Origin of the sequence: Brevibacillus sp. Leaf182 (genome assembly GCF_001423865.2) — a bacterium.
Lineage (GTDB): Bacteria > Bacillota > Bacilli > Brevibacillales > Brevibacillaceae > Brevibacillus > Brevibacillus brevis_C.
Genome location: NZ_LMPN02000033.1, coordinates 1 through 230,686 on the forward strand (window position 1 = coordinate 1; position 230,686 = coordinate 230,686).

Annotated in this window: 214 protein-coding genes, 3 tRNA genes and 3 pseudogenes; 42 read left to right on the forward strand and 178 right to left on the reverse strand. The window is 47.5% G+C overall.

Features of this window, described 5'->3' with window-relative positions:
• Nucleotides 1-93: 93 nt before the first annotated feature.
• Nucleotides 94-606 carry a GNAT family N-acetyltransferase gene (locus tag ASG16_RS23865; protein ID WP_056493329.1) on the reverse strand — a complete coding sequence of 171 codons (513 nt, stop codon included), beginning with the start codon at nt 604-606 and terminating at the stop codon, nt 94-96.
• Nucleotides 607-884: 278 nt separating this feature from the next.
• Between ASG16_RS23865 and ASG16_RS23870 the strand changes: the two genes are divergently transcribed.
• Nucleotides 885-2,630 carry a cysteine desulfurase-like protein gene (locus ASG16_RS23870; RefSeq protein ID WP_082517276.1) on the forward strand — a complete coding sequence of 582 codons (1,746 nt, stop codon included), beginning with the start codon at nt 885-887 and terminating at the stop codon, nt 2,628-2,630.
• A gap of 40 nt (nt 2,631-2,670) precedes the next feature.
• Here the strand turns inward: ASG16_RS23870 and ASG16_RS23875 are convergent, their stop codons facing one another.
• The 5 genes from ASG16_RS23875 to cyoE all read right to left on the reverse strand — a co-directional run bounded on the left by ASG16_RS23875 (nt 2,671) and on the right by cyoE (nt 9,715).
• Nucleotides 2,671-4,278, reverse strand: a complete 1,608-nt coding sequence (locus tag ASG16_RS23875) for a SagB family peptide dehydrogenase (RefSeq protein WP_056493325.1) — start codon at nt 4,276-4,278, stop codon at nt 2,671-2,673.
• Nucleotides 4,279-4,310: 32 nt separating this feature from the next.
• Entirely contained in the window at nt 4,311-6,251 is a 1,941-nt protein-coding gene (locus ASG16_RS23880; RefSeq protein WP_056493322.1) for a TOMM precursor leader peptide-binding protein, read from the reverse strand.
• On the reverse strand, nt 6,248-8,191 hold the full coding sequence (locus ASG16_RS23885; protein ID WP_056493319.1) for a putative thiazole-containing bacteriocin maturation protein: 1,944 nt from the start codon (nt 8,189-8,191) through the stop codon (nt 6,248-6,250). The genes ASG16_RS23880 and ASG16_RS23885 overlap by 4 nt, the downstream gene beginning before the upstream one ends.
• A gap of 150 nt (nt 8,192-8,341) precedes the next feature.
• Nucleotides 8,342-8,617 carry a heterocycloanthracin/sonorensin family bacteriocin gene (locus ASG16_RS31680; protein WP_082517275.1) on the reverse strand — a complete coding sequence of 92 codons (276 nt, stop codon included), beginning with the start codon at nt 8,615-8,617 and terminating at the stop codon, nt 8,342-8,344.
• Nucleotides 8,618-8,797: 180 nt separating this feature from the next.
• Entirely contained in the window at nt 8,798-9,715 is a 918-nt protein-coding gene (cyoE, locus tag ASG16_RS23895) for a heme o synthase (RefSeq protein WP_056493313.1), read from the reverse strand.
• A gap of 180 nt (nt 9,716-9,895) precedes the next feature.
• Between cyoE and ASG16_RS23900 the strand changes: the two genes are divergently transcribed.
• Nucleotides 9,896-10,495 carry a TetR/AcrR family transcriptional regulator gene (locus tag ASG16_RS23900; protein ID WP_056493310.1) on the forward strand — a complete coding sequence of 200 codons (600 nt, stop codon included), beginning with the start codon at nt 9,896-9,898 and terminating at the stop codon, nt 10,493-10,495.
• A 13-nt stretch (nt 10,496-10,508) separates the two neighbouring features.
• Here ASG16_RS23900 and ASG16_RS23905 read toward each other — a convergent pair whose 3' ends face one another.
• The 26 genes from ASG16_RS23905 to ASG16_RS24040 form a co-directional block, all read right to left on the reverse strand.
• The gene (locus tag ASG16_RS23905) at nt 10,509-11,705 is read right to left on the reverse strand and encodes an MFS transporter (protein WP_082517274.1); all 1,197 of its coding nucleotides are present in this window, start codon (nt 11,703-11,705) and stop codon (nt 10,509-10,511) included.
• A gap of 23 nt (nt 11,706-11,728) precedes the next feature.
• Nucleotides 11,729-12,103 carry a hypothetical protein gene (locus ASG16_RS23910; protein ID WP_048032828.1) on the reverse strand — a complete coding sequence of 125 codons (375 nt, stop codon included), beginning with the start codon at nt 12,101-12,103 and terminating at the stop codon, nt 11,729-11,731.
• Nucleotides 12,104-12,115: 12 nt separating this feature from the next.
• The gene (locus ASG16_RS23915; RefSeq protein WP_241970825.1) at nt 12,116-12,766 is read right to left on the reverse strand and encodes a DUF4274 domain-containing protein; all 651 of its coding nucleotides are present in this window, start codon (nt 12,764-12,766) and stop codon (nt 12,116-12,118) included.
• Nucleotides 12,767-12,868: 102 nt separating this feature from the next.
• Nucleotides 12,869-13,204, reverse strand: coding sequence for a hypothetical protein (locus ASG16_RS23920; protein ID WP_056493307.1), 336 nt, complete (start codon nt 13,202-13,204; stop codon nt 12,869-12,871).
• A 275-nt stretch (nt 13,205-13,479) separates the two neighbouring features.
• Nucleotides 13,480-13,968 (reverse strand): MFS transporter, encoded by a 489-nt coding sequence (locus tag ASG16_RS23930; protein ID WP_056493304.1) that lies wholly within the window; start codon nt 13,966-13,968, stop codon nt 13,480-13,482.
• An 83-nt stretch (nt 13,969-14,051) separates the two neighbouring features.
• On the reverse strand, nt 14,052-14,831 hold the full coding sequence (locus ASG16_RS23935; RefSeq protein WP_056493301.1) for a TrmB family transcriptional regulator: 780 nt from the start codon (nt 14,829-14,831) through the stop codon (nt 14,052-14,054).
• Between the two features lie 245 nt (nt 14,832-15,076).
• A complete protein-coding gene (locus ASG16_RS23945) occupies nt 15,077-15,523 on the reverse strand; it encodes a helix-turn-helix domain-containing protein (RefSeq protein WP_082517273.1) in 447 nt (148 codons plus the stop codon).
• A 129-nt stretch (nt 15,524-15,652) separates the two neighbouring features.
• Nucleotides 15,653-16,999 carry an acetyl-CoA carboxylase biotin carboxylase subunit gene (gene accC / locus ASG16_RS23950; RefSeq protein WP_056493295.1) on the reverse strand — a complete coding sequence of 449 codons (1,347 nt, stop codon included), beginning with the start codon at nt 16,997-16,999 and terminating at the stop codon, nt 15,653-15,655.
• 14 nt (nt 17,000-17,013) lie between these two features.
• Nucleotides 17,014-17,463, reverse strand: coding sequence for an acetyl-CoA carboxylase biotin carboxyl carrier protein (locus tag ASG16_RS23955; protein ID WP_056493292.1), 450 nt, complete (start codon nt 17,461-17,463; stop codon nt 17,014-17,016).
• Between the two features lie 20 nt (nt 17,464-17,483).
• On the reverse strand, nt 17,484-19,049 hold the full coding sequence (locus ASG16_RS23960; protein WP_056493289.1) for an acyl-CoA carboxylase subunit beta: 1,566 nt from the start codon (nt 19,047-19,049) through the stop codon (nt 17,484-17,486).
• A gap of 4 nt (nt 19,050-19,053) precedes the next feature.
• Nucleotides 19,054-20,106 carry a methylmalonyl Co-A mutase-associated GTPase MeaB gene (gene meaB / locus ASG16_RS23965; protein ID WP_056493286.1) on the reverse strand — a complete coding sequence of 351 codons (1,053 nt, stop codon included), beginning with the start codon at nt 20,104-20,106 and terminating at the stop codon, nt 19,054-19,056.
• On the reverse strand, nt 20,103-22,274 hold the full coding sequence (scpA, locus tag ASG16_RS23970) for a methylmalonyl-CoA mutase (protein ID WP_056493283.1): 2,172 nt from the start codon (nt 22,272-22,274) through the stop codon (nt 20,103-20,105). The genes meaB and scpA overlap by 4 nt, the downstream gene beginning before the upstream one ends.
• Nucleotides 22,274-24,397: a methylmalonyl-CoA mutase family protein gene (locus tag ASG16_RS23975; protein WP_056493280.1), complete on the reverse strand. Its 2,124-nt coding sequence runs from the start codon at nt 24,395-24,397 to the stop codon at nt 22,274-22,276. Before ASG16_RS23975 ends, scpA begins: the two co-directional genes overlap by 1 nt.
• A gap of 31 nt (nt 24,398-24,428) precedes the next feature.
• Entirely contained in the window at nt 24,429-24,944 is a 516-nt protein-coding gene (accB, locus tag ASG16_RS23980; protein WP_056493277.1) for an acetyl-CoA carboxylase biotin carboxyl carrier protein, read from the reverse strand.
• Nucleotides 24,945-25,184: 240 nt separating this feature from the next.
• Nucleotides 25,185-25,832 carry a TetR/AcrR family transcriptional regulator gene (locus ASG16_RS23985; protein ID WP_007726477.1) on the reverse strand — a complete coding sequence of 216 codons (648 nt, stop codon included), beginning with the start codon at nt 25,830-25,832 and terminating at the stop codon, nt 25,185-25,187.
• Nucleotides 25,833-25,912: 80 nt separating this feature from the next.
• Nucleotides 25,913-26,815 (reverse strand): M15 family metallopeptidase, encoded by a 903-nt coding sequence (locus ASG16_RS23990; protein ID WP_056493274.1) that lies wholly within the window; start codon nt 26,813-26,815, stop codon nt 25,913-25,915.
• 95 nt (nt 26,816-26,910) lie between these two features.
• Nucleotides 26,911-28,485: a glutathione ABC transporter substrate-binding protein gene (locus ASG16_RS23995; RefSeq protein WP_056493271.1), complete on the reverse strand. Its 1,575-nt coding sequence runs from the start codon at nt 28,483-28,485 to the stop codon at nt 26,911-26,913.
• 96 nt (nt 28,486-28,581) lie between these two features.
• A complete protein-coding gene (msrA, locus tag ASG16_RS24000) occupies nt 28,582-29,553 on the reverse strand; it encodes a peptide-methionine (S)-S-oxide reductase MsrA (RefSeq protein WP_056493268.1) in 972 nt (323 codons plus the stop codon).
• 173 nt (nt 29,554-29,726) lie between these two features.
• Nucleotides 29,727-31,106: a M20/M25/M40 family metallo-hydrolase gene (locus ASG16_RS24005; protein WP_056493266.1), complete on the reverse strand. Its 1,380-nt coding sequence runs from the start codon at nt 31,104-31,106 to the stop codon at nt 29,727-29,729.
• Nucleotides 31,107-31,136: 30 nt separating this feature from the next.
• Nucleotides 31,137-33,146, reverse strand: a complete 2,010-nt coding sequence (locus tag ASG16_RS24010; protein WP_056493263.1) for a S9 family peptidase — start codon at nt 33,144-33,146, stop codon at nt 31,137-31,139.
• A gap of 5 nt (nt 33,147-33,151) precedes the next feature.
• Nucleotides 33,152-34,954 (reverse strand): S9 family peptidase, encoded by a 1,803-nt coding sequence (locus tag ASG16_RS24015; RefSeq protein WP_056493260.1) that lies wholly within the window; start codon nt 34,952-34,954, stop codon nt 33,152-33,154.
• A gap of 80 nt (nt 34,955-35,034) precedes the next feature.
• Nucleotides 35,035-36,663 (reverse strand): peptide ABC transporter substrate-binding protein, encoded by a 1,629-nt coding sequence (locus ASG16_RS24020; RefSeq protein WP_056493257.1) that lies wholly within the window; start codon nt 36,661-36,663, stop codon nt 35,035-35,037.
• 36 nt (nt 36,664-36,699) lie between these two features.
• Nucleotides 36,700-37,647, reverse strand: a complete 948-nt coding sequence (locus ASG16_RS24025; RefSeq protein ID WP_056493254.1) for an ABC transporter ATP-binding protein — start codon at nt 37,645-37,647, stop codon at nt 36,700-36,702.
• A complete protein-coding gene (locus tag ASG16_RS24030) occupies nt 37,648-38,667 on the reverse strand; it encodes an ABC transporter ATP-binding protein (RefSeq protein WP_048032807.1) in 1,020 nt (339 codons plus the stop codon).
• Between the two features lie 28 nt (nt 38,668-38,695).
• On the reverse strand, nt 38,696-39,640 hold the full coding sequence (locus ASG16_RS24035; protein ID WP_056493251.1) for an ABC transporter permease: 945 nt from the start codon (nt 39,638-39,640) through the stop codon (nt 38,696-38,698).
• Nucleotides 39,641-39,643: 3 nt separating this feature from the next.
• The gene (locus ASG16_RS24040; RefSeq protein WP_056493248.1) at nt 39,644-40,576 is read right to left on the reverse strand and encodes an ABC transporter permease; all 933 of its coding nucleotides are present in this window, start codon (nt 40,574-40,576) and stop codon (nt 39,644-39,646) included.
• Between the two features lie 385 nt (nt 40,577-40,961).
• On the opposite strand from ASG16_RS24040, the gene ASG16_RS24045 reads away from it, so the two are divergent.
• Entirely contained in the window at nt 40,962-42,272 is a 1,311-nt protein-coding gene (locus tag ASG16_RS24045; RefSeq protein WP_056493244.1) for a helix-turn-helix domain-containing protein, read from the forward strand.
• A 162-nt stretch (nt 42,273-42,434) separates the two neighbouring features.
• Here ASG16_RS24045 and ASG16_RS24050 read toward each other — a convergent pair whose 3' ends face one another.
• The 6 genes from ASG16_RS24050 to ASG16_RS24075 all read right to left on the reverse strand — a co-directional run bounded on the left by ASG16_RS24050 (nt 42,435) and on the right by ASG16_RS24075 (nt 50,143).
• Nucleotides 42,435-43,322, reverse strand: a complete 888-nt coding sequence (locus ASG16_RS24050; RefSeq protein ID WP_048032802.1) for a DMT family transporter — start codon at nt 43,320-43,322, stop codon at nt 42,435-42,437.
• A 101-nt stretch (nt 43,323-43,423) separates the two neighbouring features.
• Nucleotides 43,424-43,888, reverse strand: a complete 465-nt coding sequence (locus ASG16_RS30605) for a hypothetical protein (protein ID WP_133257455.1) — start codon at nt 43,886-43,888, stop codon at nt 43,424-43,426.
• Nucleotides 43,889-44,105: 217 nt separating this feature from the next.
• The gene (locus ASG16_RS24060; protein ID WP_056493238.1) at nt 44,106-45,386 is read right to left on the reverse strand and encodes a tetratricopeptide repeat protein; all 1,281 of its coding nucleotides are present in this window, start codon (nt 45,384-45,386) and stop codon (nt 44,106-44,108) included.
• Between the two features lie 30 nt (nt 45,387-45,416).
• Nucleotides 45,417-46,688, reverse strand: a complete 1,272-nt coding sequence (locus ASG16_RS24065) for an ATP-binding protein (protein ID WP_056493235.1) — start codon at nt 46,686-46,688, stop codon at nt 45,417-45,419.
• Between the two features lie 199 nt (nt 46,689-46,887).
• The gene (locus ASG16_RS24070) at nt 46,888-48,969 is read right to left on the reverse strand and encodes an acyltransferase family protein (RefSeq protein ID WP_056493232.1); all 2,082 of its coding nucleotides are present in this window, start codon (nt 48,967-48,969) and stop codon (nt 46,888-46,890) included.
• 973 nt (nt 48,970-49,942) lie between these two features.
• The gene (locus tag ASG16_RS24075; RefSeq protein WP_017248292.1) at nt 49,943-50,143 is read right to left on the reverse strand and encodes a hypothetical protein; all 201 of its coding nucleotides are present in this window, start codon (nt 50,141-50,143) and stop codon (nt 49,943-49,945) included.
• 188 nt (nt 50,144-50,331) lie between these two features.
• Between ASG16_RS24075 and ASG16_RS24080 the strand changes: the two genes are divergently transcribed.
• Complete coding sequence (locus tag ASG16_RS24080) at nt 50,332-51,948, forward strand: multicopper oxidase family protein (RefSeq protein WP_056493229.1); 1,617 nt, start codon at nt 50,332-50,334, stop codon at nt 51,946-51,948.
• 43 nt (nt 51,949-51,991) lie between these two features.
• Here the strand turns inward: ASG16_RS24080 and ASG16_RS24085 are convergent, their stop codons facing one another.
• Complete coding sequence (locus ASG16_RS24085; RefSeq protein ID WP_056493225.1) at nt 51,992-53,956, reverse strand: ATP-dependent DNA helicase; 1,965 nt, start codon at nt 53,954-53,956, stop codon at nt 51,992-51,994.
• 167 nt (nt 53,957-54,123) lie between these two features.
• Here ASG16_RS24085 and ASG16_RS24090 point away from each other — a divergent pair, with 167 nt between their 5' ends.
• Nucleotides 54,124-54,483 carry a Lin0512 family protein gene (locus tag ASG16_RS24090; RefSeq protein WP_056493222.1) on the forward strand — a complete coding sequence of 120 codons (360 nt, stop codon included), beginning with the start codon at nt 54,124-54,126 and terminating at the stop codon, nt 54,481-54,483.
• On the opposite strand, the gene ASG16_RS24095 is transcribed toward ASG16_RS24090, so the two are convergent.
• Together ASG16_RS24095 and pepF (ASG16_RS24100) are read right to left on the reverse strand one after the other, a co-directional pair.
• Nucleotides 54,480-54,809, reverse strand: a complete 330-nt coding sequence (locus ASG16_RS24095) for an MGMT family protein (RefSeq protein WP_056493362.1) — start codon at nt 54,807-54,809, stop codon at nt 54,480-54,482. The two genes, ASG16_RS24090 and ASG16_RS24095, sit on opposite strands and share 4 nt — an antisense overlap.
• 80 nt (nt 54,810-54,889) lie before the next feature.
• Nucleotides 54,890-56,689, reverse strand: coding sequence for an oligoendopeptidase F (gene pepF, locus ASG16_RS24100; protein ID WP_056493220.1), 1,800 nt, complete (start codon nt 56,687-56,689; stop codon nt 54,890-54,892).
• A 247-nt stretch (nt 56,690-56,936) separates the two neighbouring features.
• Here pepF (ASG16_RS24100) and ASG16_RS24105 point away from each other — a divergent pair, with 247 nt between their 5' ends.
• Nucleotides 56,937-58,163: an aminopeptidase gene (locus tag ASG16_RS24105; RefSeq protein WP_056493217.1), complete on the forward strand. Its 1,227-nt coding sequence runs from the start codon at nt 56,937-56,939 to the stop codon at nt 58,161-58,163.
• A 70-nt stretch (nt 58,164-58,233) separates the two neighbouring features.
• On the opposite strand, the gene cdaS is transcribed toward ASG16_RS24105, so the two are convergent.
• Nucleotides 58,234-58,848 (reverse strand): sporulation-specific diadenylate cyclase CdaS, encoded by a 615-nt coding sequence (gene cdaS / locus ASG16_RS24110; RefSeq protein WP_048032792.1) that lies wholly within the window; start codon nt 58,846-58,848, stop codon nt 58,234-58,236.
• Between the two features lie 154 nt (nt 58,849-59,002).
• Here cdaS and ASG16_RS24115 point away from each other — a divergent pair, with 154 nt between their 5' ends.
• From ASG16_RS24115 to ASG16_RS24125, 3 genes are read left to right on the forward strand one after another with little or no spacing between them, the layout of a single operon-like run.
• Entirely contained in the window at nt 59,003-60,478 is a 1,476-nt protein-coding gene (locus tag ASG16_RS24115) for a spore germination protein (protein WP_056493214.1), read from the forward strand.
• Between the two features lie 23 nt (nt 60,479-60,501).
• A complete protein-coding gene (locus ASG16_RS24120; RefSeq protein WP_056493211.1) occupies nt 60,502-61,572 on the forward strand; it encodes a Ger(x)C family spore germination protein in 1,071 nt (356 codons plus the stop codon).
• Nucleotides 61,573-61,593: 21 nt separating this feature from the next.
• Complete coding sequence (locus ASG16_RS24125) at nt 61,594-62,727, forward strand: GerAB/ArcD/ProY family transporter (protein WP_056493209.1); 1,134 nt, start codon at nt 61,594-61,596, stop codon at nt 62,725-62,727.
• Nucleotides 62,728-62,731: 4 nt separating this feature from the next.
• Here ASG16_RS24125 and ASG16_RS24130 read toward each other — a convergent pair whose 3' ends face one another.
• From ASG16_RS24130 to ASG16_RS24190, 13 genes are all read right to left on the reverse strand, one after another.
• Nucleotides 62,732-63,496 (reverse strand): LamB/YcsF family protein, encoded by a 765-nt coding sequence (locus ASG16_RS24130; protein ID WP_056493206.1) that lies wholly within the window; start codon nt 63,494-63,496, stop codon nt 62,732-62,734.
• Between the two features lie 4 nt (nt 63,497-63,500).
• Entirely contained in the window at nt 63,501-64,508 is a 1,008-nt protein-coding gene (locus ASG16_RS24135; protein WP_056493203.1) for a 5-oxoprolinase subunit C family protein, read from the reverse strand.
• Complete coding sequence (pxpB, locus tag ASG16_RS24140) at nt 64,509-65,258, reverse strand: 5-oxoprolinase subunit PxpB (protein ID WP_056493200.1); 750 nt, start codon at nt 65,256-65,258, stop codon at nt 64,509-64,511.
• Nucleotides 65,259-65,289: 31 nt separating this feature from the next.
• The gene (pcp, locus tag ASG16_RS24145) at nt 65,290-65,943 is read right to left on the reverse strand and encodes a pyroglutamyl-peptidase I (protein WP_056493197.1); all 654 of its coding nucleotides are present in this window, start codon (nt 65,941-65,943) and stop codon (nt 65,290-65,292) included.
• On the reverse strand, nt 65,915-69,112 hold the full coding sequence (locus ASG16_RS24150; protein WP_056493194.1) for a M14 family metallopeptidase: 3,198 nt from the start codon (nt 69,110-69,112) through the stop codon (nt 65,915-65,917). Before ASG16_RS24150 ends, pcp begins: the two co-directional genes overlap by 29 nt.
• A 12-nt stretch (nt 69,113-69,124) precedes the next feature.
• Entirely contained in the window at nt 69,125-70,036 is a 912-nt protein-coding gene (locus ASG16_RS24155; protein WP_048032783.1) for an ABC transporter permease, read from the reverse strand.
• Entirely contained in the window at nt 70,033-70,968 is a 936-nt protein-coding gene (nikB, locus tag ASG16_RS24160) for a nickel ABC transporter permease (RefSeq protein ID WP_048032782.1), read from the reverse strand. The genes ASG16_RS24155 and nikB overlap by 4 nt, the downstream gene beginning before the upstream one ends.
• Nucleotides 70,969-71,038: 70 nt before the next feature.
• Nucleotides 71,039-72,619: an ABC transporter substrate-binding protein gene (locus ASG16_RS24165; RefSeq protein ID WP_056493191.1), complete on the reverse strand. Its 1,581-nt coding sequence runs from the start codon at nt 72,617-72,619 to the stop codon at nt 71,039-71,041.
• A gap of 67 nt (nt 72,620-72,686) precedes the next feature.
• Nucleotides 72,687-73,673 carry an ABC transporter ATP-binding protein gene (locus tag ASG16_RS24170; RefSeq protein ID WP_056493188.1) on the reverse strand — a complete coding sequence of 329 codons (987 nt, stop codon included), beginning with the start codon at nt 73,671-73,673 and terminating at the stop codon, nt 72,687-72,689.
• A gap of 20 nt (nt 73,674-73,693) precedes the next feature.
• Nucleotides 73,694-74,647, reverse strand: coding sequence for an ABC transporter ATP-binding protein (locus tag ASG16_RS24175; RefSeq protein WP_056493185.1), 954 nt, complete (start codon nt 74,645-74,647; stop codon nt 73,694-73,696).
• A complete protein-coding gene (locus ASG16_RS24180) occupies nt 74,647-75,438 on the reverse strand; it encodes an IclR family transcriptional regulator (protein ID WP_241970826.1) in 792 nt (263 codons plus the stop codon). The genes ASG16_RS24175 and ASG16_RS24180 overlap by 1 nt, the downstream gene beginning before the upstream one ends.
• A 159-nt stretch (nt 75,439-75,597) precedes the next feature.
• Nucleotides 75,598-76,482, reverse strand: coding sequence for a YitT family protein (locus ASG16_RS24185; RefSeq protein WP_056493180.1), 885 nt, complete (start codon nt 76,480-76,482; stop codon nt 75,598-75,600).
• Nucleotides 76,483-76,583: 101 nt separating this feature from the next.
• Entirely contained in the window at nt 76,584-77,438 is an 855-nt protein-coding gene (locus ASG16_RS24190; RefSeq protein WP_056493177.1) for a DMT family transporter, read from the reverse strand.
• A gap of 236 nt (nt 77,439-77,674) precedes the next feature.
• On the opposite strand from ASG16_RS24190, the gene ASG16_RS24195 reads away from it, so the two are divergent.
• Genes ASG16_RS24195 through ASG16_RS31045 form a run of 3 tightly spaced genes read left to right on the forward strand, consistent with a single transcriptional unit; the run spans nt 77,675 to nt 82,279 of the window.
• Nucleotides 77,675-79,279 (forward strand): SWIM zinc finger family protein, encoded by a 1,605-nt coding sequence (locus tag ASG16_RS24195; RefSeq protein ID WP_056493174.1) that lies wholly within the window; start codon nt 77,675-77,677, stop codon nt 79,277-79,279.
• Nucleotides 79,276-82,134: a DEAD/DEAH box helicase gene (locus ASG16_RS24200; protein WP_056493171.1), complete on the forward strand. Its 2,859-nt coding sequence runs from the start codon at nt 79,276-79,278 to the stop codon at nt 82,132-82,134. Before ASG16_RS24195 ends, ASG16_RS24200 begins: the two co-directional genes overlap by 4 nt.
• 7 nt (nt 82,135-82,141) lie before the next feature.
• Entirely contained in the window at nt 82,142-82,279 is a 138-nt protein-coding gene (locus ASG16_RS31045) for a hypothetical protein (RefSeq protein ID WP_198674266.1), read from the forward strand.
• Nucleotides 82,280-82,306: 27 nt separating this feature from the next.
• Here ASG16_RS31045 and ASG16_RS24205 read toward each other — a convergent pair whose 3' ends face one another.
• From ASG16_RS24205 to ASG16_RS24230, 5 genes are all read right to left on the reverse strand, one after another.
• Nucleotides 82,307-84,265 (reverse strand): EAL domain-containing protein, encoded by a 1,959-nt coding sequence (locus ASG16_RS24205; protein WP_241970827.1) that lies wholly within the window; start codon nt 84,263-84,265, stop codon nt 82,307-82,309.
• A gap of 123 nt (nt 84,266-84,388) precedes the next feature.
• Nucleotides 84,389-85,171: a Fe-S oxidoreductase gene (locus ASG16_RS24210; protein WP_056493165.1), complete on the reverse strand. Its 783-nt coding sequence runs from the start codon at nt 85,169-85,171 to the stop codon at nt 84,389-84,391.
• Between the two features lie 24 nt (nt 85,172-85,195).
• Complete coding sequence (locus tag ASG16_RS24215; protein WP_056493162.1) at nt 85,196-86,941, reverse strand: ABC transporter ATP-binding protein; 1,746 nt, start codon at nt 86,939-86,941, stop codon at nt 85,196-85,198.
• 268 nt (nt 86,942-87,209) lie between these two features.
• On the reverse strand, nt 87,210-87,587 hold the full coding sequence (locus ASG16_RS31760; protein ID WP_483296482.1) for a YfjL-like protein: 378 nt from the start codon (nt 87,585-87,587) through the stop codon (nt 87,210-87,212).
• A gap of 333 nt (nt 87,588-87,920) precedes the next feature.
• Nucleotides 87,921-88,487, reverse strand: coding sequence for a YobA family protein (locus ASG16_RS24230; protein ID WP_056493154.1), 567 nt, complete (start codon nt 88,485-88,487; stop codon nt 87,921-87,923).
• Between the two features lie 582 nt (nt 88,488-89,069).
• On the opposite strand from ASG16_RS24230, the gene ASG16_RS24235 reads away from it, so the two are divergent.
• The 3 genes and pseudogenes from ASG16_RS24235 to ASG16_RS24240 all read left to right on the forward strand — a co-directional run.
• Nucleotides 89,070-90,299, forward strand: coding sequence for an MFS transporter (locus ASG16_RS24235; RefSeq protein WP_056493151.1), 1,230 nt, complete (start codon nt 89,070-89,072; stop codon nt 90,297-90,299).
• A 252-nt stretch (nt 90,300-90,551) separates the two neighbouring features.
• Entirely contained in the window at nt 90,552-90,707 is a 156-nt protein-coding gene (locus ASG16_RS31050; RefSeq protein WP_198674267.1) for a hypothetical protein, read from the forward strand.
• Nucleotides 90,708-90,720: 13 nt separating this feature from the next.
• Nucleotides 90,721-91,169 (forward strand): annotated as a pseudogene (locus tag ASG16_RS24240) (TetR-like C-terminal domain-containing protein); the annotation flags it as partial.
• Nucleotides 91,170-91,417: 248 nt separating this feature from the next.
• Here ASG16_RS24240 and ASG16_RS31395 read toward each other — a convergent pair.
• The 7 genes from ASG16_RS31395 to ASG16_RS24280 form a co-directional block, all read right to left on the reverse strand.
• The gene (locus ASG16_RS31395; protein ID WP_370444416.1) at nt 91,418-91,591 is read right to left on the reverse strand and encodes a hypothetical protein; all 174 of its coding nucleotides are present in this window, start codon (nt 91,589-91,591) and stop codon (nt 91,418-91,420) included.
• Nucleotides 91,592-92,236: 645 nt separating this feature from the next.
• Nucleotides 92,237-92,776 (reverse strand): GNAT family N-acetyltransferase, encoded by a 540-nt coding sequence (locus ASG16_RS24255; RefSeq protein ID WP_056493145.1) that lies wholly within the window; start codon nt 92,774-92,776, stop codon nt 92,237-92,239.
• 881 nt (nt 92,777-93,657) lie between these two features.
• Nucleotides 93,658-94,611 carry an NADP-dependent oxidoreductase gene (locus tag ASG16_RS24260; protein WP_056493142.1) on the reverse strand — a complete coding sequence of 318 codons (954 nt, stop codon included), beginning with the start codon at nt 94,609-94,611 and terminating at the stop codon, nt 93,658-93,660.
• A 14-nt stretch (nt 94,612-94,625) separates the two neighbouring features.
• Nucleotides 94,626-94,955, reverse strand: coding sequence for a winged helix-turn-helix transcriptional regulator (locus ASG16_RS24265; protein ID WP_056493139.1), 330 nt, complete (start codon nt 94,953-94,955; stop codon nt 94,626-94,628).
• A gap of 34 nt (nt 94,956-94,989) precedes the next feature.
• The gene (locus tag ASG16_RS24270) at nt 94,990-95,958 is read right to left on the reverse strand and encodes an LLM class oxidoreductase (protein ID WP_056493136.1); all 969 of its coding nucleotides are present in this window, start codon (nt 95,956-95,958) and stop codon (nt 94,990-94,992) included.
• Nucleotides 95,959-96,036: 78 nt separating this feature from the next.
• Nucleotides 96,037-97,248 carry an MFS transporter gene (locus ASG16_RS24275; RefSeq protein ID WP_056493133.1) on the reverse strand — a complete coding sequence of 404 codons (1,212 nt, stop codon included), beginning with the start codon at nt 97,246-97,248 and terminating at the stop codon, nt 96,037-96,039.
• 214 nt (nt 97,249-97,462) lie between these two features.
• On the reverse strand, nt 97,463-98,089 hold the full coding sequence (locus ASG16_RS24280; protein WP_111914513.1) for a LysE family translocator: 627 nt from the start codon (nt 98,087-98,089) through the stop codon (nt 97,463-97,465).
• A 559-nt stretch (nt 98,090-98,648) separates the two neighbouring features.
• Between ASG16_RS24280 and ASG16_RS24290 the strand changes: the two genes are divergently transcribed.
• The 3 genes and pseudogenes from ASG16_RS24290 to ASG16_RS31400 form a co-directional block, all read left to right on the forward strand.
• The gene (locus ASG16_RS24290; protein WP_056493124.1) at nt 98,649-100,286 is read left to right on the forward strand and encodes an ABC transporter substrate-binding protein; all 1,638 of its coding nucleotides are present in this window, start codon (nt 98,649-98,651) and stop codon (nt 100,284-100,286) included.
• A gap of 129 nt (nt 100,287-100,415) precedes the next feature.
• On the forward strand, nt 100,416-101,798 hold the full coding sequence (locus ASG16_RS24295; protein WP_056493122.1) for a M14 family zinc carboxypeptidase: 1,383 nt from the start codon (nt 100,416-100,418) through the stop codon (nt 101,796-101,798).
• A 115-nt stretch (nt 101,799-101,913) separates the two neighbouring features.
• Nucleotides 101,914-102,120: pseudogene (locus tag ASG16_RS31400) on the forward strand (cupin domain-containing protein); the annotation flags it as partial.
• A gap of 9 nt (nt 102,121-102,129) precedes the next feature.
• Here ASG16_RS31400 and ASG16_RS24305 read toward each other — a convergent pair.
• The 10 genes and pseudogenes from ASG16_RS24305 to ASG16_RS24355 all read right to left on the reverse strand — a co-directional run.
• Nucleotides 102,130-102,288 (reverse strand): annotated as a pseudogene (locus ASG16_RS24305) (LysE family translocator); the annotation flags it as partial.
• Between the two features lie 80 nt (nt 102,289-102,368).
• Nucleotides 102,369-103,715: a HAMP domain-containing sensor histidine kinase gene (locus ASG16_RS24310; RefSeq protein WP_056493119.1), complete on the reverse strand. Its 1,347-nt coding sequence runs from the start codon at nt 103,713-103,715 to the stop codon at nt 102,369-102,371.
• Between the two features lie 7 nt (nt 103,716-103,722).
• A complete protein-coding gene (locus ASG16_RS24315; RefSeq protein WP_048032763.1) occupies nt 103,723-104,412 on the reverse strand; it encodes a response regulator transcription factor in 690 nt (229 codons plus the stop codon).
• Between the two features lie 11 nt (nt 104,413-104,423).
• Complete coding sequence (locus tag ASG16_RS24320) at nt 104,424-105,008, reverse strand: TVP38/TMEM64 family protein (protein WP_056493116.1); 585 nt, start codon at nt 105,006-105,008, stop codon at nt 104,424-104,426.
• Nucleotides 105,009-105,134: 126 nt separating this feature from the next.
• Entirely contained in the window at nt 105,135-105,629 is a 495-nt protein-coding gene (locus ASG16_RS24325) for a GyrI-like domain-containing protein (protein ID WP_056493113.1), read from the reverse strand.
• Between the two features lie 82 nt (nt 105,630-105,711).
• Nucleotides 105,712-106,641 (reverse strand): helix-turn-helix transcriptional regulator, encoded by a 930-nt coding sequence (locus ASG16_RS24330; RefSeq protein WP_056493110.1) that lies wholly within the window; start codon nt 106,639-106,641, stop codon nt 105,712-105,714.
• Between the two features lie 378 nt (nt 106,642-107,019).
• The gene (locus ASG16_RS24340; RefSeq protein ID WP_056493107.1) at nt 107,020-107,229 is read right to left on the reverse strand and encodes a hypothetical protein; all 210 of its coding nucleotides are present in this window, start codon (nt 107,227-107,229) and stop codon (nt 107,020-107,022) included.
• Between the two features lie 76 nt (nt 107,230-107,305).
• Complete coding sequence (gene eutC, locus ASG16_RS24345) at nt 107,306-108,139, reverse strand: ethanolamine ammonia-lyase subunit EutC (RefSeq protein ID WP_048032758.1); 834 nt, start codon at nt 108,137-108,139, stop codon at nt 107,306-107,308.
• Nucleotides 108,140-108,159: 20 nt separating this feature from the next.
• The gene (locus tag ASG16_RS24350) at nt 108,160-109,521 is read right to left on the reverse strand and encodes an ethanolamine ammonia-lyase subunit EutB (RefSeq protein WP_056493104.1); all 1,362 of its coding nucleotides are present in this window, start codon (nt 109,519-109,521) and stop codon (nt 108,160-108,162) included.
• A 138-nt stretch (nt 109,522-109,659) separates the two neighbouring features.
• On the reverse strand, nt 109,660-110,034 hold the full coding sequence (locus tag ASG16_RS24355; protein WP_007727358.1) for a response regulator: 375 nt from the start codon (nt 110,032-110,034) through the stop codon (nt 109,660-109,662).
• Between the two features lie 299 nt (nt 110,035-110,333).
• On the opposite strand from ASG16_RS24355, the gene ASG16_RS24360 reads away from it, so the two are divergent.
• Nucleotides 110,334-111,389, forward strand: a complete 1,056-nt coding sequence (locus tag ASG16_RS24360; RefSeq protein WP_056493100.1) for a bifunctional transcriptional activator/DNA repair enzyme AdaA — start codon at nt 110,334-110,336, stop codon at nt 111,387-111,389.
• 126 nt (nt 111,390-111,515) lie between these two features.
• Here the strand turns inward: ASG16_RS24360 and ASG16_RS24365 are convergent, their stop codons facing one another.
• Nucleotides 111,516-111,956 (reverse strand): Rrf2 family transcriptional regulator, encoded by a 441-nt coding sequence (locus tag ASG16_RS24365; RefSeq protein ID WP_056493098.1) that lies wholly within the window; start codon nt 111,954-111,956, stop codon nt 111,516-111,518.
• Between the two features lie 153 nt (nt 111,957-112,109).
• On the opposite strand from ASG16_RS24365, the gene ASG16_RS24370 reads away from it, so the two are divergent.
• Together ASG16_RS24370 and ASG16_RS24375 are read left to right on the forward strand one after the other, a co-directional pair.
• On the forward strand, nt 112,110-113,399 hold the full coding sequence (locus ASG16_RS24370) for an acyl-CoA thioesterase/bile acid-CoA:amino acid N-acyltransferase family protein (RefSeq protein WP_056493096.1): 1,290 nt from the start codon (nt 112,110-112,112) through the stop codon (nt 113,397-113,399).
• A gap of 70 nt (nt 113,400-113,469) precedes the next feature.
• A complete protein-coding gene (locus tag ASG16_RS24375) occupies nt 113,470-113,808 on the forward strand; it encodes a histidine triad nucleotide-binding protein (RefSeq protein WP_007727375.1) in 339 nt (112 codons plus the stop codon).
• A 13-nt stretch (nt 113,809-113,821) separates the two neighbouring features.
• On the opposite strand, the gene ASG16_RS24380 is transcribed toward ASG16_RS24375, so the two are convergent.
• Nucleotides 113,822-114,796 (reverse strand): YpdA family putative bacillithiol disulfide reductase, encoded by a 975-nt coding sequence (locus ASG16_RS24380; protein WP_056493094.1) that lies wholly within the window; start codon nt 114,794-114,796, stop codon nt 113,822-113,824.
• Nucleotides 114,797-114,942: 146 nt separating this feature from the next.
• On the opposite strand from ASG16_RS24380, the gene ASG16_RS24385 reads away from it, so the two are divergent.
• Nucleotides 114,943-116,547 carry a glycosyl hydrolase family 18 protein gene (locus tag ASG16_RS24385; protein WP_241970828.1) on the forward strand — a complete coding sequence of 535 codons (1,605 nt, stop codon included), beginning with the start codon at nt 114,943-114,945 and terminating at the stop codon, nt 116,545-116,547.
• A 76-nt stretch (nt 116,548-116,623) separates the two neighbouring features.
• Here the strand turns inward: ASG16_RS24385 and ASG16_RS31055 are convergent, their stop codons facing one another.
• On the reverse strand, nt 116,624-116,788 hold the full coding sequence (locus tag ASG16_RS31055) for a hypothetical protein (RefSeq protein WP_173628646.1): 165 nt from the start codon (nt 116,786-116,788) through the stop codon (nt 116,624-116,626).
• Nucleotides 116,789-116,917: 129 nt separating this feature from the next.
• Here ASG16_RS31055 and ASG16_RS24390 point away from each other — a divergent pair, with 129 nt between their 5' ends.
• Both ASG16_RS24390 and ASG16_RS24395 read left to right on the forward strand, forming a co-directional pair.
• Entirely contained in the window at nt 116,918-117,286 is a 369-nt protein-coding gene (locus tag ASG16_RS24390) for a hypothetical protein (protein WP_082517272.1), read from the forward strand.
• A 260-nt stretch (nt 117,287-117,546) separates the two neighbouring features.
• Nucleotides 117,547-118,101, forward strand: coding sequence for a spore coat protein (locus ASG16_RS24395; protein WP_056493088.1), 555 nt, complete (start codon nt 117,547-117,549; stop codon nt 118,099-118,101).
• 59 nt (nt 118,102-118,160) lie between these two features.
• Here ASG16_RS24395 and ASG16_RS31060 read toward each other — a convergent pair whose 3' ends face one another.
• The 5 genes from ASG16_RS31060 to ASG16_RS24415 form a co-directional block, all read right to left on the reverse strand.
• Nucleotides 118,161-118,319, reverse strand: a complete 159-nt coding sequence (locus ASG16_RS31060) for a hypothetical protein (protein ID WP_198674268.1) — start codon at nt 118,317-118,319, stop codon at nt 118,161-118,163.
• 37 nt (nt 118,320-118,356) lie between these two features.
• Nucleotides 118,357-118,692, reverse strand: a complete 336-nt coding sequence (locus tag ASG16_RS24400) for a hypothetical protein (RefSeq protein ID WP_056493085.1) — start codon at nt 118,690-118,692, stop codon at nt 118,357-118,359.
• A gap of 167 nt (nt 118,693-118,859) precedes the next feature.
• Nucleotides 118,860-119,822 carry an L-threonine 3-dehydrogenase gene (locus ASG16_RS24405; protein ID WP_056493081.1) on the reverse strand — a complete coding sequence of 321 codons (963 nt, stop codon included), beginning with the start codon at nt 119,820-119,822 and terminating at the stop codon, nt 118,860-118,862.
• A complete protein-coding gene (locus ASG16_RS24410; protein WP_017248237.1) occupies nt 119,819-121,012 on the reverse strand; it encodes a glycine C-acetyltransferase in 1,194 nt (397 codons plus the stop codon). The genes ASG16_RS24405 and ASG16_RS24410 overlap by 4 nt, the downstream gene beginning before the upstream one ends.
• Nucleotides 121,013-121,305: 293 nt before the next feature.
• On the reverse strand, nt 121,306-121,683 hold the full coding sequence (locus ASG16_RS24415; protein ID WP_056493358.1) for a (2Fe-2S) ferredoxin domain-containing protein: 378 nt from the start codon (nt 121,681-121,683) through the stop codon (nt 121,306-121,308).
• 146 nt (nt 121,684-121,829) lie between these two features.
• On the opposite strand from ASG16_RS24415, the gene xerS reads away from it, so the two are divergent.
• A complete protein-coding gene (xerS, locus tag ASG16_RS24420) occupies nt 121,830-122,942 on the forward strand; it encodes a tyrosine recombinase XerS (RefSeq protein ID WP_056493079.1) in 1,113 nt (370 codons plus the stop codon).
• A gap of 172 nt (nt 122,943-123,114) precedes the next feature.
• Here the strand turns inward: xerS and ASG16_RS24425 are convergent, their stop codons facing one another.
• From ASG16_RS24425 to ASG16_RS24515, 19 genes are all read right to left on the reverse strand, one after another.
• Entirely contained in the window at nt 123,115-123,930 is an 816-nt protein-coding gene (locus tag ASG16_RS24425) for a transglycosylase domain-containing protein (RefSeq protein WP_056493076.1), read from the reverse strand.
• Between the two features lie 105 nt (nt 123,931-124,035).
• Nucleotides 124,036-125,619 carry an acetate--CoA ligase gene (locus ASG16_RS24430; RefSeq protein ID WP_056493074.1) on the reverse strand — a complete coding sequence of 528 codons (1,584 nt, stop codon included), beginning with the start codon at nt 125,617-125,619 and terminating at the stop codon, nt 124,036-124,038.
• 137 nt (nt 125,620-125,756) lie between these two features.
• The gene (locus ASG16_RS24435) at nt 125,757-126,755 is read right to left on the reverse strand and encodes a branched-chain amino acid ABC transporter permease (RefSeq protein ID WP_056493072.1); all 999 of its coding nucleotides are present in this window, start codon (nt 126,753-126,755) and stop codon (nt 125,757-125,759) included.
• A gap of 7 nt (nt 126,756-126,762) precedes the next feature.
• Entirely contained in the window at nt 126,763-127,623 is an 861-nt protein-coding gene (locus ASG16_RS24440; RefSeq protein WP_056493067.1) for a branched-chain amino acid ABC transporter permease, read from the reverse strand.
• A gap of 27 nt (nt 127,624-127,650) precedes the next feature.
• The gene (locus ASG16_RS24445) at nt 127,651-128,352 is read right to left on the reverse strand and encodes an ABC transporter ATP-binding protein (RefSeq protein WP_048032743.1); all 702 of its coding nucleotides are present in this window, start codon (nt 128,350-128,352) and stop codon (nt 127,651-127,653) included.
• Nucleotides 128,336-129,106 carry an ABC transporter ATP-binding protein gene (locus ASG16_RS24450; RefSeq protein WP_056493063.1) on the reverse strand — a complete coding sequence of 257 codons (771 nt, stop codon included), beginning with the start codon at nt 129,104-129,106 and terminating at the stop codon, nt 128,336-128,338. Before ASG16_RS24450 ends, ASG16_RS24445 begins: the two co-directional genes overlap by 17 nt.
• Nucleotides 129,107-129,118: 12 nt before the next feature.
• Entirely contained in the window at nt 129,119-130,285 is a 1,167-nt protein-coding gene (locus ASG16_RS24455) for a substrate-binding domain-containing protein (protein WP_370444417.1), read from the reverse strand.
• 67 nt (nt 130,286-130,352) lie between these two features.
• Nucleotides 130,353-131,399 carry a 3-oxoacyl-ACP synthase gene (locus ASG16_RS24460; RefSeq protein WP_056493060.1) on the reverse strand — a complete coding sequence of 349 codons (1,047 nt, stop codon included), beginning with the start codon at nt 131,397-131,399 and terminating at the stop codon, nt 130,353-130,355.
• Nucleotides 131,396-131,812, reverse strand: coding sequence for a MaoC family dehydratase (locus tag ASG16_RS24465; protein WP_056493056.1), 417 nt, complete (start codon nt 131,810-131,812; stop codon nt 131,396-131,398). The genes ASG16_RS24460 and ASG16_RS24465 overlap by 4 nt, the downstream gene beginning before the upstream one ends.
• 10 nt (nt 131,813-131,822) lie before the next feature.
• A complete protein-coding gene (locus ASG16_RS24470; RefSeq protein ID WP_056493053.1) occupies nt 131,823-133,349 on the reverse strand; it encodes an o-succinylbenzoate--CoA ligase in 1,527 nt (508 codons plus the stop codon).
• A 32-nt stretch (nt 133,350-133,381) separates the two neighbouring features.
• Nucleotides 133,382-133,987 (reverse strand): TetR/AcrR family transcriptional regulator, encoded by a 606-nt coding sequence (locus ASG16_RS24475; RefSeq protein ID WP_056493050.1) that lies wholly within the window; start codon nt 133,985-133,987, stop codon nt 133,382-133,384.
• A 204-nt stretch (nt 133,988-134,191) separates the two neighbouring features.
• Nucleotides 134,192-135,094 (reverse strand): C40 family peptidase, encoded by a 903-nt coding sequence (locus ASG16_RS24480; RefSeq protein ID WP_056493047.1) that lies wholly within the window; start codon nt 135,092-135,094, stop codon nt 134,192-134,194.
• Between the two features lie 301 nt (nt 135,095-135,395).
• Nucleotides 135,396-136,022: a fumarylacetoacetate hydrolase family protein gene (locus ASG16_RS24485; protein WP_056493044.1), complete on the reverse strand. Its 627-nt coding sequence runs from the start codon at nt 136,020-136,022 to the stop codon at nt 135,396-135,398.
• Nucleotides 136,023-136,080: 58 nt separating this feature from the next.
• Nucleotides 136,081-136,629 carry a hypothetical protein gene (locus tag ASG16_RS24490; RefSeq protein ID WP_056493351.1) on the reverse strand — a complete coding sequence of 183 codons (549 nt, stop codon included), beginning with the start codon at nt 136,627-136,629 and terminating at the stop codon, nt 136,081-136,083.
• 134 nt (nt 136,630-136,763) lie between these two features.
• Nucleotides 136,764-137,393, reverse strand: a complete 630-nt coding sequence (locus ASG16_RS24495; protein ID WP_056493041.1) for a VanW family protein — start codon at nt 137,391-137,393, stop codon at nt 136,764-136,766.
• Between the two features lie 138 nt (nt 137,394-137,531).
• Entirely contained in the window at nt 137,532-138,578 is a 1,047-nt protein-coding gene (locus ASG16_RS24500; RefSeq protein ID WP_056493038.1) for an NAD(P)/FAD-dependent oxidoreductase, read from the reverse strand.
• 182 nt (nt 138,579-138,760) lie between these two features.
• Nucleotides 138,761-138,847, reverse strand: a tRNA-Leu gene (locus ASG16_RS24505).
• Nucleotides 138,848-138,854: 7 nt separating this feature from the next.
• Nucleotides 138,855-138,930: transfer RNA gene (locus ASG16_RS24510), tRNA-Thr, on the reverse strand.
• Between the two features lie 43 nt (nt 138,931-138,973).
• Nucleotides 138,974-139,050 (reverse strand) — tRNA-Asp (locus ASG16_RS24515).
• 176 nt (nt 139,051-139,226) lie between these two features.
• Here ASG16_RS24515 and ASG16_RS24520 point away from each other — a divergent pair.
• Nucleotides 139,227-140,135, forward strand: coding sequence for a C40 family peptidase (locus tag ASG16_RS24520; protein ID WP_056493035.1), 909 nt, complete (start codon nt 139,227-139,229; stop codon nt 140,133-140,135).
• Between the two features lie 79 nt (nt 140,136-140,214).
• Here ASG16_RS24520 and ASG16_RS24525 read toward each other — a convergent pair whose 3' ends face one another.
• From ASG16_RS24525 to ASG16_RS24610, 18 genes are all read right to left on the reverse strand, one after another.
• Complete coding sequence (locus tag ASG16_RS24525) at nt 140,215-140,457, reverse strand: hypothetical protein (RefSeq protein WP_007722993.1); 243 nt, start codon at nt 140,455-140,457, stop codon at nt 140,215-140,217.
• 121 nt (nt 140,458-140,578) lie between these two features.
• Nucleotides 140,579-142,366 (reverse strand): M3 family oligoendopeptidase, encoded by a 1,788-nt coding sequence (locus ASG16_RS24530; RefSeq protein ID WP_056493032.1) that lies wholly within the window; start codon nt 142,364-142,366, stop codon nt 140,579-140,581.
• A 143-nt stretch (nt 142,367-142,509) separates the two neighbouring features.
• Nucleotides 142,510-143,727: a M20 family metallopeptidase gene (locus ASG16_RS24535; protein WP_056493028.1), complete on the reverse strand. Its 1,218-nt coding sequence runs from the start codon at nt 143,725-143,727 to the stop codon at nt 142,510-142,512.
• A gap of 37 nt (nt 143,728-143,764) precedes the next feature.
• On the reverse strand, nt 143,765-144,727 hold the full coding sequence (locus ASG16_RS24540; RefSeq protein ID WP_056493026.1) for a P1 family peptidase: 963 nt from the start codon (nt 144,725-144,727) through the stop codon (nt 143,765-143,767).
• Nucleotides 144,727-145,284, reverse strand: coding sequence for an ECF transporter S component (locus ASG16_RS24545; RefSeq protein WP_056493023.1), 558 nt, complete (start codon nt 145,282-145,284; stop codon nt 144,727-144,729). Before ASG16_RS24545 ends, ASG16_RS24540 begins: the two co-directional genes overlap by 1 nt.
• 66 nt (nt 145,285-145,350) lie before the next feature.
• Nucleotides 145,351-146,187, reverse strand: a complete 837-nt coding sequence (locus ASG16_RS24550) for an energy-coupling factor transporter transmembrane component T family protein (protein WP_048032728.1) — start codon at nt 146,185-146,187, stop codon at nt 145,351-145,353.
• A 13-nt stretch (nt 146,188-146,200) separates the two neighbouring features.
• On the reverse strand, nt 146,201-147,061 hold the full coding sequence (locus ASG16_RS24555) for an energy-coupling factor transporter ATPase (protein ID WP_056493020.1): 861 nt from the start codon (nt 147,059-147,061) through the stop codon (nt 146,201-146,203).
• Nucleotides 147,058-147,927 carry an energy-coupling factor transporter ATPase gene (locus tag ASG16_RS24560; RefSeq protein WP_056493017.1) on the reverse strand — a complete coding sequence of 290 codons (870 nt, stop codon included), beginning with the start codon at nt 147,925-147,927 and terminating at the stop codon, nt 147,058-147,060. Before ASG16_RS24560 ends, ASG16_RS24555 begins: the two co-directional genes overlap by 4 nt.
• 166 nt (nt 147,928-148,093) lie before the next feature.
• Nucleotides 148,094-149,389 (reverse strand): sigma-54 interaction domain-containing protein, encoded by a 1,296-nt coding sequence (locus ASG16_RS24565; protein ID WP_056493014.1) that lies wholly within the window; start codon nt 149,387-149,389, stop codon nt 148,094-148,096.
• Nucleotides 149,386-149,628: a hypothetical protein gene (locus ASG16_RS24570; RefSeq protein ID WP_056493011.1), complete on the reverse strand. Its 243-nt coding sequence runs from the start codon at nt 149,626-149,628 to the stop codon at nt 149,386-149,388. Before ASG16_RS24570 ends, ASG16_RS24565 begins: the two co-directional genes overlap by 4 nt.
• Before the next feature lie 24 nt (nt 149,629-149,652).
• Nucleotides 149,653-149,988 (reverse strand): DUF4406 domain-containing protein, encoded by a 336-nt coding sequence (locus ASG16_RS24575; RefSeq protein ID WP_056493009.1) that lies wholly within the window; start codon nt 149,986-149,988, stop codon nt 149,653-149,655.
• Between the two features lie 120 nt (nt 149,989-150,108).
• Nucleotides 150,109-150,780 (reverse strand): GNAT family N-acetyltransferase, encoded by a 672-nt coding sequence (locus ASG16_RS24580; RefSeq protein ID WP_048032722.1) that lies wholly within the window; start codon nt 150,778-150,780, stop codon nt 150,109-150,111.
• A gap of 39 nt (nt 150,781-150,819) precedes the next feature.
• The gene (locus ASG16_RS24585) at nt 150,820-151,491 is read right to left on the reverse strand and encodes a GNAT family N-acetyltransferase (RefSeq protein WP_056493005.1); all 672 of its coding nucleotides are present in this window, start codon (nt 151,489-151,491) and stop codon (nt 150,820-150,822) included.
• 36 nt (nt 151,492-151,527) lie between these two features.
• Nucleotides 151,528-152,385 carry a carbon-nitrogen hydrolase family protein gene (locus ASG16_RS24590; RefSeq protein WP_056493002.1) on the reverse strand — a complete coding sequence of 286 codons (858 nt, stop codon included), beginning with the start codon at nt 152,383-152,385 and terminating at the stop codon, nt 151,528-151,530.
• Between the two features lie 129 nt (nt 152,386-152,514).
• Nucleotides 152,515-153,774: a M20 family metallo-hydrolase gene (locus ASG16_RS24595; protein ID WP_056493000.1), complete on the reverse strand. Its 1,260-nt coding sequence runs from the start codon at nt 153,772-153,774 to the stop codon at nt 152,515-152,517.
• On the reverse strand, nt 153,771-155,393 hold the full coding sequence (locus ASG16_RS24600) for an amidohydrolase (RefSeq protein ID WP_056492997.1): 1,623 nt from the start codon (nt 155,391-155,393) through the stop codon (nt 153,771-153,773). Before ASG16_RS24600 ends, ASG16_RS24595 begins: the two co-directional genes overlap by 4 nt.
• 27 nt (nt 155,394-155,420) lie before the next feature.
• Complete coding sequence (locus ASG16_RS24605; RefSeq protein WP_056492994.1) at nt 155,421-156,911, reverse strand: sodium:solute symporter family protein; 1,491 nt, start codon at nt 156,909-156,911, stop codon at nt 155,421-155,423.
• Complete coding sequence (locus tag ASG16_RS24610; RefSeq protein WP_048035794.1) at nt 156,908-157,105, reverse strand: DUF3311 domain-containing protein; 198 nt, start codon at nt 157,103-157,105, stop codon at nt 156,908-156,910. The genes ASG16_RS24605 and ASG16_RS24610 overlap by 4 nt, the downstream gene beginning before the upstream one ends.
• 153 nt (nt 157,106-157,258) lie before the next feature.
• Between ASG16_RS24610 and ASG16_RS24615 the strand changes: the two genes are divergently transcribed.
• Nucleotides 157,259-158,905, forward strand: a complete 1,647-nt coding sequence (locus tag ASG16_RS24615; RefSeq protein ID WP_111914517.1) for a PucR family transcriptional regulator — start codon at nt 157,259-157,261, stop codon at nt 158,903-158,905.
• Nucleotides 158,906-158,948: 43 nt separating this feature from the next.
• Nucleotides 158,949-159,134, forward strand: a complete 186-nt coding sequence (locus ASG16_RS24620; RefSeq protein ID WP_048032716.1) for a hypothetical protein — start codon at nt 158,949-158,951, stop codon at nt 159,132-159,134.
• Nucleotides 159,135-159,193: 59 nt separating this feature from the next.
• On the opposite strand, the gene ASG16_RS24625 is transcribed toward ASG16_RS24620, so the two are convergent.
• The 6 genes from ASG16_RS24625 to ASG16_RS24645 form a co-directional block, all read right to left on the reverse strand.
• On the reverse strand, nt 159,194-160,807 hold the full coding sequence (locus tag ASG16_RS24625) for an ABC-F family ATP-binding cassette domain-containing protein (protein ID WP_047069488.1): 1,614 nt from the start codon (nt 160,805-160,807) through the stop codon (nt 159,194-159,196).
• Nucleotides 160,808-161,158: 351 nt separating this feature from the next.
• Complete coding sequence (locus ASG16_RS24630; RefSeq protein ID WP_056492991.1) at nt 161,159-162,280, reverse strand: sulfate/molybdate ABC transporter ATP-binding protein; 1,122 nt, start codon at nt 162,278-162,280, stop codon at nt 161,159-161,161.
• Nucleotides 162,277-163,143 carry a sulfate ABC transporter permease subunit CysW gene (gene cysW / locus ASG16_RS31065; protein ID WP_056492987.1) on the reverse strand — a complete coding sequence of 289 codons (867 nt, stop codon included), beginning with the start codon at nt 163,141-163,143 and terminating at the stop codon, nt 162,277-162,279. The genes ASG16_RS24630 and cysW overlap by 4 nt, the downstream gene beginning before the upstream one ends.
• A 12-nt stretch (nt 163,144-163,155) precedes the next feature.
• Entirely contained in the window at nt 163,156-163,992 is an 837-nt protein-coding gene (cysT, locus tag ASG16_RS31070) for a sulfate ABC transporter permease subunit CysT (RefSeq protein ID WP_056492984.1), read from the reverse strand.
• Between the two features lie 30 nt (nt 163,993-164,022).
• Nucleotides 164,023-165,084: a sulfate ABC transporter substrate-binding protein gene (locus ASG16_RS24640; protein WP_056492981.1), complete on the reverse strand. Its 1,062-nt coding sequence runs from the start codon at nt 165,082-165,084 to the stop codon at nt 164,023-164,025.
• A 227-nt stretch (nt 165,085-165,311) separates the two neighbouring features.
• Entirely contained in the window at nt 165,312-166,538 is a 1,227-nt protein-coding gene (locus ASG16_RS24645) for an NAD(P)/FAD-dependent oxidoreductase (RefSeq protein WP_056492978.1), read from the reverse strand.
• 158 nt (nt 166,539-166,696) lie between these two features.
• Here ASG16_RS24645 and ASG16_RS24650 point away from each other — a divergent pair, with 158 nt between their 5' ends.
• Nucleotides 166,697-166,999 (forward strand): DUF3846 domain-containing protein, encoded by a 303-nt coding sequence (locus tag ASG16_RS24650; protein WP_056492975.1) that lies wholly within the window; start codon nt 166,697-166,699, stop codon nt 166,997-166,999.
• Between the two features lie 99 nt (nt 167,000-167,098).
• Here ASG16_RS24650 and dut read toward each other — a convergent pair whose 3' ends face one another.
• The gene (gene dut, locus ASG16_RS24655; RefSeq protein WP_056492972.1) at nt 167,099-167,635 is read right to left on the reverse strand and encodes a dUTP diphosphatase; all 537 of its coding nucleotides are present in this window, start codon (nt 167,633-167,635) and stop codon (nt 167,099-167,101) included.
• 196 nt (nt 167,636-167,831) lie between these two features.
• Between dut and trhO the strand changes: the two genes are divergently transcribed.
• The 3 genes from trhO to ASG16_RS24670 all read left to right on the forward strand — a co-directional run bounded on the left by trhO (nt 167,832) and on the right by ASG16_RS24670 (nt 170,902).
• Nucleotides 167,832-168,776 (forward strand): oxygen-dependent tRNA uridine(34) hydroxylase TrhO, encoded by a 945-nt coding sequence (trhO, locus tag ASG16_RS24660; RefSeq protein WP_056492969.1) that lies wholly within the window; start codon nt 167,832-167,834, stop codon nt 168,774-168,776.
• Between the two features lie 140 nt (nt 168,777-168,916).
• Complete coding sequence (locus tag ASG16_RS24665) at nt 168,917-170,368, forward strand: amidase family protein (protein ID WP_056492966.1); 1,452 nt, start codon at nt 168,917-168,919, stop codon at nt 170,366-170,368.
• A 12-nt stretch (nt 170,369-170,380) separates the two neighbouring features.
• Nucleotides 170,381-170,902, forward strand: coding sequence for a hypothetical protein (locus ASG16_RS24670; RefSeq protein ID WP_056492964.1), 522 nt, complete (start codon nt 170,381-170,383; stop codon nt 170,900-170,902).
• A 31-nt stretch (nt 170,903-170,933) separates the two neighbouring features.
• On the opposite strand, the gene ASG16_RS24675 is transcribed toward ASG16_RS24670, so the two are convergent.
• Nucleotides 170,934-171,383, reverse strand: coding sequence for a hypothetical protein (locus tag ASG16_RS24675; protein ID WP_048032705.1), 450 nt, complete (start codon nt 171,381-171,383; stop codon nt 170,934-170,936).
• A 238-nt stretch (nt 171,384-171,621) separates the two neighbouring features.
• Here ASG16_RS24675 and ASG16_RS24680 point away from each other — a divergent pair, with 238 nt between their 5' ends.
• Nucleotides 171,622-172,368: a class I SAM-dependent methyltransferase gene (locus ASG16_RS24680; RefSeq protein WP_056492961.1), complete on the forward strand. Its 747-nt coding sequence runs from the start codon at nt 171,622-171,624 to the stop codon at nt 172,366-172,368.
• A 50-nt stretch (nt 172,369-172,418) separates the two neighbouring features.
• Here ASG16_RS24680 and dsdA read toward each other — a convergent pair whose 3' ends face one another.
• The gene (gene dsdA, locus ASG16_RS24685) at nt 172,419-173,792 is read right to left on the reverse strand and encodes a D-serine ammonia-lyase (RefSeq protein WP_056492958.1); all 1,374 of its coding nucleotides are present in this window, start codon (nt 173,790-173,792) and stop codon (nt 172,419-172,421) included.
• Nucleotides 173,793-173,954: 162 nt separating this feature from the next.
• Between dsdA and ASG16_RS24690 the strand changes: the two genes are divergently transcribed.
• From ASG16_RS24690 to ASG16_RS24700, 3 genes are all read left to right on the forward strand, one after another.
• Nucleotides 173,955-174,446 carry an NUDIX hydrolase gene (locus ASG16_RS24690; protein ID WP_056492955.1) on the forward strand — a complete coding sequence of 164 codons (492 nt, stop codon included), beginning with the start codon at nt 173,955-173,957 and terminating at the stop codon, nt 174,444-174,446.
• An 18-nt stretch (nt 174,447-174,464) separates the two neighbouring features.
• A complete protein-coding gene (locus tag ASG16_RS24695; protein ID WP_056492952.1) occupies nt 174,465-174,917 on the forward strand; it encodes a GNAT family N-acetyltransferase in 453 nt (150 codons plus the stop codon).
• A gap of 84 nt (nt 174,918-175,001) precedes the next feature.
• Entirely contained in the window at nt 175,002-175,802 is an 801-nt protein-coding gene (locus ASG16_RS24700; protein WP_056492949.1) for a VOC family protein, read from the forward strand.
• A 44-nt stretch (nt 175,803-175,846) separates the two neighbouring features.
• Here ASG16_RS24700 and ASG16_RS24705 read toward each other — a convergent pair whose 3' ends face one another.
• From ASG16_RS24705 to ASG16_RS24715, 3 genes are read right to left on the reverse strand one after another with little or no spacing between them, the layout of a single operon-like run.
• Nucleotides 175,847-176,965 carry a YheC/YheD family endospore coat-associated protein gene (locus ASG16_RS24705; protein ID WP_056492947.1) on the reverse strand — a complete coding sequence of 373 codons (1,119 nt, stop codon included), beginning with the start codon at nt 176,963-176,965 and terminating at the stop codon, nt 175,847-175,849.
• Nucleotides 176,966-177,024: 59 nt separating this feature from the next.
• Nucleotides 177,025-177,933, reverse strand: coding sequence for an RluA family pseudouridine synthase (locus tag ASG16_RS24710; RefSeq protein ID WP_056492944.1), 909 nt, complete (start codon nt 177,931-177,933; stop codon nt 177,025-177,027).
• A 33-nt stretch (nt 177,934-177,966) separates the two neighbouring features.
• Entirely contained in the window at nt 177,967-178,314 is a 348-nt protein-coding gene (locus ASG16_RS24715; protein WP_017248178.1) for a thioredoxin family protein, read from the reverse strand.
• A 169-nt stretch (nt 178,315-178,483) separates the two neighbouring features.
• Here ASG16_RS24715 and ASG16_RS24720 point away from each other — a divergent pair, with 169 nt between their 5' ends.
• Together ASG16_RS24720 and ASG16_RS24725 are read left to right on the forward strand one after the other, a co-directional pair.
• Nucleotides 178,484-178,678: a hypothetical protein gene (locus tag ASG16_RS24720; RefSeq protein WP_056493346.1), complete on the forward strand. Its 195-nt coding sequence runs from the start codon at nt 178,484-178,486 to the stop codon at nt 178,676-178,678.
• A gap of 31 nt (nt 178,679-178,709) precedes the next feature.
• Nucleotides 178,710-179,399 carry a class F sortase gene (locus tag ASG16_RS24725; protein ID WP_056492940.1) on the forward strand — a complete coding sequence of 230 codons (690 nt, stop codon included), beginning with the start codon at nt 178,710-178,712 and terminating at the stop codon, nt 179,397-179,399.
• A gap of 28 nt (nt 179,400-179,427) precedes the next feature.
• Here ASG16_RS24725 and ASG16_RS24730 read toward each other — a convergent pair whose 3' ends face one another.
• Entirely contained in the window at nt 179,428-180,315 is an 888-nt protein-coding gene (locus ASG16_RS24730; RefSeq protein ID WP_056492938.1) for a LysR family transcriptional regulator, read from the reverse strand.
• Between the two features lie 113 nt (nt 180,316-180,428).
• On the opposite strand from ASG16_RS24730, the gene leuC reads away from it, so the two are divergent.
• Together leuC and leuD are read left to right on the forward strand one after the other, a co-directional pair.
• Nucleotides 180,429-181,859 carry a 3-isopropylmalate dehydratase large subunit gene (gene leuC, locus ASG16_RS24735; protein ID WP_056492935.1) on the forward strand — a complete coding sequence of 477 codons (1,431 nt, stop codon included), beginning with the start codon at nt 180,429-180,431 and terminating at the stop codon, nt 181,857-181,859.
• Nucleotides 181,856-182,440 carry a 3-isopropylmalate dehydratase small subunit gene (leuD, locus tag ASG16_RS24740; RefSeq protein ID WP_056492930.1) on the forward strand — a complete coding sequence of 195 codons (585 nt, stop codon included), beginning with the start codon at nt 181,856-181,858 and terminating at the stop codon, nt 182,438-182,440. Before leuC ends, leuD begins: the two co-directional genes overlap by 4 nt.
• A gap of 75 nt (nt 182,441-182,515) precedes the next feature.
• Here leuD and ASG16_RS24745 read toward each other — a convergent pair whose 3' ends face one another.
• The 23 genes from ASG16_RS24745 to ASG16_RS24855 all read right to left on the reverse strand — a co-directional run bounded on the left by ASG16_RS24745 (nt 182,516) and on the right by ASG16_RS24855 (nt 209,963).
• The gene (locus tag ASG16_RS24745; RefSeq protein ID WP_056492927.1) at nt 182,516-183,022 is read right to left on the reverse strand and encodes a GNAT family N-acetyltransferase; all 507 of its coding nucleotides are present in this window, start codon (nt 183,020-183,022) and stop codon (nt 182,516-182,518) included.
• Nucleotides 183,023-183,138: 116 nt separating this feature from the next.
• Complete coding sequence (locus ASG16_RS24750; RefSeq protein WP_056492924.1) at nt 183,139-184,797, reverse strand: AMP-binding protein; 1,659 nt, start codon at nt 184,795-184,797, stop codon at nt 183,139-183,141.
• 78 nt (nt 184,798-184,875) lie between these two features.
• A complete protein-coding gene (locus tag ASG16_RS24755) occupies nt 184,876-185,673 on the reverse strand; it encodes a phosphotransferase (protein ID WP_056492921.1) in 798 nt (265 codons plus the stop codon).
• A 63-nt stretch (nt 185,674-185,736) separates the two neighbouring features.
• Complete coding sequence (locus tag ASG16_RS24760; RefSeq protein ID WP_056492918.1) at nt 185,737-186,213, reverse strand: hypothetical protein; 477 nt, start codon at nt 186,211-186,213, stop codon at nt 185,737-185,739.
• Between the two features lie 92 nt (nt 186,214-186,305).
• Nucleotides 186,306-186,797 carry a YajQ family cyclic di-GMP-binding protein gene (locus ASG16_RS24765; protein WP_056492915.1) on the reverse strand — a complete coding sequence of 164 codons (492 nt, stop codon included), beginning with the start codon at nt 186,795-186,797 and terminating at the stop codon, nt 186,306-186,308.
• A gap of 20 nt (nt 186,798-186,817) precedes the next feature.
• A complete protein-coding gene (locus ASG16_RS24770; protein ID WP_048032688.1) occupies nt 186,818-187,606 on the reverse strand; it encodes an SDR family oxidoreductase in 789 nt (262 codons plus the stop codon).
• Between the two features lie 120 nt (nt 187,607-187,726).
• Entirely contained in the window at nt 187,727-190,822 is a 3,096-nt protein-coding gene (locus tag ASG16_RS24775; protein ID WP_056492912.1) for an efflux RND transporter permease subunit, read from the reverse strand.
• Between the two features lie 4 nt (nt 190,823-190,826).
• On the reverse strand, nt 190,827-192,050 hold the full coding sequence (locus ASG16_RS24780; protein ID WP_056492909.1) for an efflux RND transporter periplasmic adaptor subunit: 1,224 nt from the start codon (nt 192,048-192,050) through the stop codon (nt 190,827-190,829).
• Nucleotides 192,051-192,297: 247 nt separating this feature from the next.
• Nucleotides 192,298-194,157 (reverse strand): oligoendopeptidase F, encoded by a 1,860-nt coding sequence (pepF, locus tag ASG16_RS24785; protein WP_056492906.1) that lies wholly within the window; start codon nt 194,155-194,157, stop codon nt 192,298-192,300.
• Between the two features lie 97 nt (nt 194,158-194,254).
• Nucleotides 194,255-195,541, reverse strand: coding sequence for a UDP-glucose dehydrogenase family protein (locus ASG16_RS24790; RefSeq protein WP_056492903.1), 1,287 nt, complete (start codon nt 195,539-195,541; stop codon nt 194,255-194,257).
• Between the two features lie 12 nt (nt 195,542-195,553).
• The gene (locus ASG16_RS24795; protein ID WP_056492900.1) at nt 195,554-196,627 is read right to left on the reverse strand and encodes a glycosyltransferase; all 1,074 of its coding nucleotides are present in this window, start codon (nt 196,625-196,627) and stop codon (nt 195,554-195,556) included.
• Nucleotides 196,628-196,653: 26 nt separating this feature from the next.
• Nucleotides 196,654-197,604, reverse strand: coding sequence for an NAD-dependent epimerase/dehydratase family protein (locus ASG16_RS24800; RefSeq protein WP_056492897.1), 951 nt, complete (start codon nt 197,602-197,604; stop codon nt 196,654-196,656).
• Nucleotides 197,601-198,404, reverse strand: a complete 804-nt coding sequence (locus tag ASG16_RS24805) for a glycosyltransferase family 2 protein (protein ID WP_056492894.1) — start codon at nt 198,402-198,404, stop codon at nt 197,601-197,603. The genes ASG16_RS24800 and ASG16_RS24805 overlap by 4 nt, the downstream gene beginning before the upstream one ends.
• Nucleotides 198,401-199,447 carry a glucose-1-phosphate thymidylyltransferase gene (locus ASG16_RS24810; RefSeq protein WP_056492891.1) on the reverse strand — a complete coding sequence of 349 codons (1,047 nt, stop codon included), beginning with the start codon at nt 199,445-199,447 and terminating at the stop codon, nt 198,401-198,403. Before ASG16_RS24810 ends, ASG16_RS24805 begins: the two co-directional genes overlap by 4 nt.
• Nucleotides 199,448-199,569: 122 nt before the next feature.
• Nucleotides 199,570-200,742: a glycosyltransferase family 4 protein gene (locus ASG16_RS24815; protein WP_056492888.1), complete on the reverse strand. Its 1,173-nt coding sequence runs from the start codon at nt 200,740-200,742 to the stop codon at nt 199,570-199,572.
• Complete coding sequence (locus ASG16_RS24820; RefSeq protein WP_048032678.1) at nt 200,723-201,145, reverse strand: hypothetical protein; 423 nt, start codon at nt 201,143-201,145, stop codon at nt 200,723-200,725. Before ASG16_RS24820 ends, ASG16_RS24815 begins: the two co-directional genes overlap by 20 nt.
• Before the next feature lie 104 nt (nt 201,146-201,249).
• On the reverse strand, nt 201,250-201,933 hold the full coding sequence (locus ASG16_RS24825; RefSeq protein ID WP_007723121.1) for a DnaD domain-containing protein: 684 nt from the start codon (nt 201,931-201,933) through the stop codon (nt 201,250-201,252).
• A gap of 122 nt (nt 201,934-202,055) precedes the next feature.
• Nucleotides 202,056-203,345 (reverse strand): asparagine--tRNA ligase, encoded by a 1,290-nt coding sequence (gene asnS / locus ASG16_RS24830; RefSeq protein ID WP_007723123.1) that lies wholly within the window; start codon nt 203,343-203,345, stop codon nt 202,056-202,058.
• Between the two features lie 216 nt (nt 203,346-203,561).
• A complete protein-coding gene (locus ASG16_RS24835; RefSeq protein WP_056492884.1) occupies nt 203,562-206,387 on the reverse strand; it encodes a WIAG-tail domain in 2,826 nt (941 codons plus the stop codon).
• 178 nt (nt 206,388-206,565) lie between these two features.
• Nucleotides 206,566-208,077 (reverse strand): AAA family ATPase, encoded by a 1,512-nt coding sequence (locus ASG16_RS24840; RefSeq protein WP_056492881.1) that lies wholly within the window; start codon nt 208,075-208,077, stop codon nt 206,566-206,568.
• On the reverse strand, nt 208,070-208,597 hold the full coding sequence (locus tag ASG16_RS24845) for a hypothetical protein (RefSeq protein WP_056492877.1): 528 nt from the start codon (nt 208,595-208,597) through the stop codon (nt 208,070-208,072). The genes ASG16_RS24840 and ASG16_RS24845 overlap by 8 nt, the downstream gene beginning before the upstream one ends.
• Before the next feature lie 152 nt (nt 208,598-208,749).
• A complete protein-coding gene (locus ASG16_RS24850; RefSeq protein WP_056492874.1) occupies nt 208,750-209,229 on the reverse strand; it encodes a cell wall elongation regulator TseB-like domain-containing protein in 480 nt (159 codons plus the stop codon).
• Nucleotides 209,230-209,258: 29 nt separating this feature from the next.
• Nucleotides 209,259-209,963, reverse strand: coding sequence for a hypothetical protein (locus ASG16_RS24855; RefSeq protein WP_056492872.1), 705 nt, complete (start codon nt 209,961-209,963; stop codon nt 209,259-209,261).
• Between the two features lie 133 nt (nt 209,964-210,096).
• On the opposite strand from ASG16_RS24855, the gene ASG16_RS30610 reads away from it, so the two are divergent.
• Complete coding sequence (locus tag ASG16_RS30610; protein WP_133257456.1) at nt 210,097-210,276, forward strand: hypothetical protein; 180 nt, start codon at nt 210,097-210,099, stop codon at nt 210,274-210,276.
• 63 nt (nt 210,277-210,339) lie between these two features.
• Here ASG16_RS30610 and ASG16_RS24860 read toward each other — a convergent pair whose 3' ends face one another.
• The 15 genes from ASG16_RS24860 to ASG16_RS24930 form a co-directional block, all read right to left on the reverse strand.
• Entirely contained in the window at nt 210,340-211,644 is a 1,305-nt protein-coding gene (locus tag ASG16_RS24860) for an amidohydrolase (protein WP_056492869.1), read from the reverse strand.
• Between the two features lie 16 nt (nt 211,645-211,660).
• Entirely contained in the window at nt 211,661-212,284 is a 624-nt protein-coding gene (locus tag ASG16_RS24865; RefSeq protein ID WP_048032672.1) for a redox-sensing transcriptional repressor Rex, read from the reverse strand.
• 15 nt (nt 212,285-212,299) lie between these two features.
• A complete protein-coding gene (locus tag ASG16_RS24870; protein ID WP_056492866.1) occupies nt 212,300-213,205 on the reverse strand; it encodes a ComEC/Rec2 family competence protein in 906 nt (301 codons plus the stop codon).
• Between the two features lie 41 nt (nt 213,206-213,246).
• Nucleotides 213,247-216,150, reverse strand: coding sequence for an ATP-dependent DNA helicase DinG, 3'-5' exoribonuclease type (gene dinG, locus ASG16_RS24875; protein ID WP_056492864.1), 2,904 nt, complete (start codon nt 216,148-216,150; stop codon nt 213,247-213,249).
• 91 nt (nt 216,151-216,241) lie between these two features.
• Complete coding sequence (locus tag ASG16_RS24880) at nt 216,242-217,648, reverse strand: tetratricopeptide repeat protein (protein ID WP_056492861.1); 1,407 nt, start codon at nt 217,646-217,648, stop codon at nt 216,242-216,244.
• Between the two features lie 82 nt (nt 217,649-217,730).
• On the reverse strand, nt 217,731-218,114 hold the full coding sequence (gene panD, locus ASG16_RS24885; RefSeq protein ID WP_007723146.1) for an aspartate 1-decarboxylase: 384 nt from the start codon (nt 218,112-218,114) through the stop codon (nt 217,731-217,733).
• A gap of 20 nt (nt 218,115-218,134) precedes the next feature.
• On the reverse strand, nt 218,135-219,001 hold the full coding sequence (gene panC, locus ASG16_RS24890; protein WP_056492858.1) for a pantoate--beta-alanine ligase: 867 nt from the start codon (nt 218,999-219,001) through the stop codon (nt 218,135-218,137).
• Complete coding sequence (gene panB, locus ASG16_RS24895) at nt 218,998-219,861, reverse strand: 3-methyl-2-oxobutanoate hydroxymethyltransferase (protein ID WP_056492856.1); 864 nt, start codon at nt 219,859-219,861, stop codon at nt 218,998-219,000. Before panB ends, panC begins: the two co-directional genes overlap by 4 nt.
• Before the next feature lie 260 nt (nt 219,862-220,121).
• The gene (locus tag ASG16_RS24900) at nt 220,122-221,105 is read right to left on the reverse strand and encodes a biotin--[acetyl-CoA-carboxylase] ligase (RefSeq protein ID WP_056492853.1); all 984 of its coding nucleotides are present in this window, start codon (nt 221,103-221,105) and stop codon (nt 220,122-220,124) included.
• The gene (locus tag ASG16_RS24905; RefSeq protein ID WP_056492851.1) at nt 221,095-222,318 is read right to left on the reverse strand and encodes a CCA tRNA nucleotidyltransferase; all 1,224 of its coding nucleotides are present in this window, start codon (nt 222,316-222,318) and stop codon (nt 221,095-221,097) included. Before ASG16_RS24905 ends, ASG16_RS24900 begins: the two co-directional genes overlap by 11 nt.
• 128 nt (nt 222,319-222,446) lie before the next feature.
• Nucleotides 222,447-223,589 carry an N-acetyl-alpha-D-glucosaminyl L-malate synthase BshA gene (bshA, locus tag ASG16_RS24910; RefSeq protein WP_056492848.1) on the reverse strand — a complete coding sequence of 381 codons (1,143 nt, stop codon included), beginning with the start codon at nt 223,587-223,589 and terminating at the stop codon, nt 222,447-222,449.
• Nucleotides 223,590-223,605: 16 nt separating this feature from the next.
• The gene (gene bshB1, locus ASG16_RS24915) at nt 223,606-224,301 is read right to left on the reverse strand and encodes a bacillithiol biosynthesis deacetylase BshB1 (protein ID WP_056492845.1); all 696 of its coding nucleotides are present in this window, start codon (nt 224,299-224,301) and stop codon (nt 223,606-223,608) included.
• The gene (locus ASG16_RS24920) at nt 224,298-224,708 is read right to left on the reverse strand and encodes a methylglyoxal synthase (protein ID WP_056492842.1); all 411 of its coding nucleotides are present in this window, start codon (nt 224,706-224,708) and stop codon (nt 224,298-224,300) included. Before ASG16_RS24920 ends, bshB1 begins: the two co-directional genes overlap by 4 nt.
• Nucleotides 224,709-224,756: 48 nt before the next feature.
• Nucleotides 224,757-225,509 (reverse strand): 4-hydroxy-tetrahydrodipicolinate reductase, encoded by a 753-nt coding sequence (gene dapB / locus ASG16_RS24925; RefSeq protein WP_056492839.1) that lies wholly within the window; start codon nt 225,507-225,509, stop codon nt 224,757-224,759.
• On the reverse strand, nt 225,506-225,850 hold the full coding sequence (locus tag ASG16_RS24930; RefSeq protein ID WP_048032660.1) for a nucleotide pyrophosphohydrolase: 345 nt from the start codon (nt 225,848-225,850) through the stop codon (nt 225,506-225,508). Before ASG16_RS24930 ends, dapB begins: the two co-directional genes overlap by 4 nt.
• Nucleotides 225,851-226,067: 217 nt before the next feature.
• Here ASG16_RS24930 and ASG16_RS24935 point away from each other — a divergent pair, with 217 nt between their 5' ends.
• Complete coding sequence (locus ASG16_RS24935; RefSeq protein WP_048032659.1) at nt 226,068-226,925, forward strand: YitT family protein; 858 nt, start codon at nt 226,068-226,070, stop codon at nt 226,923-226,925.
• Nucleotides 226,926-226,986: 61 nt separating this feature from the next.
• On the opposite strand, the gene ASG16_RS24940 is transcribed toward ASG16_RS24935, so the two are convergent.
• The 5 genes from ASG16_RS24940 to ASG16_RS24960 all read right to left on the reverse strand — a co-directional run bounded on the left by ASG16_RS24940 (nt 226,987) and on the right by ASG16_RS24960 (nt 230,538).
• Entirely contained in the window at nt 226,987-227,802 is an 816-nt protein-coding gene (locus ASG16_RS24940) for a sporulation protein YpjB (protein ID WP_056492836.1), read from the reverse strand.
• Nucleotides 227,803-227,850: 48 nt separating this feature from the next.
• Nucleotides 227,851-228,450 (reverse strand): DUF1405 domain-containing protein, encoded by a 600-nt coding sequence (locus ASG16_RS24945; protein ID WP_048032657.1) that lies wholly within the window; start codon nt 228,448-228,450, stop codon nt 227,851-227,853.
• A gap of 76 nt (nt 228,451-228,526) precedes the next feature.
• Nucleotides 228,527-229,318: a menaquinol-cytochrome c reductase cytochrome b/c subunit gene (locus tag ASG16_RS24950; RefSeq protein ID WP_056492834.1), complete on the reverse strand. Its 792-nt coding sequence runs from the start codon at nt 229,316-229,318 to the stop codon at nt 228,527-228,529.
• A gap of 28 nt (nt 229,319-229,346) precedes the next feature.
• Nucleotides 229,347-230,018, reverse strand: coding sequence for a menaquinol-cytochrome c reductase cytochrome b subunit (qcrB, locus tag ASG16_RS24955; protein WP_012686173.1), 672 nt, complete (start codon nt 230,016-230,018; stop codon nt 229,347-229,349).
• A gap of 1 nt (nt 230,019) precedes the next feature.
• Entirely contained in the window at nt 230,020-230,538 is a 519-nt protein-coding gene (locus ASG16_RS24960) for a Rieske (2Fe-2S) protein (protein WP_007716590.1), read from the reverse strand.
• Nucleotides 230,539-230,686 lie beyond the last annotated feature (148 nt).

The following is a 230,686-nucleotide window of genomic DNA, read 5'->3' on the forward strand; positions in this document are numbered from 1 at the left end:
TCAGTCTTTTTACATATTATAGGAGTCGTTTTGCACGGCTCTCTATGTGGTCGTCCTTTTTTTCGTGTTTCACTCTGATTCTGTTCTGGCGTGCTATTCCTTCTGCCGAGACCAGTAAATCAATGTGTCGTCCCTCTTTATTTCTGTAAAGCCCATTTTGACTAATATTTTTGCGGAATCTATGTTATCTAGCAAGCACTTCGCCGTAATCTTTTTCACATCTGGCTGCAACAACGCCCAATTCGCTAGGCCTTCTGCCGCCTCATACGCGTAGCCTTTTTTTCGCTCGGCTTCAATAATTCCATAGCCGATGTCCACTTCTCCCTCCGCATTCGGGACTCCCTTGAACCCTACATCGCCGATAATCTTCATGCCATCCTTTATAATGATCATCCACGATTCAAATCCTGTCGGTTCCCCTGTGAGTGCGAGTGCTTTGATGATTTTGGGTATCGTTTCCATCGCATCCTCATCAGGCCAGCCTTTGCCTAATGTAAGCCCCATATCCAATAACTCTTCGTAATTTTCTTGCAAAATATTCGTTGCTATTCTATGTGTAAATGGAATCAATTTGAGCCGTTGTGTATGAATGCTTTTTTCATTCATGGACAGGTACCCCTTCCTCTTTCCTTTCTTGTCGGTGACGATTTTTAAGTTAGATTTACTCTCCATATGTTTTTTCAGAAAGGGTCTATTCCTACACCTCAGCTACTCTTTCAATACTCCGATAGGAAGAATCACTCGGGCACTCCCATTATAGCATGATTTTCCACCCCTTTTTTTCAGAACGAATTGAATATTGATTAATCCGTATCTTTTCCGAATAATGAGAGATAACAAATGATGATGGACACCACAAAATCCAGTTGGTAAGGAGTGAAAACATGTCCACAAAGCTAAACAGTGAGCTTGTCCGCATTCAGCCCTGGGCGGATCACGATCTTCCCTTGCTGCGTCTTTTGAATGCACCTGCCATGATGGACCATCTTGGAGGCCCGGAGACGGAGGAGCAGCTCCTTGCTCGGCACGAACGGTACGTCAATAAGGACGGACAGCTAACGAGCAAGATGTTCAGCATCGTACTGCTGCCAGATCACACCCCTGTCGGAAGCATCGGCTATTGGGACCGTATCTGGAAAGGAGAAAACGTATACGAAGTAGGCTGGAGCGTCCTGCCCCCCTTTCAAGGGAAAGGAATCGCCTCCGTGGCTTTAGCCTCACTCATCACACGCATCAACCAAGAACGAAGACACCAGTTTATTCATGCCTATCCCTCCGTGGACAACCCTGCCTCCAATGCTATTTGCCGTAAGCTCGGTTTCACTCTGCAATCAGAATGCGTCTTTGAATACCCTCCAGGAAGTTTTATGCGCTCCAATGATTGGCGATTAGAAGTTGCATCGGGACATTTCCCCATTGAAAAAGTCCGGGAGCAATTCCCCGCGCTGCAACGAACTTACAAAGGCAAACCAGTTGTTTATCTGGATGGCCCAGGCGGTTCGCAAGTCGTAAAATCCTCCATGGACGCGATCTATCGCTATATGGCGAACGGTGGAGCGAATTTACACGGCTCCTTTCCGACGAGCAAGGAGACAGAAGCCATCCTTGCAGATGCCAAACAAGCCGTAGCAGACCTATTCCATGTGGGGCCGCAGGAGGTAGCCTTCGGTGCGAATATGACCACGCTGACCTTTGCGATTGCCCGAGCATTAGGTCGTCATTGGAAAGAAGGAGATGAGATTATCGTCTCCGAGATGGATCACCGCGCCAATGTAGACCCGTGGCTGACTGTTGCCGCAGATCGCGGAATGACCGTTCGGTGGTTGAAGATGAATAAAGAGACACTTACGTTACAACTAGATGAGCTCGATACCTTACTGACTTCCAGAACCAGACTTGTGGCAATCGGACTTGCTTCCAATGCTGTCGGAACGATCCATGACCTTCCTGCCATTTCCCAAAAAGCACGCGCAAAAGGAGTCATTGTCGCTGTCGACGCCGTGCATGCGGTCCCTCACTTCTCTATCCATCGTGACGAGATCGGAGCCGATATCCTGCTCTGTTCCGCCTACAAGTTTTTTGGCCCTCATGTAGGAATCGCTGTCATCCGCAAAGAAATTTTTGAAGCACTCGATGTTTATAAATTGGTTCCTGCCCCCTCTTCTTTTCCAGATAAACTGGAGACCGGAACCCAAAATCATGAAGGGATCGCAGGAATCAGACCGGCTATCGAATTTGTTGCGTCGCTTGGCTTCGGTGATAGCTTCGCTGAAAAAATCCGCTCTGGTTACGAGGTGATCGAAGCCTATGAAAATCGGCTGGCAGAAAAGCTGCGAAAAGAACTAGGCGCAATGAAGGGTGTCACACTCTATCAAGCGGGTGAAGATGTACCGAAGACACCGACGATCGCTTTTCGGATCGAAGGGTTTTCTCCCCAAGAAATATGTGAGCGATTGTGCGAGGAGCATAGCATATTCGTTGCAGACGGAGACTTCTATGCGACAACACTCGCCAATTGTTTGGGAATCAATGAAAGCGGCGGCTGGATACGGGCGGGGCTGGCACCGTACAATACCCGCGAGGAAATAGACCGTTTCATTCAAGGTATTCAAGCCATGATAAGGGCATAAAACAAGACCCGGGTCAGCGCGACTCGGGTCTTCCACGTTTTTATCCATGCAGCACGCCCTGAAATCTGGCGCGAGGGCGATAGTGCCCGACCGGAATTTGGATCAAGCAGGTTTTCTCTTCGGTCTTTAGGTTGTATAGATCATCGCAATTTTCCACGTCAAATCCGAGTAGCGGATGGCCGCCCATTCCACACGTGAACGCGGCCAAAAGCAATTGATGCACGACGATTCCTGCCTCCAAATGTTGGATGCGATACCCTCTAAACCCTAGCTGATTGATCAAATGATCGCGATTACCCACCACATGAAAGCAGAGCGGCACTTGATACAAATTCACGTTGTCCAGAGTCATTCCGTCCTGAAGGCGTGCTCGTAAATCTCCATAGACAATTGGATAAAGAGCGTGCTCCAGTGGATCGTAAGCGTATGCCCCATCTTGTATTCCTTCTACCTGATGAATGCTTACAAAGAGAGAAAGCCTTCTCGGCACTGCTTCCAGATTTTTTCCCAAATCATTGCCGTACAACAGAGCACTCATCGTCATTTCCATGATACGCGCTACCTGATCCTGGTCTGTTTTCCTCCTGATAAAGTCCATTTCTGGTGAAAAACGCTCCCGGCAATATTGCACCAGATCATAGCTTGGTTTCTGCAAACGCGGGAGAAGGATTCGCTCATCGGAACGGCGAGACCATTTGCTTTCTAACTCATCCGAATCATGTGCAAACGAATGGGTAGATTCCTGCATGGCAGCTTGATTTATTTGCAGGAGCGAAGGATATTTCCTCATTCTTTTTGAGCGCATCACTTGCACGTACTTTTGCTCAGGCAGTTCCCTGATTAGCTCGCTAGCCGTCACCTCTCCTCTCTCTGTCCATTGTGACGATGAGTGCGAATGCCTCTCCCCTCCTGTTTGAAGCGATAAGGGAACTACCGCGTAGACACTCTCTTGATCGTCAGACAATCCTAGCAGTGTATTTATCGCTCTATCCAGGAACTGATAATGCACCGCAGTCGTTACACCGAACTGGTTTCCCATTTCCTGTAATTGCCCAAGCAGTACACCAGCATCAAGGCCCTGCAATCGATAGGAAAATTCATCATACTTAAAAAAGTTCTTCCAAAAATAGATGGATACGAATGCAACTCCAAAGCAAGCCTGCACCGGACAACTGCCGCCAAGCGCTCGGCTTAGAAAGTGATCAAAATTCCCTTCGCGCAACTGTACGAGTCTGTGATGGGCCACATCGTAGTGGTATAGTCCCGGAGGAATACTCGACAGCTTCAAATACACGTACAGCTCACTCGGATAGAGTGCCCCTCCAGACGGAACCGGTCTTCGATTCGTTACAAGTGGCAAAAACGACTCAGATCCTGCATCTGCCGAAGTCGTGGTTAACAATGATTGGCTGATTTGGGTGAGGCCATAGCTATACCATAACCAAGCGCCCAATTGAGGAAGAGACATCTCTTGTGAAACGGTTTGATCTACGAGCGATAGAGGCACTTCTTCTGGCAGTGGAATGACAGGTAGCCCCCTGTACAGCTTGTATGTCAGTGGCGCATCTCCCCAATCCACCTCGAGATCACTTGGTCTGGCGTTTTCTGTATCAAAATGAAGGCGGTACAAGAAATTTTCGAGACTCATCCGGCTCACTCCCAGATGCATGTTATGGAAACTTATGGAAACGGATGCGGAAAAGGATTCAACTCGTCTACACGCAGCGATTGTTTCGCATACCCCAGCTTCACAGGGACCTCCAATACTCTTTTCAATCCCGTTATTCGCGTGAGATGATGGCCAAAAGTCATCGGGAGCATGCCAGGAATCAATACACGCACGCAAGATAAGCCGTGGCGCCCTACCTCTGGTGTCGTTTGATCCACCACAATGACATCGAGATCTAACTTTTGGAACACACTGAGCAACTCCCGCAAATCGTCTGTTAGATCATGATTTTGGTTTCTTCTAGGAAAGCGTTCAGCGAAAGAGACCATCGGACGTGAATCATCCATGAGAAAGGATAAGCGCTCCGCTGCTTCTGGCAAGCTGTAAAGCATCGCATGATCGTCCATCTTTTTCACCAGGGACGAATCATGGAGCATGCGCAAGTATTTGTCTCGGTTCGCTTCGTACTTGTCTGCCAACGTCATGAGCATCGCAGCCGTTTCGTAAATGGAGCTTTTTACAGCACGGATGGGGTCTGGATGCGCTCCTGCTGCACAAACGAGGTGCAAGCCTTTTTCTCCGCGGTTTTTTGCAATCGTCCAAACAGCGGGAATACCATTTTCCATGGTCGCATCGAACAAGTACAAATCGTAATTGGTAACGGTCTGCATCCGATCGATCAACAGTAGCAATTCCCGATCATTGACTGTAGCGGGATCGAGGCGTGGTAATGGCAATTTGGCATACCAGGTCAACAAGAAAGCATCTCGCTCTACCACTTCGAGGATGCCGTAAAAAATCGCCTCCTCTAAACTGCCGCCCAACGCACAGCCATTGGAGGTCTCAAATACTACTCCCTCCCCGAATCCCATACTGTAGTAGGCCATGAGCTCAGGTACAAGAATGGGTCGCTCTTCTTTAAAGGAATAGCCCCATACCCAGTTCATTTCTCGCTTGGGATCAAACGGCTGAAACGGAAAATCAGGCAGGGCATACTGCTCTTCTGAATGGGTTCCCGCCGTTGTCGGATCAAGGGCTTTCGGCAAAAGGTTTGCGTAGCAGTCACGCACCATCGTCCTCTTGCCACGCGGCATCAGCCCGCAATATCTTTCCATTCCTTCCAAAATCGCTGTTATCTCACTATCCGCGTATGAAACAGATCTGCCAGCCGTGCCCTCGTCATGAGAAAATAACGGCAGATTGACACTTACATCTGCGAACACAGAGACAAGATCACGTACTTTCCCATTCAAAAACCCGGTTCGGGAATCCAAATATTCGTTGGTGAGAGCTTGTTTTAAATCGGCTATGGATTTTGTCCGGTAACTGTCCGGACTTTGCTTAACGATAGGCTTCAAGCGTATTCTTGCCTGCTCTTCAGAATCCTCAGGCAGTTGACTACATACCGGACATAACGGATTGGGCAAAAAGAAGTGGCGCGTACTGGTCAATGTTTGCAAATCAATAAACTGGATATGCTCGGATAACTGGGCTTGCCTGCCCTCTACTATGCGTTCAGCCTCCGCAATGACATGGTATGCCACTTGTAACAACCCAGAGCGGGATGACCATGGATCACGGGGTATGCCGCCTTTCTCCCTCAGCATCTGTTGTACCTTCCACATCTCTTTGCGATCGCGTCCCGCCATCAAGCGCCGCATATCTGCACACTGGGAGCACCCTGTTTGATCTGGACGAACCAACGGACCTACGATGGCCTCCCCAAATGAAACAAAGCCGCGAAGCCATGGAATATTTGCTTGGCGAAAATGTTTTTCTGCCTGCACATGCAAAGCAGGATCATACGTATCGTGCAACAGGAGCGCCAAATTTGCGCCACTTGTCTCCGACTCCATGTTTTCACTCTGCCACACGCGATAGCCCTTGCTTACATGTTCTGAAACCAGCTCCGCCAGAACTCCGTCTCCAACTACAAGAATGTCAACGTTCATTGAAGCACCTCCCGCGAGAGCAGCAAGGCGAATACACCGCCAAGGTCTTCTTCCAGAAAAGGTTCTATCGCGGCATTCATGACTCGAGGAGAAAGGTTTTGAACCGCCAGTATCTCAACCGCTTGTTTCCAGACCTCTTTTTCCGATTCTTCCTGAACGCTACTGCGTGCAAGTTCAATGGCTTCACCCGTCAAGCCGACTGATTGCGCTGTCAGTACATACTTGGACACGTGATTGGTTGGCGTTTGAATCTGATGCAAGGCATACATGAGCGCTTTTCGCAATGCTTCTCGCTCCTGCAAGCCAATACTCCCGTACCATCCCCTGCGCGTTTCCACCCAATACACCGGAAATCCGCACACCTCATGGCCTTTTGCAATCGTCAGCTTCTCACCTAATGTAGCGAAAGATCGTAAATAAAACTGGGACTGTTCATCCACAATGGAATCAACATGCACAGGTCTAGCCGTTGGCTGTCGTCCTTTCATTTCTGACACATACGTGAGTGTCAGACAATGCTGTAACGCCCGACATAAGCCTTCTGCTGCCGTTTCCCCTGCTCCAATTCCGATATTGATCTCTAGATCGCCTTGATAAGCGGAATTTTGAGCGCTTAGGTGGTTCACCATTCTTCCCGCATACATCTCTGCCCCAAGCAATCCTGCTTCTCTACGCGCCTCGTCATGGGTATATCCTGCGCATACAACTGTTGGCAATAGCTCTGCGGGACCATCTGCTACAGGATCGACTGCTGTCACCCTACACTGTGTTAGTGGTAGCTGCGTAAGCTCTCCCTCATCCCAATTGTGAAAAATACCGTTCTCAGGGGAGGTCCATGACGGAAACAGAGACAATAGACTATCTTTTTGTTCTGCCTCTTTGGATATCCGTAATTCAAGCTCTCTCTCATCCAATACCTCCATGCTCCTATCTTCTTTTTGCATTGGGTGAGGCATGTAGGACTGCCAGCTTCCTTCCAACGTCTCCAGATTTAACAAATAAATTTTGTTTGGGTCCTCTGCTTCGTTGACACCTGATACGTATTTGAACCATTCAAAAACAGCGATGTTGGCCAGCATGGCTGCTGCGGTCATTGAATATGGATGTTGTTCGGGGTCCGCACACAAAGCCTGCCGATGTAAACGACGCCAAGCCGATTCAAAGCAAGCCTCTGACTGTGGATGAATCAGCGGCCCTACCATTCCTTTTTGCTGGACAAATAACGCCGGAACAAACACCTTCTCCCGCTCTCTGCACGCGCACTGGATCAAACTTACTTCGCCCTTGTTTACGTTTGCTGACGTGTACAAAATACCGGTGAATGGCTCGATGATCACTGACCAGTCGGCACCCTCCCATGACGTCGGCTTGAGTTCATCCAGCTTCACTTCTGGGTCTTTCCTACGCGAATGTTCTATAATCGCCTCTAGCCGCTCACGATTGGTCGCAGTCTCATTCGTGATGGCGTAATGGAATTGCACGCATCCCGATTCCAGCAATGCATGGATGGCAGAAAGGAGAAAGGAGCCTGCCCCGATCACCAATACTTTTTCCGTTCGATATTTTTGAAAACGATACCCTCCTGAACCACCTAACTGATCCAAAAATTCAATCTGCGCTGCATACCTCGACATGACCTCTGGTGATAATTCATGTGGTTTCTCCAGGCTCACATCTTGAAGGAATCCATTTTCTAAAAGTGTACCGGCCACTTGGAAAATTTGTTGCTGATATTCTTCCGGCAAATCGTCGGTCAATTGCTCTAACGTATGCACACCATTAAACATGGGAAATAACTGATCTACCCACCGATCGATCATGTCGCCCTTCATGCGGAAAGTCCCGATGTTATTGCGAAAATACACGCTTCCATCTGAATCGGGTATATACACTGTATCCCGCTTCACTTTTATGCGCATCGAAGGATTCAGCTTATCCATTCTCCTCCCCCTAACGTTGTGAAATAAACCAATTTGCGACAAGACATGTCACAACTATTTTATGTATCACTCTTTGTCTCACATTCCAGTTGGAAAAACAAAGCCCCTGCCAAGACACAATTTGGGGCAGGGGCTTCATTTACGTATGGATTATAAATCGTCAAACACGATAAAGCATGGGAAGAAGCAAGAGCAACTGCAAGAGCAAGAGCAACTGCAGAAGCAGGAGCAGGAGCAGGAACAGCTACAGGAGCAAGAGCAGCGACTGCAACGACCACAACTACATCTGTGGCATCTACCACATCCGCCACATCTACTTCGAACTAGCGTCGCTTCATTCATTTTTTCTTTGTCCCAACGCTGCATTCGATCCCCTTTTATTTCAGAAGCCTTCAATTTTTTTAGCTCTTTTTTGAACTCATCCATTCGTTTTCACCTCCGCCACTTCATGGAACTACTCTAGATTTATGAAGGGACGTTGGGTATTCGTGCACAGTTCATGTGCCCATTTTTGGTGGAACATGAGAAAAACCCGCTATGCGGCAAGGTTCCCTGACAAAAAAAGAAGCCGCCCTCAAAGTGAAGGCAGCTTGGATGATCATTGCTTTACAGTTTGAAGATAATTCCCATCAGCGAGTAAATAATTACCGTCGAGAACAGCACCGTCATATGAATCAGTGAATATATAAACATCGTTTTCGACCATTTCTGTGAATCCATTTTCCGGTATCCAAAAACACTCAGAACCAACCATAAAATATTCAGGAGCAGGGCCATAAACGTAAGACCAGCGCTTAATGACCAAAATAGAAAACTGCTCGCAATCAAAATAACCAAATAAACATTTGTTTGAATGTAGGTACGTCTTGCACCTTTGACGACGGGCAACATAGGAACCCCAGCCGCCTTGTACTCATCATGCTTGCGAATCGCGATCGCATAGAAGTGAGGCATTTGCCAAATGACCATGATGATAAAGAGACCAAGGATAGCAGGATGCGTGATATCTGGGTGAATGGCGGCCCAACCGATGAGCGGCGGCATTGCACCAGATATACTTCCTACCTCCGTGTTGTAAACCGTTCTTCTTTTTGTCCACATCGTATAAGGCACGACATAAAAAAACAGTCCGAGAAAACCCATGATAGCAGCCAATGGTGATGCCAAGACGAGAGCCGCCAAGCCAAAAATCGTCATCAGAGAGGCGAGCCATAAAACGGTCTTCGTTGATATATCCCCTGTTACCGTAGGTCTGTTCTTCGTCCGCTCCATGATCGAATCGATATCGCGATCATACACGTTATTAAAGGCACCCGCTGCACCCATGATTAAAATAGAGCCGATTGTAGCAAATAAGATTTCTGGCAGCTTATCTATTAGACTGAAGTGATACGTATATAAAGCCAATGTTAATCCGGCAAACATCGGAATCAGATTCGATTTGATAATCCCCGTCTTAACCGTTTGCGCCAAAATATTGGACATAGGCCGATTCCGCGTTGCAACGCTTTCTTCCCTCTGCATTCGTACACTGTCCCCTCTTACTAGATGATCTATGTCTATCGTACTCCAAAATAGCATGACATAGTAGACGGTTAAATCCTACAAAACTGCCATTTGTATCTTACATACCACTAAGGATTTAAATACTATATGGAATGTTAATTCTATATGGTATGATTGTCAAGAGAAGGAGGCGGACGAATGAACAGACGCAGATTAACCCAGGCAGAGCGTAAACAGGAAACACGGCAATTGCTCATCGACGCAGCCATTGAGACCTTTGCTCAGTTAGGCTTCCACGGAGCTTCCGTTGATAAAATTGCAGACCATGCTGGTTTTACCAAAGGAGCTGTTTATGCTCATTTTCAGTCCAAAGAAGATCTCTTTCTCGCTATTTTGGAAGGTCAGATGCAATTACATGTGTCCAATATCCATCACGTAATTGATCACCAGCCATCATTATCGCATTTTATCGAAGCCATGGACGCCTATTTTATGTCCGTTCAGCAACAAAATCGCACGTGGACCATGCTGAATCTGGAATTTTTGCTTTATGCCATGCGTGAAGAGTCTGTTCGAAAGCGATGGTCGAACATGATCATCGAGTCGGTACAGCATCTTTCCAAGGCCATACAAACATTGATGCCAAAAGAAAGTGACTCTACTCTATCCGCAGTTGAAATGGCATGGACGATTCTTGCTCTTGAGAATGGCATGAGCATCTTCTATTACATTAGCGGCGACCAGGCCCCCTTGTCTTTGTACGGAAAAGCTTTGCAAAACATGCTATCGTCAAAATAGCGATTCCCTCATGCTAGATCATTTCTGACTGGGCAGTCCGTTGCTTCATGATTCGATTGACTCTCTCAGAACCATATAGCATGAACACAATGTAGAAGGCTGTAAAAAAAGGTAAAATCGAAACGGTCGTCTGTGCAGCAAGCCACCCTAGCAACGGAGGCAGTAGTGTGGCACCCGTGTACGCAACCGCCATCTGATAGCCCATCAGCTTTTGCGTTTGTTCTTTCCCAAAGCGTTCAGGAGTATCGTGCAGCATACAGGGATAAATCGGAGCGAAGCCTAACCCGAGTAATAGAAAACCGATCAACGAACAGAAAGTCGGTAATGGCAACATCAACAGCGCTGCCCCAGCTAACGATACGAGAAGTCCACTGCGAATCAGGACGCGGTTGCTCACTTTGAAGGTAACAAAGCCCGTGATAAATCGCCCAACCGTAATGCCGCCGTAATACATAGCTACCCACACCGCTGCCACAGCCGCAGGTAGCTCTTTCGCATTTACCAAAAAGCTACTCCCCCATAATCCCACCGAGGCTTCAGCCCCACAATAGAAGAGAAAGGTCAGTAATGTCAGCTTGACGCCCTTTGTCCGTAACGGTTGCTCTATCTGCCCACGAGACGGCTGAACCTGTGATTCTTTGACTGCGTGTCTCTGTATGTTCTCCATCCGTTTCCACAATGGAAGTGTAATCGCTAGAAGTACGACTAACGCAAATTGAATGAGCGAAATGGTCAAGTATCCATTCCGCCATAAATCATGATCTCGCATAAAGCCAGACATAATAATGGGGCCAAGCGTAGCACCCACCCCCCAGAAGCAATGCAGCCAGCTCATATGATGGGCTTGATAATGCGTAGCAACATAATGATTCAGTGCTGCATCCACAGAGCCAGCTCCTAGTCCCAGAGGTAATGCCAATACCATCAACCATATAATCGATGGGGCAAAAGAAAATCCGAGCAAGGCTGCCGCCGTCATCAAACAGCTAATCAGCGTGATCTGTCCTGTACCCAAACGTTTTAATAATGCGCCGCTCATCAAGCTAGATACGATTGTTCCAGACGCAATCACAATGCTGATCACACCTGCCATACCAAATGCAGCGCCATATTCTTCTTGCATGACAGGCCAAGCTGCCCCCAGTAACGAATCAGGAAGGCCCAAGCTGATAAACGACAAGTAAATCATGATCAAAAAGAATGTTGCCACGATCCCCCGCCCCCTGCTCATTGTTACATTCTTACAGTGAGTCTATTCAGCAATTTCTCTCCCTCTGTTTTGAACCGCTTGTTCTTTTCGAGAAATTCGTGCACTTCATTTAATTGGGCTGGTCGGTAGCCTGGACCACCACAACCACAGGAATGATAGGTAAACCCATGCTGATAGAGGATTTCAACCTTTTTCCACTGCTTCACATCCGTTTGCTTTGGAGCCTTGAAATCATGCCCCATATCCTTCATTCCAATCCCACATTGCGGACAGCTATGCTTGATCTTGTTCCATTCTTCCTCCGTCAACTCATACTTGGAGGTTTGCTTGAACACTTTTCTGCAAGGGAAACAGGCGTATATTTGTTTATACGGACCATACATCCCATATCGACACATGATGATCAACCCCTATCCCATTTCATCTGCCCGTTTCTCTTTTAATTGGATGGCGAGCATTCTCCAGCGTTTTCGTTCCTCTGATTCCGCGATTTCCTCCTCATCCATTTCCAGCCAATAGTCGGCATCCATCCGTTCATACATATCCAAAAGAGTGATCGTTGCACAGGCAGGATTCTCAAAAGCCGCAATCATCGCCTCCGGTCCGTCATCCCAGTTGTAGCCATTCACTACAGCATGAAGGAGGACAGATGAATCAAGCAGTTTTATTTTTTGGCACCGCTTCTTCTCAGATTCCTCATATAAAATATCGTCCACCGTTTCCTCTTCCTCAGAAGACAGTGTTAGACGTACTGCGCCTTTCGTTTCGATCAGCAGGTCTGCAATCGCTTTGTCGTTCCTGGCCGCATTCCAGGCAGTGGCCAAAATGCCATGCTGAGAGTCAAGCTCGGCTCCCTGTTGCACCAGTCGTTTTACGGCTTCGACTTGCTTGAATTTGACGGCTTTTTTCAACGCTGTATCGCCCAGCTTGTCTTCCGCCTCCAGCTCTGCGCCTTTATCCAAAAGCATCTGAATCGCTTCTGGCGGCATTCGATTTGTTATAAAAAGCATCAGCGGCGTTCTCCCGCGTTGATCTCGTTCGTTGATATCTAATTGATCCACTGCTGCTCACACGATCTCTAGATCCTTTGTCTTACTGACGTTTACCCATTCCATCCGACTTCTTCTCCTCAGCTTATCTAGACAATTTCCGTTCCGGTATTCCTATGTATCCCCTTTTTTGACGAGCGTACTACCTATGAAGTCAAAGCTCAAAGGCGCCCCCTTTTTGTCAGGCTGCCACCCCAGCTTGATCGCCTCTTCAATGATGACCGCGACGTCAGCTGGCTTTATCACTCTTATATCCAAATGCTGCACATGTGGAAACTCCGCCCAAAAGTCATTCACATCTGATTTTACATACACGCGAATCAATTGACCTATCCCTTCATTGTGCTGGATCGTCAATGCGAGCAGACCCTTCGCTGCTGGACTAATGACCCACCGATATCGCTGCTCTCCTACCGTTATCCCCCGCGTTCCTTTTTTGGGTAATGCCATAGCTACCTCCTCATTGCAAGTAAATGTGTATCAGTTCTGCCAAATACGGTTTTAGGCCGTCCATTATTTCCTGTGAATGCTGCACAGTCACTTCTTTCCCCAACCCAAGCAAGAACTTTGCAAAAACAAGATGTCACTTCTCGCTACATTTCCTTCCAACCAACTACTTCCATCCTGCCGCACATGCAGCATAGATGCAAGCCAAAGTTCAGCCTCACAAGCCTGCACACCTTCAGTGGTCAGCTCCTGATCCTCCATAACAAACAGCCAACCCTCTAGGATTGGCTGTCATTTACATGATAGCTTTTTGTGTTCAATTCTTTTTTTTGTTTTTTTATCAATAATGTTGCGCCCCATTTCAACACGGATGGGGTTTCTTTTAATACCTGAGGTATCAATATCGCTGCCCCAATTCCCTGGATTACGCGTGAAAAAATGAGGAAGCCCCCACTCATTGGAATCCCACACAACGCCGAAGCCACAATAAATATCCCCATGCCTACAAGGAACATCCTTTTTCTTCCTTGCCAATCCCCTAAGCGAGCTCCGGCAATCAATAATACGGCATAAGACAGTACATAGGATGCCACAATGAATTGTATTTGTGTTGTACTCGCATGAAGCTGCTCCTGGATCGTTGGATTGGCAACAGTCACAATAAAAGAATCCAAGATAACCATAAACGTTCCGAGTAGTAAAACAAACAGTGCCCACCATCGTTTTCTGTCCAGCGTCCTTGTCGTTTCTGAATGGGGGTAGTTCATACGGAAGTCACTTCCCTGCCAATGATTATTAGGGGTATTTATGAATACTACTATAATTTTGTTGAAAAAAGAGGAAATACCCGTTATAAGTATTCCCTGTAAGGGGTGATAATGCGTGCATAGTCACTCCCATATTTCTCTTCCAGCACGGGGCTGAAATCCTTCTCAATCTGACCCATGATGATGTCATGGTAGAATGCATTTTGCAGCAATTCAATGAGTGACGGGTGGTCCGTCTCCAGAATAGTGGGCTTGATCCCACGCCCAAAGCTGCCCAGCAATGCCGAATGTGCATCGCAAAGAATAGAGAACTTCCTGGAGTGCACTTGATTCCATTCCGCACTCCTTTTATGTACGACAACATTTTTTAGCTTTGCATGGCATTCGCCAATGGATATTAGCGTGACAGCAACCCCTTGTTTTTCTGCTTCTACCAGTGGTTCCTCTACCCAATGAACATCTTCAGACCAAATATCGACAACAATGCTTTTGTTTGCATTTGAGATGATACGTTTGATGGCTGTTTCAATCGCTTTGTCACCTTGCCAATTATAAAAGGAAGGAGACGTTCGGGGAGTGGATTTCAACTGTTCTTGAAGGACACGGGTTGTTTGATCAAATTCCGATTGTAACAAACGAATCAACTGCTCGATCGGTACTGCATCATAAAGAACAGGCTCCGATTCGATCATGCGGCACATGCCCTTTTCTGTTAATGCTCGAAGTGCAGCATATACGTTTGTCCGAGAAACGGAAACTTTCTTGGCCACTTCATATCCAGATATTTTGGGTTCCTCGTGAAGCACCAAATAACATCTGGCTTCCAGGTCTGACAATCCAATTTTCCGAAGCTCATCAATCAAGCTGTTACCTCTTTTCTGCATAGTAGTATATCTGAATACTACTATCATTCTGATATAAAGTCAACACTCCTATGAATCCAGTACCCTCTACAACTCAAGCGGATTGAAATATTCCCTCCACGAGACTATCTCCCCATTGAAAACTCGTAACTTGCTCACATAGGATTGGGAGTATTCCAATCCACTCTTTTTTACGGTTGCCTTCCCGTCCATCTCAACGAAATACAGCTCGTGACTGCTTTCATTTACTTCATAGATACGAATGTTGGAGATTTCCCAAAATGAGTACAGACCATTTTCCTTTCCAATAAATTTCCACTTTGGGACACATATTTTAGCGGCGACATGCACGTCATTCTTTTAAACAGCTTCGTAAAGTGAGCCTGATTGGAGAATCCTGCTTGCACGGCAATTTCCTTACCGCTTAAATTTCCGCAGCGAATCAACCGCTTAGCATGTTCAATCCGCAGATGAATCAGATATTGATGCGGCGTCACTCCTGTATGCTTTTTAAACAGGCGAACCAATTGGGACAAGCTGATATTGCTCACCCTCGAAAGGTCGGCGAGGGATATACCCACCTCCAAATTTGTCTGCATGTAGTCAATCATGGTTGTGACATGTTTGTTTGTGGCGAAGGTACCCGCACGGCTTTGCCCGTATCCGGTAAGGAGGCTTACTCTGTTTTCCATTCCATCTTTGCTGGGTTCAGCTTGAATGTGGAGGACACTTTTTGGAGTGGGAGGAACCAGCGCTGGTCGCGGTAAATGAAAAAAGAACTGTAACAGAGAGCGGTTTCTGTTACAGTTCTTTCATGCTCGTTACAAATCCAGCGTATTTTTCTCCAGAAAATTCGTAGCGAAATTCCCTGCGACAAAGTCAGGGTGCTCCAGCAGCTTCTCATGGAAGGGAACCGTCGTATGCACGCCTTCGATAACAAACTCACCTAGCGCCCGCTTCATGCGAGCCAATGCTTCGTTGCGATCTGTTCCCCAAACGATCAGCTTGGCGACCATCGAGTCATAAAAGGGAGAGATTTCGTAGCCGGGATAAACGGCACTGTCCACGCGCACACCGTAACCGCCAGGCGGCAAGTAATTGATAACCTTGCCTGGTGATGGCATAAAGTTTTTCGCCGGATTCTCTGCGTTGATTCGGCACTCGATTGCCCATCCGTTGATTTTCACGTCTTCTTGTGAGAAAGATAACGGATTGCCCGCTGCGACAGATATTTGTTCTTTGATCAAGTCAATCCCTGTAATCATTTCTGTCACGGGATGCTCTACCTGAATCCGTGTATTCATTTCCATGAAGTAAAATTGGCCATGCTTGTCTAACAAAAATTCAACTGTACCTGCTCCGTGGTACGAAACCGCTTTGGCTGCCGCTACCGCGGCTTGCCCCATTTGCTCGCGCAGACTTTGGTCTAGCGCAGGAGATGGCGCTTCCTCTACCAGCTTTTGATGACGACGCTGAATAGAGCAATCCCGCTCTCCCAAGTACACAGCGTTGCCGTGCTTGTCGCCCATGATTTGAATCTCCACATGCCGCGGCTCTTCCACGTATTTTTCCAAGTAGACACCGGCGTTACCGAATGCCGTCTCCGCTTCTTTCTGGGCTTGCCGAATCGCCTTGGACAACTCATCGGCATCAAAAGCGACACGCATCCCTCTGCCGCCGCCTCCAGCCGTTGCTTTTACGATGACAGGATAGCCGATTTTCTCCGCCACCTGCAAGGCTTCATCTATGTCTTCAATCAAGCCGTCTGTGCCCGGAACTAATGGAACATTCGCTTGACTCATCGTTGCTTTTGCTACGGCTTTGTCACCCATTTTGGTGATCGCTTCGGGATCGGGACCGATAAAGGTAATCGAGCAATCTTGGCAAAGCTGGGCAAACGAAGCGTTTTCCGCCAAGAAGCCATAACCCGGGTGGATAGCGTCTGCCTTGGTGTGAAGAGCAACCGTCATAATCCGTGCCATGTTCAAATAGCTGTCCTTGGACGCCGTAGGTCCGATGCAATACGCTTCATCCGCCAATTCTACGTGCAATGCTTCCCGATCCGCCTCAGAAAAGACAGCGATTGTACGTATCCCTAGTTCCTGACAAGCGCGAATAATGCGGACAGCGATTTCGCCGCGATTGGCAATCAATACTTTCTTAAACATAGGCGCACTCCTTCCTACTGAGTTTTGACAACGAGCAATGCTTTTCCGTAATCGACAAATTGACCATCCACGACGAGAATTTCCGTGATGATGCCGCTAACGGGAGTCGTAATGTCGACAGATAGCTGCAGAGCATCAGCCGTGCAGCGTCCAACCTTTTCGCCAGCTTTAACAGTCTGCCCTATTGTCACTTCCGCATAGAATAGTCCTACTCCTAATGACATGACCTGTTGTGTTACTTCCTTAGGTACCTCAGCAACGACATCGACGGACTCAGCAGTAGCGGCTGCCTCCTGATAGCCATGCTCCACTTCTCCCACCTGTACAGGAGCATTCCCAGCCACGACTTCGACTGGTGCGCTTTTCTTGATTACGATGCGGGTCTTGCCCTTCTCCCATTCCAGCTCCTCAATGGAAGACTGATTCACCAGCTTGATGAATTCACGCAGTTCATGCAGCTTCATAGCACGATCAGAGCTCCTTTCTAAAGTGGGATGTTCCCGTGCTTTTTGTACGGACGATCTTCCTGCTTGTTTCTAAGCATTTCCAAGGCTTGCGCCACCTTTTGGCGGGTTTCGCGTGGATCGATGACATCATCTACCATTCCGAGACTTGCCGCGACATATGGATTGGCGAACTTTTCGCGGTAGAGGGCGATTTTCTCTGCGCGAGTCGCAGCCGGGTCCTCACTTTGTTCGATTTCTTTTGCAAAAATGACGTTGGCTGCCCCCTCGGGACCCATGACGGCAATCTCTGCATTCGGCCAAGCATACACGACATCTGCTCCAATGGACTTGGAGTTGAGCGCCACATAAGCGCCTCCGTAAGCTTTGCGCAGGATCACGGTGATTTTGGGAACCGTTGCTTCGGAGTAGGCATACAAGATTTTCGCACCGTGACGGATAATCCCGCCGTGCTCCTGATTGATTCCTGGGAAAAAGCCAGAGACATCTTCAAAGGTCAACAGCGGAATGTTGAAGCAGTCGCAAAAACGGATGAACCGTGCCAGCTTATCCGATGAATGAATGTCCAGTCCGCCTGCCATGACCTTCGGCTGGTTGGCGATAATGCCGACACTGTGTCCATCGATACGCGCCAGACCGATAACGATATTGCGGGCAAAATTCGGCTGTACTTCCATGAAATCACCGTGATCCACGATTTTTTCGATGACCTTGCGCACATCGTATACTTTGGTGCTTTCAGCAGGTACCAGCTCCAGGAGCTCCTCTTGCCAACCATTATTCTCCTCTGCTTTTATCACAGGTGCGCGATCGCGATTGTTTTGCGGCAGGAAGCTGAGTAGCCTGCGCACTCCTTCCAATACTTCCTGTTCGGTTTCTCCCGTAAAATGGGCATTGCCGCTCACCGTCGAATGGACTTTGGCTCCGCCTAGATCCTCTGCGGAAATTTTTTCACCTGTAACGGTTTCGATCACTTTTGGCCCTGTGATGAACATTTGACTCGTCTTCTCTACCATGAACACGAAATCCGTAATCGCTGGAGAGTATACCGCTCCTCCTGCACACGGACCGAGGATGACAGAGATTTGCGGAATCACACCGGAGTATATGGCATTGCGGTAAAAAATCGTGCCATAGCCATCCAGCGAGCTTACCCCTTCTTGGATGCGTGCGCCACCAGAGTCGTTTAGACCGATAAAGGGAGCGCCGTTCTTCGCTGCCAAATCCATCACCTTGGCAATTTTCATCGCGTGCATCTCACCCAGAGCTCCGCCAAATACCGTGAAATCCTGCGCGAACAAATAGACAGGACGACCGTTGATTTTTCCGTAGCCTGTCACGACGCCTTCGCCCGGTGCCTCCATCTGGTCGAGACCAAAATGTGTAGCACGATGCTCAACAAACGGGTTCAGCTCCATAAAGGTATCTGGGTCAAGCAAAAGCTCGATCCGCTCGCGTGCAGTCAACTTGCCGCGGTTATGCTGGGCATCGATACGAGCATCTCCGCCACCAAGCTGGATTTTATATTTACGTTCCATCAATTCATCAATTTTTTCGTACATGTTGTTGCTCATAAGGACCACCATCTCTCTATTCCTTTTTCATGATAGCATTCTCATAGATCGCCACTAATTGCTGTACGGCGCTCGTCGGTGAAATCTCGCCACTCGCAATGGCTCCTTCAATGGAGGGAAGTAGCTCGGCTACTTGCTGGTTGCCGAAAAAGGTCGCACGCAAGTAGTCCTGAGCCATACTGTACATCCAATCGAGTAGCTGCGCTTTACGTCTTGCCTCGAAGCCGCCTGATCGGATGGTGGTTTCACGAAATTGACCAATGACCTCCCAAATATCTTCAATGCCTTCCCCTGTCAGAGAAGAACACATGTACGCCTTCGTCTCCCATCCAGTGGTTGCCGGCTGCAAGTAATGCAGAACACGATTATATTCACCTTTGGCGATCAAGGCACGCGTGCGGTTTTCCCCATCGGCTTTGTTGATCAGAAGCGCATCCGCAATTTCCATGATGCCTTTTTTGATTCCTTGCAGTTCATCGCCCGCCCCTGTCAGCATCAGCAGTAAAAAGAAATCCACCATAGACCTGACTGTCGTCTCACTCTGTCCGACCCCGACCGTTTCGACCAAAATCACATCATAGCCTGCAGCCTCGCAGATCAGCATCGTTTCCCGCGTCTTCCGGTTGACTCCGCCCAGCGTGCCGCCTGTGGCAGACGGTCGGATGAATGCCTGTGGATTGCGTGACAAGAGCTCCATCCGCGTCTTGTCGCCGAGAATGCTCCCGCGCGTAACCGTACTGCTCGGATCAACGGCCAAAACAGCGACACGATGACCTTTTTCGCAAAGCATACTGCCAAATGCTTCAATGAACGTGCTCTTACCCGCTCCGGGCACACCAGATATCCCTATGCGTATGGATTGACCTGTATGAGGAAGCAGTTGTTTGATCACCTCTTGAGCCATATCCATATGAGCGGGAGCGTTGCTCTCGACCAGCGTGATTGCCTGCGCCAAAACCGTTCGGTTGTTTTCTCGTACGCCTTTGACGTATTGATCCACTGATAAGCGCGGTAGACGTGCCTTGGAGGAAACGTTCAAAAAGTTCTTGTCAGCCTTGCCCCCGGTCATTGTCCAGCAGCCTCCAGGCGGTACACGATCTCTTGCAGAACGTGCTGGGCTGCTACCGGAATGACTGTTCCTGGCCCAAAGATAGCTGCCGCACCATGCTCTCGCAAAAAGCCGTAATCCTGCGCCGGTATTACACCGCCTATGACGACGACAATATCCTCGCGTCCCAGCTTCTTGAGCTCTTCCACCAGTTGTGGCAGTAATGTTTTATGTCCTGCTGCAAGCGAACTGAAGCCGATGACGTGCACGTCATTTTCTATCGCCTGCTTCGCTGTTTCCTCAGGTGTTTGGAACAACGGACCGATATCGACGTCAAAGCCTAAATCGGCAAAAGCGGTAGCAATCACTTTCGCACCCCTGTCATGCCCGTCTTGACCCATTTTCGCGATCATAATACGGGGACGTCTGCCTTCCCACTGCTCGAATTCATCTGCCATCTTGCGCACAGCCGCTACCTCATCGGCATCAGCGTATTCGGAGCTGTAGACGCCGCTAATGGAGCGAATGACCGCCTTGTGTCTACCCACGACCTTTTCATACGCATCCGATATTTCTCCCAAAGAAGCTCTTGCTCGCGCCGCTTCAATGGCCAGCTCCAACAGATTGCCTTCGCCCGTTTTCGCGCATTCCGTAATGGCCTGTAGAGTTGCTTGCACTCTCGCCTCATCCCGGATATTGCGCAGCTCCTGCAAACGTCTGATTTGCGCTTCCCGGACGGCTGTGTTGTCGACTTCAAGAATTTCCAGCGGATCTTCCTTGTCCAGACGGTATTTGTTCACGCCAATAATGGCTTCCTTTGCTGAATCGATATGTGCCTGACGGCGTGCCGCCGCTTCCTCGATCTTCATTTTCGGCAATCCCGTCTCAATTGCTTTTGCCATACCGCCAAGTGCTTCGATTTCTTCGATGTGCGCCCACGCTTTTTCCACGAGCTGGGCTGTCAAGGACTCAACGTAGTAGGAGCCTGCCCACGGATCAACGACCTTGGTTATCTCTGTTTCGTCCTGCAAAAACAACTGCGTATTTCGCGCGATCCGGGCTGAAAAATCGGTCGGCAACGCAATCGCTTCATCCAGAGCGTTCGTATGCAGAGATTGGGTATGCCCCAGAGCCGCGGCCATGGCTTCGATGCACGTCCGCACCACGTTGTTATACGGGTCTTGCTCCGTCAAACTCCATCCGGACGTTTGCGAGTGTGTCCGCAGTGCCATCGACTTTTCGTTTTTCGGATGGAACTGCTTGATCAGATTGGCCCAAATCAAGCGGCCTGCTCGCATTTTCGCCACTTCCATGAAGTAGTTCATGCCAATCGCCCAGAAAAAGGACAGTCGCGGCGCAAACGCATCGATGTCGATGCCTGCTGCAAGGCCAGTACGAACATATTCCAAGCCATCTGCCAATGTGTAGGCCAATTCAATATCCGCGGTGGCACCCGCTTCCTGCAGATGGTAGCCTGAAATACTGATACTGTTGAATTTGGGCATGTGCTTGGAGGTGTAGGCAAAAATATCGGAAATGATCTTCATCGACGCTTCTGGCGGATAAATGTAAGTATTCCGGACCATGTATTCCTTCAAAATGTCATTTTGGATCGTTCCGGTGAGCTCCGCCTGCGATACCCCTTGCTCTTCTGCTGCCACGATATAGAACGCCATAATAGGCAAAACGGCCCCGTTCATCGTCATGGAGACGGACATTTTATCGAGGGGGATGCCGTCGAACAAAATTTTCATATCGAGAATGGAATCTACTGCCACGCCTGCTTTCCCGACATCACCAACTACTCGTGGATGATCGGAGTCATAGCCGCGATGTGTCGCGAGGTCGAAGGCAATCGACAACCCTTTTTGTCCCGCAGCCAAATTCCGTCGGTAAAAAGCGTTACTCTCTTCCGCCGTAGAAAATCCGGCATATTGCCGAACTGTCCATGGCTGTGTCACGTACATCGTCGGATACGGTCCGCGTGTATACGGGGGCAAGCCAGGCATGTAGCCGAGATGATCCATTCCCTGCACATCTTCCATTGTGTAAAGAGGTTTTACAGGGATCTGCTCCAGCGTCTGCCACATTTGCTCCATCCCTTGTGGGTTTGTACCCAGTTGGGGAAACAAATCAGACACATCTCTTTTAGACTGATAAGCCATTTGTGAAAAATCAGGTCGCTTCATTATTTGCCCACTCCTATCCGCTCCTGAAGTTCTCGCAGTATCTCGTAGCAATTGGAACGCATGTGGATGCAATCATCTACACCGGCCGCCTTATAAGTAGCCAACTTCTCCGCGTCAGGCAAGCCAGCCAACAGAACCGTCATCTGAGGTACATGTTGCTTGATCGCTTGAGCCAGAGGTGGAACCTGCTCCGGATAACTCGCATCGTCCGAACAAATGACCGTAATCATCGCACCCGATGCCACCGCCGCTTCTGCCGCCTCTACAGGGGTAGAGAATGCTTGCATGCGCCATACGTCAAAGCCACCAACCGCAAAAAACTCTGATGCGAAATCTGCCCGTGCCTTATGCTTTGCCACTGGACCCATCGTCGCAAGAAACACGGTTGGTCTTTTGCCTGTTGTTTTCAAGAAATCATCTGCCTGCATCCGCAAGGCTTCAAAGCGCTCGGATGCCCGGTGAATACGGAGTGGCTGGATGATTGTCTGTACCGAATCTTCACGTCTCACGGCTTTGGCGATATCGCCCACAGTCGCTCCATGAAGTACCGCTTTTACTGCACGTTCCACGAGCTCATCGGTATGTTTGGACAACTCATCAAGCGCTGTGGAGAGTAGAGTCATGTTCTGTTTCATCCGAATGGAACGTGCTTCCGCTGCTCGCTCTTCGTGAATGCTCGGAAGACTCTCGGCCTTCAGTGGCTGCTCAGCCGTATTCGCATACATGTTGGTTCCAACCAAACGCTTTTTACGCGTATCGATGCTCTCTGCTTTTTGATCCGCGATCTGGGCAATCAAGCCTTGTGGGAAACCTGCTTCTAATGCACTCAGCATGCCACCGTGCGCTTCTACCTGTTGGAACAGCTCCCATGCTTTTTTCGCTAATGCATCTGTGAGCCATTCTACGTACCAAGAACCTCCCGCAGGGTCGATCACTTTTGCCAAATGCGCTTCTTCTTGCAAAATAATTTGCGTATTTCTGGCGATTCTTCTTGAAAACTCAGTGGCAGGACGGATCGCTTCGTCAAATGCAGAAACATGCAGACTGTCTGCTCCGCCAATGACGGCTGAGAACGCTTCTGTCGTGGAACGCAGCATATTGACATACGGATCGTAAATCGTCTTCGTCCAGGCCGAAGTTCTGGCGTGAATCGTCATCTTTTGGGCCTCCGTTGATCCGCCGTAGGCCGCCACGATGTTTGACCAGAGCATTCTTGCTGCACGCAACTTCGCGATTTCCATGAAGACGTCTGAACCGATCGAATACGTGAATTGCATCCGTGTTGCGATATCCTCTATAGAAAGCCCCCGCTCAAGCATCGCTTGCAAATAGTCGACCCCTGTAGCCAGAGAAAAAGCAAGTTCGGTTACTGCATTTCCGCCGCCGTCCTGATACGGATTGCTTTGAACCAGGATCGTTTTCAGCGCAGGCGCATGATCTTTTGCCCATTTCGTCATGCTTGCCATGGTGTGATAAGCTGTCTGCAAGGAACAAGGGAGCTTGCCCTCTGTGAGCAGAACCGCTACAGGGTCTTGCCCGATGCATCCGCGAAGTTCGGAGACTTGTTGGCCTGTCACTTCAACATGTGCCAAAATGAGTGAAAGTACGGGCAAGCCAAGTGCTCCCGTGTTCACGAAAAGAGGGACCTCAGAAAGCTTCACCCCTTGAAATGCCTGCTCTACATCCTCTCGGCAAAAAACAGATACCCCTTTGTGACCAATCGTATCTAGCAATGCTTCGTCAGGATCAAATCCAGCCAATGTCGCTTTGTCCACCATCAAATGCAGCATCGTTTGCCCGCGCCCTAAGTCCTCTACGGCTGCCTGATTGAAAGCCTTGGCACTCGTTGCGATAATTTCCTGACAGACCTGCCATTTGTGTTCCTTCTGCTCGTTAGGCTGTTGATTCCCTCTATGAAAAGGCGCTTCTCCTGGTAGCGCTTCCAGATGCGGCAATGTTTTGACATCTTCGTACCGATAGATTGGCTGGCGGACAATCCCCTCGTACGAATTCGTCAGTAGCTTGGCATCAAAGGATGCGCCCTTTAGCGATTTTTCTGCCGCTTCCCGCCATTGCTCGTACGTAGGAACGGAGAATTCCTTGAACCATGTATGTTTGCTCACTCTTCCAGTCCTCCCCTTAAAAGCTGCTCCATTACGCCTGCTTCACCAGGAATAACGGCTGTCCATGCTCGACCAACTGACCGTTTTCCACCAAGACTTGGACAATCTCTCCTTTTACTTCTGCTTCAATCTCGTTAAACAGCTTCATGGCTTCGACAATACAGACAATGGTAGTTGGCTCTACCCGATCATTGACGGATACATATGGTGCTGCGTCAACTGCGGGTGCTGCATAGAAGGTTCCTACCATGGGTGAAGTGATTTTGTACAAGTTTTCCGTCACTTCCGCCGATTTCTGAGGCGCTTCTACAGGGACTTTTTCGACCGGACGCTCAATCGTTTCTTTTTTAGGCAAAGAGACAATGGGTGCCACCGTCGCAATTGGTGCGCTTTTGGTTGGTACGGGGGTCTGATGTACGGTTGTGATTTGATTCCCATTTCTTCGTTTGATACGCAAAGAAGAATCTTCATCAATTACCTCAAAAGATTCTATGTCCGTCTGCTCCAATAGCTTCACAAGTTCTCGTAATTCGTAAATGGTAAGCACGACTATTCCTCCCCTATTTCTGATACTGACTGTCACAACCTCACGAACCGACTAGTTGGTCTGTAACGATTGTGCAAGACCGACCAGTTGGTCTTTTTGATATTATAACAAATGTCAGAATACTAGTACAGACCAACTAGTTGGTCTGATCAAGGTGTTTTATAAGGGACCATCAAGCGACTATGCCCCTGTCTCCTATCGAAAAGCTTGAGTGTAGCCGCATGATCCTTGTTAGCACCCCTACAATGGCTTGAAGGGATTTTCTTGTGATTGCAGGAAAAAACGTTGAAATGCCGGGTTTTCCATCGATTCTGATTTCAAAACAGAATGAAGAACCATATCTGCGTAAATATCCGCGATTTGCTCGATCGAGTACGTCCCTGACTTTTGATACCATTTGTAAATCCAGTTCACCATGCCAAAGATAGCCATAGACACAATCGGCACAGGCAGCTCCGGGCGGAACTCACCCGATTCGATCCCGTCCGAAATGACGGTGAACATGATTTTTTTATAGCGATCCCGTTTCGTTTCAATATCCGTGTAGTACTCGGGAGCTAAAAACAAGCTTTCCTGATAAAAGATCGTAACCTGCGAGCGGTACAGATCAATCATCATGACGAAGGATTTTACGATGGCTTGGAGTCGCTCCGTCGGGGTATCCCACTTCTCGTAAGCTTCCTCTGCTTTCTCCAACACATACGTAATAAATTGATCATGAATGATGTAGAGGAGTTCATCCTTGGATTTGAAGTTGTGATAAAATCCTCCCTTTGACGTTCCGCTTTCTTTCACAATTTGATCCACAGTCACTTTGTGGTAGCCATTTGCTTCAAACAAGCGCATGGATGTTTCTATAATACGTTCTCTGATTGATTTTTCGACCATTATCTTCACCCGTGAACATTATAGCATAACTGCATAGCAAAAACGCCGATTCTCTTCGGTGAGAGATCGGCGTTTCTTCCTTAATTCGTTGGTGTGGAAACAGGCACGGCACCTGAATATTCTTCGAGCGTAATCCCTTTTTCCCCGATTTCTTGCGCGATCTCGACACCTACATAACGCAAATGCCACGGCTCATAAATATAGCCCGTAATCGCGTCTTTTCCCTCTGGGTAGCGAATGATAAATCCAAATTTCTCGACGTTTTCATCCAGCCACTTCGCTTCTTTGGTTCCGGCAAAGCAGCTCGTTGCTGCACATTTTCCATCCTTACCGGAGACGTCTATTGCGAGTCCCGTCTCATGCTCACTCGTTCCAGGAACGGCACTGTAAGTCCGTGCCTTCTCCACGCCGTCTTTTTTTACATAGCGATTAAACAGCGCTTTCTGGTAGGCGTGGGAGCGATAGGCAGATACACCTGCCAACTGGACTCCGTCAGCCTGGGCTGCCGCAAATAACTGCTCAAGCGCACCCGCAGCTTCTTTGCGCATTTTGCGTTTCTCGCTCTTTTCCGGGAGCAAGTAAGGTACGTTTGGAAACACTAAATCATTTGGCTGATAGTTCTCTGGAAGCTTGCGTTGTTTGTTCACCAGTACAGCAACACTCTCAGGCTCACCCACGACCTCGATGTCCGGGAACGACAGCTCAGGTGGCTGACCCGCGGTTGGCTTTTCTGCCGGCTTCGTTTCCGTTGGTTTCGCTTTCTGGGGTTGCTCCGGTTGTTCTTTCTTTGGTGTTTCAGCCGGTGGAGGCGTGGTCTCCTCCTTTGGCTTCTCTTCTTCCTTTTTTGGAGGAGTTGGCGTCTCCACGGATGATGGTGTCTGTGGTTCTTGTGGAGCCGCTGTACTGTTACATCCAGACAACACGAATGTCATTGCCGTTACGAGTACGAGCGGATGCAAAAGTCGGTGTCGAAAGCTTCTCATTGTAACGTTCCTTTCATTTTGGAGCTGATCCAATTATGTAGGTAATAAAAGTACGTACCTATTATGACATAATTGACCGGCGTTTCGTTACATGTTTATTGAGAAATCACGACCTGATCGATATTTAAGTAACCCGCTGGACTGATGGAGAAGCCCTGAATATGGTTGCTAATCACAGCCAAATTCTCCAGATTGCGAATCGGAACGACTAAAGCATCTTGCAGTTCCACATCCTGTGCTTTCGCGTAAATGGCGAGTCTTTTGGCAGGATCTGTTTCCATACGACCAGCCTCGATCAGACGATCCAGTTCGGGATTGCTGTATTGAAAACTGTTGCCAGCGCCGCCTCCCGATGTATGAAATAAATTGTACTGATTGTAGTCGGCATCCCCGGTTGCATTTGCCCAGCCACTGACAAAAATCTCATGATCCTTCGTTTTCTCAATGGTTCGGACAAACTCATCGTAGCTGACGACTTTTAGCTCCGCGTTGATGCCGATCCCTTTTAATTGCGACCGTATCACTTGGGCAACCAAGATTCGATCCCGTCTGTTGTAGGTAATCATGTGAATAGGAAAACCATCTGGATAGCCCGCCTCTGCGAGCAACTGACGCGCTTGGTTGATGTCGTACGGGTAGCTTTTCACAGTCGGACTGTAGCCGAACACATGCGGTCCCATCGGTGAGTTCGCCTTTGTTCCCACATTGTTATACACCCCTTTAATGATCGCTCCCGTCTCGATCGCCATACTGATGGCTTTCCTCACACTAATATCATTCAGTGGTGGACGTGATACATTAAACCCGATAAACTCTGTCCCGAGCGCATCGCTGCGGTACACACGCATCTGGTTGGACGCTTGAATCCGATCCAGCTCCATGACAGGGATGGACTCTGCAATATGGGCTTCTCCATTTTCGACCATCGCAATGCGAGCTGCATCATCGGGAACAACTTTGAAGACGACTTGATCAAGCGTAGCAGCCTCGCCCCAATAAGACTGGTTTTTGCTCAACGTAATTTGACTGCCAGGCTCCCATGATTGGAACTGATAAGGGCCAGTACCAACCGGGTGATGCGATAATTCCCGTCCATATTGATCGATCGCAGTAGGACTGATGATGCTCCCCTCGTGACTCGCCAAAATAGAAAGCAAAGGAGCAAAAGGCTTGTGAAGGATGAATTGCACTCTGTACGGATCGATGACCCTTACCTGTTTTATTTTATCGAACATAGCTGCCCGAGGAGAAGCCACGGCTGGATCTAATACGCGATCAAATGTTTTCTTGACCGCCTGTGCATGAAAGGGAGTTCCATCATGAAAAACAACACCTTGTCGAAGCGTAAACTCCCAAGTGAGATCATTGATTTGTTTCCATGCCGTTGCCAGTTGTGGCTGAATGTTCATGTTCCGATCACGTTTGACGAGCCCTTCATACACTTTTCCTTGTACGACACTCGCCTCATTAATCGTCAAAATAAAATGGGGATCGAGATTCGCGGCATCCGACATACGTGCAATGATTAACGTTCCACCCTCGGCAACATTTTGGGGTGTCGGTACGACTTGATTATTGTGAGGCGGCTCCTGACCGGAACAGCCTGCTATGGCGATGATTGCTGCGAGTAACAGTCCAATTCGTCTGTGTAAGGATTTCTGCGTGTACATTGGACCCTCCCTGCATGCTCTTATGTTTACCTAGTTGTATGTTTAGCAAAAAGACCGCCCTTCTCCCAGTTTCCCAAAAGAGTAGCGGTCCACACTCTATTTTTTTTCAAATAATTGCTTATACTCCCCGAAGCCTTCTTCCTCCAAACGATCCTTCGGAATGAAGCGCAATGCGGCTGAATTAATGCAGTAACGCAATCCATTTTCTCCAGGACCGTCCTCGAAAACGTGACCAAGATGAGAATCCGCCTCTTTGCTGCGAACCTCTGTACGAATCATATTATGTGTCAAATCCACATGCTCGGTTACGTTTTCCTCTTGCAATGGCTTGGTAAAGGATGGCCATCCGCAGCCGGAATCGAACTTGTCCAAGGAACTGAACAAAGGCTCGTTGGAGACAATGTCTACGTAGATGCCCTCTTCCTTGTGATCCCAGAATTCGTTCGTAAATGGGCGTTCTGTCCCGTTATTTTGCGTCACCTCATACTGGAGCGGGGTCAAGATTTTTTTCAATTCTTCCAGCTTCGTACGGTCGCGCCATGCTTCCTTAGTGAATTTCGCTCTGCCTGATGCCGCGCGGTAGTATTGGTAGCGGACCGGATTTTTCTTATAGTAGTCCTGATGGTATTCCTCCGCCGGATAGAACGGCTTGGCTGGCAAAATCAGCGTTGCAATGGGCTTTTGGAAACGACCGCTCGCATCCAGCTCTTGTTTGGATTTTAGCGCAAGCCTTTCTTGCTCTTCATTATGATAGAAGATCGCAGGCGCATACGATTGACCTCGATCACCGAATTGACCACCAGCGTCCGTCGGGTCGATCTGTCTCCAAAACATTTGCAGCAATTCCTCGTAGGAGATGAGCGACGGATCAAATGTGATTTGGATGGCTTCATAGTGTCCCGTCGTATCAGAGCATACCTGTTCATAGGTAGGGTTTTCGACATGACCGCCTGTATAGCCGGAGACGACTTGTTGAATGCCTGGCATCTTGTCAAACGGACTGACCATGCACCAGAAGCATCCGCCTGCAAAGGTTGCGATTTCGAATGGATGTGTATCGCTATTCACGCATTTCGCCTCCTGTAAATGTATGTACACTATCATTTACGATTGTACATGGTTTGCAAAAGCAAAGCCACTCTGGAAGTGCTGCAAGAGGGCTCCAAATAGGAAAGGAGACCTTTTTACACGAAAGGCCCCCTTTTCACTATCGGATTGCATGATCCTTCACTCGTCTGTTGCTACTCTGACAGCGCTTTGGCAAATCCAGAGAGCATGACAACCATATGGGCAATTCCTTCCTCGAAGTCTTTCAAACGGATGGATTCGTTCGGCGCATGGACTTTGCAGCCTACCCAGCCTACCCCTGTACTGACAACCGGAAGCTTGAGCTGTTCCCCGAAAATATACATCGGACCCGTGCCTGCCGCGTTTGGAGAAAGCACTGGCTCCTGATCGTAAATGACGCGAGCCGTATCCAGCACGTGAGCAACAAATGGATGATGGAAATCGGAGCGATACGCTTTTTGTCCGTTGATCATGGTGACAGTAATATCCGTAAAACCATGCTTCTCCAAATGATGCTCGATGCAATTCATGATGTGCTGTGGATCTTGTCCTGGGACAAGACGGCAATCCAGCTTGGCCTTCGCACTTTTCGGCAGCACCGTCTTCGCGCCTTCTCCCGTATAGCCGCTATCCAGACCGCAAATGGTCATGGTCGGGTGAAAAACCATGGCTTCTCGTGGGTCCACATGGTTTGCCGCGGTAATCAATGGGCGTTTCAAACCGTATAGCGCTGCTGTCGCCTCTTCACTGAACGGCAATTCGGAAACAACTTTCTTTTCATCCGCTGTCGGTTCCTCGATCCCATCGAAGAAGCCTTCGACCAAAATCTCGTTTTGCTGATTTTTCATCGTCGCCAATGCCTGTACGAGGCGCCACGCTGCATTGTCTACATACGCTCCGACAGAGGAGTGCATGTCGATATCTGCCCCAACGCAGGTCAGCTCTAGATACGCCATTCCTTTGATCCCGGCAACCATACTGATTCGCTCATTTTCGTCCTTTCCACCGAATTCCCAAATGCAGGCATCCGCCTGGAAAAGCTCCTTGTACGCTCGAAGATATGGCTCCAGATTCGGGCTGCCGATCTCTTCTTCTCCTTCGATCAGGAACTTGATGTTGCAAGGCAAACCGCCCGCTTGCTGCTGCAAAATCTGAATCGCCGTCAGTCGCGCAACGAGATCACCTTTATTGTCGGCAGCACCACGGGCATACAGCTTTCCATCAATGATCGTAGGGTCAAACGGCTCCGTGTTCCACTCATGAAACGGCTCAGGTGGTTGAACATCGTAGTGATCGTAAAACAGGATCGTTTTGCTGGCGTCTCCCGCACTGCCTGCTGCAAAAAACGCATACACGACTGGATTGCCGCCGAGATTGTCGAGTACCTTTGTCTCTCCACCAACGTCATGAATCATCTTGACCACGTACTCAACCGTCTCTGGGATGGCCTTATGCTGTGCGGATACGGTTGGAAAACGCAAATATTGCATCAGCTTCTCGATTGCATGCGGCAAATTTTCTTGCACGATACCTATCACTTGTTCTTTGTTCACGATCGGGCACCTCCTATTGGCACTTACTGCTTATTCGACTGTCTCTTTTTGGTCTAAATAGCTGTCAAACCAATCTGTCGTATATTGCAGCCTCAACACGCGTTGCTCAGGATCACCACTGCGGGAAAGCTCATGACTGGCACCGGGGAAACGGACAAAGGACACTGGGGCCTTGCCTTGATGCTTCAATGTTACATAAAGCTGCTCCGCCTGTTCGATTGGGCAACGGTAGTCATGTTCTCCATGCATGATCAGCAGAGGCGTCTCGATGTTCTCTACCAAGCGAATCGGTGAATGCTGCCACATTTTTTCCGGATTCGTGAATGGATTTGCCTGAATCTCTTCGGCAGTGAAGAAGTAACCGATATCACTGACACCGTAAAAGCTTACCCAGTTGCAAATACTCCGATCAGTTACACCCGCTTTGAATCGATTGGTTTTACCGACGATCCAGTTCGTCATGAAGCCACCGTAGCTGCCGCCTGCTACACCCAAGCGATCCTCATCGACAAAATCGAAATGATCGCATGCAAATTGTACAGCCGTCATCAAATCGCGGTAATCGTTCCCTCCATAGTCACCGCAGCACGCCTGAACAAAACGCTCTCCGTAGCCAAAGCTCCCTCTCGGATTCGTATAGAGTACGGCGTAGCCTTTTGCAGCGAGCAGCTGGAACTCGTGGAAAAACGTATTTCCGTACATCGAGTGAGGTCCGCCATGAATTTGCAGAACCATCGGATATTTTTTTCCTTCTTCAAAACCGACAGGCTTGAGCATCCAACCGTGCAGCTTCCAGCCATCCTTCGCGACAAACTCCATTTCTTCTGGAGCAGGGAGCTCAATACCCGCAAATAGCTCTTCGTTCAGCGCTGTTAGACGTTTTTCTTCTCCGTCCTTCAGACTTACTTGATACAAGTCTCCCGGCGTAAACGGATCACTGATGGCAGCAACCACCAATTGTTCGTTTTCATGCAGCGAAAAGCCGTATATATTCCGGTTGCCTGCTACAACATTCGTGACCTGTCCGTCCAGCGTTACGTGATAAATGCCGGAATTTCCTCGCTCACTTGCGATGAAATACATACCTCTTCCGTCTGCTGTCCATACAGCGCCTGGATTCGGGTGACCTGGCGAGCGCATGTCCCCGATGGTAGAATCGCCAACCTGTACGTCCCAATCTGCTGTGATGCAAGTATAGTCGCCCTTTTCAAAATCATATACCCAGATGCGCTTCTGCGCTGCGTACAAATGCGTGTCCAATTCACTTCCGATATACGCTAGCTTCTTACCGTCGTGTGACCAGGTTGGATAGGCAAAAATCCCCTTGCTGTTAGTCAGCTTTTTCCATTCTCCCCCTTCCGAAGGGATGAGAAAAACGTCAACACTATGCTGAAAATCAGGGTCTTCTGCTCGGTTCGCCGTAATGGCGAGCCACTTTCCGTCCGGCGACCAGGAGCCAATCGTATGATTGTACGGGCCGTCGCTGAGAGGAGTAACCTCGCCTGTTTCTACATGAACAACGGCCAACTGCTTGTTTTTCTCGTAAATGAACCCGAGATCATCGGATTTGTACTTCATTCTTCCGACATGAATGGCTTTGGCATTTTCTTTCTCCTCAGTTCCCTCGAGGTCTGCGAAGGTTTCACCCTCATCCAGGATCGACGAGAAGACAATGTATGTGCCGTCAGGTGACCAAATCGGATTGCTGACACCGTTTTTGCAACGCGTGAGTTGCCTTGCTTCTCCTCCGTTTGCATCGATCAGCCAAATCTGTGGTTTTCCAGATCGATTCGAAACAAAGCTAATCTTTGAACCATCTGGCGACCAGCGCGGAAAGGTGTCGCGGGAGCCAGACGTCAATGGCCGTGGATCATCTGCATCCAATTTGCGTAAATACAAGTGATTTTGGTAAGCATGCGACTCATCGATTTGATTTTCCACATAAGCAAGCGTTTTTCCGTCTGGTGATAGCTGCGGATCGCTCGCGTACCGCATTTGATACAAATCTTCAGCCGTTATGCCTCTTTTTGCTTGCGTCATGCTACTCACTCCTCGATTTTATTGGTGGATGCAAGTTGCTCCAAAAAGAACTGGGAAATCTTTTGATTCAACGTGATGTGATTGTCCAGCTTTTCGGTAAAGTGGCCTTCATCCTCAAAAATGTGCAAATCGACTTCTTGTCCCCTGCCTCGCATGTCAGCTACGAGCTGTTCTGCTTCGCTGACAGGAACACGCGTATCATTGCGACCGTGGAATACGCGAAGCGGAGCCGTGATCTTATGGGAGTGATTCAAAGGAGCAATTTCTTCAAAAAAGTCATCGTCTTCGCCGAGGAACCCGTACTCCACCTCACGTAATCTCCGTCTCCATGCCCCGGTGTTCTCCAGAAAGGTTTTGAAGTGGGAAATCCCTACAATATCAACACCCGCGGCCCACAGGTCAGGGTAATGCGTAAGCGCTGCCAGTGTCATGAAGCCTCCGTAACTGCGGCCCATGATGCCGATCGCATTCGGGTCAACGCTTGGACGGTTGCTCAAATCTTTGACCAGCCAAGCCAAATCTGCTACAGAATCCATCCGCTTGCGGCGATCATCGAGCTGGACATATTCCCGACCGTAGCCCATACTGCCGCGAACATTCGGTGCTACCACCGTAAAGCCTTCGTTCGCCAAAAATTGAAAAACAGGATGATACTCCGGTCGAATTTGGCTCTCTGGCCCACCATGGACGTAGACGACGACTGGTTTTTTTTCTGCATGCTCGGATGTATCTTTGGCATAGAGGAAATACGGCACTTCCAAGCCATCAAAAGAGTGAAACGTGCACAATTCCGGCTCGATGAGTTTATCCTCCAGAGCATCGGATTGACCAATGTTCGTCACACGTCTGCTGGTTTTCTCCGAAATGGTATATGTCCAGATATCGCCTGGAAGCGTTGGACTTTTCAGCGAAAAAGCGAGCTGATCATCACTCACCCACGCCAAGGAAGAGATCACTCCCCGTGGTGCTTCCTCCACCCGCTCCCAGCGTTGCTCTGTCAAGGAATAGAGAGCAAGAACGGAGTAGCCTCCTTCATTGATCGTGAAGGCAAGTAGCTTCTCGTCGGGGGATAATTTTGCCTCCTCGATGTCCCATTTCGGGTCGTGCACCAGTTTGTCCAGTTGTCCTGTACTCCGTGAAAATCGGCACAACGCCTTCGTATTTTCATCGCGGTCGGTTACGAGATATCCCGTTTGTCCGTCATTAGACAGGACCAAGGAATGGTAGCGAGCGTGTTTATTACAAATGGCGAGCTTTTGTGCTTCCTTCGTTTGCAGATTCAGCAAATACAGGCAATTGTCAATATTAGTCTCCTGCACGCTGAAAATGAGTCCTGTCCCGTCTGGTAGCCAGCCGATTGGATCTGTGCGCCCATCATAGCAGAAGACTTCCTCATACGCACCGCTCTCGACATCCTGTACAAAAATATCAAAGCTGCGCGGATTGCGACGATTGCTGGACCACGCGATCTTTTGCCCACATGGAGACCAGCCCCCCAAATAGTGAAAATAATCAGGAGCGTCTGTCAGGGGCTTCACGACTGCACCATTTTCTGTTAGCAAAAAGAACTGCTGTCGCTCGTCACCCTTGTTGTCCATACCGACAATCGTTTTCGTTCCGCATGGGGAATGGTCAACTTCTACCACACGATCAGGCAAAAAGGTCACTTGCTCCGAGCGGTTGTACTCTTCATTCCAGCGCCATAACTGCGCAATACCTGTCAGCTTCGTTAAAAAGGTAATCTCTCTACGCTGCGGTACCACCTTCAATTGATACGCGGATTTCACTTGCAGATAGTCCAAAATCACGAGAAATCATCCTTTCCACTTTTGCTAGTTGTTCCTCGGAGTATGTAAAGAGAAAAAAGAGGAGAAGCTCCTCTTTTTTTCTATTTTTTCGTTGCCCAGCGAGCGCTTGGGAACGCGTTGACTGGGAAAGTGAGACCTTCTAGATTCGGTTTCACCAAATAGTTTTGCTGGTAGTGGTAGACTGGAATGAATGGCATTTCATCCATCAAAATGGCTTCTGCCTGGTGAAGCAGTTCCATACGCTTGTTCGGGTCTTGCTCAACTTTTGCCGCCATATTCAATTGATCATACTCTTTGTTCACCCAACCAGTACGGTTGTTCGGGCTTTCACCCAAATAGTAGTCCAGGTTAAATGCAGGGTCGTTGATTTGACCTACCCAGCCCATACGGCCCATTTGATAGTTCTTTTGTTTCGTTGTATCCAGATACACTTTCCACTCTTGGTTTGTCATTTTCACTTCTACACCCAAGTTTTTCTTGAGCATTTCTTGGATCGCCTGTGCTATTTTCTTATGGCTTTCATCGGTGTTGTACATGAGTGTAACTTCTGGCAGTGTGGACCAGCCTTCTTCTTGCATACCTTCAGCCAGCAACTTCTTCGCTGCTTCGTAATCTTCCTTGAAGTAGTCTCCGCCCTCTTCGCGGAAGTCTTTTCCGTTTGGTTGCATCGCTCCACGCGGAACCATGGAGTAAGCTGGTGTCTCTCCACCTTGGCTTACCATTTCGGACAGTGCTTTACGGTCGAGCGACATGGCGAAAGCTTTGCGAACCTTTTTATTCGTAAATGGTTCTTTCGTTACGTTAAACATGTACATGTACGTACCATAGTAAGGAACGGATTTGAAATCTGGGCTCGATTTTTCTTGCGCGAGGATGTCAGACGGCATCTCTTTGTTGAAGTCGAGCTCGCCACTCTTGTACATCTGATAAGCAGTCGTGGCGTCATTCACCATTTTCCAGGTGATCTTCTCCATTTTTACGTCAGCTTTGTTCCAATAATGCTCGTTCTTTTCAATCACGAGCTCAGAGTCATGCTTCCAGGAAACGAGCTTGTAAGCGCCGTTGGAGATGTAGCTGTCCGCATCCGCTGCCCATTTTGGATTCGCTTCTGCCTGCTTCTTGTTGATTGGGTGCCAGTAACGGGTAGCCAGCATTTTGTCAAAATACGAGGTAGGTGCGACCAGCTCGATTTCGAGCGTTTTTGCATCGACTGCCTTGATGCCTACATCTTCTGCTTTCCCTGTACCTTTATTGTACGCTTCTCCACCTTTGATGTAGTAGAGCAGATAAGCAGTAGTCGAAGCTGTTGCCGGATCAAGATGCTTCATATACGTGTAAGCAAAATCCTCTGCTGTAACTGGCTCACCATTGGTCCACTTCGCATCATCGCGCAAAATGAACGTGTACTTGAGCTTGTCATCCGACAGCTTCACTTCCTTTGCTGTTCCCAAGATTGGATTGCCATCCTTGTCCTTGGTGTACAGACCTTCCCCCAAGTGATCCATGATCCAGAAGGACGTGGTATCCGTTGAGGTGAGCGGGTTCAAGTCTGGTGGCTCAGATTTGGCATTGAACACAACTTCTTGTTTGGCAGCAGCGCCTGGAGTAGTGGTACCTCCAGTCGATGCTGACTCGCCACTACCGCCGCAACCAGCTAGAGCCGGAATGACGAGCGAGAGCGACAGGGCAAAGGCAGCTAATTTCTTCACGTTGTTTCCCCCTATATATTAAGATAGAAAATCGAACTACTGATAGAGATGACAAGCGACCCAATGGTTCGGTGCGGCTTCCTGCCATTCAGGAATTTGTGCCGCGCATTGCTCCATGGCCTTTGGGCATCTTGTTCGGAAAACACAACCGCTTGGAGCGTTGGCAGGACTCGGCAAATCGCCCTGCAAAATGATGCGCTCCCGCTTGATCGTCGGATCAGGAATCGGAATCGAGGACAACAATGCTTGTGTATATGGATGAAGTGGCTTTGCGTACAACTCGAAGCTGTTTGCCATTTCTACCATTTTGCCGAGGTACATCACTCCGATTCGCGTGGAAATGTGCTTCACCATGGACAGATCGTGGGCGATAAACAAGTAAGTCAGCCCTCTGTCCTGCTGCAAATCTTCCAATAGATTCACGACCTGCGCTTGAATCGACACATCAAGCGCCGAAATCGGTTCATCCGCGATGATAAATTCCGGTTCAACCGCCAGTGCTCGGGCAATCCCGATGCGTTGCCTTTGGCCTCCGCTGAATTCATGAGGGAATCGGTTCGCATGTTCCTTGGACAACCCAACCAGCTCCAGCAATTCCTTGACCCGATCCGCTCTTGCACCACGGGACAAGCCGTGAATATCCAGGCCCTCCGCAATAATGTCCATGACAGTCATGCGCGGATTCAGACTTGCTTGCGGGTCTTGAAAAATCATTTGGACGTCGCGGTGGAACTGCTCTGCCTCTTTCCCTTTTATGCGGTGTGCATTTTTCCCTTTGAACAAAACTTCTCCGTCTGTATTTTCATAGAGGCGAATCATCGTTCTGCCCAACGTCGACTTACCGCATCCGCTCTCTCCGACAAGCCCGAGCGTCTCGCCGCGATTAATGGTGAAGGTCACGCCGTCGACTGCCTTTAGCGAAATTCCATTGCCGATCTCAAAATGCTTTTTTAGATTTTTGACTTCAACCAACGCTTGGCTCATCTACGTTTGCCTCCCTGCTGCCACCAATTCTTCCAGCTTCGGTGCCCGTGGATCATGTAGCCAGCATGCAGCTTGGTGACCCTCGGTGAATGTGGAAGCGTCTGGCATTTGCTGCTCGCATATTTCCATCGCAAACTGACAACGCGGAGCGAACGGACAACCTTTTGGCGGGTGGAATAAATCTGGCGGCGTTCCCTCAATCGGTACCAGTCGTTCCTTTTCCACGCCATCGATCCGCGGCAGAGAGCGCATCAAACCCCATGTGTACGGATGCTTCGGATTCGCGAAAATATCCTCTACCTTGCCTGTCTCCACCACAATTCCTGCATACATAACCACGGCCCGGTGCGCGATTTCGGCTACGACACCCAAGTCATGTGTAATCATCACGATGGAGAGCTGCTGTTTTTCCTGCAATTCTCGGAGCAAGTCCAAGATTTGCGCTTGAATCGTTACATCCAATGCGGTCGTCGGTTCATCTGCAATGACTAGCTTTGGATTATTGGCGAGTGCAATCGCGATGACGACACGTTGCCGCATTCCCCCGGAAAACTCATGCGGGTATTGATCGACCCGTTTCTCCGGATCGGGGATACCGACCAGTCGAAGCATCTCCATCGCTTTTTTACGCGCCTCTTCCTTGCTGACCTGATGGGTACGAACAAATCCCTCTACAATCTGGGCACCGACCCTCATCGTCGGGTTCAGTGCCGTCATCGGGTCCTGAAAGACCATCCCGATCTCAGCGCCACGAACCGAAAGCAATTCCTTCTTGCTCATCCCCGTGATGACTTTTCCGTCAAAACGAATCTGACCATCCACAATTCTTCCCGGCGGGTTCGGGATCAAGCCCATGATCGCTTGGGCGGTTACACTCTTCCCACAGCCGCTCTCTCCTACTACCGCAAGCGTCTCACCACGATCAACATGAAAGGTAACTCCCCGTACAGCCTGTACCTCTCCACCGTACGTTTTGAAATGTACGCGGAGGTTTTCTACTTGTAGCAAATGATCCGCCATGTCTGATCCTCCTATCTTCGTGGCGAGGTTACTCGCGAATTCTTGGGTCCAATGCGTCCTGCAAGCCATCACCGAAGACGTTGAAGGCAAACATCGTCAAGGAAATCATCAAGGCCGGGAAGAAAAGTCTCCACCAATCCCCTGTTAAAATAACGCCGAGTGCATCGTTCGTCATCGTGCCCCAGCTAGCGATTGGCGCTTGCACACCCAAACCCAAAAAGCTGAGGAAAGATTCTGCAAATATCGCCGACGGAATGGTAAACGTCAAATTTACGATGATAACTCCGATGGTGTTCGGAATCAGGTGGCGTAGCAGAATGCGAGGGAATTTGGCACCCAGCACTTGCGCAGCCATGATGAACTCCTGGTTTTTCAATTGCAGGATTTGTCCTCGAACGAGACGAGCCATCCCTACCCAACCGGTTGCGGACAACGCGATGATGATGGTAACAATTCCAGGCTCCATGACAACCATCAGCATGATCACCACGAGCAGGTACGGCAGTCCGTACAAGACCTCGATCAATCGCATAATGATAGTATCGATTCGGTCTCCCTTTTTGCCTCGACCGGCCATGTATCCGGCAATACCACCGACTGTCACACCGATGATCAAGTCAATTAACGCTGCCGATATTCCGATAATCAGTGAAATCCGCGCTCCGTACCATGTCCGTGAAAACATGTCGCGCCCCAGCTCATCTGTTCCGAACCAATGCTCGCTTGAAATTTCCTGATTCGCATTCAAGAGGCTCTGATCCGAATAGCTGTACGGAACGAGATGGGGTCCAATTATCGCCATGGCGATCAGCAAAACAATCAGGGTCAAACCCACCATTGCCAGCTTGTTTTTGACGAGCTTTCTCGTTACTTGTTGAAAATGAGTCAGGCTCGGTCGCATCTGGGCGATCTGTCCATCTGCTTTTTGAGCTCTAGGTCGAAACAACTCATTTACTGATTGATCTACCGCCATTGGCTACCTCCCCCTGCTCGATAGTTTGATTCGTGGATCGATGAACATATAGGCCAAATCAATCAAGAAGATAATGAGCACCAAGATGGCACTGTAGAATACTGTCGTTCCCAAAATAACGGGATAATCTCGATTGAAAATACCATCGACGAAGTACTTGCCGATCCCTGGTACCGCAAAAATCTTTTCGACGACGAACGTTCCGGTTAACAACCCCGCGATGAGCGGCCCCATAAACGTGACGATCGGCAAAATCGCGTTGCGGATTCCATGTTTGACGACTATCAGAAAAGTCGGAATTCCTTTCGCCTCAGCGGTCCGTATGTAATTCTGGTTCATCACGTCGATCATGCTCGTGCGCATATAGCGTGTAATGATGGCTAATGGTCCAAAAGCAAGTGCGAGTGAAGGCAGAACCGAGTGTTTCCAACTGGTAAGCGTCGCTACTGGGAATAACGGCCATTTGATTGCCAAGTAATTAATGAGCAGTGGCGCCATGATGAAGCTGGGTACAGCAATTCCTAATACGGCCATGACCATTGCCGCATAATCGATCCAGGTATTTCGGTTTAATGCCGCAATTGTTCCGAATAAAAGTCCGAAAAAAAGGGCAACCGCTATCGCTTGCAAACCGATCAGTGCAGATGCTCCAAAGCCATCTTTGATCATATCATTGACACCGCGTGTCTCCGACTTAATAGAAGGTCCTAAATCGAGCATGACCAAACTTTTTAGATAAAGTAAATACTGCATCGGCAGCGGTTCATCCAAATTGTATTTGGCACGCAGATTCAACAAAATTTGCTCGGGCAACTGATCTGACTCTGACGCGAATGGATCACCAGGGATCATGTGCATCAGACTAAAGGTCAACGTTACAATAATCCACAAGGTGAGTACCATCATCAGAATTCTTTTAAGTAAATAACGCGACATCTATACGAGCCCCCTAGTCCAGACTTGCAAAAAGATTACAAAAATTCACCTCGTCCCCCTTTAACGGAAATTGACCTAAAACATTCCTTAATTCAACAATATAGTACCGTAATTATTTAATGTCAATTCAGATTTTTTTATTTTTTACATCGATTCATAAAGGAATTTGCTGAAAGTTGTCAAATATAAAACAATTAATACGGAAAATTTCCCTAAAACATCCCTATATAAAGCTTCGAAGTCTCTACAGCTCGCTTGCCCAGCCAATGGGTTATATTCTTTCTATATAAGAAAGACTGGCATACTAGAATGCCGAAAAAAAGGATGGGTCTCCTTCCTGACGAATTGTTTATCCCGTAGTTTACCTTTTTTGGAGGACATTTTGATGATAAAAGTTGGCATAGTCGGTCCAAAAGATTCAGTAGATGCAATGATAGCTGTAGGACGTGAGTTTTCCGATCACATCCTGCTCACCTCCTTTATTTATCAAGGAGTGGAACAAGTACCTGCCTATGTAGCCGAAAATGATATGGAAACAGACATCTGGTTCTTCTCTGGAGTCGCCCCCTACTCGATGGCAAAAGCGCATATTGGCAAGAAAAAAGCCTTTTATCCGCAAGTCAATTCAAGTGTCCTGACCAAAGTATTGCTCGAATTGGTATACCGAGATGGCTTGTCTTTGGATCGCGTGAGCTTCGATACCATTTCGGAAGCGCACTTTCGTGAGACTTTAGAGGAATTGGGCCTGCACTGTGAGCATCCATACCTAAAGCCGTATAAAGAATTCAGAAAGAGGTCTGAATTGGTAGCTTATCACACCCACCTTGTCCAGGAAGGCAAGGTAGACGCTTGTGTCACGGGAACGCTTTTCGTCTCCGAAGAATTGAAGCGACAAGGAATCAGAGTATACCGAATGGGCTTCACACGCTTTATATTTCGAGAGATTTTCAAACAAATTCTCCAAGAGGGCGAAACGCTCCACTTCAAGCGCTCCCAAATTGCTGTCCAATTAATTGAGGTATCCGACATGGAAAAGCTCGTAAATGAACCTGCAAACGCGTACGAGCTGCGCCGTCTCGATCTGAAGCTGCAAGAGCTCGTGCTCGATTACACAGAGTCGATATCCGGTAGCTTCGTCGCGGTCGGCAATTCCAAGTTCATTATTTTTTCCACCCGCGGATCGTATGAAGACAATCCAGATTTTCACCCCACGATCCTTTTGGAAAAAATCAAGCTCCTCACCAATTCACATGCCAATATGGGAATCGGCTTTGGTGTCACAGCATTGTCTGCTGAGCGCAATGCACAGCTTGCTCTCGGCCATGCCAAAAACCATAGAGATGCCGCCATTCTCGTCGACTATGATGGTTCGATTGAAGGCCCACTGCTTCAAACGAACAGCATCAGCTACGAGTATTGGACACAGGACAAGGAAATCAGCGATAATCTTAAAAAAGCTGGTGTCAGTATTACGACGTTTAACAAAATCATTTCCGTCCAAAAAGCGCTGGGGCAAAAATATATCAGCGCTTCGATGATCGCGGAATGGATGGGCATGACTCCTCGCAATGCGCGAAGAATACTAAGTGATTTAGCAGAGCACAACATCATTGAACTCATTGGGGAAGAAACGCCGACGAACCGAGGGCGCCCACGGAAGATTTATCGTATACTCCCCTCTCCACAAAACACTTAATTGTTTCTCCATGAGAAAGGCGTATGCATGTAATTTCCAGAAAACTTCTTTTTTGGAACCTAGCTTGCCCTGATGTACAAATTCGTATAGCGTCCATTCGTATTCCTTCCATGCAAAAAAGGACCTTCGCATCAGGTCCTTTTTCTTATGAGCAAGTAAGCTCTATACCGATTTAGATGGCTGAACAGCTTGTTTCTTTTGAACACTGGCAACAATCACACCCACGACGATCAACAAGGAGCCCCCCACTTGAATCGACGTCACCTGAGAACCAAGCAGTAAAAACCCGACCAGCATCGCTACAAAGGGCTGCAAGTTTAGAAAAATAGCTGCTTTGCCCGTCCCTACCACTTTTAATTGTTGATTCCAGACGATTCCACATATTCCTTGCATAAGGATCGCGGTCAAAATGAGCATCGCCCATGCCCACACTTCGTGGCTGATCTGCGCCCCTGGCTCGATCGTCAACAGCGCCGCAGGAGTCAAGAACAGGGTACCGACCGTTGTCGAGTACACCGTTGCAATAAACGGTTGCACGGTTTGCGTCAGTTTGCGGATGATGATCATGGACGACGAGAATGTGACCATAGCAATCACAATGAGAAAGACTCCCTTAGAAATGGAGAGTCCTGCCCCAATACCGACAACAAAGAATGTTCCCAGGAGTGCTAAGCCAGATCCAATCTTCATCCGCAAAGTAAACTGTTCCTTCAAAAACAAAGAGGCCAGCACTGCGGTGACGATCGGCGACAAGGAAAGAATTAACGATGCCGTTGTCGCGTCTGTCGTCAACAGCCCGTTGAAATACGCCGTTTGATTCGCCAGCGTCCCGATCAATCCGAGCAATACAAGGAGTCCTAGCTCACGAGCAGTGATTTTTACGAATTTTTTGGTCAGCCATGCGTAAATGATCAGAAACATAGACGTGAAAAGCAAGCGTACATCTGCCAAAAACAGCGGAGGAAACTCTTTGACCAGCATGCTTCCAAACACAAAATTACTGCCCCACAGCGTTACACAAAAAAGCAACAGCAAGTACGACCGAATCATGATTGTTCCTTCTTTCACCCGATGCATTATTCTTCCGTTAGTTATCGTACAGGAGAGTGCGAAAAAAGTCCATGAGCTGATCTGCTATTGTTTGATGGAAATTATCCTTTATTCATCAATTCAGCAACTTCCTCGACATAAGCCCATTCTGACATCCCTGGTTTCCAAACTTGTAACTTCGCCGTGTCAACCTGCCCCATCTCAATCACCCAATGAATATCGTTATTCCGCAAAGGATACAGCGGCATCCCATTCTCGACCAACATCCATTTGTCATGATACGTCCGGACGGTAGGAATTCGCCCAATGTGATTATAAGATTGATCGTACTGATACATAATTGGGTGATTTGACACCGACAACGATGCGATATAAACATAAAAATCTTCCAGAACCTCTGTGAGGATATTTGACCTTCTGGATTGAAATATATGGTCAGGTCTGAACTGAATGTAGCAAACCTCATCAACTGCCGATGTAACTTGTGTGTATTGTGACCATGTCAAATAGGATGGATCGAGATTCATTTGACCTGATCGCCAATAGATCCCTTTCGAGCTAAGCACAACCCCCTCCTTTACCCTATTAAAAATAAACCTATTGGAACAGAAAGCAAGAATAGATTCCCCGTCTGCCGTGCCATAATATTTATCGATCAACTTTAGATGTTTTGAAGATAATCTTGTACTCGAAATAAAAATATAATCATTGTCATATCGATTACACAATGCTTCCATGTACGCAACATCGAGATTTACGTTCGCTTCTGATCCTTGAAGCTGACTATTTTCGTCTTGTAATATGTAATGATATTTCATCATTACCTCCTTTTAGGAGATTACGCGCCTTTACGTGGATAAATTGAAATATCGCTGGAATACTCCTAACGACAACAATGGGATAGATAATGACAAAGCTTAGCCAAAGAATCAGCTTAGCAAGCGGATTCATTCCCCAGTAAAACAAATTTATAATAAAACTCCCCTTCTCAGATATTCTATCTATCCAATTTTGAATATGCTCATTATCTGGAAAAATGGTATTACATCTCTGAAAATGGCTAAGGGCCTCTTTATATTCCTTATTACCATAAAGAATCTTCCCATAGGTAAGATTCATTTCAAGATCATTCGGATTTAATTTCAAATAGGCCTTTAATTCTTTTCTAGGTTCGTTTTCTCCAAAATAAAATAATATTTTGATCAGCCGAAGGTGATGAACCTTACTTTTCGGATACAACTGAACAATACGCCTGTGAAGGTTTTTGATTTGAACAGCATAAGTAGCACCTTCTTTATCTATTTCATCCTCCCTTTCCAAATATTGTATAATTTCTAATGCTGTACTATCTTCGGGATTAATAGTTAGTGCCAAATGTACCAGCTTTTTTGCTTCATCTTTTCTTCCTAAAAAATATTGCAACCGACCGTACGCCACATAATACTTCTCAGTTTGAGGGTTCAAAGCCAGAGTGGTTTTAAAGGCATCTTCGGCTTCCTCAAACATACACAAACGAAGGTACGTGAAACCTAACAGGCCATGCATTGACGCACTATCTGGTATGAGTTTCATTCCGGTCTGTAATAGTTCAACAATTGTTTCAAGTTCAATCTTATATTCTTCTAAAATCGTCGGGCGTTTTAACCCCGTAAAAATAAAGGAATCACCGTATTGATCCTGAACTTTGGCATTCAAAGTAGTAGCAAGATCCAAATAATGAAACCCCTTATTTGAATTGATTTCAATTGCTTTTTTTCCATGAAAGATCGCTTCCTCAAATTGATGCAGTCCTCGATATAACAGTCCCAATAAACAATGTACTTTATCGTCTTCGGGATACAAGCCAACCAGACGTTTGACGAGTTGTGCTCCATCTTCATCTTGGCCTAAATAATAATGCGCCCAACCGGCTGTTAATGTCCCATCATAATGATCTGGCACATGACGCATTAATTGACCGTATTCTTCCAGCACATGTTCGTACTTTCTATTTTCATAAAAAAAATCCATTCTTTTTATGATCTGTTCTACTTGATTGTCCTCTGCCAAATTCTCGGTCGACATTTATCCATCCTCCTGAATTGATGATGCAGACTATATCAACCTACCGAACTGCCTGATATAATGCTCCACATCGTTATACAGCCCGCTTTGATTGGCGTATTTCACGTAATTTTTGGCCGTTTGCAACCACTCTATTGTGGTAGGCTTTACCACCTGTAGAGCATTCTCCATATCCTTCATCATGATGGGCCGCTCTACACCTGAGTCGAGAATTTCTTCGAGGACCGCTTCCGTAGCTCGTTCGATCACATTTTCAATATCTGCTCCTGAGAAAAATTCGGTCGCTTTGGCCAGTGTATACGTATCGATGTCCTTCGAAAAACGACCCTTTAGTTTTAAATCAAAGATTTGCTTACGCGCTTCCAGATCAGGTGGCGCTACGAATACTAATCGGTCAAAACGGCCTGGGCGTTTCAATGCATGATCTACGTCCCATGGCATATTCGTGGCCCCGATAATAAGCACTTGATCTGTACTCGTATCAATGCCCTCCATTTCGGTAAGAAATGTATCGATAACACCTCTCATATAGTTACTGGAAGATTTGGACCGACTGTAGCCGATCGTATCTATCTCATCAAAAAACATGATACTCGGTTTTTGAGCACGAGCTTTTTCAAACATCGCCTTCAAATTTTGCTCGCTAACGCCGATATACGAGTCCAACACATCTGTAATATGTACCGGAAAGAAGTTCGCTTTGCATTCTCCAGCAGTCGCGCGGGTAATAAAAGTTTTTCCGCAACCAGGAGGCCCATAAAGTAGTACTCCTCCACCGATCTTCTTTCGAAATTTCGAGAACAGTCCTTGATTGAAAAACGGACTAATGATCTTGATTTGGATCGTTTTTTTCAACTCCACCAAACCCGCTACATCTGCAAAAGTTACCTTGTTCAAGCTTGTAATTTCAGTCGGTTCTGGTATCTGACCCCCATCAATAACTTGAAAGCCTGGATTGTTTTTTATCGAATAGGTATAGGTTTCACTTCCATCACACGCTTCATCTGGGACTACTTCTTCGTCTGGGGTATTGTTTAACGGTTCTTCTGTATTACGAATGAATGGATCCAAACTGTTTTCACTGGTGCTTTGTTGTAATTGCTGAGTCGATGTAGTTAATTCTTGCAGAAGATTATTTCTGAGTTCATGATCATCGCCGCAGTATGTCAGACCTTTAGAGAATGCACTTATCGCTTCTAGCCAGCGGTTGTTACTCGCTAATTCCTTCCCTAGCCAATAGAAGGTTGTAGCATCCTCTGGTTGTTTTGCGGAAAGCTGTTGAAGCCATTCAAGTTTATCCATGATTAAACTACTCCTTTTGTAACACAAAAATAAAAGCAACCATTTAAACCAGTTATTTACACATAATCTTTTAATCGGTATTTCCGCGATTTTATACAGGGCAATAAGTCCTGGTTCTTATTTCATAGCTCAAATGTAAAAAGGACAAAAGACAGAGATCATCTTTTCGATCTCATGTCTTTTGTCCTCAAATCTTGGTTCAATTTACAATTTCCGTTGAACTAACTTCAGGCCCTTCAGCTTCCAATACGGAATTGTGTGTATCAATCTGCCCTGACTCTTCTACTGCCGACTCTGCCGCTTTCTCTTCCTCTTTCACTTCCGGCTTCTTCTCTGGCTCCAACGGCGCGATTGCACCCGCCACGAGTGCCGCGTATTTTTGCGAGCCTTCCTTATTCGGGTGAACACCGTCTTTGTAAAAGTAAGAGCTTTGCCCTTCACTTGCCGCATACCAATCTACAAGAACGACATGCGGATGGGCGGCAGCCGTTTCCGCCAGCATCTTATTCACGACGCTTTCCCACGGTTTAGGTACGCGAGAATTGACGAGAATGATTTGCTCGACGCCATCCAGTGATTGCAGCAGCTTGTCGAGCTGCCCTTTACTAAATGCGCCGTTTGAGCCTAATTCAATCACAACGCGATTCCCCAATTGCCCTTTTGCCTTGAGCTGCGCGATCACGTCAGGAGCTTGCGACATTTGTCTTCCGATTTTGGCATCCACGACGATTCCTGGCAATAGCTTCTCCAGGTGAGGAGCCACATCGAGCATGACAGAGTCACCAATCACCGTGATTCCTATACCAGAGCCTATCGCTTTGACCGGTTCCTGTTTTTGGTCTGGCTGTTTGGAAGCATTCGAATCTTTCTGCTTCTCCACCCGCTTCTGCTTTTGTGCGTTGTTAGTTGGCTTCTGCTCATTTTTCGGCTTTGTTGATGGAGTAGCTGGTTTTTGAACCGTTTCCGGCTTCTTCTCTACAATTGGCACCGCAGGACCATGTGGCTTGTCGGGGACCTTTGTCTCGGTGATCGTCTGTGTTGGCTGCGTCACATTTCCAGCAGTCGCATCTGACGTGAGCGAAGCGATCCCATAGTACGTGACACAAAGAGCAATTGCACAACCAGTGGCCAATACACGGTTTAACCGTTTTGTTTTCTGTCCGGCTTTATTGGAGCGATTCCATATTTTTCCCAATGCTCCGTAGCGAATAGGCTCTTCGAGATATTTCCATGACAACGATGCCAGCAGAATACTTGCGAGGAGCTGTAAAACCGCTCCAGGTACCGCCATCCACTCCCTTTCCGCTAAAAACGGATTCGTCCAAACGATAACAGGGTAATGCCACAAATAAATACCGTAAGATCGAACGCCGATCCAACGCAATGGCTTGCTGCCCATCCATTTCGCCAAGCTGCTCGCCGGATGTGCGAGTACTGCAACCAGCACGGCACTGACAACCGACAAGAGAACTAACCCGCCCTCGTACAAATAATCATCATATTGATTCGTGTTCCAAATGCTGTACAACAGAATCCCTAAGCTCAAGAGACCGCTTAGATCAAGCGTAATTCGCGCTTTTGGTGAAATGTTCGTCGTAAGCAAGCGACTCGGCCACATCATCGCGAGTGCTGCACCGATCAACAATCCGAATACCCGTGTGTCCGTTCCGTAATAAACACGACTCGGATCAAGACCTGGCTCATACAAAACGGCCATGGAGATGGCGGATAGTGCAGCCAGCACCAAAGTAATAATCATGATTGGTCCCCTGCGCTTCAGGAAGCGGAGTCCCAGAGCGAGAACCAGCGGCCAAATGACATAAAACTGTTCTTCTACTGCCAGTGACCACAGATGGCCTAATGGTGAAGGTGGACCGAATTTTTCAAAATAAGATACGTCATGAAAAACAAGCCACCAGTTACTCACGTACAGAACGGCTGCTCCAACATCTCCGCGAATAGTGTCCAACTGGTCTGGCGAAAAGATAGCCAAACCTGCCACCACCACAAACAGCATAAGGAAAAGCGCTGGGAGCAGTCTTCTGGCACGGCGCAACCAAAAGTCTTTCATGTCGAGTCTGCCATTCCGATTCCATTCTGCAATTAATAAGTCTGTAATTAAATATCCCGATAAAACGAAGAAAATACCGACACCCAGCAATCCCCCGGGTGCCCAGTCGTAATTCAAGTGATAAATAATGACTGCGAGTACCGCCAGCGCACGAAGCCCGTCGATCCCAGCCATGTATCGACTGCTGGAGCCTTTGATCGGTTCAGGCATGCTGGTGGCCTCCTATCGTTGCATATTGGCGAGTGATTAATTCGTTCTGATTATTGATTCTTTTCGTACCCATCGTCCTTTTCATTTTTTTATGGTGGTTCTTCGTGCTCGCCATGCAAAACATCTGCATTCTCCCCTTTTACTTCCGTTCTGTTTTCATCATTTGTTGTTGGGGGCAGTCATTACACATCGGGAATTGCGTGCTCTATGAATACAAAAACCCCTGTTTCTGGAATCGTGCGAAAACGGGGGTTGGTCTCGTTCATTATCTTTATGGAAAATGAATTCTTCCCATCATCGTTGCCCGTATTCAGGATGTGATGAACTACTCACTATCTCGTTGTTTTCTGGTCTCTTACTCCCTTATATATGCATCACACCTCCTTATATTGGATGACTTCACACGGAAATTACCCGGTCCTTGTCTTACGGTAGACTCTTGCTGAATAGTTGTTTGTAACCTGATTATATGACGGTTTCGGGGGATAACTCGTTACAAACTGTTTACATTCTGACTATGTTTTTTCCCGGTAAAAATGCGGAACAAAAAAAGAAGCTGCTGGTATACTTTCCCCCATCAGCTTCACGATTGTAGATCATCGCAGACCACCACTGTCAGATGCAAAATGCAACGTGTTTACTTGTCACAAAAGTTTTACGGATCAACAGCCTCATCCGTTCGTAATTTTTTGCGAGTTGTATTGACATTTCTGATTGTCATTTGTTGATAAACCTTTGAGCTAATAAGTTTCTGCTTGATGTAATGCCAAATCCAAAAGCTTGTATGTATCATCTCTTGCAATTTGTAAGGAATGGTTGCTTTGGAATCGGTATCCCCCGAAGTAAAGCGACATCAACTCGGTTATTCCCCTATCACTTCCATTTTCGCCAATCGAAACGGGAAACACAAGACAAAATTAAAATCCCCATCGATTACCAGCACCGATGAGGATTTTCGTTTGATTATCTACATTTAAATGTGATGAGTAAACAAATAATTCAAGAAAAAACCACCGCTGACAACCGCAATCACCATGCATACGATGCCGCTTTTCACCCGTTCGGAAAGCAATCGCATAAATCCAAGACAGAAAAAGACTCCTGTGACCAAAAAGTAAGCGACTCCAACCCAAAAAACATTCCAAGGCAAGCTCGCAAAATCTACGTTACCCAAACGTGAACACCATCCCTGTCTGATTCTACTGATTACCTGTATGTACGATACTCCATTATAGCATTTGTTCACGCTTACTTTCCCATTTTTGTACAATGCGTAACAGAAGTGTCATACATCCCGTCTTCATGTTTTCTACACAATCGTTTGGTACGCTTTCTCCAACAGCTCAAAGGAGGAAAAGACACATGAACAAACGGAAAATACGCCCATGGGCTTATCCCTTGGTTCTAGGTGGCGTTTTGCTGTTATCCGCCTGCTCCACTGCCACTGATAATACTACGATGGATCATAATGGACACAACATGAATTCTTCACCCCAAACAACAGCAGAAACGCAACCGCAGCAGATGTCTGCTTCCAGCGACTCGTCGATGGAGGTGCTTACAGGCAATACGTTTACCCTTACGGCAAAAGAAAACATGCTCCACCTCGATGACAAGACCATGAAAAACGCATGGACGTACAATGGAACCGTTCCTGGTCCACAGCTTCGTGTCAAACAAGGAGAAACTATCAGCGTGACGTTGAAAAATGAATTGCCCGAGCCGGTCACCATTCACTGGCATGGCTTACCCGTCCCGAATAACATGGACGGAATCCCTGGCGTGACCCAAAATGCCGTAAAACCAAACGAAAGCTTCACCTACAAATTCAAGGTGGACGTTGCCGGGACATACTGGTACCACTCGCATCAAAACAGCGCCAAACAGGTAGACAAAGGATTGTACGGTTCCCTTGTCGTAGAACCGACTACCCCAGAGCCAGCCGATAAGGACTTTACCCTCGTTCTGGATGAATGGATGCAGGACGATAGCATGGCGGAAATGCACGGAAGTGGCATGAGCCACGGCATGAGTGCCCCTTCTTCCGACAGCTCGTCCTCTGGTGGTCACAACATGGGCAGTATGGAAATGCCCATGAGTGACGCTGAGATGATGCCGTTGATGTATACGATCTTTTCCGTGAACGGAAAAACAGGCCCGGCAATCCAGCCGCTATCTGTTAAAGAAGGCGAGAAGGTCAGAATCCGCCTGATCAATGCCGGATACTTGAACCACAAGCTGAACCTGCAAGGCCATGAATTTAAAATCGTAGCAACAGACGGGCAACCTATCAATAATCCGCCTCTCGTAGGAGGCCAGCTCCTCAATATCGGACCAGGAGAACGATATGATCTTGAATTTGTTGCCAACAATCCTGGCAAGTGGTTATTAGAGGAGCGCAGCACGAATCCAGGCGCCAAATCCCTTGTAGTGCCCATCGTCTACGAAGGCTCGGAAGCAAAAACAGCCAAATCCGAAGCTGGCGATATGCCAACGATAGACATCACCAAATACGGCGAGGCGGCAAAAAGCAGCTTTACACTGGAGCAGAAGTATGACATCACGTATCAAATGGATCTGAACACGGAAACGGCAGATGGAAAAATGGCCTTCACCATCAATGGAAAAACGTTTCCGGATGTCCCTCCGCTCAACGTCAAAAAAGGAAATCTGGTCAAAGTCACGATGGTGAACAAATCACCAAAAGATATCCACCCGATGCATTTGCACGGACATTTCTTCCAAGTATTAAGCAAAAACGGACAGCCTATCACAGGCTCCCCTTTGGTCAAGGATACGCTGAACATCTTGCCGGGGGAATCTTACGTAGTCGCCTTTGAAGCTGACAATCCAGGAGACTGGATGTTCCACTGCCACGATTTGGGCCATGCTGCGCAAGGAATGGTATCCGAAGTAAAATATGAGGGCTTCAAGCCAGATTTCGTCGTCGACCCTACCGTCGGCAACATGCCAGAGTAACCATAGAAAAAAGCAGGAAGCCACGCAGGCTCCTGCTTTTTCATTACGCCAATACCCCGTCCAAAGACGTTTTCCACTCTACGCCAGTCGGAAAAACATCCTGCACTTGCTGTCTCAGCTTGTCATTTTGGCTCAATTGTGGACTTAAGATCGATACCAGACCACTATCCTCTCTCGAACGGATCAAACGCCCGATGCCTTGACGCAGTCTCAGCAGCATGTAAGGCATATCTACCTCGTCGAAAGGATTCGCTGCACTTTTTCGTTTTGCTGTAAACACCGGATCATTCGGTGGGAATGGCAGTGACCAAATGATCACATTGGACAGCGAAGGCCCCGGAACATCCAGCCCTTCCCACAGGCTCACTGCACAGAGGCTGCTTTTCTCGTCGTTTTGGAACTGAGAGATCAAATGGCTGATTTCCGCATCTCCTTCAAACAAGAATCGCAGATCCGTACAGGTAGGCTCGTTTTTAATAGCGGCCTTGAATTGCTGTAATTCCTCCATGGAGGAAAACAACAGGAGCGCACTACCTGCTGATTTTTGCAGCAATTGGGTAGCCTGTCTCATTTTTTCCGCAAAGGAGTCGGTCTCAGATAGTGTCGGTACGTATACCTCCATTTGCTTGTCGTACTCGTACGGAGAAGCCACCGAGAATGACAGGTATTGTTCGATACCCAAGCTGTCCGCTACATACGTAAACGATCCGTCAACAGATAAAGTCGCCGAGGAAAAGACAATCGGCATTTTTTGGGAGAATACGCGCTCTTCCAGTACTTCCTGCACCTTTTTTGGCATGACGACCAAGGTTGGCCCTGTAATTTCTTCACTCATCCAGGAAATAACGTGATCCGGGTCTTGGAAAAGTCCCAGTGCCAGTTGCATCATTTCCAGATGCTCCTCGACAATTCGCAGTTGGAACTCGTCCAACGTATACAAACCACCCTCTAGCGCCAGCTCTTCTTCGATCCAACTGACGAGATTTGTAAAACGGTGGATCGTTGCAACGAGTTCCGGATGAAAGTGGATTTCTTTGCGGTTGGAGCCCATCACGGCCTTGCTCTCTTCGTTCAATCGGGAGAACATCTCCTCGCTCTGAGCAATGGCTTCTTCAATAGCAATGGCGAGCTCTTCCCTGATCTCACCCTTCAAGACACGCGTAATCGTTTCTTCGAACACGGAGTGATTCAGCTTGTACGTCAATGCTTTTTGGGCAGCGGGCTCCAGCAGATGACCCTCGTCAAAAATGACCGAGCTATGCGGTGGCAGCAACGGCAACTGACCTCCGCGCTTGCGGATCTCATAGGTCCACACATGCTCCATATAAAAGTCATGGGAGCAAATGATCAACTCGGCCGACTGACGGTAATGGTTTCTGGAAAGGGTCTGCCCGCAGCGGTGCTGTCTGTCGCACACAAAGCAATCCTGAAAAGTATCCCAGTTCATCTGCGCCCATTCTTGGTCATCCAGGTCAGGATAGATGCTGCGATCCCCGTACGGATAAAACGACTGCAAGGCCTCATGTGTATGAACAAACGAAGGCAGCTCTTGATAAATATGCTGGAAAGCTTCACCTGTCTCGGGCTGGAATCTCGCCTCATCCAGCTTGCGCAAACAGACATATTGGTCCGGAGATTTTCCGAGTCTCGCGTCAATCGTCAGGTTGAGATGGCGAGCCAGTTTGGCAATATCGCCTTCCGGTTTTACGAGTTGCTCAATCAGCGACTCATTCGCACAGGCAATGATGGCGGGCTTTCTGGTATATCGTGCATAGCAGATGGCGTACAGTAAGTAAGCCAATGTTTTTCCCGTACCTACTCCCGCCTCTGCAAAAATCGTTTGCTTTTCTATAAAAGCCCGTTCAAGCTGAAAGGCCATGTAGATTTGCTCATCACGCACCTCGAATCCAGCCTCAGGCAATACTTCATAAAAAACGTCCGCTACCCAATCACTCACCTGAGAGATGAACGGCTGGGACGGATCGTAGGCAAAAGGATAACGTTCCAATTGTGACCTGCCTCCAATAATGTAAAGAATCGTCAAGAATAGATGCCAACATGTTATGATGACATGTCTTGAAGATAAACACAATACAGATGAGAGAAAAAACCATTCCTTTTCGTGGTAAGATAAGGATGGTAGAAAAGTAGAATGAAACAGGAGTGAACAAACCAATGGAAAAAGTAATGTTTATTGAAATAGGAATGGGCATCGACATGCATGGACAAAACGTCACCAAAGCCGCAGTTCGCGCTGTTCAAAATGCCATCCATCACAATTCGATGCCTGGACTGCGTTCTGTCCTGCCAGGAAACGATATCCATAACATGAAAGTAAATGTGAGACTGGCCGTTCCTACTGACAAGGACAAGCTCGACTTGGAAACGGTTCGTAAAGCACTGCCATACGGGGAAGTCTCCTTCGAAATCGTCGATGGTGGCATGCTGACGAGCAGTGGTGTCGTGATCGCTGAAAAAGAGGACAAGAACGACCTTGCCTATATTGTCATTGCTTCCGTAGAGGTAGGCTACTAGAATAGCGGCTCATCCACTACATGTGGGTGAAACCGATAACGCTCCAACTCTATTTCTCCTGCTGCTGACACGACTATCCCTTCGCTTTCCAAGGCCATTTTTTGCAACGTGAACGAATCCAAATCTTGCAATCCGATCTTTCCTTGGGCGTTGATGACCCGATGCCAAGGAAGCTTGTGCTTTTTGGACATGGAATGCAGGATGCGAACGATTTGTCTGGCAGCCCTTGGACTCCCGGCCAACGCAGCAATTTGCCCGTACGTCATGACATGGCCCGCTGGAATCCCGGCAATGATGTTTAGTGCGCGCTGCGTAAATTCGGTCATGATGACTACTCCTTCTTGCTTGATCAAAGAAAAAGGCTTGTGATTCCTCGCGATCACAAGCCTTTTCTTCTTTTATCAGGTTAAAACAGTCTTTCCAGCTCGTCAACCAGACTGCCGACGTATGCGACTGCCTCGCGGATTGGCTGCGGATCTGACATATCCACGCCAGCTTTTTTCATTAGCTCCAGCGGCGTTAATGTTCCCCCAGCTTTGAGCACCTCGATCCAACGATCAACAGCAGGCTGTCCCTCTTGCTTGATGCTCGCTGCCATTGCTGTAGAAGCGGTCAAACCAGCTGCGTATGTGTACGGATACAGCCCCATGTAATAGTGCGGTTGGCGCATCCATGTAAGACTCGCGGCCGCGTCCAGATCAACGGCATCACCCCAGAAGTCTGCGAGCACTTGCCCTTTCCATTCGGAGAGCTGTTTGGCAGTCAATGGTACGTCTTTTTGCGCTGCTTCGTACACTTTTCGTTGCATTCTCGCTTCTAGCAGATGCGTGACAAAGTTGTGGTAGTACGTATTCATCAATTGCAAAATGACCCAACGCTTCAGACGAGGATCGTCGGATTGCTCCACGATGTGCTGCGCGAGCAAGAGCTCATTGAGTGTGGAAGGCGCTTCGATAAAGTACAGGGATGGACGAGAGTTCGTAAAGCTTTGCTCTCTTGTTGCCAGCATAAAATGTCCGCAATGCCCCAGCTCATGAGCCAGCGTGAAAGCACTACGCATATTTCCTGACCACGTAATGAGAATGTAAGAGTGTTTGCTGTATGTCGTTGAGCAGAAAGCACCTGTCGATTTGCCCACGTTGTCTACATAGTCGATCCAGCGTTCATTCAGTGCTTTTTCCATGATCGCCGTGTACTCTGGTCCCATCACTTGCAAGGATGCCAATATCTTTTGCCCAGCTTCTTCAATCGTAACCGGCGGGCTGAATTCTGGATCAAGCGGTGCCTTCAAATCACAAAAGGCCAACTTCTCAAGGCCGAGCTCTTTTGCTTTCAGCTTCGCATAGCGTCTCATGTGCGGAGCAAGTTCATTCCCGATGATATCCAGAATGTTGTGGTACATATCCAATGTAACTTGCTGTGGCTTAAGCAGCATGTCCGTTACGGTCTCATAGCCACGAAGGCGAGACATGACGGTCTGTTTTTTCACCTCTGTCGCGTATACCGCAGCGAAGGAGTTCTGGTAGGAAGCGAGTGTCTTCGAGAAAGATTCATACGAAGCACGGCGCAGCGTCGTATCGGAAGACATTTCATAATCGGTCTCAAACAGCGCGAAGGATACTGGGCGTTCATTTCCCTCTCCATCATGGACGGGTGCAAATGACATGTCCGAAAGCTTTCCGCGTGCATATATGTTGTATGGTGCAGAGAAAACCTCGCCCATCGCCGCAAACGCTTCTTCCGTCTCGGCAGACAGTCGGTACGGCTTTGTTTCCAGCAAATCATTCAAGCTTTTGCGGAATATTTCGAGTCCTGGTTCTTCCTCCAAGAAGCTCTCGATTTTTCCTTCAGGCAAAGCCAAAATCTCGGAATGGATAAAAGAAAGCGCAGCGTTTAGCTGGGACACGACATCCCCTACCCGTGCAGAGTTCGCTTGGTTTTGTGGATTCGTCCCGTCTTCAGACGAGCGCAGTCTGGCATACGTCGCTGCGATATTCGCCCGAACATGGATCGCCTCGTTTGCCTCCATGCATGCCAACAACGTCTCTCCACTCGTATGCAGCTTACCTTTGAATGCAGTGACGACAGGCAGATGCTGTATGATTTCTGCTAATTCTTGCTCCCACGCTTCCTGGCTCTCAAATAGATCGTTCAGGTTCCACGTATACTCGACAGCGACTTGATCACGTGTTTGTCTTGTCTTCACTCTGACTGCCTCCTTTAATTCTGCCAATAAAATATTTTTTATGTAATAAATTTGCCTTTTCATTTGAATTTTCCTACAATTAACCAAAATAAACAAGTGGATAACTTGCTCGAATTAGGCCGTAATCTGTCTTTTTCTGCGCTTTCCTAGGAAATTCTTTCAAATCATAAGCAGGTGATTTCGGAGGGGAAGGTAAAATAGATAGAGTGCAAGTAAGCCTTTTGTTCTTAAAAGGAGGAAATGAACCATGTCTTTTGAAACCTTGTTTGACCGGTATGCTGATCTCGCAGTAAAAGTCGGCGTGAACGTACAGCCTATGCAAACGTTAGTAGTAACTGCTCCGCTATCTACCGCTCCTTTTGTAAGAAAGGTAGCCAAAAAAGCGTACGAAGCGGGTGCCAAGCACGTACATATTGAGTGGACCGACGATGAACTTACACGGATGAAATATGATTTGGCTCCTGAAGAAGCGTTTCGTGAATACCCGCAATGGAAGGTACAGGGATTAGAGGAAATGGCGGAAAATGGCGCGGCTTTTCTCTACATTTCTGCAGCGAATCCTGATTTGCTGAAGGGTGTCAGTCTTGACCGCATTTCTACTGCCAACAAAACAACTGGTCAAGCTCTCCATAAATTCCGCAGCTATACCATGTCTGATAAAGTGAGCTGGTGCGTGCTTGCAGTTCCATCACCTGCATGGGCCGCCATGGTCTTCCCGCATTTGCCACAAGAGGAACAGGAGCCTGCCCTGTGGGATGCAATCTTCCGCGCCACTCGCGCTGATATGGATGACCCTGTCCAAGCTTGGCATGACCATCATGCGACATTGAACAGCAAGGTGGACCAGCTCAATGCCAAACAGTACCGCTACCTTCATTACGAAGCTCCTGGTACCAACCTGACAATTGAGTTGCCTAAAAACCACATTTGGATTGGCGGCGGGAGCGTAAATAAAGACGGTGTCTCCTTCATGGCCAATATGCCGACAGAAGAAGTATTCACCGCGCCATTAAAAGAAGGCGTCAATGGAACCGTTCGCAGCACCAAGCCCTTGAGCTATCATGGGAATTTGATCGAGAACTTTACCCTGACGTTTGAAAAAGGAAGAATTGTCTCGGCAACTGCTGAAAAGGGAGAAGAGTCCCTGAAGCAATTAATTGAAACAGATGAAGGCTCGCATTATTTGGGAGAAGTGGCGCTGGTTCCTCATTTGTCCCCTATTTCGCAATCCGATATCATTTTCTATAACACGCTCTTTGATGAAAATGCGTCCAACCACTTGGCGATCGGGAACGCCTACAGTGTGAATATCGAAGGTGGCGCTGACATGAGCAATGAGGAATTGGCTAGCCGCGGTATCAATATCAGCCTCACTCACGTCGATTTCATGATCGGCTCTGCCGAGATGAACATTGATGGAGAAACGGCTGACGGCAAGCGTGAACCATTATTCCGCAACGGAAATTGGGCTTGAATTTAACCTGAGAATGGCATAGCGAGAGGCTGGATTTCTGTCATCCATGACAAATCCAGCCTCTTTCTTTTCATGAAGGTGAAATAATCGGATACAGGTGTCCCTGCATGGCAAAGGACGCTTTCCCCGTTTCCTCGGAAACAACAACGATCAGTGCATCGCTTTTTTCACTTAACCCCAAAGCAGCACGATGTCTGGTTCCCAGTTTTTTTTCCCCTACCACAACCTGAGATAATGGCAGTACATTGGCCGCGGAAACGATATGATTTTCCCGAATCAGGACGGCCCCATCATGCAAAGGGCTGCCGGGATAAAAGATCGACTCCAGCAAGGAATGGCTCACCGTGGCCCCAATCGGGATGCCTGCTTGCAGCAGTAGATCAAGCGGGTCCTCACGCTCAACGACAATTAATGCTCCTTGGCGCCTTTTGGCCAAGTGCTGCACGGCCTTGGATAAATCCAGATATTTTTCCGTATAGGGTGAGAGATAGCATTGTAAATAAAAGGAGGCTGCTACTGTTTCGAGTCGGCTAAACTTCGTCCGTATTTGATCAAACGTCCCGAGCACACATTCGTTTTCATTTTTTAACGCATGGATGCTCTCATCTAACGTAACGGATATTCCCCTCAGCTCTTGCAGCAATTCAGCCTTCAGCGATGATGTATCACAGTTAACTTCTAGCATATGAACCCCTCAATTTCCATTTCTCTTCACGTTTCGTCCTTTGTTTGATTGTTCCCCTCCCTGTAGGAAATCATTCTATTTCCTTGATGATAATTCCACTACAAACCGGACATAGTAACACACAAATGATGAACAGCTTATGGAGCGAAACCGAATGATAACGAAATGGAATGAGTTTCTTTCCATCGCACAAATCTCGAATGATTTTAAGTATTATCCCCTGCTGAACGAGGAAAGTCCTTTTGTTATTTCGTACTATCAAACCTTGATAAAAACAGAGCTGCTGCAAAAAAATCTCTTGCGCCCCCTCCAAGAGCGTATGGAAGCAAATGAATCAATCACGGATCTGCGCCACTTTTCCCGCTTTATCTATGTGGAGGATATTATTTATACAGACAACATACAGACAGTCGTCTCCAAAATCATGACAGGCTATGCTGCCATCCAATCGAAAGACAATCTACAGTTCTTCGCCCTCATCAATCTAGCCAATCCGACTGAAGGACTGCGAACGGACAATGACACGGAAAACGAGTTTAGTGTCGTTGGACCAAAGGTAGGCTTCGTTGAAAATATCGATATCAACCTGCATCTTATTCGCCAGCAAATCAGCACACCCAAATTAATCATTCGAGAGTTAACCTTAGGTACGCTCTCTCATACGCGCATCGCCGTTGTTTATTTGTCTGGTATTACGAATCCTCAGCACATTGAAACTGTTGAGCAAAGACTACAGGAGATCGACTTCGATATTATTTTTGATTCATCACAGCTCGATCAAATCATGAGTGATAATTCGAATACCCCTTTCCCATTGTTTTTGTCTACAGAAAGGATTGACCGGGTCATCTATGCGTTAACCCTCGGGCAAATCGTGATTATTTCCGATGCATCTCCGTATGTCATTACCGGTCCAACCACGATTTTTGATTTCTTCATTTCTCCCGAGGATTATTATTTACCGTGGATCTTATCGTCTTTATTTCGGTTGATTCGCATTTTTGGTGTGCTTTTTTCTATTTTAATGACACCTGCCTATACGGCGGTTCTCACTTTCCATTTGGAAATGATTCCGCAAGACATGCTGGCACCCATTATTTTATCGAGGAAATACGTCCCGTTTCCCCCCGTTTTAGAGGTGCTCTTCCTGGAGCTGACGATCGAGTTCTTGCGAGAAGCAGGTGCAAGGCTCCCGACAAAAGTCGGACAGACTCTTGGAATCGTAGGTGGAATCGTCATTGGTCAAGCATCTGTAGAAGCTGCCTTGACCAGCAATATATTGCTGATCATCGTTGCTCTGTCGGCGCTTGCCTCTTTCACTACCCCCATTTACAAAATGTCAAATACGATTCGTTTCCTGCGCTTCCCGCTCATTATTTTGTCTGGAATATGGGGCGGGCTTGGAATTGCCATCGGTCTCATGTTCATGCTAACTCATCTTCTTCAGCTTAAATCGTTAGGAACACCTTACCTGGCTCCGCTTTACCCTTTTCGCAGACGTAGCTTCGCGGACAGCTTCATTCGCTCTTCCTATAGCAGAACGGCCAGAAGGTCTTCTGTTATGCGCGTCATCTCACAGTGGAGATACGATCCTGACAAGGCCACTCAGAAAAGAGACATTGATGAATAGATGAAGGAGCCATCGAGGAAACCATGGTTGCAAAAAGCAAATGGATACTGGTGTTTTTTATATGGATCATAGCTGGCTGCTCTTCGACTCGAATCGTCAGCGAAGTACAACTGATTCATTCACTGGGGCTCGATATCGACGATCAAAAGATTAAAGGGGCAGCCATCACTCACGTGTACGGAAAGGAAAAGACACAGGTAGAGTTGCTGGAAACAAAAAGCTCGAATTTATTTACGATCCTCCCTGATTTTAATGCCATTACACCTTCTCAAGTGGAGCTAGGGCAATTACGCTCCGTCATTGTCGGGAGGAAATATGCTGAAAACGGAGTGGAAACGCTCGTACATACACTTTGCCGCGATCCGTCTATTGGTTTTCGCCTCCAACTCGGTGTGGCGGAACCAAAGGCATTGACAATTTTGGAGGGCATCCGTCATACGCAAGTCCCTTTTTTCATCTCCGATAGTGTCGCTCAAAATATCAAGACCCTGAATTTGCCCAAGACCAACCTGCATATTTTCTTATTCAATTTATACGGCGAGGGCCGTGATCCTTACCTTCCCTATTTCGTCATGCATAATGACAGAGTGAAGCTGGATGGTCTCGCGCTTTTCCGCGATGACAAATTCGTGCATCGCATTAATTCGAAAGAAAGCTTTTTGCTAAAAATCATGGTCGAAAAAGCCAAGAGTGGTCAAATTCCATTTGAAGTGACCATAAACAATCAAAAAGAATCCGGACTGTTGAAAACTCTTCATTCCCATGCCGCATTCGATATCAATACGGCAGAGCCTGTCCCCAGCATTAAGGTAAAGCTCACGGTAAATGGGCAAGTCAAAGATTATTCGAAGTGGCTGCAATTGTCCGATCCACAAGTATTGCGTCAAATGGAAAAAGAACTTTCCTCGTACCTGCAAAAGGAGGCGACGAGCTTTGTGAAGCATCTACAAAAGCTTGGCGTTGATCCGGTTGGATTTGGTGATTTGGTTCGCAGTCGAAGCACTTCATGGGACTACTCGCACTTTAAAAGGATTTATCCACAGATGAAAATCGCAGTGACTGCTTCAATTAAGCTGGAGCAAACGGGTGAGTAATGAATAACCAGGAGGGATCAGGTGAGTACTTCCATTCGGGAAAACGCGATGGTTTCACCTTTTTTTGTATTCTTTCTCGTGCATGCCAATATCGTGGGGGTCGGGATACTAGGGTTTCAACGGACAATCGTAACTCATGCCGGATACGATGCCTGGATCTCGGTTCTACTTGCTGGGGCAAGCATCCATCTCATTGTTTGGATGCTCTATTTTATGTTGAATGCGGGCAGTCATGATTTGTTCTCCCTTCACGAGCTCTGCTTTGGAAAATGGGTAGGAAAAGTAATGAGCTTTGTGGTATTAATCTACATCTGGATGGCTGCTTTTCTCATCTTGCGTTCTTACGTCAGTATTGTGAAGCAGTTTATTTTCCCTCTCATGCATACCTGGAGTACGACGTTCATTATCTTGCTCCTCATTCTGTACATTGTCGCTGGTGGTTTTCGCACGGTTACGGGCGTCTGCTTTATCGGTGTGGTGATTCCGGCGATTTTGATGCTTCCTTTGTTTCTTTTCCCTTTCGAGTACGCCCACCCGAATAACTTGTTCCCGATGTTTTCGCATAACCTCCCCTCCCTATTGGCGTCTGCCAAAGACGCTGTTATCAATTATATGGGTTTTGAATTACTGTTCTTTTACTACCCATTTATCAAACGAGCAGCTCACTCGCAAAAATGGGCTCACGCTGGCGTCCTTTTCAGCACGTTCCTGTATGTAGCCGTCGCTATCGTAACATTCCTCATGTTTAGCCATGGTGAACTGGATAAGATTATTTGGCCGACCTTGACCATGCTCAAAATCGTCGAAATTCCGATTTTGCAGCGACTGGAGTTCATTGTGATCTCTCTATGGCTGTTCGTGATTTTGCCAAACATCTGTCTCAACCTATGGGGGGTTACTCGCGGAATGAAACAGATATTTTGTATCAGTCAATTCCGTGCCCTCTTGCTTCTCTTAGCGTCTTTGGCAATGGGCTCCTATCTGCTCGAAGGTACGACTCCTTTGCTCATGGCACTCGATTATTATGGGAAAGTGAGCCTCGTTTTCATTTATGGCTATATACCACTGTTGTTCTTGCTCTTCCTCCTCTGGGGGAAAAAGCGAAGTACCGCACGATACCAAACTCCTGGGGCGGAAACAGAAAAAGCCCGATAGATGTCTATCGAGCTTTTCGTGCTGCGATTGTAATCCCAGCTCCTGACAAAGCTTCTCGGATGCTCTGTGCGAACTCCAACGCATGGGCACCGTCGCCGTGAATACAAATGGAATCGGCCTGAATCGGGATATCCACGCCTTGCTGGGTCAAGACAAGTCCTTCACTTACCATACGAATGACTTGCTGAAGAGATTGCTGTTGGTCTGTAATCATCGCATTCGGCTGATTGCGCGGTGTCAGTGTGCCATCCTGCTGATATGTACGGTCGGCAAACACTTCGTGCGCCGTAGCAAGACCGATTTTCTCCCCAGCACGCGTCAACTCGCTTCCCGCCAAGCCATACAGTACCAGTTCCGGATTTACTTTGTAGATGGCCAAGGCGATAGACTCAGCCAGAGCGGGTCTTGTGGCTGCCATATTGTACAAGGCCCCATGTGGCTTCACATGATGCATGACGCCCCCTTCTGCCCGTACAAACGCTTGCAAGGCGCCGATTTGATACACGACTAGATCGTAGACTTCTTCAGGGGAAATCTCCATGTTGCGGCGACCGAAACCGATCAAATCAGCGAATCCGGGGTGGGCACCGATTGCCACACCTGCCTCTACTGCCATTCTTACTGTTTTTCTCATCGTTGCAGGATCGCCAGCATGGAAACCACATGCCACATTTGCAGAGGTGATATAGGACAAAATTTCTTGATCGTTGCCCAACTGATAGGCGCCAAAACTCTCTCCCATATCACAGTTTAGATCTACTGTTTTCATCTTTTTACCTCCATCCCACGGTTACTTCTATGCCAAGCTTGATCGCCTTCATCAATGAATCCCTCTCGATAAGCGCCTTCTGAGCATCACGCAGAGAAATTTCTTGAAAGTGAATCTTTTCGCCTGGCCGCAACTGAGCGACGATCGGCAAATCTATAGTCGGCACATAGCCTATCTTCGGATAACCGCCAATGGTTTGTCTGTCTGCCATCAGGATAATAGGTTGACCGTTTGGCGGAACCTGAATCGTACCAATGGTGACCGCAGCCGAGATCAGTTCCATTGACTGCGTAAGTTCGAGCGCCGGTCCTGTTAAACGATACCCCATCCTGTCTGATTGAGTAGACACTTGAAAGGTTTGTTCGAAAAAGCTTTGACGACTCTCTTCCGTAAAATCTGCGAATTGCTCGCCTTGTATTACCCGTACAACTGCTTCTCCATTTTTGACAAACGTACTAGAAGGGATAAACCAATTCGCTTGGTAGAAGGGAGCCGCTCCTGCCTTTTTTTCCAATTGGTTAGCGAGAAATTGACTGAATGAACCTGGAGGACTTTGAACTAGCTTATCTCCTGCCGCAAGCATTCTACCCGCAAAGCCTCCGAAGCTTGCACGGAGATTCGTACTGCGACTTCCCATCACAAGTGGCACATCCCATCCGCCTGCGACTGCGAGATAGGCGCGACAGCCTTCCTTGGCCAGGCCAAACTTCAAGATGCTTCCACTCCTGATCCAGACTGCTCGATTGGGTAAGACGGATCTATCATTGATCGTGACTTTGAAGTCACCACCACAAATGGCTATTAGCATGTCCCTATGAAACAATAAGCTTGGACCTCTCATCGTCAGCTCCAGAACCGCATCCGTTTCTTGATTGCCAACTAACATGTTCGCAATCTGTACAGCTTGCTTGTCCATCACCCCGCTGACACTAACCCCATACTGCTGAAAGCCAAATCTACCTGTATCTTGAACAGTCGTGCAAAGTCCTGGCGTAATCACCTCGACACTCACTTAGTACACCTTCTCCCCGTTATCGTATTCCCGCTCGGAGATAGGACGGAAGCGAACTTTATCACCAGCGCACAAGAGACTTGGAGAACTTTCATCTGCCCGAAATAAGCGCAATGGTGTTCTTCCGATAATTTGCCACCCACCTGGGCTCTCTATCGAATAAATACCTGTTTGCAATCCTCCGATCCCTACACTCCCCATCGGAATAGATAGTCGTGGCGAGGAACGTCTCGGCGTGGCCAGTCGCTCATCCATTCCACCGAGATACGGAAAGCCGGGAGCAAATCCGATCATGTACACCAGGTACTCTGTTGTCGAATGGATCGATATCACTTCCTCTATACTAAGACCATTTTGTTTGGCGACTACCTCCAGATCTGGACCAAAGCTCCCACCATAACAAACCGGGATTTCTACCAGTCTGTACTCTTTAGAGTGAGTGCTGGAGATTTGCTGCGACATTTGCTCAAGAATAGCAACGGCACGATCGTATGGCAAAATATCATCAAGTGGATCGAAAAGAGTAATCGGATCGTAATAGACTGTAACAGTCGTAAAGCCAGGTACAGATTCGATCATACCGGGGAAAGGATGCTCCTGTAGGTATTCACAGAATAGGATGACCTTCTCATGGGTCTGTTGATCGATAACCTCTCCTAGTTTGACCATGACACCCGAGTCCCCAAGAGGAGAGAATTCATATCTAGGCAACGTTTTTCCCTCCATTTTCGAATATCGGCACTTCCACATGAATGGAAGGGAGGAGGGTTTCTCCTCCTGCTCAGCTAATTTGTCCGCCTTCCATGACAATATCCCGATCATTAGATATGGTCGTCTCGATTGCCAATCGCAAGCCTTTTACAATGGTTTCCAATGCCATGCTTGGCTGCCCTGCTTGCCTTGCAGCCTGTTCAGGCAAATAAGGGATATGGATGAACCCTCCGCGTACGGAAGCTTTTTTCTCATTCTCAGCAAGGTAATGCATCAATCCATAAAAAAGATGGTTGCACACATAGGTACCGGCCGTCTGCGATATGGAAGCCGGAATTCCTTGTTGTTTTAATTCATGTACAATCGCTTTGATTGGCAATGTAGACCAGTAGCCAGTAGGACCGTTTTCCCTGATCGGTGTATCAATTGGCTGATTTCCTTCATTATCCGGGATTCGAGCATCATTGACGTTAATTGCTACACGCTCAACCGCAATATCTCCTCGTCCACCTGCCTGACCGATACATAGCACGATGTCCGGATTCGTTTCTTCTATTGCTGTGTACAGATGTTCAATAGATTTTTCAAAAACCGTAGGAATTTGGCGCAACTCTACTTTATACAAATCAGACTCGATTTTTCCCAGCTCTTTTACCGATTCCCAAGCAGGGTTAACCGTTTCTCCACCAAAAGGATCAAACCCTGTTACTAAAATGGTCTTCATGATTGTCTCCTCCGATCCGCATCGGTCTTATTCGTGAAAGTCGAATATGGTCTTGTCCATGCTGTCGAGAAACACGCCGTGGACTGGATGCCACACACTCCATGACAGCACGATTGAAAACCTTATGGGTTTCTATGCAATCTCGCAATGCTCCTCCCGCGACCGTCTCATCAGCCGCTTCCGTTATTAAATCAAGCGTCACCCATTCAGGAAAACGAGAGAGTAAGGAAGGAGAGGTTCTGTTCGGCTTTGTAGGCCAACGATAAAACAAGAAATCTTGATCTGTAGGCAACGGGAAAATGGCGGGCTCCCAGTTATGTCCATACCGAATGTAGCGCTCGATAAAGCGTTTATTTTTGTTCCACAGACGTGGGTGATGTCTCAGCCCTTCCTCGGCTGCCTTTTGAATCGTATCAAGAGCGACAGCATGATGAGGGTACTCAGATCGCTCCATCTCGCGGCCAATTCCATAAAAGAGTGAAATCGGCATCCAATAAGATACAGGGAATCTCGGCGGGCTATTGTACCCTGCGAATGGTTGTGTCCATTCATGAGAAGGGATTCCGTGATCATCGATGATCACATCCGGCAACCAGCGATAAAACAGTTGGGGAACTACCCGCGATTCACCAAAAACACTCGGCTGAAAACGGTGATTGGTATACTCTAATCCAACGGCATTATAACGGGCAGCATGATGCTTCCAAAATGGATTATCCTTGACGAGCTCTTGATGAAGTGCGACCCCATCCGGATTGGCAAATGGAATCACGACCAGATTGAAACGAGTAAGCCACTCCATTTTTTCGGTTATGAGCTCTGCCACCAGCTCACGTGCAGCAGGCATACTGGAAACCTCGTTTGGATGATGTCCGGTTTCGAGCAAAATGGTTGGTTTATACAGAGATAGCTTGTGCGTTGATACGTATTTGGAAATCTGGGGTGCTGTTACCTCCACAGCAAAAATCGGCCGTCCTTCAAACGATTTCTCTACTTCCCACATATGTACAGACGGATGTGTAGTCAGCTCTGCCCATTCGCCCATATCTGGATGATGGTTTCGGTGTAGATAAGGAAGCTTCCGTTCTTCGATGCTGCTATTCTTTTCGTTCGTTCTCAGGATGCGAGCTTTTACAGGAGCAGATTGCTCTGCCTCGAAATATAAATGAGTCGTTTTGATAGAGAAAGCTTGTTCTTCTTTATATTCTTTTACGCGAATGGTTGCCTCTGGAGAGCTTGCTGGCTTGACCTTTACAAATGGTCGCACCGCCCCAGGAGAATTCCACGCCACTCCCGTTTTTCTTTCACCCAAATACGCATAGTAGTCCAGCGTATAAAAATAAATATCTTCATGCAACGCTTCTAACGACGATATTGTTTCTTCGTCTATGTCTAGCCGTTCTTCCTGTTCACTCATAGTGACGGCTACCTCTATCGAATGAAAGAGCGGAATGTTTCCTTGATACGGTTCATTTTGTTTACATAACAATTCTTCTGTCAACTCAGGTAAAAATTGCTGCGTATAGAATTGCCAAAACCTCTCTCGATCCGTAGGAACCAAGAATTGTTCTTTTGTTGTTTCATAGGAAAAGAAGAGTCCTGACGTAGTTGGATAGGCTCGACTTTGCTCGTCGGCATACAGCACTGTGGATACAGGTACATCCAAATTCCATGTACCTAAGTGCGCAAGTCCGACTCCCCAAGCCTCGACTTGGTAAGTAGTCGGTAGGTTCTCATCCATCACGAATGATATTTGCGCCAAAGACAAGCCCAATTCTTTTTCCAACAACTGATCAACGGGGTATAATTCTTGAAGCCATCGATGAGAAAGCTCCATCCCGCCTTCTCTTTCTTCTCGTTGGAAAGAGATCAAAATTCGTTCTACTCGTTCCCCTCGTACAAGAGACGGCAAAATCGTTTCTTTTATCCAGCACAAACCTGGTTTAAAAGCAGAGTGAATATGTACCGTATTATCGTTATCCGGAAGCAGCTCCGTGATTGCGCTCTTCCAGCATCGCTCCAACGCACGTCGAATTTCTTTTGGTTCTGACAAAAAAGCGGTGACCGCAAGCGGAGAAGATAAGCACCCGGTCGTCTCCTTTTGACTAGCAATCGCGATCAACTGCTCATGAAACAACTGTTCTATCTCATTTCGTTCGCCCTGGTCTTTCCATGTTTTCTCTATAAATAGGGGGAATTCCTTCTCTTTTGGCTCGTCTGATTCTTCCCATGCACCAAAAGTCCCCCCGAGTCGGTGCGAAGTGGCAGTCCCGAAATAATCAAGCGCCGCAACTATCGCTTGTCCTCCCCCTGAAAGCTGGATGACTCTTGTTGTCTTTTCTCTAGGGTCTGGGATTACTTCGACCACTCCACTTGCTAGAGGTGCTTCACCATTCATGTGTAAGGAAAAAGTGAGCTCCGCAATCCGATTTGCTTCTCCTGTGAGCGGGAAATGTATCCCGGTCGAGGCTAGACCAATCCGAGCTGCAAAGCGGGCGGCAGACATAACCGCCTCTACAGTATTGATTCCTGTAAAAAATACGTCTGTCCGACTCGTTAAATCCGTGCGCCCCGCTTGATAGAACCCTGCCGTTGTCCATAGCTCTGTCAGACTATCAAGTGGAGTTGGTCTCTCTACGATAGGACTTCCCTCATGCGAGCTCATCAGCGCATACTGGGGTATCGCGATCTGACAGACAGGCGCAGCATCCGCACGAACATATAGTTGAACTTCCTGTAAAGAACAACGAATCCTTTCAATGTCGCCGAGTGAAGTCGTTGCAGGTGCTCCATCTGTCCAATATGCCGCCATCCAGCGCAGTAATCGGCTAAGACTCTCCTCGCTTCCACCAACGAAAGCAATCCGATTGTTCCCTCGATCGAGAGTGCATGACGCCTCCTCTATGTCGCATGATGGCTCGATACATACTGTGCACAGCCACTCACCGCTTTTCGTGCTGCTAGCAACCATCGGTGAATCTTCCATACGAATGGAGGGCAGATCCAGCTCACTTGTTTCAAGGCCTAATCGGGCACAAAAATCAATGAATCCTTCTACGACGATTCCCGTTTGAAAACAGAAGGAAACAGACAACGAATCAGCTACACCGTCATTGTTTCGGTCCGCAACTAACCCTTTCGTTGTAAAAATATCACCTAGCCCTCTCATTGGTTAGCCCCCTTACACGCGCAGATTTGGATCTAGCTCATCACGTAGCCAATCGCCCAGCAGGTTAATTCCAAACACCGTAATCATAATGGCGATGCCAGGGAAAGTAGCAACCCACCATGCCGTCTCCAGATAGTTGCGACCGTCTGCCAGCATGCCTCCCCATGTAGGAATCGAAGGGTCTACACCCAATCCAATAAACGTCAACGATGCTTCCAACAAAATGTTGGTGGCTACATTTAACGTTGCCAATACGATGATCGAAGAAGAAACGTTTGGCAGGACATGTTTTCTGATGATCCGAAAATTTGTAGCCCCGATTGCTTTGGCAGCCTGGACGTATTCCATTTCTTTTACACTCATGACCTGTCCTCGAACCAGTCGCGCAAAGCCTACCCAGTTACTGATCCCCAGAACAAGTATGAGCTTCCATAGACCTGCCCCAAAGACCGTCATGACGATAATCGCAAACAAAATGAAAGGGAATGCCAACTGTACATCTGCCAGTCGCATTAACAAATCATCTACCCAGCGCCCGTAAAAGCCTGCGATGAGGCCCAGAATCACCCCGATAACTAAGGAAATCAGTACGGATACGACACCAACCAGTAACGATATTCGCGCTCCGTAAATGATCCGGCTCAGTAAGTCACGTCCTACCTGATCCGTACCTAACAAATACTCGGATTTCCCCGTATCGTCCATCCACGAGGGAGCAACCAACCGTGCACGCAAATCAGCTTTATCAGGAGTGGATGGCGCAATTACTGGTGCAAAAAGTGCGGATACGACGGCAAGCATAAGCAAGAACATCCCCGTCATTGCCCACGGATTTCGAACGAATCTTCTGCCCATTTTGCTCCATTTCCCACGCTTTTTGATTGGTGGATTGGTCTGATTGTTTGTAACTGTCGCTGTCGTCATTCGCTTTTTCCTCCTCCCTGCCTAATACGTGGATCAATAAAGCCATAACTGATATCAACCAACAGGTTCACAAAGATCATCAAAAAAGACAAGATAATTACAGAGCCTTGAATCACTGGAAAGTCACGTTGCGATATCGCATCAATCAGCATACGCCCGATACCTGGCCATGAAAAAACTTGCTCAATAATCACGGTACCGCCCAACAACGTTCCAAATTGCAATCCAATAAAGGTTACCGTTGGGATTAATGCGTTTCGTAAGCCATGCTTGATGATGACAAGCCATTCCTTGATCCCTTTGGAACGGGCCGTATTGATATATTGCTGATTCATTACCTCCAGCATGGAAGAGCGAACTAATCGAGCCAAAATTCCTGACAAGATGAGTCCGAGTGCAACGGAAGGCAGAACTAAATACTCCAGACCTTCATAACCAGAAGCAGGAAACCAGCCCAGCTTAACGGCAAATATGATGATTAACATGATCCCTAACCAAAAGTTAGGAAAAGAGATTCCTAGCAATGAAAAAATGCGTCCGAAAAAGTCAGCTACGCTGCCTCTGTAAACAGCGGAAATGATCCCTACTGGAATCGCAATCAACAGAGCGACAAACATTCCCCCGAAGGCAAGCAGCAAAGTTGCTCCCATCTTCTCCTTCATCATGTCGATCACGCTCTCACCCGTTCGGAACGAGGTGCCAAAGTTACCAGTGAACATATCTTTTAAATAAAGCCCGAACTGTACATGAACGGGCTCGTCCAGACCGAGATTTTTCCGAAGCTCAGTAATTGCCTCTTTGGTAGGCTCACCTGCTTGAAACATGATCGATACTGGGTCACCAGTCATTCGCACCAGGACAAAAATGACAAGAGTAATAGCAAGAACGACAAAAACACTATGTAGTAGACGTCTAATTAAAAAGGCTGCCATCCCGCTCCTCCTTTATCAAAAGTGAAGGGAATAGAAGAGACATCTTCTACTCCCCTGTTCAAAACATTCCTTATTCAACCGATGCTTCGCGCAAATCGATACGTTCATCTGCCGGAGGTTGGAAGCCTTTAACTCGTTTGTTTACAGCCCACAGGTTGATCGTTTGATAGAGCGGTACATCTGGGACTAGCTCATACAGGCGTTGATTCAGTTCTTTAAATGCTGCCAGACGCTTTTCTTGGTCAAATGTGGAGCGTTCTGCCTTCAAGAGCTCCTCTACTTTTTCGTCATAGAAATCAGGGTTCCAGAACTCGCCTTTGTGATACATCAGATAGGCAGTATTATCAAAGTCGAGCGTCCATCCACCCCAGCCATTCCGGTACATATGTCCTGCTTTTCCCTTCGGAATGAGGTCAGAAGTAAATGTGGAGGCGTCCACCAGATTCAGCTTCACCTTGAGACCGACTTGGCCTAATTGCATTTCGATCGCTTGCGCTACCTCTTTAAACGTAGCATCTGTACCAGGGAGGAAGAGATCAAGCTCAGTCCCTTCCTTTACGCCCGCTTCTGCGAGCAGTTGTTTTGCTTTTTCTGGATCATAATTACGTAATGGCAGGTTAGGATCATAGCCGAAAGACATATCGCTTTGGAATGAATTGACACGCTTACCATATCCGCCGAGCAGCGTTTCGATAATCAAGTCTGCATCAATCGCGTAAGCAATCGCTTCACGGACTTTTACATTGTCGACCGGCTTCATCGATGTATTGAAACGAATCGAATAAACCGTGGGCGACCCGACTTGCATCAGTTCAAGATCAGACATGCCCTTGATGGATTCTGTTTGGCTAATCTCGACTTTTTTCATAATGTCGATGGCACCTGTTTGCATTTCAGCTAGACGTGTAGTCGCTTCTGGAATAAAACGGAACGTTACTTTTTCCAGCTTCGGTTGACCTTGCTTCCAATAGTTTTCATTTTTCACCAGTACAACCTTGTTATCTTTTTCATAGCTATCCATTTTGAAAGGACCCGTACCTACTGGATGCGTGTTAAAGTACTCGTCCCCTTTTTCCTTGTAATACTTAGGCGGAACGATCACACCGCCATAACCTGCCAGCTTTGTAAGGAGTACAGGATCTTTTTCCTTGAGAATCATGTTGACTGTAAACTCGTCTACCACTTCTACACGGTCAATCGAAGCATAGTTCGCTTGCTGTGGTCCTTTTTTCCCTTCTTCACCAAGTAGGCGATCAAATGTAAATTTCACTGCTTCCGCGTTGAATGGCTCGCCGTTGTGGAAGGTAACTCCTTGACGAAGTTTAAATTGAAGGGTCTTGTCATCCTTGAACTCCCACGATTCAGCGAGTCCTGGCTGGATTTTCAAGTCAGTGGTACGCTCGACTAAGCCTTCAAATACAGATGTTGCTACCGTACTCCAATCAAGCAAAAACGTATCAATCGGATCCCAAGAGTGCGGATCTCCATTCACACCAAGTGTAAGTTCATTTTTTGCCGGAGCTTGCGCTTCTGTCTTAGATTGCGGATTTGCCTGTGTGCTAGTGTCAGCCGGCTTACTCGAACATCCGCCCATAGCAGCAGCTAGCACAAGTAATGCGGAGCAAGCGGTGATACTTACCTTCTTTTTCAAAACAAGTCCCCCTTTTCTTTTCGTTCTTAAATTCATGTTGAAAAAATATGATAGCCGTCATTTGTTCCTATTGGTTATACAAATGACAGGCAACATATCGACCATCGCCCATCGATTGAAATTCGGGCTTGTCCGTTTTGCAAATGTCCATACAATCCGGACAACGCGTATGAAACGTGCAGCCACTTGGAGGATTTGCAGGACTCGGTACATCACCAGTCAAGATGATGCGCTCACGCTTCGTTTTTGGCTTGGCAATCGGAACTGCTGACAGTAATGAGCGCGTATAAGGATGCAGCGGCTCTTCATATAGCGCATTTTTGGGTGCCAGCTCAACCATCCGTCCCAAATACATCACACCGATCCTGTCGCAAAAATGCTTCACGACGCTCAAGTTGTGAGAGATGAATATGTAAGTGAGTCCGTATTGCTTTTGCAAATCTCTCATCAGGTTCAATACCTGGGATTGAATCGATACATCGAGCGCAGATACTGGCTCATCTGCCACAATCAGTTTGGGATTAAGCGCTAGCGCACGTGCAATCCCGATCCGCTGTCGCTGACCACCACTAAACTCATGAGGAAAACGCTCTGAATTTTCCGATTTCAAACCGACTACCTGCATCAATTCCGCTACTTTTTCCTTGCGTTGTTTTGCAGTTTCATACAGTTCGAATATGATCATTGGCTCCTCAATGATCTCCCCTACTGTCATTCGCGGATTGAGGGATGCGAACGGGTCTTGGAAAATGATTTGCAAATCCTTTCGCTTCATCCTCATCTCATTTGGGGAAAGTGCCGCTAGATTCTCTCCTTGAAAAATCACTTCGCCACCCGTAGGCTCGAGCAATCGCAGAATGGCTCTGCCTGTGGTTGACTTCCCGCAACCGGATTCACCTACAATTCCGAGCGTCTCCCCTGTTGCAACAGTAAAAGAGAGATCGTCAACAGCTTTGACGTGATTCGTTACCTTCTTCAATAATCCACTGCGAATCGGAAAGTATTTTTTTAACCCTCTCACCTCAAGCAAGGGATTACATTCTGATTTTTCCAAAAGATTCACGTCCTTTCCGCTTACTCATTCAGCCAGCATCTGCTTTTGGTACCATCATTCAAATCGAATAACGGTGGTGCTTGCTCGTAGCATTTATCAATAGCCTTCTGGCATCGTTCGGCAAATCGGCAGCCTGGGGGCATCTGACCTGGACTCGGAACGGTCCCGCCAATCGTAAACAAGTACTCCTGCTCTGTGTCCATATCCGGGATCGAGCCCAACAAACCAACCGTGTACGGATGCTTTGGAGAAGCAAATAGCTTTTCTACCTCGGCTTCCTCGACGACTTGCCCTGCATACATGACAACCACCCGATCACACATCTCTGCTACCACACCAAGATCGTGCGTGATCAGCATGATGGTCATCTCGCTCTTCTGCTGTAGTTCTCTCATCAGGTCAAGAATTTGCGCCTGAATGGTCACGTCTAGTGCAGTCGTAGGCTCATCTGCAACCAATAGAGATGGACTACAGGACATCGCCATCGCGATCATCACACGCTGCCTCATCCCGCCAGATAGCTGATGCGGATACTCATCAACGATTTCTTCCGCTCTCGGAATCCCGACCAGCTTCAGCATTTGGATCGCATGCTCTTTGGCTTGTTTTTTGTTCATACTTGTATGATTCAAGACGAGCTCCATGATCTGCGCCCCGATTGTATAAACCGGATTGAGTGAGGTCATCGGTTCTTGAAAAATCATCGCGATCTCTTTTCCTCGGACCTTCCTCATCTGATCCTTGGAAAAGGCAACCAGATTTTCACCGTTGTACAGGATCTCTCCTCCGGTGATTCGCGCGGTTCTCGGCAGAAGCCCCATGATGGATAGAGAGGTGACACTTTTTCCACAACCCGACTCCCCTACTATGCCAATCGTCTCCCCTTTGTTGATTTGAAAACTAACGCCATCCAAAACGGTAATTTCTCCATTATCGGTTCGGAATCTCGTCTGAAGATTTTTGATTTCCAGCATCAAAGTCCCGCCTTTGCATCTGAATATCCCAGCTTGCTCATGATTTGATTCGCTACTGCTTTTGTCTCCTGTACCAAATACTCCAATCGATCCTGCTGGAAGCGTGATGTAGCTCCAGCCAAGCTCAATCCAGCTATGACTTGTCCCGTAAAATCTCGAATAGGTACAGCAATGGCTGCGGAATCCGGCTCCAATTCACCGTAGCTGACTGTATAGCCATTTTCACGTGCATCGTGAATCCATTGCCATAGTAGATCTTTGTCTGTATTGGTGTCTGGTGAGATTTTCTTCATGTCTACCCGGTTCAACAATTCTTCGATCTCATGATCCGGCAGAAATGAGAGTAAAATGCGCGGGCATGCCCCTGCGTACAACGGTGATTTTCTACCTACCTGCGTATATACACGAACATACTGGCGGGTATCGACTTTTTCAATGTAAACCCCTTCGTCTTGATCACGAATAATCAAGTTGACTGCCTCATCCACCGTATCTCGTAGCTGTAGCATATACGGGAGCGCGATTTTCCTGATCTCCAGCCGTTGGGCAACAATGTTCCCAAACTCCAGCAGCTTCAATCCCAATTGGTATTTAGGCGGATTATGAGTGGTCGTTTTGGAGACAAAGCCGCGCATTTCGAGCGTCTGAAGAATTCGAAACACCGTACTCTTCGGCATATCTGACATCTCGACAAGCTCAGCCAGGCTTAATTCACTGTTTTGGATAAAATATTCTAAAAACTCTAGCGTTTTTAACACACTTCGGTTTGCCGTTTTTTCTGTTTTGTCCATTTTCATCACCATTCAATTGTCCCAAAATACGGAACGTTATTTTGTATTTTGGCATGACACAATATTAAATGAATTCAGTTATTTCCGTCAATACATTTTTCCCCCTTAGCTAATAGGTTGTTCTACCTACTGGCTCGGGGGTAATTTGTACGTAAGCTTTTAGTGAATATTCTTTTTCTTAAACCGTCCACCAGAAACATCGTGAATATGACCAATCGCTAAAAATGCAGAGGAATCGATTTCCTCCACGATGGATTTCAGCTTCGCTTCCTCCAATCGGGTAATGACACAGAAGATGACTTTTTTGACGTCTCCCGAGTAGCCACCTTCTCCATTCAAATAGGTAATTCCCCGCCCCAGTCTCGCGGTTAACGCATCGCCAATTTTGTCTGGATAATCACTGATGATCCAGACTGATCTTGATTGCTCGAGCCCGACCATGGTAATATCGATCATTTTATAAGCGATGTAGTAAGCAATTAACGAGTACATAGCCCGATCCCACCCAAAAATGAAGCCAGCGCTGCCTAAAATAAAGATGTTAAAAAACATGACCATTTCGCCGACCGAAAACGGACTTTTCCTCGTCATCAGGATCGCAACAATTTCCGTCCCATCCAAAGAACCGCCCGCGCGAATGACAAGTCCGACACCGATGCCGATGATGATCCCACCAAAAACGGCAGAGAGAAGCAAATCGTCCGTCAAGCTAGGAACATGATGGAGGTAGCTCGTCCCCAACGACATCACGACGACACCGAACAGCGTAGAGATGGCGAAAGTCTTGCCAATTTGCTTGTAGCCAATAAGTAAAAAGGGCAGGTTCAGCAGGAATAAAAATAATCCGAGTGGTCCTCCCGTCAGCTTTGAGGCCATAATGGAAACACCGGTTACACCACCGTCAATGATGTTGTTTGGAACCAGAAAAATTTCGAGTCCAACTGCCACCAACAAAGCTCCAATGATGATTCCGAGAGCTCTCAGTACGACCCTTCTTTTTTTCGTCCGCTTATGAGTGATCGGAGCAACTGCTTTTGCATCCATTTTGATCATCCTTAGCCGTTTTTTTCTTACCCCTTCATCTTTCCCTGGTAGCAAAAAAAATAGCCAGCCAGGATTTCTCCCAGCCGACTCTTCATTATCCCTTAGCCCCAAACCGCAATGGAAATAATGCCAATCGTGATCATCAAAGACATGGACAGACGCCATACGCGTTGTCGTTCCTTTAGCAAAAAGACCCCGAGCAGCGTACCAAAAACCGTACTTACCTCACGAATGGGTGCAATGGCTGCCAGCGGTGCCAATGTCATGGCAAACAAAAACAACAAATACGAGCCTGGTGAAAGGACGGCACCGAGTACAATCGTTCTCCAGTTTTTTTGCCACTCACGGCGGATGAGTCCCTTTTTCCAAACAAAGCCCCCGGCGACAATCAGACAGGCAAAGTTGGTGATTTCCAATAAAGCGAATGGAGATAATTGTTGTACGATTTGCTTGTCGGTCAACGTGTACCCTGTAATGCAGAGTCCAACAGCAAAAGCGTATCGCAGGGCGAGCGGATTTACTGGCTGACTTTGACGATCTGTGCCAATCATTCCACTAATGGCGAAGACTCCGATCACGATGCAAATGACCCCCAGCCATCCCGGTACAGATAGATACTCTTGAAAGAAAATGGCGCTAAAAAACGGAATGAGAAGCGTCCCCGTCCCCCTCATGATAGGGTAAACCTGAGAGATATCCCCGTATGTATACGCCTTTGAAACCAATAAGGTATAGCATCCTTGAAAGAAAAAGGACAGAAACAGAAAAAGAGCCAAAGACCATGTCAGTTGTACGTGCATCAATTCCCAAATGAGAACCGGCAAGAGGATCACGGTTGTTGGCAATGTAATCAACCAAAGAAACGCCATTTTGTTCTCACTTTTTTTCGTGAACAGGTTCCAGACTGCGTGCGCAAGGCCAGACGATAGTACGAGCAAAATCGAAATCGATAACATGTGTGCCCCTTCTCTCTCTTGTTGTACAAATACAACGAAAGCCAATAAAACACAATGCGTTTCGTTGCCTTTCGTTCGACGTGTACAGTATACACCCAGTCCCCGCAAAAATTAAGCATTGTTTCTGTTATGGCCTAAACCATTTTATTGATGCTGCGAACACACGCATCTTTTTCCATTCTCCGCATTTTGGGTTATAATGGAGGGATGACACTTCGTTCGGAGGATCTGACTACATGTTGCAAAGAGAGTTGACTCGGGAACAAGCGATACAGGTAGGCGAGCAAATCCTAATTGCCGTCGAAGGACACATCATTGAACGGGGCTATACGTACTTTTCTGATGGCGTCGTCTTCAATACACGCGTAGAACAAGGCCAATATTTGATGAGTGATGTTCAAGGTTCCCAGGTGTATCATGTTCGCCTCGATATGGAAACGGTTCAAAACAGTTCTTGTACCTGCCCTTATTCGCGCATTTGCAAGCATATTGCTGCTACTTTTTTTCAGATGTACAGTGTGTTCGAGAATCCTCGCACATTTTTGAACCGCTCGCAACAGCCAAGACGAGCTACTTTTTCTCCTCATCTGCTGATTCCTGCTTATAAATATAGCCATACCGCTCCTGCTCAGCAGGATGCAGCTTCTGTTTCCTCCCCGCTTACCGCGAACAGTTCCGTCAAAGAATGGTGGGCATTTTTTGAGAGCTGGACACGTAACCTGTTTGCGGCCATGGAATCGTATCGAGCTTCCTCTGAGTTATTATCGAGCTATCAAAATGTGCTGAGTGTTGCTTCCTCGTGGCCGAAAGATCGCGCACAACTTTTTGTCATTCATGCCAATCTATTTCATCTCATGAAGCTTACACAATACGTGAAAACGTACCGCCAATCATACTGGTTCCTGGATTTGGTTCAGACAGCCGAGCGGATATTGGATCAATTAGAAGGGACATTGTACTTCGCAGATATCCCTGCTCTCTTGACTGACCACCAGGATGCCATCGTAGATACTCTTCAACTGACAAAGGAATTGAAAGAAAACGAAGCCACCTCCCTCTACTGGATATACGCCTATCAAATGTTATGGTGGATGCTATTGAAAAAACCAGCGTGGATACATGAGGAGATCCATGTGCTGGATCATCTTATCAATAATGAAAACAGTTCTGCCGCCGAAAAGGAAAAAGGGCTGCTGCTCCGCGCCCACTTTCATGTGATGGAAAAGGAGGACGAAGCTGCTCTACAAATCTGGAAAAGAATGAGCCGTTTGAACCTCTCCTTCTACTTGTCCTATATGAAATCATTCGCACGCAATGGCGAATGGCAACGATTTCTCGATTGGACTGCTTCATTGACGTCCTTAATCGGTCAAGCCGAGACACAACAATACCGTCTCGTTATCGCCATTTGGCAGGAAGCGATGGAGCAAGTGGGACGATCAGCCGAGTGCGGAGCCAAGCTAAAGCAGTTCTTACCAAGCAGTTATCACGAATATGCAGCCTATCTATATGACGAACGACAGTTTCAGCAATGGATTGATTTGCAAATGTCGTTTCAAGTCCCCATGACAGATATCTCGATCGCGCAGGTGAAAGAAATCGAGGAAGCCGAGCCGACTCTGCTCTTCCCTTTTTATTTGCGTGAGGTGAACAGACTAATTGCGGAACGTAATCGAACGGCCTACAAAGAAGCGATCAAGCTCATGAAAAAGGTAAGGACGATTTACAACAGAGCAAACCAAGATCCGCGCTGGGAACGATACGTGGAACAATTATCTGCCAAACATAATCGGTTACGTGCTTTTCAAGAAGAGCTAAGGAGAGGAAATTTCAACTTATGAATACCGTCACTACATTGGTTCTAGACGGAGAGCTTTTGGCAGACGGACAATTCTTGATTACTGGCAAAGACACGCAAGGAGCAGTGATCGATCCAGAAGAATTGGCAGGAACACTTTTTGCGTGGGATGAGTCCTCCTATTACGGAACCTTCCTGGACAAAAACGAGCATGGCGTATTGCTCAGCCCTGCCAAGGCCCTCTCCTTTTTCGTCTCCCCCCAGTGGCTTTTGCATCGGACCTATTCATCCAGCACGCCATTTGAACAATATACGCATGTAGCGAAAATGATCCGGGATATACTCGCACAAGGCTCTATTGCCCCTGATTTTTCTTCCTGGAAAAAAGGACAAATAGGCTGGAGAGCCATGCATACTCCTGGCGATTTTCCGGAGTACGGACACAGGTGGCTTTCGCTCGTCGTAGAGGAATCCTTGCAGGGCACTGGTGAGATTGGACGAAAGTGGGAGCAGCTATTGACGCAATACCCGGCTCTGTACGTCATGGGCGCCGAGCTTTCTCCACACCTTCAGGAACAGGAATGGTTGCAATCGATTGGCTGGCTGCCAGATACGACTCCGTTTCGCACATGTTTGCAAATCGTCGAAGCCGAGGAGCATCCCAATGACTGGCAACTCCAAGTGTATTTGCAGAATCGTGAAGAGCCAGATCAGTTATTTCTCATTGAGCCACACCAGTTGATGGCTGAGGGGGTAGCTACCGCCCGCATCCCTGCTGACTGGCGTGAACACTGGAATCGTTTTCTCACGGACCTCGCCAAATGCAAGGAGATTCTCCCGTGGCAAAAAGACTCCCAGGAGAATCAAAGCCGTTTTCTCACGCGACTGACGAACGAGCAAGCGTGGATCTTTTTGACGTCGAGCAGTTTGCAGTTGGTGCAAGCCGGTATTCATGTCTTTCTACCAGCATGGTGGGAACAAGTACGCCGGGTAAAACCAAAGCTAAAAGCCAAGATTACAACCTCTGTCGGGGCTAGCCGACAATCCTTCCTGGGTGTCTCCCAGCTCATGGATTTTGAATGGAAGCTCGCCTTGGGACCTGTGGAGCTCAGCGAAGAGGAATTTGAGGAACTGATTAAACAAAAGCAGCGCCTGCTGAAAATTCGCGGGCATTGGGTGCAATTGACTCCCGATCTATTCTTGCAGTTGCAGGAAGCACTCAAGAAAAACAAAGCGCAAAGCGGCATGTCCCTACGTGATGTCATGAGAATGCACCTCGCTCCTACCGTAGAGGTTGAGGAGCTACCCGATGATGAGTTCGATTTCGATACTTCTCTAACGGTTGAAGTTCAGCTAAACCAGCATTTGCGAGAGCTGTTGAATCAATTACAAGAGACGAAGCGTATTCCGATCATGGAGCAGCCATCTACTTTTCACGGGACATTGCGCCATTATCAGCTAGAGGGAAGTTCGTGGCTGTTCTTTTTACGCCGCTTTGGGTTGGGAGCTTGTCTGGCCGATGACATGGGATTGGGAAAAACGGTTCAATTTATTACGTATTTGCTTCATGTCAAACAGCATGGCCCAGCCAATACTCCTTCTCTCTTAATCTGCCCGACCTCCGTCATAGGCAACTGGCAAAAAGAGCTGAAGCGCTTTGCCCCCTCTCTTCAAGTAATGATTCATTATGGCAATGATCGTCAAAAGAAGGAGGCATTTTTGCCAGCGATCAAGGGAGCAGATCTGGTGATTACCTCCTACGCTCTATCCCATTTGGATGAACAAGAGCTAGGAATGGTTACATGGGATACGATTTGTCTCGACGAGGCGCAAAATATTAAAAACGCCTATACTAAGCAAGCGTCCGCTGTGCGGGATTTGAAAGCATGGCATCGGATTGCGCTCACAGGCACTCCGATCGAAAATCGTCTGAGTGAGCTCTGGTCCATTTTTGATTTCTTGAATCCTGGCTACTTGGGAAGTCTCGGGGAGTTTACCCAGCGCTTTGTCCATCCCATCGAACGCGATCAAGACCAGCAACTCATCAATCAAGTGCAACGACTCATTCAGCCTTTCTTGCTCCGTCGCGTGAAAACTGATCCGAACATTCAGCTCGATTTGCCGGATAAGAATGAGAGCAAGGAATATGTACCGCTGACTACCGAGCAAGGCGCACTTTATGAGACAGCGATTCAGGATATGTTTGATCGAATGGAAAAAGCCTCCCCTATGGAGCGGCGCGGTCTGATTCTAACGACACTGACACGTCTGAAGCAATTGTGTGACCATCCTGCCCTCATTTTGAATGAAATCTCAACAACGGATGAAGCCAGTCGCTCGCACAAATTGGAAAGACTGCTGGAACTGGTGGAGGATATTCGCCAAAAGAAAGAGCGTTGCCTGATTTTTACCCAGTACATCGAAATGGGCAACTTGCTCCAACGAGTACTGACACGAGAAGGCTATGGACCTGTCTACTTCCTAAATGGGGCTACGAAAAAAGAAAAACGCGATGAGATGATCGCTCGTTTTCAAGACCAGACACTATCAGACGATGAACGCGGAGCCATCTTCATTCTGTCCTTGCGCGCGGGTGGAACTGGCTTGAACTTGACGGAAGCCAACCATGTCATTCACGTAGATCGCTGGTGGAATCCTGCGGTAGAAAATCAGGCCACTGACCGGGCCCATCGCATAGGACAGCAGCGCAATGTTCACGTCTACAAATTCATCTCGCTCGGGACGATTGAGGAACGCATTGATGAAATGATGGAGAGAAAACTATCGTTGAGCCAGCAAATTGTCGGGACGGGCGAAAGCTGGATCACGGAGCTATCAACAGAAGAGCTGCGGGACTTGTTCACCCTGCGTCATGATTGGCTAGATACGAAAGGATAGGTGGAGCATGGAGCGAGTGCAGCAAAACGACAGCAATTCCACTATGCGCCGTCCTACAGAAGAGCACAAACTGCCCGAGGCATGGCTGCGTTTTTTGGAAGCTGTTCAACAACAATTTTCCGATAACCAAACAAAGAAAGAGTAAGAATGAAAAACCCAAGGCCTGATCTCGTTATGGATCGAGCCTTGGGTTTGATTTTCCTAGTGGAAAGGAAACCTCCACTGTCGTCCCTTTATTCAGAATACTCGAAAAATAAATATACCCGTCGTGTGCTTGAATGATTTTATAACAAATCATGAGTCCTAGCCCCGTCCCTTTTTCCTTTGTGCTATAAAAAGGCTCCCCAAGTCGTTTCAGCCGTTCCTCCGCCATACCGCAGCCTTGATCAATGATTCGAATCATTACTTGCTCGTTTTCTTTACGCCCAGCCACGATGTGAATCGTCCCACCATCTTGCATCGAGTCAACGGCGTTTGACAGAAGGTTCATGAAAAGCTGCTGAATTTGATTCTGATCGCACCAAATCACGGTCCCTTCCACTTCCTTGACATCTAGCACCAGATGATGACACTCTAGCTTCACTTGCATCAATCGAGTAACCTGTCGCAGCAAACTCGCTAGATTTTTTGCTTCATACGGTTCTGTGCACTCTCTTGATAAAAAGACGTATTCTCGCAGGACACTCTCTAATTGGTGAAATTCAGCCTGCATAATATCAAAATATTCTCTCTTCCATTGATCTCGACGGAGCAATTGTACGAAGCCCTTGATGGAAGTTACCGGGTTTCGTATCTCGTGTGCAACCCCGGCAGCCATTTGCCCAATGACGGAGAGCTTGTCTATCTTTTGTAAAAACTCTTCTGTTTGCACGTGCTTCGTGTTATTTCGAATGATAAAGATGACTTGGTTCGCCTCATGTTCTTCATGAATCACCGGAGTGCCTTTTGCCTCCAGCGTGATCTTTTTGCCATTCCGGTCCGGGCAAGTAAATGTAATGAGACGAGGCTGCTTCTCTACCGTGATCTGGCGAATCGTTTGCATAACAAGCCTGCCCGTTTCCAATGGCAGTACAGCTAGCAGGTGTCGATTCACAACTTCATCAGGAGCGATCTCCAGAACAGATTGAACGGATGGCGAAATATACGTAATGATCCCCTGACTATTGATGATCACGATAATATCAGACAAGTTTTCTGCAATCATTCGATATGTCGATTCATTCTCATGTTGCTGCTTGCGAAGAACGTCTCCTCGCTCACCCTGATCCATTTCGTATGTATCTAAAGCCTGGTGTTGTCCACCATTAAGTAGTAGAAATGCACTGTTCCTAAACCTTTCCTCACGTTTCAACACACGAGCCAAGTCTTCGGCAGGCATGGGCTCACTAAACCAAAATCCTTGAGCAGAATCACAGCCAAGCTGCCAAAGAAAATCCAGTTGCTCTTGCGTCTCTACACCTTCTGCCGTTACTTGCACGCCCAGACTTCGTGCCATCGCCATGACGGTTTTGATAACGGTCGCCTGTGTGACATCGCTCATACATTCCCTTACACAGGATTGATCGATTTTTAGTTTGTTCATGGCAAAGCGAGATAGATGTTGAATGCTGCTATGGCCCTTCCCAAAATCATCCAAGCTGATTTTTACCCCGATTCTTTTTAGTTCTGCTAAAATTTCGATGGTACGCTCCCCATCTCTGGCAGAATCCTCGGTAAATTCCAGCTCCAAATAGTGAGGCCGCAGGTTCGTTTCTTCTAAGATCGCTTGAATCCGGCTACCCAACTGATCCGATTCCAGGGTATACGATGACAGATTCACGCATGTCACAAGAGGTGGTAGTCCAGCGTCCTGCCAAGCTTTGTTCTGCTTGCAAGCCGTTCTGATCACCCATTCCTCTACCAAAAGAATCAACCCGCTCATTTCTGCTAACCAAAATACCCAATCCGGGGACAGTAGCCCTCTTTGATGATGGTTCCATCTTACCAGAGCTTCTGCTCCGATTATTTTGCCTGTCCTCAGGTCGTAGAGTGGTTGATAATAAAGGCTAAGCTGCTGATTGACAACCGCTTGATGAAAATCTCGAACGTAGCGATCCAGTTCCTTTTGGTTCATTGTCTGTATACGAACCACGCCTTCCTGGAAATCATTCTGATTTTTCCAACTTTACCCCTGACTCTACTTTATAGGAAGAGGCTAGCCCATGTCCATACGTCTACGGTGTTTAGAAAAAACCCTCCACAAAGGGAGGGTCAGCTACGCGCGAATTCTCATCAGAGCGCGCTCTTCTTCTTTTATCCGCGGACAGGTATAGCAATACTTTTGCTCACCCGTCTTATAATACAAGCAGCATTGATTCTTAATCCGAACTTTCGCTTGAGGGTCACGCATATCCTCGATCCAGCGCACACCCACGCGAAATGGATTTTTTTGCAATCCAAAGCTCTGGCCTTCCAACTGATTACAGAGGACATCGTAATCAGCCTTCACTTGTTGCTTGATGCTATCCTGTTCTACCAACGCCACAAAAGCATCCGTATGGTAATTGAACTTGGTTGGGAACTGTCCCCAGAGCATCGCTTCTGGGTTTCCCGTTACCTTTGCAAGAGTCGTGAGCAACGGGTGAAGGAAGTCTTGAAAATACGCGCGATAGCATTCCTTCAGCCAGATTGCGCGCTCCGCTTCGCTCGTAGGCGCTTCTACGATCTCATACGCCGGGATCACAAAGACGAATTGCGGATAATCATCCTCGTAAAACAATTCAATCGTCATATTATCCAGTGTCATGGTAAGTGCACGATTCCAGACAGAGATCATGTACGATAGACCGAGAGAAGGGCTCGTGAGCCAACTGCTGATGTAAGTACCAGCAGCAGTCAGCTCATGTGCCTTGATTAGCGGAGCATAGATTTGTACGAGCTCATTCATATGCGTCGGGTCTACCAAATCTCTTGCCTTCATCGAAAATAAGGCATTGGGCCTCGGTTTTGAAGAAATATCAAACCGTTGGGCGATAAAATCGTCATCCCATTCTAGCATCACGATCTCCCTCTCTATTCATTATCAAGAAAAAACGCTGTTTGACTGGTCGAGGTACGTGCCGAACTGTGCTTGATACAGTCTGCTGTAGATGCCTTCACGAGCCAAGAGCTGATCATGACTTCCTTGCTCCGTAATGCCTTGCTCCGTTACAACGATGATTCGATCTGCATTTTTAATGGTAGCCAATCTGTGGGCGATCACCAATGTCGTACGGCCTTTGGACAGTTCCTGCAAGGACTGCTGGATCGCCGCCTCCGTTTCGGTATCGAGTGCAGAAGTAGCTTCATCCAAAATCAGGATCGGCGGGTTTTTCAAGAACATGCGTGCAATCGCCAGTCTTTGTTTTTGACCACCGGACAATTTGACTCCGCGTTCACCAATAATCGTCTCCAGACCAGCAGGCTGAGAACGGATAAACTCCTCTAGTTTAGCCAGACGCGCTGCCTCCCAGATCTCTTCCTCTGAAGCGTTTAGTTTTCCATACATGATATTTTCGCGAATCGTCCCTGAAAAGAGGAACACATCTTGCTGAACGATTCCGATTTGGCTACGCAATGAAGTTAACGTGATTTGGCGGATATCCATTCCATCAATGGAGATGCTGCCTCCACCGATCTCATAAAATCTCGGCAAGAGACTGCACAACGTGGTTTTTCCTGCTCCAGAAGGGCCTACAAACGCAATGGTCTCGCCCGCCTGGATGTTCAAATCAATATTTTGCAAAACAGAAGACTCTTGGTCGTAGCTAAACGAAACATTCTTATACGAGATATCGCCCTTCAGCGACTCTACCTGGATCGCATCTGGAGCATCCGCAATATCCGGTGCTGTGTCCATGATTTCGATGTAGCGCTTGAAGCCGGCAATCCCTTTTGGATAGCTCTCGATAATCGCATTAATTTTCTCCAAGGGACGGAAAAATACATTCGTTAACAGTAAGAAAGCGACAAATTCACCGTAGGTCAATTCACCTTGAATAACAAACCAGCTACCGCAAATCAGGACAAACAAATTGACTAAACGCATCAGGACGTAACTGACAGAAATATTTTGGGCCATGATTTTGTAGGACAACAGCTTCGTGATCCGGAAACGCTGGTTGTTCTCTGCGAATCTTTTGTTTTCAAATTTCTCGTTGGCAAAAGCTTGTACGACACGCATTCCACCTACGTTGTCCTCAACACGTGCGTTAAAATCCGCCATGTCGCCGTACAGACGATGGAACGCTCCCGTCATTTTACGGTTGAAGTGAACAACGAAGAATATCAAGAGCGGAATCACCAAAAACGTAAGCAGCGCCATTTCTTCATTAATATTGAACATCAGGAGAAAAGCACCGATCAGCGTCATCACGGCGATAAACAAATCTTCTGGACCGTGGTGAGCGACCTCCCCGATCTCCATCAAGTCATTCGTTAGACGAGATAGCAAATGCCCCGTCTTGGTATTATCGAAAAAGCGGAAAGAGAGCTTTTGAATATGGTCGTACAGCTTCTTCCGCATATCCGTCTCGATATTAATTCCAAGCATATGTCCCCAGTAGGTGACGACATAGTTCATCCCGGCGTTAAGACCATACAAAGCCAAAAGTCCAATGCACGCCCACACGATCATATTCCAATCCTTGCTCGGAAGTAATTGATCGACAACCATGTTCACTGCAAGCGGAAATCCCAGCTCCAACAAGGCAACGAATACTGCACACGTGAAGTCGAGGATAAATAATCCACGATAAGGCCGATAGTAAGAAAAAAATCTGCGAAGCATTGAAGCAGCAACTCCTCTCTCTCAGAACAACATCAATCAAGTATTTGATTTTGAAAATCATTTTCATTATATATGGATTTGTCTTTTATATCGATGTTTTATTGGAATTTTTTTCTTCGCGGAGCACATTGGCAGAAAAAAACGGTTCGAACCTCCTTATCCATCAAGGAATGAGCGGCTCGAACCGGAAATTCACTCAGCGTAAATCTTGATTTTTAATTATTAAACTTGCTTTTTGGTATTATCATATTTTTGGGTATTTTTTACATTATTCCCTTACCGGATTCTTAGAATATTCTTCAATTCTCTGCATATCACCATTGGAAGTTATTTTAACATTGATTAGATATGATTCTTGGGCTTTTGTATTTCTGACTTTTGTCATATATGTCCCATGTGAGAAATTGTAAGTAGGCTCATCTGTCCTTAAGCTCTCAAATGGTAAATTATACTTCTCACTTACATACTCTGTTGCATAGTTAATAGCCAATGCCCTGTCTCCAGATGTTCCATAAAATATAGTGTAAAGGTTCCAAACTACTATAATACTAAGTACACTAACTACACTCCAAATTATCTTTTTTTTTAATGGTGAATGCCCTCCATCTATATGGAATGATAAGGAGCAGAAACACCTGCTCGTTATTTAAATGACTCATGAAACTTCTAAAGATACCATAGTAATAATTGGCTTGTTTGTTGTGTAGTCAATGTACAATTCTTTCGACCAATCCCAAGTCCCATCCGTGTATCCAATTCCATTGTCTTGAATATAACTCGTTCGGATACGTTTGGATAATATTCAACTTGTACAAATCGTTATAAGGAATCTCTTCTTGTTCTACATAGTCCCAGATATCGTTTTCACGCCACCTTTGAATCAGACACCAAACAAACGTTCCTCATTCAACCGAACTATAAATGTACTCTCCATCACGCATGCATCACTCCTTTCTTTAGTTGCAGCAGGGTACAAATTTTAAAACTCTTTTACTTCCCCCGTTTGTGCATGAATTTGTAGATTAGTTTCTTTTTTATGATCATAGTCTGTTGCTTTAATTTGCCAATAATCCTTCTGTCCACTTGCACTTTTAATAATGATTCCGTCATCATGTTTGCTCTTTAAATAATTGATTGCGTGTTGAATCGCACTTTTTTCATCCATTTGATTAATAGGATTTTTGCTTTCTTCATTAATTACAAGTTTACTGAGTTCAGCGCCACTGGGATAAGACTGTGCTGATGGTGTTGTTGACCATGTAGATACTGTGTGACCAACTTCGATTTCATTATACGAGATGCTATTCCCCTTGCTATCGAGGAATACGGCTTCTTCATTTGGGAAATACCACTCTGCTGCATAGAAATTCTCATCGCTCGTCTTGGTTTCATCATTTTCTATAACTAAGAGACCTTTTTTTTCAAAATCTTTTTCAGTTACGTATCCTGTTAATGCTTGCTTTTCAACCTTCTGGTGATTAGTTGCACATCCAGTTATGAGTAATGCTGCAATGATTAATGTCAAAGCCTTTTTCAATGTGCTCATTTCCTTTCTGATTCCCCATAAGAAAACCTTCTCTCATGGGGAACTTTATTTCAACTAGTTACCAGTAAAAATTGAATCAATGCCAATACCATTTCCTAAAAAAGATGGCGAAGATGACTCCTTTTTACTATAATGAAAAACTGTGAAAAACGGCCCCGACTTTTCTGAAAGGGGAAAGTCACGATACGATACAGAAAAGAGGAACATTTTTGAACCTTCAACAACTAAAAATAGAATGGTTTTCTAACGTACGTGCGGACGTACTTGCAGGTGACAGATGGACAAATTCGTTGTCATCACTGGACTTAATGAGGAAAGCCAGCGATTGATTGATCGAGTGGGTATAAGCACGCCTGCCGGACATTTACCTGCCGTTTACATGGAAATCCCCTAACGGATACAAGAGCTGACATCTATTGTCGTTAGGGGATTTTCTTATGTCCGAATGAAGTCAAGGTCTCCTCTTATTTCATTTTTGCAATAGTCCGATCATATTTCCGAATTGGTCAGCAGTAAATTGCAGTGCTAGAATGATCAATAACAATATTCCTGCTTTTTAACTGCAAAGGTTGTGACAGAAAGATGGAATTTTCATGGAAACGTAATTTGATTGTGTTATGGATTGGGGTATTTTTCTGTAGTACCGCCTACTCCATCTCCATCCCTTTCCTGCCCATCTTCCTCCATACTTCACTGGGGGTCAATGAGCATCTGGAAGCTTGGTCCGGCATTTCGTTTGGCATCACGTTTTTAGCAAGTGCACTCATCTCGCCATTTTGGGGCTCTCTTGCCGACAAATATGGACGAAAGCCTATGTTGATTCGCTCTGGATTTAGCCTCGCTTTGCTGTACTATTTGACGTATTTCATTACCGACCCTTATTTGTTTCTTGTGTTACGGATCTTCCAGGGCCTGCTAGCCGGCTATGTACCTGCTGCTATTGCGTTGGTAGCGACGAATACACCAGAAAAAAACGTCGGGTACGCACTGGGGATTATGGCGACTTCGGGTGCAACCGGCGGAATTATCGGTCCGTTGGTTGGCGGCGTCGTCAGTCATGTATGGGGAAACGCCGAAGCTTTCATTTTTTCAGGATTTGTTGTGCTTGTAGCAGCACTGATCGCTACTTTCTTCGTGAAGGAAACGAACTTGAACCGATCCGGCAGCCGCTCGAGTGTACGAGAAGATTTACGTGCTGCACTAGCAAATCGCCCATTGATGTCCATACTGGGTATGAGCCTGATGGTCACGATTTCCGTTATGCTTCTTGAACCTTTATTAACCGTGTATGTCATGCAATTGGGCGCTTCGCAGCAAGACGCTTCTCTCAGCTCCGGCATCATTTTTGCGGCAGTCGGAATCGCGACGGTCATCGCTGCTCCACAATGGGGAAAGCTTGGGACAAAGGTCGGCTATTCCAAAATCTTGTTCATCGGCTTAATGGGTGGAGCGATCGGAAATTTACTGCAATTCTTCTTCACTAATCTGTATGGATTTGGCATTTTGCGATTCGCGTACGGACTGTTTTTTGCCGCTGTTTATCCGTCGATCAACGCCATGATTGTAAAAGTCACGGAACCAGAGTTTCGCGGCAGAGCGTTTAGCCTGAACCAATCTTCGACGCAGCTCGCGACGATGATGGGGCCAATCATTGGCGGCTTTCTCGGGGGACTCATCCCCATTCGCTTCGTATTTATCATAAATGGCATTGCACTGTTGATTACTGCCATCATGATTCGATCCAAGCGATCACAATTGGCCGGACAGCCGATGAAGCAGAAGAGCACGGAGCGTCAGCTAGCGACGAAGTAATGAGTGTAGCACGATTACAAGCAAAAACTCCCTCTCCAGCATACAGGTGAGCACCTGGCGATGACAGAAGGGAGTTTTTTCACGTTATCCCGCCTTTTCTTCCACGATCGTATTCGCTACAATAGTACGTATCCAAAGGATGAACAGAAGATTCTGACAACCAAAAAGTCAAATTATATACGCCTGGAAAGTACCCGCATAAACCGATTTGACGAGACCACTCATTTTGTCTGAGGAAAGGGGAACACGTACATGTCGGGAAAAACGGTGATCTTGCTTGTTCTGATCATTATTGGGCTGATCTGTGTCAATCTGTTTGTCTCCAACGGTTTCATTCGCCTGCTTGCTATCGCAGGAATCTTAGGGATTACTTTTGTTCTGCAGGGGGCCGTGGTTCGAAAGAGGTGAAGAGGGGACGGTTACCAGCTATTTGCATTTCGATGACAAGTACGATCTGCGCGAGCAATGTATAGCAGCTCAAATTAACCAGTTGCTTCGCATTGTATGTCTGGAGATCACCTAGTTCATCTCCCTTCCAAAACCGCATTACTTCACACTTTTGAATATTTGGAGCAACATGCTTCTTTCTACTCCATAATGCTGAAGAGTAAGGGAAGCACTGTATTTCGAAATCAAATGGAGACCATGTTCGGGGAAAGTCTGAGTGAATATCTGGATTCAATCAATCTCGATAAGGAAATGAACAGGGACATTACGGTACAATTTTTAACTTCAGCAACAGTGGGTATATTGGAATGGTGGATTATCCGTTCGATGCCATATCCCCCATCGGTCATGGTTGAACAATTTTGGAATTTACTGAACCGAGGTGTCGAAGGACACGAACATCATTCCATTAGAAGCCGCTAATTTGGCGGCTTCTTTTGTATTAATGAAGGCCTGCAGATTAATGAAGAGTTTTCTCAGGTTAGATAGAGGGAGGGAGTGATAATTGAGAGTATAAAAAACCATCTTGAACCTCGTATGAATATGCGCAGCTTAAGATGGGATATTTGATTAATAACGACTTCCCACTCGTTGTCTGTTAATTCATATCTTCGTCTCATAATTCTTATTTTACCGGATTATTTCTTTAATTTACAGTTTGCGTACACACCCTAGTAGATATACATTAAAATGCTTACACGTCCATTATCTTCTGCATCTGGGGCAAATACACAACCACGTGAAATGAGCTCTGGACATGAAAGGATTTTGCCATCAACCTTATTCCTAGTAACGACAACGACGAGTATGCCATCTTCAGACAAATGCTTGCGATCTCGCAGAATAGGATATTTTTACGTTGCCAAAGTACATTATTTTAATGGATGGAATTTTACTTGAACCTTTTTTCCCATTTAGTCCCCGCCTCAATTACATACGGTTACTACTGTCTATTAAAATCGAAGGGAATTCCCTTAGCTTCTATATGTTCGTATTTTTCCACTTAAGCTCCTTAGCTGATACTTTTAATAAGATACCTTTCTCTAAAAAAATTGTGCGGGATACCTTAGCGGCAATAACTCGGTACTATTCTATGGAAACTATTCTTAAAAATTGCGGGTTTATCTATATGACAATGAAACAGCATGTAATAGATATGAAACTTCTATCCGAGAGCCCGCTCTGTGCATCACGTACAATACCGATAACCCCTTCCGGCGAAGGGGCAAGACTAATTATAATTTTCATCTGGAATAAGGGAATCCTGGAGCTGTGATCTATTGATTAGCAAATGGATGCGACATTCAATAAAACTACATCCATGTTTGCGAATTTCTTCTCCCACTAAGGCCTTAACATTTTTTATGCGTGGCGACTCCTGTTTTACTGGCGCACCCAGAATAGGTTTTCAAAAAATAAGTATTGCTCTGATTGATCGAATACCAACACCCTTTCTTTTACAGGGGTGTTGGACCAACTTGAAGGCGTCATTAGTGTTTCCAATGCAGCACTTCATTCGGATTGGCAACATTTCGCCCGTAGTATTGGTGGGCGCGGAAGTTGTGGATCTCCTGACAGGCCTTGGACATATTCCCGAGTACGACTTCCTGTGGTAAATCACCGTGCGGACTCCAGTAATAGATTTTCATTTCATATGTCTCGCCATTTTCTTCTTCCCAGCTGTATTGAATGCGGTCCGCTTTCACAAACCCGTTCTTTTGATAAAAATGGACTCTCTTGATGGAATCTTCATCATTTCGATCGATAGGTTCTACCTCCAGAATGATGTCTTTCCCTCTCTTTTTGAGTGTCTGGATGACCTTGGTACCGATACCTTGTCCACGCGTGGCAGGATTGATTAGGAGGTAATCGATGAAGATAAACGTCGGAAACTCCGCGTACAGCAAAAGAAATTTGTCTGTATCGACTTTGTGGTAAATGTCTGTTTCCCTGATAAGCGCCTGAATTTGTCCTTCCTTTTTCATTTCATATTCTGGAAAGTATTCATTTAATCGGTCATACCAATCCATGAGACATTCCCCCACTTGATCACTCGTAATAATCTCTTTAGCTTATACAGAATTGCCCACAACCACTCAGGCTCAATTACCGAAGAATGTCAAGACCTTAATATTCTAAAGCAGGAATCTACTGAAGGTTATATATTATAACTACAAGGGTCACACGTATATGACTTGAAAAGTGTCTGGCGACACGAACGTACTACCATTCTGCGACACAAATGGGTTCAACAAGCCAGTTTTTAGAATCACATTTTTCTACAATCTAATACTCATATTTGTGTCACTCGACACCCATTATCCCCATATAATTTCGAAAACCGTCCCCTAACTACGGGTCACCTGTATAGAATAACTTGGTACTATTCTGTGGAAACGACTCTTAAATATGCAGGTTTATTCTAGATGACAATGATGAAAAACAGCATGTTTACAGTTATGAAACTTCTATCTGAGATTAAGATTTATATTCATCTGTGAAGGAGAGACACTAAAATTGACTGAGAAGAGAAAAATGAAGACGGAGAATAAAGAGTTGATTGGTTTGAAGGATTAGACCTGTTTAACATTATTTACTCTTATAAACAGATTCTTATTTTTGGGGGGACCACAAACGTGTCAATGCATATTCCGAATCCACGTAATTCCCTCTGTTTAGAAGGCGTGCATTGTGTCAAAACAGCATATATGGAAAAAATCCTTGATATAATATTATGACACTTCCCCTAAACAGCTAATCAAACCTGACATTATAAAAAATTCAAAAAAACCTGTTATGACAACGGTTTGTCATAACAGGTTTCAGATGTTATTTGTCACTTTTCCTTATAATCAGGTGACATACTTAAATATAAGCAGTGAAAACATCAATTATAAATCACATTTCCCCATCATGAATGGACGAGCACAATCTTGCCACGCACTCTACCCGTTTGACTAAAGAGATGCGCATCTCGAACCCCATCAAGCGTCAATGGATATACCTTCGTCAAGATAGGCTTTACGTTCTTGGCTTCCACTAGCGCACGGATATGATTCAGATTTACCCCATCTGGACGCGTAAACACAAAAGTAACATCCAGCTCTCGTTCATTCTCAACCGCATCAGCGAACGAAGGTTTCTTGGCATCACGCTCGCTAATAATGGTTGCCACTCTTCCTTGCCGCTTCATCAATTTTATAGCATCACCATACGCTTCTCCACCCAGCGTGTCCAACATGAATGAAAATTTTGTAGAAGTATGAAGTGGTCCTTGATCATAAAAAATGACTTCATCTGCTCCCAACTCACGGACATAATCACTGTTTTTGGAGCTGGTTGTCGTCGCCACATAGGCACCTAGCGCTTTTGCTAGCTGGATCGCCATGGAACCAATCCCGCCGTTTCCCCCCAGCACCAGGACTTTTTCTCCCGCTTGTACCTTCCCTACCTCCACCAATGCCTGCCAAACCGTTAGCCCGACCAACGGAAGTGAAGCTGCTTCCGCATAAGACAAACCACGTGGTATCGGGGCTACGATATTCGCCGGAACGACAATTTCATCTGCGTATGTCCCTTCTCTATCCAGCTCTGGACGGAAGAAGACTTCATCCCCGATTTGAAAATCCTGCACATTCGTACCGACAGCCATTACCGTGCCCGCGGCATCCCACCCTAAAATCAGTGGCAGTTCAAAAGGAAAATCTGCTTGCAGCAGTCCTTCCCGCACCTTCCAATCAACGGGATTTACCCCGCTCGCTTTTATCGAGATGAGCAAATCGTCCGGCCCGATCGGTTTTGTTGGCAGTTCAATTTCTGTTAACTGTTGGATGCCGCCGTATTGCTTAATACCAATTCCTCTCATCGAACTTCCCCTTTTTATTCGACTATTTTTTGCAATTGGTTTTCGATGTGACTCTCTCCCCATTCACACATGACATCCAGTACCTTCGACAGTGTCTTGCCGTACTCAGTCAAGTCATACTCGACGCGTGGGGGAACCTGCTGAAAAACATTTCGGGTGATAATGTTGTCCGCTTCCAATTCTCGCAATTGCTGCGTTAACATTTTTTGCGTGATGGCAGGCATTGCGCGTTTCAATTCGCTTGTCCGCTTTGTTCCTTTTGCCAACAAGCAAAGGATCACCACTTTCCATTTCCCTCCAATGACCTCCAGTGTTGCCTCTACAGGGATATTATATTTTTCCATGTCCTCCCCTCCTCATATGAAGCTGTAATCAAACTCACTCCGGTGAATCGATATGGGCCGGAAAATAAGGCAATACTTCTTGTCCTAGCTCATCGATCACCTCGACAATGGGACGCTTGCTAGGAAACAGGGCGAAAAACAAGTGATTGACACCGACTTCTTGATACACGGCCAGCAGTTCCAAAAGCATTTTTCTACCGACTCGGTAGCCTAATCGAATCGGCGTGACCGACTCATCCGGATTTTCCGCAAGATCCAAGTGAAGAGGCTGAATAAACGGCTTGAATACACCTGGATGATATTTCTGGACAAGCTCTCTCCATTCTTGGATGGCATGTGCTTGATTGAATGGATCACGCGGGTAATAAATCCAGCCATCTCCGTTTTGCGCAAACCAGTCCATTGTTTGTTGACTGTACCCCGTGATAAAAGTAGGAATGGGCGCGGTCGATTTTGGCACCAGATTCGCTCCGTCAATCATGCCGTATGGGGAGTTGATTTTTGGGAAATCCTCTGCCATGACCTTCTGCAAGTATTCGTAGCCATCGCGAAACAGCTCTGCACGCTGTTCATGCGGTACATTCAATCCATGGAAATCAGCCCGTCTGTCCCCGGAAGAAATACCCATCATCAAGCGTTGGGGAAACAAATTTTCGATGGTCGCTGTCTCTTTTGCCACTCGCAGCGGATGCCGCAGGGGAAGAACGATACTTGAGGTACCGAAAGTGATTTTTTTGGTTTGCGCAGCCAAATAGGTTAAATAGATCATCATGTCATAAATTTGCCCGGTTGCAGGGTCACCGAAGGAGGGGTCCTGTAAAATCACATCCCGCAGCCAGATTCCGGTAAAACCATAGTCTTCTGCCGCTTGGACGAGTTCAACCTGGCGCTCCATTGTCGGTGCTTCCCATTCGTATGCCTCTAACGGAATGTGAAATCCCAAGGTCATCTTGCCTTCTCGGAACATTCGCTGAAATCCATAATGACCGTCGAATTTGCTCATCGATGCTCTCTCCTTACGTGATGTATATGGAAATCAACGGCGGACTCATGCACTCATCCATCCGCCGTCTTTGTACAGTTAATGACGAGCTTTTTCCAGCTTGCTGCTGATCACCGTGAGTAATGCTGCACCTAACACCATCACTCCACCGACCCATGGTGTATGAATCAGCCCAATGGTATCGACGATGATTCCTCCCACAAAGGCTCCAATCGCAATGCCGAGATTGAATGCCGCAATGTTAATGGCAGAAGCTACATCAACAGCACTTGGTACGTATTTTTCAGCCAACTGCACGACATATACCTGTAAACCCGGTACGTTCATAAAAGCCAAAAGGCCCATCAGCATAATCGTCAGGGTTCCCACCCATTTGAGGGGAGCAGTAAATGTTAACAGGATCAGAATGATCGCCTGAATGATGAACATCCAGCGCAGCGCTTTTATCGGACTCTTGTCAGCCGCTTTTCCTCCGACCGTATTTCCGATCGCTACTGCAATCCCATAGACGAGAAGAATCAGACTGACGGCACTTGCCTGATAACCCGTGATTTCTTCCAGAATCGGACCTAAGAACGTAAAGGTTACGAAGGTACCGCCGTAGCCAAGTGCCGTAATCGCAAAGACAAGCAACAGTGGCACGTTTGTGATTATTTTCACTTGGTCTTTAATGGAAGCAGGCTTGGCTTTTTTCAAATTGCTTGGTACCAGAATCGCTGTCGAGATAAGTGCAATCACACCAAGAATGGCCACTCCCCAAAAAGTCGCTCTCCATCCAAACATTTGTCCAATAAACGTTCCCAAAGGTACGCCTGTAACGGTTGCGACAGTCAGACCAGTAAACATTGTCGCAATCGCACTGGCACGCTTGTTTTCTGGCACCAGATCGGCTGCAATCGTCGAACCGATGGAGAAAAATACTCCATGAGAAAACGCGGTAAAGAAACGGGCAATGATTAAAAGCGTAAAACTACTCGACAAGGCTGCCGCACTGTTGCCGACAACAAAGACAATCATCAAAAGCATGAGCAGCATTTTGCGTGGAATTCGACTTGTAAGTGCTGTAATAATCGGCGCTCCAATTGCTACTCCTAATGCATATCCAGAAATAAGAAGTCCTGCTAAGGTGATGGTTACTTTCAAATCCTGTGCGACTGTAGACAACAAACCGACGATAACAAATTCAGTAGTTCCGATACCAAATGCGCTGATTGCGAGAGCAAGTAAAGCAAGAGTGGAGTTTTTCGCACCAGTTGCTTGCTGCTTCACATTGGATGTAATTGTGCTCATCTGAGGTGTGTCCTCCCTTATTTTTTCTTGCCATTCACAAAGCAGGGCCCTTACTTAACATGATTGGCGAATATGTTGCATCTGAATGCTATTATGTCTCATGCCTCACTTGATAGGAAGTACGTACTTTCAAGTATCATAGGCACTAAAAAGTACCTTACACCTGTCATTAGGCAATAAAAAAAGCCGGGAAGACTACTCCCCGACTCTTACCCTATCTCTCTTGCAACGCTACTTTTAATCCCAATAAGATGTACACAGAACCTACGATTTTGCCACTCCAGCGGCCCAGCCAGGAAATTCGTTTCACCAGATGCCCCAATGGTCTGATACTGATCGCAATCAACGCGGTGTAAAAGAATCCCAAGATGGCGAAAATCAGTCCCAGGACAAGGAATTGGAAAATGGCTCCCCCACGCTCCGGATGTACGAATTGCGGCAGAAACGCCAGAAAGAACAACGCCGTCTTTGGGTTCAGTACTTCTGCGAGGATGGCTTGCCCATACGATTGCAGCGGTGGCAACGGTGTTACTTTTGGCAGTTCCGGGTCAACCGGTTTTTCAAGCATGGCCCGAACCCCTAAATAGACCAAGTAAGCGGCTCCCACAAATTTTACGAGATTGAATGCCCATGCAGATGTCATCAAAATCGCGGATAAACCGACCGCTGCAAAAATCGTATGAATGAAATCACCAGTGGCAATGCCCAGCCCTGCCATGATCCCTGCTTTACGCCCTCCCTGTACAGTACGCGTGGCAGTTAACAGGACAGCGGGTCCCGGAATTAAAAAGAGGCCGATCACAACAGCCAAAAATGCTCCCATGGTAGTCCAATCAAACATGTGCTCTCCCTCTTTGTATCGAATATTCAAATTCTCATCCTATCATAAACGATGTGCAGCAAGAACGATACGGTTTAGGCTTACTTTTCGGCTTCATGAGCTCGTGGCGGAAACAAAATCGTGATGATCGTTCCCTCCCCCACTCTGCTATCCAACGAGATGATTCCCTTGTGGGGCTTCTGATAAGGAACCGAGAAACGATGCAAACGCGGCAGGAGCCTATGGAACAGATCTACAAGCCATCTGCAACGCTCCGATCACTCGAACAATACGATAATGAAATGAGACTGAGCTGGAATTTCAGCATGCGCAGGGAGCTTCTTAAACAAGCTCCCTATTCTTTTGAAGAAACATATTGTCGAAAACTAACGATTGAATCTCCTCTTGCTGGAGGTTTTATAATCGGGACCTAAGGGGGCTGATACGTTGGATTCACTTGCAAAATATTTTTTAAAGTATTTGTCAAATCAGCGCTTGAAACGTAAAGGAGGTCAGATATCTTTCAAAACTATGTCGTCATGTAGGTTTTTTAAACAATACAGAACAAGGGAGCTGTAACATGGTAAAGAAGAAGAAACAGAGATTTCATGGCATTATTTTAGGATTACTAATTATGATATGTACTTCGTTGGTGATTGCATGCAGCACACAATCAACCACACCTGAACCAAATCAACAGCCAGAGGCTGACAAACCAAAGACAGGCGGAACCATCACTGTGGCTTACACAAGTGAAGCAGATACCCTAGATGTTCACAAGTCAGTTGGCAACGATATGAGTGTTACTTGGAATATGGGTGGATCGCTGGTCTACAAGGATCCTGTTACAAAAGAATTCAAACCTAATCTCGCAAGTGAATTCAAGATTTCAGAGGATGGAAAAACGTACACCTTTACCATTCGTTCTGATGTTACGTTTCACGATGGAACACCTCTGACTGCCAAGAGTTTTAAGGATACCTTTGAACGCATTAAGAATCCGAAAACAAAAGCAAAACTGGCGGGAATAGTTATGATGCCGGTGAAGAGCGTCAGTGCCCCTGATGATAAAACCCTCATCCTTGAATTACATGAACCCAATGTGTCGATTCTTGAAGATTTAGGCACTGGTGTAACTCAACCGCTATCCATGAAGGCCATTGAAAAATATGGTGAGGAATATGGACGAAATCCTGTGGGAATGGGTCCATGGAAGTTTGAGAGCTGGAAGGCTGGCGAGGGGGTTACATTGGTTCGCAATGAAGCCTTTACGTGGGCCATGCCGCTCAATGAAAATCAAGGACCGCCAAGACCTGATAAACTGGTGATCAAAACAATTCCAGATAAAAGTGTTATGTTGGCCGCTTTGGAAAACGGTACCATCGATGTTGCATTCGATGTACCCGCAAAAGATATCAAGAAGTATCGAAATAACCCAAAATATCAGGTTCTGGAACTCTTACGGGCTGGGATACCTCTTAGTTTATATATGAACTTGACAAAACCGGAGTTCCAGGATATCCAAGTCCGAAAAGCATTCCATATGCTGGTTAATAAACAAGCGATGGTCCAGGCGGTTTTGATGGGTGAAGGAGAAGTTGCCCAATCGTTGTTATCCCCTTCAACATTGGGCTATGATAAGTCATTGGAAAAATACGGGTACCAATACAATGTGGAAGAAGCAAAGAAGCTCCTTGACGCTGCTGGATGGAAGGTAAACGGAGAAGGCCTGAGAGAAAAGGATGGAAAAGTATTTACCCTTTCCTTTTTGAGCTCGGCTAGATTTGAGATGCAAGCTCAGTTGTTGCAAGCTATGCTGGGCGAGGTAGGTATCAAAGCTACCATTCAAAATTTAGAGGAGTCAGCGTTTAGTGATGGACAAATGAAAGGAAATTTTGATGTGACGATGGTTACTTATAGTTACGATGACCCTGATGCTTTATACCAAAGTTTCCACTCTAGCCAAATTGGTGCTGGCTTTAACATAAGTGGTCTAAAAGACGGCAAACTGGATGCCTTATTAACAAAAGGACGTGCAACCGCTGAAACGGAGGCCAGAAGACAGGTATATGTAGATGCCCAACAACATCTCCTTGAGCAAGCATATGTTGTTCCTATCTATAGTGACAAGGTCTTTGTGGTAGTAAGCTCGCGAGTAAAAGGCGTGAAATGGACGTCTTATTCTCCCAATTTCCAAGATAGCTGGGTAGAAAAATAAATGGAGTCTTTACGTCTACGTCAAGAACCTAATCGATACGTTACAGGAATAGCATCTTTTCTCGAATGACTTGGAAGATTGCAACCGAGACAAGATTAAAATATTGCATCAGACGAGGGGGAATGATCGATGAATTTTCAACATGTGATTGATAAGGTACCAGACTACAAGGTTTTTCTAACAGTAGATGAAATGGATGAAAGCACCAGAAAGCTGGCCGAAGAGTTTCCTGATGCTGTAACCGTATTTGAGGCGGGAAAGTCCCGCGATGGACACCCCATTCAATGTATCAAAATCGGAGACGGGCCCAAAAATGCGTTATGCTTTGCCTGCCCGCATCCTAACGAGCCAATTGGCGCGATGACCATGGAATATCTCTCCCGCGCATTGGCAGAAGACAAGGCTCTGCGCGACGAGCTGGGCTTCACGTGGTACATCATCAAATGTGCTGACCCTGATGGTACGCGACTAAATGAAAATTGGTTTAAAGGACCATACAATATTTTTAACTACATTAGAAATTACTTTAGACCTGTCGGCTACGAGCAGGTGGAATGGACTTTTCCGTTTGAATATAAAGAATATCGCTTTGACAAACCATTGCCTGAAACGCAAGTGCTCATGAAAATCATAGACGAGACTAAACCTGAGTTTATGTATTCTCTACACAATGGGGGGTTATGCGGTGCTTATTGGTATATTTCGCACGATTTGCCAGAATTATACGAGGGATTTCACAATTCAGCAAAGAAGGAAGACGTGCCTTTAGATCTAGGAGAACCAGAGACGCCATTTGCGACAGAGTTTGCCCCGGCCATCTTCAGTTTAAACGGGCAAGACGAATACTATGATTATATGGAGAAACATACAGGAAAACCCCCGACACTTGATGTGGGGGCAGACAGCCACACATACGCCTCTTCGAAAGCGGATTGTGTAACATTAATCACCGAGCTGCCATATTTTTTCGATCCACGAATAGAGGATCAGAGTGACTCAGATATCTCCCGCAGAGAGGCACTTCTAATCGAAGCTAATCAAAGTGAGGCTTTTTTTGAAATGCTGGAGGGACTTGTGGGTGGCATACGGTCCTATATTTCGAAGGATAACCCGTTTTTCAAGTTGATGGACCCCTCTTCCCCGGCACGCAAAGAAAGGAACGAAGCACAGAGAAAATGGGCAATGAGCGATCCTGAATTTGAAAAGCCGGCAAAGGGTTCCCAAGTTTTCAGCAGTTTCGTGGTATCGAAGTTTTATCGAGGATTAAGCTTAGGACTAGCGGTCCGCACTTGTGAATTTGAGCTAGAGCGGCTAGCAAAGGAAGGCTCAAACGACCAAGAGGCAATGACAAAACTGAAAGCAGTGCTGCAAGAAGGGCTTCGCCAATTGCAACAGTATACGGATGAGCTGGAACGCGAACTAAACTATACAGTTATTCCCATTCAGAAATTGGTACGTATTCAGTTGGAATGCGGTTTACTAGTCTCCAATCACATCAGCAAGAATCGGTAGTCTTGCTGATTAATAGCAAATAGGAGGTGGTACTCCCCTCCTATTTGCTATCAAAAGTTGCTTCATTCGCCAACAGTTGAAGCAATCAAAACCTGGACTAGCGAAACTTGCTGCCAATACGTATAGAACGGCTTTATGGATAGGAAAGTACTTTCAAGTAACTCTAATGAGCATCAATGTTGGGGATGATATTGGGTTAGAAGTTCATCCGACCACAGATCAGTTCATACGAATTGAAGAAGGCCAGGGACTCGTTCAAATGGGAGATAGAAAAGAAAATTTATACTTTCAACAAATCGCCTATAGAACTTCTGCGAGGATGGCTTGCCCATACGATTGCAGCGGTGGCAATGCCCAGCCCTGCCATGATCCCCGCTTTACGCCCTCCCTGTACAGTACGCGTGGCAGTTAACAGGACAGCGGATCCCGGAATTAAAAAGAGGCCGATCACAACGGCCAAAAATGCTCCCATGGTAGTCCAATCAAACATGTGCTCTCCCTCTTTGTATCGAATATTCAAATTCTCATCCTATCATAAACGATGTGCAGCAAGAACGATACGGTTTAGGCTTACTTTTCGGCTTCATGCGCTCGTGGCGGAAACAAAATGGTGATGGTCGTTCCCTCCCCCACTCTGCTATCCAACGAAATGATTCCCTTGTGCGCCTCCACAATCCCTTTCACAATCGTCAACCCCAATCCTGCTCCACCGCGTTCCCTTGCTCGCGAACGATCTCCCCGATAAAAGCGCTCAAAGACGTACGGGAGGTCCTTTTGATCGATGCCCGTGCCGCTATCCTTCACTTGCAAGCGGACCATCGTACTCGGTTTGTCTACCGTGACTACGACTTCTCCTCCCGCTGGCGTATGCTTGCAGGCATTCGTCAACAAATTGGCCACGATTTGTGCCAGTCTCTGCCTGTCCCCTTTGATCCAAACAGCGTGCTCGCCTTTGAAGCGAAAATTCACTTGCGCACGGGCAAACGTAGCACTCATGGACTCCGTGACTTCTTTGACAACCTCACGCAGTTCCACTTCTTCACTGCGCATTTGCAAGGAGCCCGACTCCACCTGGATCACCTGATCTAAATCGCGGACGAGACGGCTCAAACGCAGTACCTCAGACCTTGTGCTTTCGAGATTTTTGGGAGTTGCTTCCCATATGCCGTCGATCATTCCCTCTACTTGCGCCAGCAAGGTATTCAATGGTGTTCGCAATTCATGGGCAATATCGGAGGTCAGTCGCTTGCGCAGCTCCTCCTGGTGCTCAAGACTTTGGACCAGGTTGTTAAAAGCAGCGACCAATGACGTAACCTCATCCATGCCACGCGGCTCCGGTACGCGTATCGACAGATTGCCTCGTGCGACTCGTTGGGCTGCGGTACTCACTTGTACGACGGGACGCACCATGGTTCGAGCGAGCGGTATGCTGATGATAATGACCAGGATGAGCAGCACAGCCATCGTCCACAACGTTGTGTTTTTATGCGCCCATTGGAAATGACTTTCCAAGGTCATATACGCACTCCGGTCATCGTGACTAATCACCAGTTGCCCGATCATGACCCCCTTACTGACAAGGGGAATCTTGTCTACACTGTAATTGCTCGTATGAACTGGACGTTTGCCCCACTCGTTCTTCACTTGTTGATGTTGATCGAGGAGTATGATGTGCAATCCCAAGACCTCAGAAACCGCTTCAAGCTTATGATAGGCTTCCGCCCCCCAGCCTTGATTGTCCTGATACGCCTGGAGTGCGACACGGGATATTTCTTGGTTGTGCTGATTTCTCACTTCATTGGCATACATGGAAAAATGAACATCCATTTCCTTTACGGATAACAAGGAGGAAAAAAGAACAGCGCATGCGCCGACTGCCATGATCACAAAGGCGAGCTTTACCCAAATATGCTTCATCGTGGCCTCACTTCTTCATGGGATCGTCAAAGCGATAGCCCAATCCATACACCGTCTTGATATACTCCGGTTGCTTCGGGTCTGCCTCGATCTTTTGGCGAAGATTTTTGATATGCGTATCAATGGTTCGGTCGTATCCTTCGAAATCAAAGCCCATGACCTCACGCACAAGCTCCTCCCTGCCCCACGTTCTTCCCGGATAACGGACAAGCGTTGTGAGCAAGCGGTATTCATTTGGCGTAACCTCCAAAGCGACTCCATTTTTCGTGACTCTCTTCTCATTCATCGATATGGTCAAGTCGCCCACCTCGATGAAATCGGAGAGTGTTGAATAATCGCCTGCACGACGCATGACAGCTCGAACACGTGCTACGAGTTCTCTCGGGCTAAAGGGCTTGATTAAATAATCATCAGCACCAATTGTAAGCCCGCGAATCCGATCCGCCTCTCCACTTTTCGCCGTTAGCATCAAGATCGGGACACGCGACTCTTTGCGAATTTGGACGCAGACTTCTTCCCCGCTCAGATCAGGAAGCATCAGGTCCAAAATGATACAGGTCAATGAAATCGTCGTGGCCATTTCCACTGCTTCCTTCCCTGTTTGGGCGGTCAGAACATGATAGCCTTCCTTTTGTAGATAGGAGGACAATATTTCTAAGATTTGCGGCTCATCATCGACTAGCAAAATGGTAGACATGTGAATCCTCCCTACTCCTCTTGTGTTTGACCCTTTCCTTTTTTCCAGAAAAGCAAAAAGACGAGAGCACCTGCCAGCAAGGCAAAAAGCAAGCGAAACTTGTTTTCACTAAAAGTAATCAGATCATGACCGACAAATGTTTCAAAAACCATCGACGGAACTTTTCCAAGCAAGGTCGCTACTAAAAATTGTGCGAAGGTGATATTCGTCAAAGCCGCACCTAAATTGATTAGACCGGAAGGCATCATCGGATTCAACCGGAGCAAAACGATGGCAAGACATTTGCGAAAACTCGTCGTTCCATTGATGGCATGTACCCATTTGAACGATTTCATCTTTTCGCGCCGATCTGCTTTTTTGATCGTGTAGCGGTAAAGGAAGAAGGCAATGCAAGCACCAGCCACCTCTCCCGTCAAAGAAATCAAGAACCCTCCGTACAAGCCAAAAACGACCGCATTCGCACCCGATAAAAAAATGGACGGCAATACACCTGCCACGCTGATCACGATGTTCAATAAAATACTACCGATAATCCCCAGCATCCCCAAAGAACGAATCCACTCTGCTAGGGCTTCTATATTCATTATCCAATCCATCCGTCTGTATGACTCCCCTCTGCCACTCTCTCTCTAGAGTAAACGAAACTTGTGAAGAAATCATGGAAAAAAGCAAAACAGTCGTAGCCTGATCGACTACGACTGCTCGTATGATTTGCTGCATGATTATTCTTCTGAGATCGCGATGTACAAATCCACTTGCGCGTTGTTGGGATCAGCGCAGCGCACTCCGTCATATCGTTCGAAATCTCCGGTAAAAGTCCGCTTGTTCCCCGGTTGATGAGACCACTCCCACACCTTCGCCCACGCTTCCATCACCACTTCTACTATCGGGCCCACGCGAGTCGTAAATACAGCGTAGGTAGAAGCCGGCAGAGTCTTGACAGTGAGCTCAGCAGGAAGCTCACCGTTCTTTTCTACAACGGTTCCTATTAACAAGGAGTACTCGCCTTTCTCGTCACTTTCGTAATCGCAATACACGCCCAGCACAACACCCGGCTCTTTTTGATGGGGAGTTTTGAAGGGATGCTCCTCTTGATAATAACGTTGCCACAGTGCCCCAATTTTCGCATTCGGTCCGCATTCCGCCTCATTAGTTGTCCGAATTTGCAAGCCTGCTATACGCATTTCATCCAGTTTGACAATCGTTGGGTTCATCATTAACCACGCTCCTGTAAGAGTTTGTTTACATGACTTAGTATAACGACCATACCCTGACAACTATCTGTCAACGTTCCAACGATTATTCATAAAGTTTCGCCATTCTTTTTACGGTATCACCAATTCTCTGCCTCACATGCGCAGGCTCATGTACACACAGGGCATCGCCAAAGCTAAGCAGCATTCCCGTTAACCACTCATCGTCTGGCATCTTCGTTCGTACCAGCATCGAGCCATCCTGCATGGTCTCTATTGTTTCTGGCGCAAACATATCCCGTACTCTTACATGTACACGCGACGCAAATTCGAGGACAAGAGAAATGCGCTCTGCTGTATCCCATTCTTCGAGCCATTCCAGTTTATCTACATGATACGGGCGAGGCGAAAACTCCTCTGTCAGCACGGACATGTCTGCAATCCGTGACAAGCGAAACAGCCGATCCTCCTGGCGCTGTAAACAATAGCTATACACGTACCACACATACCCCTTGATAATTAGTGTGACAGGCTCAATGGTGCGTTCTGTCGCATCGCCTTGTATTTTCGTATAGGTGATCCGCACACGAAGTCGCTTCTCGATGGCTTCCCGCAGCTTGTTTACTTTTTCGGCGATCGCAGGTGTACTGCCCCACGGATTAAAGTCGTAAACAACGGGATGTGCACTTCCTTGCAGAGAGGATGGTGCAGTGGTGAGCAACGCTTTTATTTTTTCCAGAAGCTGTCCGATTTGCTTATCGTCTGTGGAGGAATGAACCCCTTTTAGCGCAGCAATAACCGCGACCAGCTCGTCCAAGGATAAGTATTGCCGATCGATCGTGAAATTCTCCATGATTTCGTATCCGCCGCTTGCCCCGGGGTAAGCTACGATCGGAATCCCTGCTGCGTTAATGGTTTCCAAATCCCGATAGACCGTACGCAAGGATACTTCAAAGTGGTCGGATAGTTCACGAGCACTCACGCGACGCTTATTCAACAGCATGATGACAATAGCGAGTAGCCGTTCTACCTTCATGATCGCCCTCACTTTTCTTTTGTGTCAACATAGTGGTGGAGAAGAAAAAGCACAGATCTCTTCGACTCTGACACGCCAGCAGGGGGGATTGACTATTCGTCTCCATTTCAAAAAGGGGACCGTCGAGCCAAAGCCACCCTACGGGCGGAAGACTCTCAAAGGAGAAGTGTTCGACAAGCGTGGTCCCCTTTTTGAAGTTCCGACTGGGTAGGCGTTGTCAAGGTCTGCGAGCCCTGTGCTTTTTCTTCTCTCCAGCTTTGTTGGTTTATCGATACATTTTAAAACCTAAGAGATCATCCGTATAAATGATCATACAAAAAAAGGAATCTGCAGCCTAATCTTGCTGCACATTCCCTTTTTGCCTTGCTTCATTCGAAGCTATACGCCCATACGTCTGCGTTGATTGTTTGGTTTTTTGGTGAGCTGGCTTTTCATCGATTGATTTTTCGCCTTTTGATTCATTGGGTTATTAGCCTGTGCTTGCGCTTGTTTCTTTTCCGCCAATTTGCGCTTCATTGCCTCTTGCAGGCTGATTTTCCCAGGCTTTTGCTCAGTTGTTTCTTTTTCGTTTTGGTTTGGCTCCGTCATGCGTAGCAACTCCTCATAGAAATTGGTTATCTTCTATGTATTCTAGTGCAAGACAGGAGGAAGCGCCAGTGGGAATCTACCCGTTAATTGCCCGAAGCTGGGATAATTTCACTCCACTCGCCTGGTACTTCAAAATTTCCTCCAAAAGCTCTGCAAGGTAAGCACCCGCTTCAATCGGTAGTGTGCCGCCCTTATGAATATTAGAAATAACCGTACGATCCGATTCTACCGTATTGGCATCCGGTTTGTAAATCATGTAAGCACTGAGACTTTCTGCTGTCGCAAGCCCCGGTCTTTCCCCGATCAAGGAAATGACGACCTTGCAATTGACGATGGACGCGACCTGATCCTGAATCCAGACGCGGCCTTTGTGAATAAACACTGGTTTCCCAACACTGATGTTTCGCATGGACAATCCCTGCATCAATGCAGGCAAGAGGTCTGGAATGGTCGCCTCGCATGCAGAGGTGCTCAGTCCGTCCGAGATGACGATTTGCACGTCTTTGTTTTTATCCCCATTCTGCTCCAGCCAGCGAGCGGATTCATCTGATAGCATCCGTCCGGAGTCGAGGTTCATTAAATACTCCTCCATGCTCGTCGCTCTTGAATGAAGGACAGGTAGTTGAAGGCTCTCGATCAGCTCCGGACTGATGGTTTTCATGACCGCATCGCGTGCTGCTGCCTGATCAATCCGAAATTGGAGGTAGCTTCCCGTCTTCATCCGGGTCCCCGCCCGCCCGATTCCGATGCGAGCTGGTGTTCGTTTCATCGCTAGCTCCAATGCTTCTGGATTGTTTGGGTTCATGACTCCGCATTGCTTTTGCTCAGGAAAATGAATAACTCCTTGACCTTTTTTAGACAGCTCATCGATTACGCGCTGAACCAAGTCGTCCATATTGATCTGTTTCATCTTGCTTCCCTCCCCACTCGTTAGTCAAAAATGGTTAAATCGCCTGCACGCTCTGTCAAACGACCATTTTCCATAATGCCCATTTTTTCCAACCATTTCTCGAATTCCCGGAGAGGTCGCAGTCCCAATAGCTCGCGGTAGCTGGCGTCATCGTGGTAGCTCGTGTCCTGGTAACTGAGCATGACATCGTCCCCACCGGGTACGCCCATATAAAAATTCGCCCCAGCCAAAGTCGTCAGCATCCCTGCAATTTCCTGGTCATTCTGATCTGCATACATGTGATTCGTATAAGTCGGAGCGATTCCCATCGGCAAACCATGCAGCTTGCCCATGAACAAGTCCTCCAGATCGGCACGAATCATCTGTCTGCCATCATAAAGGGTTTCTGGTCCGATAAAGCCAGAAACGTTATTGACCATGAACGGCTTCCAATGACGGCAAAAACCGTACGTACGTGCTTCCAGCGTCTGCATATCGACGCCTTCATGGGAGTCCAGCGACACTTCGGAGCCTTGCCCTGTCTCAAAATACATGACGTTTGGTCCCGATGCTGTGCCTTTTCGAAGCATCAAATCCATTGCTTCATCCAAAATCTCCTTGTTCACGCCAAACGCATCATTCGCCCGTTGTGAACCTGCCAAACTTTGGAACATTAAGGAGATAGGTGCACCGCCGCGAAGAGCCTGCATCTGTGTCGTGATGTGCGCCAGTACGCAGTTTTGCGTAGGAATTTCCCACTTTTGCATGAAATCATGTGTCATTTTCAAGAGTTTGGTAACGCTTTCAACGGAATCATTATTGGGGTTAATTCCAATGACAGCGTCGCCTGATCCATAAGACAAGCCTTCCTTCATCGAAGCCAAAATACCATCGGGATCATCGATGGGGTGATTCGGCTGGCAACGGAACGCCAATCTTCCCGGCTCGCCAATTAGTGTATTGCAGTAGGCTTGATGCTTCATTTTTTGTGAGGCCATGACTAGGTCAATGCTGGACATCAGCTTGGCCGTAGCGGAAATCATCTCACTAGTGAGTCCACGGCTAATTCTTGTGAGCTCAGGCATTCCTGTAGAAAACGACAAGATGTACTCCCGTAGCTCCCCTACTGTCCAATTTTTAATCTCATCATAAATAGAGAGATTGATATCATCATAAATGATCCGTGTCACTTCGTCTTTTTCGTACGGAATGACAGGATTTTCATAGATATCACGAAGTTGCATTTCGCTTAATACGACTTTGGCCGCCATCCGCTCCAGTGCGGAATTGGCTGCTAGTTTACTCATGTGATCGCCAGACTTTTCTTCACTTGCTTTTGCCAATACATCACGAACCGAAGTAAACTGGTAATGCTGTTTACGTACAATGCAAGCCAATTTCATCTCTAGCTTCACTCACTTTCTTTTCAACTTTCCGTAAACTCTATCTCATGGAACGTAAAAAAGCGCTTCGAAACATAAGACGAAATGCTCGCCTTGGTCCAAGCGCCGTTGCTCTTCCTACGATTCACTTTTTTGCGTTCATTGTTTGCCCGTAAGCACGAACTCCACTGCCGGTAGCAGTTCTTCTTCCATGACGGGTTTGACCAGATAGGCACATATCCCTTTCGCTTTGGCTTGCATGACCATGTCCTTTTGACTGTAAGCAGTCAAAAGAAGGATAGCCGCGTCCGAATGCTCTCGAATAATCCCAGTCGCTGTCAAACCGTCCATAATTGGCATTTTGACATCCATAATAATGAGATGCGGGTTCCACATTTGCGTCAATCGAACGGCCTCTTTGCCGTTTTTTCCTTCAGCTACGACGTTATATCCCTGCTCTTGCAACATCTCGACCAGGTCCATACGCGTTATGGGGTCGTCGTCTATGATGATGACTCGATAATGCTGACGCAATACTCCACCTCCCGATCACCATTGAACGGATGTGCCAACTGCTCATCATTTTCATACGCAACCGACGCCGTTGTCGGTTTATCGCATATTTCTGAATACGTCTATTATATCTATATTTTCTGGCTAATTCCAGCTTAAATCCAGTCCAAGAGCCATTCGTTTCTCCTAAAACCGCCCCTCTTACGGTACGCTTCTCGACTGTGCCTGTCTCCGCTTTTTAAAAATCAATGTACGATTTTCGGCTGCAGTCATTTTGGGTGAGCGATACAATGAAAATAGAAAAATGGAGGAGGAAAAGAATGATATCGGCCGAGATGAAGTCCGAGTATTATCAGGCGTTACTGGATAAAAATTCAGAATATGAAGGTGTCTTTTTTGTTGGAGTCAAGACTACCGGCGTATTCTGTCGACCGACATGTCCAGCAAGAAAACCTAAGTTTGTTAATTGCGAGTTCTTTGATCATGCCAAACAAGCACTACTGGCCTCATTCCGGCCCTGCCAGCGCTGCCGTCCGCTTTCACATCCCAATCATGTTTCAGAGCTCGTGCGTCTGCTAGTAAACGCTGTAGAAGAGAACCCCGAGCAACGCTGGACGGAAAAAGACTTTCAACGATTATCCGTGGACGCTGCAACTGCGCGCCGCCAATTCAAAAAGCGTTTTGGCATGACGTTCGTCGAATATGCAAGGGCGCGACGCATGGGAATTGCGCTGAAAGAAATCAGAGAAGGAAAAGCAATCATCGATGCCCAACTATCCTCCGGGTACGAGTCCAGCAGTGGTTTTCGAGACGCATTTGCACGAATCATGGGGGCAGCACCTACTCTTCTTGGAGATCATCATGTCTTAAAGGCATCGTGGCTGGATACAAGACTCGGTCCGATGATAGCCATCGCGGATGAAGAAGCGCTCTATCTACTTGAATTCGTTGACCGCCGCGGCTTGGAACGAGAAGTTGAACGACTTAGACTAAGAACGAAGTCTGCGATCATCCCTGGTTCTACAGCGCCAATCCGTTCAATTGAGCGTGAATTAGAGGAGTATTTTGACGGAAAGCTAACTCAATTTACCACGCCTTTGTTTTTGTGCGGATCGCCTTTTCAAAGAATGGTTTGGGAGCATTTACAAACGATCCTCCCCGGTCAAACTTCATCCTATTCCGATGTTGCAGCCGCTATTGGGAAACCAAGCGCCTTTCGTGCTGTCGCGCAAGCAAATGGTGCGAATCAGTTAGCGATTGTCATTCCTTGTCACCGTGTCATCAACTCCAATGGTGATTTGGGTGGATACGGAGGAGGACTTTCACGCAAGCGCTGGCTGCTTCATCATGAAAAAGAAACACTCTGCCGCAATTAAAGAAAGATAGCTGGAAGGAGAAGAAAATAGCCCATCAGTCCGGATGAGCAGTGCTTCTCGTCCAAATGGATGCCTACACGCCTTGCACGCAAAAATGCCCTCGCTTACGCAAGGGTATTTTTGTTCTTACTGCGCTTTTTCCGTTATTTTTTGACGTAGGTTATCTACGAGCTCGGACATTTTCACTTCGCCCAAAATCTCCTCCATGGCATGCTGTGCACGGGTCAGAATCAACTCCAGCACAAACTGTATATTCGCTCCCACTGGACAATCGGGATTCGGTTGCTCATGGATGTGAAAGAGTTGCCCTTCTTCCACGACATCGACTGCACGGTAAATCTCCAGAAGCGTGATTTGATCCAGTTCCTTGGCGAGAGAAGCGCCGCCAGCTCCGGCACGTACGTTCACGAGCCCTGCCTTCTTCAACAGCCCCAGCACACGTCGGATCACGACCGGATTCGTATTCACACTACCTGCGATCCATTCGGAAGTGCAATGCGAATTAGAATCAATGGAAAGCAGTGATAAGATGTGGACCGCAATGGAGAAACGGCTGCTAATTTTCATACGTTGTCACCCTTTCGTTGTAATGATTATAGTTACAGCACATGCGAGAAGTCAAGTTAACCATACCGTCACATTTCGTCTCGTCGAACTTTTATTCATTCTACTATAATGACTGTGTCAAGTGTTCCCGTAATCTGGAAGGAGTGTTGACAAATGATGCTTCCACAAATTGAAGTTACGCCTGCTACAGCCTTGATCGATGTTCCCGTCCATATTACACTCAGCGGGTTTGTCCCGAATCAATTAATCACCTTTCATGCCACTCTGAAAAATGGGTTGCCTGGAGGAGATTTGACTGCATCCTCCCATGCCATCTTTCAAGCGGACGAAAATGGCTCAGTCGATTTGGTTTCTCAAGCCCCTTTGTTTGGTACTTATGAGGGAATTGATCCGATGGGGTTGTTTTGGTCGATGAATGTACAGACCATGCGTTTTTATCATGCTTATTCCCTGGACGACTTTCAGTTCACCCCACGCTCCACCGAGATAGAATTAACGGCAGAAGTCTACGATAAACCCGTAGCGAAAGCAGTCGTGAAACGTATTTTTGTCTCCCGCGACGTCTCGATACAGAAAGTGACAGACTATGGCTTGGTCGGTCTGTTTTTTTCAAAACCCCACACAGAGCAAAGACCCGCCATTGTCGTACTTGGTGGAAGCGAAGGTGGAATTGGTTCCTGCTCACAATTCGCTGCTTTGTTCGCCTCTCACGGCTATCCGGCACTAGCACTCGCTTATTTCCAATGCAATGATCTTCCTGACGATATTCGCCAGATCCCGATTGAATATGTTCAACGCGCCATTCATTGGCTACAGCAGCAGCCCTCCGTACATCCTGATAAAATTACGTTATTCGGACGTTCCAAAGGAGCAGAATTGGCATTAGTCACAGCATCGATCGATCAACACGTACATGCTGTTATTGCTTCGAGTCCCAGCTCTACTGTTTCTATCGGGACGGATAGGGCATTCGCTGGATCAGACACGTTCTCCCCGCAATCCTCTTGGTCGTTTCAGGGTGAGCCTCTTCCTTTCGTGCCGTGGACAGAGGAGCAGACAAAAGTCTCACAGGAGCGGCTCGACGCAGGTCAACGGATTGATCACATTCATGCCGAAGCCTGGGCTGCTTGTGAGTGGTTAGAAGATGCCGAAATCCCGGTAGAAAAAATCAATGGCCCGATCCTCCTCCTCTCCTCGGATGACGATCATTGGTGGCCAGCAGCAGAGCATTGCGAGCAAATAGTGCAACGGCTCAAGGAGTATCAGTTTGCGCATTCAGTGGTGCATTTGCGTTACGCGGATACAGGACATGGAATCCGCTTTCCTTACATCCCTACTACCCGCACACAGCTCAATGGTGGTACGCCCAAAAACAACGCCTACGCATCCGAGCACTCTTGGCGTGAGGTTGTTCAGTTTTTGGAACGGACTTTTCCAGCGTAAAAAACAGGGAAAGCCTACTCGCATGACGAAGTAGGCTTTATCTATCATTTTAGAAAGGATGTATCGCCCTATGGACTGCCTATTTTGCAAAATTGTAAACGGAGACATTCCCTCTAAAAAAGTGTATGAGGACGAGCATGTCTTGGCTTTTCACGACATTAATCCAGTTGCCCCTGTGCACGTCCTGATGATTCCGAAAAAGCATATTCAATCCGTTCTGGCTATCGAGCCTGAGGACAAGGAGCTGATCGGTCACCTTCATCTGTCGCTGCAAAAAGTAGCAGAGACAATGGGCGTGAACGAGGATGGCTTCCGTATCGTGACCAACATTGGCAAACACGGACAACAAACCGTCTTCCATCTGCACTACCACCTCATCGGAGGCAGACAATTGGAGTGGCAGTTCTAATCAATAGCAGCTACTACTCCCTTTGAGAGGCAATGTGGCGGGCGATACCTTCACCGTGAAACCTTCCATTTTCGATAAAAATGGCGTTTGCGTGATGGCCCGCCGCAATAACTCCCGCTATATAGAGACCTGGAATGTTCGTCTCCATCGTCTCAGGATGATGCGCAGGGATTCCCGTTTCCTCTTCAATCATGACCCCTAACGAATGAAGGAAGGTACGATCCGGACGATATCCAATCAAAGAGAACACATGGTCATTGGCAAGTGTAATGACCTCCTCCCCTGTTTTCACCTTGATGGAACGCTCCTCAATGCTCTCGACTGTTGCACCGAATAGCATGCGGATGCGTCCTTTTTTGATCAGACTCTCAAAAACAGGTCTTGTCCATGCCTTGACCTTGTCAGATAGCTCCGTTCGGCGGCAAATGACCGTTACTTCTGCTCCTGCCCGCTCCAGCTCCATCGCCGCGTCTACGGCAGAGTTGTTCCCCCCTACTACCGCTACTTTCAGTCCTGTATACGGATGTGCCTCCTTGTAAAAGGACGAAACCTTCGGCAACTCCTCGCCTGATACATGCAGCCGATTCGGATTGTCAAAGTAACCTGTGGCGATCACCAAGTTTTTCGCTTCGTACGTATGTGTTTTGGAGAATCGGTCTGTTGTCGTGACTTGAAAGCCAACTGGCGTCTTCTTCGCTTCCGTCACCGTTTCATATACGTTCACGCGCAATTTTTCTCGCGCTGCTACCAGTCGATAGTAATTGAGTGCCTCCTGTCTGGTCGGCTTGTCGTTCGCCGTTGCAAAAGGGACGCCCCCAATCTCCAGTAAATCAGGTGTGCTATGAAAAACCATATACGTCGGGTAGCGATAAACCGAATGGACAAGAGACCCTTTTTCAATAATGATGGGATCAAGTCCAGCTCGCTTGCAGGCAATTGCCGCTGCCAGTCCACAAGGCCCGCCGCCTACAATCAGTACGTCTTCCATTTCTCTCCGCCTCGCTTCATTCTCTCTATTCTTATTCCTCCATCATATCATATCGCATTTCCAGAAAAAGAGTTCGGGCACCTCTCCAAGGTTTCTACCAATATCTGACCAATGAAAGAATGGTTCTCTCTCCTTATACTGGATGTATGATGAAAAAACAAAACATACATATCTGGTTAGTCTCCTTTGCTTTTTTGGTGTACGGTCTCTCTTTTGCTATCGGAGTCCCTGCATCCACAGCATCGACGAAAAATTTAAAAGATATCGCAAACAGCTATGCGAAAGAGCAAATCCGTTCGCTACAAGCGGCAGGTGTCATCGCTGGGGATGAAAACGGGTATTTTCACCCGACTCGCCCGGTGACGCGTGCTGAGTTTGTCGCGATGCTCACACGAACGCTCGGTATAAAACCGGTGGCCAGCAACGTCGCCGCCTATTCGGATGTCCCGAAAAGCTCTTGGGCATACGGGTATGTACAAGCTGCTGCTGGACTTAACATCGCGAATGGCATCGGTCCTACTACGTTTGCTCCGAAGCGGACGATCTCTCGCGAAGAGGCCGCTGCGTTTCTCGTACGCGCACTGGAACAAAGCATTTCGCCTTCTTACCAGTTGCCCGTGAAGGATGCCAATGCGATTTCGAGCTGGGCACGCGCCTCTGTCAGCCACGCCATGCAGAAAAAATGGTTGGTTGGCTACAATGGCTACTTCCGGCCGACTCACGCACTATCGAGAGAAGAAACCGCTGTTATTTTGCATCGAATTCAGGAGAATCTGAAGAAGCAAAACGTTACAGCAAAACCGCTTGTCTCTCTCGGATGGCAATACCAATCCACGACAGAGGAGTTCATTGCACAAGTAAAGAAAAGCGGAGTCAACACGCTGTCCCCGCGTTGGTACTTCCTGCAAAAAGACGGAACGATCAGTGACTCTACGGATACTTCCCTTATCCAATGGGCACATGCGAATGGCAAACAGGTGTGGCCGCTATTCGGGAATAAATTTGATCCCGCTGCTACCCACACCATGCTGTCCGATCCCAATAAACGAAAAGCAGCCGTGCAAAAGCTTACTTCGTTTATTGATAAGTACCAGCTAGATGGGATTAACATCGATTTCGAAGGGTTCTCCCCTGCGGATCGTAACAACTTCACCTTGTTTATTCAGGAGCTGGCGACTGCTCTTCACGCAAAAGGTGCTGTCCTATCTGTAGATATTCCGCCTGATGGTGATTCAGACTGGAGTGACCCTTTTGATTTTGCTAAACTAGCAAAGTATGCGGATTATTTAGTCGTAATGGCCTATGAAGAACATTGGGTAGGCGGGTCAAAAGCAGGCTCCGTGGCATCCCTGCCTTGGTTTACGAAAGTCATTACCGACCTGCTTGACGAGGTTCCGACCCAAAAGCTGATCGCCGGGATGCCTCTTTACACACGCGACTGGTACCAATCGAATGGGACATTGAAATCAACAGATATCAGCATCCCTCAGTCTTACCAGTTGCTCTCGCAATACAGAGCAAAAACAGTGTGGGACGATAAAGTTGGACAATACCGGTCGACGTATCAAAAGCAAGGCGTCACGCACACGATTTGGCTGGAAGAAAGCCGGTCGATTGGGCTGAAAGCTCAGGCTAGTCTGCAATGGCAAATTGGAGGGCTCGCGTACTGGTACGTTGGTTCTGAATCAACGGATATGTGGACAGCCATTGCTAATTCGATAACCTTAAAACATGCACGTGAAAAACTGTAAGAATCATGAAAAGAAGCGCCTTCGTCCGGCTACAGCCATGGCAGAGGCGCTTCTTTTTGTTTAAGCGAGGCAATTCTCAATAAGTCCCGGATGAGCCTGCGCCTCCAGGATGTTTGGGCGCCTCGACGACTTCGTCCTTCGATGCTTTACGAGTCTCAAATAAATCGATGCTTCCTGCTGCATGCGTCCCCAGTACTTTCAGTTCTTTATTTTCCACTTCCTGATTGTTTTGTTCAGTCAATGTGATCCCCCCGAATGCAAGTTAACAGTAGTTTGTCTCCTTTTCACGATTATTAGACGATCTTTGGTTTTCTGCATGGGATTGTCCTTCTTTCTTCATACTGAAAGGGAGTAGAAGGAGGAAAGGTTCTTGCCGGATATTTTGATGAGCCCTGAATTAAAAAGAAAAACAGAAGAAGCTATCCAAGGCCTCACATTCACGAAAAATTTCCGTTCTGCAACAGCCGAGGAATGGTATCTGTTTTTGCCAGGTTACCGAGATCCGCAAACAGAAGGGGCTTGCGGAAAAGTATTCATTCATTACGATTTGATTGGAAATCGGGATGTGTTCATCAACACCACCGTGATTTTCGATGACCCCAAACTGTATGACCCTGCTCTGCACCCACTAGTCTACGCAGTGGTAGATGAGGCCGTCAATCGTCTGGTGGGCTATGCAAATACGTTGCTCTCGGTACATGCAGGCTTCAATTCTTACTCGGCTGAATATGTGAGTTAGTACCACTTTGCAAAATGTCCGTTGGATTATCTTGTAGCTCGAGAAGGGAAACACGATGCAAAACAATGATGAAGATTTGCTTCAGGCAGCCGGGGTGGTCGGAATATCGAGATACCACGCACCGGCTACGATAACATGTTTTAAAGCTCAGTTGATATCTCCGCCTAATCTTTTCTCTATTTTTTTCCTGAATATCCATTGATTCTATACAAACACTATCAAAGGTTGACAGTAACCCAATTCGATTTCAGGAGGCCATTATGCAACGATTTGCTGCTCATGAGTTTTTGGAAACACAAGAAGCACTCCGCTCCAAACACGCCGCGATTGAAATGCACGGAGTACTTGCCGAGATGGCACAGGACCCTCAATTAACAGGCATCATTAACAGACATCAGCAAATGATCATGAACGCCTACCAACAAGGAATTAGCCTCTTGCAGGGAAAAGGCTTCAACATTGCACCAGCTCCTATTCAATTGCGTGTAGCACAACCTACAGCAGTTGGTCTTAATAATCCGCAGATGGCTGCTCCCAACCCACACCCGACACGCTTGTCAGATATGACGATTGCTACCCTGATGCTGAACTGGCATAAAGCGGGTTCGGCAATTGGCATGCTCTGGGCGGCTGAGTGCGTAGATCCAGGTATCCGGCAATATCATGTAAATGGCGCAAATGCTTGCCAGCAAATGGCTTATGAAACCTGGCAATACATGAATGCCAAAGGCTACTACCAAGCTCCGCAGCTTGCCGATCACACGATGAACACGATGATTAACGCCTACCAACCTCAACAACAAATGCTCCTGTAAGCCAAAAAACCGTCCTTGTTTGGACGGTTTTCCTCTTATTCTTGGCATGACACGATGTGTCAGCGATCTCGAACGGTCTCGGTATTATTAGACCAACCCCAGCTTTCTATTGCTTGTTCCTCTGCACCACTGCCCTTCGCATCCGGTAGACTTTTGATGAGCTGTCCTTCTCCGTCTTGCTTCGAATGCTTGCCCTGCAAGTTTTTTGGCATGTCCATGGCTCTACCCCTCTCTTTTTTCGTTGGCTTGGGCTAGTTACTCTGGAGAATATCCCTCGGATTCGTTCAACAAGCCCTCATACTGGGTAATCGCGGAAATCAAATCTGGATGGGTATCTCTGTTTGTCTCAGCCAGCTTTTTCAGATCGAAATACACTTCTGATAATCGAAAGAGAGGGTCGTTACGGTCAGAATCACCACTCGTTGCAGATTGTGTCACTACCCCATTCGTTTGCAAATAGAAGGTTTCTGCCGGGACATTTTCAATCTCCTGCTTCACCTCTTTTATCACAGCCTGCAACCGTTCTGGCATCATATCGTTGTGTTTCTCGAATTTTTCAATAATCGTAAGGATGTAATCCTTTTTGCTCATCGATCTCGTTCATCCTTTCCTTCAAGCATGTTTGGTTAATGTGCCCGTAGAACAGGAAAGGCATTCAAAAGTCTTGCACGGTGCATGTGATTGCACAAACAAAAAAACGGCCACCTCTCTCGCATCACGTACAAGAAGAAGTGGCTGTTTTCCTTTTCCCTATTCGTTTATCCGACTTGCTGGAGCAACTTTCCCCGCAGTTTTGCGAGCATGTCCTCAGTCATTTTGTCCAAGTCGTACTCCGCTTTGAAGCCCCACTCTTGCATGGCAGCCGTAGCATCAATGGAGTTCGGCCAGCTATTGGCAATCGCCTGACGCACAGGGTCAACTTCATATGAGAGCGTAAACTCAGGAATGTGTTTACGGATTGCTGCTGCTACATCTTCTGGCTCAATGCTCATCGCAGTCACGTTGAACGCATTGCGGTGAATGAGCTTGGAGGCATCTGCTTCCATAAGGGAAACAATTGCATTCAGCGCATCAGGCATATACATCATGTCCATGTACGTGCCTTTGCCGATGTAGGACGTATATGCTCCATGCTGGATCGCCTTGTAGTAAATATCTACTGCGTAATCGGTCGTACCACCACCTGGAGGCGCTACATACGAGATCAGACCTGGGAAGCGTACACCACGCGTATCTACCCCAAATTTTTGATAATAGTAATCGCAGAGCAACTCACCGGATACTTTATTTACACCATACATGGTCGTAGGACGTTGAATCGTGTCCTGCGGCGTATTGTCCTTTGGTGTAGTCGGACCAAATGCACCAATCGAGCTCGGCGTAAAGAACTGGCAGTTCAACTCACGCGCTGCTTCCAGAGCGTTTACCAGCCCGCCCATGTTCAGGTTCCATGCCAAGAGAGGCTTTGCTTCAGCAGTTGCAGACAACAGGGCAGCCAAATGCATGATGGTATCTACGCCATGTTTCTTCGCCAGCTCAAACATCCGGTTCCCGTCTGTGACATCAAGAACTTCGAATGGACCCGATTGTACGACAGGATCATCTTCGTTTTTCCGGATATCTGTGGCGATGACTTGATCCGCTCCGTAAATATCGCGTAATTTCATGATGAGCTCGGAACCAATTTGTCCTAACGCCCCGGTTACCAGAATTTTTTTCATTTCAGGATCCCCATTTCTTTCCCAACTTTTTCGTAGATGCTGAGGGCACGATCCAACATTTCTTTGCTATGTGCCGCTGTTGGCATATTCCGTACACGGCCCGTTCCTTTTGGTACAGTCGGGAACACGATCGCTTTCGCGTACACGCCCTCTTCATACAGTCGCTTGCTGAACTCTTGAGTCTGTTGTTCGTCTCCGATAATGCAAGGAGTGATAGGCGTCTCGCTCTCCCCGATATTGAAGCCGAGTTCTTTCAATCCTTTTTTGAGGTAATGTCCGTTATCCCACAGCTTGTCGTGCAGCTCGGTGCTGTTCATCAAAATATCGATAGCCGCAATGGAAGCAGCCACATCCGCTGGAGTTAACGACGTCGAGAACAGGAACGGTCTGCTGCGCACTTTGAGCCAGTCGATCAGCTCTTGGCGTCCCGCTACATAACCGCCGACTACCCCAATTGCTTTGGAAAGTGTTCCGATTTGGAAGTCGATTTTATCAGACAAGCCAAAATGCTTAACCGTTCCTGCCCCTTTACCGAGAACACCAGAGCCGTGGGCATCGTCTACATACGTAATCAAGTCATATTGTTCGGCTACCTCTACGATTTCCGGCAGCTTGGCAACATCGCCATCCATCGAAAATACGCCGTCGGTAATGACCATCAGCTTTTTATATTTGCCGGATTCTTTCGCTTCCTTCGCTTTCGCACGCAAGTCATCGATATCGGAGTGATTCACACGAATAATTTGCGCACGAGACAGGCGGCATCCATCAATAATGGAAGCGTGGTTCAACTCGTCAGAAAGAATCGCATCATCCTTGTCCATGACAGCAGAGATCGCAGCCATGTTGCAGTTAAAACCAGATTGGTAAGCAATAGCGGCTTCCGTGTGCTTGAAGGCAGCGAGCTTTTCTTCCAGCTTCACATGCAAGTCCAAGGTTCCGTTAATTGTACGTACAGCCCCTGCCCCTACGCCGTATTTGCTTGCTGCTGCAATCGCAGCGTCCACAAGGCGTTGATCAGTAGCCAAGCCCAGATAGTTATTGGAGGAGAGGTTGATCAGTTCTTTTCCTGCAATCGTAATGACAGGACCGTTTGCGCTTTGCAAGGGGTCAATGACGTTGTACAGTCCCTTGCTCTTCAAATCTGTCAGATTTTCATGTAAAAAATGTTCAAGTGTTTTGCTCGCCAACGAGAATCCCTCCATTATTCATCCATCGATTAGTAAGTTCCACAAAAACAATTGTTCACGCTGTATGGACACATCATTGTGATAAAATTCGCATAAAATCAACTTAATCTACAAACATTTTACCACCATTTACTTAAAACGTCCACATCACAAAGACATATTGTTAACGCTTTCAATCATTTTCCTTTTGATACTGTCATCTCTCCTACTTTCTCCTTTTGCCGTAATTCGTAGACTCCTGAAAATGAAAAAACCACTCTCTAGCTTCCTATGAGCAGATCGTGGCCTTTTCTTCATTTTTTTGCCTTTTGTGATTTTAAGATACCAGGCTTGTTGTCGATCGTACGCACAAAACCGTTCGTTTCGAAGCGATGCGTCATCAAGGACTCTACTGGTCTGCCATTTTGAAAATGCTCTTCCACCAACATCTGTGCATCCTCTGGCGTCACGTTTTCATACCAGATTCCCTCAGGGTACACGATCATCACGCATGCGTCCTCACATCGCCCGTTGCAGCGTGTGCGAGTTGTATGTACATAGTCATCCAAGCCTGCGTTGGTAATCGCTTCACGTATCGCTACCGTAACCTCTTCGCCACCCTTGCGCATACAGCTTCCACCATTACAGATCAGCACGTGATGCTTTGTCTGAGATAAGTCCCATGTTGCCACTTCATATCCACTCCGTTCTTGTCCAATATCCATCCACACTCCCCATCATGACGGTTTCTTGCTCAATTTGCAATTCCCAGAACGTTTGGTTTTTGATAGAATATATGTTCGTATACGATTTACAAAAAGATGTTGGTGGTGAAAGCATGTCCGTTACCAAACAGCGCGATGCCTTGCAGCTTTTGCAAACAGTCGGCTCCTACCCATGGTATGTCGAAAAGTTTATTGAGCATAAAAAAGCAAAAAAGAATTCCCCCTCCACCTTGCTTGGATACCTTCGCGATTTCTCTTTTTTCTTTCGCTGGATGATGACAGAAGGATTGAGTACCGCGGCGGATATGAAGGACATTCCGTTAAGAGACTTGAATGACTTGAAGAAGGAAACGGTTGAAAGCTACATCTTATACTTGCAGGAGTCGCATTTGTATGAGCGATCTGCTTTGCTCTCGAACCCTACCAAAAGTGCGAAGAAAGAGTACAGCGACCGTACGATCAGCAGAAAAATATCGAGCCTGAAATCGCTTTTTCATTACTTATCCGCTCTCGCTGAGGATGAGAATGGGGAATCGTATTTGACGCGGAATGTACTCGCCAAAATCGAGCTGGAGATCACGGAGCTGACTCCCCTCGCGCGCGCCCATGCCATTCGGGCAAAAATCCTGATTGACGACGAAATCTATCAGTTCGTCGATTTTGTCTACAACGGATATCTAGCCCATTGTGATACGGAGAAAAAGAAGCAGTATCACATGCAAAACCGCGACCGGGATACTGCCTTGATCGCGATGATTCTCTCCGGCGGCTTCCGGGTGTCAGAGATCGTCAGTCTCGATCTATCCGACATTATTATGGAAAAAAACCAGTTGAAATTGATTCGCAAAGGAAAGAAAGAGGACGCTCCTTTTTTCAGTGACTGGGGCAAGGAGTACTTAGCTAAATACTTGCAGGTGCGTGACAAATACAATCCCGAACCGCAAGAGGACGCTGTTTTTCTCGCTGTTTCCCCCACCAATCCGAATGGGCATCGCATTGAAGTGCGGTCTGTCCAAAAGCTGGTCAAAAAGTATGCCAAAGCATTCGGCATCCCCGATTTGTCTGTCCATAAGCTTCGTCACAGCTTTGCTACACAGTTTCTCCGATTGAACCCTGACCCCCATCAGCTCCAAGCACAACTGGGGCACTCTAAAATTGAAACGACCATGCAGTATGCCCATGTATTAGAAGATGCTTTGGGCAAGGCTGTGAACCGAACGACGTGAGAATCCCTCAACAGGAACAAGTGACCAATTTGCATACCACTACGGACTGGTCACTTGTTTCGTGCTTTTTCTACTTCCATCTACATCCCAGCGGGCCGCGCCAAATGCATGCTTGACCGGTTCCATAGCAAAAATCCCCTGCCATCCAGACAGAGGATTTCATTACATTCGTTTATTTTGCTGCGCGTTTGGCAGTAGGAACAACGTAAATTCGCTCGCTCTTTGCCAATGTACTTTCGCTTTGATCGATCACTTCCAATTCGTTCATCCGGTCCAATACAACCGCTTGCCGTTCTTTGGCTCGGTCCCAGTTCTTTACCGGGGAGTAACGCTCTGGTCCTTTCGGTAAAGAAGCCAGCATTGCCGCTTCTCCCAGTGTTACCGCTCGATCCCCTGTTTCTGTTGCTTTTTTTCCGAAGTAAAAGGGAACAGCCTCGCCAATCCCGTATTTTCCGTGCCCGAAATAAATAACGTTGAGGTACATTTCGAGCAGTTCTTTTTTGCTGTATCGCTGTTCCAATTGCAAAGCGATCGCGATTTCCTTCCCTTTTCTGGTCATCGTTTTGTCGTTCGTCAGAAACAGGTTCCGCGCCAACTGCATGGTAATCGTACTTCCGCCCTGCACGTAGGCACCTTCCTTGATATCCACCCAGATTGCTCGACTCAATCCAATCGGGTCAACCCCTGGATGCTGCATAAACCGATGATCCTCTATCGCAACGAACGCCTTCCACACATGGTCGGGCATTTCGTCCAGCTTTACATAGCTATTGGATTGCTGTACAGCAGCCAGCTTTTTTTCGTCTATCCATATATTCCCTGTCCACGCAAGCACGATCGGCGCCAGAATGGCTGCCATTATAATCACGAGAAAACTGATACGCAGTCGTTTTTTCCAACGAACACCGAGATTCTTTATGCTCTTGGGCACGCTTGCCGCTTCATACAAGTCGGTGTTTCTTCCTAATGGGATTGGAAGGTGGTTCATGCTGCATTCCCCCTTGCCTTGCTTCTACTCACATTGTAGGGGATGCGCGCATTTCGTCCCATCGAATCCACTTACAGCAATCTTACAATTTCGTAAGACAAACCATTACGAATGCTGATTATGCTGTGCCTCCTGCTGCCGCAGCTCGATCCGTCTGATTTTACCGGAAGTCGTCTTCGGCAGTTCCTGTACAAATTCGATTTTGCGCGGGTATTTATACGGAGCCGTTAATTGCTTCACATGGTTTTGCAATTCCCCGATCAACTCTTCGGATGGCTCATTCCCTTTTTTCAGGATGACAAAGGCTTTTACCACATGACCACGCTCTGGATCTGGACTGGCAACCGCCGCACATTCCGCTACTGCCGCGTGCTTCACCAACGCATCCTCGACTTCAAACGGACCAATTGTATATCCACCTGAGATGATAATGTCGTCTGAACGTCCTTCGAACCAGATGTAGCCATCTTCGTCCATGCGACCTTGGTCACCGGTCACGTACCAGTCGCCGCGAAACGCTCTGGCTGTTCGCTGGGGATCATCCAGATAGCCTTTGAACAGCGCCACCATATGGCGATCAATGGCAATATCGCCCACTTTACCTACTGGCAGCTCCGCTCCTTCTTCGTCAATAATAGCGATCCTCACAACTGGCGATGGCTTGCCCATCGAACCTGGCCTCGGCTCCATGCCGACAAAGGTACCCACCAGCAAAGTGTTTTCTGTCTGTCCGTATCCGTCTCGCACGGTCAACTGGAATACGCGGCGGAATGTGTCGATCACTTCCCGATTGAGCGGTTCACCGGCGGAACATGCGGAGCGCAAAGCGGACAGCTTGTATTGTTCCAAATCCGTTACTTTTGCCATGATTCTATACTCGGTTGGCGTCGCACACAAAACAGAAACCGGATACTTTTGCAGAATTGTCAAATAATTTTCCGCAGAGAACTTTCCTTTATAGACAAACGCAGTCGCTCCCAGTCCTAACGTAGAGACAAACGGGCTCCAGATCCACTTGGCCCAACCAGGCCCAGCCGTTGCCCAAACGACGTCACCTTCACGAACGTCCAGCCACTGCGTAGCAGCCACAGCCAAATGCGCAAACGGCCAACCGTGAACGTGCATAACCCCTTTTGGTCCCCCAGTCGTCCCTGATGTATAAGACAGGAAGGCCAGCTCATCCGACTTCGTGTTGACTACCTCAAATTCTGTGTCCTGCCCTTGGAGCAATCCCTCAAGCGAAATCCACGCTTCTTTCTCTTCGCCAGTCGTGATGTAGTGTTGCAGTGTAGAACAGTTACCTCTCGTCAGATCAACCTCACTCATTGCTCCGGCGAAGCTGATCACAGCCTTGACTTTTGCATGATTGATCCGGTACTCGATATCTTTGGAACGCAGCATCTCAGACCCTGGCAATATCACTGCCCCCAGCTTCAGCAGTGCCAAATAAAGACCGTAAGCCAATGTTCCTCGGGAAACCAGGACGAGTACCCGATCCCCATGCTCGATTCCAATGGACCCGAGTCCATTTGCAATTTTATTTGAATATTGGCGCAAATCTTCGTACGTAAGGATACTTTCTTGACCTTGTTCATCTAGCTCCCAAACCGCTCGTCTCTCTGGATGTTTTTTCGCCCATTCGTCCACCTGGGCAGCGAAGTTATAGTTCACTGGCATGTTTAGTTCCATAGTCACATCTCCACCTTTTCTAAGAGTGATGAATAATAATTCGACATAACTATAATTCTTACCTTTTTCTTTCGACAAAAATGGGACAAAAAAAGGCCAACCTTTTGCATGGGGTTGACCTCCCTTCTTTATTCCTGTCATTCTACTTGCTCCGTGATCGTTGCAGCCTTCCCAGAACGCTGTTTTCTTTTTTCCCTCCACTCTTGAAAGCTGCCGACAATTCCGCTCGGAAAGCAGAGCACGACCAAAATATACAGCAAGCCAAGGAAGATGACCCATCTCTCGAATATGGGGTGAAGCTTCGCCAACTCAGTCAGCCCGTGATGCGCCAGCTCCACGATCCCCGACCCCAAAATAGAGCCAAATAGCGTTCCCAGCCCACCGATCATGCTCATTAACAGCGCATCCAGCGTCGTTTCAATCGAAAATACTTGCGTGTTTACGAATCGCAGCATGACCGCGTACAAGCCTCCACTAATTGCAGCAACCACTCCAGCGACAATGCTGACGATTACCTTATAATGAAGAATTTGATAGCCTAATGCTTCCGCGCGTTGTTCATTTTGACCGATTGCTTTCAATACTTTGCCGAGTGGAGAGCGCGTAAACGCCCGTAAGATGACGAACAGCATGACCATTAGGATCAGGCATACATAGTAAAAGGACAAACGATCACGAAATAGCTCAGGCACCGGGAAGGTGAAGCCATCGCCACCCATCGTCAGCGAGCGCCATTTTTCTGCCAACACGAATAGCAGTTGGGAAATCGCCAAGGTCAGCATCGCATAAAAATGACTTTTCAATCGCAAGGACAGCATCCCGATCACATAGCTGAGAATACCGGAGAGCACGATAGCAACGAGTACGCCAAGCAAGAAATAACTGATCGTCGCCTCAAAATTTTTCAGGAATAAAGATACAGAGTACGCACCTATTCCGAAAAACATACAGTGTCCGAACGAGACGATCCCCGTATAGCCGAGCAACAAATCAAAGCTCATCGCAAAAATCGCAAAGATAAAGATTTGGGTGAACAAGATGTACATGCTTCGCGAGTCAGAAAGAAACGGCAAAAGCGCCAAGGATAGAAAGACAAAAACAATAAAGCGATGGTTCAACAATCCGGATGTAGTCAACGCATGATCACCCCTTCGCTCCAAACAGGCCGGATGGTTTGATAAGCAGCACTGCCAGCATCAGCAGCATATTCACTGCCAGTGAAAGCTCTGGAACGAAGTAAGCCATAAACGAGCCAAGCACCCCTACTAAAAGCGCCGCAATCATAGAGCCTTGAACGCTTCCCATCCCTCCGACAATGACGACAATGAATGCCAGAATCGCATACTGCATACCCATTTCCGCAAAAATAACCCCCGAATACGGTGCCAGCAGACTTCCTCCGAGCGCGGCCATGCCTGCCCCCAGCAAAAAGACGAAAGTAAACACTCGTTTAATATTGATGCCAAGTGCCTGCACCATTTCCTTATCGATGACGCCCGCTCGGACGATTAAGCCTAGTCTGGTTCGCGTCAATAACAGGTGCAACCCGACGTACACAACTATTCCCACTGCGATGACGAACAAGCGATATGTGATCAATATGATGTCGCCAAGTTCGATGCTCCCTTGCAAATAATCTGGTAATATCGCCCGAATGGGATTGGGGCTCCAAAATACCTTGAGCAGTTCACTTATTACGAGCATCCCGCCCAATGTTACAAGCAGTTGCTGAATGTGATCACCGTACACGGGACGGATCAGCACGCGCTCTAACACGAAGCCAAGCAGCATCCCGATGACAACAGCCCCTACGATGGCCAGAAGAAAGCTATCCGTCAATCCGAAAAGCCATACACCAGCAAAAGCTCCCCAGGCAAACAAACCACCGTGAGCAAAGTTCAATACACTCATTAAGCCAAAGATCAACGTGAGCCCGGAAGCGAGCAAGAAAATGAGTGTGCCTGTCGCCAGTCCATTTACAAGCAAATTAGTCGCGACATCCATTTCATCTTCCCCCTCCCTGTTATGCGCTCAGGCAATGCCCAAATACTTTTGTCTTGTATCTGCATCATCCTTCAACTCCTGCATCGCGCCACCGCGGACAATTTTCCCTTCATCCATCAAGTAGTACTGCTCGCCGATCATGCTCGCCATCATAAAGTTTTGCTCAACTAAAAGCACGGTCGTTTTCTGCTTCATCGAATCGATGTGGAACATGAGCTTTTCAACCATGATGGGCGCCAGTCCCTTACTCGGCTCGTCAATTAACAAGAGTCCGTTGCTGTTCACATAAGCTCGTGCAATCGCCAGCATTTGCTTTTGACCACCGCTTAAGTGCCCACTTTTCTTTTTCCAGTAGTGACGCAGGTCAGGAAATAGATCCAGCATCCACGCGAGCTTTTCTTTTTGTTCGTCGTCATTCTTTTGCATGGCAAGCCGGAACGTCTCTTCTACCGTAAAATCATGAAAAATCCCTTGATTCTCGGGCACATAGCCAATCCCCTTACGCGCAATGGAATAGGTCGGCAGATGTCCGATTTCTTCTCCTAGATAGCGGATTTGGCCATGACGGATCGGGGCTAGCCCCATGATGGAACGAAGCGTCGTTGTTTTGCCCGCTCCGTTTCGACCAAACAACACGGTAATACTGCCTGCTTGCACGGATAGCGAGACACCCTGCAAGATGTGAAACTGGTCGAGGTACGTTTCGATCTGATCAAGTTGCAGCATCATGCTTATACAACCCTCCCAAGTAGGCAGACTGCACCTGTTCATTTCGCATCATGTCAGTCGGTGTCCCCTCAGCCAATAGCTCTCCATGAAATAGAACGACCATGTGATCGGAGAGTGATTTGACCATGTCCATCTTGTGTTCAATTAGGATGATCGTGCACGAATGACTTTCCTTAATCGATTCGATCACCTTCAATACAGCGGGGACTTCCTCCAACGAAATCCCTGCCGTCGGTTCGTCGAGTAAGAGAACATCCGGACGCAGTCCAAGGAGCATGGCTAGCTCCAGCTTTCGTTTCTCCCCATGCGCCAGTAGGCTTGCCAGCACATCCGCCTTTTTTTCCAGCAATACCAGATGCAGCAATCGCTCGACTTCCTCAGCCTGTCGCATCTGATCTGGCTTGGAAATCCATAGACGAAACCGAACGCCCTGTGCCGCTTGCACTGCTAATCGAATATTTTCCCGCACCGTTAGCTTGGGAAATAGGTTTGTCAATTGAAACGAACGGCCAATACCCAATCTCGCTCGTGCTGCTGGGGGCAAGTGTGTAATATCTTGCCCCTTGTACTTGATCGTTCCTTGCGATGGAATAAGCTGCCCACTTAACAAGTTAAACAATGTCGTCTTTCCTGCTCCATTTGGTCCGATGATCGACGTAAATCGCTGCTTCGGTATTCGTAGCGAGACCTTGTTTATGACTGTTTGCTCCCCGAATGCTACGCTGAGGTCAACCGTTTCCAACAAGTAACCCATCACACACCTCCTCTACTTCTGGTTCCTGACAGGTGGTGCTGTCTCATCCATCGTCATTTCCCGGACGAGTACAGGCACAGGATGATCGACTCCGTCTTTTTTCTCCAATTTGATCGCATACAACGTTTGCAGTGCCTGATGATCCTCCGCCCGGAACTGCATCTGGCCCTTCGGCGTATCAAAGGTCATGCCCTCCATCGTAGCAATCAGCTTTTCCGAATTTGTATCGGCGTTGGTCTTTTTCAGTGCTTCCACAATCGCTACGGCTGCCGTCATCCCACCTGCCGTAAATAAATCTGGAATCTCGCCATGAAAACGCTTCTTGTGTTCATCGATGAGCCAGTCGTTCATTTTCGTTTTCGGAAGCGAATGGTAATACACCGAGAAACCTTCCATCCCGATCATTGCCTCCATCGTTTTCAAGGCAGCGATATCAGGTGCTCCCGTAGATACCTTGATGCCTTTTTGCTGAACTTGCATATCTTGAAGCTGTTTCCACGGGGAGTTCGAGCCTGCCCACGTGATGAACACATATTCGGGTTTGGCGCTGATGATTTTTTGGATGTTGGCTGTAAAATCAGTCGTGTTCGTGTCCACGTATTGCTCTTCGATGATGACAGCCCCTAATTTTTCAGCCGCGGTCTTAAAGGCTTCGATCCCTTCTCGACCGTAGGCGCTGTCTTGGGCCATCGTCGCGATCTTCGTTCCTTTGGAAGCAATCGCCGCAGCACCAGCAACTGCGTCCTGCGAAGAATTTCGACCTGTGCGGAAAATGTATTTGTTCCAGTTTTTCCCGGTGATACTATCTGCTACAGCCGGTTCTACAACCATGACTTTTTTGTACTCCTCTGCCAGGGGAAGGACAGCTAGCGTATCGCCTGAACTCGAGGAGCCTACGAGAAAATCTACCTTGTCCGTCTCCAAAAGCTTCGTCGCTTTTTGGACGGCAACATCCGGCTTCGTCTCCGTATCTTCCACGACAAACTCGATCTTTTTGCCAGCGATCTCTCGCTTGCCCTCTGTTGCATAATCGAGTCCGAGCTCAAAACCCCTTGCCGTCTGCTTACCGTAGCTCTCCAATGGCCCCGTAAGGGAAGCGAGTACGCCTACCTTGATCGTATTACTACCAGATGAAGCGCTTTCATTTTGACTGCAACCAACAACAAGCACGACTGACATCGCTAGCGGGAGCAACATTTTCCATCCTCTTTTTTTCACGTCCGTTCCTCCTCAAGAGTCAAAATGTTCATTGCGATTCGGCTAACCATTCCAGTACCGTTGCAGCCCACGTATAGCCAGTTCCAGCACTGACAGCTACGACAATATCCCCTGGAGCCAGACGTCCCTCTTGCTGTGCGACATGTAGTCCAATACACGGGTCGAGTGCAGACAAATGCCCGTAATGATCGAGATAGACAGCCTGCTCCTCGCTAAGTTGCAAACGTTCCAACAGCTCCAAGAACATCGAACGCTTTGTGTGCAAAGGAAGCAGCAGCTTCAAATCCTGCAAGGAACGGTTGCTTTTTGCCAATGCCTGCTCTACTACATGGACAAAGTTCGGTATCGAGATGGGATCAAGTCGTTCTTTCATATCGACCGGATTCGGTACATCGATGTAGTGGAGTCTGTTTTCCACCGTTTCATGACTAGGTTGGTGCCTCGAGCCGCCTGCAGGAACCCTTATATCATCGTGGAAAGAACCATCGGTAATGACACAACTGTGGAGAATTTTGCTCTTTGTCGCACCACGCTTTACGAGAGCCGCTGTCCCCCCATCTGCAAAATTAAACATGAAGCGTGAGCGAGGATTGTCGTAATCGACGATTTGTGATTCTTTACAGCCAGCAACCAGCAAGATGTTTTCAATCGATGCATCTGCCGTCAGCATATCTTTGGCAACCTTCAAGGCGATTGGAAAGCACGAGCTGACGTTCATCATCTCGAAGCCGTATGCGTTTGTCGCTTTAAGTTCGTATGTAATCTTCGGTGCGCTGGACCATACATAGTAATCTTTGTGCGGACTGCCGAAGTAAATAATCACGTCAATCTCAGATGGATCGATCACCGATTCGGTTAGCTGTTGGGCAGCGAGCACAGCGAGGTCTGATGCATGAAGGGTATCATCTGCGACATGCTTTTGATAAAGACCGAATTTTTCGATAATAACTCGTGTAGGGATTCCTGTCTTTTCAGCCAATCGCTCAGCGGTTTCTACTCCCTCTGGAAAAAATACGGACGTCGCTTCCACTCCGATGGTCTGCTCGTGAATCGTATTTGCATCAAGATGATTCATACTTTCGCTCCTTCCCTCGGTACGAGCATCGTCGCTGTTCCAGTCAGAACTACTTTTCTATGTTGATTCACACATTCCGTAAGCAAGCGGATTATACCCCGCTCTTCCTGATATTCCAACACGGTGGCGGTCGCAGTGATCGTGTCTCCAATTAATACCGGAGCCGTAAACTGAATGGTTTGCTCCTTGTAAATGGAACCGATGCCAGGCAACTGCATCCCGAGCAATCTGGACAACATACTCGCCGTCAACAGTCCATGTGAGATACGCTGTCCAAACCGCGTGTCTTTTGCGTACTGTTGGTCGATGTGCACCGGATTGTAATCCCCACTCATTCCCGCAAATAGGACGATATCTGTTTCCGTAATCGTTCTGCTAAAAGATGCTTGCTCTCCTATTGCAAATCTCGCCATGTGAATCACCTCATTGCGTAATGGAATCGCTCTTCAATCTGGTCAATGCTTGCTTGATGATTTTCCCTGTTGCATTGCGTGGCAGCTCGGTTAAAAACACGAATGACTTCGGGATTTTATACTTCGCCAGTCTTTGCTCACAATGTGCTTTGATGTGTGCTTCTGTGATGACTGCACCTGATTTGGGCACGATAAACGCCTTCGCGACCTCTCCCCATTTTTCATCGGGTATACCGACGACTGCGGCTTCCTGAACGCCATCCAGCTCGCTGATGACCTGCTCCAGCTCCAACGGATAAATGTTCTCCCCGCCTGAGATAATCATATCTTTGCGCCTACCTACGATATAGGCGAACCCTTCTTCATCAAAACGCGCCAAATCCCCTGTGTACAGCCAGCCATCCCGGATGGTCTTGGCTGTTTCTTCTGGTCTGTTCCAGTATTCTTTCATCACATTCGGACCTTTGACGAGCAGTTCTCCGATTTCGCCCTGACCCACGTCTTTTCCGTCATCCGAGATCAGGCGGACTTCACAAAACATAACGGGCTTTCCGATTGAACCGGCTTTTCTTTTTGCATCTTCCTTCGCAATCATAAACACGGTGGGTGATGTTTCTGTCAGGCCGTATCCTTGTCCAAAAGGGAGGCCTCGCTCCTGAAAGTGCTGGATGAGTTCCATGGGGCATGGAGCGCCGCCGTTGTAAAACCAACGGACGGAATCGAATGATGTGGTAGCAAATACGGGACTTTGACGAATGGCTTCATGAATGGCGGGCACACCCATCACGATGGTGACTCGGTGTGTTTCCATTAATTGAATCGCTTTATCAGGGTCGAACTTCCCGGCGATAACGACGCGACCGCCAGCAAGCCATGTTGGGAAGGCAAACAGTCCGATTCCCCCGATATGAAAGAGTGGCAACAAGACAATCGAGCAGTCTTCTGAGGTGAGATCAAGCGCGGCTACATTGTGTACGGCGTTCCAAAACATATTTTCTTGGGTGAGCACCGCTCCCTTGGGCTTACCTGTCGTTCCTGATGTATAGCAAATGATGTATGGATCATCTCCACTGCCGTCATCTGCCTCGGTCCTACTGTTCTGGGATGACTCACTCGGGCCATCCTGGCTACAAGGGAGCTCTCCCGGTTCCAGCCATATCATGTGCTCAACACTGGCTTTCGCCTTAATCAGCTCAACGGTGGCACCAAACTCGGGCTGGGCACATAACACGCGGATACCACTATCCTCAAACTGATAGTCTAATTCGGCAGGGGTCAAGCGGATATTAAAGGGGACGGCAATCGCACCGAGTTTGGCGATGGCAAACAGCAAGAGCACATACTCCAAACTGTTCTGGGACAAAATGCCGATCCTGTCTCCCTTTTTGACCTGTAGCTCATGTCGTAAATAGTTGGCAAGACGTTGGATCTGCTCATTCATTTGCTGATACGTAAGTGATTGATCGTTGGCAATCACTGCGATCCGCGTCGGAGTGATTCGGGCTCGCTTTTCAATCCAATAAGCAATTCCGTGCATGAACTCTACTCCTTTGCTATAAAATGGATCGGTTACGGCTTGGCAGCAATCCCTTTCATAATCATCGACATGGCCGTTTCTAACACCTCTTCCGGTACGTCTTCATTTTCCCAGTAAACCCAACGCATCCCGATGAATTGTCCGATCGACATGAGGCAATAAGCTAGCGTCTCATGATCCATCTCCCGAAACGCACCTTCGTTCATGGCGTTCTTCAGACTTCGTACGTACCCCGCTGCCAATTTGGCGTAATACCAGCGATACAGCTCCTGATCGACGAGGGCAGCCTGTTGAATAATGCTGTACATGTTGCGATGATGTTTAATCCAACGAAAAAAGGCCAGAAATCCCAGGCGCAAATTCTCTTCTTGTGTGGTCGCACCCATGATCGCTTCTTTGATCGTTGAGCGAAGCTCTCTGCTGAGCTGCCTGATCAATTCATCATAAATCGCTTTCTTTGACTCAAAATAATTGTAAAACGTTCCTTGGGACACCTGTGCATGCTGTGTGATCAAGACGATGGACGCATCATAATAGCCCAGCTCACCAAACACATGCTCTGCGGCATCCAGTATTTTTTTGCGGGTCTCCTGTCCTTTCTTGGTTAAAACAGGGGTAGGTAGAGTATTTTCTGACACCTGAATCACCTCTCAGTTTTTATTATATGTACAATTCGAAATATTACAACATATTTCTCGATGTTCATTTTCAGCGAACGGAAATCGGTATGATTCCCTTACCCTATTGGCAGAAATTGACGCGAAACGATCTGGGTGAACAAACGTCATATATATTACAAAAGCTCCCATGCGAATGCACGAGAGCTGAAATGGATTTGCTGCTTAAATGACGCGCTTGATTTTAACTGTGCGCTTTTCCCAGTTCGTACCATCGTACTTGGAATAAGTCACACCAGGACTACCGTACGTGTGCAGGATTTTCCCATCCCCTGCATAAATAGCTACGTGTGTAATTCGATCAGAAGAACTGGTTACCGATGCCTTCATGAAGATCAGATCACCTTTTTGCAGATTGCTCTTGGAAACAGATTTCCCCACAGTAGATTGCTGGCGGGAATCGCGCGGCAATGTAATGCCCGCTTCTTTAAACACGCGTTGTGTAAAGGAAGAGCAATCGAATGTTTTGGTCGTACTGCTGCTAGACCCGTATTTGTATTTTGTGCCCATATACTTTTCGCCATTTTTAATGACTTGGTCGGCAATATTGCTTACCGGCTTTTCTGGCTTGCTAGGCGTATTCTCTGAGGAATTGCTATCAATAACACGACGAGCCCCTACAAATTTGTTGCTGTACTCCGAATATTTTTTTACAACTACTTCGTCTTCCCCTTTCGAAGAATACACGAATTGATCACTGCCTATGTATATTCCCATAAAGGTTGGGCTGCCGCTTCCGCTAGATGCGAAGAACACCAAATCTCCTGGCGCCACGCTTTTTTCGGATACTTTCGTCCCAGTCTTGTACAGGCTAGAGATTGTGCTCCCGATGGAAATCCCTACTTGTTTGTAAGCATACGTAGCCAGCTCCGCTGATCCGAATTGCTTCGGTCCCTTTGCTTTGTACTCGTAATCCTTCCCAATCAAAGAAGTAGCAATATTTGCAACCTCAGACTGTTTTGAATCTTGTGTCTTAGCGGCCACTACTCCAGCTTGACCACCCATTAACAGGGACGTACTCAGCATGACTGCTACTGTTGACTTCATTACCCAATCTCGTTTCGTCACTTTCTTTTCCTCCATGTCATGTTGTGGCACCCGTCTTGGGTACATGGACAGAATAGCGCAGGAGGAAACAGGAGGATAAGACCGTAAAATTTTCCAATGATGGAATTGGTAGCATGGGACTAGTCAGAAAACAAGGTGTAATGTAGGCGGTTGCTACTTCTTAGTTCCATGGAACCATAAAAGTTACAAAACGGTATCAAAGATGATTTTCTTCGCAAAAACCCGCTATATTGCTGGCCCGAACTCAAAACAAAAACCATCTTCTGCATGTTTCTGTCAGAAGATGGTTCTCCATTTGTACCTATTTCATGTTCGCCGTAAACTGTCCCCAAGTCTCTTCTCCCCACTTGAGAGTCAGGACATCTCCATCCGTAACAGGGCCTACCCCCGCTGGCGTACCCGTGTAAATGATATCCCCTTGATTCAGACCTAGATTTTCAGAAATATAGGCCATAATGGTTTGCAAATCAAATATCACATCACGCAGATTGCCGCGTTGCACTTGCTCTCCATTTTTCAGCAAGGAAAAATCCGTTTGGTGCAGCTCATGGATACCAGGGAAAGGATGAAACGGCGTCAAAATTGCTGAATTTTTAAACCCTTTTGCCAACAACCATGGATGCCCTGCTTTCTTCAGCTCGCTCTGAACATCCCGCAAAGTAAAGTCGATTCCGAGTGCTATTTTGTCAATCATCTCGTCTAGTGTAACCCCAGCCTCATACGGTCTCGCGATGTGAATCACAAGCTCCGCCTCATAATGGAGCTCTCCACGAGATGCCGGAAGCTCAATCGCCTCGCCATTTGCCATTGCAAGCGCATGTGTTGGCTTATCAAAGATCATTGGCTTGGTTGGCACATCGTTCCCCAACTCCGCTGCATGCAATCGATAGTTACGCCCGATACAGTAAATATTTTTGACTGACTCCATTTTGTCCTCTCCTTTGGTGGCTGTCTCTTTTTTCACTATATCATGGCTGCACGGCGTATTACAGCTTGTCTTGTTCGTCCTCTTCCACACAGTAGTTTCGATAGCCAGGCCAAAGACGGGCATTTCCTCGTGCTTCTACTTCAATCACGGTATCACAAATAGATTCCAATGCACTCTCCAGGTCCATCTCTTGCTCAGAGCTCCAGGAAAATTCGTAATGGAACATCACTTGCTGCTCTGTCGCTTCGGAGAGAACAAACGCAAACTGCTGCTGTTGTTCCACAACATGCTTTCTGGCTTCAACCGTCGCTTCTACCGAGAACAAACCATCCCATTCAGCTACCATATATGTAGAAGTCACATCAATCCACAGGGAGGGAGTATCATTCGTCCTGCGAAAAATAACAGAGTCCTCCCGATAAAAGCCGTAGCCAGAGGGCAGCGCACCTGAGAGCTTGAACGGGATTCCTACCGGCAAATCCTGTGGCTTCAATGCGTGGACGAGTCTCCCAGGCAAAAGATAGTAACCGTCCTGCTGGCGATCTAACCGTTCTCCCATGACGAGAACCTCTTGATTGTGTGAATCACCTGTCACCTGAACGAACATCACGGCACCTCCCTCTCCATACAGTATGGTCAGGAATGCATGACTCAAAACGAAACAGCCATCCATTTTTTTCCTGACGAAATGCCGAAAAAAACGGGGTTCATCCATAGGATGCCCCCTTTATTCCTGCTAAGCTACGCACGTATGATCGCAATCACAACATGTTCGTCATCGTATGATTTTGCCTTGATTTTCACAGGGAAATCATACAAGTTGGTGAATTTAAAATCCTTATAACCATAGGCTACTGTGGCATCTTGACCCAGAGGTACGTATCCCACTGATTTGCTGTGGTTATGCCGTTCCACCATGATCATCCCCGCTTCAGCAGCGGCATTGTAAAGCGTGCTGGAAACCTGACAAATCCCGCCTCCATAGTCATCAGCGAGCTGGCCATTCTGAATAACACCGGCCTTTTGCCAACCATCCTCAGACAAATTCGAATTTCCCACTATTTCATTGAAAGAAAACACCTGTTGCGGCTTGATTTTTTCATTATGAATCTTGCTCAGTGCTTGCTTGATGTTATGTTTACGCGCATCTGTGCTGTTTTTCATCGAAGAGTAATAAAACCCGAGAACCTCCTCTTCCTTGAGGTCCATCTTCTCCACATACTTTTCCTGTAACTTTTCCTGCAAGTCGATAGCAGGAGATAACGGGTCTACTTGTAACGCCATTGCATGCTCAGGCGCGTAGTTCATACCTAGTGAGAACACAAGTGCCACTGTCGCTATCGTGATCGGCCACTGCCGAACTTTCTTCATTTCTACTTCCTCTCCCACATTTGTTGATCGATTTATATATAGCCTGTCATTGTTATTACACCTTGCCACTAACAATGTAACGTATGGGAAAAGCGACAATCAACCTGCAAATGTTGGGCTTTTTGGCCTACAGCAGTTCTACTCGTCGTCCTCATCGATAACCCCAAGAGCTTTGTTCTTTTCTTTAAAGCGCTGGTTATGGGAAGAAACATAGGCCATCCGATCTGCTACCGGGTCTATGTGTAATTTGGCACTGTTTACAGCCACAGCAGCATCTGTGAATGCTCCCGCGATCAGCGTAATTTTGCTGTCAAAGCTCGCAAAATCTCCCGCCGCAAAAATCCCTGGCAGATTCGTTGCCAGACGAGGACTGACAAACACGTTCCACTCATCCATGTCCAAGCCCCACTCTTTTATCCCGGTGAAATCGGCCTTCAATCCGTGATTGACGATGATGGCGTCTACATCGATTTGCTCTGTCTCGTCTGTCTCCAAATGACGTATCGTCACTTTATCGATCGTTTCTTTGTCTGAGCTTTGCAATTGCGTGACCGCATATGGGGTGCGAACGATCGCAGATGACTCTTTCATGCGCTTTACATTCCGCTCATGTCCACCAAATACATCACGGCGATGCACGACAGTTACGGACGCTGCGATTTGCACCAGTTCGTTTGCCCAATCGACCGCGGAGTCCCCGCCCCCTGAGATGAGGACGTGCTTCCCACGGAATGGCTCCAATTCCTGCACCGTATAATGAAGATTTGTCACCTCGTAGCGCTCGGCTCCCTCGATCTCCAGCTTTGCCATTTTCAAAATGCCTCGGCCCAAAGCCAATATGATCGTGCGAGTCCAATGTCGTCTCCCCGATTTTGCAACGAGTATGTACGTGCCATCTTCTTGTGGCTCCAGTCCAATAATCGCCTCGCCTAGCACGATGGTGGGATCAAATGTCTTTGCTTGCTCCACCAGATTGGCAACCAGCTTTTCACATAGTTGTGGGGGTACACCGCCCACATCCCAGATCATTTTTTCTGGATAGATCAACATTCGTCCACCGAGCTCTTCTTTCGCTTCAATGAGTTTCGTCTTCATATCGCGCATTCCGCTATAAAAGGCAGCGTACATCCCCGCAGGGCCACCGCCAATAATGGTTACATCAAACAGCTCCAACTGTTTTGCCACAACTACCCCTCCACCGTCTCTCATGTTTGTTTATGAATCATCAATAACATTATTGAAAATGAGATTCATTATCACATTGTGATTGTAATGGAAAATGGAGGAGGATTCAATATTCAAGAAAAAATAAAAAAAGGCTCGTAATTAGCTTCATCAGCCAATTTACGAACCTGTTGTCTACCATATGGTGCGGTCGAGAGGACTTGAACCTCCACGGTGTTGCCACCACTAGAACCTGAATCTAGCGCGTCTGCCAATTCCGCCACGACCGCATAAAAATGGTGCCGGCAATAGGACTTGAACCCACAACCCCCTGATTACAAGTCAGGTGCTCTACCAATTGAGCTATACCGGCACATTACGAGAAACTATGTAATTCGCACATTCTAGTGAAAGAATGGCGGAGCTGACGGGACTCGAACCCGCGACCTCCGGTGTGACAGACCGGCGTGAACTCCAACTTCACCACAGCTCCATGTGGTTTTGTCTCCTGCTTGCAGCGACTTCTGTAATATAGCACGTTCCTATCTCTTGATGCAATAGTTTTTAAAAAATAAAATAAAGATTATTTTTTTCATAGATTTACCAAGCAAAATCCGCTAGAATTTTAGCTAGATATGCAGATTTTAGTAGATTGGTGGAGACGATGACATGAAAAAGACTTCAAGGCTACTCACCTTCCTCGCGCTCTTCACTCTGCTGCCTACTGCTGCCCATGCATCCTCATCGGCATATGTGGTATCAGCAGGTGATACGCTGAGCAAGATCGCTCGCGAGCATCAAGTAACGGTGGATCAAATCATTCAATGGAACCAACTGAACGATGATAGATTGTCAATTGGACAAACTTTGTCAATTCATGGTGCAAGCACTTCTGGCTCCATTGCGACTGACCTTCCTTCTGATGTAGCTGTCGATCAGAATGACAACGCTACCAGTGAGTCGAAAGAACTAACCGCTGGTGAAAAAGCCCGTGTCACTGGTGATGTGCTGAATGTGCGTAAAAAGCCTTCGACTGACGCAAAAGTATTAGGCAAGCTAAGAATCGGTTCCATTGTAGAAGTCGTAGAAACGGGTAGTGAATGGACGAAAATTGAATTCGAAGATCGTGAAGCATACGTTGCTACAGAGTTCCTAAGTCCAAACCTCACTTCTACCGTTTCGCTGCCTGCCGAGATAAATGAAGAAGATCTGGGTCGTATGAAGGAAATTTTTGAGCCATTGCTCAATACACCATACGTCTTAGGCGGAACTACTCCGAATGGCTTTGATTGTAGTGGCTTTACTTCATACGTTTTTGAACAGCTTGGGGTTACACTTCCGCGCACTTCTGAAGATCAATTCCGTGGCGGTCAAGAAGTATCACTGGATCAAGCACAACCTGGTGACCTCTTGTTCTACGATGCGCTTGGAAAAGGACGCGTGTCCCACGTAGCGATCTATCTGGGTAATGGAGCAATCGTACATGCGAATGGCGAAGATGTTCGCTATGGCAAAGTAGAATACATGCATAAGCTCTACCCGTTTTACGGAGTGAAGCGTTACGCTAATTTCCAGTAAGCTTTCCTACACATAAAAGCAAACAAACAGCCCTCTCTGCCTTTACAGCAGTTCGAGGGCTGTTTGTGTTTCTGTTTGCTTAATGTATTTCGGTATTATGGGCCTGCTGTTGCTGTTGTTGTTGCCCCCCGATTTCGATTTTGCCCAACGCTTGCTTCATTTTGTCGAGCTGAAGCTGATAATCACGAACGACTACAGTAAGAACACTGACAGATTCCTTGAAATCCGGCTCGCTGCTTACTCTGTCTATGGCTCTATGTAAATGCAGCATCTTGTTCTCCGTTTCCCGTAATAGGTCGAGTAACTGCAATCCGTTTACCACGTAATCACCTCATCTGTTTTTTCTTACTTTCTCCTTCCCCTCCGTTCCCTATGCGTACAAAAACGCTTTGCATCATGAATAAAAAACGTCCGCTAACAACATAGCGGACGTTCCTTTTATATTAGTTCAGTCGTGCAGACGCGAGCTCAACGAACTTGTCGATATCTTTTGCAACCAAAGAGAGTGAATTCCGCCAGAAATCGACTGAGCGTACATCAACATCCATAATGGCTGCTACATCTGCCACACTCATTTTGCCTGTTACAGACAAGAGCTTGTCGTACTGCTCAACAAAAGCTTCCCCGCGCTTGAGATACTCTGCGTACAATCCTTTCGCGAACAGAAGCCCAAAAGCATACGGGAAGTTGTAGAAATTGTAATCCGCGCTATAATAGTGCGGTTTACATACCCACATGTACGGGTGTAGGGCTGCCGGGTCCAAACCATCCCCGTAAGCGTCCTTTTGCGCTTGCAGCATTAGTTCGTTCAATGTGGAAACAGACAAGGCACCTTCTGTTCTGCGCTCAAATACAGCCGTCTCGAACAAGTAACGGCTATAAATATCGACGATCACCTGACTTGCTCCACTAATATCATTTTCCAAAATCGCAAATGCTTCCTCGGAGGTCGCCTGTTCAAGCGCTGCATTGGCAATGATGGTTTCACACAAAATGGACGCGGTTTCGGCGATTGGCATCGGGTATTCGCTATTCAAGAATGCTTCGTTTACGAGACATTCTCCGTGATAGCCATGTCCCAATTCATGTGCCATTGTGCTCACATCGCTGTAGCTACCAGTGTAGTTGGACATGATTCTGCTCTCCCCTACGATGTGCAGGTTGTAGCAGAATGCCCCTCCACGCTTGCCTTCACGAATCTCACCATCAATCCACTGATTGTCATATGCTCGTGCTGCATAGTTGGCGAGCTTTTCGCTAAAGCTACCAAAGTGCTTCACGATGAAGTCGCGGGATTCCTCATACGAGAACCGCATGTCTGCCTCGCCCACTGGCGCAAACAAATCATAAAACGGCAACTGAGCACTCTCATGACCGAGCAGCCTCGCCTTTGTACGGAAGTATTGATGGAAGGATGGCAGGCTCTCACGCATCGCCTGAAGCATCGCTTCGAGCGTCTCGCGGTCCATGCGGGAGTCTTGTAACGTCTTATCCAGCGGCGATTCATAGCCTCTGAGCTTCGCTACGGTAATAACCTCGCCCTTAATTCCATTCAAGCTGGCAGCAGCGGCTTCAACGATTTTTTTGTAAGCGACAAGCTCCGCCTCGTATGCCGTTTTGCGAAGCTGCGGATCTTTTTCGTTCGCCATGTTCCGCACCACTGGCAATGGAAGCTGCTTGTGCTCCCCATCGACTGTAATGTCTACCAGCAAAGTGGAAGTCAACATTTCATGGAGCTTTGTCCATGCATTTGACCCTGTATTTTTCATTTTTGCCAGGACGATTTCTTCTTTTTCGCTCAACATGTATTTGCTCTTGTCTGACATTTCTGTCAACATAAAGCGATGTGTTTCTAACAGCTCCGATTGGCTAATCAACTGGTCCAGGTTGCTCAACGATCCTAGCCATTTTTGGAATTGCACGCCTGGTTCAACTAGTTCCACAGCCTGATTCTGTACTTTTTCAATCGCGAGCAGGGCTACTTCATTCTTGGCATCTACGCTAGCAGTCAGCTCTCCGTAGGCGTACAAGCGGAATTGCGTTTGCAGAACGGAGGTCATCATCGTGATGTATGTCTCCATCTTCGCTACTGCATCTTCTGAAGATTGCAAGTTTTGCGCTGCCCAGCTTTTGATCTCTTCTGTTTCCCGTACGAACTTCTCCCAATCTTGTTTCCATTCTGGTGCATCAAACGAGGAATACAAGACATCCAATTTCCAGCGCATATTCATGGGCACGCGCCTCCTTTTCGCTTATGTAACAAGCCTATTGTAAAAAAATTTAGATGGATTCTGCAAGTTTTTACTAAGAAAACTTCTTTTGCGAGAATAAAAAGACTCTGCCGCTAGCTTAAGCAGAGTTCTTTTGTAGGCGATCAAGCTCTTACTGGCTGCGTCAAAAACGTTAATGCAGACAAGGCAAAAAGCTGGGTGGATTCTACCAATTGGTCAATTGTTACGTACTCATCTGCATGATGAGGGATGTGGCGATCGCCTGCGCCTGTCGTCAAAATTGGAATACCTGCCTTGTGCAGGAAGGTTCCATCTGTCGCTCCTGGAACGCCATTATATACGGGTTCTTTTTTCGTGATTTCCCGATAGGCGCTCGCGACAGCGGTCACGACTTCTTCCTTAATGCCAGTCAACGTCCAAGGACGCTCTTCGATGACTTCCAAGGTGGCTTTGAACTTGTCATCTTCTTTGCTTAATCCTTCTAATATCGCACTGATTTCTTTGTACAGCTCTTGGTGGTCCTGCCCGGGTACCGTGCGAATGTCAAGTGTAGTCATGCATTGATCCGGCACTACGTTAATTTGGGCGTCTCCTTTGACCGGTGCCTGCAAAATAGTCGGAGTAATACTCGGCCACCCCAACATCGGGTGCTCTCCCAGGCGAGCCATTTCCTTGCGCTCCAGCTCCTCTAATGCAACTATAGCGCGTGCCATCCTTGTGTTCGGATTGATTCCCGTCAGTGGCATGGCACCATGCGCCATTTTGCCAAACGTACGAAGGATGGCTCGCATCGCTCCTTTTTGCGTGATGCAGAGCTGATTTTCTTCCGGTTCACAGATGATCGCCGCATCGACATTGTTGGCCCAGCCGCGACGGATGAAATCTTTGATCCCGATCATCATGCTCTCCTCATCACAAGGGATGCACAGGAGGATTTTGCCTGTAAAAGACTGTTTGGATCGTTGGATAGCTTTGACGGCACATATCGCGGCAGCCAGATTTCCTTTTGTGTCACAGGAGCCACGCCCGTAGATACGTCCACCAGATATTGTCCCGCCAAAAGGATCGTAGCTCCAAGCATCCCGGTCCCCTTCTGTTACAACATCTGTATGGGCTTCGAACAAAAGCGTTTTGCCAGGCCTGCCCGAATCGTAAAAAGCGATGACATTCGGTCTGCCCGGAACAACCTCTTCATAGAAGACCTGCAAACCCATATTGCGAAGATACTCGGCGACAAATAGCGCGACCCGCTCTTCATTCGCTCCTGCCTGATCAGGGCGAAACACACTCGGAATTCTAACTAGCTCCTGCGTTAGGCGCACAACTTCCTGCTCGTCAACAAAGGATATTACCTGATTCATCCGACAATCCTCTCCTCTGCATCCAATTATGTTACACCTATTCCTGGAAGTAACTGCGATAAGATGGCAGTCCCCCTGCTTCCTCTGCGTGCTTAACCGCTTGGATAACGGCTTCTGCCAGCACATCTGCGGACAACGCACCCACCAGGTCTACACTCGCCTCTACTTCGCCTGTTGCTACTGCAAAGATCGTATCACCATCGTACATAGTGTGAATCGGACGGATCGTACGGGCAAGCCCGTCATGAGCCATTTGCGCTACTTTTTTTGCTTCTGCTTTTGACAAGCGGGCATTGCTCGCGACTACGGCAATCGTCGTGTTCGTACCTGGTGGGATCGGAGAAAAGGCTTGCTGGCGCATCATCTCCATGCTATCCCGAATGGTTCCCTGTTCATCTCTCGGCCCAGCTAGGATCGTCCCTGACTGCGGATCTGCGACATGACCGACCGCATTTACAGCGACGATTGCGCCTATGACAAGTCCATTGGGTAAAATCGCGGAAGCTGTGCCCAACCCGCTCTTCATCGCATTCGCAAATCCATTCAGCTTGCCTACTGACGCACCTGTACCAGCTCCGACGTTTCCTTGTGCTACTGTCTCACGGCTTGCCGCCTGTGCTGCCTCATAGCCCATATGACGATCCGGACGAACCCGATAGTCGCCTACAGCCAGGTCGAACAAGACTGCTGCTGGAACGATAGGAACGACGCCATAGCCAACATCTAGCCCGATGCCTTGTTCCTCCAAATACTGCATGACACCTGTAGCAGCATCCAAACCGTATGCACTGCCACCTGAGAGGCAAATCGCATGGACGACACTCACCAGATTGATAGGGTCCAAAAGGTCCGTCTCGCGGGTGCCCGGGGCAGAACCCCGGACATCCACGCCGCAGACAGACGGCTTTTCCAGCATAATCACACTGCATCCCGTTAATGTTTTTTCGTTTTGTGCATGCCCGACGAGAACGCCGGGTACGTCAACAATCGTTCCGGTCATTATAAGTCTCCTGAAATTTTCGATTTTTGTCTGCCCGCTGAGCCCAATTTCTTCCATGCCGCAACGACAGCCAATGTAACAATGACAGAAACAATTGCTTCTGGCAAACCGCTCGTGATTGCGACTGTTGTCGCTACACCAAGCGTCATGTATCCTCGAATAACGGCCATGCCCAGTACCAAAATCGTGTTTGTCATCGCCCCAATAAAGCCAGCGGCACCAATCGCCAAGTACTGATTGACGTTTTTCAAACCAACATAGGTCAAGTACGCAGTCACACCGATGAACAACCGTGGCAGGATGGCGACAAGAGGGTCTTTAAACAGCGGGACGGTGGCATTTAAGAAAGAAGAGACTCCAAATATAAGGCCAATGATCATACCAACGCCCCAGCCCTCCATTATGCCCCCGATAACAGCCGGGATGTGCATAATAGTGGCATTGCCCGCTGCTGTCGGAACCGGAATGTAGCCGAGACGTGTCACCCCGAGCAAAATCGCTATCGCGCCCAGAACGCCTGCAATGACAATCTTGCGAACGGTCAAGCCTTTTTCCATGCATACTCCTCCTTTTACGAGTTTTATGTGGAATGCCCTATTCGGGCGAGTTCCCGCTAGTCTCCCTTACCAAGGTATGGCGAGCATGACGGCAGAAATGACTATGCTTGCGATCAGCGCGACGTAATCCTTGCCTACTGCCTTGTATTGGGTGTATCTGGTCCGTGCGGCACCTGGTGTGTAGCATCTGGCTTCCATTGCCAAAATCAAATCTTCTGCTCTGGAGAGTGCCACATTAAACAGCGGGATGATGATGGGAAACATATCTTTTGTTCGCTGGATGATCCGCCACCATTCTCCTGTACCAAAATCTGCACCACGGGATGCTTGTGCTTTCATCATTTTTTCCATTTCCATCGCGAAGGTAGGTACAAAGCGCACAGCAATCGTAATGATCAATGCAAACGCGTGAACGGGAAACTTTACTTTTTCCAAAGGCCCCAGTAGTCGCTCCATGCCGTGCGTGAGTTCCGTCGTTGAAGTGCTGAGCGTAAGGACACTTGATAAGAAGATCACTTCTACAAAGCGCATAGCAGACACAATGACGAGGCGCACACTCTCACTCGTGATCGTAATGAAGCCGTATTTCAAATAAACGGTTCCGCCATTGACAACCTCCCCGTAAAAAAGCAACTGCATGATCGCCAAAATAATGATAAAGGGGATAGCCGGCTTGATCCCGGATATGCCGTAATGCAGGGGGATTTTCGAGATTTGAAACATCCAGATACAAATGGCTAGAGCAAACAGATTACCCACGTATGTATCGCAGATGGCAATGGCTAGGATGAGAATGACGAAGGCACCGAGCTTGAAACGAGGATCGAGACGATGAACGACCGAAGCAGTGGGTAAATATTGACCGATGGTAATATTGCGCGTCAATTCAAATTCTGCTGACATGTGGACCCCCTCCTTAGCGGTTCAACAGTTTCAAAATTTCCATCGCTGTCTCTTCGGGTAAAAAAGCGCTAGGATCGATGCTGTAGCCCTGTTCACGGAGTCTGTATAAAATATCAACCGATTCCGGTGTGCCGATATGATGCTGCCGCAGCAATTCCTGATTGCCAAAAATTTGTCGCGGTGTCCCTTCGCAGACTGATTTGCCGTTTGCCATGACGTAGACACGATCGGCAAGCTTGGCGACCTCTTCCATATTGTGTGAGACGAAAATAACTGTTAGCTTTTCTTCCCGATTGAGACGGCGGATGCGTTCCAATAGCTCAAGACGAGAGCGTGGGTCCAGCCCTGCTGTTGGCTCGTCGAGCACGAGAACCTTGGGCTGCAAGGAAAGGACGCCAGCCAATGCCACCTTGCGTTTCTGTCCGCCACTCAAGGCAAAAGTGGGACGGTCTTTCATCTCCTGAAACGAGAGGCCGACCAAGTCCATCGCCCACTGAACGCGTCGCCGCACTTCCTCTAAAGGCAGCCCCATCCGAAAAGGGCCGTAGGCTACATCATCACCGACCAGTTTTTCGAACAGTTGATCCTCCGGGTTTTGAAAAACGAGCCCCACTTGTCTGCGTAACGTACGAATATCGATCTTGGGTGAAGATACGTCCATTCCATTGATGATGACCGTACCGGATTGCGGGCGAATCAGTCCGTTAAAATGCTGGATTAACGTCGATTTCCCCGATCCGGTATGACCGATAATCGCCAAGCATTCGCCCTCTGCCACCTGTATGCTTACCTGGTCGAGAGCCCGCTGTTCGAGGGGTGTTCCCTGCATGTAGACATGAGATAGATTTTCTACGTTTACGATTGGTTGCGTCATGAACCACTCGCCTCCGCTTGCCTGACGTATAGACGATTAACCTCCGCGACAACTTCCTCATTGTGGATGAGATCAGGTGAAAATTCGCTATTTTCGGAGTGAACGAGATGAGCAATTCGGCTCGCGTCCGGAACATCCAGATGAAGCTCACGTAGTCTTTCCTGATGGGAAAACACTTCACGCGGAGTACCCTCCAACACGATCTTGCCGCCCTCCATCACGATGACGCGGTCTGCTTCTGCTACCTCTGACATGTGATGAGTCACGGTGACGATCGTCATTCCTTCGCGATGCAGCTTGCGAACGACTGCCAGTATATCCTGTCTACCGTAGCTGTCCAGCATACTCGTCGCTTCATCCATGACGAGGCATTGTGGCTTCATCGCCAATATCCCCGCAATGGCGATCCGTTGCTTTTGTCCGCCAGACAAATGATGAGGCGGTCGATGACGAAAGGCACTCATCCCTACTGCCTCTAGGGCAAAATCCACGCGTGTTTTCATCTCTTCCGCAGATGTCCCGATGTTCTCCAATCCGAAGGCCACATCGTCCTCTACAATCGTCGCGACAATCTGATTGTCCGGATGCTGAAAAACCATCCCGACACGGCTCCTCACTTCATGAATTCGCTGTTTTTCACGCGTGTTGATTCCGTTAACAATCACATCGCCATCGTTTGGAGTCAAAATTCCATTGAGATGCTTAGACAACGTTGACTTACCGGACCCATTATGACCGATGATGGCAACATACTCTCCTGGAAACACTTCTAGGGAGACATTTTGCAGAACAGGAATTTGTTGATCTTGGTTAACCTGATAGGCAAACGAGACATTTTCTACACGAATAATCGGTTGTGGTGTCATGCTCTCCCCTCGCCTCTTCGTAAAAAGTCGTATGTGCTGTGTCCTCCATAAATAAGCAACTACCATGCCAAATGAATATGTTTGAAATTTTCTGTAAATTAAACAAGTAACTGAGTAACTCTGTTGCAAACATGCATCGCTGATGTTGCACTTGCATCAATTTCTACTATCTTTCGTAGCGCTTCATTTTTCTCCACAGGGTGGACCGATCCATTCCCAAAATTTTCGCCGCCTCTCCCTTGTTTCCCTTCGTTTCCGCCAAAACCTTTCGGATGACTTCTGCTTCTCTCTCTTCTTGATCACGGTAAGATTGTCGCTGATACAGCTTCTTGGCAAAAAAAGCCGTGTCCTCCTTGCCAAGCACGTCATTCTTACAGAGCAAGACCATTCTTTCTACCACGTTGCGCAGTTCTCGTACATTGCCTGGCCAGTCATATTGTTTGAGAACGTGGAAAACGGCCTCCTCTACTTTCAGATGCCTTTTATTTTCCCGTTCCTTGATTTCTCCCATGATCGATGCCACCAATAGCGGAATATCTTCAATTCGTTCTCGCAAAGCAGGCAGCTCAAGCGTCAACACATTCAATCGGAAGTACAGGTCTGAGCGAAACTGCTTTTCCTCTACCAGTCGTTCCAAATCCCGATTCGTTGCCGCGATGATTCTCACATCGACAGGGACGATACGCTCCCCGCTGATTCTGCGCACTTTTTTCTCCTGCAAGATACGCAAGAGCAACGCCTGGATCGGGATCGACATCTCTCCGATTTCATCGAGAAACAGAGTCCCTCCGTGCGCCAATTCAAACAGCCCAGGCTTTCCGCCTTTGCGCGCGCCAGTAAATGCTCCTTCCTCGTATCCAAACAATTCGCTCTCCAATAAGTTGCCGGGGAGAGCCGCACAGTTAACCGGAATGAACGGCCCGGTTGCACGCTGGCTGCTCAAATGAATCCCTTGGGCAAACAGCTCCTTGCCAGTCCCGGACTCCCCCTGTATGAGAACCGTTGCATCTGTCCGTGCGAAAGTTTCCGCCCATTCCTTCGCTTCGCGGATTGCAGAAGAATCTCCAACGATATCCTCCAGGCGGAATTTGGCTTCCAAGCCGCTCTCCATGCTCTGCTTGCGAATGCGCATCTCCATTTTTTGAATGTCGGTGATCTCTTTAAAAGTGGACACAGCACCTACGATTTCACCCTCTACGACAATCGGCAAACGGTTGATGATAATTTGCCGATTCAGGATCGTCGCGATGTCCCCAATCTCTTTTTTCCCTGTTGCCAAAATTCTCAACATATCTGAATTGGGGATATAACGGGTAATTTTTTGTCCAACGATATTGCCTGGCAGGCCGAGTATTTCCATCGCATTTTTATTGACCCCGATAATAATGGAATCCCGATCGACCGCAATGATCCCGTCATGAGAAGCATCCAGAATCGCCTGCATGTGGATGTCATGGATCATTTGCCCGGCTCTCCTTCCTCGGCATGCTCAAGCATGACTGCTACTTCCGGTGCTCGTCTTCTTGCCCGACGCTTTTTTCGTTTCTTTTTCCGTAAAATGAAAATGGACAGGAGCATCAGCCCGAGGATGGCGAGCTCGATTGGTTGTGCTAGCTTTGCAGAAGTCCAGCCACTCATGCCCAGCAAGTGAAAGATGACGGCTATGTAGAGGAAGATCGACGCTAGATTTTGAGCTTTCACCTGTTTCACCTCTGTTTTTTCTGGTTAGAGAAAGAATGCGGCAATCACGTTATCGTTGATCCCACTCTTGGAGTAATAATGAACGGGCTTCCCTTGTTCTTTTGCATACGCAATTTCTTTGCTTGTGCTGCTTCCAATATAACCCTCTACATCGATGACAAAAATCTCGTCGGACAAATCGATTTTTCGAAAGTGAATGTCTGTGAGTAGATCTGCTTGCTTCTGTGATATCACAAAACCCTCACTCTGCTCGAAAAAGGCTACGCTCATCACGATGTTTCCTTGGAGAGTCAGATACGTATTCGCCTGCTCAAATTCCTTTTTGAATTTGGTAGACCCGCATAGGGTGATGATTTTCATTTTAATTCCCTCTTCATCTAGCTTGTATTTTTCGTAATAATCTGACTAGACTACTACGAAAAACTCCCATGGAGTCGTGAACAATGCTCCACAGGAGAGTTGGTTCTTGTTGTCTTGCGATTAGATCGGGAGTAGCTCCACCGTTTCTTTGCTCTCCAAGTCTTTCACCATGTCGAGCCATGCTTGTGGCTTTTGTGGAAGCACGGCGTAATAACGCTTCAAGAAGGTGACGATCAGATCCGCTTCGAGGGTCGTTTGCTCTTCGTTTGTCGGCATGAAGCCCAGATCGAGTCCGGATACCGCTTCGCCGTCATTTTGCCAGGACGGATGCACATACGCAAAGTTCGTACGCTTGTATCCCAGATGAGAGAGCACTTCCCGACGTACAAATGGGTCCATCGGCTTGATTCCGCCAAAGTTGTGTTCTTCCACACGGTACGGGTCGTAAATTTCTGCAAACATTCCGTACAGCTCCTTGCCGTTTTCAGCAGCCAAAGCGAGTAGGTCCTTTTGACGCTCTCTGGCGAGGAATCGTCCCACTCCGAGTCCTTCTCGGCCGATAATCGTGAAGTCTGTCATGGCTACGTTCATGTCCGTGTAATAACGGTATTCGGTAGCCCCCACAACTTCTCCTTCGTGTACAGCTACAAATACGCGAATGCCCGGATCTTCCAGCGGTTCTTTCCACAGATCGTACTCCAATACTTCCTCAGGTGGGAAAACCTCTTGCATCAAACGGTGCATTTTCGCAAACAGCGGATTGTCGATATGTTGAATACGTACGAATTCCATCAGTCAAATCCCCTCTCGATCGATTATGTCGGATAAACCCTAGAGATGCTGCTGAAATGGATTTTTCCATTCCATGAGTGTCGCGTAGTTGCGAGATTCCTCATCTTCCAAATAATTCGCCACGACCTGAACAGGTGTACGACCGCAGCGCATGAGAAATGTAATCACCGGGTCTCTTACTTCTCCTATCAGAACAGACTCCAAATACTGCTCAGGTGTCCATTGGTCTGCATAACGTCCATATCCTGGCATGCGACCTCCGCCGAGCAATCTGCGCAGTCCTTTTTGTACCACCAGCTCATACATCGCTTGCATCATCTGTTGTCCCAATCCTAGCTTGCGGAAGCTCGGACGAATACAAATGTCTACGATGTACAGCGTGTCCCCCTCAGGATCATGATTACGGATATAACCGCTATCCGTGACATCTTCCCACTTATGTTCGGGGTGAGCTGGATCAAACTTCACGAGCAGCCCTGTCATCGAACCTGCCAAAACACCGTCCACTTCTACACAAATGGCACCTTCCGGGAACAGGGTAATATGGTTCGTCAACTGCTCCTGGTTCCACCATAGCTCAGATGGGAACGGCGGGGGAAAGCTCTCCGCCTGTATTTGGATCAATTCGAAGAAGTCTGCGCGATTATAGTTGCGAATAACGGCTTTACGTGGCTTGTTCCCTTCAAATACATACAGCTCTTTTCTGTACATATTCATCCTCCTGCTGTCCAGATCACGATGGATGGCTTACTTCCAGTCTGTATACAAATCGATGCGGCGATCGCGCCACGTTGTGACAGAGCCTTTTTCCCGTACGTCGTATAGTAATTGGATATCCAGGTCAGCGGTTACCATCATGTCGTGGTTGATCTCCCCTTCAGCAAGAATTCCTCGCGGAGGGAACGGAACATCGTTTGGCGTCAAGATCGCCGCTTGTCCAAAGTTCGCCCGCATGAAATCAACTGTCGGCAGCGAGCCTACCGTACCAGTCAGTACGACATACACTTGGTTTTCAATTGTCCGGGCATGACTGGTATAACGTACGCGGTGGAATGCGTGACGATCATCCGTGCAGGATGGGCAGAAAATGACGTCTGCACCCCGTGCTTTGGCGATGCGCACCCACTCAGGGAACTCGATGTCGTAGCAAATAATCATCGCGACCTTCCCTTTGTCGGTCTCAAAGATTTGCAACGAGTCTCCAGCCCCCATGTTCCAGCCTTTAACTTCCCATGGGGTGATATGGATTTTTTTCTGCTGCCCTACACGTCCATCCGGATAAAACAGAAAAGCCGTATTGTAAAGCTTGCCGTTTTCCTCGATGATGTGCGTTCCACCAATCAGGTACATCTCATATTTGCCAGCGAGGGAACGAAACAGCTCGACATATCGGTCCGTGAATGACGGCAATGCCGTTATCGGCAAAGCATTGCCCTGCTCGTCTCCGATCGACATGAGTTGAGTCGTAAACAGCTCCGGGAAAAGGAGGAATTCTGTGTCGTACTCTTGTGCGTTTTTCACGTAGTGCTCAACTTGATTGGCGAAGTCTTCAAAGCTATGTATGGTATGCAGATGGTACTGCACAGCGGAAACACGCATTTTCATGCCATTCTTCCTTCCTCAAACGTGATAAGAACCTCTCAGACTAAAATATATCAAAAACAGTCTGTAAAGTCTCGTCATTAAGCTGTATGAAAAAAGTCGCCTATCCGCTTAGACGGGCGACTCTCTCTCTTATTGATTGATACTCATCCGCAATACGGTTTTGTAGAGCAGCTCTGTTCCCAGTGCCACATCTTCATAGGCTGCGTATTCTTGCGGATTATGACTGATACCGTCCTTGCAGCGGACAAAAATCATCCCGTAATCACAAACGTAGGAGAGTGCCAATGCGTCGTGGAAAGGACCACTCATCAGCTCGCGCACAGAGGCACCGAGCTTGTTGCTCTCCTCATGCATAATTGCCTTTATCCAGTCGGCACAGTAACGCGGGTCACTATTCGTATCTTCCGTAATGGTATATTTCAATCCACCTTCTAGGGCGGCTAGCTCAATCGCCTCGCGCAACGCTTGTTCTCGCTCATCGCGACGCTTCAAATCGATATCCCGCAAATCAATCGAAAAACGCACCCGCTCGGGAATGATGTTGCGCGAATCCGGGAAAACCTCCAAGTGACCGACTGTACCGACTGTTGGCGCTTGTGGATCGAGCCTTGCCAGCTCGTTTACTGCCAAAATTACTTTTGCCGCTCCGACTAGTGCATCCTTTCTCATCGGCATCGGTACAGAACCAGCGTGCCCGGCAAAGCCAGCCAGCTCGACCGTCCACCACAAAGGCCCCGATATCGCCGACACGATTCCAATCGCTTCTTTTGCATCGTCGAGAATCGGCCCCTGTTCAATATGCAGCTCCAGATAAGCACCGATGCTACCTTTTGGATAAATAGACGCTTCCAGGCAATCAGGGTCGCACCCAAAATCAATCAGTGCCTGCCTGCGTGTGATCCCGTTTTTATCCGTCCTCTCCAAGTCCGTTGGGTCCAGCATCCCGAGAATGCCTTTGGAACCAAACAGTCCTTTTTGAAACCGGCATCCTTCTTCGTCACAAAACGCAACGACTTCAATCGACTGTACTGGCATAAGCCCTTGTTCATGCATCGTCTGAACGACTTCTAGTCCACCCAATACCCCGATCACACCATCATACTGACCGCCGTACGGCTGCGAATCAATATGCGAGCCAATCATCAAGATCGGAGCTTGCTCATCCTTCCCCGTCATACGACCAATCAAATTACCGAAGTCATCGATCCGGGTCTGAAGACCAGCTTCTTCCATCCAGCTACGCACCAGCTCTACGCCTGCCCGGTCTTCAGTGGACAAAGCGAGTCGACATACACCCGTTTCGCCTATTTTCCCGATTTGCGCCAATTGCTCGATTCTTTTTTGCAGTCGTTCTTCATTGATCGCAAGCTTTCTCGCTTTTACGTTCATGCTTGTAGAACCTCCTCATCTTGGCGTTGATAGACGAACTCCCCATCTATCATCGTTTTGTCTACGCGCAGCTCTTTGATGCGATCTGCGCGCGTTGCCAAAATATCGCCGTCCAGCACAACGAGATCAGCCAGCTTCCCGACCTCAATACTCCCTTTGATCCCCTCCTCAAAACTGGCGTACGCTCCGTTCCAAGTAAACATGCGAATCGCCTCCATGATGCTGACCCTTTGATTCCTCCCCACATCCTGGCCTGTTTTACTCAACCGATTAACAGCAGCATGAATCCCGATCAGTGGGTTGAAATCAGTCACGGGACTATCCGATGCTCCTGCCGTAATGATTCCCGCGTCGAACTGATCTCTCGCCGGAAACATATGCCCGACACGCTCTCCGATGTTGTTCACATACGAATCGCCGTAATCGTAGATAAAAGCAGGATTCGGGATGGGTACGACACCTAGCCGAGCCATTCTCGCCAGCAGATCTGGCGCAGATACACCCGCATGTTCAATTCGATGTCGATGATTCGTGCGCGGATGTGCTTCTAATGCCGTTTCAAAGCATGTGAGCAGCATGTCAATCGCTCGATCCCCCTGGGCATGAGCGGTAATTTGAAAACCTCTTGCATGTGCCTCTCCCAAAATGGTATTCAACTCGTCCTGTTCATAGTAGAGAATTCCGTAATCATCGGGTCGGCTGGTGAACGCCTCACGCATGGCCATCGTGGGCGCAATGCTTGCCCCATCGGTAAAAACCTTCGCGGGTCCGATTCGGAAACGAGCATTCCCCGTACCCGTTACCATCCCGGCATCGATCATCTTTCGGACAAAATCGTCGGATTGATTCAGCGCACAAACCATTGCGTAGATGCGAACTTTCACGTCACCTTTCTGTACCGCTTTTTGCATCGCCCGATAGTTCTCTGGCCCGTATCCTCCCGCATCGTGGACACTCGTAATGCCCGCAGCAACAAAGTCTTTCGAAGCCAATCGCAGGCCTTGGATGTACTCTGCTTCTGTAAAAGCAGCTTTTTCAAACATGTTCATATGTGCCGTTTCGATGAGAAATCCCGTTAGCTCACCATCTTCATTACGATCAATACGTCCACCTTGGGGATCGGCTGTGTTTCGGTCATAGCCCGCAATGGCAAGCGCTCTGCTGTTTACGACAGAATGATGAGCACACGTCCTCATGACAAAAACAGGATGCGCTGTCGTCACTTCATCCAGCTCGGCAAGTGTCGGATAGCGTTGCTCGACCATGAGATTTTCATCGAACCCGCATGCCCTCACCCATTCCCCTGCTGGTGTTTTTTCCGCTTGTTCTTTCAGCGCAGTGAGCAGTTCATCAATTGACGTGATCCTTCTCGCTTTGCAATCGACTCCCAGCTTGTTCGTACCGTAAATCGTAATATGCAGATGGGCATCGATGAAGCCGGGCAATAGACTCTTCCCTTGCAAATCAATGACGTTTGTATGTGAATGAATCAACGGTTTCACATCTTCACCAGACCCGACAGCAAGGATGCGATTCCCCCTGACTGCTACTGCCTCTGCCACCCGATTCTCTTGATCTACCGTGACCACCTGTCCATTGAGAAAAATAGTATCTGCCATGTAACTGCCTCCTTTAAGAAATTAGGATTAAAGAGTTGGTGTCCCTTCTGTGTTAGCCGTATGACGGTTCAGTGCAAAAAGATTCCTCGTCACAAACGTCACAGTAAACATCACGACGAGATTGACTAGCAATGCCACGACACCAATGTTCAAGTCTTTGACAGCGCCTGGCCAATTCGGGAACATGGTCGCAATCGTCACTTGGAAAATAGTCACATACGCAACGGTTGACACCCCACATAAAATCCCGGCAAATGCACCGTATTTATTCACCCACGGCTTTGCAGGGAGGCTGAAAAGCAATGCCGGAAATAACTGTGTGACCAAGCTGTAGCCCATTAACAACAGCGTTACGAGCGTATCTCCCCCACTCAGTGCAAAATACAGCGAGATCAACGAGATGACAGGCACCAACCATTTGGCAATCCGGGCGATTTGTACGTCAGATGTGTGCGGAGCCATAACTTTGTACACATTTTTCGCCAAGAGCGTCGCCCCTGTCATTAAAAGCATCGAGCCTGGTACGAGCGCCGTGAGCAAGCCTGCTGCTCCAATGATGCCAACCACCCACGGATCGAATGTTTGCAACGACAGACGAAGCAAGGACAAATCACCGTCCGCCCCTTTTAAACCGGGCACTTGCAGGATCGCCGTAAAGCCGACAAAGAAAACAAACAAAAGCATCAAGGTATAGAGCGGCAGCATGATCGTATTTTTGCGGAACACATTTGCATTTTTCGCGGAAAATACAGAGCCGAACGTATGCGGCCACATGTAAAATCCGAACACCGTGACAAGCACCGTTGAAATGTACCAGGAAATGCTTAATCCTTCCTCTGGGAACGTCAAGAAACCCGGATTGGAGGCTTGTACCGCTTCAAACATTGGCTGGATGCCCCCATAGTAATGAAACGGAAGATAAAGCCCGAGGAAAACGACGACAAAGAAAATCATGATGTCCTTGATCGCAGCCGTCCAAGCCGAACCGTGAATCCCTGAGATCATGACGTAAATGGTCACAACAATGACTCCGATCCATATCGCAGCAGCAGGCGAAATCGAGCCATAGGATGCTTCCGATACGATGATCCCCAGGCCTTTGAATTGGAGGACGAGATACGGAATAATCGCAATGACTCCGACCGCTGCAACCAAAATTCCGAGTATCGGACTCTTGTATTTGCTTACAAAAAAATCGGATTGGGAGACGAGCCTGTGCTCTTTGGCATACCGCCAAATTGGCGGCAAGAGCCAGTAGGAAATGACATAGGCGAGGGAAATGTAAGAGAGAACGTAATAAGAAGGTGCCCCTTTGGAGTACGCCCAACCACTGCCTCCCAAAAAGGTGAATGTTGTATAAATCTCGCCTGCTACCAGCAAGAAAATAAAGATCGAACCGAATCCTCTGCCACCAACTGTCCATTGTTCCATATTCATGTCTTTCCCTTGTTGCGCACGAATACCGGAATAGAAGGACAGCAATAAAAAGGCAAAAATAATGATCAAGGCGATATTCATTGGCCGTCCTCCTTCGTAGCAGGGTCGATTTTGTTGAGGAATGCCATGATGACGGAAGTTAAGACAACCCAGAGAACGATCCAAAATAGGACAAACGGCATGCCTACTACGTAAGGTTCAACCCGATTCACAAACGGAATTCCTCCCAGCATCCCAATGAACGGCAGTACCCCTAGCCAATCTCTCGCTTTCATACGACTCCCCCCAGTTTGCTCGATTTGTCCCATTGCCTGTACACATCCTGGACATGTACATTAGTATTATCGAAAAATTCAAATTTTTCCTTTGTTCGCATGGCTAGAAAACGGAACGGGGTTTTGTGCGAGTAGCTAAAAGATGATGAAGGCATGGTGAGCGTTATGATTACTGTCCGAGAGCTCATACAAGTTGGTGGCTTTGCTGAATCGTCAGTGCTTGCAGGTGCGGACTCTTTAGAAAATGAGCTGGTGAATGTTACTTCCTTTGATTCTCCCGATGGCCACAGATGGTTGCGAGCTGGTGAATTCGTTCTGACGACAGGCTTTCCATTTCTCTCTCAGCAAAAAACATGTACGAAACGGCTAATTACGCTCATCGATGAGCTAGTCGCCATCGGCACCCCCGGGCTTGCCATCAAATTAGGTCGATACATCGAGAACCTTCCTGAAGCCGTTCTCTCCCATGCTACAAAAAAGGCATTTCCCATCCTCTCCTTTCCGATGGATAAAGCTTGGTCAGATGTCATCGTGCCAGTCGTTCAGTACATCAATGACAAACAGCGCATCGAGTTGGACAGAACCCATGCCATTTATGAACGGTTTCATCACTATTTGACGGGAGGAGCTCCGATTTCTACATTGACAGATTTACTGTCCGATATCCTTGATGCTCCTGTCTCCATCCGTGTCCCCCAACATAAATGGAAATGGGATTCTTCTCTTACTACGCTCCCGCTTGATCATTCATTGGACAAGCTGTATGGTCAACGCGCCCCAATTCGACTAACACAAGAGCCGCTTAGCAAACAAAAAGAAGGCATCCATGTCCGGTGGCTTCTCCATGACCAAATCGTGCAGGGAGCCATCATCATTGGACAGAAGGAGCGTGATCTATACGCGTGGGAAAAAGTCGCCATCGAGCAAAGTGCTGCCCTCTTGGCACTTGAAATGCAGCGACAACGAGCCATCCAGGAAACATTCCAGCGTTTTCGCAATGATTTTTTGCAACAACTTGTCAGTGGCCAGATCGTCTCACACGAAATGCTCATGCGAAAGGCGGATGAAGTCGGCTGGGAGTTGTCCGATCACTATATCGCGATGCTCCTAAGCACCTCCCCCCATGACAAAACCAGCATGGAACGTTGGCAAGAAAACCATCATCTTTTGAACGCGTTGCACAGCTTTTTTTCTTCCAATGGAGCGATTCTGTATGGATTGGATCAGGAAAATCGTGTCCTCTTGCTCGTACCGATGTCTATTCATACCCCCACTGAATCACTCTCGCAATGGCTGCAAGAACAGTGCTTGAAGACGGCCACCAAGCAACTGGATCAGCCCGTCTTTGCAGGAATTGGGCGATATCATCCGAAACGGGAAGGCATTGTTCGTAGTTATCGGGAAGCACTGATCAGCTTGCAAACCGCTCTACATTCTGCAAACAGAACCACCATCTCTTCTCTTAGCGTCATCAAAAGCTACCACGACTTGGGACTCGAGCGAATCATGTACGCAGACGATCCTGCGACAGAAGCCCAAGCGTTTGCAGAAGAATGTCTGGGCAAAATCCAAAGCTATGATCGAGACAAGAACGGACAGCTCTTACAAACCTTGCAAGTGTTTTTGCAAGCGGATGGTAATTACGCGGAAGCCGCGCGTCGTTTGTATGTCCATAAAAATACAATCAAATACCGCATCCAGCTCATCCGAGAGTGGACCGGATTGAATGCGGAAAACGGGCACGATCAAATGCTACTGCGTATCGCCATAACTGCACATGTCATTGGGCATCGTCATTAATCTTGGTATAATGAATGGGAAAGCCAGGTAGGAGGAACAACAGATGAACGAATGGTTGAATAAACCCGTGAAGACGATACAAAGACCAAAGAAACGAGGCACGGTAGAATACATAGATGACCAGTATATCGTGGTGTTCTTTACTTCCCCGCGAAAGGAACGCGTTATTTTCTCAAGCAAGGAAGCGTTCCTTAACAAAATCGAGTTCGTGGAAGACCCCGTAACATGAGAAAAAGCCCCTGACTTCAACTGTGTGAAGTCAAGGGCTTTTTCTATGTGCGTAGCAACTTACGCGTAATGCTCGTCACGCAGGCGTTTGATTTCATCGCTCTCCAGGTATTCGTCATACGTCATCATTTTATCAATGACACCCTTCGGCGTGAACTCAATAATCCGGTTCGCAATGGTTTGAACGAACTGGTGGTCATGAGATACGAACAGAAGTGTACCGTCGAACTCAATCAAGCCGTTGTTCAATGCAGTAATGGATTCCAAATCCAAGTGGTTCGTCGGTTCGTCCATAATCAATACGTTGGCACTCGCCAGCATCATCTTGGACAGCATGCAACGAACTTTTTCTCCCCCGGACAATACGTTTGCCTTTTTCAGCGCTTCATCTCCAGAGAACAGCATGCGACCGAGGAATCCACGAATGAATGTCTCGTCTTGATCTTTGGAGTATTGGCGTAGCCAGTCAACCAGGCTCAAATCGGAGTTAAAGTACTCCGCATTGTCTTTTGGGAAGTACGCTTGGGAAGTCGTAACGCCCCATTCGAAAGAACCGCTATCAGGCTGAACTTCCCCCATCAAAATTTGGAAGAAGGTTGTTTTCGCCAGCTCATTTGGTCCGACAAACGCAACTTTGTCCCCTTTGTTGATGGTGAGGTGAAGGTTTTCAAACAGTTTCTCGCCTTCAATCGTCTTGCTCAAGCCTTCGATGGCTACGAGGTTTTTACCCGCTTCACGCTCTGGCTTGAAGTTAATGAACGGATACTTACGGCTGGAAGGACGAATGTCTTCCAAAGTAATTTTCTCCAACAGCTTTTTACGCGAAGTCGCCTGCTTGGACTTGGATGCATTCGCAGAGAAACGCGCAATAAACTCTTGCAGTTCCTTCATTTTTTCTTCTTTCTTCTTATTCTGATCACGAACCATTTTCAGCGCCAGTTGGCTGGATTCGTACCAGAAGTCGTAGTTACCCACGTACATTTGGATTTTGCCAAAGTCAATATCCGCAATGTGCGTACACACCTTGTTCAGGAAGTGACGGTCATGGGATACAACAATGACGGTGTTTTCATAATCTGCCAGGAAGTTTTCCAACCAACGAATCGACTCGATGTCCAAGTGGTTCGTCGGCTCATCCAAGAGCAGGATGTGTGGATTACCGAACAGTGCTTGCGCCAACAGAACACGTACCTTCTCCGTACCAGAGAGGTCCTTCATCTGCTTGTCGTGCAGGTCTGTCGGGATACCGAGGCCAATCAGCAAGCTAGCTGCATCTGCTTCGGCCATCCAGCCGTTCAGCTCTTCGAATTCTCCCTCCAATTGGGACGCGCGATTGCCGTCTTCCTCAGAGAAATCTTCTTTCATGTAAAGAGCGGTCTTCTCTTCCATGATCTCGAACAGGCGCTTGTGGCCCATAATTACCGTTTTTAACACTTCGTACTCGTCGAATTCAAAGTGGTTCTGCTTTAATACAGCGATACGCTCGCCCGGTGTCACCGAAACGTGACCGCTCGTCGGCTCGATCTCTCCGGAGAGGATCTTCACGAAGGTAGACTTCCCTGCACCGTTCGCACCGATGAGGCCGTAACAGTTACCCGGGGTAAACTTAATGGATACATCTTCAAACAGTGCGCGCTTGCCGTAGCGCAGCGTCACGTTCTGAGTGCTTATCATCGTCGCAATACCTGCCTTTTTTGAATCGTTCAAACACTTATCTTACCAGAGATGACCTCATTTTGCAAAAGGTAAACGTTTTCGCGCACAGCAAAAAATACTGGATTCATGAAATGGACTTTGGCTGGGAAAACTACCATGGCAATCCAGTGAAAAGGAGGCTTAAGAAATGTCCAAGCAAAATGGTGTCAAAAATGAGATGGGAAAAAAAGAAAACCCTTCGCAAACCCGTAGATCGAACACAATTAGCAAAGAACAGACACGCTCCAAGCAACGCGGCGAATAGCTTAGTGACTCCATCAAAAACCGGCCTGCGGCATATGCAGACCGGTTTATTTTCATTAAATCAGATCAAACACTGGCCTGCAACGGAACGCGGGCAGGGCGATGTGTCTGTACAGGCTGTGAATCCACATAGATCGATACATTGTGCAATGTCACATACACAATGCTCTCCTCTTCTACGTTCAACTCCATAAAGCGCTGCCTGCTCATCTCTGCCTCAAACACCTCCTCCGTGTCCAAACGCTTCAGGTCAAGGCGAACGATCGGACCCAAGAGCGAAATATGGTTAATCTCGGCCTGAACAGATCTGGCAGACTTCCCCTCTGGCGGTCGCAACGATATCTCTACATCATGTGGACGCATGTATCCGACAGCGGGAGCCTCCACCCCTTTATCCTTCCAATCCGTCTCGAACTCTGTCTCACCAAGCTTGATTTTGCCATTTTGGATTCGTCCGTGAAACAGATTGACACGCCCCAGAAAGCTGTACACAAACGGATTCGCCGGATGATGATAAATTTCTTCTGGCGATCCTACCTGCTCCACTCGCCCTTCATTCATCACAACAACCTGATCCGCCAATTCCATCGCTTCCTCCTGATCGTGTGTGACGAACAAAATCGTCAGCCCGAGCTTCCCGTGTAGATGACGGAGCCAACGACGCAGCTCCTGTCTCACTTTCGTATCCAAAGCGCCAAACGGTTCATCCAGCAGCAAAAATTTTGGTTCCACTGCCAACGCCCTCGCCAATGCAACACGCTGGCGCTGTCCACCAGATAGCTGTGAGGGATATCGATGTGCGAGGCCTTCTAGCTGCACAAGCTTTAACAGCGAATGAACCTTCTCACTGATTTCTTCCTTGCTCGGTCGTGTTTTGCGGGAGCGAACGGACAATCCAAACGCAATGTTGTCAAAGATGTTCATATGCCGAAATAAGGCGTAATGCTGAAAAACAAATCCAACCTGCCGCTCGCGCACGTCGCGGTTCGTATTATCCTCTCCGTGAAAGAGAATGCTCCCCTCCTGTGGTTGCTCCAGTCCAGCGATGAGACGCAAAAGCGTCGTCTTTCCCGATCCGGAAGGCCCGAGAAGCGCTACGAGTTCGCCTTCCGGGATATGCAGATTCACATTTTTCAGCGCCGTAAAGCTTTTATATGACTTCGTAATGTTCACTACCTCGATACTCATCCGGCTCTCTCTCCTGTCACGTCGTAGTGTTGTTCCTCATCCAGCTTTGCCTGCCGCTCGGTTTTCCACTCGATCAAGCTTTTCAGAATAAGCGTCACCAAGGCTAAGGCAGCAAGCAAGGTGGCTACCGCAAAGGCAGCAGCGAATTGATATTCGTTGTAGAGAATCTCCACATGCAACGGGAGCGTATTGGTCATGCCTCGGATATGACCGGAAACGACGGATACTGCCCCGAATTCACCCATGGCGCGGGCATTACACAAAATGACTCCGTACAGGAGTCCCCATTTTACGTTTGGCAGCGTGACGCGTAAAAAAGTTTTCCAGCCACTTGCTCCGAGCGAGACTGCTGCTTCCTCTTCGTCTCTTCCCTGCGCTTCCATGACCGGAATCAGTTCACGAGCGACGAACGGAAAGGTAACAAAGGTCGTCGCGAGCACGATACCTGGAACCGCAAATATAATTTTGAGATCCCACGTCGCAAGTAAAGGCGCTGCCACACCTTGACTCCCAAACAAGAGGACAAAAATCAGGCCGGCAATGACTGGCGACACGGCAAATGGCAAGTCAATCAACGTAAGCAACACATTCTTACCAGGAAACGAAAACTTGGCAATTGCCCATGCAGCCGCGATCCCGAACGTTACATTCAGTGGTACGCTAATGGCTGCGACAAGCAAGGTGAGCTTGACAGCGGATAACGTTTCCTCCTCTGTAATGGACGCCACGAACACCTCCGCCCCTTGTCGAAATGCTTCTGTAAAAACAGCGACTAGCGGCAGGATCAGAAACAAGCCAAGGAAGAGCATGGCCACGATAATCAGTGTCCATCGGATATAGGCTGGCTCCGTCAAATGCTTCATCCGTAATACCTCCTAACGGGCCGCATCGAATTTATTGATTTTCCATTGCAAGTAGTTGATGATCAAAAGCATGATAAAGGAAATCACTAGCATGACCGTTGCAATTGCCGTAGCGCCTGCATAGTCAAACTGTTCCAGCTTGGTCATAATCAAGAGGGGCACAATCTCTGTTTTCAACGGCATGTTCCCGGAGATGAACACGACAGAGCCGTACTCTCCCAATGCTCTGGCAAAAGCGAGCGCAAAACCCGTAATAATCGCCGGTAACAGATGCGGCAGCACCACCCGCCAAAATGTATTCCATCGGGTAGCGCCCAACGTTGCCGCCGCTTCCTCCATTTGCAAATCCCAATCCTGCAACACTGGCTGGACGGTTCTGACGACAAAAGGAAGACCGATGAATGTTAGGGCAACCCATATACCGATGGGAGTGTACGCAATCTTGATCCCCCACTCCGCCAGGTACTGTCCGATCCAGCCATTTTCAGCGTAAATCGAAGTCAGGGCAATTCCGCCTACAGCGGTAGGTAAAGCAAATGGCAGATCAACTATGCCGTCAATGATCCGCTTCCCCGCAAACTGATAGCGTACCAACACCCATGCTACCAAGACACCAAACACCGCATTGAGACAAGCCGCGAAAAACGAAGTCATAATACTCACACGAATAGAGGCAAGGACCCTCGTATCCATTATCGTCCCAATGAATTGCTCCCAACTCATCGTCGAAGCTTTTAAAAACAAGACAGACAGAGGGATTAGTACCAGAAGACTCAGGTAGATGATGGTATACCCCATGGTCATGCCAAAGCCAGGCAAGAACCCTCTGTTGCGAAATGATTTTCTCATGAAGGTAACTCCTCTGAGGAAAGTGTAGGTCTATGGTTTATAAAGTTGATCGAAGACGCCTTGATCTGCAAAATGAGTCTTTTGTGCTTCCGTCCAGCCACCAAACAACTCATCGATAGTAAACAATTGGATGTCAGGGAATGCGGGTGTATGTGCTTGGAGTACTTCCTGTGAACGTGGACGATAATAGTGCTTGGCTGCGAGTTCTTGGCCTTTTTTGCTATACAGGAACTGGAGGTATGCTTCCGCTACTTCTTTTGTCTTGTGCTTGTCAGTGTATTTGTCAACGATGGTGACAGGCGGTTCCGCCAAAATGCTCAAGGACGGATTTACAATCTCAAATTTGTCTTTCCCTAGTTCATTGACCGCAAGATACGCTTCGTTTTCCCATGCAATCAGTACATCCCCAATGCCACGTTCGACAAATGTAGTGGTCGAACCACGTGCACCAGAATCGAGGACGGGTACATTTTTAAACAATTGCGACACGAATTCTTGTGCCTTCGCTTCATCTCCCCCATTTGTCTTCAGAGCATAACCCCAGGCAGCCAAGTAATTCCATCTGGCTCCCCCAGACGTTTTCGGGTTCGGTGTGATCACGGCGATACCAGGCTTGATCAAATCATCCCAATCTTTGATTTGCTTCGGATTGCCTTTTCGCACGAGAAACACAATCGTGGAGGTATAAGGCGAGCTGTTGTCCGAGAGCTTCTTTTGCCAATCAGCAGGAATCAGACCGCGTTCGGCAATCGCGTCAATATCATAAGCGAGGGCAAGGGTGACTACATCTGCTTCCAAACCATCAATGACGGAGCGGGATTGCTTGCCTGACCCGCCATGTGATTGCTTGATCGTCACTGTTTGACCTGTCTTTTGTTGCCACTCTGAGGCAAACTCCTTGTTGATATCTTGGTAAAACTCTCGCGTCGGATCGTAGGAAACATTGAGCAGCTCTACCGTAGAGTTGCTGCCCGTCGCTCCATTACCTGTTTCTGCTGGTGCGGCAGCCGAGCAGCCTGCTATAGCTGCCGCCATAGCAACGATTCCTACGCGTTGCAGGATCGTCTGGACCTTGCCTTTCGTGGTTTTCATACAGCTCACCTTCACTCCTCTTTTAATCTATAGTATTTTACTCGGAATACTCTGTTATTGAAGATTATACCTGCCTTTTTATTCCTGTCAACGATATTTCCATCTACCCTATGCTAGGCAGGTAGGCCACGTTCAAATGTTACTTGCCCATCCAGCAAATTTGGGCCCGCCCGTTCTGACATTTTCAAAAAAATAAGCCCTCCCGTTGAATGGGAAAGCTTTTTCGATCAGATCGTGACACTGGCATATTTCATCCGTTCAAAAGCAAAAAGATCAGCGTCCGAATGACTTCCTTTTGTAATCAGATCACGGATGATTTGAGCCCCAATGGTCGAATAGACGGTTCCGTTCCCACCGTAACCTAGTAGGAACAAGCAGTGCGGATAGCCTTCCTGCTCCCCAAACAGCGGGAGTCCGTCATGGGTATCGACAAAAGTCGCTCCCCAATAATATTCGGCTCGCATTGGAATCTGTGGAAATAATGCTTGAATCTTTGCGAGCAAATGATCCCGCTTCTTCAGACTGGAAGCATCCTTCTTTTGTAAGTCGTTCAAAGGCTCATCGAGTCCGCCGACGATGATTCTCCCTTCCGGACAAGTACGGATATACAAGTACGGACGGGCTGTTTCCCAAATTAAACATGCTTGCGGCCAGCCCGGAAACGCTTCGACTTGATTGGTCACGATGGAAAACGAGCTGGAAATCACGGCGTTGGCATTGCGTTTCATGGTTTGTGCTTCGTAGCCAGTGGCAAACACGGCACGCCTGCACTTGATTGTGTGCCCACTTTTGGTATAGACCAAAAGCCCTCCATCCTGCACTTTTTGATGTACGACTTCCGTATTTTCGTATACGCGCATCCCTTTTTTTACAGAGTGGGCGATCACACCGTTGGCAAATTTGTACGGATTGAGCTCCGCATCTCCCTTGGAATAAATAGCCCCTTCCTTCGAAAAAGAGAATCGCTTCTCTATATCCCGTCGCTCCAAATACGTGACCGGAAAGCCGTACTTCTTCAATAACTGGTACTCTGTCCGCAAGCTCTCCGCATCGGCTGGTTCACTTGCATAATACAAGCTATCACGCCTTATGTAATCTGGAGATTGGTCTAGTTGCCCCGAAATTTTTTCCAATTCATCAACAGCCTGCCGCGTCAATTCGTAAAAACGAACTCCTTTTTGCTCACCGAACGAATGGATACAGGCTGTCAATGTTTTATCGTTGCATATTTGCAGCAAACCCGTGTTAGCGCTGCTGCTGCCCCCACTCACCCGCCGTTTATCCACGAGGATGACGTCCACATCATGCTGCTTCAAATAATAGGAAACGAGGGCTCCTGCCTCTCCGCCACCAATGATCAGGACATCACACTTCACATCCTCGGCCAGAGAGGGATAGAAGGGTGGCGCTGGCAATGTTTCTGGCCAATACAATTTTCCGGTCACGAATATCATCAGCATGTCCCCTCAGGCTGAAAGTATCAATACGGACGTTTCTTCAATTCTTCAATTCTCAACCATTAGGATAACCAACACGCCAACAGGCATCCGCTCCCCTATCGCACTATTCATTCGTCATACGTTATGATAGATGTCAGAAGGAGTGATTGCGCTTGACTACGGTATACGTAAAGCTTCCGCATGAACAAGCAGTTGTTCGAGAAATCGCTGGGACGGATGAACTACAGGAACTGGTGAATGGTGACTATGAGGTCGTGGAAGATGACCATTTGGAAGGAATCTCCCTCGTAGTGAATGAAGATGCACGCGGGGTACAAGCGAACAACTTCCCCATCACATCAGACGGTTTTTTAGATTGGGTCTATGGACCTTGCGTATTCGTCAAAGCAGATGGACGTTCGCTTACGGCTGACGACCTTTCGAGAATTGATCGGTTTTTATCCGCCAAAGGATGATGATTTGATTCAAAACAATGACCCCTGACCTATCAGCTCACGTCCATGTACACGGCTGATGATCAGGGGTCTTGTATTTTCACTCAAATAGAAAAAGAACTAGCTCTTGATACCGCTGCTGCCGAAGCCGCCCGCTCCTCTTTCTGTCTCATCGAGCTCATCGACTACTTCGAACTGCGCAACTGGAACGATTGCAATCACGCCCTGTGCAATTCGATCCCCTTTTTTGATCAAGTAGCTATTTGCATCGACTTCTTGTTCAACGGTTACTTCGTTTTCGCCAGCGCCCAGACATACCTTGCCACTTTTTCCGGATGCGATTCGAATGTTATCCATCAGTACGCATACTTCACCGCGGTAGCCTGCATCAACAGTCCCTGGTGCATTGGACAAACGCAGCTTTGTTTTTGCACTGATCCCGGAGCGAGGGCGCACTTGCAATTCAAATCCTTCTGGAAGCGCGAACGCCAATCCAGTTGGAACTTTTGCAGATTGTCCTGGGGCAATCAATGTATCCTCTACCGCGACCAGATCAAAGCCCGCGTCCATTGCTCTCGCGTACGCTGGGATCACCGCGTCTTGATGGAGCTTTTTAATTTTCACCTGTGTAACCAGGCGCTCATTTGTCATGTTCATGTAATGTCTCTCCTCTATAGCCTGTCAGCTGATTACCATTCATAGTGTACAGGATGCGTCCACTTCCAGCAAGAAGCACCGATTTTCATAAAAACCTCACAAATCCCTTTCTTTTTCAGCGCTTTTAACAATGGGATGTGGTATAATCACCGTTGCATCTAAAATCACAATTGAAAAAGAAAGGTGGAATTGTACCTTGCAAGTACAAAAACCATATCGCATTTTGTTGTATTACAAGTATACTCCTATTGAAAATTATGAGGAGTACGCAGCCGAGCACTTGCAATTTTGCAAGGATAACGGGCTGAAAGGGCGGATTATCGTAGCTCCGGAAGGCATTAATGGAACCGTATCCGGAACAATTGAGCAAACCGACGCCTACATGGAATATGTGCGAAAAGATCCACGTTTTAGTGATATGTGGTTTAAAATAGATGAGTCGGAAGAACATGCGTTCAAAAAGATGTTTGTGCGCCCGAAAAAAGAGCTCGTAACCTGGCGTTTGGAGGAAGATGTCAATCCGAATGAACTAGTTGGCACCTATCTGAACCCAAAAGAATGGTACGAAATGATGCAGGAAGAGGATGTCGTGATCCTCGACGGTCGCAACTATTACGAATACGATTTGGGACATTTCCGTGGTGCGATTCGCCCTGAAGTGGATTCATCCCGTGAGTTCCCTGAGTGGATTCGTGAAAACATGAGCCAGTTCAAGGATAAAAAAGTCCTCACCTACTGCACAGGCGGTATTCGTTGCGAAAAGCTGACGGGTGTCTTGCTACAACAAGGTTTTGAAAATGTTTACCACCTTGAGGGCGGGATTGTCACGTATGGTAAAGATCCAGAAGTCCAAGGGCGTCTGTGGGATGGAAAATGCTACGTGTTTGACGAGCGCATCTCTATACCGATCAACCATACAGAAGAAGACGTCGTCATTGGCCGTTGCCATTACTGCGGTACTGTGGAAGACCGCTATCTCAACTGCGCCAACCCATTCTGCAACAAACAGCACTTCTGCTGCCCAGAATGTGAGACAAAATTCAAGCGTTCTTGCTCCGATGAATGCCGCGAGCACCCTCGCAACCGCTATGTAGAAGCGGAAGAAAAAGCGAAGCTGCAAGCTGCTGGATCAAACGCATAATTTGATACAAACACAAAAAAGCTGATTCTCTCGTAGAGTCAGTTTTTTTATTGACAAAAGGCTCACACTCCCCTCTCGTTCCCTTTCCCTGAATTTGGTACTATAATAAAAATCAAATCATTCACAAAAGGGGATACATTATGTCATTGATTCATGAAACGAGCATTCTCGAATGGCAAGCTGCAATGACAGCTGGAACCACAACTTCCCGGGAACTGACCCTCGCCTTTTTACAGCGGATTGCCACCTACAACAAACAAGGCATCCGAATCAATGCCATTTGTGAGCTAAACCCAGATGCACTGGCGATCGCAGAGTCACTGGATCGGGAACGAGCGTTGTCAGGCAGTCGCGGGCCACTTCACGGAATCCCTGTACTGATCAAGGATAACATTGCGACCTCTGACAAGATGCACACCACGGCTGGAGCTCTAGCTTTAGCAGATTCGTTTGCCTCTGCGGATGCATTTGTCGTAACCAAGCTCCGAGAGGCGGGCGCTGTCCTTTTAGGGAAAACAAATCTTACGGAATGGGCTAACTTTATCTCCAATGACATGCCAGATGGCTACAGCTCGCGCGGTGGACAAGTGTTGAACCCATACGGTCCTGGTGTACTCGATGTCGGCGGGTCTAGCTCGGGTTCGGCTGCTGCGATTGCCGCAGGTTTTGCCGTCGTGGCCGTTGGTACAGAGACTTCCGGGTCCATTCTTCACCCAGCGGAGCACAATTCGCTCGTGGGCATCAAGCCTACTGTTGGCTTAATCAGCCGTTCGGGTATCATCCCGATTTCCCATAGCCAAGACACAGCCGGACCGATGGCGAGAACCGTGACTGATGCAGCTATTTTGCTTGGCGCACTTACTGGCATAGATGCGAATGATCCGGTGACTGGAAAAAGTGAAGGTCTGGGCCATACCGATTACCTCCCCTTCCTCGATGCAGATGGATTGCGGGGTGCGCGCATCGGCGTTGTACGCTCCAGGTTTTTGGCTGAGTGTGAAGATGAAGAAATTGCCTTGTATGAAGCAGCTATTGAAAAGCTCAAAGAGGCGGGCGCAACTGTCGTAGATGCGGTCACCATTCCGACAGAAAATGCCGAGTGGGATAGACATGTTCTCGTACATGAATTCAAGGTTGGGGTAAATGCGTACTTAAAAACGTTACCGGCCTCCTACCCGATCCGCTCCTTACAGGATGTCATTGCTTTTAATCGGGCTCATGAAGAACAAGCCCTGCTATATGGGCAAGAGCTACTGGAAGAATCCGAACAGACAAGTGGTACACTGACAGAGCCTGAGTATCTGGCGAATCGCCTGTTCGATCTGGAAATGTCACAGAAGCAGGGCCTTGATGCTGTTATGAAGGAGCACGAACTCGATGCCCTCTTGTACCCCGGCAGTACGGGTTATGCTATCCCGGCCAAAGCTGGTTACCCTTCGATTACGGTTCCGGCTGGCTATACTTCTGCGGGCAAGCCATTTGGCATCATGCTGACCGGTCTGGCATTCCATGAACCTACTCTTCTTCGCCTGGCCTACGCTTATGAGCAAGCAACTCGGCTGCGTGTAGCTCCGAATATGACGAAAGATTAAAGGAAGCACAGAATGAACCGATATTATGGACTTTTTATAGGTACAGCAATCCCTTTCAAGCACCTGAAGAAAATCATTCGCAAATTCAACGATGATTACTACGGCAAAGCCAGTCCTGAACGCCAGCAGGACTTTATCCAAATTATCCCAGAGTTCCACATCAGTCACTCGAATTATCCACCCACAATGCTGGAGTGTATCATGGTGGAACCGGCGTTTTTGAACAGATTTTTGGAAATCATAAACAATCTAGATTTCACTTTCATCCTTTGCCAATACCGTCACGGTCACTTTCAAACGATAATGAATGGAATCGAGTATAGCGTTACGAGCTATCGCTCCTTGGAAGATGTCGTCTATCTGCTACTCGAAGATGAAGATGATATCGAGGGGAAATTTGCTAAAAAACTACGCACACTCCCACTCGAAAAACAAGTTGCCTCAGCTCCCGGAATCAAAACGAGCGAAGAATATCAGCATCTGCTAGATACATGGGTAGAGGAAGTACTCGCCTATCCAGCAAAAAACGCATGAGACCTTTTTGGCCCCATGCGTTTTTCCCTTTCTACATCGTCTTACTTTCTTGCTCCGCTTTACCAAGTCGGTCCTGGAACAGCTTACTCAATTGACCGATATTTACTTCCCATTCTTCATCCTTGTAATAAACAGTTGCTTTGGATTCGCCTTTTTTGCCCACGATACGAATATTCGTTGTCTTCACTTCATAGGTTCCGTCTTCCTTGAAGGAAATATCGGCATCCTTTAGCTCTTTGTCCAAGACTGGTGTAATCGTCTTGTCGACGACTTCCTGTGTAGCTACCGCTGCTTGACGTCCCATCTGGATCACTTCTTCAGGACTGAATTGGAAAAACAACACGAGCACAACACCAATAATAGCAGCAAGCGAAATAATTCGAATGATACTTCGCACCACCCATTGGGCAGCCATGATAATGATTATGATACCTAGCGCAATCGGCCAGTAATCTTTGATCAGTTGAAGTATTTGGTCCACGTTTATCCCTCCTTCGATTTCAGTCTCGCCAAAAAATATCGAAACCAAATCTTCTTACAGAAAAAAACCGTCTCAGCAAAGCGGACGGAATCTCAAAAATGGGTTGTCTCTCACTAATTCTCGTAAAAAAGGCAAACTCCTGCTCTCATTTTCAATCGTTTTAAACGAATAATTGACATCATCTTCATCTTTTATCCATAATAGGAATCCGAGAAAAAATGGAAACGGGGGATATGGGATGAAACAAAATCTGTATGATCAACAGGATTTTTATCAGGACTATCAAAAGCTCCGTCTGTCCGGTGAATCAGAGAATGATTTGATCGAACAGCCTGCCTTTCGTGGTTGTCTCCCCTCGCTAAAAGGCTTGCGTGTTCTCGACCTCGGATGTGGTGGCGGACAGTTTGCCAAGTACTGCGTGGAGCAAGGAGCCAGTGAAGTGATCGGTGTTGATCTCTCTCATAACATGCTGGAGTATGCCCGAACGAATAACAGTCATGAGAACATTCAATATCTACACGGCTCCCTGGAGGACATTGAGCTTGCCGATCATGACTACGATCTTATTACGAGCTCTCTCGTCATGGACTATGTTCGTGACTATGAGCACGTGATCAACAAAGTAAGCCGGGCCTTACGCAACGGAGGACATTTCGTTTACTCTACACTCCATCCGCATATTACCGCTCGCAAAAAGGTCGAGGGCTGGGTACGCGACGAGGAAGGACAGAAGCATTTCTGGCCCTTGGACAACTACCTGGAAGATGGAGAACGTGAAATGTACATGATGAACGGCAGAAAGGCCCTTTTTTACCACCGCTCCATGTCCACTGCCGTCAATACGTTAATCCAAGCGGGGCTTACCCTGCAAGAGATCATCGAGCCAACCTGCACGCCAGAAGGACTCCTCTTGCAGCCGCATCAGATTTCCGAAGTAAGAAGACCGACGTTTATTATTTTCAAGACGCAGAAGACTTTGAAATGAATGAACAAAAGCCCGGAGGAGTAATCCGGGCTTTCCTTCAAGGACAAACATTATGTATCCATATCGATTTTGGCTTCCAGACCTTTGGCATAGTACTCATCCTGGATTTTCTCCGGCACCATACTCCCACCCGTCGCCCATACGATGTGGGTCGCCTTTTTCATTTTTTCCTGCGTCAGACCTTGCTTCTCCATATACATCCGCCCTGTCTCCTGCTGAAACAATCTAGCAGGCCCTGGCATTCCAGCCAATGCAGAAGGCTCCAATCGAATGGATTCGTGATCGCGCAAGGCTCGCAACAACGCATATAGTTCTTCGTCGTCCACTGTAAACACGCCACTCAGTAGCTTCTCCATCATTTTTCCTACAAATCGGGAAGGTCGACCAACCGCCAGGCCATCCGCCTCTGTCTTGTTGTCGATCCCGAAATCTTGAACAGAGACTTTGTCATGGAGGCCTGTCATTAAACCTAGCAGCATGCAAGGAGAATGAGTTGGTTCCGCAAAAAAGCAATGTACATGGTCTCCGTAGATAAGCTTCAATCCGTACGCCACACCGCCAGGGCCTCCCCCCACCCCACACGGCAAGTAGACAAACAGCGGGTGATCGCTATCTACTGTAATCTGCTGCTCCTCTACCTGTTTCTTTAATCGTCCGGCTGCTACTGCATAGCCGAGGAACAATCGCTTGGAGTTCTCATCATCGATGAAATAGCAATTCGGATCGGCTTCTGCCTGCTTCCTGCCCTCTTCCACCGCTTTTCCGTAATCCGATGCGTACTCCACAACCTGGACCCCTTTTGCCCGCAGCAATTCCTTTTTCCATGCTTTGGCGTCCGCTGACATGTGTACAGTGACTCGAAAACCGAGCTTCGCGCTGATAATCCCGATGCTCAAACCAAGATTTCCTGTCGAGCCTACCGCAATGGAATAACGGGAAAACAGTTCCCGGAACTCATCCGAAGCCAAAATAGCGTAATCATTGTCCGGTTGCAGCATCTGATGCTTTTGGGCCAATTCTTCTGCATGTGCCAGCACCTCGTAGATGCCGCCCCGCGCTTTGATGGAACCTGCAATAGGCAAATGGCTGTCGCATTTTAACCAGAGATTCCCCTGTATATCTGATGCAAAGCGAGACTCCAAGTGCTTTTGCATCTCTTTTATTGGAACAAGTGGGGACTCGATCAGTCCACCAGCTTCTCTCGTCTCAGGGAAAGCTACTTGAATGAACGAGCCAAAACGCCGCAACCGTTCTTCCGCATCCTGGACTTCCTCTGGCGTAACGGGGAGAGTTGCTTTTGCGATCTCATCATAGCTAGGGTTTGTCCAGAAAACTTCATCCGTCTCCATCATGTTTGGAAGAAGCGGATATTTCGTTTTCCACTCCTCCCTTGTTAGCCCTTCTACCTTTTCATTGTTTCGCATGTTGAACGAGCCCCCTATTCTTCCTTCCATCTTCTTTGTTATTATAACGAAATATTACGAAACTTCTTTGGGAAAACCAAATAAAAATTACTGATGAATCCACTCATTTGATACAATGGTCGTGTTAAAGAAGTCAATTGTAACAAAAAGGAAAGTGATAACATGTATCGCTATACCATATGCTTTCTCAAACATAGAAATGGAATACTCATGCTGAATCGCAACAAATCACCGTTGATGGGGCTATGGAATGGCGTAGGCGGTAAGCTAGAGCACGGAGAGACTCCACTGGACAGTGTCCTTCGCGAGGTTCGGGAAGAGACGGGCATTTTGCTAGAAACCGCTTGCTACAAAGGAACTGTCTCTTGGCTGATCGATGGAATGGAAACGGGCGGTATGTATGCATTTCTCGCTCATCTTCCAGACAACTACGAGCGCTCTCAAACCCCACAGGTAGTGGAAGAAGGTATCCTTGACTGGAAAGAGCTAGCGTGGATCTTGGACCCCGACAATGCTGGCGTCCCAGAAAACCTTCCCCTGTTTTTACCATACATGTTGGAAGAGGCTGATCCTTGTCAGCATTTCTTTACGTACGAAAACAACCAGGTTGTCAACTATGAAACAGCTCCATTGCAAAAACCGGTAACCACTTAAATCGGAGGAGAAACACGGATGGAAATTCGCAAGCTTGCCGTACAAGAACAACCACCAATGGATTTACTCTTATTGGCTGACCCCTCTGTCAGATTGGTGAGGGATTATTTACAAAGAGGTCAATGCTATGTCGCTATTCTGGAGGATAGCATCGTAGGTGTCTACGTATTGATTCCAACCAGACCAGATACAATTGAACTCGTGAATGTTGCCGTCGATGAGGCCCATCATGGCAAGGGCATTGGCAAAAAACTCGTTCTTCATTCCATTGATGTAGCCAAATCTCTCGGTTATAAGACGATCGAGGTCGGCACAGGGAATTCTAGCGTGGGTCAGCTCGCCCTTTATCAAAAGTGTGGATTTCGGATGAATTGGATCGATCGGGACTTTTTCCTGCGGCATTATGAGGAAGAGATTTACGAAAACGGGATTCAGGTGGTAGATATGGTTCGCCTCTCTCAAGATATTTGAGAAGACTGTCTAGAAACAGTGTGAATCGAATGAGTATACATAATTTATATTATGTTATCTTTTTATAGGAAAAGGTGATGCCATGTGATCACGCATTTTTCAAAATTAACCTTACAAACTGTGTCCATCCAAGGGGTACGCCAGGTTTACGCAGACTGTCTCGGCTTTCCGATTTCATCTCAGTCAAATAAGCAAATTACGTTTCAAGTTACACCCGATTTTCGTTTAACCTTTGAAGAAGTGTATGAACCGATCTCACCCGCCCATATTGCTTTTCAAGTACCTTATTCCCTCTTTCATGAATCAGCGAAAAAGATCAAAGAATCTGGTCTTTTGATTGTTCGATGGGAGGATGGGCATGACATTGATCAGGAAAAAGGACGGATGAACCTGTATTTCCGCGATGGAGACGGGAATCTTCTTGAGATTATTGCCCACGAGTACGTGTCAGAAGAGGTCGTCGAGCCATCCACTCCCCTGCACATTCTGTATTTACGAGAAGTGGGCTGTCCCGTAGAAAGTGTGCCCGTTTTTACGCAATGGCTAAAATCGAATATAAGCATGAAATCTTATGAGGATGGGGAAATTTTTAACTTCGTCATTGGGGGAACGGCGCATATTGTAGCCACATGGAAAAACAGGCCCTGGATTCCCATCGCGATGAAAGCGCTGCCACCAAAAATGCACGTCACTTTTGGAACACCTGACCAAACGTTCCTGCAAAAAGTACGGAGACGCTTTGAAAAAAGTAATGTCCTCTTCCATTCGGATGCCCATGAGCTTACGTTCGTCCGGGAAGGATACTCTTTTTCTGTTATCCATACACCCGATTACGCCCCTGACACCCCGAGCAAATTGCAATTACCGCTTTCTATCTCCAATTAACAAATACAGCGGCAGACGAGGACTGCCGCTGTTCTGCTTTTACATTATCCTCTGGCGACCTTTCTCTTCAAAAGTGGCTCGCGACCTTCACGTCCCTGTGTTTTTGCAAGGTAGATGGCGTATTCAAGCGGGCGAGTAATGGCATTCTTGTACTGTCCCGATGCTCCCATCTCCCGGAAAATTTCCCGAGCTGGTTTGGGATTCACTTCGATCAGCCAAGCGCAACCATCTACATCGATGCCAATATCCAGCCCAAATTCAACCATCCGTCCAAAATGATCCTCGAGTGTTTCCGCTGTTTGAAAAGCGAGCTGTTCGCAATCACGCACGATCTGCGCAGTGCGTTCCTCCCCAAACCTCGGTCGGAGAAATTCCGATACGGGGATAGCTTTTCCGCCACCATGCAGATTAGAGGTGGCACTGCGTTCTGGACCCACGCGAATTCCATGACCTGTGATACTCCATTCACCTTGCCCATTCTTTTGAATCAAGAGGCGCATGTCTACTGCACGCGAAGGAACAAGCTGCAAACGAAGCCCTTGCTGAACGATGTATTTCTCCTGTCTCGTCCAACGATCTACCCATCTCTGGGCAGCGGCTTTGTCTCTTACTACTGTGGATACTTTCGCCCTTTGTTTATTACGGCCCAGCAGTCGCAGTTCGTCGCCACGCTTTTCAATGGACAAGATGTTTCGTCCTCCTGTTCCATTGAGTGGCTTTACGTAGAGCAATGGATGCTTACTTAGCATGTTGACCAGGCTTTGGCGGTTATAGAGGTGGGTTTCCGGAAGCCAGCGATGCATTCTGGGGTCGCGATGCAGCACCTCATGTACACGCCATTTGTTTGCCAAGCGATTGTTTGCGTACAAAAAATTACTCGTCCTTCGAAAGGCCACATAGTTCTTAAACGCTTGTGTCGGTGTATAGCGGTATCGGTCGAAAACAGCGTCTGGACGGTCAAATATCCTTGCTTGCCAGCCGCCATTGCTCCCCGGAATATACCCTCTCACCTTCTTTCCGGCCCCAAGGACATCATTTGGGGAAAACAAGAAAACGGTACAGCCCAGTTCTTGTCCAGCTTTAAGTAGTCGCCGAAAATAGGTTGGCTCTGCAAAGCGTTTGCCTTCCCGCCAAGTCAAGATGCCGATAATGGGTCGTTTCAAAAGACCACCCTCTCTCGTTTCCTCCTTGGCAGTTTATTCAGTCCGTAGTCAAATGGCGATTATCTCAGCTTCTTTTCCAAGTGAAATAGATCGAGCGGCAACGGAGCCGTTACTTCGATGACTTCTCCACCGAATGGATGCACAAATTTGAGCACCGCTGCGTGCAGCGCTTGTCGCTTAATGAGTTCGCGCTTGCCACCATACAGTTCATCCCCTAAAAGCGGGTGCCCGATATGACTAAAGTGAACGCGAATTTGATGGGTTCTCCCCGTCTCCAATTGACATTCTACTTTCGTAGCTGTTTGAAAACGCTCTTTTACCTGGTAATGGGTAATCGCTGGATCTCCGTTTGGTGAGACCCTTCTTCGCGTCCCATGATTCCGATCTTTTCCAATGGGTTCATTAATTTTCCCGCGCTCTTTGGGCATTTGTCCCGATACATACGCGACATATGTACGCTTGATTGTGCGCTCACGCAGCATTTCATCTAACAATGCAGAGGCCCATGCATGCTTCGCGTACAGAACGACGCCTGACGTATCCTGATCCAGCCGGTGGACATGGCGGACTTTTGCTTCCAAACCTGTACGGAAAAAGTGCCCCGATACGAGATGATCCAACGTCACATGATGATGTCGTTCGGTCGGATGTAACAAAAGGCCAACTGGCTTATTCACGATAAGCAAATGATCGTCCTCGTACAAGATTTCCGGAGCTTCGCTAGCCGGATCAAGCCCCAATGGCTCAGGCTTGCACATCCGCAGGCGAACTTCCTGCCCTGCTTTTCCTGCAACATGCTGAGCAACTGGTTCGCCATCCAGTAGTACTTCTTTGTGTTGGAATAAAAGATGGACCTGCTTGCGAGGCAGCTTCCACTCTTCGCGCAGCAGGTTCCCAATCGGAATGGCATCATCATTGTCTCGTAAGTGAGCAACAAGCCATTCTCCTTCTTTTTTCATGAATAACATTTCTGTCTATCTCCCTGTTCTATGTTCATGCAATTACGCTTGCTCGAGTCCTTTACTGACTTGAATCGCACGGTCCAGGAAATGCTCGATCTCTTCACGACTCTTTCCGAGCTTACTCACGAAGCGAACCAGTTCTTTTCCATTATGGAACGCAATAAAGCTCGGAATCCCGAAGACATCGTACTTTTGGGACAAATCCGGGAGAGTATCACGGTTGACTTCAATCATGTCCAACTGTTCTTTGTATTTTTCTTCCACAGCAGGCATGAATGGATCAATGCGATGGCAATCTGGGCACCAATCCGTAAAGAATTTGACAATGACTGGCTTGGTTGCTGCGATTACCTGCTCGAACTCAGCTTCTGTCTTAATTTCTCTCATGTTATCTTCCTCCCAGAATGATTTGGAAATAGTGTACCACAGGCGCGGGCTGTTTGGGACGTTTAGGAGAAACAATTGCCATCACTAACAAAACAACAAACGGAAATCCTATTGGTTGTAAGCCAATAATTTTTAAGGTAGGTGCTAGAAGAAGTTCGCTGCTTTGTTGATGGTTGCATGCTTGGTAACTACTGCAATTCCTGTATCTGCTGCAACACATGACGGTCACAAAAAACACCACAAGGTACAAACAAAAGCGCATCATATGAAGACCAAAGCTCACCACATGAAAACCAAAGCACATAAAGGCAAAGCGCATATCAAGGCTATGCCGAAAACTGGTATGGGTGGGGCAAGCAATTAAAGGGGGATCTTCCCCCTTTTCTTTGCGATCTATGAAAAAACTACTGGGGTTCCTTCTATTCATTAGTTTGGTTACAATGGGTTGCGGTCATACAGCTAAACAACCAGTCGAAGCTCCAAAAATCACGAATACCATGCCAAAACCAGCAGGACCCATCCATATCAAACAAACGGTTACCGTTTATGGTCCTTCGCTGCCACCTCAACCGACGTTCCTTCCTGCCCCTCCTCTTCCAGACGGAATCATGCCTACACTTCTACATATTCCCAAACTGAACCTGCAAGCTCGTGTAGAACCGGTCGGCGTTTTACCGAATGGGCAAATGGACGTCCCAAAGGCTTTTGATCGCGTGGGTATTTTGGCGCCCTGGACGAAGCCCGGAATGAAGGGGAATGCAGTGATCGCTGGTCATTTTGATCATTATACAGGTCCAGCTGTTTTTTACCATCTGAAAAAACTAAAACCCGGCGACAAAATCACGGTGCGTGAAGCAAAAGGAAAAACGCTTACCTTCCAGGTTCGCAGAGTAGAAAGCTTCCAGACTGCCGAAGCGCCCATCGATCAGATTTTTGGGAATGCAGAGCGATCCCATCTGAATTTGATAACCTGCTCTGGCAAATTTAACAAGAAAACACAGGAGCATGCTCGAAGGCTCGTCGTCTTTTCCGAACTTGTTCAAGATATAGAGCCGCAAGATGAAAAACCCAGTGTGCGCGAATGATTGCGGCGACTGGGTTTCTTGTTTGCCTTTATATTTTCCCCCCCTGCTCGAGGAGACATTGCACAAACGCTTCAGCCGGGCGTGACAGCGGTTTGTCCTTTCGATACGCCACGACGAGTGTGCGAGAAGGTTTTGTTTTTATCCGGACATAAGTTGGCGGTTCGATCGTTCCGGGTGCGAGCGTAATCATTTTCGGCGCAAACGATAACCCCATTCCTGCTGCAACAAGTGACTGAGCCGTCTGGATGTTCGAGCTCTCAAACACGATTCTCGGTCGGAATCCCGCCTGCTCACAGAGCCGAAGCGAAATCGTGCGGAAGCCTTGTCCTTCTTTTAACAGAATAAATGGCTGATCGGCTACCTCTGCGAGATCGACTTCTTTCCGTTTCGCGAGCGGATGATTGGCTGGTACCGCCAAAAAGATTTCTTCGTTGATCGCAGGGAGGATTTCCAGAGACGGATCACTGATGGGCATGGTTAGTAAGCTTACATCAATTTTCCCCCGCACGAGTAGCTGCTCCAAATGACTCGACGTTTCCTCCATCAATTGCAGCTCCACACCGGGAAATTGCTGTGTAAACGTAGGCAACACCCTTGGCAGCACGTACGCTCCTGTGATCGGCAAGCTTCCTACCAGCAATTTTCCGCTTTCTCCTACGGCATAAGCGCGCATTTCCCGCTCTAGCCCCTCTGACATGTCGACGAGCGTTTGCGCCACCTGTATAAAGCGCTGGCCCGCATCAGTCAGTTCTACGTGCTGCGGCAAGCGATGGAACAAGCTGACACCGAGTATTTTCTCCAGCTTCGCAATTTGTTGGCTCAACGATGGTTGGGCCAAATGTAATCGATTGGCTGCCCGGGAGAAACTGCGTTCTTCCGCAACAGCGAGTACATAACGAATTTGTCGTAACTCCATATAGACCTCCCGATAGGCAAAAACTATCCTTCTTATAATTATTATATCTTTGAACTATTCTCTTTGCCATGTTACAACCTTGTTAAGAGTTTTTGAACGAAGGAGGAAACATAATGACAGCCCGTACGATGTTTGAAAAGATTTGGGACAATCACGTTATTCACGAAGAGGCAGGCAAGCCGAGCCTTTTGTATATCGACCTGCACCTGGTTCACGAGGTGACTTCGCCGCAAGCTTTCGAAGGACTCCGCTTGGCTGGCCGCCAGGTACGCCGCCCAGAGCTTACCTTCGCAACCATGGACCACAACGTACCGACATCTGACCGTTTTAATGTGAAAGATCCGATTTCTCGTCAACAAATGGAAACCTTGACGGCGAACTGTGAGGAATTCGGGATTACCCTCGCGGATCTGAACAGCCCAGATCAAGGGATCGTCCACGTCATTGGTCCTGAGCTCGGGCTCACACATCCAGGCAAAACAATCGTCTGCGGTGACAGCCACACCTCCACTCACGGAGCATTCGGCGCCCTTGCCTTCGGTATTGGTACCAGTGAAGTGGAGCATGTGCTCGCTACGCAATGCTTGCAGCAATCCAAACCAAAAACGATGGAAGTACGTGTAAACGGCGACCTGCCATTCGGTGTCAGTGCAAAAGACTTAATTTTGGCGATTATTGCAAAATACGGAACTGACTTTGCAACTGGCTACGTCGTAGAATACACAGGCGCTGCGATCCGCAACCTGACTATGGAAGAGCGTATGACTGTGTGCAACATGACGATTGAAGGTGGCGCTCGTGCCGGCTTAATCGCTCCTGACCAGACTACTTTTGACTACTTGAAAGGCAAGCGCTACGTTCCGCAAGGGGAAGATTTCCTGGCAGCTGTCGAGGCTTGGAAAGAGCTGTGCACAGACGAAGGCGCAGCGTTTGATGCTTGTGTTGAAATCGAAGCAGCCGAGATCGCACCGCAAGTGACGTGGGGAACGAGCCCTGGTATGGGTACGAACATTACGAGCACCGTTCCAAACCCTGAGTCATTCGAGACAACCGCACAGCGAAAAGCGGCACAAGATGCTCTGGCGTACATGGACCTTGCACCTGGCACCCCTATGAGCGAAATCAAAATCGATCGCGTCTTTATCGGCTCCTGTACAAACGGTCGAATCGAGGACTTGCGCAAAGCAGCCGAAGTGGCCAAAGGACGCAAGGTCTCCCCTTCCGTACACGCAATGGTCGTTCCTGGCTCTCAAGCAGTCAAGCAGCTCGCTGAGCAAGAAGGCTTGCACCTCATCTTCCAAGAAGCTGGTTTTGACTGGCGCGAATCTGGTTGCTCCATGTGTCTGGCGATGAACCCGGATATCCTGTCCGAGGGTGAGCGTTGTGCTTCTACCTCCAACCGGAACTTCGAAGGACGTCAAGGACGCGGCGGTAGAACGCATCTGGTCAGTCCGGAAATGGCAGCAGCAGCAGCTATCGCAGGTCACTTCGTCGATGTACGTGAATGGAAAAGCGAGAACGCTAGCAAGGAGGTATTCCAATGAGTCCATTTGTCATCCACACCGGAGTGGTAGCCCCACTCGATCGTGTAAACGTAGATACGGACGCAATTATCCCTAAGCAGTTCTTGAAGCGCATTGAGCGCAGCGGTTTTGGTCAATTCCTGTTCTACGAATGGCGCTTTACTGTCGATGGCGCGCCAATCGATACGTTCATTCTGAATACGCCTGCCTACAAGGAGTCTACTGTCCTTCTTGCCCGCAACAATTTTGGCTGTGGCTCCTCTCGTGAACATGCTCCATGGGCACTCCTTGATTACGGCTTCCGCTGTGTGATTGCTCCATCCTTTGCGGACATTTTTTACAACAACTGCTTCAAAAACGGCATCCTGCCGATCAAGTTGAGTGAAGAGCAAGTCGATGAACTGTTCAATCGTGCTCAAAACAAGCCGAACTACCAGTTGACCATCGATCTGCAAGAACAAGTCGTTCGTGACAGTGAAGGTCTCTCCTACCCGTTCGAGGTAGACTCCTATCGTCGTTATTGCCTACTGAATGGTCTCGACGATATTGGAATTACGTTGCAGTATGAAGATAAGATTTCTGCATACGAAGCAAGTCGTTAATTTCCACCCGTAGCGTAGGGCATAGAAAAAGCGAAGGCATCCACGATTGAGTGCCTTCGCTTTTTCATGTTTGTCTTATAAAAGAATAGACATGTGGCTCTCATCAAAATATTGATCGCCGATTTTCAGTGCACGCTTCTCTAAACCGTATGGAATAAAGCCCATTTTTTCATAGAGACGAATGGCAGCCGGATTGGTCGTAACGACCGCGAGCTGTACCGTATCGATATCTCCCCGTTCCTTTAAGTAGGCAAGTTCTGCCTGCATGAGCGCTTGTGCGACACCTGTCCCGCGATACGCTTCACGTACGTACATGGAGACGACAGAGGCTTTGTGTTTTGCTTTCAGCCCTTTGTGGCGGAAAAAACCAATGATTCCAGCCAGCTTTCCTTCCACAAATGCACCAAAATAGCCGCTATCACCTGACTCCCCTTGAGAAAGTCTTTGCAGCCACTCTTCCATCGATACCTGAATTGCCTCTTCATAGGTAGAGCCAAAAGCGTCTGGGTCTGTTTGCAGCCCTTCTAGTCTAATCTTTACCAACTCTTCTGCATCGTCTGGTCCCAAAAATCTAACTTCCATCCTAGGCTGCACCTCTCCTATTTTTGATTTCCACTTATCTTAGTCAAGAGTTACTTGAAAGTAAAGAACTATCTAAAAAAAGCGCCAGGAGCATCTCCCTAGCGCTTGAACCTATCCTATGCCGTTCCCGTCTGGTTTGGGTTGCTTTGCCCAAATAGCTGCAACGCTTGCTCTCGCAGCTTGAACTTTTGAATTTTACCGGAAGCGGTCATCGGATATTCGTCTACAAACTGTATGTAGCGAGGGATTTTGTAATGAGCGATCTTCCCTTCACAATAGTCCCGTACCTCTTCGGCCGTCAACGTTTCGTGAGGCTTTACCCGAATACACGCCAAAACCTGCTCTCCGTATTTGGCATCAGGTACACCTACAATCTGGACGTCCAACACTTTTGGATGTGTATAGAGGAATTCTTCTACTTCACGAGGATAAATATTTTCCCCTCCGCGAATGATCATGTCTTTCAGCCTGCCAGTAATCCGATAGTAGCCTTCTTCATCGACGGTTGCCAAGTCTCCTGTATGTAGCCAGCCTTCGTGATCGATTGCTTTTACTGTCTCCTCTGGCATGTTGTAATAGCCTTTCATGACCAAGTATCCTCGGGTGCACAGCTCGCCTTGTACACCTGACGGCAAAATGTCACCTGTCGCCGGATCGATGATTTTTGCTTCTACCTCAGCATGCAGACGACCGACAGTGGATACTTTTCGCTCGAGGGAATCCTCTGGTACGGTCTGTGTGATGACAGGAGAAGCTTCAGTTTGTCCGTACGCAATCGTGATGTCACGGATTCCCATTTGATCGACGACCTTCTTCATGACCTCAATCGGGCATAAAGAACCAGCCATGATGCCTGTTCGCAGCGAGCTCAGATTACGCTCGGCAAACGTCGGATGGTTCAATTCGGCAATAAACATCGTGGGTACACCATACAGCGCTGTGCAGCGTTCGGCCTCCACAACCGCAAGTACAACACCGGGATCAAAGGCGATGACAGGAACCATCGTCGCCCCTGTCGCCACACATGCCAAGGTCCCCATCACACAGCCAAAGCAGTGGAAAAACGGCACAGGAATACATACCTTATCCTCAAACCCGAGCCGCTGACATTCCGCTACCTTGATGGCATTATTGACAATATTGACATGGGACAGCATGACTCCCTTTGGAAAACCGGTCGTGCCCGATGTGTACTGCATATTGATGACATCATCAGGTGAGAGCGTCTCCTGTCGCGCGATCCGCTCTTCTTCTGTGACCCATGCTGCACGTTCGAGCAAATCACTCCACAAAAACATTCCGGGTTGTCGCTCATTTCCTAGATAAATCACATTTTTTAAATGCGGAAGCCTTTTGGATTGTAGCGCTCCAGGTTCACATGTCTGTAACTCCGGGCAAATCTCTTGAATCATGGCGAGATAATTCGCATCGCGATAGGAATCCATTAAGAGAAGCGTCGTCGACTCGGATTGACGCAGCAAATATTCCAGTTCATGTACCCGGTAGCTCGTATTAACCGTTACCAGTACACCACCCATTTTCGCTGTAGCAAATTGCGAAATCACCCATTCTGGTACATTCGTTGCCCAAATCGCAATATTTTCCCCTTTTTGAATGCCCAAGGACATAAATCCCCGCGCTGCCTGATTGCATATCGCTTGAAATTCCCCAAACGTATAGCGAAGCCCTCGTTCGTGATAAACCAGCGCTTCCTTTTCCTGATACTTACTCGCTGTGTCGTCTAACATGTTGCCGATTGTGGTCATATGAATCATATAAGCACCCCCAAAACATTCAGACTATTCTGTAGGATTCTTCTTTTACGCCACAATCCCTTCTTTTCCGTTATCGTTCTATAACCATTCGTTCATGTGTTCCTTGATAAATGCGATGTCTTCTTGATAGTGAAGAATATGTCCTTCTTCGGCCATCTTTTGAAAAGCAGCATCGCCCTCACTGGCTTTTAGGGCAATGGTTTTGCATTGTCCTTCTAAACGAAGCAGGACCATTTCTAGCGTACCTTCCTTCATTTCCATCCCGTACGACTCAAAGAACATGGCCACTCGCTGTTTTCGCTGGTTGGCATGCACCAATGGTTGGTAATGGATTTTTTCTCCGGATTCCGTTAAAGAAAATCTGCTCAAAGGCACGCAGGTATAGAGCGCATAGGCGATATCCCAAAGTTTTGGACCCGGAGACGCTAAATCAAAATCGATAATGCCAATCGGTTTTTGTTGATGGAAAATGATATTGTACATAGCAAAGTCGTTATGACAGATGACTTCACGCGGACCAGGCGTGTGAACGAACGAAAGCCACTGATCATCGAAAGGAAAATCACTCACAGAGTCATGATAAAGCCGAAGCATTTTTGCAATTACTTGTAACGCTTCGTCTGACTTCATATATTCCTTCCAAGGGTAATGACCTGCCTCTCCCTCTATAAAGGACAGGATTTCTCTCCCCTTTTCATCCATGCCTAAAAATTTTGGCGCATACGGATAGCCTTTTCTTTCCAAGTGCTTCAATAATTCATGAATGTTCTTGCTCCCTGGCTTTACTTCCCTTCTGACTGTATTGCCAGAACGGTAAACGTTCGTTACGTTTCCTCCCGCTAATAATTCTTCCCTCGATGATGACGATTTTTCCATATCAAGAACGCCCCTTTCTTTTGACGAAAAAGAAAGCGTCCCTGTTGTGGAACGCCATCTGTCTTACTTCACGACGATTTTTTTCGTAGCTTCTACCTTGTATGGCAGGTGGTTGCTGTAGTTGAGCTCTACCCGAATTTCATGCTCTCCCTTGGGCAACTTTTTCAGTAAAAACTCTGGTTGGTAAATCATCCCTTTTGGTTCGCCATTCAGGTATAAATGTGCGTGTCCCTCACCAAAGACTGGGGCCTCGGCCAATTCGCCATTTTCCTGAACAAACGTGAAGTTCTCTGTAAGCAAGGATACTTCTGCCGTCGTCCCATCCATCTTGACCTCCATATTCAGCGCTGGCTTTTCTGATCCTGCTGGCTGGTTCATGGGTGCCGTCGCTGTAACAGAAGTAGTCGGGTCTGACGGTCGGTAGGAGTCCGAGACACTCAGAGGGTCTTTGACCAGAAGTACGATGCCCGCCACCAGTGCTACAAGGAACACAATTCCGCCCAAAATGAGATTGCGCATACTGATAATAAAGACCTTCATGTCTCTACTCTCCCTTTCGCAAGTGCTTGTCACTTATTTGTACATGCATATGCGAGAGTGAAGAGAGTTAGAAGCAAAAACTTTTCTAGTAATTAGCGGTAGTTAATAAATTGTACCTCCAAAGGCAAATCAGCCTTGCGAATTGCGTTGATGATTTGCTGTAATTCATCTTTGCTTTTTCCCGTCACGCGAATTTGATCGTCTTGAATCTGTGTTTTCACTTTGAGTCCTGTATCTTTGATGATGCTGTTGATCTTTTTCGCATTGTCTTTGTCGATCCCCTGTACTAGCTTTACACGCTGACGGACTGTACCGCCCGCTGCTGGTTCGATCTTTCCGTAGTCGAGGTTTTTGATCGGGACATCCCGTTTGACGAGCTTGCCAAGCAAAATATCTTTTACCTGACTAAGCTTGAAGTCGTCATCGGAGACGAGGACGAGCTCTTCCTTTTCCAAGGCGATGCTGCTCTTGCTCCCTTTGAAGTCAAAGCGATTTTCTATTTCTTTTAATGCGGTCTGAATCGCATTGTTCACTTCGGACAACTCTACCTTGGACACGATATCAAATGAGCTCTCTTTACTCAAAGGAATTCCCCTCTCTTTTATTAGATCGCTCGGATCAACCCACCATCGACGAGGAAGGATTGACCTGTCACGTAGCTGTTGGCTGGCGAAGCCAAGAATGTCACCATGCGAGCAAACTCGTCAGGCTGGCCGTATCTGCCCAATGGGATTTGCTTCTCCCAATTTTCCCTAACTTCATCAGCACTGATACTCTTCGCCTCTGCGGTAAGTCCATCTAGTTGTGCCACCCGATCCGTCGCAATTCTGCCTGGCCCAATGGTGTTTATCAGAATCCCATCCGGTCCTAGTTCTGAAGAAAGCGTCTTGGATAAGCCCAATACCCCAGTACGAAACGTATTGGACAGAAGTAAATTCTCAATTGGCTGTTTAAAGGACGAGGAAGCGAAATTGATGATTCTTCCAAATTGGTTCGCTCGCATATGCGGTAAAACAGCACGAATAGCACGTACATAGCTGAGCAAATTTAGCTGGAAGGCTTGCATCCACTGTTCGTCGGTAAGCTGATCGAATCTGCCTGTTGCAGGTCCACCTGAATTGTTGATTAAAATATCGACGCTGCCAAAATGCTTGACCGTTGCTTCGACAACCCGCTTGATATCTTCTTCCTTCGTCACATCCACGGTTACGGCAAGAGGTGATTTTCCAGTAGCTTGTTCGATCTCTGCACGAACGATTTCCAGAGCAGCTTCATCTCTACCGCATATCGTCACATTCGCTCCTTCTTGGGCGAGGCACTGCGCTGTTGCCTTCCCCAATCCTTTTGATGAGGCGAGTACTAGAGCCGTTTTTCCTTGCAAAAATAGATCCATGTGCATGCTCCTTTCTTGATCCATGTATGTATCTTGATCTCTTTATTCTACAGAACTTTCAGACGAAGGAAAAGAAAAAGAGAAGGGGTGCAGCACATACTCCCCTTCTCTTGCGAATCACTATACCTCTGTCGGAGGTACGTTCTTATCTTTGTTTTGTTTTGCTGCTCGTTTCGCTTCGCGCTTCGCCTGGCGAGCAGCTTTTCGTGCCAGTCTTCCTGCCTTCGCCCCTTCAAACAGGGAGTACAAGACTGGTACGAGCACCAGTGTCACAATCGTGTGGAAAATCAAGCCGGAGATAACGGCTGTTGCGAGTGGTGCTTCCAAATCAGAGCCTTCCGCCATTGCAAGACCCATCGGCAGCATCCCGAGAATCGCCGTCAGCTTCGTCATGATAACGGGACGAATACGTTCCTTCGTTCCTTGGATAATCGCCTCTGCGGTTTCCATTCCACGTTTGCGCAGCAGGTTGATCCTGTCGATCAAGAGGATCGCATTGGATACGACGATACCGACAAGCATGATGATCCCGATCATCGCCATTTCACCGAATGTCCGCTGCGTAAGGACGAATCCAAGCACAACACCGACCAAGGCCATTGGAATCGTCAGCATGATGATAAACGGTTGGGACATCCGCCCGAACTGGGCAACCATGATGACGTAAATCAGAGCCAGAACCCCCAGGAATACGAATATCGCCTGGCTCATATTCGTGCTTTGCTCTTTTAGCTTACCAGCGATTTCGACATTATATCCTGCTGGTACAGGTACGGTTGGCAATTTCTCATTTAGCTCACGGCCTACTACCCCTAAATCACTTCCCAGCATCTCGGCAGAAACCGTAACGATGCGTTCGCCTTCTTTCCGCTCAATCGTGATCGGAGACTTACTGTACTCCATTTCCACCAGATCTGCCAAAGGCACTGCTGCCCCGTCTTTCGATGTCACCATAATCGTTTTGAGCTGATCCGGGTGCTTCAGCCAGTTGTCCGGCATCTTGGCAACGATGTCGACTTCGATTCCATCCTGTGTGATGGACGTAATTGGTTGGCTGCCGATTAACACGCTCAGTTGTTGCAAAAGAGAACGATGATCGACATTCAGTCTGGTAAGCGCCTCTTGTTTTGGCAGCAACGTAACTTTTTCTTTTCCTTCTTTAAAATCGTTGCGAATGTTGGTGAGCCCGTTGATCGTGCCAAGCATCGTTTCCAGATCGGTTGCGATCTTCCGCATGACTTCCATGTTATCCCCGTAAACATCCAGTTGGATCGGGCCGCTTCCGCCTTGTTGTCCGAAAGACATGGAGACAGAGTCGATTCCTGGGGTCTCATTCAGGCGCTTGTTAATATCCTCGTTCAAAGCGTCCTTATCACGTGTTCTGTCCGTCTTCGGAATTAAGGAAATGAACAATGTTGCTTCTTCCTTGGAAGTAAAGAAGAATACATCCTTGATTTCCGGGATCTCCCGCAGCGATGTTTCCGCGGTGACGGCTGCTTTTTGAGCTGTTTCCAACGTAGCTCCCATTGGCATTTTCATATTGACAAAGACGATATTTTCATTCGGGTTAATCCCTTGACCCATTTTCATAAAAGGTGTGAGGAAAACGGCACCAACCAGCAATGCTACTGCGAGTAAAACCGTTTTTATCCGATGTCTAATCGCTACATGTAAAATGCCGCTGAATACGCGAATGATAAAGTGTTCCTTGCCTTCTCCTTCTAGCGAAACGTGCTTATCCTTCTGCAAGAAGCGATTGGAAAACACGGGAACGAAGAAGTAAGCAGCGATCGTCGATGCAATAATGGCAGCGGATACCGTAAAGGCGATTGTGGCCAAAACCGGTTTCAGCCAATCTTCAAAATCCGCAAAGACAAGTGGCAAAAAGACGATGATGATCGTGAGCTGCGAGGTGAACACAGGTGTCAAGACTTCTCTCGTTCCTTTAATAATAGCCTGCTTCAGCTCTTCGCCCTTTTCCCGGTAGTGATAGATACTTTCCAATACGACGATAGCGGCATCGACGATCAAGCCGACTGACAAGCTCAAGGACAGCAAACTGATCATATCAATGTTGTAGCCTGCGAGTTTCATCGCGATGAACGTCATGAACGCAGAGAGCGGCAACGTCGTAGCGATGACGAGTGTGACCCTCCAGTTGCGCAGGAAGACGAACAAGATGATGATCGCAAGCGCCCCACCAATCATGACATCCCGGCTGAGGTTGCTCACGGCGTGCTCGACAAAGGAAGCTCCTTCGAACATGACTTTGATGTTGTATTTACCGTTTGCTTCTGTGTTCATTTTGCGAACGACTTCTTCTACATTCTTTTGTGTTGTGATCAAGTCATAGCCGTCTGCCCGCGTCACGCTGAGTTGAATAAACACGGAACCGTTTGTCAGAGCCACGAAGTCTTTCACTTTTCCACGCAAATCTTCAATTTGCGCCAGTTGATTCAGAGAAACGGTTCCTCTCGGTGTATCAATTGGCAGTGCCTCTATTTCCTGTGGAGTCTGATAAGTATTGTCAATCATGACAACTGTATCAAATCCCGTGTTCTCCAGTGTACCAATCCCTTGCTTCCAGTTTGTATCCTGAAGCTGTGAAATGATAGCCGCTGGCGTTGTTTGATAGGCATTCAATCGCTGTGGCAAAAAGGATATGGTAATTTTATTCTCGAAGCTTTTCTCTTCTACGATTACTTCCTTAACTCCCTCGACTTCTTCAATGCGGTCCTTGATTGAAGTTTTTGCCAAACTCAGCATGGTCTTCGGCTCTGCTCCCACGACGGCAAAATCAATCATTTGATCGCTACCCATATTGCTCTGGGAGATATCTACAGAGTCAACGGCTTTCGGAAAACCGTTTCGGAGACGGTTGACGGCATTTTGTACATCTTGCTTAACCTGCTCGCCTTTACCTTCATTTGCTGAAATATTGATTCTGACAGAACCTGCACTTGTTGAAGAAGAGTATTTTTTAATATCATTAATCGATTTTAGTTCTTGCTCTACTTTTTTCGTTACTTTTTCTTCCATCTCTTCTGGTGGCAGTGCACCACCGGAAATTCTTACGTAAATATCAGGAAAGTTCGTCTTTGGAACGAGTTCGATATTAAAGCTGAATAAGGACCCCAAACCTGCAATCACGAGTAAAAATGTAAACAAGTAGACGATTAGCTGTCTTTTCAGCAAAAAGAGAATCACCTTGTTCATGCAACTATTCTCCCTTCGCCTCTACTTTTTGCCCTTCGACGTAGAATGTAATTCCACTGCGCAGGAGTTGGTCGCCTTCTTTCACTCCAGATACGATTTCGATGGAGTCTCCGACCAATTGACCGGTTTTCACTGGTTTTCTTACAGTCAGTCCATTCTCTACTGCCATTACATAATGGTCTGTTTGACTCACGCCGACACTTTCCAGCGGCACGAGGAAGCCATTTACTTGGCGCGGCACCTCAATCGTTGCGGCCATTCCACCACGCCAGTAACCATCTGCATTCGGAATCGTGATCTCGACGCGGTATTTACCTGTATCCTTGTTCACAACTGGAGATATAAAGGCAATAGTTCCTTCACTTTTCTTTCCATCGTCAGATAACGCCTGCACCTTCGTTTTTTCATGGAACTGACTGATCAAATCATTGGAAACATCCAAGGTTATCTTCACTTCAGACAGGTCGACGAGGCGAATGATTTCCTGACCGGGAGACACCTGCTCTCCAATTTGCAAGTTCACATCCACGATTGTTCCTGCGAATGGTGCCTGTATTTTCGCATCATCCAAGCTCTTCTTCGCACGGTCTACACCGCCGGCAGCAGCTTTAATCGATGCGTTGGCGACCATGACATCTTCTGGTTCCGCTCCTTTTTGCAGTTCATTCAGAGACAACTGAGCGTCACGCAGTGTAATCTCTGCTTGTGTAACAGCCCGTTTACTCGCATTTATTTCGTTTTGCGAAATGGCTCCACCAGCAAATAGCTTCTCACTTGTTGCGAGATCCTGCTTTGCTTTATCCAGACTGTCTTGCGCGCTTTTTACCTGCAGACGCTTCTGCTCAAGTGCTTCTGCTGTCGCGCCCTTTAACGTCTTGATTTTCCGCGCTGCCGCTTCCTCTACTTGCCCCTGTGCCGCTGCAATTTCTTTTTGATGGTAACGGGTATCCAATGTGGCCAATAACTGACCTTGCGCAATTTTTGCTCCTTTGGTCGCGGAGATCGCGGAGATCGTTCCGCCTGTACCAAACGATAACACCGCGTCCCGCTTGGCTTCTACCATCCCTGTGACTGCGAGCATCACTGGCTTTGTTGCTTTTTGAACCTTCACTACCTCTACTACCTTCGCCTTTGCCTCTGTCTGCTGCGGTGCCTCTGGTGCTGGTGCTGAACAACCAGCAGTGACCAACATTACCGATGCCAGAATAATCGATGCCCGTTTTTTCACAAGAATTCCTCCAAATTTTCACAATCATTCCTCATGGCGTAATTGTGCCAGTTTTTACCTCTGCTGCAAAACAGTCAGCGGGTGGAAATTCATATCCGCCCCGAGACGGAGAACAGTACCTAACAGCGCATAAATAGATACGCAAGAAAACTGGGAAAGTTACCTTTTTTTGGACGATCTTGAGGAAAAATTTACAAAAAAAGCAGCCAAGTCATAGACTTGAACTGCCTGTTGGATTTGAGTCTTGTTATTGTTCTATCAGTTGTTCCAGTTCCTCGAGCAATTCCTTGAAGACACTCAATGCTTCTGCAATCGGTGTTGGCGACGTCATGTCTACGCCTGCGCCCTTGAGCAGATTAAGCGGATAATCTGAACTACCGCCCTTGAGGAACTGCAAATAACGATCTACGGCTGGCTGGCCTTCCTCCACAATCTGCTTGGAAAGAGACGTCGCGGCCGAGAAGCCAGTCGCGTACTTATACACATAGAAGCCGCGATAGAAATGAGGGATTCGTGCCCATTCCAAATCTACCTCGCTGTCTACAACCATGTCCGGGCCGTAATAGGAAACATTGAGCTCACGGTAAATCGTACTGAGAGATTCGGCTGTCAGCGGCTCTCCCTGCTCTTCTTTTGCGTGCACAATTTTCTCAAACTCAGCAAACATCGTTTGACGGAATACCGTTCCACGGAACTGTTCCAGGTAATGATTAATCAAGTACATGCGCTGTTTCTTGTCCGTCGTCGTCTCGAGCAAATGATTCATTAGTAGTGCTTCGTTCAGTGTAGAAGCCACTTCTGCTACGAAAATCTTGTAATCGGCATACGTGTAAGGCTGAGCGTGATTGGAATAGTAGCTATGCAAAGCATGCCCCATCTCATGCGCTAGCGTAAACATGTTGTTGACATTGTCCTGATAGTTCATGAGTACAAACGGATGTGACGTATAGGCGCCCCATGAATAGGCTCCACTTGTCTTCCCTTCGTTTTCATGCACATCAATCCAACCGTTGGAAAAGCCCTCATCCAAAATACGACCGTACTCCTCACCCAGTGGATGAAGTGCTTCTTTAATCGTTGAAACAGCCTGATCATACGGGATTTTCATGTCCGTCTCAGGTACGATCGGCACGTACAAATCGTACATGTGCAATTCATCTACGCCCAATAATTTTTTGCGCAAGGCAATGTATCGGTGCATGAGCGGCAGATGCTCATGGATCGTTGCAATCAGGTTATCGTAAACAGAGAGCTCCACATTATCGGCAAACAAGGCAGCGTACAGGGCAGACGGATATTTTCTCGTCCGTGCGTTGAAAACATCTCCTTTGATCGCAGATGTCAACGAGGCTGCGATCGTATTGCGGAACTTGCCATACGTACTGTACAGCGCTTCGAATGCTTCTTTGCGTACACGTCGGTCTTTGCTTTCCATGAACTGCGTGTAGCGTCCCTTGGTCAGCTCGACTTCCTCGCCGTTTTCATCCGTGATCATCGGAAATTTCATGTCCGCGTTGTTGAGCATCCCAAAAATTTTGGAAGGAGAAGATGCAAGCTCGCTCATATTCGCCAACAATGCTTCTTCCTCTGCGGATAGCGTATGTGGCTTGAAGCGAGTAATCTCTTCTAATAAAATGCGATAGTGCTCAAGTCCTTCTACTTCTTTGATCCACGTTTGCAAGTCTTCCGTGGCAATCGCCAAAATCTCTGGCTGTATGTACGAAATGGAACCGTATACCTGCGTGCTAAGGCTAGTCGCCCTGTCAGTCAGCCCTTGATACTTGCTGTTGGCATTGTCTTCATCTCGACGCATACGTGCGTAGACGTACACTTGATCAAGCGTCTTCAATAATTCATCTTGCAGAGTCAACACGGCCAGCAACTGTTTACCGGAAGTAGCCAGAGAGCCTTTCATTGCTGCGATTTTTTCTGTGAGCTGTTTTACTTTTTGTACGTCCGCTTCCCAATCATTATCTGTGGGATACATGTCCTCAAGACGCCATTTGTATTCAGCGGGGACGTCACTGCGTTTCGGCAGTGTTTTGCTTTTATTCACCGTGATCACTCCCTCGTTATTCATGTAAGATGAAATGGTCAAATCATCCATATGTGTATCCTATCGTATTATGCCTACAGGTTCAAATCAATCAGGCGCTTTCACGTTTTCCACAGAAAAAAAAGCCGAGCTTTCCCGAAAAGGAAAGTCAGCTTCTCCCTACTCCAATATAATGAAAACCTGCTTCCTTTACCTCCTGGTTCGGCCAGGCATTTCGTCCGTCTAGCAAGAGCGGCTGTGCCATGCTTTGATAAACCTGTTTCCAATTCAGTTGGACACACGGTTCCCATTCTGTAACCAATAATGCGGCGTGTGCTCCCTCGCATGCTTCTGCCGCTGATTGCGTGTACGTGATCTGTGGAAACTGTTTGCTGACACCGGGTGCTCCAATCGGATCGAACGCCTTCACGAAGGCACCTTTTTGCAAGAGTGTTTCTATCAATTTGAGCGATGGCGCTTCGCGGATGTCATCCGTATCCGGTTTAAACGTCAGCCCCAGAACAGCAATTTGTTTGCCTTTCAAATCAAGGAGCTGCAAGCACAACTGCTCCAAAAACCAGACAGGCTGTGTAGCATTCACCTCTCGCACTTTATCCAAAATACTTAAGTGAATATTGCGCTCTGCTGCGAGCTGCAATAACGCAATCGTATCCTTCGGAAAACAGGAGCCGCCATAGCCTACTCCTGCCCGTAAAAATTGCGGACCGATTCGGCTGTCCAGTCCCATTCCTCGCGAGATCGTCACGATATCCGTCCCGAGCACGGTACTTAAACGTGCTAGCTCATTCATAAAGGAGATACGGGTTGCCAAAAATGCATTCGAAGCGTATTTGATCAGCTCTGCATTAGCCCTGGTGGTGATGACGCGCGGTGCCTTCACGCCGTTGTACAGTTCCTCCATGCGAGCGGCTGCCTGAGAATTATCTACACCAATGACGATTCGCGAAGGCTCCAATGCGTCCAATAATGCACTCCCTTCCCGTAAAAACTCCGGGTTGGATGCAACAGATACTCCTTGGCAGCCAGCCAGCATCCCCGCTACTTTTTCGCCAGTTCCGACTGGTACGGTACTTTTGATTACCACGATGCGTTCTTGCGGTGCGAGCAAATGGACCTTGTGAATGTCAGAAACAGCCCCGAGTAAATACGTTAAATCGGCTGTACCGTCTGCTGCTTCAGGTGTCCCCACACAAATGAAAAAAATCTCTGCGTCCTTCGCCTCTGTCAGGTCTGTATAAAAAGCAAGTGCGCCATCATCCAATACTTTTTTCAATGCCTCTTCTAAGCCCGGTTCGTAAATCGGCGAGATCCCTTGGCGCAGTTTTTTTACTTTGGATGCAACGAGGTCAATACCCGTCACCTGATGACCGTTCATGGCTAGGGAAACAGCAGTCGTCAAACCTACGTAGCCGGTCCCAATAACGGCAACTTTCATTCCTTCACCTCATCATTTTTTCGACACACGCAAATAAAGCTCTTCTAGCCTCATCCGTTGCTGATGGATATCGTGGTTTTTTTCTACTTTCAGCCGAGCCTCCGTCGTGATCTGTGCCCACTCGTGACTTTCTGTTAGTACACGGTTTATCATTTTCCCGAGCGCAGTCGGTGATTTCTCTGGAACCAGATATCCGGTCACTTTGTGTTCAACCAGCTCGGGGATTCCCGCGTGATAGGTGGAAATGACAGGGCGTCCGCTAGCCATCGCTTCCATGATGACATTAGGAATCCCCTCCTGGTTACCATTTCTCGCTGTCTTGCATGCGATGATGAACAAATGGCACTTGGCCAGTTCACGCTGGACTTCACGATGTGGCAGAGCCCCTTTGAGCACGACTTGTGTGCCTAACCTATTTTTCTTGATCAGTTGTTTGAGTTTCTTTTTTTCTTCTCCATCGCCGACGATGATTAACTTTGCCTTGGGATGTTTTTTATGCACATGGGTAAACGCCTTAATTAACGTATCCATACCCTTTTTTTCAGTCAGTCTCCCTACGCTTAGCAATCGGTACTCCCCATTTTCCACGGGCTGTGGCGGCAGCATGGGAAATTTGCGCAAATCAATTCCTGAGCGGATAAGGGTAATTTTGGATGGGGGACAGCCCAGATGAATCAATCGCTTTCTCATGTGATTGCTCACGACTGTAAACGCATGGCCCTTTCGAAAGAGACGCGGAAGGGACCGTCTGTACAATGGATTTTCTTTGACGCGCTTGGTGGCATCAAAGCCGTGAAAGGAAGTGATCAGGGGGAGTTTGCTTTTTTCTGCATAAGGAAGCAATTCTAGCCCAGCAGGACCAAAGCGGGCATGCAGGCATTTAATTTTTTTGCGTCGCAGCCAAGTGGAGAGGCCGGCCATATGCTTGCGCACATAGACCGGCGAATAAGGAAATTGTTTTCGGTTAAAGGCTCGCTGTCGGGTCAACACCACGGGTTTGACCACTTGATGTCCAAGCAATTGCTCATAAATAAATGTTTCACTCTTGGGAAGAAACTTTCTGCGATAAACGAGGACCCGATGCATGCAACTGGCCTCCTTGGTGACGGGTGTTACCCCTTCGATTGCGAACGAATCTCTGCTAATTGATGGCGAAGGCCCTCTTCTAGCGTCACTTTTGGTGTGTATCCCAAGCGTTGTTGGGCAAATTGGATATCCGCACAGGTTCGTAAGGAGTCACCTGCCGGCCCATTTTGAAACGTAATGCGGGGGGTCAGATTCATTAACGTGCCCATGATGGATAGCACATCGATGAGCTTGATTTCCCGGTCTCCCCCCACATTAAAAATATCTCCGGGAACAGCGTGCTGTGCAGCGAGCAGATTCGCCTCTACCGCGTCTGTCACATACGTAAAGTCTCTGGATTGCTGGCCATCCCCATAGATGATGACCTGCTCGCCTTTCATCATTTGACGAAAGAAACGATGAAAAGCCATATCGGGACGCTGTCTGGGACCGTATACCGTAAAGTAGCGAAGCATGCTAACCGGGAGTCCATAAGCTTTTACATAAACCGAGCAGATTTGTTCCATCGCTTCCTTGGTCACACCATAAGGGGAAACCGGGCGAAGAGGCGCAGTTTCATTGGTTACGGTCCCTTGCATCGTCCCGTAAACCGAGGAAGAGGACGAGACCACGATGACAGGTGGCTTCGGTCTTTGCAAGCAAGCCTCCAGCAATTCTTGTGTAGCCAAAATATTATGGCTAACATAATCGGCAAAGGACTTTCCCCAGCTATTTCTTACGCCCGGCAAGGCAGCGAGATGGAAAACAGCGTCGACATTCTCGAGCCAAATGTCCCAACGCCCAGTCTGAAGTGTTGTAGAGTGGAAGGTGAAGGCAGGATGTTTTCCTATTTCGGCCAGATTACGCAGTTTCGCAGCAACATCGTAGTTATCGATGAAACCGTCTATCCCGACGACTGTCACACCATCGTTCAACAAGCGCTGTGTCAAATGAGACCCAATAAAGCCTGCACAGCCGGTGACAAGAGCTTTCTTCATCGTCTCCGACGCCTCACTTTCTTCAGCCTTTTAATGACTAAATAACCGTTTTTGTAACCATAGATGGCCTTGTACTTCTTGCCCCACCTTTTCAGATAATATTTGAATGTTTTTTTTCGCAAATAATTACGGCGAAACTTCATCTTGCTGTCTGTGAGCTGACCTTTATGCTTCGTCCGGTTGTAAAGAATTTGGTTGATGTATCTCACCGGATACTTTTCAATTAACCGCAAAATGATTCGCCGATCCTCCATAATCCTTCCCTCGTATCGATCCGAGGTATCCCAACCACCCACTTGATGCAGAGCTTCTACGCGATAGCAGCGTGGAGAAACCATCCAGCGATTGTATTTCAAAAACTGGTATTTGTTATGAAAGGTCTTGTGTTTCACCTTAATCGTCTTGGTATACTTTCCGCGCTTAACTTTCCAGATGTTCATGTTCCCGTAGAAGAGAGCCGTGCTTTTCTTGCTTTTGTGAATGTACTTTTTGATCACTGCCAGCGTTCGTTTCGGTAACCAGTCATCGGAGTCGAGTTGTACGAGATAAGGGGTATCCACCATTGACAATGCCTGATTCATCACTTTGCCGATTCCAGAATTTTTTTCCATTCGATGATACAGAATGTTTGGGTGGTACATATATTTTTCAATTTTACTTCTGGTGCGATCGGTGGACGCATCGTCAATGATCAACAGCTTCCAATCTTTTGAGGTTTGATTCAAGACGCTGTTGATGGCTTTGCGAATAAACTTGGCGCGATTGTATGTCGGAATGACTACAGTAAAGGTCGGATTCATACGTCCTCCCTCTTGACAGCCGGAATGCAAATGGACGATTTGTCGCTTACAATGAAAACTCCCGTACTGTTAGAAGATTGACCCGTCATCATCGATGAGCGGCCGAAAACGCTGTTTGTTATTTTCCAAGCAATGTCTTGCAGCGAGCTGTTTTCCAGCAAAATACTATTTTCGATATACGAGCAATTTCTCAAGCTTACGCCATTCTGGATCGAGACGTACGGTCCTATTTGGCAATTTTCAATCACACAATCATCACCGATTCGTACAGGACCCGTAATCTTCGCATTTTTCACAATGGTTCCTTTGCCAATTTGATGTTGATTACCTAGCTCCCTCGTAAGCATCCACTGGTTGGCCTCCAGCCAGCGATCGATGGTTCCCACATCCGAATACTTTCCGTTGGTGACGGAGTGAGCCAATTTGAATCCGCGATTAATCATCGATTGAATCGCATCCGTTATTTCTAGTTCGCCTCGTGGAGATGGCTGCAGGGTAGCAATCGACTCAAAAATAGGTGGCGTAAACAGGTATGCACCGATAACCGCCAGATTGCTCTTTGGCTGACGTGGCTTCTCCTCTACTGAGATCAGTCTTCCTTTTTGTACTTCTGCGATCCCATAGTCCTGTGGTCTCTCCACTTTACTTAGCATCACGACACCGTCAGATTTTCCCTTCGTAAACGCTTTTGTAAGTCCGTGAAGCGAATCCATTAACAAATTATCACCTAGTAGCAAGATAAACGGTTCGTCTTGCAAAAACGGTTGCGCTAGCTGGACAGCATGGGCAATTCCCAGTGGTACCTCCTGCCTGATAAACGTAATGGTAGCCCCGAATTGACTACCATCGCCCACCATGGGAGGAATCTGTACTTGAGAAGGATGTATCACGATGCCAATGTCCTGAATGCCCACTTCACGCAGTTTGCGAATGCAGTAGTGTAAGACCGGGTGATTGGCCACAGGGAGGAGGGTTTTCGGTTGCGAATAGGAAAAGGGGTGCAGTCGCGTCCCACGTCCAGCACACAAGATTAACCCTTTCACAAGTATCACTCCCCAGTTGTGCTCTGCGATACTTATAAGGTATGCGTATCTGAATAGCTGGACAGGGCAGACGTCCACATTGGAGCAAGAAAAGGCAACCACCTACATCCGTTCCATTCGAATTAACCTGTTTTTAAAAGCGGTTGTTTCTCTTCACTCCGCGTTGGAACAACTGTTTCAAACACGTTCAGATAGCCTTGCGCAGTTGCGTACCAAGAAAAAAACTTAGCTCGTTGCAGGGCCTGTTTGCCCATTTCATTCCGGACGGCAGGTGAACTCCACAATAGTTCCCAGACAGCAGGCAATCCTTTTTTCCAATCTTTTGGCGGAATGATAAAGCCACTTTTCTCGTGGGCAACGACTTCACGAATGCCGCCTCGTGGAGTGGAAATGACAGGCTTTCCGGAAGCCATTGCCTCTAAATTGACACGGCAAAACGCTTCTTTCCAAACGGATGGTGTCGCCACGACATCCCCAATTTGGTAGTAAAGCGGCATTTTTGCGGATGGTACGAAATTGACGAAACGCACCTTTTCACCCAAAGGCTTCGCAAGTCGCTTGAGCTCACGAACATACGGATTCAGGCGATTACTGCCGTATCCCGTGCCACCCACAATGACGAGTTTAGCTTTCGGATCTTGTTTGCTCACCTGACGAAAGGCTTTGATCAGCACATGCACCCCTTTACCCCGCATGAGTCTGCCGGCATAAAACAAGACGCGATCATCTGGCTTCAATCCGAGTTCTTGACGCATTTTTTTGACCGCTATCTTTGCAACCTGATAAGGAGTGACATCGACTCCGAGGTGAACCGCATGAATTTTGTTTGCAGGAATCTTGCACGAACGAATAAAATGTTGACGTAAAAATTCACTGTTCGTAATAAAACCTGTTGCCAGGCGAACGGCGCGCCGCATATTTTCCTTGCTGATGATTGGCTGTGATCCATACACGTGAGAGTGCATATTCACGAAGACCGGGATCTTGGGAAAATGGCGTTTTAAGGTGAGAACATAGATCGGTCTGTTCTCCACGAGAATGACATCTGGCTTGTTCTTTTTGATATGGTTAATGATCCGGCGCAAATAAGGCTTAGGCCCTTGATACGGGACGCGAATGAACTGCCGGTTTTCTTCCACGGATGAGGTTGGATAGGTCGCACATTTACGAGTATAGATCGTCACGTTATGCATGGGCTCGATCATCTTTGTGACCTCGTCTATATCGTGTTCGACCGAGCTTCCTTTGACCGGTGGTACAGAAAAGGGACCCGGACTAATAATTGCGATGTTCATTTCGCTCGATCTCCCACTCCTTTTTCAGTGAAAGAACTACTTGATACAAGTACTGCAATTGTTTTGTATGGTTCTCTTCAAGCTTCTCCCATCTTTCTTCCCACGAAGCCAGCGCCTCTCTCAGTACCAACACTTCTTGCTCAAGCTTGTGAACCTGTTCCACGACTGCCTCATCGGTCTCTCTCATAATAATTTCGAAGGTAGGCTCCAAGACCAGTTCCTTCGGCTGCTCACCTGTTGTATTTACGACCAACTCCTGGACGTTTTCCGTTACTTCCTCTTCCTCTTTTTCATTGGCTTTTACGATTGAAATACGTTGAACTGCCTCATCTACGACATAACTTCCTGAAAACACACCTGGCGTTACCCAATGAGACAGATCCCATTTTTTCCGTTTTTCCACAAGTCATCGCCTCCTGAAGCTGCATCTACGTAATATGTTATGACAGACAAGGAAAATGGGTACGTGTACCGTGACATAGAAAAAACCGCTTGATTTGGAGGAAATCAAAGCGGTTGCCCGTGGTCTCTCATATTTGCTTGTCTACGGAAGTTCAAGCTGTAAAGACGCGCTTGTTCTACGGTTGTAATCTGTTGCTTTTGCCATTCGAGCAAGATCCTGTCGATATAGCGAATGTGGAGTTTGCCAACGGTTGCAGCCTCACGCAAAGCGGTCAAAATCAATTCTTCCTGATAGCCGTCCTGTTCGGTCCACATGTGGATGTTCTCCAATTCAAATGGCGCTAGCGGGCGACCGAATGCCTGCTCAAAACGAGCGTAAATGGCAACAGGTTCGGCATCCAGAGAAACGGCCACTTCCATAAAGGGCTCCATGCTTCTCGGGTCTGCTTGCTGCTCCCGCCAGGTCTGGTACAGCTTTTTGTACAAGGGGGTCAAATTGTATTGCTCATGACGCATGCCCGTCTGTGGATCGATAAACTCATCTATCGTAATCCAGTCTTCTTTTAATAGCTTTTGTAGAGATTGAATCAATCTCCGGCTCGTCATGGACATGCGTTCCTCCAGCTCTGTTAAGGTCGGGAATCGATTCCCTTCCTGCTGGAAGGACAACAGATGAATCAATAGCATCATCTCGTCATCAGTCAATGACATACGCTTATACATTTTCAAAAGAAGGTTGGAGACGGATGTTGCTCCTTCTTGCAACAATTGCAATATATGGGAGTCCATAACGCATATTCACCTCTGGGTTGGAATAACAAGGGAGTGCGTAAAACGCGCTGTCAAACAATAGGAACACCCTGCTGCCCTCGCGCAACAGGGTGTAGATCGTTCAGTGATTAAGGAACTCTCTATGGGTAGAGACGATTCAGCATACGTGGGAATGGAATGGTTTCACGCACGTGATCCAGACCGCAAATCCATGCAATCGTACGCTCCAGACCCAAACCGAAACCGGAGTGAGGAACTGTACCGTATTTGCGCAGATCCAAATACCAGCGATACGCCTCTTCCGAAAGCTCATGCTCTGCAAAGCGTTTCTCCAAGAGTTCTGGATCATCAATCCGCTGGCTACCCCCGATGATTTCACCGTAGCCTTCCGGTGCGATCATGTCCGCACACAGAACCACTTCCGGACGTTCAGGGTGTGGCTTCATGTAGAAAGCCTTGATTTCAGTAGGATAATGGGTGATGAAAACAGGCTTGTCGAAGTGATCCGCAATCATCGTCTCATCCGGTGCCCCGAAGTCGTCTCCCCATTTGATCTCGCTACCTTTTTCCTGCAACAGTTTGATCGCATCATCATAAGAGATGCGTGGGAACGACCCCGTTACATTTTGCAGTTTTGTTGTATCGCGCTCCAACGTTTTCAGTTCGCGCTCACAGTTTTTCAATACGGATTGTACCACATGAGAAACGAACGCTTCCTGAATACGCAGATTTTCTTCATGATCCACGAAAGCCATCTCCGGCTCGATCATCCAGAACTCGATCAAGTGACGACGTGTCTTGGATTTCTCGGCACGGAAAGTCGGACCGAAAGAGTAAACGCGACCTAACGCCATAGCGACTGCTTCCATATAAAGCTGGCCGGACTGCGAGAGATACGCATCCTCCTCAAAATATTTGGTATGGAACAGATTCGTGGTACCTTCCGCAGAGGTCGGTGTCAAAATCGGTGGATCTACTTTTACGAAACCGTTCTCGTGGAAGAACTCATACATGGCGCGAATCACCTCAGAACGCACAGCCATGACTGCACGCTGACGTGGAGAACGCAGCCACAGGTGGCGATGATCCATGAGGAAGTCAACACCGTGCTCCTTCAAGGAAATCGGATATTCCTGGGCGATCTGAATAATTTCCACACCTGTTACTGTCAGTTCGTAACCGCTTGGTGCGCGGTCATCCGCACGAACTACACCGGTTATGTAAAGTGAGCTTTCTTGTGTGAGCTGTGAAGCATTCTCCCACACTTCTTCCGCTACTTCCGCTTTTACTACTACACCTTGGATGAAACCGGAGCCGTCGCGGAGCTGCAAAAATTGAATCTTGCCGCTGCTGCGTTTGTTGTATAACCAGCATCCCAGGCGTACTTCTTGTCCAACATGCTGCCCGATTCGGGCAATCGTCGTCAACATTGAATGATTCCCTCCATTTACCATGCCACGCAAATACAGACTAAGTATACCAACCAATTATACTATTGGGTGCCTGCAAATTCAATGAAAGTCTCCCTGCAAAATGTTAACCATAAAATGATTATGTAAACTATTGTGCATTTGGGAGACCTGATCTCAACATCGGCCTCCCTGCTTCTGAATCATCCACTCGCCCCATTGTTGTTTCCTACCGAATTATTTATCGTTCTCGATATCGTATTCTTCACTACTTTCATAATCTTGTTCGAAATCACTTTCATCCGTGTCTTCTTCCTCTTCATATTCATCCATGTCGTGATCTTCCATGTCTTCCTCGTCACTGTACTCATCTTCCATGTCTTCGTCATCCGTATCCTCGTCTTCCATGTCCCCATCTTCCGCGTCTTCATCATCCGTATCTTCGTCTTCTACGTCCTCCACTTCCACGTCTTCATCATACGTATCTTCATCATCCATGTCTTCCGTTTCAAAGTCGTGATCTTCGTCACTTTGATCTTCCTCGACTTCTTCTGCCTCCAGTTGTCCCATCTCTGTTGACCATTCCAACATTTCGTGTGGGACATCTACTCCTTTTACTCCAATCCCGATCCAGTGAATCACTCCAGTCGCTTCCTGCCCCTCTTGATTGCGAAATACGGTGATCATCGCGGAAGTCCTTTTCGTGTATTTGAGCGACGTATATATCCCCGGTTGATTTGTCATCGCGACCATACAATAATGTGTATCCGCATACGGCTGTGGCAATCGAACAATCACATCTGTAGACTTGCTAGTGGCAGAAAGTCTGAAGGGGACGAAACCGAATTGTTGCAAGGTTACTCCTATGTGATTATGCGTCTCAATTACGGGAAAGGTCATCTTCTCAGCAGTAATGGACTGATCCGCAATGTGATGCGTAGTGACAGCTTTGGACGCAATTTTAGAACCGGTCACGGAGTCCTCTGCCAGTTTTTCCTGCGTAATAATCCGGTTTTGCAGATGCTGTTCTGTTATGCTCTTGCTGATAAGATGATTCCCTTTGAGCGTCCCTTCCTTAATGTGCGTTCCGTCCAAGCTGCCTTTAATGACATGAGCTCCATGAACAGAATGGCTATCCAGCTTGCTCGCATCAATGCTCTGATCGGCTATTTTATCTCGAGTGACACTGCCGTCCTGTATTTTTTCCTTCGAAATGGAGTTACCTTGGAGATGGTCTGCCTGAATGATGTGACTGTTGAGATGTGTAGAGGAAATTGCTTTTTCCGCAATTTTTTCCCCCGTGACGGATGATCTGCCCAGATGGCGTGTCTTGATTGCATCTTTGGCTATTTTGGGCGCTGTGATAACGGCATCTCCAAGTTTGCTTGTCGTAATGCTTAAATCTGAAATTTTGTCTGTGGAAACAGATTCCGGCGCCAATTTTGATGTGGTCACCAAGTGGTCATGCAGATGCTGGGTCTGGATGATGTACTCGCGTAGATGATTGCCCCCAATGATTCTGTCAGTTAAATGCTGTTCTTCCACAGATCTTCTCGCCAGCTTTTCTGAGCGAATGGTCCCGTCGATCAGATGTCGTGAACTCACACTCTCATCGAGCAAGTGTTGCTCTCCTACACTCCTGTTTGCCAATTTGTCGGTAGTGATCGCCTTATCAGCTATCTTGGCTGTGGTAATCTGCTGATCCCCAATTTTTTTAGCCGTCAGCATCCCGTCTTGCAAGTGACTCGATAGGACACTGCCAGCTTGTAAATGTGTGCTGCCGATTGATTCTTTGGCGAGCTTTTCTGACGTGACACTGTTGTTGTCCAAATGCTCCGTCAATATCGCATATGGCCCGACTTTATCACTGGTCACCGCTTCTGGATGTAAATGCTGGCTATAAATGGCCTGAAACGCAATGTGATGATCCGTGATGCTACCAGCGCTAATGTTACTGCCATCTATTAGCTCTTCCGTGAGATGATGGTGGTAAATGGAGCCTTCACGAATATGCTGAGACTCAATTGCATCTTCGTCGATCTTCGTGGAAGTTACTGCTCCATCGCGTAATTTATCGCCTGTGACAGCTCCATCCTCAAGCTTCACTGTGTTTATCACATAATTGGCGAGATTACTTGTTTGAATGGTCCCCATCTTTATTTTTTCCGAAGTAATCGATTGATCCTGGAGCAACTCATTCGTGATCGCTTGATCCTGAATATGCTTGCTCTGGATCGAGTGGTCGGCAAATTTCATCGAGTCGATGGTTTTATCAGCTAACTTCTCCGACGTAATGCTATGGTTGATCAATTTTTGCGCAGAAATCGAATAATCCTGCAAATGCTCGCCACTTACGATTCCTTGCCCCAGATGATCCCTTTGTACCGCGTGCGGTGCGAGTTTGGTGGAGGTTACGCTCTTGTCCGCGAGTTTACTGCTGTCCACGGCATAATCCTTCAAAATCGAATTATCCACGGCGCCTTGCTTAATCTTGGACGCGTCAATGGCACGGTTCGCAATTTTTTCTGTTGTCACCGATTGATCTGTCAAGTCGTCTGTATAGACAAACGATTGGACACGATCATCGTTTCGATCTTTGATGACCTTTGAATAAAAGTTCGGATTGGCAGTTGAGCTTTGTTTGGAGGATCCGTTTTGTTTAGAAGATGCGTTTTGTTTGGAAGCTGCTTCCTGTTTGGCAGTTGAGTCCTGTCTGAAAGTTGAATCCTGCTTGGAAGTTGGGTCCTGTCTGGAAATTGAATTCTGTCTGGAAGTTAAATCCTGTCTGGAAAACGAGTCCTGTTTGGAAAACGAGTCCTGTTTGGAGGATAGGTCCTGCTTGGGTACTTTGGGAATCGGTTTTTGTTGCTCTTTCGGTGTGGCAGCAGAGAGGGGAGGTATTCTGTGAGTGCTCTCCAAATTACTTTCAAGCAGATTTAATTCGAGGTCTTCCATCCACTCCCGATCAGGTGATGATGTATATGAGAGCGGTAACTCGTTCATGGTCTGCCTAAAGGTTTTACTCAGACTTTTGTTAGCTTTTCGCCGGTTCACATTGGCCATAGGGTCTCCTTGCCTCCTGATTTCATTCCCGTATCACTTTTGTAGGATATTCATCCATTTCCCTATTTGGCACCGTGTCTACAAAATTGTTTCATCCTGATTTGCCAAAGTTGCCGGCAAACACAAAAAAACCTGCTTCACCAACTCTTCCTTTGGCTAGCAGGTTCTTTATCTTTACTTATACAGCAACTTCTTCCTTCGTTTGTGACAATAGCGCCCTGAACTCATCGCCTTGCAGAACTTCCGCTTCCAACAATGTATACAAGCCCGTTTGGAATACGGAGTCATACTGTCTCAAAAGATTGCGAGTTTCTACGAGCAATCCCTCCAGCAGACGCTCAACCTCGTCATGAATCCGATTCTTATCCACGTATTGCAAATGTACAATCCCTAGCTCGGACATACCGCTTTGTACAATTTCCTGTGCCATTCCCAGCGCTTGCTCGAAGTCATTCTTCGATCCAGTACTGCGCCCACCGTAGTAGATTTCCTCCGCTACGGCTCCCCCAAGGCTAACCATGATTTGCTTCTCCATTGCTTCCTTGGTATACAGATAGCGGTCTTCCATTGGATTTTGTCGGACGTATCCTAGTGCTTTGCCACGTGGACTCAGCGTGACTTGCGAGACAGAGCCTGGTCGCACACTCTCACTGACAATGGCATGTCCCAGTTCATGGAGGGCAACGCGCTTCTTCTCTTCCTCTGATGCTTGACGATCTACCTTCTCACCGAGCATGACCTTGTCCACTGCATAGGCAAAATGCTTCGCCGTGATCTTTTCCTGACGGTCACGCATGGCATAAATGGCTGCTTCATTTGCTACACTTTCCAACTGTGCGCCAGAAAATCCGAATGTCTCCTGTGCCACCTTTTCCAATGTGACATCCTCGCCTAGCGGTTTATTGGCGGTATGAATGGTCAAAATCTGCTCGCGTGCTGGTTTGTCTGGAAGATCGACGCTAATATGACGGTCAAAACGTCCAGGACGCAACAACGCTGCGTCGAGCATGTCCTTTCGGTTCGTAGCTGCCATGACTAAAATCCGCGGCTTGTCGGTCGTAGCTACACCATCCATCTCCGTCAACAGTTGATTTAAGGTTTGATCGTATTCACGCTGCTGTTGACCGTCCCTTTTTCCACCGACGACATCGATCTCATCGATAAAAATAATCGCGCTGTCTTGCCCATTTTTCTCTGCTAATGTCTTCGCTTCTTGAAACAATTCACGGACGCGTTGTGCACCGACACCCACGTACATCTCTACAAACTGCGAACCTGATGCCGCCACAAAGGCAGAATTTGTATAGTTCGCTGCCGCTTTCGCCATCAGTGTCTTACCCGTACCAGGAGGACCTGTCAAAAGAACACCTTTGATCGGGCGAATCCCATACTGCTCAATTTTGTCTTTGTACACGAGAAAATCAAGGGATTCCTTCAATTCTTTTTTAGCGCGTTCCTGTCCACCGATATCCGCAAACTGCACGTCTGATTTTGGCAGCTCATGCTTGTTTGCTTTTCTTTTCCCACCGAGGGCCACATTCCCGCCTTGTCCATTTTGCTGACGGATGACCAGAAAGTAAATCGCCCCCAGTACGGCTCCGAACACCAAGAATGGCGTAATATTTACACCAAGAAAAACAAGAAAAATTAGCAGTGCAGGTACGACGCCGATCAGTACTTCCTTACGCACGTGCCGTCACCTCTTTTTCAATGGAACGGGGGATGATGGTGTAAAAATCCTCCGTTCCTTTTTTCAAGTAAACATAAATGTTCTCGTCATCCATCAATGCGGATGCTTCGTCGAGCTGATTCCCCTTTTTCCATTGTTCCACGAGGGCTGGAATGCGGCTGTATTCATGCAGCTCCACGGCTTCTGTAAACACAAATTGACCGCTCTGCCATATATCGTTCATCGCTGTCGATTGGTTGTCTATGTCAATGACGACTTTTTTTTCCCCAGCGACCTTTTGTGTTTCCGTTAGCAGATTACGATATTCTGCTGGAAATGCGTCTGGTTTTGTAACAGTTACATCTATTTGAATTTTATCTTTGCTGATCTCCAAATTGCCCAATGTCGCGGACTGCATTTGTCCGATTTCTGCACGGATTGGCTCCTCAATCTCCATCTTTTGATACAAGAACCATCCTCCGAACAGGAGTGCCAAGGTTGCCACCAAAGATAATCCAATTGCGCTCTTTTTCAACTGCACGGCTACTCCCCCCATATATATCGTTCTCGTTTTCTCTCTTTGCAACGTCCCCAGTATATCATATGAGTATATCAATTTCTTATACAGATGTTGGATGGTATGCCAAACAGGCCTTCTCCCATAAGGAAAAGGCCTGTCGTCAAGCAAGCGTATTAGGTTGGCGCAAGCACGTATGAGGTTAGCAAAGCACCTGTGAATAGATCATAGTGAATATAGTGAAAACGACCGTCTTTGTCTTTGACAGTGACTTCCCAAAATTTCTTATCGTTTTCGAGACCAGGAACTAAATGAGTGATCTCCGATTGCGGGAATGACTTGTAAACCGCTTCTTCTACATTCTTTTTTGGAACAGCTAGATCCATTCGATCGAAGCTTACCTTCTGATCTGTCATCCATGCTACAACCTGTGTACCCGCCTTATTTTTCCCGATGACGACAGCGTAGCTCTCTTTGCCTCGATATTCATCAATGGATTCAATCTCCGTGATTGTCGTGCGATCAAAAACCCACTGACGAACGGCTTCCTCAAATTGATTGCGCTCTCCTGCTAAAGAAGCCGTCAGGTGATAGGCGAACCCAGCTCCCGTAAGTAAAATGACGGCTACGATTGATAGGATAATTCGTACTAACACAGCAAAGTAACTCCTTTACGTGGCTGACATTACAATCGGAATCGAAGCTGATCTCTCTTCACTCCAACTGCCGTTTGTATTTGCAAATCCAGCTCCAGTTGGCGAAGCTGCCCCGTAGTTGACTCGTACCATAGTTGGTAATTGACTTTCATTCCATTCGTTACGTTTGAAGTCAAATCTTGAATAGGGAAGGATGGACCTAACCACATCGATAATAACGAAGAAACTTCCTCAGGTGGAACCGCTATCCGATATCCACTCCATCCTTGCCCTGTAGTATCTTCAAGGCGTTCAGGACTAACCGATTGTAAAACTCCCTTGAGCAATAATCCGTGCTCATACGGGGTGAACATCGCATACGGCAGTGCGGCATGATCCTGTATCTGGCCATTAATTCGCACCGATACGGGCTGCCCATCTTTTCTGGCTATTTCAAGCTGGTGACCACCAATTTCTCCTGTGAGCTGAAATTGCTCATTTTGAAATCGCCCATGCAAGGTCTGATCCTGCATGTATACCAGAAATGAGCGCTCCTCGTCCTTCGTAATCTGCTCCAAAAGCTCTGCTACCGTCCTCGCTGTCTGCTCCGTTCCTGCTGTTTGTCTGACCGCGGACGCAGTATCTGTGCTGTCTGTATTGGCTGATCGACTTACTGTCCCCAATACAATCCCAAGCAGAAATAGACCGAGTAGGATAGGAATGAGCCACCACAGCATTTTGGGCCGGATGTACATGTCGTCCCCCCTGTCCCATTTTTGTCTTTAGCCTATGCTATACGGGAAGGTTTTAGAACGACACGGAAAAGTTGCTAATCATAGCTTAAGGTCGGGCGGTCATACTACTTATACACCCCGAGGAGGTGAGCGCGTGACATCTTCGCAACAAACCACATCTCCTGACATACTTGGGTTTCTGTTACAGGAATACCGCGTCTCCTGGGCAGGATTGTCGTCTCCCTTGCGTCAATGGTCGCACACACCCACTCTTCATTTTCGCCATCATCTCCTGACAAAAGCTGTAGCGAAAATGAACAACGGAACGTCGTAGTATCCAATTCCCCTACCTACACCTGCACTGCCTTACTCCTGTCCCCCACCTGACAGGAGCCTTTTACCGTTTTAATGTTTGGAATACGCGGTTTGCTTCGTAAATCGCGCGCTCCTCATCGATAGTCAAGAGCTTATGATTACGCATCAAAAATTTACCCGCTACAATCGTATCTTTTACATCGCGTCCATTTGCCGCGTACACCACATGTGAAATCGGTTGGTGAGCCGGGTGGAAATGAGCTTGGTGGCTATCCAGTACGATCAGGTCAGCTTGCTTGCCTACTTCGATGCTTCCGAGCGTTTCCTCTTGGAATACCCCTTCTGCGCCATAATGAGTTGCCATGCGAAGTGCTTCCTCTGCTGGTACGGCAACTGGATCGTTGTTCACACCTTTGTGCAGGATCGCAGCGAGTTTCAATTCCTCAAACAAATTCAAATTGTTGTTGCTTGCCGAGCTATCGGTTCCCAGTGACACGCTTACACCTTTTGCCAACATCTTCGGAACAGGTGCAACACCGCTTGCCAGCTTCAGGTTGCTCACTACATTATGAGAAACTCTCACATTGTATTTTGCCAAAATGTCGATTTCTTCATCCGTTAGGTGAACAGCGTGCGCGACGAGTGTTGGACGATTGAACATACCCAACTTTTCCAAATGAGCAACTGGACGCAGACCGTAGTCCTTCTCGTTTTGACCGACTTCCCAAGCCGTTTCAGACATATGGATATGAAGTGGCAAGGAAAGCTCATCAGCTTTTTCAATAATTTGGGTAATAAATTCTGGCGAGCAAGTGTACGGTGCATGCGGTGCCATCATGACGGTAATGCGCCCGTCTGCCTGATTATGCCATTCTTTTGCAAAAAGAGTCGCGTCTTTCAGCTTTGTTTGACGTTCTTCTTCGGAGCACAGACCGATCATACCGCGGCAAAGGCGGGCACGCATGCCTGCTGCATCGACTTCCTTCGCCACGACATCCATATGATCATACATATCTACAAACGTGGTGGTTCCGGTACGAATCATCTCGATAAGAGACAATTGGGTACCCCATTTTACTGTGTCTCCCGTGAATTGTGCCTCCAATGGCCACATTTTATCTTCCAGCCATTGTTGCAGCGGCAAATCATCTGCATACCCTCGTAGGAGGGACATACCAGCATGTCCATGCGTGTTGATTAAGCCAGGCAGTATGTAATCACCTTTTTGATCGATGACTTCATCGTATCCTGCTTCCGACAAGTCCTCAGGAGTTGGGCCCACATACGTAATTTTGTTACCTTCGAACGCTACGGCACCATCGTAAATGACTTCATTCGTATCGTTAACGGTAATGACTGTTGCGTGAATGAGGATCGTCTTTTTCATAGTATACACTCCATTCTTACGTCAAATAGTAGGCCAAGCTTTGCAGGTTGGACGTCACATCCGCATAGTGAATGCGAACATCTTTTCCTGCGCGAATCGTCGTAGGGGCAAAATTCAAGATCCCCCTGATACCCGCTTGAGTCAACTGATCACATACGGATTGCGCTGCAGGTGCCGGTACCGTAATAATCGCGAGCTTGATTTGCTTGTTTACGATCGTTTCCTTCAGCTCTGATAAAGGCTGAATCGGTATCCCTGCGACTTTTTTGCCCTGCTTCTCTGGATTACTGTCAAAGATGGCCGCAATCCGCATGTTATCTTTCAAATAAGCGTTGTAGTTACTAATGGCATGGCCCAAATGCCCAGCTCCGACCAAAGCGACACGGATTTCATCGGTTAGCTTCAGAATTTCACGGATTTTTTCCACCAGATAATCGACATCGTAGCCGATTCCCTTTTTTCCAAAGTCACCAAAAGCTGCAAGATCTTTTCTGATTTGGGCAGGATTCACATCAAGATTCTTGCCCATCTGTTGGGAGGAAACGGTGGTCACCTCAACTTGCTGCAAATAACTGAGGTAACGCAGATAAATCGGCAAACGACGGACGACCGCTTCCGAAATCTTTTCGTGTTTTGCCACGTTCGGTCTTCCCCCCTAATTCTTTTGCTTCAATATCCGATATTCTTTTCCATTCGATAAAATGGTAATGGAACCGTCGTGGCTGGTAACGTATGTCTCGGCCCAAGACTCACCCAGGCGCTCCATGACTTCCGTCTGACCGTCTTTCATTTGATCCCGCGATCGGCCTGTCTGAATAATGGCGACTTGAGGATCGACCTGCGTCAGAAATGGTTGCGAAGAGCCTTGATTGCTCCCTTGACCGGCTACCTTTAGCACTTCTGCCTTCAGTCTGTCATTTTGCCGTTCCAACAGTCGCTCCTCTGCTTTTTCATTCACGGCGCTCATAAATAAAAATCGCAGTTGACCGTGCGTCAATCGAAAAACGAGAGAATTGTTCTGAGGCGATAAAAATAACGGTTCATCCGGGAGCAAAACTTCCATGGAGATTTCCTGGTCAAGAGTGAGTACTTGTCCTTGCTCTGCTTCCATCTGTTTTTGGTTGGAGCGAAGCAGCACGACATGGCGAATCGATGGTGCGATCAGCTTGGGCAAAATGACGGCATCTACAAGCACTTGTTCGCTCAATGAAACGTAGCCTCCCATATGCTCAGGCAGATCGTTCGTCACCACTACATAATCGAGCCGTGTGATCTTGAGTTCTGCCAAGCGCGCCGAGAGAACGGGCCAATCTTCTGCCGTACCCGTATCAATCAGCATCGTTTTGCCGCCTGGCATTCTCAAAAGCGTACTCTCACCATGTGGAAGTGCCAAGTAGGTGATAATGAGACCCGAAAATTCCTGTTCTGTCTCTGTTTCAAACGGGTCATCTATCTTTACTGCTGCTTCTTGCAAATACAAATGGCTATCAATCGAGCATGCACAAAGGAAAATCGCACTAAGAACTACAATCCACCAAGGCCACGCTTTTTTCCATAACATTTATTTTATCACCTTAATCCCTATGAGACTATTGCTTCATTTTATGAATCTGACAGGGATTGCATACTAAGGAATGGCTCTATGCGCTCTCGCAGCGTTGGCCATGGACCGCTTTCGATCTGAAATGGCGGCAAAGATTGAAGAAATGAGCGTCCATATCTCGACTCAACCACACGCGTGTCTAGAACGATCACGACCCCGCGATCCAAGTGGTGGCGAATCAATCGACCCACCCCTTGTTTAAATTGCAGAACAGCTTGTGGAAGAGACAAGGACATAAAAGCGTTTTTTCCTTCTGCTTTTAAAAGCTCTGCCCTGCCTTGATAGACAGGATGATTCGGCGGAGCAAACGGGAGGCGAACAATGACTAAACTGCTCAGCCATTCCCCCTGGATATCGACACCTTCCCAGAAGCTGCTCGTCCCAAGCAGGACACTTCTCTCCATACTTCGGAATAGACGCACCAGCTTGCTCCGATTGTTGCTATCTATCCCGTGACCGAATAACGTATACGGTTCTGGGGCCTCCGCAAGACGTTCCTTCATCGCTTGGTAAACAAGTCGAAGCATCGAGTGGGAGGTAAACAGGATCAGCGTCCTTCCTTTCGAAGCCAGTACGACGTCCACGCACCCTTGAATGATCGCTTCCAAATACGTGTGGTCACTCTCTTTGCCTGGTGCGGGGAAATCAGATGGAATCAACAGTAATCCCTGCTCTTCATAGTGGAACGGCGATGGCAGTGACAAGGTACGCACTCGTTCCTCGGGCAGTTGGTCGAGACCAAACTGGCTTTTGATGTAAGAGAAGCTGTTTTTGACCGTCAGAGTGGCTGATGTCAAGATCAGACTCCGCTTCTGCGCGAAAAGCGGTTCTGCCAGAGAGTCGGCAACCTTCAAGAGTGCTGCTGACAAATGAACCTGCTTGCGAGCTGTACGGGACTCTACTTCCATCCAATATACATACTCGGCATCCTGCTCAAGCAAAAAGAAGTGAAGCAGCTCCACGGCGTTTTGCCAGTCTTTGATGAGGCCGAATAAATCTGTCAGTAGACTGCGTACGGCAAAAGGAGGCTTTTCCTCTTGCGGAGTCGTTCGCAAAAGCTGTTCGATGCCCGCAGCGTATGCGGTCATCCCTTCAATCAGCTTTTTGGTTATTTTGCGTATCTTCTCGTGTTTGCCTACAAACGATTCGATCCGATAACGTACCGTCTCACGTCCTGCGTCCGTCGTCTCCTCCGCACGATCTGATGCCCATGCATACAAGAGCTGTGTCCATTGCTGCGCTTTCTCACGTAAGGCAGCGGACTGTTTTCTCAGCTCCAGAAGCTTAGTGGCTACATCTTCTTGTACCGCAGGCATCCAGCTTTGTACCTCTTCTGCGAAGCGGGCAATTGCCCCACTCTCTTCAACCGATGCGCGATCTAACAAGAATAGAAGCTGCGTGGTTGAAAACTGCTTGCCTAAATGCTGTGTTGCGGCATCCTCCAAATGATGAGCCTCATCGACGATGGCCACTTCATACGGAGGGAGGATTCTATTCTCCGCTTGCAAGTCGCTAATGAATAGGGCGTGATTGACAATGAGTACATCGACATCGCGAGCCCTTTCCTTCGCCTGAAAATAGTAGCAACGACTAAACCACGGACAAGCCCGATTCAAACAAGAGCTCGTATCACTTTTTACCTGTTGCCACAGCAATTGGCCACTCGGAGGCATGCTCAGCTCTTCCACATCACCGGTAACGGTTTGCGTGAGCCACGTCAGCATCTGTCCTTTGACCAAGCGCATTTCCTGGCTGCTTCCTTCTACTGGCTCGTCCACGGCTTGTTCAAATTTACGCAAGCATAAGTAATTTCCTCTGCCTTTTAGCGTCGAAGCTGTAAAGGAAAACGGCAGAGACTCCTGCAAGGTAGCGATTTCCTTATGGAACAGTTGTTCTTGCAATTGAATGGTGTTGGTGCTGACCACCAACTGCTGCTGATTGTGATGAGCCCAAATGATTCCCGGCAAGAGATAGGCTAATGATTTTCCCGTACCTGTACCAGCCTCTACCAATAAATGGGCACCATCCTCCATTGCCTCATAGACGGCATGCATCATCGCTTCCTGAGCATCCCGACGTTGATACCCCGACATTTTCTCCTGCATGTGCCCGTTTTCGCCCAAAACATCCTCGAGCTGGTCAGCAAACGCTTTGGTCACTGTCACATCGACATGGGAACGTTTTAGCGAGGCTGTTAATTTTTCTTCTCGCTTCCGAAGGGCCAACTGGCGATAAACATCCCACATGTCTGAGGAATCCGTTTCGGTTGGCGTTCCAGCCAGCTCTGGCAGCTCTATGAGCTTTTCCATCTCGATCGTACGTAAGAGAACCTCGATATCAGAGCGAAACGAAGAGACGAGCATTTGCAGGCGCTGGATCGTCACGAGCGGGAGTCTCTTTAAAATATCGAGCAAGTGGAGAAATAGCTGCGCCGTTGCGAGTGCATCGCTATCTGCTTGATGGGGATTATCGTGCTCGATTTCCAGCTCAGACGCCAGTTCTCCGAGTCTGTAGCTATTTTGCATCGGCAAAAGTACGCGGGATAGCTCCACAGTATCAAGCACGTAGCCGTCAAACGCATAATAGCCCTGGCTCAGCAGGGCTTCTTGTAAAAATTGGAGATCAAAGCTTGCATTATGCGCAACAAAAGCTCGTCCGTCCAATAAACGCAAGAAATCTGGAAACACTTCTTCCAAAGAAGGAGCATCTGCAACCATCTCATTGGTAATCCCTGTTAATTGGGTAATAAACGGCGGAATATCCTGGCCCGGATGAATCAGGGTGGAAAAACTCTCGGTAATCTGCCCGTCATCGATTGCGACGGCACCAATCTGAATGATGCTGTCACCTTGGCGTGGATGGCTTCCCGTCGTCTCAAAATCTACAACTAGTAATCGATTCAAACGTTGTCACCTCGTAACCTGGGCGGAAACATTCAATCCGCACCCATTCACATTCGGCAACGATGGGAAATATTCCTGCTCTCCTGTACATTTAAGGCTGTACGAGCTCGGTTTGCATTTCTGATTGACCGAGCTTGCTTGCACACAATTGTAGATAGATGGGGATTTCCCATAACTGTTCTGCGAATGGCAATGCCCGTTGAAAATATTGTTCAGCTAGGCGCCAATTTTCTTCCACAACTGCGATTCTTCCCAGATGAAAATACCCTAACGAACGTACATATGGCTCAGCGTCTTCCAGGAAATACTTTGCCAACCGTTTTGCTTCTTGTGTATCCCCCAGCTTTTCATATGCGGAAATCATCCCGGATTGTCCGAGGCGATTGTCACGGTTTTTCTCCAGCATGATCCGAAACGCTTTGATTGCTTCCTCTACCCTTCCGTCAAATAACAGCATCCATCCATAACTAAAAAGAAAGTCGTCATTTTCGGGGGCAAGACTGATCGCTTTTTTGACCAGCGTTAATGCGCGCTTCGTACCAGCAATGAGCCACGTATTCCAGGCTAAGCCATGCCACGTCCACCCATCTTTTGGCGAACGCTCCGTCAAAAAATGATAACAAATTTGTGCCCGGTGGTAATTACCCACTGTTTCGTATAAGGAGGCCATTTCCTGAAGAGTATCGCTGTCCAAATCGCGTGTCGGCAGTTGCAAGCCTTTCGGAGGGCTCCATTCCACCGTCTGATCCATCGTATGCAGTAATTTGGCAGCACGCAGCCATAGCATCTGCGCTTCCCAATCGTGCTCGTTTTTTTCTAGATACGGTTCCAATTCGTCCAAAGCTTCCTGTGCGTCGCCATCTCTTAAATAGCATAGCGCGAGGTTGTATTTGGCTTCTTCCTGTTCTGGCTTGATCTCGAGAGACGTCTTAAAAGCTTGGGTCGCCTCTAGCCATTGCTCCTCTTCTGCCAATATGCACCCGATGGCATTAAAGCTGATGGCCACAATGGTAGGTGAGCTTGCAGTCCTGCCGAGAAGACGGAATTCCCGAAAAGCTAATTCGTTCTCCTCACACAAAAGGAGACTGTAGGCGTAGTACAGACGTCCACTTTCCCAGTCTGGCGATTTTTGGACTAATTCTGCAAAACACTTTTTTGCGTCTTGGAACATGCGTAAATGATAAAAGCCCTCTCCTCGGCGAAAAATCGGCTCGTATGGATTCGTTTCAACGGCTTTTGGTGATTCTGAATTCACCTTCGATTGATGCTTTTTTTCTTCCGCTGGAAGCTGTCCTTCCATTTCCTTGATGTTTCGAATTGCATTCGATAATTTTTCTTCGAATTGCAGCCACAGGTCTACGACTGTATCACTTACTTGGCGCAATTGAAACAATTGTTCCGCGAGCTGAAGACGTTCTTGTTCAGAAGCCCCCTGCCACTTCTCTTCAATCGTCTGCGCTTTGTTACGTAGCGTATGAAACCAGTCCTCGATTTTCACAAGAAAAGCCACCCCCTATGAGGCATGAGTACTTTCATTGTCTCACAAGGCAGGTGGCTCTATGCAGGAACGGACAAATCGCTTACAGAATCGTCGCGTGTACTTCTTCTGCGATCAATTCTTTGATCTGATTTTTTTCATCCATGATGGCGACACGGGGCTTGTAGGTTCTTGCCTCTTCATCTGTCATCATCGCATAGGCAATAATAATGACGATATCGCCCTCTTGCACGAGACGTGCAGCTGCTCCGTTCAAACAAATGACACCACTGCCTGGAGCACCTTCGATGACGTATGTTTCCAGACGCGCTCCGTTGTTGTTATTAACGATCTGTACTTTTTCATTTGGCAAAATATCCAGTGCATCCAACAAATTTTTGTCGATGGTAATACTGCCAACATAGTTCAAGTTTGCTTCAGTTACCGTTGCGCGATGGATTTTTGCTTTCATCATGGTGCGGAACACTAACAATTCCTCCCTTATCACTACTTGATTGATGTAATCGTATTGTCAATCAGACGTGTTTTGCCAAAACGAACAGCTAGCGCGATGATGATCGTCTGACCTGCCGTTTCTTGCTCAATTGGTGTAAGCGTTGGATAGCTCAAAATTTCCACATAATCAATATCTGCCAGCGGCTTCTCAGATATCATTTGCGTGATACGATCCTTGATTGTAGAAAGAGCCACGCCCTCACTCAGCCATTCTTCTGCTTGCCTTAGGCTCTGTGACAGCACGAGTGCTTGTGCTCGCTCATCCACTGACAAATAGACATTCCGTGAGCTCATCGCCAGTCCATCCGCTTCGCGGACAATCGGGCATGGAACGATTTGTACTGGCATCGACAAGTCGTGAACCATTTGCGTCACAACGGCTACTTGCTGGGCATCCTTTTGTCCAAAAAAGGCGTAATCAGGCTGGACAATTTGAAACAGTTTATTGACGACGGTCGATACGCCATCAAAATGACCCGGACGAGAAGCTCCACACAAAGGAGTCGTCACGTTTGACACTGAAATATTAGTCAGCATCGGCGTCGGATACATTTCACTCACTTCCGGAGTAAACAGGAGGTCCACTCCTGCTTCTTCTGCCATTTTACTATCCCGCTCGATATCACGTGGATAACGTTCAAAGTCTTCATTCGGTCCGAATTGCAGCGGGTTTACGAAAATACTCATCACAACCAAATCGCATACTTCACGGGCAGCTTTCACCAAGCTGAGATGTCCTTCATGCAGAAAGCCCATGGTCGGAACCATCCCGATCGTTTTGCCTTGCCGACGTGCCTCTTTTATATGAACGCGCATCTCTGCGATTGTGGAGACTTGTTGCATCATCGTTTGCATCATGACTGCTTTCCTCCTTCCCCGTACAATTCCTTGATGGTTTCTTCAGATGCATGGAAGACATGCTCTTGCCCTGGGAAGCTTCTTGCTTCAACTTCTTTGTTATATACCTCAACTGCTTCACGAATAGTTTCACCAATGTTTGCATAGCGCTTCACGAATTTCGGCGTGATATCCGATGCGTAGCCGACCATATCATGGAACACCAGCACTTGCCCATCACAAGTCGCACCCGCTCCGATTCCGATCACAGCAATGTCCAGCTTGTCTGCAATCATGCCTGCGACCTCCTCTGGAACACATTCCAGCACAATGGCGAATGCACCCGCTTCTTGAATAGCAAGGGCTTCGTCCAACAATTTTTTGGCTGCCTCCAGATCTCTTCCTTGTACTTTGTAACCGCCTAATTGATGTACCGATTGTGGAGTAAGTCCAATATGTCCAACGACAGGGATGCCTGCTTGTACACAGCGTGTAATGATTGGGGCCAGTTCACGGCCTCCTTCCATCTTGACCGCCTTGGCCAGCCCTTCTTGCATTAGTCTGCCCGCGTTTTTCACCGCTTCCTCAACTGTTCCGTGATAGCTGAGAAAAGGCAGGTCCGCCACGACAAAGGCACGCTTGGCTCCTCTCGTTACTGCTTTCGTATGGTGTAGCATGTCCTCCATCGTAACAGGGATGGTGGAATCATAACCGAGTACGACCATTCCCAATGAATCACCGACCAGAATCATATCAGCGCCAGCTTCATCCACTAATTTGGCTGACGGATAGTCATAGGCGGTCACCATCGTAATCGGAGTTCGCATTTCTTTTTTCTTGCGGATACTCGAAGTCGTAATTGGTCTGTCGTTTTGTGCCATTTTTCATTGCTCCTCTTTCGCATCAAGCCCGTGGATCGTGTGAGGAATAAAAAAACCTTCTCGCGTCAATCGGGAGAAGGTTGTCCATGTCAAAAAGACATTTTGCGTTAGCGGATTCCTTCTGTCTCGGTCCACACAGGCTCTGAGCAGATTTTTGTCCTTACACGTATTGCTATAAGATTACACGATAGATACAAAAATACTCCGGGAGTACCGTTCACGAGGTGATACAGCCTCCAAATTGGAGTATAGCAAATGATTTAATCATTTGCACGATAATTGACATCAGCCGAATAAACTTTGTGGATCTGTCCCGCCTGATCCTCTACCTTGAGTACACCTTCCTCATCCAAACCAACGGCACGACCTTCAAGCTGTTGTGAAATCGTCTGGAGGGTCACCCATTTGCCAATGGTGTATGAATGATTCTCCCACTCTTGTTTTACACGCTCGAAGCCGGCCTGCAAATAGTGGTCGTACTCTTCTTCAAAAATTCGGCAGAGGCGCTGGATAAGCGAAACACGCTTGAGTGGCTCACCAGATTCAATTCGAAGCGAAGTCACAATCTGTGCCAGTTCAGGTGGGAAATCAGACTCGACACTATTGGCATTGAGTCCTATTCCGATTACTAAATAATTGACCCGATCAGATTCAGCATTGAGTTCTGTCAAAATCCCGCATACTTTTTTGTCACCGATAAAAATATCGTTCGGCCATTTGATTTTGACAGGCAACCCAGTCTCTTCCCGGATCGTTTTCGCTACAGCAACAGCCGTTAGCAACGTCATCTGAGGTGTCTTCGGTAACGGAATCGAAGGACGGATGATCAAGCTCATCCAGATCCCCGTTCCTTTCGGAGAATGCCATGGACGGCCGAGTCTGCCTTTCCCGCCTGTTTGCAGCTCTGCCAGCACAATCGTGCCTTCTACTGCCCCTTTTGCCGCAGCCTCGTGTGCAAGTGGTTGTGTAGATACAACCTCATCGTAAGCGATAACATTTTGACCGATCCGATTCGTTTCCAGTCCAGCCATGATTTCTGCTGCTGACAAGCGATCAGGGGCAACCAGCAGGCGATACCCCGATTTGCGCACCGCTTCCACCTCATAACCATCCCGGCGCAGCTCTTCAATATGTTTCCAAACCGCCGTCCTAGAGCAACCACATGTTTGGCTTAATTCTTCACCAGAGATGAAACTGCCTGGCTGATCACGGAATGCTTGAAGGATGACTTGCTTAATGTTCATCTTGTGCAACCTCTTTCTTTGCAACTTCGACGAGTGCTTCTGGTGTATTTGGTAAACCGTGCAGCGCCGTTTGTCTAAGCAACGATTCCAAGACGCGGACAATCCATTCGCCTGGCTTTTTCTGAGTGGCTACTTGCAGGTCAAGCCCCGTGATTGCCAAATCCTTGATGGTTTTGACAGGCATGCTTTCGTATTGATCGAGGAGTGCTTGCATCGAAAACGACTGCCTCTCCTTCCACCAACACGCTTGCAACAAAAGGAAAAACTCGTTACACGTGTCCCACCCGACTTCAAGCAGCAGTGGTCCCCACTCGATCGCTTGAGGGACATCCCATTGCGGCTGAAATCGCATCAGAAGTTCAACCATGCAACAAATTACTTCTGTTTCGCGTTTGGACATTTTGAGGAATTGGCATACTTCACGCGATTGCACAGGTGAATATTTCGCCGCAAACAATAGCAACGACCATTTTTGCGTCACGGTTTGCAGATGATGCAGCCGCCAGACATGCTCATTTGAGAGGACGAACAGTTTTTCTACCTCAGGGGCATAAGCCATGAGCCTCGTTTCATTCAACAACTGACAACCTACCTCTGGGGCTTTGCTGTCGAGCGTTTTATTCAGCTCTTCCCTGATGCGCTCCACAGCAATATGAGCTAACAAAGGCGCAGTCTGTTTCATCGCAAGCATGGTCTGGTCTTCTATCGCAAAACCTAACTGGGAAGCAAAGCGCACACCTCGTAAAAGCCGAAGGGCATCCTCCTGAAATCTCTCTAGCGGAATGCCTACAGCCCGAACCAGCCGATGCTCTATATCCTCTCGACCACCGAACGGGTCGTGCAATACTAGATGACGATCCATCGCCATTGCGTTCATCGTAAAATCTCGTCGCTCCAGATCGAGCCGAAGTTCTGAAACGAACTGAACCTCAGCGGGTCGACGGTAATCTTCATATTTTCCTTCCGTCCGAAACGTGGTTACCTCGAACATTTGCCCCTCGACTTTTACAGACACAGTACCGTGTTTCAGACCAGTCGGGACATGATCGGGAAACAATCGGATGACGTCGCCGGGATGGGCATTCGTACATATATCTATATCATGAACAGGTCGTTGTAAAAGCCAATCGCGGACGCAACCACCCACATAGTAAGCTTCGAAGCCGTGTTCCTCCAATCTGTCGAGAACACGCTTTGCCAATTCTATCGCCAATCCAATTCCCCCCTTTCTGGTTTGCTCCGCCTGATCTACACAAGGAGGCGTTTTTCATGAGAGTTTTGTATGGATTGTTCATTTTTATATCCAAGGTACATCAGCTAGCTAAAAGCTCCATCTTACGTTCAAAAGCTTAGGTTTTCTTCGGTTTTGCTTGCCAGCAAGTTGACGTAAAGTGCTTCATACTGAGAGGCAATCGTTTCGTGACAAAACGTTTTGCAGGATCGCTCGATGCTATTCGCTGAGAATTCGCGGTATAGCTCTTCGTTTTGCAAGAGACGAATTGTTTCTTTCGCCATACCATCCACGTCCCCAATTGGGCGCAAGAAACCGTTCACACCATCCAGGACAACTTCGGGCAAGCCTCCTGCCACTGTAGCGACGACAGGCACACCGCAAGCCATTGCTTCCAATGCGACGAGACCGAAGCTTTCCTTTTCTGATGGAAGCAGCATGATGTCTGCCATCGACAAGACCTCTGCGACGTCTTCCTGCTTGCCGAGGAAGCAAACATCGTCGTTCAGACCAAGCTCAGCGATCATCTTGCGGACCAGACCCATTTCGGGACCTTCTCCAATGAGAATCAGTCTGGAAGGCACTTCTTCACGTACGCGCGAAAATATTTCAATCACATCCGGCACACGTTTGACCGGACGGAAATTAGAAATGTGCATAAGTATTTTTTCACCATTCGGTGCAAATACCTTTTTCAGCTTCGTAACCTCTTTCGGGTAATAACGCCGCTTGTCTACGAAATTGTACACAGGGACAATTTCTTTTTCCGTATGCAGCAGCTCTTTCGTCTGCCTGATCAAATCATTAGACACCGCTGTGACCAAATCGCTTCGCTCAATGCCGAAGCGGATCATATCACTCAAGTTCGAGTCATAACCCAGAACAGTAATATCCGTCCCGTGCAAGGTGGTCACAATTTTCAAATGATCCCCAACCATTTGCTTGGCGAGGAACGCACACAACGCATGTGGCACAGCATAATGCACATGTAATAAGTCCAGGTTTTCATTTTTCGCCACTTGCGCCATTCGATTCGCCAAGGTCAAATCATAGGGTGGATATTTAAAAACATCATAGTTGTTCACTTCTACTTCATGATAAAAAATGTTTGGGTGAAACGCTCCTAAGCGAAATGGCATTCCACCTGTAATGAAATGGACTTGATGTCCTCGCTCGGCCAATAGCTTGCCCAGCTCTGTGGCTACTACCCCCGATCCGCCCAATGACGGATAACAAGTAATCCCGATCTTCATACAGTGTCACTCCTTCTCACAAGCTCTTTAATACATACGGAGCTGCACTGACAAATCCTTCTGCGTAAGGTACACCGGCCTGCTGACCAAACAGTCGCTCTCGATACTCGACAGACTCCAGATACCCGTTGGTAAGCGGTGTTTGGACGCTGCCTTCTTCTAGTTCAAACTGACTGCGGTAGCAACGCAGCGCCTCCATTTTTTGCGGATAAACAGCGGTGATATCCACGACAACCTGAGGCGTGACAGTGGAATTAATAAAATAGTAAAGGAATTGCGAAGGTCGATAGGCAGGCACAGAAGGCTCCGGCAAATATTTGCGGATGCCCGCATTAAACACCGCCTCTCGAACGATGCGACTTACACTTTCGTGATCTGGATGACGATCCGCGTAATAAGGTGCAAGCACAATGGCTGGACGAGTTTCGCGAATGAGCTTTACGACACGTTCGATTGCACTTTCCCTGACTGCTTCCAAGCCGCGATCAGGTAGGCCAAAATTATAGCGAGCAGCCACTCCCATAACCTGGTCAGCCGCAGTCGCTTCTTGCTGCCTTCTTTCAACCGTTCCATTCGAAGACAATTCGGCATAGGTCAAGTCGAGAATCCCCACGCGCTTCCCCTGTTTAGCTGCCAAGATCAGGCTGCCTGCCGCACCGATCTCAACATCGTCAGGATGAGCGCCGATTGCCAAAATATCGAGTGAACTCATGCTTCATTCTCCTCATGCACCACTTCGCGCCAATCCAGTTGTCCCAGCTCCAAAGCCTTCAGCATGATTTCTGCCGAACCAAGATTGGTGGCAAACGGTATTTTGTGCACATCACATAGTCGAAGCAGTGCGATAATATCAGGCTCATGTGGCTGAGAGGTAAGCGGATCACGCAAAAAGATAATCAAATCCATCTCATTGCGGGCGATCATCGCACCGATTTGTTGATCGCCTCCTAATGGCCCTGACAGAAATCGGGTTAGGGACAGCGACGTAGCTTCCATGATTCGCGACCCAGTTGTTCCTGTGGCATACAGGTCATGCTTTGCCAAAATGGATTCATAGGCCATCGCTAGTTGCACAATCTGTTCTTTCATTCGATCATGGGCAATCAATGCAATTTTCAAGAAAACCTCTCCCTTTATGGCTGGGTATCATATATGTTAATCAAACGTTTAATCAATCAAATGTTCCAATCCGTAAATCAATCCGTTCATATTCATTACGGCTTTAATGGCTATATTCACACCTGGCATGAAAGATTCCCGGTTAATCGAATCATGGCGAATCGACAGCGTTTGGCCTGTTGCACCAAACAAAACCTCCTGATGAGCAACCATGCCTGGCAGACGGACACTGTGAATTCGGAAGCCTTCGTAATCTGCTCCGCGAGCGCCTGGAATCGTTTCTACCTCTTCAGGATGCCCTTGCTTGAGCTCTTCCCGAACGGCTGCAATCATCTCCGCCGTCTTCAAAGCGGTTCCGCTTGGCGCATCCAGCTTGCGGTCATGATGCAGCTCGATAATTTCCACATGCGGCATATATTTTGCTGCCATTGCGGAAAACTTCATACATAGAATCGCGCCGATCGCAAAATTCGGCGCAATGATGGCACCCAGTCCCGCTTCTTTATAGCGCTCAGTCATCTCTTGCAACTGCTCTGTTGTCAGCCCCGTTGTTCCGACGACGGGTCTCACACCACGCGCTAAACACAGCTCCATATGACGATAAACTGTATGCGGTGTCGTAAAGTCTACCAGAACATCCGGCTTCATTTCGTCTAGTTGTTGATTGATTTCTTCTTCACTCACGCGCGTATCCAGATTGCCTGTAAAAACGAGTGCGGTATCCTGCGCCAGCATTTTCACTACTTCTTGCCCCATCCGACCATTTGCGCCTGCAACTGCTACACGAATTTGTTTAGTCATGCTTGCTCGTTCTCCTCTATTCTTGTCCAGCGATCTTTATCGCGAGTATTAAACTTGTGCATAATACGATCAAACGCTTCCTGCAAATCGATTCCGAGTGAGTTTGCGAAACAAATCACGATGAAGAGTACGTCTCCCAGCTCTTCCTCTACTGTTTTTTCGCCTTCATCCTTTTTCTTCGGTTTTTCTCCATAAAAATGGTTAATCTCTCTGGCTAATTCTCCTACTTCTTCTGTCATTCTAGCCAGCATCGAAAGCGGAGAAAAATATCCTTCTTTAAATTGCGATATGTATTGATCAACTTCTTGCTGCATCTCTTGCATAGTCTTTTGCCGTTCCATCCGCCCACTCCTTTTTTCACATTCTTCTCTCTGTCACCTATCGTACTAAAAAAGGCTTCGTTTGCCAAATCACAATACTTCGTCTTTCCAGCATATGGACAATCAAACGAGCGTTCATTTATAATGGCTTTCGGATAGCCCTCAGGTAACACAAGTATTACCTGCACATCACGTCCGGGGGGAAGCCTGTTTCCTGATCCGGCGAACAGGAGGATATATGAAAATTCGTCTTGACAGTATCATTGCCATTATCATCGGTTCTGCCATTATGGGATTTGGTATTAACGCGTTCAACATTCCCAACCATCTAGCTGAGGGCGGTATTACTGGTATCAGCATTTTGATCAAGCTGTTAGTTCCTGTTGTCGATCAGGGAATCGTCTTCTTTGTCCTGAACATACCGTTATTTTTCTTGGGCTGGAAAATTCTTGGACGAACCTCTTTTTTCTACACGATTTTGGGAACGGTTTCTCTTTCCGTCTTTTTATCCTTATTTGATGGTGTGCTTCCATTGCCGATGAAAGATCGCTTGCTTGCTTCCCTGTATGCCGGGGTAGCGGTTGGTGTCGGTTTAGGGATTATTTTCCGATACGGCGGGACGACCGGCGGTGTGGACATCATTGCCAGACTGCTTCAGAAGTACATGGGTATCAGTATGGGAAGGACGTTGTTTTTTGGAGACATCTTGGTCATTGGAGCATCCCTCGTCTATTTGAATCTGGAAAGCGCTATGTATACCCTCGTCGTCGTCTTTATTGCAGCACGTGTCATCGACTTTTTCCAGGACGGCGCTTATGCAGGAAAAGCATTGACGATCATCTCCAACGAAGCAGATAGCATCGCCAAGCAAATTCTTGATGTAGGTCGTGGTGTGACACTCTTAGCTGGTAAAGGTGCCTACTCTGGTGATGAAAAGAAAGTCATCTATGTCGTTGTCAGCCGAAACGAAGTCATGCGTTTTAAAACCATTGTGCAAGAAATTGATCCGCATGCTTTTGTCATCGTTAATGATGTACATGAAGTTCTCGGAGAAGGCTTCACCCTTGATGAAAACAAGAAGCCGCTTCACGATTAGCACGAAGCTGCACAACAAAAACCCTTGCCTTTTCGTACTGGCAAGGGTTTTTTGGCATCTATTAGGTCGAACGGATTTCTCCATCATATTTCTTCCACGCCACATAAGACAAGGCTATGATCAAAGCAATCGAAATCGATGCGAGAATGACAATAGGTGAATCTGGCCGCATCATTAGACGAGCAAATGTACTCTTCTCTTCTCCCACAAAAGCCACTTGAAAAGAGCTGTTCAGTTCTCGCAACGCCTCTCGTACCAACTGCCAATCTACCTGGCTGTTTCGCATCTCTTTGGATATGATATCGTACGCTACCGTAATCGAGGACATTTGCCCCTCTGGAAGCTGAATACTCATTCCCGGTTTAATGGCCAAAAATAATCGGTAATTTTCATCGAACTGTTCGCGAAACTGGCTAAAATTCCGCTCAACAGCCGTTAGCTGCAGGTTTTGAACCTGTGTGACGAGCGAGGGATAGTAGCTACGCCACATCGGCTGGTGATCATGCGTTAATGCGTCTATGGCGATACGGACCCGTGTGGCATGCCACAGCAATTGCTGTTCACTTGCGTTTGCGGATGCAAAGCTTTGCTTGGCTGCCAGTATGGACTGTGTCACTGCATTCAGACTCTCAATTCGGATCGGATTGGGCAAATGCTGGTTCGGGAATCGTTCTGCGAGCTGTACAATGCGCTGTTCTGCCCCTTCAAGATCGCCCTTTTTTGCATACGTCAGTAACTCATGTGCAATTTGGTCCAATGCTGCCAATTGCTTTTCTTCTATCGGTTGATTCAGCTTCGAATACAAATTATGAATGGGCCACGACAAGAACAACCCGATCATGAGAAAGAATAATAAAAACCGGATGTTTTTCTTCAACGCAAATAACCTCCTTCCCTAGTAAAGCCTATGGAAAGGAGGACAAGATTAGACCTTATTTGTCGTATACTTCATATTCACCCACCAGATCACCGAGATCGAGATCAGACTGAGAAGAACCGTAAACAACCCAACGAAGCCCTCATATGGATCCAGTACACTCGGCAGCCACGGATGGATGTCCATGACGTAATCGAGAAAATCATTATTCAGTGTCCACAGCGCAGCGATTCCCACCGGCAGAAGACTTAGCTTGTAAAAACGCGCATATAAAACAGATTCCACAGCCATGCCGGTGTGGGAAATGATCAGCATCACGTCTGTCCAACGCACTTCATTGCCCATCAACCAACCAGCCACGATAATGCAAACGGCCCAGACACCATACTTAAAATTGGTGATGCCAGCCAAAGCTTCCAGTACAGGAATGTGGCGACCCAACAAATAGGTAAGGAGTACAAGCGAAAAAAGTCCGCTACCTGTCGGGCTGTCCGGGACAAAAGGAATTAAATATGCTGGTGTCTCAGCCAATTGGTTACCATACCAGATAAATCCATATATGGTTCCCAAAAAGTTGACGAAGAACAGCGTCCAAAGAAACCACCTTTTGCCCAAAGATTGCCGAAACCACTCCCATATCCAGATCATCTATAATCGTCTCCCGCTGTGTACGCCGCTAACGAAAAAGCTGACCGCATTACCAGCCAGCTTTTCCCCTATTAGCTTATTTCAAGCCAGCCATGTATTCAGCTAGCTTTGCGATTTCTGCATCATCTTTGATCATACCGCCTGGCATTGAGCCTTTACCGTTCTTGATGACATCAGTAATCTTGGCTGCATCCAAAGTTGCGCCGATTTTCTGGAGGTTTGGACCCATGCCACCCTCCATGTTTTTACCATGGCATCCCATACAGCTTGTTTGCGCTTTCCAAAGCGCATCTGCTGTAAAGCTGGTGTCAGCCGGAGCAGGTGCAGTTGCACTAGAGCCCTGTTTGCCACCAGTTCCTTTCCCTTTATCTGGGTGAGCCAAATGATATTCATGGTTCGCTGCCCAAGTCAGGTAGAAAATACCAACGAGCGCAGTCAGCATCAAACCTGTAGCAACTGGACGCTTGCTAGGACGACGCTCTTTGCTGGTATCCAACCAAGGCGCCAACATCAGTGCACCAAATGCGATACCTGGTACGACAACGGTACCGAGCACGACCCAATCCCCTGCAGCCCAAGGATATTTCAGCATTTGATACAGGAACAAGAAGTACCAGTCTGGCAACGGAATGAATGAAGTATCATTCGGGTTTGCTTTGTCAGTTAACGGCGACGGGTGTGAAACCGTTAACACAAGGAAACCAACCAAGCAAACGGCTGCCACCATCCACTCTTTCAACAGGAAGTTTGGCCAAAACGGCTCGTTTTTACCTGGAAAGTCGGAGTAGGATGGAGAAATGTTTGGAATACGCTTCGCCGATACTCGGGAATCTCCGACGAAGGTAGCATCTTTATCTTGTTTTGCCATGCTATTTCCTCCTTTTTTCGAAGACCGATTATAGTGGACCCGAGATACCTTGCGAACGGATCATAACAAAGTGAGCTCCCAACAGACCAAGCAGTGCGCCTGGGAGGAAGAACACGTGAATCGCGAAGAAACGGGTAAGGGTTTGTGCCCCTAGAATGTCTCCGCCTGTGAGCAAAGTTTTCACATATGGTCCGATGAAAGGTACAGAGTCAGCGATCTGCACACCTACTTTGGTCGCAAAGTATGCAGTGTTATCCCAAGGCAAGAGGTAACCTGTGAAACCGAGGCCCAGCATAACGAAGAAAATCAGTACGCCGACTACCCAGTTCAATTCACGCGGCTTTTTGTATGCACCTGTAAAGAATACACGCAGAGTATGTAGGAACATCATCACGATTACCAAGCTGGCACCCCAGTGATGCATACCGCGTACGATTACCCCGAACGCTACTTCGTTCTGGAGGTACTTAACGGATTCGTAAGCATTGATAACGTCTGGTACATAGTACATCGTCAAGAACATACCAGACAAGATTTGAATAACGGTAATAAAGAACGTAAGTCCACCAAAGCAGTAAACAAAAGCTGAAAAATGATGTGCCGGGTTCACGTGCTCAGGTACTTCGTGGTCAGCCAAGTCACGCCACATCGGAGTGATGTTTAAGCGCTCGTCGACCCAATCATACATTTTTTGCATCATTTTAGCCGTTCACCCCCGGACGAGGATTTGCTTTTACTTTACCTAAATACAATTTTCCATCTTTGACTTCTGTCTCATACTCATCAAGAGAAGCCGTCGGTGGCGTTCCCAAAATGTGCTCGCCATTGATCGAATAACGACCCATGTGGCATGGACAGAAGTACTCATTTGGTTGTCCTGGGCCAGTTCCCCAGTCAACGGTACACCCTAAGTGCTTACAGATCGGGGACAGAGCAAGAATCTCACCCTTGTCGTTCTTGGTAACCCAAGCAGTAAGTGTAGATTCTGATTCATACCAACCGTCCTTGGTATGGACCTTGAATTCTACGCGTTTTGGCACGGCACTAAACTCATCCGGACTGCCGACAGCTACTTTATCTCCACCTGCATGTCCTTGCAGAAGGGGGTCTACCGCAAAGCGAATCATTGGGGTGATCATTCCCGCAGCAAGGAATCCGCCAGTTCCCATAAGGGCGTAGTTCAAAAATGTACGCCTGGAAATTTCGCGTTTGTCTCCCATATCTTTTTTCCCTCCTTATCCTGTAAAATAGCGCTACGATGGCATTTTCATACATATACACTAGGTCAATCCCAATCATAGCTAACGCCTATAAAGATGTCAAGAATGTCCAGTGGACATGTCTTTACCCAAACGATGTGTGACAGGA

What these genes read in the sequence shown, in the direction of transcription:
- ASG16_RS23865 (WP_056493329.1), bottom strand. Translation starts at nt 606, where the DNA reads ATGAATGAAAAAAGCATTCATACACAACGGCTCAAATTGATTCCATTT.
- ASG16_RS23870 (WP_082517276.1), top strand. Translation starts at nt 885, where the DNA reads ATGTCCACAAAGCTAAACAGTGAGCTTGTCCGCATTCAGCCCTGGGCG.
- ASG16_RS23875 (WP_056493325.1), bottom strand. Translation starts at nt 4,278, where the DNA reads ATGAGTCTCGAAAATTTCTTGTACCGCCTTCATTTTGATACAGAAAAC.
- ASG16_RS23880 (WP_056493322.1), bottom strand. Translation starts at nt 6,251, where the DNA reads ATGAACGTTGACATTCTTGTAGTTGGAGACGGAGTTCTGGCGGAGCTG.
- ASG16_RS23885 (WP_056493319.1), bottom strand. Translation starts at nt 8,191, where the DNA reads ATGGATAAGCTGAATCCTTCGATGCGCATAAAAGTGAAGCGGGATACA.
- ASG16_RS31680 (WP_082517275.1), bottom strand. Translation starts at nt 8,617, where the DNA reads ATGGATGAGTTCAAAAAAGAGCTAAAAAAATTGAAGGCTTCTGAAATA.
- cyoE (WP_056493313.1), bottom strand. Translation starts at nt 9,715, where the DNA reads ATGCAGAGGGAAGAAAGCGTTGCAACGCGGAATCGGCCTATGTCCAAT.
- ASG16_RS23900 (WP_056493310.1), top strand. Translation starts at nt 9,896, where the DNA reads ATGAACAGACGCAGATTAACCCAGGCAGAGCGTAAACAGGAAACACGG.
- ASG16_RS23910 (WP_048032828.1), bottom strand. Translation starts at nt 12,103, where the DNA reads ATGTGTCGATATGGGATGTATGGTCCGTATAAACAAATATACGCCTGT.
- ASG16_RS23920 (WP_056493307.1), bottom strand. Translation starts at nt 13,204, where the DNA reads ATGGCATTACCCAAAAAAGGAACGCGGGGGATAACGGTAGGAGAGCAG.
- ASG16_RS23930 (WP_056493304.1), bottom strand. Translation starts at nt 13,968, where the DNA reads ATGAACTACCCCCATTCAGAAACGACAAGGACGCTGGACAGAAAACGA.
- ASG16_RS23945 (WP_082517273.1), bottom strand. Translation starts at nt 15,523, where the DNA reads ATGGAAAACAGAGTAAGCCTCCTTACCGGATACGGGCAAAGCCGTGCG.
- accC (WP_056493295.1), bottom strand. Translation starts at nt 16,999, where the DNA reads ATGTTTAAGAAAGTATTGATTGCCAATCGCGGCGAAATCGCTGTCCGC.
- ASG16_RS23955 (WP_056493292.1), bottom strand. Translation starts at nt 17,463, where the DNA reads ATGAAGCTGCATGAACTGCGTGAATTCATCAAGCTGGTGAATCAGTCT.
- ASG16_RS23960 (WP_056493289.1), bottom strand. Translation starts at nt 19,049, where the DNA reads ATGGTGGTCCTTATGAGCAACAACATGTACGAAAAAATTGATGAATTG.
- meaB (WP_056493286.1), bottom strand. Translation starts at nt 20,106, where the DNA reads ATGACCGGGGGCAAGGCTGACAAGAACTTTTTGAACGTTTCCTCCAAG.
- scpA (WP_056493283.1), bottom strand. Translation starts at nt 22,274, where the DNA reads ATGAAGCGACCTGATTTTTCACAAATGGCTTATCAGTCTAAAAGAGAT.
- ASG16_RS23985 (WP_007726477.1), bottom strand. Translation starts at nt 25,832, where the DNA reads ATGGTCGAAAAATCAATCAGAGAACGTATTATAGAAACATCCATGCGC.
- ASG16_RS23990 (WP_056493274.1), bottom strand. Translation starts at nt 26,815, where the DNA reads ATGAGAAGCTTTCGACACCGACTTTTGCATCCGCTCGTACTCGTAACG.
- ASG16_RS23995 (WP_056493271.1), bottom strand. Translation starts at nt 28,485, where the DNA reads ATGTACACGCAGAAATCCTTACACAGACGAATTGGACTGTTACTCGCA.
- ASG16_RS24010 (WP_056493263.1), bottom strand. Translation starts at nt 33,146, where the DNA reads ATGACGCAAGCAAAAAGAGGCATAACGGCTGAAGATTTGTATCAAATG.
- ASG16_RS24025 (WP_056493254.1), bottom strand. Translation starts at nt 37,647, where the DNA reads ATGAGCCAAGCGTTGGTTGAAGTCAAAAATCTAAAAAAGCATTTTGAG.
- ASG16_RS24030 (WP_048032807.1), bottom strand. Translation starts at nt 38,667, where the DNA reads ATGGCGGATCATTTGCTACAAGTAGAAAACCTCCGCGTACATTTCAAA.
- ASG16_RS24035 (WP_056493251.1), bottom strand. Translation starts at nt 39,640, where the DNA reads ATGGCGGTAGATCAATCAGTAAATGAGTTGTTTCGACCTAGAGCTCAA.
- ASG16_RS24040 (WP_056493248.1), bottom strand. Translation starts at nt 40,576, where the DNA reads ATGTCGCGTTATTTACTTAAAAGAATTCTGATGATGGTACTCACCTTG.
- ASG16_RS24045 (WP_056493244.1), top strand. Translation starts at nt 40,962, where the DNA reads ATGATAAAAGTTGGCATAGTCGGTCCAAAAGATTCAGTAGATGCAATG.
- ASG16_RS24050 (WP_048032802.1), bottom strand. Translation starts at nt 43,322, where the DNA reads ATGATTCGGTCGTACTTGCTGTTGCTTTTTTGTGTAACGCTGTGGGGC.
- ASG16_RS24060 (WP_056493238.1), bottom strand. Translation starts at nt 45,386, where the DNA reads ATGTCGACCGAGAATTTGGCAGAGGACAATCAAGTAGAACAGATCATA.
- ASG16_RS24065 (WP_056493235.1), bottom strand. Translation starts at nt 46,688, where the DNA reads ATGGATAAACTTGAATGGCTTCAACAGCTTTCCGCAAAACAACCAGAG.
- ASG16_RS24070 (WP_056493232.1), bottom strand. Translation starts at nt 48,969, where the DNA reads ATGCCTGAACCGATCAAAGGCTCCAGCAGTCGATACATGGCTGGGATC.
- ASG16_RS24080 (WP_056493229.1), top strand. Translation starts at nt 50,332, where the DNA reads ATGAACAAACGGAAAATACGCCCATGGGCTTATCCCTTGGTTCTAGGT.
- ASG16_RS24090 (WP_056493222.1), top strand. Translation starts at nt 54,124, where the DNA reads ATGGAAAAAGTAATGTTTATTGAAATAGGAATGGGCATCGACATGCAT.
- ASG16_RS24095 (WP_056493362.1), bottom strand. Translation starts at nt 54,809, where the DNA reads ATGACCGAATTTACGCAGCGCGCACTAAACATCATTGCCGGGATTCCA.
- ASG16_RS24105 (WP_056493217.1), top strand. Translation starts at nt 56,937, where the DNA reads ATGTCTTTTGAAACCTTGTTTGACCGGTATGCTGATCTCGCAGTAAAA.
- cdaS (WP_048032792.1), bottom strand. Translation starts at nt 58,848, where the DNA reads ATGCTAGAAGTTAACTGTGATACATCATCGCTGAAGGCTGAATTGCTG.
- ASG16_RS24115 (WP_056493214.1), top strand. Translation starts at nt 59,003, where the DNA reads ATGATAACGAAATGGAATGAGTTTCTTTCCATCGCACAAATCTCGAAT.
- ASG16_RS24120 (WP_056493211.1), top strand. Translation starts at nt 60,502, where the DNA reads ATGGTTGCAAAAAGCAAATGGATACTGGTGTTTTTTATATGGATCATA.
- ASG16_RS24130 (WP_056493206.1), bottom strand. Translation starts at nt 63,496, where the DNA reads ATGAAAACAGTAGATCTAAACTGTGATATGGGAGAGAGTTTTGGCGCC.
- pxpB (WP_056493200.1), bottom strand. Translation starts at nt 65,258, where the DNA reads ATGTGGAAGTGCCGATATTCGAAAATGGAGGGAAAAACGTTGCCTAGA.
- pcp (WP_056493197.1), bottom strand. Translation starts at nt 65,943, where the DNA reads ATGAAGACCATTTTAGTAACAGGGTTTGATCCTTTTGGTGGAGAAACG.
- ASG16_RS24150 (WP_056493194.1), bottom strand. Translation starts at nt 69,112, where the DNA reads ATGAGAGGGCTAGGTGATATTTTTACAACGAAAGGGTTAGTTGCGGAC.
- ASG16_RS24155 (WP_048032783.1), bottom strand. Translation starts at nt 70,036, where the DNA reads ATGACGACAGCGACAGTTACAAACAATCAGACCAATCCACCAATCAAA.
- nikB (WP_048032782.1), bottom strand. Translation starts at nt 70,968, where the DNA reads ATGGCAGCCTTTTTAATTAGACGTCTACTACATAGTGTTTTTGTCGTT.
- ASG16_RS24175 (WP_056493185.1), bottom strand. Translation starts at nt 74,647, where the DNA reads ATGCTGGAAATCAAAAATCTTCAGACGAGATTCCGAACCGATAATGGA.
- ASG16_RS24180 (WP_241970826.1), bottom strand. Translation starts at nt 75,438, where the DNA reads ATGGACAAAACAGAAAAAACGGCAAACCGAAGTGTGTTAAAAACGCTA.
- ASG16_RS24185 (WP_056493180.1), bottom strand. Translation starts at nt 76,482, where the DNA reads ATGGATGCAAAAGCAGTTGCTCCGATCACTCATAAGCGGACGAAAAAA.
- ASG16_RS24190 (WP_056493177.1), bottom strand. Translation starts at nt 77,438, where the DNA reads ATGTTATCGATTTCGATTTTGCTCGTACTATCGTCTGGCCTTGCGCAC.
- ASG16_RS24195 (WP_056493174.1), top strand. Translation starts at nt 77,675, where the DNA reads ATGTTGCAAAGAGAGTTGACTCGGGAACAAGCGATACAGGTAGGCGAG.
- ASG16_RS24200 (WP_056493171.1), top strand. Translation starts at nt 79,276, where the DNA reads ATGAATACCGTCACTACATTGGTTCTAGACGGAGAGCTTTTGGCAGAC.
- ASG16_RS31045 (WP_198674266.1), top strand. Translation starts at nt 82,142, where the DNA reads ATGGAGCGAGTGCAGCAAAACGACAGCAATTCCACTATGCGCCGTCCT.
- ASG16_RS24210 (WP_056493165.1), bottom strand. Translation starts at nt 85,171, where the DNA reads ATGCTAGAATGGGATGACGATTTTATCGCCCAACGGTTTGATATTTCT.
- ASG16_RS24215 (WP_056493162.1), bottom strand. Translation starts at nt 86,941, where the DNA reads ATGCTTCGCAGATTTTTTTCTTACTATCGGCCTTATCGTGGATTATTT.
- ASG16_RS24230 (WP_056493154.1), bottom strand. Translation starts at nt 88,487, where the DNA reads ATGAGCACATTGAAAAAGGCTTTGACATTAATCATTGCAGCATTACTC.
- ASG16_RS24235 (WP_056493151.1), top strand. Translation starts at nt 89,070, where the DNA reads ATGGAATTTTCATGGAAACGTAATTTGATTGTGTTATGGATTGGGGTA.
- ASG16_RS31050 (WP_198674267.1), top strand. Translation starts at nt 90,552, where the DNA reads ATGTCGGGAAAAACGGTGATCTTGCTTGTTCTGATCATTATTGGGCTG.
- ASG16_RS24255 (WP_056493145.1), bottom strand. Translation starts at nt 92,776, where the DNA reads ATGGATTGGTATGACCGATTAAATGAATACTTTCCAGAATATGAAATG.
- ASG16_RS24260 (WP_056493142.1), bottom strand. Translation starts at nt 94,611, where the DNA reads ATGAGAGGAATTGGTATTAAGCAATACGGCGGCATCCAACAGTTAACA.
- ASG16_RS24265 (WP_056493139.1), bottom strand. Translation starts at nt 94,955, where the DNA reads ATGGAAAAATATAATATCCCTGTAGAGGCAACACTGGAGGTCATTGGA.
- ASG16_RS24270 (WP_056493136.1), bottom strand. Translation starts at nt 95,958, where the DNA reads ATGAGCAAATTCGACGGTCATTATGGATTTCAGCGAATGTTCCGAGAA.
- ASG16_RS24275 (WP_056493133.1), bottom strand. Translation starts at nt 97,248, where the DNA reads ATGAGCACAATTACATCCAATGTGAAGCAGCAAGCAACTGGTGCGAAA.
- ASG16_RS24280 (WP_111914513.1), bottom strand. Translation starts at nt 98,089, where the DNA reads ATGTTTGATTGGACTACCATGGGAGCATTTTTGGCTGTTGTGATCGGC.
- ASG16_RS24290 (WP_056493124.1), top strand. Translation starts at nt 98,649, where the DNA reads ATGGTAAAGAAGAAGAAACAGAGATTTCATGGCATTATTTTAGGATTA.
- ASG16_RS24295 (WP_056493122.1), top strand. Translation starts at nt 100,416, where the DNA reads ATGAATTTTCAACATGTGATTGATAAGGTACCAGACTACAAGGTTTTT.
- ASG16_RS24310 (WP_056493119.1), bottom strand. Translation starts at nt 103,715, where the DNA reads ATGAAGCATATTTGGGTAAAGCTCGCCTTTGTGATCATGGCAGTCGGC.
- ASG16_RS24315 (WP_048032763.1), bottom strand. Translation starts at nt 104,412, where the DNA reads ATGTCTACCATTTTGCTAGTCGATGATGAGCCGCAAATCTTAGAAATA.
- ASG16_RS24320 (WP_056493116.1), bottom strand. Translation starts at nt 105,008, where the DNA reads ATGGATTGGATAATGAATATAGAAGCCCTAGCAGAGTGGATTCGTTCT.
- ASG16_RS24325 (WP_056493113.1), bottom strand. Translation starts at nt 105,629, where the DNA reads ATGATGAACCCAACGATTGTCAAACTGGATGAAATGCGTATAGCAGGC.
- ASG16_RS24330 (WP_056493110.1), bottom strand. Translation starts at nt 106,641, where the DNA reads ATGAAGGTAGAACGGCTACTCGCTATTGTCATCATGCTGTTGAATAAG.
- ASG16_RS24340 (WP_056493107.1), bottom strand. Translation starts at nt 107,229, where the DNA reads ATGACGGAGCCAAACCAAAACGAAAAAGAAACAACTGAGCAAAAGCCT.
- eutC (WP_048032758.1), bottom strand. Translation starts at nt 108,139, where the DNA reads ATGAAACAGATCAATATGGACGACTTGGTTCAGCGCGTAATCGATGAG.
- ASG16_RS24350 (WP_056493104.1), bottom strand. Translation starts at nt 109,521, where the DNA reads ATGAAATTGGCTTGCATTGTACGTAAACAGCATTACCAGTTTACTTCG.
- ASG16_RS24360 (WP_056493100.1), top strand. Translation starts at nt 110,334, where the DNA reads ATGATATCGGCCGAGATGAAGTCCGAGTATTATCAGGCGTTACTGGAT.
- ASG16_RS24365 (WP_056493098.1), bottom strand. Translation starts at nt 111,956, where the DNA reads ATGAAAATTAGCAGCCGTTTCTCCATTGCGGTCCACATCTTATCACTG.
- ASG16_RS24370 (WP_056493096.1), top strand. Translation starts at nt 112,110, where the DNA reads ATGATGCTTCCACAAATTGAAGTTACGCCTGCTACAGCCTTGATCGAT.
- ASG16_RS24375 (WP_007727375.1), top strand. Translation starts at nt 113,470, where the DNA reads ATGGACTGCCTATTTTGCAAAATTGTAAACGGAGACATTCCCTCTAAA.
- ASG16_RS24380 (WP_056493094.1), bottom strand. Translation starts at nt 114,796, where the DNA reads ATGGAAGACGTACTGATTGTAGGCGGCGGGCCTTGTGGACTGGCAGCG.
- ASG16_RS24385 (WP_241970828.1), top strand. Translation starts at nt 114,943, where the DNA reads ATGATGAAAAAACAAAACATACATATCTGGTTAGTCTCCTTTGCTTTT.
- ASG16_RS24395 (WP_056493088.1), top strand. Translation starts at nt 117,547, where the DNA reads ATGCAACGATTTGCTGCTCATGAGTTTTTGGAAACACAAGAAGCACTC.
- ASG16_RS31060 (WP_198674268.1), bottom strand. Translation starts at nt 118,319, where the DNA reads ATGGACATGCCAAAAAACTTGCAGGGCAAGCATTCGAAGCAAGACGGA.
- ASG16_RS24400 (WP_056493085.1), bottom strand. Translation starts at nt 118,692, where the DNA reads ATGAGCAAAAAGGATTACATCCTTACGATTATTGAAAAATTCGAGAAA.
- ASG16_RS24405 (WP_056493081.1), bottom strand. Translation starts at nt 119,822, where the DNA reads ATGAAAAAAATTCTGGTAACCGGGGCGTTAGGACAAATTGGTTCCGAG.
- xerS (WP_056493079.1), top strand. Translation starts at nt 121,830, where the DNA reads ATGTCCGTTACCAAACAGCGCGATGCCTTGCAGCTTTTGCAAACAGTC.
- ASG16_RS24425 (WP_056493076.1), bottom strand. Translation starts at nt 123,930, where the DNA reads ATGAACCACCTTCCAATCCCATTAGGAAGAAACACCGACTTGTATGAA.
- ASG16_RS24430 (WP_056493074.1), bottom strand. Translation starts at nt 125,619, where the DNA reads ATGGAACTAAACATGCCAGTGAACTATAACTTCGCTGCCCAGGTGGAC.
- ASG16_RS24440 (WP_056493067.1), bottom strand. Translation starts at nt 127,623, where the DNA reads ATGGATGTCGCGACTAATTTGCTTGTAAATGGACTGGCGACAGGCACA.
- ASG16_RS24445 (WP_048032743.1), bottom strand. Translation starts at nt 128,352, where the DNA reads ATGATGCTGCAACTTGATCAGATCGAAACGTACCTCGACCAGTTTCAC.
- ASG16_RS24450 (WP_056493063.1), bottom strand. Translation starts at nt 129,106, where the DNA reads ATGGGTTACTTGTTGGAAACGGTTGACCTCAGCGTAGCATTCGGGGAG.
- ASG16_RS24455 (WP_370444417.1), bottom strand. Translation starts at nt 130,285, where the DNA reads ATGTCAGTCGTGCTTGTTGTTGGTTGCAGTCAAAATGAAAGCGCTTCA.
- ASG16_RS24460 (WP_056493060.1), bottom strand. Translation starts at nt 131,399, where the DNA reads ATGAATCATCTTGATGCAAATACGATTCACGAGCAGACCATCGGAGTG.
- ASG16_RS24465 (WP_056493056.1), bottom strand. Translation starts at nt 131,812, where the DNA reads ATGGCGAGATTTGCAATAGGAGAGCAAGCATCTTTTAGCAGAACGATT.
- ASG16_RS24470 (WP_056493053.1), bottom strand. Translation starts at nt 133,349, where the DNA reads ATGCACGGAATTGCTTATTGGATTGAAAAGCGAGCCCGAATCACTCCG.
- ASG16_RS24485 (WP_056493044.1), bottom strand. Translation starts at nt 136,022, where the DNA reads ATGGAGTCAGTCAAAAATATTTACTGTATCGGGCGTAACTATCGATTG.
- ASG16_RS24490 (WP_056493351.1), bottom strand. Translation starts at nt 136,629, where the DNA reads ATGTTCGTTCAGGTGACAGGTGATTCACACAATCAAGAGGTTCTCGTC.
- ASG16_RS24495 (WP_056493041.1), bottom strand. Translation starts at nt 137,393, where the DNA reads ATGAAGAAAGTTCGGCAGTGGCCGATCACGATAGCGACAGTGGCACTT.
- ASG16_RS24520 (WP_056493035.1), top strand. Translation starts at nt 139,227, where the DNA reads ATGAAAAAGACTTCAAGGCTACTCACCTTCCTCGCGCTCTTCACTCTG.
- ASG16_RS24530 (WP_056493032.1), bottom strand. Translation starts at nt 142,366, where the DNA reads ATGAATATGCGCTGGAAATTGGATGTCTTGTATTCCTCGTTTGATGCA.
- ASG16_RS24535 (WP_056493028.1), bottom strand. Translation starts at nt 143,727, where the DNA reads ATGAATCAGGTAATATCCTTTGTTGACGAGCAGGAAGTTGTGCGCCTA.
- ASG16_RS24540 (WP_056493026.1), bottom strand. Translation starts at nt 144,727, where the DNA reads ATGACCGGAACGATTGTTGACGTACCCGGCGTTCTCGTCGGGCATGCA.
- ASG16_RS24545 (WP_056493023.1), bottom strand. Translation starts at nt 145,284, where the DNA reads ATGGAAAAAGGCTTGACCGTTCGCAAGATTGTCATTGCAGGCGTTCTG.
- ASG16_RS24550 (WP_048032728.1), bottom strand. Translation starts at nt 146,187, where the DNA reads ATGTCAGCAGAATTTGAATTGACGCGCAATATTACCATCGGTCAATAT.
- ASG16_RS24555 (WP_056493020.1), bottom strand. Translation starts at nt 147,061, where the DNA reads ATGACGCAACCAATCGTAAACGTAGAAAATCTATCTCATGTCTACATG.
- ASG16_RS24560 (WP_056493017.1), bottom strand. Translation starts at nt 147,927, where the DNA reads ATGACACCACAACCGATTATTCGTGTAGAAAATGTCTCGTTTGCCTAT.
- ASG16_RS24565 (WP_056493014.1), bottom strand. Translation starts at nt 149,389, where the DNA reads ATGATCCATGACATCCACATGCAGGCGATTCTGGATGCTTCTCATGAC.
- ASG16_RS24575 (WP_056493009.1), bottom strand. Translation starts at nt 149,988, where the DNA reads ATGAAAATCATCACCCTATGCGGGTCTACCAAATTCAAAAAGGAATTT.
- ASG16_RS24580 (WP_048032722.1), bottom strand. Translation starts at nt 150,780, where the DNA reads ATGGAATTCGTACGTATTCAACATATCGACAATCCGCTGTTTGCGAAA.
- ASG16_RS24585 (WP_056493005.1), bottom strand. Translation starts at nt 151,491, where the DNA reads ATGTACAGAAAAGAGCTGTATGTATTTGAAGGGAACAAGCCACGTAAA.
- ASG16_RS24590 (WP_056493002.1), bottom strand. Translation starts at nt 152,385, where the DNA reads ATGAAAATGCGTGTTTCCGCTGTGCAGTACCATCTGCATACCATACAT.
- ASG16_RS24595 (WP_056493000.1), bottom strand. Translation starts at nt 153,774, where the DNA reads ATGAACGTAAAAGCGAGAAAGCTTGCGATCAATGAAGAACGACTGCAA.
- ASG16_RS24600 (WP_056492997.1), bottom strand. Translation starts at nt 155,393, where the DNA reads ATGGCAGATACTATTTTTCTCAATGGACAGGTGGTCACGGTAGATCAA.
- ASG16_RS24605 (WP_056492994.1), bottom strand. Translation starts at nt 156,911, where the DNA reads ATGAATATCGCCTTGATCATTATTTTTGCCTTTTTATTGCTGTCCTTC.
- ASG16_RS24610 (WP_048035794.1), bottom strand. Translation starts at nt 157,105, where the DNA reads ATGAAAGCGAGAGATTGGCTAGGGGTACTGCCGTTCATTGGGATGCTG.
- ASG16_RS24615 (WP_111914517.1), top strand. Translation starts at nt 157,259, where the DNA reads ATGGTGAGCGTTATGATTACTGTCCGAGAGCTCATACAAGTTGGTGGC.
- ASG16_RS24620 (WP_048032716.1), top strand. Translation starts at nt 158,949, where the DNA reads ATGAACGAATGGTTGAATAAACCCGTGAAGACGATACAAAGACCAAAG.
- ASG16_RS24625 (WP_047069488.1), bottom strand. Translation starts at nt 160,807, where the DNA reads ATGATAAGCACTCAGAACGTGACGCTGCGCTACGGCAAGCGCGCACTG.
- ASG16_RS24630 (WP_056492991.1), bottom strand. Translation starts at nt 162,280, where the DNA reads ATGAGTATCGAGGTAGTGAACATTACGAAGTCATATAAAAGCTTTACG.
- cysW (WP_056492987.1), bottom strand. Translation starts at nt 163,143, where the DNA reads ATGAAGCATTTGACGGAGCCAGCCTATATCCGATGGACACTGATTATC.
- cysT (WP_056492984.1), bottom strand. Translation starts at nt 163,992, where the DNA reads ATGAGAAAATCATTTCGCAACAGAGGGTTCTTGCCTGGCTTTGGCATG.
- ASG16_RS24640 (WP_056492981.1), bottom strand. Translation starts at nt 165,084, where the DNA reads ATGAAAACCACGAAAGGCAAGGTCCAGACGATCCTGCAACGCGTAGGA.
- ASG16_RS24645 (WP_056492978.1), bottom strand. Translation starts at nt 166,538, where the DNA reads ATGATATTCGTGACCGGAAAATTGTATTGGCCAGAAACATTGCCAGCG.
- dut (WP_056492972.1), bottom strand. Translation starts at nt 167,635, where the DNA reads ATGAACATGACAAATGAGCGCCTGGTTACACAGGTGAAAATTAAAAAG.
- ASG16_RS24665 (WP_056492966.1), top strand. Translation starts at nt 168,917, where the DNA reads ATGTCATTGATTCATGAAACGAGCATTCTCGAATGGCAAGCTGCAATG.
- ASG16_RS24670 (WP_056492964.1), top strand. Translation starts at nt 170,381, where the DNA reads ATGAACCGATATTATGGACTTTTTATAGGTACAGCAATCCCTTTCAAG.
- ASG16_RS24680 (WP_056492961.1), top strand. Translation starts at nt 171,622, where the DNA reads ATGAAACAAAATCTGTATGATCAACAGGATTTTTATCAGGACTATCAA.
- dsdA (WP_056492958.1), bottom strand. Translation starts at nt 173,792, where the DNA reads ATGCGAAACAATGAAAAGGTAGAAGGGCTAACAAGGGAGGAGTGGAAA.
- ASG16_RS24690 (WP_056492955.1), top strand. Translation starts at nt 173,955, where the DNA reads ATGTATCGCTATACCATATGCTTTCTCAAACATAGAAATGGAATACTC.
- ASG16_RS24695 (WP_056492952.1), top strand. Translation starts at nt 174,465, where the DNA reads ATGGAAATTCGCAAGCTTGCCGTACAAGAACAACCACCAATGGATTTA.
- ASG16_RS24710 (WP_056492944.1), bottom strand. Translation starts at nt 177,933, where the DNA reads ATGTTATTCATGAAAAAAGAAGGAGAATGGCTTGTTGCTCACTTACGA.
- ASG16_RS24715 (WP_017248178.1), bottom strand. Translation starts at nt 178,314, where the DNA reads ATGAGAGAAATTAAGACAGAAGCTGAGTTCGAGCAGGTAATCGCAGCA.
- ASG16_RS24720 (WP_056493346.1), top strand. Translation starts at nt 178,484, where the DNA reads ATGGTTGCATGCTTGGTAACTACTGCAATTCCTGTATCTGCTGCAACA.
- ASG16_RS24725 (WP_056492940.1), top strand. Translation starts at nt 178,710, where the DNA reads ATGAAAAAACTACTGGGGTTCCTTCTATTCATTAGTTTGGTTACAATG.
- ASG16_RS24730 (WP_056492938.1), bottom strand. Translation starts at nt 180,315, where the DNA reads ATGGAGTTACGACAAATTCGTTATGTACTCGCTGTTGCGGAAGAACGC.
- leuC (WP_056492935.1), top strand. Translation starts at nt 180,429, where the DNA reads ATGACAGCCCGTACGATGTTTGAAAAGATTTGGGACAATCACGTTATT.
- leuD (WP_056492930.1), top strand. Translation starts at nt 181,856, where the DNA reads ATGAGTCCATTTGTCATCCACACCGGAGTGGTAGCCCCACTCGATCGT.
- ASG16_RS24745 (WP_056492927.1), bottom strand. Translation starts at nt 183,022, where the DNA reads ATGGAAGTTAGATTTTTGGGACCAGACGATGCAGAAGAGTTGGTAAAG.
- ASG16_RS24750 (WP_056492924.1), bottom strand. Translation starts at nt 184,797, where the DNA reads ATGATTCATATGACCACAATCGGCAACATGTTAGACGACACAGCGAGT.
- ASG16_RS24755 (WP_056492921.1), bottom strand. Translation starts at nt 185,673, where the DNA reads ATGGAAAAATCGTCATCATCGAGGGAAGAATTATTAGCGGGAGGAAAC.
- ASG16_RS24760 (WP_056492918.1), bottom strand. Translation starts at nt 186,213, where the DNA reads ATGAAGGTCTTTATTATCAGTATGCGCAATCTCATTTTGGGCGGAATT.
- ASG16_RS24770 (WP_048032688.1), bottom strand. Translation starts at nt 187,606, where the DNA reads ATGGATCTATTTTTGCAAGGAAAAACGGCTCTAGTACTCGCCTCATCA.
- ASG16_RS24775 (WP_056492912.1), bottom strand. Translation starts at nt 190,822, where the DNA reads ATGAACAAGGTGATTCTCTTTTTGCTGAAAAGACAGCTAATCGTCTAC.
- pepF (WP_056492906.1), bottom strand. Translation starts at nt 194,157, where the DNA reads ATGGATGATTTGACCATTTCATCTTACATGAATAACGAGGGAGTGATC.
- ASG16_RS24790 (WP_056492903.1), bottom strand. Translation starts at nt 195,541, where the DNA reads ATGAAAGTTGCCGTTATTGGGACCGGCTACGTAGGTTTGACGACTGCT.
- ASG16_RS24795 (WP_056492900.1), bottom strand. Translation starts at nt 196,627, where the DNA reads ATGCATCGGGTCCTCGTTTATCGCAGAAAGTTTCTTCCCAAGAGTGAA.
- ASG16_RS24800 (WP_056492897.1), bottom strand. Translation starts at nt 197,604, where the DNA reads ATGAAGAAAGCTCTTGTCACCGGCTGTGCAGGCTTTATTGGGTCTCAT.
- ASG16_RS24805 (WP_056492894.1), bottom strand. Translation starts at nt 198,404, where the DNA reads ATGAATCCGACCTTTACTGTAGTCATTCCGACATACAATCGCGCCAAG.
- ASG16_RS24815 (WP_056492888.1), bottom strand. Translation starts at nt 200,742, where the DNA reads ATGAACATCGCAATTATTAGTCCGGGTCCCTTTTCTGTACCACCGGTC.
- ASG16_RS24825 (WP_007723121.1), bottom strand. Translation starts at nt 201,933, where the DNA reads ATGGACTCCCATATATTGCAATTGTTGCAAGAAGGAGCAACATCCGTC.
- asnS (WP_007723123.1), bottom strand. Translation starts at nt 203,345, where the DNA reads ATGTTGACGACGATTGCCCGAATCGGGCAGCATGTTGGACAAGAAGTA.
- ASG16_RS24835 (WP_056492884.1), bottom strand. Translation starts at nt 206,387, where the DNA reads ATGGCCAATGTGAACCGGCGAAAAGCTAACAAAAGTCTGAGTAAAACC.
- ASG16_RS24855 (WP_056492872.1), bottom strand. Translation starts at nt 209,963, where the DNA reads ATGTACATCCGGCCCAAAATGCTGTGGTGGCTCATTCCTATCCTACTC.
- ASG16_RS24860 (WP_056492869.1), bottom strand. Translation starts at nt 211,644, where the DNA reads ATGAAAAAGACGATCCTCATTCACGCAACAGTCATTACCGTTAACGAT.
- ASG16_RS24870 (WP_056492866.1), bottom strand. Translation starts at nt 213,205, where the DNA reads ATGTTATGGAAAAAAGCGTGGCCTTGGTGGATTGTAGTTCTTAGTGCG.
- panC (WP_056492858.1), bottom strand. Translation starts at nt 219,001, where the DNA reads ATGATGCAAACGATGATGCAACAAGTCTCCACAATCGCAGAGATGCGC.
- panB (WP_056492856.1), bottom strand. Translation starts at nt 219,861, where the DNA reads ATGGCACAAAACGACAGACCAATTACGACTTCGAGTATCCGCAAGAAA.
- ASG16_RS24900 (WP_056492853.1), bottom strand. Translation starts at nt 221,105, where the DNA reads ATGAACATTAAGCAAGTCATCCTTCAAGCATTCCGTGATCAGCCAGGC.
- bshA (WP_056492848.1), bottom strand. Translation starts at nt 223,589, where the DNA reads ATGAAGATCGGGATTACTTGTTATCCGTCATTGGGCGGATCGGGGGTA.
- bshB1 (WP_056492845.1), bottom strand. Translation starts at nt 224,301, where the DNA reads ATGAGTTCACTCGATATTTTGGCAATCGGCGCTCATCCTGACGATGTT.
- dapB (WP_056492839.1), bottom strand. Translation starts at nt 225,509, where the DNA reads ATGACTAAACAAATTCGTGTAGCAGTTGCAGGCGCAAATGGTCGGATG.
- ASG16_RS24930 (WP_048032660.1), bottom strand. Translation starts at nt 225,850, where the DNA reads ATGGAACGGCAAAAGACTATGCAAGAGATGCAGCAAGAAGTTGATCAA.
- ASG16_RS24935 (WP_048032659.1), top strand. Translation starts at nt 226,068, where the DNA reads ATGAAAATTCGTCTTGACAGTATCATTGCCATTATCATCGGTTCTGCC.
- ASG16_RS24945 (WP_048032657.1), bottom strand. Translation starts at nt 228,450, where the DNA reads ATGATCTGGATATGGGAGTGGTTTCGGCAATCTTTGGGCAAAAGGTGG.
- ASG16_RS24950 (WP_056492834.1), bottom strand. Translation starts at nt 229,318, where the DNA reads ATGGCAAAACAAGATAAAGATGCTACCTTCGTCGGAGATTCCCGAGTA.
- qcrB (WP_012686173.1), bottom strand. Translation starts at nt 230,018, where the DNA reads ATGATGCAAAAAATGTATGATTGGGTCGACGAGCGCTTAAACATCACT.
- ASG16_RS24960 (WP_007716590.1), bottom strand. Translation starts at nt 230,538, where the DNA reads ATGGGAGACAAACGCGAAATTTCCAGGCGTACATTTTTGAACTACGCC.